The sequence below is a fragment of the Tsukamurella sputi genome (assembly GCF_007858445.1).
Taxonomy (GTDB): domain Bacteria; phylum Actinomycetota; class Actinomycetes; order Mycobacteriales; family Mycobacteriaceae; genus Tsukamurella; species Tsukamurella sputi.
On record NZ_VIGV01000002.1, the window covers coordinates 113,120 to 341,815 of the forward strand.

A 228,696-nucleotide genomic window follows, 5' to 3' on the forward strand; every position below is an offset into this window, starting at 1 on the left:
CGACCTGCCCACCCGGGCGGAGGCCTGGGAGGCCTCGGTCACGGAGATGACCGAGGACGACGAGGACGTGGCCGACTACGTGCGCGGGCTCGAGGAGCGCGGTGACGCCGAGGCGGTGGACGTGGAACAGCACATCGATGCCGACGCGATCGCGGAGGAGTTCGAGAAGTACCTGCGGCGGCGGGACCCGGGCACCGGCCCGTAGCCGGAAGTGCCGTGCGCAGGCGTCGACGCGGTTGCGGTCAGCCGATCCGCTCGATGGAGACCACGGGCGTGGTGATGCGCCAGGTGCGCACGTCCGGGTCGTCGGCGGCGCGCACCCAGAACTGGGCCGACTCCCCCACACGGCAGCTCTTGATGCCGAGCAGCGGGATGTCCTCGGAATCGCGGCGCAGCGCGCTGATGCTCCACTGCTCGTCCTCGGCGTCACCGCCGATACCCGGTGCGCGCATCAGGGTCATCTCCCCCAGATCCACCACGTACGTGGACGTGCGGGTCTGCACGGTCCACACGCCCTCGGTCAGATCCGGGGCCAGCTCGCTGACGGTCCTCACAGGCGCAATATAGCGTGTCGCGGTGTCAGGACGCGGCAGGTACGCCGAGCAGCGCGTCGACGGCGGTGGCCACGGCGGCGGGAGCGCCGGTGTCGGGACCGCCCGCGGTGACGGCCTTCTCGGCCCAGGCGTCGATGGCTGTGAGGGCGTGCGGCGTGTCCAGATCGTCCGCGAGGTACCGGCGCACCCGCGCGATCAGTTCCGCGCCGTCCGGGGCCGACGGGGCCGCGAAGGCACGGCGCCACAGGTCCAGGCGCGCCAGCGCCCGCTGCAGCACTTCGTCCGACCACGGCCGGTCCTGCCGGTAGTGCCCCTCGAACAGTCCGAGGCGGATCGCGGCCGGGTCGACGCCCGAGCGGCGGAGCTTCGAGACGAAGACGAGGTTGCCGCGGCTCTTCGACATCTTCTCGCCGTCGAGGCCGATCATGGCCGCGTGCACGTAGTGCCGGGCGAAGCGGCGCTCGCCCGTGGCGGCCTCGACGTGCGCGGCGGAGTACTCGTGGTGCGGGAAGATCAGGTCGCTGCCGCCGCCCTGGATGTCGAAGCTCGCGCCCAGGCGGTTCGCGGCGATGGCGGCGCATTCGATGTGCCAGCCCGGGCGGCCCGGCCCCTGCGGCGAGGGCCACGAGGGCTCGCCGGGGCGCACCGCGCGCCAGATCAGCGGGTCGATCGGATCCCGCTTACCGGGACGGCCCGGGTCACCGCCGCGCTCGGCGAAGAACTTCTCCATCGTCGCGCGGTCGTAGCCCGATTCGTAGCCGAACTGCTCGGTGGCGTCGGACCGGTAGTAAACGTCCGGGAACTCGGGATCGTCGACGATGTACGCGGATCCGTTGTCCAGCAGCTTCCCGACGTACTCGACGACCTCGTCGACCGATTCCACCGCGCCGATGTAGTCGCGCGGCGGGATCACGCGCAGAGCCTCCATGTCCTCGCGGAACAGATCGGTCTCGCGGGCGCCGAGATCGCGCCAGTCGATGCCGTCCCGCTCGGCCCGCTCGAACAGCGGATCGTCGACGTCGGTGACGTTCTGCACGTAGTGCACGTCGTGGCCGTTGTCCCGCAGCACGCGATTGACCAGGTCGAACGCGAGGTAGGTGGCTGCGTGACCGAGGTGTGTCGCGTCGTACGGGGTGATGCCGCAGACGTACATGCCGGCCACCGCGCCGGGGTTCACGGGGCGCACGACCGCGTCGGAGGTGTCGTAGAGGCGCAGCGGGACCGACGGCCCGGGCACGCTGGGGACGGTGGGAGTCGGCCAGGAACGCATACCCCCACCCTATGCGTCCACGTCCGGGCGGGGATTTCGGGCCGGACCGATGTACCGGCGGCCGCCGGCGGCGAGGTCCGGCCCCGAGCGGGTCGCGGATCGACGGAAACCCCGGATCGACCAGGGACGAACTTGTGGCGCAATAACTCTCAGGAAACTCTTGCCTCGACCTACTAGCGGGTGACCCGATCTGCCGCCATGCTTTACCCCACCTTGACGATAGGCCGTACCAGGAGGTGAATGTCTTGTCCCGCAATGAATTCGAGAGCATCATCGCCAACCTGTTTCCCGGTGAATCCCGGTGGTTCGCGTACTGCCTCCTGGGCGGCATCGCCGTCGCCCTGACCTGGCGGTTCGTGGCGGCGCCACGCCGGCGCGCGGTCGTCGAGCCGCCCCTGACCGCCACCGAACTGGCGTGCGTGCGGAACCGGCAGGCACCCGTGGTGGTAGCTCTCGCCCAGCTGCGCGCAGCGGACCGGACGGACAGCGCTCCGGTGCAGCTCGACACCGATGCGATCACCCGGGTGGTGCGCACCCACTACGTCGGCCGCGCGTCGTACACGGTGAGCGAGCTGATCGTCACCCTCGCCGGCGAACTCGACGCGCTCGAGGAGCGCCTCGTCACCCGCGGCTACCTCCGCTCCGACACGGACCGGTGGCGCATGCGCCTCGGCGCGGCGCCCGTGACGGCCTGCGCGGTCGGGGGCGCGGTCAGCGGCCTGGTCCTGGCCGTCCAGCAACGCGCGAGCGCCGCGCTGATCACCGGCATCCTGCTGCCGGCCTTGATCACGGCGATCTTCGTGGCACCTCACCTCTGGTCCGTCGATCGCGCTACCCGCGCGGGCCGGAAGCTGCTCGCGGCCGAGCGTGAGCGCTTGGACTACCTCGCACCGTCACGCAGGCCTGCATGGACGACCTACGGCGTCGGAGCGGTCGGCCTGTCCGTGGCCCTCTTCGGCACCGCCGCTCTGTGGCAGTTCGACGACGGCTTCGCCGGTGCGGTGGAGCTCGCCGGGAGTGCCGAGGCCTCGGGCGACGGGGGTGGCTCCTGCGGTGGGGCGTCGTGCGGCGGAGGGGGTGGCTGCGGTGGGGGCGGGGGTTGTGGCGGCTGCGGCGGGTGCGGAGGATGAACGTCATGACCAGCACCGTTCCCCGCCACGTGACCGCACTCGGTCCCCTCGGCCTGGGCTGGCGTCGCGAGATCGCGGGAGTCATCGCGGATCTGCGGCCCGGATTCTGCGAAGTGATCGCCGAATCCGTCCCGATCCGCCGCGGCAGGGCCGTGCCCGACCCGCTCCTCGTCGACCTGCGCGAGCGCGGCGTCCCGCTGATCCCGCACGGTGTCGCGCTCTCGCTGGGCGGAGTCGACGAGCTCGAGCCCGACCGCGTGCACCGACTCGCGTCCTGCGCCGAGGCCTTCCGCGCTCCCCTGGTGAGCGAGCACATCGCCTTCGTCCGCGCCGGTGGCATCGAGGCCGGACACCTGCTGCCGGTGCCGCGGACCCGCGAGGCGATGGACGTCCTCGTGCGGAACATCCGGCGCATGCAGGATGCGCTCACGGTTCCCTTCGCCGTGGAGAACATCGCGGCCTTCCTCCGGTGGCCCGACGAGGAGTTCACCGAGGCCGAGTTCCTCACCGAGCTCATGGATCGCACGGACGCGCTCCTCGTCCTCGACGTGGCGAACGTCTACGCGAACTCCCTCAACCGCGGCCGCGATCCGCACGCCGAGTTGGCCCGCCTGCCCGTCGACCGGATCGCGTACAGCCATGTAGCGGGCGGCTCGGAGGGTGGCGGCCGGTACCACGACACGCACACCGATCCCGTGAACTCGGGCGTTCTCGCCCTGGTCACGGCCCTGCGCGAGCGTGCGGACGTACCGTTCATGCTCGAGCGCGACGGGCGGTACCCGCCGGCCGGCGAGCTCTTCGACGAACTCGATGCGATCGCCGCGGCGGCGGGGTCCGCCCCGATCACCGAAGCCGCGAGGAGGGTGTGGACATGAGCCTGCGGGAGAGTCAGGAGGCCCTGGTGCGGGCCCTCGTGGCCGACGGTCCGGTCCCCGAGGGGTTCGACCCGGACGAGGTCGCGGCGGCGGGCGCGGTCTGCCGGCATAAGCGCGATGCACACGCCGGGCATGCGGAGGCGGCGCACCGTCGGCGACGGAGGCTGCGCCGGCCCCGCTGACGGGTCAGAACGGAGGCCAGGGGATCGGGCGGTCCGGCGTCGGGAGCGGCATCGTGCCCAGTTCGACGAGGGTCGCCGCTCGGGCGATGAGCGCCTCCTGTTCCTGCTCGGTGATGAGCCCCGCGAGGTCGGGCGGGGAGGCGCGGAAGGCTTCGATGTCGGCCAGCACGTCCTCGGCTATCGCACGCCCGGCCCAGCCCCAGAGAACGGTGCGCAGCTTCGGGGCGGAGTGCAGGCAGATGCCGTGGTCCACGCCGCGGATGCGGCCGTCGGGACCGGTGAGCACGTGGCCGCCCTTGCGGTCGGCGTTGTTGATCAGCACGTCGAGGACGGCCAGGCGGCGCAGGCGGGGGTCGTCGGCGTGCGCCAGTGCGACCTCGGAGATCCCGTCGGCCGCCTCGTCGTCCTCGACGTAGGCCGTGAGCACCTGCAGGTAGCCCTCGGGGACCGCGCCGATGGGGAACAGGTCGACCAGGTCATGGGCATCGGCGGCGTCGGGTTCATCGATCCAGCGTTGCACCATCCCCGCGCCGAGCGGCCCGTCGCGCAGGACGGTCTCGGGGATCAGGCCCCAGCCCAGGGCCTCGGAGACGCGGTACGACGCCACCTCGCGGCCGGCGAGCGTCCCGTCCGGGAAGTCCCACAGCGGCACCTCGCCGCGAACCGGCTTGTAGACCGCGCGCTCCCCCGTCGCGCCCAGCTCACAGAGCAGCGTCGCGTTCGATGCGCTGGTGATCCTCCCGAGAATCGTCAGGTCGGCGGTCTCGAGGTCCACCGTGAGATCCACCTACTCGCCCTCGGAGCTGAAGGCAGCGCCGCGGCGGTAGCCGTTGAGCCGCACGCACATGTGGCCGTCGGGGTCGAGTGGATCTCCGCACAGCGGGCAGGACGGACGTCCCGCACCCAGCACCATTTCCGAGCGGTTGGCGAACTCCCGCGCCGCTTTCGGGGTGAGGAAGACCCGCACCGCGTCCGGCCCCTCTTCTGCGTCGTCGGCGAGCACCACGGATTCGTCGAGCTCCTGCTCGGTGATCGCGAGCAGCTCGATCACGACGGCCCGCTCCTCGGAGTCCCAGCCGAGCCCCATCGTGCCGACCCGGAACTCGGAGTCGACGGGCATCACGAGCGGCTGCAGGTCGGTGACGGGCGTGCCCGCCGGCGGCATCTCCATGCCGAATCGGCGGGAGACCTCGTCGAGCAGGGCGGAGATCCGCTCGGCCAGGACCTCGACCTGCTGCTTCTCGAGCAGCACCGAGACGATGCGGGATTCGTGCACGGCCTGCAGGTAGAACGCGCGGTCGCCGGGTTGCCCGACGGTGCCCACGACGAACCGGTCGGGCGTGCGGAAAACGTGGACGGAGCGACTCATGCCTCGCCTCCCACCGTGGCCTCCTTGGCTGGACGTTTCGGCAGCGTGACGCTACCGGACGAGTTGACGCACTGCACGAGTGGGCGGCTGGGCCCGTACGTGACGATCGAGACCGACGCGGGCGCGACGAACAGCCGCTGGAACTGATCGAGGTGTGTTCCGAGAGCGTCGGCGACGACCGCCTTGATGACGTCGCCGTGACTGCACGCCACCCACACGGCCGCGGGCCCGAACTCGTCGGTGAACCGGCGATCCGCCTCCCGCACGGCCGCCACGGCCCGCGCCTGCACGTCGGCGAGCCCTTCCCCGTCGGGGAAGACGGCGGCCGAGGGCTGGTGCTGGACGGTCTTCCACAGCGGTTCCTGCAGCAGATCCGTGATCGCGCGGCCGGTCCAGGTGCCGTAGTCGACCTCGACCAGCCGCTCGTCCACCTCGGGCACCAGGCCGTGGGCGGCCGCGAGCGGCGCGAGGGTCTGCTCGCACCGCAGCAGCGGGGAACGGACGGCGGCCACCAGGTCGACATCGGCGAGCCGGCCGACGAGATCGGCGGCCTGGGCGCGGCCGGCGTCGTCGAGGGCGACGCCCTCGCTGCGACCCGCGAGCACACCGGAGGTGTTCGCGGTCGAGCGGCCGTGGCGGAGCAGGATCACGGTCATGCTCCAGAGTCTAGGCGCGCGGCGTGCCCGTTCCGGGCCGCTGATCGCTCAGAGCGGAACCGCTACGCGGCGACCACGGCCCGCACGAGCGCGTTGGCCGCGGCGACGGCACCGTCGGATGCGGGGAGAAGCGGCAGCCGCACGGCGGGCGTCGCGATGCGGCCCTGCGCGGCGAGGACGCCCTTGATCACCGTGGGGTTGGGCTCGGCGAAGAGCGCCGAGGCCAACCCGGCGAGCGCGCCACCGATCACGCGCGCCTCCTCGAGCCGGTGCTCGCGCCACGCGGCGAGGAGCGCGGCGAACTCGCCCGCCGCGACATTGGCGCACGCGGAGATCGCGCCGTGCCCGCCGAGCGCCAGGACGGCACCGACGAAGGGGTCGTCACCCGCCAGCACCGAGACCGCGCCCGGGGTGCTGGTGTTGATCGCGGCGAGCAGGCGCACCGTCGTCTCGGTGACACCGCCGGACGCGTGCTTGAACCCGGCCACCCCGTCGAGCGCGGCGAGGGCGAGCAGGGTGTCCACCGACAGGGTGCGCCCGGTGCGCTGCGGGACGTCGTAGACGATGACCGGAACGGGGCTCTCCGCCGCGACCCGCCGGTAGTGCTCGACGACACCGGCCTCCGACGGGCGGGTGTAGTACGGGACGACCACCAGTGCGAAGTCTGCGCGGGGGTCGATCCCGCGCAGCGCCTCCGCCGTGCCGTCGGTGGCGTTGCTGCCCGCGCCGACGGTGAAGACGGCGCCGTGCTCGGCGCAGACCCCGCCGACCAGGTCGATCACGGTGGCCCTTTCGGCTGCGGTCAGCGTCGCCGGCTCACCCGTGGTGCCGAGCGCGAGGAGGCCGTCGGCACCGTCGGCGAGGGTGTCGTGGGCGAGGCGTTCGAGCGAAACGAGGTCGACGGTGCCGTCCGCGGCGAAGGGCGTGACGAGCGGGACGTGAAGGCCGGTGAGCTGCTGCATGGGATCAGATTCCGTCATCCCGAGCAGAAGGACCAGCGCAAGAATGCGATGTCGAGCGTAAGGTGAACTGATGCTGGACGTGCACCGCCTCCGACTGCTGCGCGAACTGTCGCTGCACGGCACCATCGCGGCCGTCGCCCAGTCCCTCGACTACACGCCGTCGGCCGTCTCTCAGCAGCTCGCGACGCTGGAACGCGAAGCGGGGCGACCACTGCTCGAGCGGACCGGACGCAGTGTCCGGCTCACCGAGGCCGGGCGGATCCTCGTCGGCCACGCGGACGCCGTCCTCGCTCGCCTGGAACGTGCTCGGGCCGAACTCGACGCCCTGGGTACCGAGGTCGCGGGCGAACTGCGCATCGGTGCCTTCAGTTCGGCGATGCGTACCGTCGTGACGCCGGCGCTGCTCCGCCTCTCGCGCGACCACCCGCTTCTGCGGGTGCGCGTCACCGAGATCGACCCGGCGACCGCGCCCGACGAACTGCGCTCACGGCGGCTCGACGTGGCGTTGATCCAGCACTACGACTGCCTGCCCGCCCGGGACGAACCCGGGCTCGACACCGAGCCCCTGTTCGATGAGGCCGTCCACCTCGCGACCCACCGGGACCGCCCCCGCACGCTCGCCGAATGCACCGGCGAGCGCTGGATCTCCGGCACAGTCGGCACGATGTGCGACGACGCCACGGTCCGGACCTGCGAGAACGCCGGCTTCACCCCCCGCGTCCGCCACCGCACCGACGATTTCGCGGCGGTCCTGGCCCTCGTCGAGGCCGGGCAGGGTGTGGCCGTGATCCCCGACCTCGCCGCCGTCGACGTGCCCGAGGACGTCCTCCTCACCCCGCTCGACGTGGTGCGACACACCTCACTCGCCTACCGGCGCGGCGCCAGCCGGGATCCCCTCATCGGGGCGGCGCGGGCGGCACTCAGGTCGCGCTGATGACCCCGCCCCACAGCAGGCCGAGAACCAGGAAGCCCACGACGATCCGGTAGCCGACGAACCAGTTCAGCGAGTGCTTGGAAACGAAGTCGAGCAGCCAGGCGATCGCGGCGTAGCCGACGACGAAGGCGATCACCGTCGCGACCAGCAGCTGCGGGCCGGAGGCGTGCAGGCCCGGGCCGCCCTTCTCGAAGACATCGCCCAGGCTGAACAGGCCCGAGGCCGTGACCGCCGGAATGGCCAGCAGGAAGGACAGGCGCACCGCCGCCTCGCGCTTGAGGCCGAGGAACAGGCCCGCGCTCGACGTGGCGCCCGAGCGCGAGACGCCGGGGATCAGTGCGAGGCACTGCGCGAGTCCCATGAGGATGCCGTCACGGGCCGTCACCTGATCGAGCGTGCGCTGCCGGTTCGCGTACACCTTGGAGCTCACGTACTCCGCGGCGAAGATCACCAGCGAGAAGACGATGAGCATCGTCGCCACCAGGTAGAGGTTGCGGGCAGCCGTGCGGATCTCGTCCTTGAGCAGGTACCCGAGTACACCGATCGGGATCGTGCCGATGATCACGTACCAGCCGATCCGGTAGTCGACGCCGCGCTCCGCCTTGTCGAACAGGCCGCGGAACCACGCGATCACGATGCGGTAGATGTCCCGCGCGAAGTAGATGAGGACCGCCAGTTCGGTACCCAGCTGGGTGACCGCGGTGAACGAGGCACCCGCATCGTCGCCGAACCAGAGCTCCGAGACGATCCGCAAGTGTCCCGAGGAGGAGACGGGGAGGAACTCCGTCAATCCCTGCACCACACCGAGCACGATCGCCTGCAACCACGTCATGTCCACCCGGGCAGGCTACCGGCCCGACCGCCGCACGGCCCGGGGCGGTAGTTTCGAGGGATCATGACCCGTACCGTCGCCTCCCGCCTCGCAGCCCTCGCCGTCGTCGCCACCGTCGCCCTGGCCGGCTGTTCGACCACGCCCTCGCGGGAGAGTCGCCCCACCATCACCCCGGCCCAGCCCGCCGTCGCGCCGGAGTCGACGGCGCCGCCCGCCGGCTCGGTGACGCCGGCCGGTGCGGGCGAGGGCCTCGCCTTCGACCCCGTCGGCCGACGGCTCGCCGCGATCGTCGGGAACGAGGTCGTGCTGTACTCGGTCGACGGTGGGGTGCGCGAGACCGCCAGAGTCGCGACGGACGGCCTCCCCCATCAGGTCGTTGCCAAGGGACCTCGCGGTGCCGGTTTCCTCGTCGCGACGAAGAGCGGTGTCCTCGAGATCAACGGCGACAAAGCCGGCGAGACACAGAAGGTCGCGGGTGATGTCGTCAGTGTCTCGCCGTACGACAAGGTCAACGACGACCTGGTGTGGGCGGTCGCGGGAACCGCGAACGGTGACGTCGTCCTGCTGCGGACCGGCCGGGATCCCAAGACGATCACCGGCCCCGTGGAGGCGAGCCGCATCCTCGTGCACGACGGCGACGTGGTCGTCGTGGACCGGCTGCAGTCCTCGGTCTCCGAGGTCGACGTGGCCGGCGGTAAGCAGGGCAAGGGGCTGCGAGTGGGACGCGGCATCACGAACGCGACCGTCACGCCCGACGGCCGGGTGTTCGCCGTGGACACCGGGAAGAACCAGATCATCGGCTACACCGCCGCACCGCTGATGGAACGCTTCCTGTACCCGGAGTCGGGCTCGCCGTGGGCCGTCGACTTCGACGCCACCGACAAGCTCATGTGGGTGACGCGCACCGCGTCGAACGAGGTGGTCGGCTACGCGCTCAACAAGGGGATCCCCGAGCAGCGCAAGCTGTACCCCACCGTCCGCCAGCCCAACGCGATCGCGGTGGACGCGAAGACCGGGACCCTGTACGTCCAGTCGGCCACGGGGGCCGGCATCCAGGCGATCGCCACCCGGTAGGAGACGCCATGACGATCAGCGCGGACGCACGGGAGAGCGGTGCTTTCAGCAACGAGGAGTACGATTTCCTGCCGCTGCGGTTGCCGCGGGAGGTCTCCCGGGTCACTGCGGCGATGCGGCTGACCATCGAGGCCGAGTTCGGTGGGTGGGAACTGAGCCGCGTGCGGCTGTACACCGACGGCTCACGGCGGGTGTTGCTGCGCCGCAAACGCACGAAAACGTCCGGCATGCTGCCGCCGGACGCCACGAAGGGGTTGTGAACACCATGTCGGCGATGTCTCAGGCGATCTACCGGTCGCTTCTGCGGGTGATGTTCCTCGTCTCACCCGAGCGGATCCACCACCTGGTGTTCGGCCTCATCCGCGGGACGACCGCCGTGCCGCCCGTCCGCGCCGGTATTCGACGGGGCCTCGCGTACCGCGACCCGATCCTGGAGCAGACCGTCTTCGGCGTGCGATTCCCCGCCCCCGTCGGGCTGGCCGCGGGCTTCGACAAGAACGCGCGCGCCGTCAACGGCTGGGGCGCGCTGGGCTTCGGTTTCGCGGAGATCGGCACCGTCACCGCACACCCCCAGCCCGGCAACCCCTCCCCCCGCCTCTTCCGGCTCCCTGCGGATCACGCCCTGATCAACCGGATGGGCTTCAACAACTACGGCTCGGGTGCCGCCGCCAACGAGCTCCGCAAGCGTGATGCGGGCCCGACGGCGGTGCCGATCGGCGCCAACATCGGCAAGACCAAGGTCACCCCGCTCGAGGGTGCCGCCGAGGACTACCGGACCAGCGCCATGCTGCTCGGCCCGCTCGCCGACTTCATCGTGGTCAACGTCTCCTCCCCGAACACCCCCGGCCTGCGCGACCTGCAGGCCACCGAGTCGCTGCGGCCGGTGCTGCAGGCAGTGCTCGACACCGTCACCGTGCCCGTGCTGGTCAAGATCGCGCCGGACCTCGCCGACGAGGACGTCGACGCGGTCGCGGATCTGGCCCTCGATCTGGGACTCGCGGGCATCGTCGCGACCAACACGACCATCAGCCGCGCGGGCCTGGCCACCCCGGCCGCGGAAGTCGAGGCGATCGGCGCGGGCGGCCTGTCGGGACGGCCCGTCAAGGCCCGGTCGCTCGAGGTGCTCCGCAGGCTCTCCGCGCGCGTGGGCGACCGACTGGTGCTGATCTCCGTCGGCGGTATCGAGGACGTGGACGACGTCTACGCGCGCATCCGCGCGGGCGCCTCGCTGGTGCAGGTGTACACGCAGTTCATCTACGGCGGTCCCGCCTGGACCCGCTCGGTGCACAAGCAGCTCGCGGCGCGACTGCGCGCCGACGGCTTCGCGTCGATCTCCGACGCCGTGGGCGTCGATCGCTGAGCCGCCCCTCCACGACGAAGGCCGCGCCCCGGATTGCGGGGCGCGGCCCTGTTCGTCGTCGGCCTAAGTCTGGGCGTAGGTCGCGGTGATCGAGCCGCGGGCGATCGCGGCGCCGAAGAGATTGAAGCCCAGGTACGCGGGAGTCGCGGTCGCGGGCAGGTCGAGCTTCTCGACGCCCAGTGCGTGCACCACGAAGATGTACCGGTGCGGGCCGTGGCCCGCGGGCGGGGCGGCGCCGATGTAGCGGGGCAGGCTCGCGTCGTTGTTCAACGTGAGCGCGCCCTCCGGGAGCGAGCCGGGCGCACCGTCGCCGGCGCCGGAGGCGAGCGAGGTCACGGACGCCGGGATGTTCGCGACGGCCCAGTGCCAGAACCCGGAGGCCGTGGGGGCGTCGGGGTCGTAGCAGGTCACCGCGTAGGACTTGGTCCCCTCGGGGGCGCCGCTCCAGGACAGCTGGGGCGAGACGTCCTCGCCGCCGGCGCCCATGATCCCGCTGCGGTGCGCGACGGGGAGCTCGGCACCGTCGACGATGTCGGTGGAGGTGACGGTGAGCGCCGGGAGCGCGGGGAGGCCGGCGTACGGATCGAACGGTGCGGTCATGGTGGTGGTCCTCTCGTTCAGCGGGGCGAGTGGCTCAGGAGTTCATGAGGAAGTGCTCGAACACCTTGGTACCGAACAGTAGTGCGTCCACGGGGACGCGCTCGTCGACGCCGTGGAAGAGCGCGGCGAAGTCGAGGTCCTCGGGCAGCTGCAGCGGCGCGAATCCGAAGCAGCGGATCCCGAGCTTGGCGAAGGCCTTCGCGTCGGTGCCGCCCGACAGCATGTACGGGACGGTGCGCCCCTCAGGATCGAAGGCGAGGATCGCCGCGTTCATCGCGTCGACGAGGTCACCGTCGAACTGGGTCTCGTACGAATCGAGTTTGGTGATCCACTCCCGCTCGATGTCGGGCCCGAGGATCTCGTCGAGCTCGCGCTCGAAGGCGGCCTGGCGTCCCGGCAGCACCCGGCAGTCGACGACAGCCTCGGCCGTCTGCGGGATGACGTTGGCCTTGTAGCCGGCGTTGAGCATGGTGGGGTTGGCGGTGTCGCGGAGCGTCGCGCCGACGATGCGGGCCAGGCCGCCGATCTTCGCGAGCTGTCCCTCCAGATCCGGGCCGTCCAGATCGATGTCGATCGTCGACTCCCGGTCGAGCGCGCGCAGGAAGGCGATCACGCTGTCGGTGAGGACCAGGGGGAACTTGTGCCGGCCGAGGCGGGCGACCGCCTCCGACAGAAGGGTCACCGCGTTGTCCTCGTGCACGAACGAGCCGTGCCCGGCCCGCGCCTTCGCGGTCAGACGCATCCAGCACATGCTCTTCTCGGCGGTCTCGACGAGGTAGAGGCGCTTCTTGTCGCCCGACGGGGTGTCCACGGTCAGCGAGAAGCCGCCCACCTCGCCGACGGCCTCGGTGACGCCCGTGAACAGATCGGGCCGGTGCTGCACGAGCCAGTGCGAGCCCCAGGTGCCGCCGGCCTCCTCGTCGGCGAGGAAGGCGAAGGTGATGTCGCGCGGCGGGACGGTGCCGCTGGACTTCAGCTGCCGCGCCAGGGCCAGCATGATCCCGCACATGTCCTTCATGTCGACCGCGCCACGGCCCCAGACGTAGCCGTCCTCGACGGCGCCCGAGAAGGGGTGCACGCTCCAGTCGGCCGGTTCGGCGGGCACCACGTCGAGATGGCCGTGCACCAGCAGGGTCCCACGCTTGGGGTTGGCGCCCTTGAGCGTCGCGAAGACGTTGCCGCGGCCGGGCTGCCCGGACTCGACGTACTCGGTCTCGTAGCCGACCTCCTCCAGCTGCGCCTGCACCCAGCGCGCACAGTCGGCCTCACCCTTGGTCGTGGCGAGCTCGCCCGTGTTGGAGGTGTCGAAACGGATCAGGGCGCTGACGGTGTCGACGACCTCGTCGAGCGCGTTCACTGGTGTAGGCACACCCATATGAGTACCACGAACCGATGGTGGCGCAGTGGCGCCCACGGGTGTCCCGACGTGGCGATTTGGATTCCGGGGGCGCCGTGGATTACGGTTAACGAGCTTCCCGGCGCGGGTGGCGGAATGGCAGACGCGCTAGCTTGAGGTGCTAGTGTCCTACTAATGGACGTGGGGGTTCAAGTCCCCCTCCGCGCACAGCACGAAAACCCCGGCTCCGGCCGGGGTTTTCGCGTTTCCGGACGCACCTTTCGCGTCACGCGGAGCGGGAATCAGCGCACCGGCTGCGGAGCCAGCTCGATCCGGTGCGTGGGATCCCAATCGACGTCGCCGTGCAGCGAGGAGAAGCTGTACTCCACCTTCTCCCGGCCTCCGGTCTCGTCGAGCCGCAACGCCGACAATCGGCCCCGTGCGAGCAGGCGCCCTTCGGCGTCGAAGATGGTGGCGTCCCGCTCCGTGATGGCGTCGTAGTCGGCGTGGAAGGCCTCGTACAGTTCGCGTCCCGTGTACGTGTCCATACCGTCATGATGCTCCCGTTCCGATCGCGCGCGACGGATTTCGCCGGCGATCGGGACATTCGGAACAGTTCCCGCGAACCTGTCCCCGCGAGGCGTCCCAGGACGCCGGAGGGAAGCAGGACCGCGGACCGTCTGGCAGGCTGACGGGCGTGCCGCAGTCGATCGAGCCCGCCCGCCTCCGCAAGCTCCGTGACATCACGCCGGTGACCCGCTTCGGGGTCGGTGGTACGGATCTCGGCATCGCCTGCCGGGTGGGCGGCGAGGTGCTCTACGTCTTCGGCGACACCTTCGAGGGGCTCAGCATCGGGGCCGGCGAGTGGCGCTCCCCCGTCGGCCTCTTCGGCGACCGCAACGGCGTGATGACCCGGCCCGCCGGACCGGATCCGTCCCGGGCGCGCCAGCTGCTCGACTACTCACACGACACCGGCCTGTTCACGACGATCCTGCCCACGACCTGCATCGAGGTCGACGGTTCGCTGTACCTGCACACCATGACGATGCAGAGCCTCGACACCGTCGTGCAGACGGGCCTGTGGCGCAGCGACGACGGTGCGGCCGGCTGGCGCGAGGTCGCGCAGTACAACGCGGGGCACGCCGACGGCGCCTGGTGCATGTGGGCGCTGTGCCCGGCTCCCGACGGGTACACCTACAACGTCTCCACCGGTGGTCTCTCGCGCGACAAGGGACTGCGGCTGCACCGCATGCGGACCGAGACCCTGCCGACGCTGCACAGCGGCATCAACGTGGAGTGGGAACCCTGGGGCTGGCGGCCGGACACGGGATGGGGTTGGGGCAATCCGCCGACGGATCTGGCCCTCGGCCAGGGCTACGGAGAGTTGTCGCTCTCACTCGTCGAGGGCACGTGGGTGCTGACCTACTTCGACGCCGCCGGTTATCGGATCGCGGCCCGTTTCGCCGATCGCATCGACGGCCGCTGGTCCGATCCGGTGACGTTGCTCCAGGGCTCGTCGTGGCAAGACGAGGACCACGCCGCGGGCCGGGTCGCGCAACTCTACGGCGGCTATCTCGTGCCGGGCTCGACGCTCGACTCGGCGCGGCTCGTCGTCTCCCAGTGGAACACCGCAGTAGGACACCCGTACAAGTCGATGATCTTCACCGGCGCACTGCGCAGGCCGTGATGCTCAGTCCTGCCCGCCCAGACGTTCTTCGATGAACCGGACGGTCTGCTCGATCAGGGGCCGGAGCATCTGCTGCACCTCGTCGTCGGAGATCGGCCGGCCCAGGATCACGGCGCCGAGCTGAGGGATCATGAACGGCGCGGCCTGCAGGCCGATGGCGGCGTACAGCGCGACCGCCGCTCGCAGGTCGTCGGTCCCGCCCGTCACGGCGCGCAGCCGCTCGACCTTGCGCCGGTAGAACTCCCGCCGTGCGTCGCTGAAGGGCGGAGACTCGGCCCGGTCGGCGTCGTAGTGCAGCGACTCCCACATGAGCAATCGCACCAGTTCGGGATCACGACGGTGATGGTCGTAGGCGGCCATGACGTGATCGGTGAGCGTCTGCCCCTCGAGGAACGGGCTGTGCTCGACGTGCTCGGTGAGCGCCTTCGCCATCACCACCTCGAAGAGCCCCTCCTTGCTCCCGAAGTAGCCGTAGATCCGCTCCTTGTTCACGCCGGCCTCCGCGGCGATCCTCGCGACGCGGGCGCCGTCGAAACCGCGACGGGTGAATTCCTTCCGTGCGGCGGCGATGAGCGCCTCGCTGGTGGGCGTGGATTCGTATCCGGCGGCGTCGGTCACGTCGACAGACTACCGCCAACCGTACGGTTGACGCGCCAACCGTACGGTTGCTACGTTCGGCGCATGACGACGACCACGCCGCCCGACCTCGCTCGTCCCGCGCTCCTCCGCACCGGCACGATCGCGGCCGTCGGAGCCCTGCCGATGGTCGGCGCGCTCTACGTCGTGCTTCCACTGGGTACCGAGATCGGAGCGCTCCCCGGCGCGAGCGGCGCGGCCACGGCGCTGGCGAGCACCGCCTTCGCGGTGGCCTACGCGGTGGGGATCCTCGCGCTCGGCCCTCTGGCCGATGCGGTCGGCGCCCGTCGGCTCATGGTCGCGAGCGTGGCCGCCACCGCGGTCGTCACGGCGTGCACCGCTTTCGCCCCGTCCGCGATCTGGTTCCTCACGGGCCGCGCCGCGCAGGGCCTCGCGGCGGCCGCGTTCACCCCCGCCACCCTCGCCTACATCGCCCGTACAGCACCGGTGTCGGCACGTGTGCGGCTGAACACCGCGGCGATCGGCGCGGGTCTCGCCTCCGCCGTGGTGAGCCAGGTGTCAGCCCAACTGATCGCCCCCGCGGGCGGACTCCGAGGCGTCTTCCTCGCCTTCGCCGTCGGCGCGGCGCTCGCAGCCCTCGCGGTCCGGACGCTGCTGCCGGTCGATGCGGCCCCCGTGGGCGCGGCTCCGTCGCCGACCGCCGTGCACGGGGCGATCCCGGGGCTGCTCGCCCGTCCGCGGCTCGTCCTGCTCTATTGCACCGGCCTGACCTTCCTCAGCGTCCTCGTGGCCCTGTACACGTCTCTCGGAGCCGACGGCCGCTGGTCGGCGACGACCCTGCTCATCCTGCGCGCGAGCTCGTTGCCCGCGGTGATCGTCGCCGGAGTGCTCACACTGCGCCTGGGCGGCGTCCCGGCGCGGGTCCGCATCCTGAGCGCGGTCGGCCTCGCGGTCGCGGGTGCGCTGCTCTGCGCCGGCGGCGCCACTCTCGCCGTCGGCGCCGGACTGTTCCTCCTCGTGGGCTCGATCGCGCTCGCCGCGCCGTCGGTGGTGGCGGAGGTGACACGGCTCGGCGCGCCCGCTGTGGGCGCCGCAGCGTCGCTCTACACCGTCACGATCTTCGGTGGCGCGAGCCTCGGCGCCCCACTCGACGCACTGCTCGGTGGCGGCCTGACGACGGTCGCCCTCGGCGGCGCAGCGGTCCTCGCCCTCGGCGGCCTGACCGCCGCGATCGCGACCCGGGGCTGACCCTCAGGCGATGCCCGGTACCTCGGTCGCCGCGAAGTCGGCGAGCGCCTCGTGCACGATGTCAGGGATGTCGCCGGAGACGTTCACCGTGACGCCGAACTCGTCCGGATCCAGGGGCTCGAGGATCTCCAGCTGCGAGGCGAGCATGTCCGCCTTCATGAAATGGCCGGCGCGGCCGCTCATCCGCTCCTGCAGGAGTTTCTCGTTGCCGGTGAGGAAGACGAAGTAGACGCTCGCCCCCGCCGCGCGGATCCGGTCCCGGTACACCCGCTTGAGGGCCGAGCACGCCACGACAGTGGGGCGGCCGGCGATCATCTCGTCACGCAGGTAGGTCCCGATGGTCGCGAGCCACGGCCAGCGGTCCTCGTCCGTGAGCGGGTGCCCGGCACCCATCTTCGCGCGGTTCGCCTCGCTGTGGAAGTCGTCGCCGTCGGCGAAGCTCCGGCCCAGCCGGGCGGCCAGCTCGGCGCCCACCGTCGACTTCCCCGAACCGGAGACTCCCATCACGCAGATCTGGATCATCGCCACTCGTCGAGTAGACCACGTCCACCCGGAAGCGGGCAGGCGAAGGCGTCGCATAATTGACCGCGGCCAGGAGCGGGGGTGAGTGACGATGTGGATCGTCGGGGCGGTCATCGCCGCACTCGTCCTGGCCGTCGGCGTCGCCGCCGCGGAGCTGGTGGCGCGGGCGGCATTGCGCACGCGACTCGCCGGCCTGTGTTCGCGTGTCCTCGGCGCGCCCCCGGTGGTGACACTCGACCGTCGTCGGCCGGTCCTGATCCAGCTGGCGCAGCGCCGCCTCGCGGGCGTGACCCTCGACACGCGCACCGTCGGGGCGGGGCCGCACGCGATCCTGCTCGACGCGCACGCCCGCGTACTCGCGCCCGTCCCCGGCGGTCTGCGCGTGACCGGCCTGGACGCCACCGCGACACTGCGGCTCTCGTGGATCCGGCACATCGTCGACGCCGCCCAGGTGGACGGCGGACCGAGTGGGATCACCGTGCACTCCGTGGCGCTCAAGCCGAAGAAGCGGTCCCTGGTCATGACGGTGGGCCTGCCCGTCGCCTTCGGGATCGGGGTCGGCATCCGGGTCGTGGTCGCAGTCGGCGTCGACGGTGGACGGTTGACCTTCCGCGCGACCGACCTCTCGATGCCGATCAGCGTGGTCCCCGTGCCGATCCCCGTCGCCTGGGCGATCGACTCCTGGGTCAAGGAACTGCGGCCGAAGATCATCCCGGCCGCGCTCGACGCACTCGTCGTCGCGGACGCGCGCTGGGAGAAGGAGTCCGTCACGGTGGACATCACAGCCGACGACGCGACGGTGCCCCTCCTCTCATGAGGGATGATGTGCGCATGTCCGACACGAAAGACCCCATCTCCGCGGAGGACCTCGCCGCGTTCCATCGCGTGCTCGAGGCCGCCGCGCAGCTCGACGACGGCGATCCGCAGTCCGTCGAGGTGCAGCGGGCGGTGGGCCACATGTTCAAGCTGCTCAAGCGCGAGCGCCGCAAGTCCGCCCGCGCCAAGGTGAAGGCGGCCGATCGCGACGTGCTCGAGCGCACCGCCACCGGCAACGCGGAGCGGATCGACGACGAGACCGCGGGGATCCTGCTGACCACGCCCACCACCGGCGACAGCGCGGGCGAGTTGCTGCGCCCGCAGAGTTGCTATATCTGCAAGCAGCCCTACACGCGGATCGACGCCTTCTACCACCAGCTGTGCCCGGAGTGCGCCGCGTTCAGCCACGCCAAGCGCGACGCGACCACCGATCTCTCCGGGCGCCGCGCCCTGCTCACCGGTGGCCGCGCCAAGATCGGCATGTACATCGCCCTGAGGCTGCTCCGCGACGGCGCCGACCTCACGATCACCACGCGCTTCCCCACGGACGCCGCCCGTCGCTTCGCGGAGCTGGCCGACAGCGCCGAATGGCTCGACCGCCTGCACATCGTCGGGATCGACCTGCGTGACCCGTCGCAGGTCAGCGCACTCGCCGACGCGGTCGCCGCCCGGGGCCCGCTGGACATCATCATCAACAACGCCGCCCAAACGGTGCGCCGCTCCCCCGGCGCCTACTCCGCGCTGGTCGACGCCGAGTCGGGCGACGTCCCGCCGGAGCTGGCGGGCCGGATCATCCGCTTCGGCCGCGCGAGCTCGGCGCACCCCGCGGCGCTCACCGAGGCGCTCGACGGCCACACGGGCGGCGTCTCGGGCGATCTGGCGGCGCTCGACCCCGCCGCGCTCACCGCGCTCGCGCTGCGCGGCGGCTCCTCGTCCGCCGCACGGATCGAGGACGGTACCGCGATCGACGCGGGCGGCCTGCTCCCCGATCTGGTGCACACCAACTCCTGGGTCCAGACCGTCGACGAGGTGGAGCCCCTCGAACTGCTCGAGGTGCAGCTGTGCAACTCGGTGGCGCCGTTCATCCTCATCTCGAAGCTGCGGCCCGCGCTGGCCGCCTCCCCGGCGCGCCGCAAGTACGTCGTGAACGTCTCCGCCATGGAGGGCCAGTTCGGCCGCGGCTACAAGGGCCCTGGACACCCGCACACCAACATGGCCAAGGCCGCGCTGAACATGCTGACCCGGACCTCGAGCACGGAGATGCTCGAGCAGGACGGAATCCTGATGACCGCCGTCGACACCGGCTGGATCACCGACGAGCGCCCGCACCACACCAAGATGCGCCTGGCCGAGGAGGGTTTCCGCGCCCCGCTCGACCTGGTCGACGGTGCCGCCCGCGTCTACGACCCGATCGTGCAGGGCGAGGCCGGCGTCGACCTGTACGGCTGCTTCCTCAAGGACTACAAGCCCTCACCGTGGTGACGGCCGGATAGGCTTGCCCTCGTGGCGGAAACGAAGGTCCTGTTCGACTGCGACACCGGCGTCGACGATTCCCTGGCCCTGCTGTACCTGCTGAGCAAGCCCGAGGTGAACCTGCTCGGCATCGTCTCGACGGCCGGCAACGTGCCCGCGCCGCAGGTCGTGGAGAACAACCTCGGCTGGCTGGAGCTACTGGGCCGCACCGACATCGAGGTCCACCCCGGTTCGGACGCGCCGCTGTCCACGCCGCTCATGACCACCGAGGAGACGCACGGGCCGTTCGGCGTCGGCTACGCCGAGCTCCCGACGCCGACGCGCGGACCGTCGGAGATCTCGGGGCCGCAGGCCTGGTCGGACCTGACGCGCGCACACCCCGGCGAGGTGGTGGCACTGGTGACGGGGCCGTGCACGAACCTCGCGCTCGCACTGCGCGACGACCCCGGCATCCTCACGAGGCTGCGCCGGATCGTGATCATGGGTGGCGCCTTCTGGCACCCCGGCAACACCACGCCCACCTCCGAATGGAACGTCGCCGTCGATCCGGAGTCGCTGTGGGAAGTGCTGCGCGCCTACGGCGAACTCGACGGCACCGGCACGCCACTGCCGATCCTGTGTCCGCTGGACCTCACCGAGACGATCGAGCTCACGCCGGACCACATCGTCCGGCTCGCCGACGCCGCCGGGTCGAGCCCGGCCGAGGTGCTCAACCCCGAGGACCCCGACGGGACGCGGTCGGCCGCGAGCGATCCCGTGGTCCGGGCCGCGTCGGACGCCGTGCGCTTCTACTTCGAGTTCCACCGCGACCACGACCTCGGCTACATCGCGCACATGCACGACCCGTTCGCCGCGGCCGTCGCGTTGGACCCGACGATCGTGGAGACCCGCACCCACCCGGTGGACGTGGAGCTCACCGGATCGCTCACCCGCGGCACCACCATCGCCGACGTGCACGGCGCGTGGAACCGGCCCGACACGGCGCGGATCGCCGTCGCCACGGATCAGGCCGCCTTCTTCGACGACCTGCTCGACTCGATCGCAGGACTCGCCCGTGGGCGCGGCTGAGGGGCAGATCGCGGCGTTCCTCGACGTCGCCGCGGAAACCCTGGACACGATCGAGCGCGTGCTCGCCGACCTCGACGACGCCACCGTCAACGCCGTGCCGGACGCGCCCGGGGTCAACTCCGTCTTCGCGCTCGTGACGCACGTGGGCGGGGCGCTGGGCTACTGGGGCGGCTCGCTCATGGCGGGCGAGGACATCCCCCGCGACCGGTCCGCGGAGTTCCACGCGACCGGCACCGTCGACGAGGCCCGCGCGATCGTCACCCGTCTGCGCGCGGACCTGCCGCGCTGGGCCGCGGTGGCGGCGGTCGGCATCCGCAATCCCGCGGCGACCGGCACCACCCGCAGCAATGCCGCCGTGGCGACCCCCGAATGGGTGCTCACGCACATGCTGCGCGAACTGACTCAGCACACCGGACACATGGAGATCTGTCGCGACCTCGTCGCGCAGCGCGCAGACTGATCGCATGCTGATTCCGAAGGCGATCGCCGAGGGCGTCCGCGACGGCCGCGTCACCACGCAGTACCGCCGGTGGGACTCCCCTCGGGTCAAGGTCGGCGGCACCCAGCTGACGCCGGCGGGCCTGCTCCGGTTCACCCGCGTCACACGCGTGCCCGATGTCGAGAGGATCAGTGACCGGGCCGCGCGGGCGGCGGGCGTCAAGGACGCCGCGGCCCTGCGCACGTTGCTCGCGCCCCGGGATCCCGACGCCCCGCGCCGTGAGCGCGCGGCGCGCGGCGGTGCGAACGTCTACCGCATCCACCTCGAATGGGCGGGCGAGGATCCGCGCCTGGCCCTGCGCGAGGAACTGCCCGACGTCGCCGAGCTCGAGGCCATCGCGAAGCGCCTGGCGCGGCTCGACAGACGGGATTCCGGTCCGTGGACCCGCGAGATCCTCACCTGGATCCGCGATCACCCGCGCGTGGTGTCCAAGGAACTGGCCGCGGAGCGCGGCGTCGACCTGCTGCCCATGAAAGCCGACATCCGCAAGCTCAAGGGCATGGGGCTGACGATCAGTCACGAGGTCGGCTACGAGCTCTCGCCCCGCGGCGCGACGTACCTGCACTGGGTGGAAGGGGACGCGATCCCGTGATCGGCCGTCAGGCGGGCTGCTCGGCGTCTGCGGCGGTCTCGGCCGTCGACTTGGCCCAGCGGTAGTCCGCCTTGCCGGCCGGGGTGCGCTTGACCTCGTCGACGAAGACGATGGTGCGCGGCACCTTGTAGCCGGCCAGCTCCGAGCGGGCGAAGGTCTGCACATCCTCGATCGACGGTCGCTCCTGGCCCTCGGCGACGGAGATCACCGCGGCGACGCGCTGCCCGTACCGGGCGTCGGGCACCGGCACGACGAGGGCGTCGGAGATCGCCGGATGGCCGTGCAGCGTGGCTTCGACCTCCTCGGCGTAGACCTTCTCGCCGCCGGTGTTGATGCACTGGCTGCCGCGTCCGAGGAAGACGATGCCGCCGTCCTCCGCGGGATAGCCCATGTCGCCGAGCACCGAGATCCGGCGGCCGTCCGCGAGCGTCGGGAAGGTGCGCGCCGACTTCTCGGGATCGTTGTAGTAGCCGAGCGGGACGTTGCCGACCCGGGCGATGTAACCCACCTCGCCGGGGGTGGTGATCTCGGCGAAGGACTCGTCGACCACCATCATCTTCTCCGACGGCGGGGCCTTGAGGTTGCCGTTCTCGTCGAGCGTCATGACGCCGTCGTTGCCGGACTCCGAGGCGCCGAAGTTGTCCCGCAGGATCAACTCGGGCTTGATCGCGGCCATCCGATCACGCACATGCTTGGACCAGATCGCGCCGCCCGAGGTGATCGAGAACAGCGACGAGAAGTCTGCGGTGTCCTTCTGCTTCTCCATCTCCTCGACCAGCGGGATGCCCATGGCGTCGCCCACGATGAGGATGGTCTGCGTCTGATCGCGCCCCAAGTTGCGCACGATCTGCTCGGCCTTGAAGTCGCGTTCGAGGATCACGCGCGAGCCGAGGACGAAGAAGGTGAACAGCGAGTAGGCCGCGGCGCCGTGCATGAGCGGTGCGGCGATGAGGAAGGCCAGCGGCGGGAAGTCCTTGGCGCCCTGCCCGACCTCGGCGAGTGTGGTCCGCGGCTCGCCGCCGTACGGCACGCCGGCCGAGAGCGGCTTGCGGAAGAAGTCGTCGTGCTGCCAGACCACGCCCTTCGGGTAGCCCGTGGTGCCGCCGGTGTAGATGATGTAGTGCTCCTCGCCGGTGCGCGGTTCGAAATCGCGCGCGGTGGACTGTGCAGCGGCCTCGGCGAAGGGCACGAGCGTGACGTTCGCGGCGTCCGCGACCGCGGCGGACAGCTCCGGCTGGACCTCGCCGACCACGAAGACGGTCCGCAGCTGCGGCAGCCTCCCGAGGATGCCTGCGAGCGTGCGCTGATGCTCGGACATCTCCACGACGATGCCGCGCGAGTCCGAGTTGGTGAAGATGTACTCGAGCTCGGGGCCGGTGTAGCGGTAGTTCACGTTGACCGGCACGGCGCGGATCTTGATGAGCGCGACGAGGGACTGCACGTGTTCGACGCTGTTCTTGAGGAAGAGCGCGACGTGATCGAACGCCCCGATGCCGTTCGCGGCGAACAGATGCGCCACCTGATTGGCCTGCTCGTCCATCTGCGCGTAGGAGGTCTGCTCCCCCTCGTAGCTCAAGACGATCCGCTCCGGAACCGCGTCGACGACCGCTTCGAAGATGTCGGCGAGGTTGAACTTCATGCGCACTCCTGTTCCTGACCTGCGAACCCGTTCAGCTCGGCAGAACGTGTTCTAGTTGTAACAGGTTCTAGTGTGCCGCGGGGCGGAATCGGCAACGAAACGCCCGCGGGCCCGCTCAGCCCCGCTCCCCGCGCGCCACGACGCCGACCACGGACCGCGCCTGGGCGACGATCGCGGCCAGGTTCGCCCGGTACTGGGCCGATTCCACGACGCCGCGGTCCGACGGCAGACCGTCGAGCACCGGCGTGTGGACGTGCCCGCCGGGGACCGGGGCGGCGAGCCGGTCGCGCACCAGCGTCACGCGATAGCCGATCTCGTTGGAGAGGTAGTCCCCGCCCGCACCCTGCCGCGCGAGCGCGCCCGTCGGCGGCTCCCCTGTGGTCGTGGTCGAGGGCAGCGCGGGCAGGTCGCAGGTCGACGAGACGGCCGGGTTCGCCCCGGTGGCGTAGGCGATCTCGGTGTTGCGGACCACGGGGTACCGGCCCTGCGCGGCCGCACCGATGGCCGCCATCGGCAGCGTGCTGCGGGTCCATTGCGGCGCCGCGCCGGCCTCGGGCGCTTCCCCGCGGTAGCAGGCGCCCTCGTTGTCCACCGCCCCGCCGCGCCAGACGCCGTTGATCGCCTCGAGGTCGAACTTGCCGGGCCGGCCCTGGCTCACCGTCGTGAAGCCCACCGCGCGCGACGGCCCGGGCCGCAGGAAGGGCGTCACGGCGCGCTCCACCATCCCCGCGCCGAAGTCCCGCCACCGCACCGGGAAGGTCATCGCGACCACGGTCACCGGTCCGTTGGGCGTGTCGATCCGGGTGCCGTCGAGAGCGAGCGCGATCGCGCCGGACGGATTGCCCTGGCGGATGTCCCGGCTGAGACGGAACGGATCGAAGCCGGTGACCAGCACCGTCCTCCCCGACGGTGCGCGCCGCTGGCCGCGCGAGACCTCGTCGATCGTGGTCACGATCCGGGTGCGCCGCGCGTCCGGCACCGCGAATCCAGGCCGCCACTCGCGCACGGCTCGGATCAGGGCGAGCCGCGTCCAGTAGAGCGGGCGGTCGTCGGCCGCGAAACCGTCGGTGCCGGTCTGCACGCGCTCCACCGCCGCGCGCCACAGGTCCCGGGACGACCGCTCCGCAGCCCGTTCCGCCTCCGCGACGGTGCGCGCCCCCGCCAGCGCCCGGGACAGGTCGCGCGGATACCGCTCGAATCCCGCGGAGGCGACCAGGCGACCGGGCACCTCCCCCGCGCCGAGGCGCTCCTCGGCGGTGGGCACCGTCGACGGTCCGTCGGCGACCGCGGGCCCGGCGAACAGGGATCCGGCGACGATGCCGACGGCGGACAGGGAGATCGCATGCGCGAGACGTGCCATCCATCGAACCTAGGCCACTGCGCCACGCGGTCCGGCCGGAATACGTTCACGACGCGGCGAACTCTCGCCAGTGGATCGTTCGCAGACCACAGTTGTCGGCCATGACCACCTCCCTGATCACGTCCACGTCCGACGCCGAGCTCGACGCGCGCCTCGGGCCCGTCTACGCCCGGATCGCCGAGGGGGCCGTGGCCCGCGAGCGCGATCGCGACCTCGTGCACGAGCCGATCGCCCAGCTCAAGGCCGCGGGCTTCACCGCACTGCGGGTGCCGAGCGAACTCGGCGGCGGCGGCGTCACGCTGCGTCAGTTCTTCCGCCAGCTGATCAACCTCGCCGCGGCCGACTCGAACATCCCGCAGGCGCTGCGCGTGCACGTGAACTTCGTCGAGGACCAGCGGCTCGCGAACTCCCCCGCGGGCGACGCCTGGCTCCGCGCCGTGGTCGAGGGCACCGTCGTCGGTAATGCGATCACCGAGCCCGGTGTCGGGTCCGTGGGCGGCTACGCGACGAAGCTGACCGCGGACCCCGACGGCGGCTACCGGCTCACCGGCACCAAGTTCTACTCCACCGGCACCCTGTACGCCGACCAGATCCTGGTCGCCGCGGACCTCGACGGCGAGCGGGTCGGCGTGCTCGTCGACGCGAACACCGACGGGGTCGAGAAGGTCGACGACTGGAACGGCTTCGGCCAGCGCCTCACCGCGAGCGGCACGACCGTCTTCACGGACGTGGCCGTCCCCGCGGACCGGCTGCTCGGCGCCGGCTATGGAGCGCCGGGCGCCACCTACGCCACCTCGTACCTGCAGCTCGTGCAGCTCGCCGGACTCGCCGGGATCGCGCAGCGGGCGACCGACGACACCGTGGCCTGGGTGCAGGCCCGGACCCGGACGTTCTCGCACGCCGCCGCCGATCTGCAGCGGCACGACCCGCTGGTGCAGCAGGTGATCGGCCGGCTCTCCAGCGCCGCGTGGTCCGCGAAGCAGTCCGTGCTCGCCGTCGCCGACGTGCTCGATCAGACCCTGGCGGACCGTCGGGTCCACGAGGACCTGCTGCAGGAGGCCGAGCTGGCCGCCGCGCACGCCCAGCTCGCCGTCATCGACACGGTGCTGAAGGCCACCAGCGACCTGTTCGAGGTCGGTGGCGCGTCCATCGTCGACGCCGACCTGCGGCTGGACCGGCACTGGCGCAACGCCCGCACCCTCGCGGTGCACAACCCCGCCATCCAGAAGGCCCGCGCGATCGGCGACCTGCTGCTCAACGGCGCCGACCTGCCCTACGCGTGGAACGCCGGTTCCCGCACCGAGATCGCCAAGTAACCACACCACCGAAAGGCACGACCATGACCCAGGCACGCATCGCCATCATCGGCGCCGGAGTGGTGGGAGCCACCGCCGCGCTCGTCCTCGCCCGCGCCGGGCATCCGGTCGATCTGTACAGCGACCGCACCGCCGAGCAGCTCCGCGACGAGGTGCCGGCCACCGGCACCGCCGTGCTGTTCGGACACTCGCGCGACGTCGACCACACGCTCGTCGAGGAGCTCTACCCGGAGGCACCCGTTTCGACCGGCATGAACACCCGCCTCAACACCGGCGAGCCGGGTGCGCTGGAGCAGGTGCTCGCCTTCGACCCCGACTTCACCTACACGGCCGCCGGCATCGACGTCCGGCTGCGGGCCTACGACCGGATCCGGCTGTTCGAGCAGGCCGGCGGTTCCTTCCACGTCGAGACGGTGACGCCGGAGAACCTCGACGCGATCGCGGGCGCGCACGACCTCACGCTCGTCTCCACCGGCAAGGGCGGCCTCTCGGGCCTGTTCCCGGTCGACGAAGCACGCACCGTCTACCGCTCACCGCAGCGCCATCTCCTGGCCGCGGCATTCACGGTCCTCGGCCACGGCGCGGACGTCTTCACGGCGCGTGGCCACGGCGCGGGCGCGCACAACGTCTTCAACCTGCACACCGATCACGGCGAGATCTGGATCGGGCCCTACTGGCACAAGGACGCGGGCGCGACGTGGAGCGTGCTCGGCTTCGCCAAGCCCGACGGCGCCTGGGTCGAGCGGTTCGGCGAGGTGACCGACGCGCAGAGCGCGCTCGAGGTGGTGACCAGCATCTACCGCGACTACTTCCCCGACGACCTGCCGGACATCGAGAAGCTCCGCGTCATCGAGGAGGATCCGAAGTCCTGGCTCCGCGGCGCCGTCACCCCGACGGTGCGCCAGGGCGTCGGCTACACGCGCGGCGGCCGCCCGGTGCTCGCCCTCGGCGACTCCGCGATCGCCTTCGACCCCATCGCCGGGCAGGGCGCGCAGACGGGACTCATTCAGGTCGCGGCGCTGGTGAAGGCCATCGAGGCCCGCGGCTCCGACTTCACCGCCGAGTGGATCGGCGATCAGTTCGACCGGCACTGGGAGGAGCGCGGCCACGCCGCCGCCGAGGTCACCCGGCTGTTCCTCGGCGACCCCGACTACGCCTTCGCGGCGGGCCTGCTGTTCGCGGGAGCGGTCGCGGACGACGCCGTGGGCGCCGCGCTGTTCGGCCTGCTCTCCGAGCCCGCGCCCATCCTCGACTTCCGCACCGAGGAGGACGTCGAGCGCTTCATCGCGGACGCGAAGGCCGCCTTCGCCCGAGTCTGAAGCACGGGGATCCGTCGATCCGATAGCTCTGCGAACGGACGGGCGAGCGAGTAGCGTCCGGCGGAATGGACATCCTGCGGACGAAGCCCCTAGCCAGGATCAAAGCCGACGGTGCCGCGGAGGGCGGCCTCCGACGGGACCTGCGTCTGGTCGACCTCATCGGATTCGGCGTCGGCATCGTGATCGGGACCGGCATCTTCACCCTGACCGGCGTACAGGCCAAGGTGAACGCCGGTCCCGGCATCGCGATCTCCTTCGTCGTCGCCGGCGTAGTGAGCCTGTTCGCCGCGCTCTGTTACGCCGAGCTCGCGGCCGCGGTCCCCACGGCGGGCAGTGCCTACACGTACGCCTACGCCACCATCGGCGAGGTATTCGCCTGGATCATCGGCTGGGATCTGCTGCTCGAGTTCGGCCTGGGCGCCGCCGTCGTCTCGCGCAGTTGGTCCGGCTATCTCGCCGACCTCTTCCACCTGCCGCCGCACCTGTTCACCGAGGAGGCCCCGGTCAACGTCGGTGCCATTCTCGTGATCGTGATCCTGGGTGTGGTCGCAACCGTCGGGATCCGCGAGTCCGCCCGGGTGACCAACGTGTTGGTGCTCGTGAAGGTGGCGATCTCGGTCTTCGTCGTCATCGTGGGCGTCTTCTTCATCATTCGCTCGAACCTGGTGCCCTTCGTCCCGGACCCGGTGCCGGCGGAGTCCGGAGGGAACGCTCTGGACCGGCCGCTCATCGAGACCTTCCTCGGCGGCGCGCCGTCGCACTTCGGCGTCGCCGGCATCCTCACCGCGGCGGCGGTGGTCTTCTTCGCCTACACGGGCTTCGAGGCGGTCGCCAACCTCGGCGAGGAGGCCCGCCGGCCCGAGCGGGACATGCCGAGGGCCTTGATCGGCACCCTCCTCGCCTGCACGCTGCTGTACGTCCTGGTCTCGGTCGTGCTCACCGGGATGGTCAAGTACACGGACATCGACTCCAGCGCCCCGCTGTCGAAGGCCTTCGACGTGGTGGGCGCGTCCTGGGCGGGAGACCTGGTGGCGATCGCCGCGGTGGCCGGCCTGACCTCGGTGATCCTCGTCGAACTGGTGACGATGGGGCGGATCGGCTTCGCGATGGGCCGCGACGGGTTGATCCCGCCCGCCGTGGCGAAGGTCTCGCCCCGGTTCGGCACACCCACCCGGCTGACTGTGATCATCGTGATCGTATGTGCCCTTATGGGCGGTTTCATCCCGATCGAGGCACTGTCGGAGATGGTCAGTATCGGCGCGCTCTTCGCATTCCTGCTGGTCTCCCTTGCGGTCCCGATCCTGCGACGCACGAAACCGGATCTGAAGCGGCCCTTCCGAGTTCCGTTTTCGCCGCTCATTCCGGTGCTGTCGGGCCTGGCGTGCGTCTACCTCATGCTCAACCTCGCGGTCGCCACGTGGCTGCGCTTCCTGATCTGGTTCGCGCTCGGGGTCGCGATCTATCTCTTCTACGGACGGCGCCACTCCGTGTTGGGTCGTGACGACGCCGTGGCAGACTCTGGCGCGTGACAGTGCGTATCGGTCTGGTCGGAGCGGGTCCGTGGGCGCGGGAGACGCACGCGCCGGCGCTGGAGGCGCACCCGGGGGTCGAATTCGTGGGCGGTTGGGCTCGTGACCCGGCCGCCGCCGGCGAGGTCTTCCCGCGGAGCTTCGAGTCCCCCACCGCGCTGTTCGAGGCCGTCGATGCCGTCGCCTTCGCGGTACCGCCGAACGTACAGGCGCCCCTCGCGGAGCAGGCGGCCCGGGCGGGCAAGCACCTCGTCCTCGACAAGCCGATCGCTCTGGACATCGACGGGGCCACTGCGCTCACGCGGACCGTCGTCGAGTCCGGTGTGCGCTCCGTCGTCGCCTTCACCCGCCGGTTCGCCCCCGAGACCCGCGAGTTCGTCCGCGACGCCGCGGCGCTGAAGCCGGTCGCCGCCGAGGCGCAGTGGCTCTCCGGCGCTGCGCTGGCGGGCAAATTCGCCGCCAGTGCGTGGCGCCAGGAACAGGGCGCGGTGTTCGACGTGGGGCCGCACGTCCTGGACCTGCTCGACGCGGTCGCGGGCCCGATCACGGACGTCGACGCAGCACGCTACGCGGAGGCGAGCGACACCTGGACCGCGCAGCTCGCCCACGCCGGCGGTGCCTCCTCCACCGTCTCGCTGTCGTTGCGCACTCCCGTCCTGCCGACGGTGATGCGCGTGTCCGCCCACTCCACGGACGGTTTCGCCGTCCTGGACAGCCGGGAGACCCCGTCGACCGAGTGCTTCCGCGTGCTGCTCGACGAGTTCCTCGAGGCGGTCGCCACCGGCACCGACCACCCGCTCGACGTGCGGCACGGGCTGCGCATCCAGCGGGTGATCGAACAGATCCGACTCGCGGCCCACCCGTCGACGTGACCACTCCCAGCCCCGACGAGAGGCCCGAAGGCGGTTCGATCGTCGGCGACATCGCGCGGTGGTTCATCGAACGCTCGCTGGACGGCTTCTACGTCCACGACGAGGACGGCCGGATCGTCGTGGTGAACGACGCCGCGTGCACGAGCACCGGCTACACCCGGGCGGAACTGCTCCGCATGAACGCCCTCGACATCGTGCAGGTCACCGTCGGGGAGGCGCGCCACAACTGGGAACTCGCGCTGTCGGGCACGAGGCTCGTGATCCCCGCGATGCACCGCCGGAAGGACGGCAGCACCTTCCCCGTGGAAGCGCACCTGTACTTCCACGTGATCGACGGCCGCCGTTACATCGCCGGACTGACGCGCGACATCTCCGAGCGCGTCGCCTCGGTGCGGGCGATGAGCGAGGCTCAGCGCCGGCTTCAGGAACGTGCCACCGAGTCGGCGAGCCACTCCGAGCGGGTGTCCGACCTCCTGCAGGCGGTGATCGATGCGGCCCCGGACCTCGTCTACATCAAAGACCGCCAGGGGCACTACCAGTACATCAACAGCGCCGTCGCGGAGCTCGCGGGAATCTCGCCCGCCCTCGCGATCGGTGCCGACGACACCGTCGTCTTCCCGGCGATCGCAGACATCCTGATGGCGACCGACCGCGAGATCATGGAAAGCGGCATCGGCCGGGACGTCGAGGAGTACCCGGAAGTCGACGGGGAGCGCCGGATCTACATGTCTAACAAGGCCCCCTATCGGAACGCGGCCGGAGAGGTCATCGGCCTGATCGGCATCTCGCGCGATGTCACTGCGGATCGTCGGGACCAGGCGCGCCTGCGCCGCGCCGAACAGCGTTGGCAGTTCGCCATCGAAGGTGCGGGCGACGGCATGTGGGACTGGGACGTGACCACCGATGAGCTGTTCTACTCCCAGCGCTGGAAGTCGATGCTCGGGTACGCCGCCGAGGACGTCGGCTCGAGTGTCTCCGACTGGGCGGACCGGGTGCACCCCGACGACTACGAGGCGAGCTGGAACAGCATTCAGCGGATCATCAACGGCGAGGCCGAGGAATTCTCCTTCGAGCACCGGATGCGGACCAAGGACGGCGGATGGCGCTGGGTCCAGTCCCGCGGCCGCGCCATGGAGGCCGGCCCCGACGGCAGGCCCACGCGGCTCATCGGTACGCACACCGACATCACCGATCGCCGGCTCGCCGAGTCCGAGATCCGCGAACTCAACCGCCGCCTCCGGTGGCGGGCCGACCACGACGACTTGACCGGCCTCCTCGGTCGCGCCGGCTTCATCGAGCGCGCCACCGAGGTCGTCGAACTGCGCCGCGATGACGGCGCCGAGCTCGCCGTGCTGTGGATCGATCTCGACTCGTTCAAGCGGATCAACGACTCGCTGGGCCACAAGGTGGGCGATCAGGTGCTCCAGATCGTGGCTCGGCGCCTGCAGGCCGCGAGCCTGCCCTCCGATCTCGTCGCACGGCTCGGCGGCGACGAGTTCGTCGTCCTGCGACCTCGCGTCGACGCCGCGCACGCGACCACGGAGTGGGCCGAACGGGTCCGCAGCACGATGGCCGACCCCGTCGAGGTCGACGGACTGCACCTCACCGTCACCTGCTCCATCGGCATCGTCGAGTCCCTGGCCGCCGCCGACGGCATCACTCAGTTGCTGATCGACGGCGACCTGGCGCTGTTCCAGGCCAAACGCGACGGCCGCAACCGCGTGGTCGCGCACTCCGCGGGGTTGCGCGCGCCGCAGCAGGAGCGGGTGGCGCTCGTGACCCACGTGCGCTCGATGATCGAGTCCGGGCGGATCGTCGTCCGCTACCAGCCCGTCCTGGACCTGACCACCGGGGCGATGGTCGGTGCGGAGGCGCTCACCCGGATCCCCGGGCCGTCCGGCCAGGAGCTCACGCCCGCGGACTTCCTCCCTCACCTCGAAGCGCTCGGCATGATCCCCGATCTCGCGCGCCTGGTGCTCGACCGAGCGTGCACGGACTTCGCCGCCGCACCGGGACTCGGGTGGGTATCGGTGAACCTCGCCTCCGAGGACCTCGCCGATCCTCGCCTGCCCCACGACGTGGAGAGCACCCTGCGGCGGACCGGCCTCGACCCGTCGCGCCTGATCCTGGAGATCAACGAACGGGTCGTCCCGGAGCGGCACGTCCTGGCGGCGACGCACCGCTTGATCGACCTCGGTACCCGGATCGCGCTCGACGACTTCGGCACCGGCTGGTCGAGTCTCGCGCAGCTCCGCGACCTCGACCTGGCACTGGTCAAGATCGACCGATCCGTGGTGGTGGCCTCGACCGGGCACGAGTATGCGCGCCTCGAGGCGATGCTCGATGCGGCGGTCGCCATGGCGCGGGCCCTGGACCTCGACGTGATCGCCGAGGGTATCGAGTGCCCCGCGGAGTCCGAGGCGCTCGCCGCTGCGGGCGCTCACTTCGCGCAGGGCTTCCTGTGGTCCCACCCGGTCGACATCGACGAGCTCCGGAGGTGGGCGGCCGGCGACGGCGCTACGCTGGGGGCCATGACGCAGCCCGGCGACGACGCTCCGACTCCTGCCCCCGAGTCGGTGCCGCCCGTACCGGAGCCGATCGACGCGGAGATCGTCGATGTGGTGCCCCCGGGCCCCGCGGCACCGTCGTACGAGGACGTCACCGGCTACACCGCGGCGGGGGTGCCCACCTTCGACCACATCCGCGACAAGATCGAGCGTCGCACCACCACGGCTCTCGGCGCCGAGGAACTCGCCCACGGCACCGCGGCCGGTCAGGACGCCGAACGCGCCTTCGCCGAACGGGAGAAGGCCGCCAAGGCCAGGCTCGAGGAGATCCGGCGCTCGATGGGGTCCTGACGCATCAGACCAGTCGGTCGAAGATGCGCAGCGCGTTGCCCCGGTCGATCGCGGTCGCGGCGTCGGGGTCGAGGCCCGATTCCTCATCCAGGATCCGGGTGAACCGAGTACCCACCTCCGGCGGGGCGTACGGGAAGTCGCTGCCGTAGAGGATGCGTGACGGGTCGGCGAACTCCCGGAGTGCGGCGAAGGCGTACCGCCCCGACGACAGCGCGGTGTCCCAGTAGAACGTCCGGAACGCCGCGAGGAGCTCGCCGGATGAGCGTCCCTCGGGATCGAGCGCCGCCTGCAGCTCGCAGAATCGGAGCGCAGCATAGGGCACGAAGCCGCCCGCGTGCGACAGGACGATCCGCACGTTCGGGTACCGGTCCGTGATGCCGTGGAGCACCATGTGGACGGCGTTGCGGGTGGTGTCGAAGGGGTAGTCGACCAGCGGTCCCGGTACGTCCGGAAGGAGCGGCAGCTGCGGGTGCGCGGGGTGGATGAAGACCACGGCGCGATGCCGGTCCAGGGCTTCCCACAGCGGCGTGAACACCGGGTCACCGAGGTAGACGCCCTCGTAGTTGGAGAGCAGCACGACACCGTCGGCGGCCAGTTCGGTGAGCGCGCACTCGACCTCCGCGACGGCGCCGTCGACGTCGGGCAGCGGCACCGTCGCGAAGGCGCCGAACCGGTCGGGGCGGCGGCGCACGAGATCGGCGGCGTACTCGTTGACGCGCCGCGCCATGTCCCGGCGCTCGGTCCCCCGCCAGCCGACGACGCTCGGGGCGGTCAGCGACACTACGCTCGTGGCGATGTCGTTGTCGTCCATGAAGGACAGGTGCGCGTCCTCCGACCATGCGGGCAGTGTCCAGCCGGACGGGTCGCCGCCGTGCTCGGCGAGCGCGGCGCCCCAGAACGGAGGAACGAGGTGGGTGTGAACGTCGATGCGGTTTCTCTCGGTCATGCCTCCACCCTGCTCCGGAGGTGCCATGGGCGGCAGGGGAGGAATCCCCTCCCCCTCCCTGCAGCGACGGCGGCGGGGCACTGATGGCGCGCGATCCCCGGTTGGTGACGCTCGGCGCCTTCGTGCGGACGCGACGCGACGCGGCGGTCCCACCCCCGACCGAGGAACGTCGTCAGGTCTCCGGGTTGCGCCGGGAGGAGGTCGCGGCCCGTGCCTTCATCAGCGACGACTACTACCGCCGCATCGAGCAGGGCCGGATCGTGCCGAGCGGAGACGTGCTGCGCCGCATCGGCGAGGTGCTCGGATTCGGCGACGACGAGTACCGGTACGCGCAGTCCCTGCTCGCCGACCCGGGCGATGCGGACCGCCCCGAGGCGGCGGCGCCGAGCGCGGCGCTGCGTAGCCTCGTCGGCCAGCTCGGCGATGTGCCGGCGCTCGTGATCGGACCGGGCACCGCGATCCTCGCCTGGAACCGCGCCGCGGCCGGGCTCCTGGTGGACTTCGCCGCCGTCCCCGCCGATCGTCGCCGGTACGCCGAGCTGCTGTTCACCGACGAGGACTTCCAGAGCCGGTTCGCGGACCTCGACGCGATGCGCCGCACCGTCGTCGGGATCGTGCGGGCGAGCGCACCGTCGGGCGAACCCGACGGTGCCTGGATCGACCGGCTGGTGGCCGCGGACGAGCGGTTCCGAGAGCTGTGGCGGCGGCACGATGTGACCCAGCCGCACGATCATCTGCGGGTGCGGCTGCGCACCGGCGGCGGCGCGAGCATCGAGTACGACCAGGTCGTGCTGCAGGTCGTCGACGAACCGACGCAGCGGGTGCTGCTGTTCGCCCGGTGCTCCCCCTAGAGCGCCGGGCGCAGCATCAGGCCAGGCCGCCGGCGAGGTACTCCGCGTAGGCGGGCAGGTCCAGCTGACCGTGGCCGGAGAGGCCGATGACCAGCACCTCGTCGGAGTGCTCACGCGCGTAGTCCGCGGCGGCGGCGATGGCGTGCGTCGATTCGGGCGCCGGCACGATGCCCTGCGACCGCGCGAAGAGCACGCCCGCGGCGAAGGCGTCGTTCTGCTCGATCGCGAGGCCCTCGACGAGGCCCAGCTCGACGGTGTGGCTCAGCGCCGGCGACATGCCGTGGTAGCGCAGGCCACCGGCGTGGATCGGGTCGGGAACGAAGTCCATGCCGAGCGTGTGCATCTTGAGCAGCGGGGTGAGGCCGGCGACGTCGCCGTGGTCGTACCGGTACTCACCCTTCGTGATCGACGGGCACGCCGCGGGCTCGGCGGCCACGATCCGCGGGTCCTGGCGGCCGTGGATCTTCTCCCGCAGGAACGGGAACGCCAGCCCGGCGAGGTTGGAGCCGCCTCCGGCGCAGCCGAAGACCACGTCGGCGCCGTTCTCGTGCTGCGCGAGCTGCTCGACGGCCTCGAGGCCGATCACCGACTGGTGCAGGACGACGTGGTTGAGCACGCTGCCCAGGGCGTAGCGGGCCTCGGGGTCCTGGGCCGCGACCTCGACGGCCTCGGAGACGGCCATGCCGAGGCTGCCGGTGGTGTCCGGGTCCTTCGCGAGCATCGCGCGGCCGGCCTCGGTGAGGTCGGACGGGCTCGGGTGGACGGTGCCGCCGTAGGTGCGCATGAGGTGGCCGCGGTAGGGCTTGGAATCGAACGAGGCGCGCACCTGCCACACCTCGACGTCGATCCCGAACTGGGCGCCCGCGAAGGAGAGGGCGCTGCCCCACTGGCCCGCGCCGGTCTCCGTGGTCAGCTTCTTCACCCCGTCGGCCGCGTTGTAATAGGCCTGCGCGACGGCGGAGTTCGTCTTGTGCGAGCCGACGGGACTCACGCCCTCGTACTTGACGTAGATCCGGCAGGAGGTGCCCAGCGCCTCCTCGAACTTCCGCGCGCGGATCAGGGGCGACGGCCGCCACATCGCCAGGATCTCGCGGACCGGTTCGGGGATCTCGTGGTAGGCCTCGGTGGACGCCTCCTGCGCGATGAGGCCGCTCGCGAACAGCGGCGCCAGATCCTCGGGCTGCACCGGCTCCTTGGTCCCCGGGTGCAGGTGGGGCGGGATGGGCGTCTCCAGCTCCGCGGCCAGGTTGTACCAGTGGGTGGGTACCTCGACAGTGGTGATGTCCTGGTGCGGTGCGGCGTCCGAGAGTGTCATGGCTCACAGACTAGATCGCCCGGTTTCGGCGTCTTTCCCACAGGTCCGTCTTAGCGACGGCGCCTATCCTGGGCGACGTGCGAGGACGGAGGATCGGACGGTGAACCCGCTGCGGAACCTGCAGCTCACCGCTGGTCCCGTACCTCTCCTGCTGCTGCTCGCCGGTGCCGCGGCGCTCGCCGGGCTGATCAGCGCCACCCGCCGGACCGGATCCACGCGGACGGTCCTGGCCTGCATCGGCATCGCGCTCGGGGCGACGGCGCTGGTCGACTTCCTCGTCGAGTTCGTCTGGAAGCCCTTCCCCGACCGCCTCGATCCCCTCGTGCTGCTGTGGATCGGCCTCGCGGTCCTGGCGCTCCTGCTGGCGGGCGTCCGTGTCGCCCGCGCCCGCTCCTGGCGGTCGGCCTGGCTCAGCGGCGCCGCCGTCGCGATCGTGGCGCTGATGGGCGCGGGTCAGGTCAACTCTCTGTACGCCGCGTACCCGTCGGTCGAGGACCTGCTGCCCGTCGACTACCCGGCGACGGTGCCCCGTCCCTCCCCGGGATCGGACGCCGCACGGGGGGTCGTCATCCGGGCGACGGTGCCGCCGACCCGCTCCCGCTTCGCCGCCCGCCAGGCCCTGATCTACCTGCCCCCGGCGTACCTGTCCGGCGCACGCGAACGGCTGCCGGTCCTGATGCTGCTCCCCGGCCAGCCCGGATCGCCGCGCGACTGGTTCTCCGGCGGCAAGCTGGCCCGCACCATGGACGCCCACGCCGCACGGCACGGCGGCCTCGCACCGGTCGTGGTGGTGCCGGACGCCACCGGGGGGCAGTTCGAGAATCCACTCTGCGCCGACTCCCGGAAGAAGCGTGCCGCGACCTACCTCGCCGAGGACGTCCCCGCCTGGGTGCGGCAGAACCTCTCTGTCGATCCCGCCCCGCAGGCCTGGGCGGTGGGCGGCTACTCCTACGGCGGAACCTGTGCGCTGCAACTCGCGACGCGTTTCCCCGAGGTCTTCCGCACCTTTCTCGCCCTGTCGCCCGACGCCGAGCCGGATCTGGGCGGTGGACGCGAGGAGACGATCCGGGACGCCTTCGCCGGCGATCGCGGGGCGTACGCGCTCGCGAACCCCCTCACCCGGCTGGCCGCCCAGCGGTTCCCCGACAGCGCCGGCGTGCTCGTCGCCGGCACGGATGATCCCGTGTCGACGGGCGCGTCGAAGCGGGTCGCCGCGGCGGCATCCGCCGCCGGGATGACGGTGCGCACCCGCTGGATCCGGGGCGGGCACGACTTCGCGGTGTGGTCGGGCGGCCTCACCGCGGAACTCGACTGGCTCGGCGGCCGATTGGGCCTGCCGGGCTGAGCGGCTCAGTGGCTACGTACGGATGAGCGCGCCGGCGGCGAAGTCCCCGGCATGGGCGAAGGCGGCGAGCACCACGTCCTCTCCCGCGCCGATCCGGCCGTCGGCGCGGGCGGTGGCGAAGGTGTGCGGGACGCCGACGGCGAAGAGATTGCCGCACTCGTCGAAGGTGTCCGGGTGCCGTTCGGGAGGGAGCTCCAGCGCCTCGCGCCAGTTCCGCAGGAAGGTGCGGTTGGGCTGGTTGGTGACGAGGTGACCGACGTCCGGCCCGCGCAGCCCGCCCGCCGACGCCGCCGCGAGGGCGACCTCCGGCACCAACCTGTTGCCGCGGGCGAGGACCTTCGCGATCTTGGCCTCGGTGAAGCCGACGTGCAGTTGCCCCTCCCCCGCCTCCCAGTACTTGCGTGGCGGCTCGACCGCAGCGGTCATGTCGCCCGCGTACTCGCTGTGCTGCGCGCACACCACTTCGCGGACCTCCAGTCCGCCGGCCTGCGGATCGGCGACGACGAGGGCCGCGGCGGCACCGTCGCCCGGAATGGCCGCCTGGGGCAGGTTCCGGACCCGCTCCTGGGTGAAGACGTTCCCGGCGGCGTTGGTGGCCGTGAGCAGCAGCGCCGACCGTGCGGTGCCCGCGGTGAACATGGTGCGCGCGAGGTGCAACATGAGCAGGAAGGCGGCGCAGCCGCCGTTGTGGATGTCGAGGACCAGCGAGGGTCGGGTGCCCAGGCGGCGCACGACGTCCCCGCCGCACCCCACGACGGGCAGGTCCGGCAGCTGGGAGTGGCTGAAGACCACGTCGGCCTGCAGGGCGTCGTCGCCCACCTGCTCGCGGAGGCGGTCGATCGCCGAGCACATCATGTCGACGTTGTTCTCCCCCGCCGCGGCGTGGTGCCGGTAGGCCGGCGGCGCGAACATCGGGTTCGAGGTCAGCGTGCGGCTGTCGGCATCCGCGTACTCACGGAAGTAGTCGGCGGGAACGCGGTTCTCGGGCAGGTACGACGCGAGCCCGACGATGCGGGGGTTCACCGGTCCATCCATTCGGGCCGGACGGGTTCGCCGTGCGCGTGCCGGTACTCGGCGATCGCCTTGAGGTTCTCGAGTTCCATCTGGTGTCCGGCACCGAAGGTGTCCCACAGGTCGCCGACCCACACCGGACGGTCGGGCGGCGCCGTCTCCGGGTACGGGTTCTCGTCGTAGAAGGGATGGTGGCAGTTGACCCACAGCACGACGGATCCGGGACGATTCAGCACCGTCTGCGCGTCGACCACCCGCATCAGGTAGATCATCCACAGGTGTTTCCCCTGGTCCCAGGCGCAGTGGTAGTCGACGGTGCGCGCATCGGGGTGGGCGACGGTGCGCGTGTAGATCTCCGTGTCGGCGCCCAGCATGTCGCGGGCCACCCAGAGCCCGGGCTCGTCGGTCTCGCGGAAGCCGCGCAGGCTGTAGGTCCACTCCTCCAGGCAGCGGGTGTCGGAGAGCCAGTCGTAGAGCTCGTCGGGCGGGGCGTTCACGTAGGACTGCACCGGGCAGAAGTCGCCGTAGATCTGCTCGTGCGGGTACACCGACCGCATGCGGTCCACGAGGATCGGCTGCGCCACCGGTCGCGGATGACTCTCGATCCGGATGGTTCCCTCGATGTCGATCGCCGGGATCATGAATGCTCCTTCGCGGTGTCGGGCAGTAGCGCTGCGAACGGCGGGATCTCCGCGGGGTCCGTACCGATCTCCAGGCACGACGGTCCGCCGGACCTGTCGGCCAGCAATTCGGCGGCGGCGGAGCGCGCACCGTCGGACGTGACGGCGGAGCGGACGGGCAGCGTGGGGAACATCGCGGCCAGGCCGTCCCCGATCCGGCTGGGCCGGAAGCGGTTGATGCTGGGCAGGTCGGGGAAGAACCGGCCCTCGCGGACCACGCACATGCCGTGCGCGTCGTTGTTGAGCACCACGAGCAGGACCGGTGCGCGGGCCTCGATCGCGGTATGGATCTCCATGCCGTGCATGAAGAACGCGCCGTCGCCCGCCAGGATCACGGTGGGGCGCCGAGTGGCGATCGCGGCGCCGATGCCGGCCGCGATGCCGTGGCCCATGCCGCCCATCCCCAGGGCGACGAGGAAGCGCTCCCCGGTGCCGAACGGCAGCCGGTGCACGGCGGCCGCGCCCGCGTTCCCGGCGTCGGCGAAGACCAGGGCGTCGTCCGGGATCACGGCGGCGAGCGCGTCCACGGCGTCCGCACAGGTCATCACACCGGATCCGCTCCGGGGCACGACGATCGGCTCGGGCTCGGCGCGTGTCCAGGGCACACGCCGGCAGGGCCCGGCCTCCGCGGCGAGTGCCCGGGTGTACGAGGCGAGGTCCCGCACGGGTTCGTGGACGGTGACCTCGCGCAACGGCGGCGCGGCGCCGACGTGCACGGTGCACGTGGCGTCCATCGCCGCGTCCAGGCCGGTACGGTCCATGAGGTCGAGCTCGCTGCCCAGCGCCAGGATGAGATCCGCCTCCGCGGCGGTGCGCACCACCGACGGGTGCCCCATCACGCCGGCCACGCCGACGACGCCGTTCGGCGGCGCGGCGTCCCGCCCGTTGGGTCCCGTCGCGACGAGCGCCCCGGTCGCGGCGGCGAGCTCGGCCACAGGGCCGGCCAGGCGGGCCCGCGACGCACCCTCACCGAGCAGGATCAGTGGCCGCCGGGAGGCACGGACCGCGCGGATCACCTCGTCCGACGGTGCCGGCGCCAGCGACGGGACGGGAGTGCGGGCGGGCACCGCCGGACACTGCGCGACCTGGACGTCCTTGGGCAGGAGCAGGGCCGCGGGAAGACCGCGCTCGAGGCAGTCCAGTGCACCGTCGAGGGCCGGCCGCAGGTCGTCGGGACCGCAGACCTTCGCCGTGAAACCGGTGACGCCGCGCAGGACGCCGAGAACGTCGACGGTGCGCGGGGGCGCGCACATGTCCTGGAACGCGCCGCCGCCCTCCGCCCCGGTGGGCGGGCTGCCGATCAGAGCGAGGATCGGCACGCGCGACTGGTACGCCTCCGCAAGCGCCGGTACGCAGTTCATGGCAGCGCCGCCCGAGGTGGCGAGGAGGCATGCGGGCCGTCCGGTCATGCGCACGGCGCCGTCGGCCATCGCGCCGGCACCGAACTCGTGTTTGGCGATCGTGACCGTCAAGCGGCGTCCCTCCGGCTGCCGGAGCAGCGCCGCGAACAGGTCCTCGGAATTGGCACCGTGGATCCCGTATGCGTGGCGAAACCCAAACGCATACAAAGCATTTGCAATGCGGTCCGCGACCTTGTACGGCACGAACCCCACGGTATGCCGCTGTGGTGGGCTTCACAACCGGGCAGGCGAACGCCGTCCGCTTAAGGGTTCTGCGCCTCCAAGCGGCGCGCGAAGGCCGCGGCCTCCGTGAGATCCGCAGCGCTCGGGCACCCCTTGTTCAGGCCGCCGAGCAGCGCGAACGGGCCCATCGTGTCCAGCCCGCGACAGTGGAAGACCTCCGGCGCGAGCTGGAATCCCGCGTCCGTGAGAAGGTCGGCGAGGTTCCGGGTGTACCGGCGCAGCGGCGTCTCCGGCAGCCCGCTCGTCGCGTACACGAAGGCGGTGCCGCGCGGCTTCGCCGTGAGGCCGCGAACCAGGCGGAGAAGGTCCGGATCGAAGGCCATCCAGTACACGCCGGAGCCGAATCCGACCAGGTCGGCGGCGTCGATCTGCTCCGCCGTCACGTCCACCGGCGACACCACCGGCGCCCCGAGGACCCCGCCGATCCGATCGGCCACCTTCCGCGTGTTGCCGTGGTGCGAGGACGCGCAGATCACGAGTGCCGACATGGCTCCATCGTGGCACGGATCAGCCACGGCCGTTCCGGACGACCGCGGAGGCCCGGTGCGCACGGTAGCGGCTCCGGGCATCGGCCGGTATCGGGCGTTCATCCGATACCCCCGCGGCGACTCCCTGCCTAGCGTTCGAACCCGGACCAGAGAAGGAGCCACCATGACCACCTCCGATGCCCTAGACCTCGCGTGGACCAGCGCGACCGAACTCGCCGCGCGAGTCGCCGACGGTAGCGTCTCCGTCAGCGTGATCGCCGAAGCCGCGATCGAGCGGGTCGAACGGATCAACCCCGCGATCAACGCGATCGTCCACTTCGACGCCGAGCAGGTGCGGGCCGACGCCGCGGAACTCGACCGGCGCCGCGCGCAGGGCGAGGACCTCGGTCCCCTCGGCGGCGTGCCGTACACGGTCAAGGACCTCACGGCGCAGAAGGGGCTTCCGCTCACCTTCGGCATGCTGCCCATGAAGGACCAGATCGCCGAAGCGGACGCTCCGATCGTGGAACGCCTCGCCGGGGCGGGCGGACTCTTCCTGGGGCGCACCAACACCCCCGAGTCCGGGTACTACGGCGGCACCGACAATCACCTGTTCGGCCCGACCCAGAACCCGTGGCGCCCCGGCTTCACCCCCGGTGGCTCATCAGGCGGAGCGGCCGCGGCCGTCGCGGCGGGCCTCGGTCCCCTCGCCGAGGGAAGCGACGGGGGCGGCTCGGTGCGGGTCCCCGCGGCGCTGTGCGGGGTCGTGGGCTTCAAGCCGAGCAGAGGCCTCGTGCCGCAGACGATCATGCCGGGGCGCTTCTACGAATGGGCCCACCACGGGCCCATCACACGGACGGTCGCCGACGCAGCCCTCATGCTCGACGTCGTGTCCGGGGCCGACAGTCGCGATCCGATGTCCTTCCCACGGACGGGCCCCTCGTTCGCTTCCGCGGTACGGGAGGCGACGGCGGAGGGACTGCGCGTTGCCTACTCCCCCGATCTGGGATTCGGGCGGGTCGACCCCGAGGTCGCGCGGATCTGCGCCGCTGCCGCCGACCGGCTCGCAGACGCCGGTGCCCGCGTCACCGAGGCGACACCCGCCTGGGGCGATCCCGAGGCGGCGATGTGGAACGGCGTCTGGCTCCCCGCTTTCGCCTCGGAGCACGACCTGCTCGACTGGGAGGCCGCACACGGCACCGTCGACGACGAGCTGATCGAGCTGATCCTCGCCGGAGAGCGCCTGACGGCCGTCGATATCGGTCGCGCCGATGTCTTCCAGGGCGCGATGTGGGACGCGTACTCGACCTTCATGCAGGACTACGACGTGCTGCTCTCTCCGACGCTGTCGACGGCGGCGTTCCCCAACGACCGGTTCGCTCCGGAATGGCTCGACGGCGAGCCGCTGCGGAGGAAGCTCCTCGGGTGGCTGCTCACCTACCCCTACAACATGCTCACCGCCCCGGCGCTGTCCGTTCCCGCGGGCTTCACGGGCGACGGGCTGCCGGTGGGGCTGCAGATAGCCGGCGGCCACCACGCCGATGCCGCCGTGCTGGCTGCCGGGGCGGTGCTGGAGCGGGTGAACCCGTGGTCCGATACCACCCCGGCACTGGCCGATTGACGCCACAATGACGGAATGACGACGCCGCCCCCGACGACGGTCGGCGCGGAATGGCTCATCGAGCTCACCCGTGCTGCCCTACCGACCGCCGCGGGGGCGCTGTGTCTTCGGCCGACCACAGGCGCGCCGATGCGGCCGCTCATCACCTGGGGCTACCGCGAGGCGATCCGCCGCTTCCTCTCGAGTCCGATCGAGTCCGAGCCCGCGTTCAGGGCGGTCGTCGCCGACCCGGGCCGCCCCCTGTTCTGGGAGGACATTCCCGGCTTCCGCGGCGGACCCACGGCCCGATCGCTGCTCGCGCCGGCGGGCTTCCGAGAGGGCACCTCGATGGCCCTGACACGGGGCGACGAGCTGATCGGGGCGATGCACCTCAGCTTCGACACCACGCAAGTCCCGTCGCACGCCCGCGCATTCCTCGCGTGCCTGCGACCGCAGTTGATCGAGCTGTCGCGCAGCGCAGCGGAACCGCCGAGCACGGCCCTGACGCGGCGGGAACTCGACGTGCTCCGGCTGCTGGCCGACGGCGCGACCAATCGCCGCATCGCGGGGACGCTGGGCATCGCGCTGTCGACCGTGGGATCACACGTCGAGCACATCTACGCCAAGTTGGGCGTCTCGAGCCGGGCCGCCGCTGTTGCCGCCGCGGCGCGGGACCGACTCCTACGGTGACGCCGTCCGCTCAACGGCCGTCGAAGGCGTCGAGGATGCGCTGTGCGGCGAGGGCGGGGGTCAGCGACCCGTCCTGCACGCCGGCCTCGACCTCGGCGCGGACGGACCGCACACCGTCGGACTGCTCGACCCGGCCGAGAACGGTGTCCCGGACCATCGTCCAGGTCCAGTCGACCTGCTGCTGGCGGCGGCGACGGTCGAACTCCCCCGCCTCCTGCAGCGTGCTGCGATGCCGCAGGACGGCATCCCAGAACTCCGCGATGCCGGTGCCCTCGACGGCACTCTGCGTGAGCACCGGCGGGCGCCACAGCGAGCCGCGCGGGTGGATCAGGCGCAACGCGCTGGAGAGCTCCCGCGCGGCGACGCGGGCCTCGACGACGTGGTCGCCGTCGGCCTTGTTGACCGCCACCACGTCGGCGAGCTCGAGGACGCCCTTCTTGATGCCCTGCAGCTGATCGCCGGTCCGCGCCAGGGTGAGGAAGGTGAAGGTGTCGACCATGTTGGCGACGGTGACCTCGGACTGTCCGACACCCACGGTCTCGACCAGCACCACGTCGAAGCCGGCCGCCTCCATGAGCACCATCGTCTCGCGAGTGGCCTTCGCGACCCCGCCGAGCGTGCCCGAGGTCGGCGACGGCCGGATGTACGCGCGCGGGTTCACCGCGAGCGTGCCCATCCGGGTCTTGTCGCCCAGGATCGACCCACCGCTGCGGGTGGACGACGGGTCCACCGCGAGCACGGCCACCTTGTGCCCCAAGGAGATCAGGTGGTTGCCCAAGGCCTCGATGGTGGTGGACTTCCCCACCCCGGGCACGCCGGTGATCCCGACGCGGATGGCGATCGGCGCGTCCGGCGGGGGCGTCACCTCCAGCAGCAGTTGCTGTGCGAGGGCCTGGTGATCGGGCCGGCGGGACTCGACCATCGTGATGGCGCGCGCCAGTACGGCGCGCTTGTCGGCCCTGACCCCTTCCGCGAGCTCGGCGACGGTGATCACGCCAGCTGGTACCCCAGCTTGCCGCCCAGCTCGTGCAACAGGTTCACCGCGGCGTCGGCGATGACAGTGCCGGGCGGGTAGATCGCCGAGGCGCCGGCCGCGTACAGCTCGTCGAAGTCTCCCGGGGGAATCACGCCGCCCACCACGATGGTGATGTCGGGGCGGCCCACCTCGGCGAGCGCGTCACGCAGCGCCGGCACCAACGTGAGATGGCCGGCGGCGAGCGAGGAGACGCCGACGACGTGCACGTCGTTGTCCGCGGCCTGCTGCGCGACCTCCTCGGGCGTGGAGAACAGCGGGCCCACGTCCACGTCGAAGCCGAGGTCGGCGAAGGCGGTGGCGATCACCTTCTGGCCGCGGTCGTGACCGTCCTGCCCCATCTTGGCGATGAGGACACGCGGACGGCGGCCGTCGGCCTCCTCGAACTTCTCCACCAGCTCGGTCGCCGTCTGGATGTTGCCGGCCGCGCCGGCCTCGTCGCGGTACACGCCACTGAGCGTACGGATCTCGGCCTGGTGGCGGCCGTAGACCTGCTCGAGTGCGTCGGAGATCTCGCCGACGGTGGCCTTGGCCCGCGCCGCGTCGATGGCGAGCGCGAGCAGATTGTTCTCCATGCCGCCCTCGGACGAGGCCGCAGCGCGGGTGAGGTTCGCGAGCGCGGCCTTGACGGCCTCGGGATCGCGCTCGGAGCGCAACTGCGCGAGCTTCGCCAGCTGCTCCGCGCGGACCTTGGAGTTGTCGACCTTGAGCAGCTCGATCGCCGCGTCCTCGGCCACCTGGTACTTGTTCACGCCGATCACCGGCTGCCGACCGGAGTCGATGCGGGCCTGGGTGCGGGCCGCGGCCTCCTCGATGCGCAGCTTCGGAATGCCCTCGCTGATGGCCTTCGCCATGCCGCCCGCCTCGGTGACCTCCCGGATGTGGGCACGGGCGCGCTCCGCGAGCTCGTGGGTGAGCGTCTCGACGTAGTAGGAGCCGCCCCACGGATCGATGGGCCGCGTGGTGCCCGACTCCTGCTGCAGCACCAGCTGGGTGTTGCGGGCGATGCGGGCGGAGAAGTCCGTCGGCAGCGCGATCGCCTCGTCGAGCGCGTTCGTGTGCAGCGACTGAGTGTGTCCCTGGGTCGCCGCCATCGCCTCGACGCAGGTACGCGCCACGTTGTTGAAGACGTCCTGCGCGGTGAGCGACCAGCCGGAGGTCTGCGAGTGCGTGCGCAGCGAGAGCGACTTGCTGTTCTTCGCATCGAACTCCGCCACCAGCTCGCTCCACAGGAGGCGCGCGGCGCGCAGCTTCGCGACCTCCATGAAGAAGTTCATGCCGATGCCCCAGAAGAAGGACAGGCGGGGCGCGAACTTGTCCACGTCCAGGCCCGCCTCGATGCCGGCCTTGATGTACTCGACACCGTCGGCCAGCGTGTACGCGAGCTCGAGATCGGCTGTGGCCCCGGCCTCCTGGATGTGATAGCCGGAGATCGAGATCGAGTTGAACTTCGGCATCATCTGCGAGGTGTAGCCGAAGATGTCGGAGATGATCCGCATCGACGGCGCCGGCGGATAGATGTAGGTGTTGCGCACCATGAACTCTTTGAGGATGTCGTTCTGGATGGTGCCCGCGAGCTTCTCCGGTCCGACGCCCTGTTCCTCGGCCGCCACCACGTAGAGCGCGAGGATCGGCAGTACGGCGCCGTTCATCGTCATCGAGACGGAGACGCCGCCCAGGTCGATGCCGTCGAACAGCTGCCGCATGTCGAGGATCGAGTCGATCGCCACACCGGCCATTCCCACGTCGCCGGTGACGCGCGGATGGTCCGAGTCGTAGCCGCGGTGCGTCGCGAGGTCGAAGGCGACCGACAGCCCCTTCTGCCCGGCCGCGAGGTTGCGGCGGTAGAAGGCGTTCGACTCCGCGGCGGTCGAGAAACCGGCGTACTGCCGGATGGTCCACGGCTGGTTGACGTACATCGTCGGGTACGGGCCCCGGATGAAGGGCACCGCGCCGGGGTACGAGTCCACCGGGTAGCCGGCGTCGGCGACGGCGTCGCGGTCGGCGCGGGTGTAGACCGGCTTGACGTCGATGCCCTCCGGCGTGGTCCAGGTCAGCTGGTCCGGGGTGTAGGAGTAGGCCGCGGCCGCGGCGTCCACGAAGGCGTCCACGTCGGCGCTCGACGGTGCCGCGCCGGGCAGCTCCTCGAACGGAACGTCGGCGAAAGTGCCGATGGTGGTGTCAGTCATCTCATGCCCCCAGCCGGGTCAGCAGATCGTCGAGCGCGGCGGCGGCGTCGATCTTCGCGTGCAGGTAGATGTCGATGAGGCCGTCGTCGACGGTGCCGGGCGCCCCCGCGAGGAGGACGAGGTTCCCCTCGTCGCGCAGTGCGCGGGCGAGCGCTTCGCCCTCCTCGGCGTAGCCGGGGTCGGATCCGGCCAGAGCGGCGATCTTCGCACCGGGCGTGCCATCGCGGGTGGCGGCGCCCGCTGCCTGCTCCGCGGCGTCCAGCACGGTCTCGATGCCGCCGGACGCGAGCAGGTTGGTCAGGAAGGTCGACCGTCCGTTGTGCTGTGCGACGGTGCCGATGGTCACCATCCGGATCCGCGGGCGCACGCCGTGCTCGCGGAGGAAGGCGTCCGACCGGGCGCGCAGCGCCTCGAAGGGTGCGGCATAGGACCGCACGACGGGGCCGTTCGTCGCGGCCGACGGTGCCACGGGCGGCTCGGCGAGGTTCGGGAACTCGTTGACGCCCGTGATCTTCCTGGCGCGGCGGGCCACCGCCGCATCGCGGCGGTCCGCGGACTCGCCGAGCAGTGTCGCGAGGGTCTCCTCGGCCGCGCCGCGGGCGAAGCCGCCTTCGCGCTCGACGGCCTGGAGCACGCCCCACGCGGCGCGCGCGAGGTCGTCGGTGAGCGCCTCGACGTGCCAGGAGCCCGCGCCCGGGTCCACGACCCGGCCGAGGTTGGACTCCTCGAGCAGCAGGAGCTGGGTGTTGCGGGCGATGCGCCGCGTGAAGCCGCGGGAGTAGCCCTCCACCCCGGCGGGCAGGGCCTCGTCGTAGTCGAGGGTGGTCACGTAGTCGGCGCCGCCGAGGCCCGCGCCGAACGCGGCGACGGTGGTGCGCAGCATGTTCACCCAGGGGTCGCGCTGGGTGGTCGCGGCTAGCGAGGTCACCGCGTGCACCGGGGCGTTGCCCGCGTCGGGTGCACCGACGTGCTGCGCCACCCGGGCCCAGATGGAACGCCAGGCGCGGATCTTCGCGAGCGTGAGGAACTGGTCGTCGGTCGCGGCGAGGCGGATCGTGAGCTGGCGCAGCGCGGCGGCCGTCGAGAGGCCCGCCGCGGTGAGCGCGCGGACGTGATCGAGCGCGGCAGCGGCGGTCAGTCCCAGCTCCTGCGCGGCGGTCGCGCCGGCGTTGTGCAGGTCGGCACCGTCGACGACGATCGCGCGGACGTCCTCCGGGCGGGCGTCGGCGGCGCGGGCGAGGTCGGTCGCCTCCTCGAGGGAGACGTCGGCACGTCCGACGACCTGCGAGGTGAGCGGAGCGGCGCCGAGGCTCACGCGGACCAGGTCGCCGCGGTAGGCGTCCGATTCGGCGGCCTTGTCGAGCGCGCGGTAGACCTGCTCCGCAGCGTCGGCGGCGCGGCCGCCCGCGGTGATCAGGATCGGCGCCATGTCGGGGTAGACGCCCTCGAGCAGGGGCGCGGGATCGGGCCGGGTGAACCACAGGGCGCTCGCGCCGGACTCGAGCGCGCCGAGCACGTCGGCGGAATCGGTCGTCGCGTCGAAGCGCTCGGCGACCTTCCAGCCGAGACGCACGTCGGGCGTGGGGTTCGCGCCGCGCACGAAGGGGAAGACGCCGGGCAGTGGCGCTTCGGGCAGCTCGTCGCGCTGGGAGTAGAGCGGCGCGATCTGGACGCCGTCGTCCTCGGTGAGCGTCGTCAAAGCGGCGATCGGGTCCTCGGGCGGCGTACCGCCGCGCGACTTCGCGAGCACGGCGCCGACGGATTCCCGCCACGCCTCGTACGGACTGTCCACCACGTGGGCCTCCTCACCTGTGGCCGGGCACACGCACGGCCGCGCACACGCCGTCGCGTCACAACGGCGTCCGAGAATCCACGTTAACCGATTGCAGTTACTACGCCCCAGTAGGGTCGTGCCGTGGCTGCCAACGAATCTCGGATCCGGCCCGGCGATCGCGGGCTGATGGTCCGGGCGGCCGTCGGCGGCATCGCGTTCGTCGGGTTGGTGGCACTCGGCATGCTCCTGCCGCACCCCGGCGCGACCACGATCCGGGCCTGGGCCGATTCGACGGGCCCGTGGTTCCTAGCCCTGTTCTTCCTCGCGCACGTCGTGATCACGATCTTCCCCATCCCCCGCACCGTGTTCACCGTGTCCGCGGGCTTCTTGTTCGGCCCGGTGGTCGGAATCGTGGTGTGCATGGCGGCGTCGACCGTGGCGGCCTCCCTCGCCTTCCTCGGAGTCCGGGCGATCGACCGGCGGCATCCGTCGCGGGTGATCGCCCGGGCTCGCGAGCATCGGGCGTACGCCCCGATCGCGGCACGGCTGCGCGCCCGCGGTTGGCTCGCGGTGGGCTCGCTGCGCCTCATCGCGGCTGCGCCCTTCTCCCTCGTCAACTACGCCTCCGCCCTCTCGCCGGTGCGCTTCTGGCCCTATTTCGGGGCGACGGTGGCCGGCCTCGCGCCCGGCACGATCGCTGTCGTCCTGCTGGGTGACGCGCTGACTGGGGAGTCGTCACCGTGGCTGGTGCTGATCAGCGGCGGCCTCATGGCCGTCGGTATCGCAGGATTGTTGCTGGACGCGCGGATTCCCGCAAGGCCCGAGGCTTGAACATCGTTTCCGCAAGGATTTGAACTTGCCAGGCGCTTGACGACGCCCTGCGTGGTGGAGGTCGTCGCAGTGCGTCGTCGGAAATGTCGCTCTAGAAATAGCTTGTCAAGATCTGTTTTCGTTCGATACCGGTCGATAGAATCGAAGATATGAATCATTCGGACGACGCGTTCACGCTGGGGCGGCGGGTGTTCTCCTCGTTGCCGTCGGTGTTCGACGGTGCGGTGTCCGGGTTGAGCGCTGCCGGTGCACTCTCGCGGTTGCGGGTGTTGACGGTCGAGCAGAATCGATTGGAGGCGGAGCGGTCGGCGGTGCTGACCAGGCTGTACGAGTTGCGTGATGATGCGCGGCGGGTGCGGGAGCAGTCCTCGCGGCGGTTCGTCGATGACTGGGATGAGCTGGTCGCGGAGGTCGGCGCCGCGCTCGGAACAGGGCGGGGCGCTGCGGGGGCGGCGGTGCATCGGGGGTTGGATCTGCGGGAGCGGTGCCCGCGGGTGTTCGAATTGTTCGCCGCCGGGAGGGTGAGCCTGCCGTTGGTGCGGGAAGTGCTGCGGGCATCGGCGGCGGTGCTCGACGACGATGTCGCTGCGGCCTATGACGAGCGGATCGCTGTCTGGCTCGCGGCGCGTTCCGGTCAGGCGGTCACCGCCCGGGCGGTGGCGGATGCCGCGAAGGCGGTCCTGGTCCGACTGGACGCCGACGCCGCGCGGCAGACCCCGCCGCCGGCGCCGCGGGAGCGGCTCGAGTTCCACGCCCGCTCCGATGGGCTGGTCGATCTGGAGGCGGTGATGGGCAAGGATCAAGCGATCCGCTTATCGGCCGCTATCGCGCCGGTCGCGCGATCAGTGTGCCGGGAGGACGGCCGCACCCTCGGACAGCGGCAAGTCGCCGCGCTCGTCGCGCTCGCGGAGGGCTACGCATCACTCGGCTGCCTGTGCGGGCGGGAGGGCTGCGAGCTGCGCGAGGCCCGCCCCCGGACCGCCGCGGTCTCGCAGGAGGTCACCGCGTTGGCGGTGATCGTCCTCAACGAAACCGACCTCGCCGACGTCACCACCACCACCGACAGCGAGACCGCGAGCACAGACCGACCCGACGCGAACCCCCTCTGCGAGCCGAACCTGTTCACACAGGAATCGGAAACCGACGACAGCGCCGACGCCACCGGCGCGGTGGTCCTCACCGACGACCCGGGAATAAGCGGCCCCGTCACCGTCGACCAGGCACGGAAGCTGATCGCCACCAGCAACACCCGATGGCGGATCCTCGGCCGGCGCGACCCCAGCACCGGAGACGTCCACATGCGGGGTGCCGGCGGATACCGACCCACCCGGTACCAACTACTCGTGATGCGCCTGACCTACCCCACCTGCGTCTTCCCCGGCTGCACCACACCCTCGCACCGCTGCCAAGCCGACCACGTCAACGAATACGACCACCACGACCCCACCGCCGGCGGACCCACCACGGTCGCCGGCAAGAACACCCCTGGCAACCTGGTACCGCTATGCGGATTCCACCACCGGATCAAAACCGAAACCGGCTGGATCTCCGACCTACTACCCGACGGCACCATCGAATGGCGCCACCCCACCGGCGGGATCTACACCGTGCCGCCCGGCACCACCCGCAAACTACTCCCCGGACTCGAGAAGATCATCTGGGACGCACCCCAACCCACCCGGCCACCGAAACCGAAGAACCCCGACGGACTCGCCACCGCCGCACGGCGACGCGCCAAAGCCCGCACAGCACTCCGCGCCCAGAACCGACTCCTACGCCACCAACGCCACGAACAACGCAACACCGACGCCGAAACCCGAGCCCGCGACCACGAACGCGCTCAGGCCGAAGCCGCGGGCGAAACCTACGACGACACCCGGCCGCTCCTACCACCACCGTTCTAGGACGTGGTGAGGATCCCCGGAATGTCGACGACACCGCCGAGCACATGGTCGGCGCCCGCCTGCGCGAGCACCTCCGGATCGGCCTTGCCGGTGAGCACGCCCACTGAGACGGCACCCGCGTTGGTGGCCGCCTGCACGTCGACGGCCGTGTCGCCCGCCGCCAGGACACGACGGACATCGCGAACGCCGGTGCGCTCCATCGCGCGGTGGATCATGTACGGCGCGGGGCGACCGGCTGCCACGTCCGACGTGGTGACCACGGCATCCACGACGGTGCCCTCCCCTGTGCCGATGCCCCAGCCGAGTGCCGCGAGCAGCGGGAGCGCAACGGCATCGTCGAAGCCCGTCGTCAGTGCGACTTTCACGCCTCGCTCACGCAGCGTGGCGAGAGCAGCCGGCACTCCGTCGATCGCGGTGGGCGGGGTCGCCGCGTACGCCTCCTGCAGCCGCTCCCGGAAGCGCGCGAAGCCGGCGTCGACGCGCTCAGTGGTGGGCTCGACCCCGCCGAGGCGGAGCAGATTCGTGATGGCCTCGACCTTGTCGGTACCCATCCACACCTGCAGATCGGCCTGGTCGACGGTGGCGCCGCCATCCTCCACAGCGCCGCGCAGGGCCTCGTAGACGGCGCCGCCGTCGTCGATGGTGGTGCCGGCCATGTCCAGGGCGACGAGCTCGATGGGGGCGTTCATGCATCTCTCCTGACAGGTACGGAGCGCAGCGCCCGGCTGGGCGCTGCGAACAGTCGGTTCTCGACCACCACGGTGGTGACGCCGGGCGCGTAGCGGTCTTCCGCGTATTCGACGACCTCGCCCGCGGCGTCCGTGGTGACGCGCCGCACGCGCAGCAGCGGCGCTCCCTCGGCGAGGCCGAGTTGCGCGGCATCGTCGGCAGAAGCGGCGACGGCGTCGATCTGGTGCGTGGACGCGGACAGATCGGCCCCCGAATCGAGCAGGAACCGGTTCACCGAGCCACTGTCGGGATCGAACTCCATCAGCCGCTTGCCCAGCTCCCACACGAAGTACATGGTCTCCACGAGCGCGGGGGCACCGTCGAGCGCGCGGACCCGGTGGAGCTCGAGAACGGGCGCTCCCTCCTCGATCCCGAGCAACTCGGCGATCGCCGCGGTCGCCGGCACGCGGGCCTGCAGCGTCGTCCTCTGCCCGGGTTCGTGCCCCTGCTCGCGCGCCCATGCCGTGAACGAGCCGAGGGCGCTCGCCGAGTGACTCGCCACGCTGCGCCGGACGATGGGCGAGCGGCCCTGGCCACCGACGATCAGCCCGTCGGCGCGGAGCGTGGCCAGCGCCTGCCGAACCGGACCGCGCGAGGTGCCGAACTCCTCGCACAGCGCGGCCTCACTCGGTGCCTGTTCACCCTCCGGCCAGCGACCGGAGGCGATGCGCGCACGGAACTCCGCTGCGAGGCGTTGATGAAGAGGCTGCGCTGCGACCACGCCATTGAGTATACAAGTGAGGCCCTGTCGAACATGTCCGAAGCGTGAACCTCCGGTGAACACGCCTACCACCTCGATGTACATCTACCCAACTTGTATAGACATCTGTCTTCGCCGCTTGCCAAGCGCAGATACGGACCGCCAGGGTGAGTGTCATGAACACCGCAACGGACGTCCTCGTCGTCGGCGCCGGCATCGTCGGCCTGGCGCACGCCGTGGAGGCGCTGGACCGCGGGCTGACCGTGACCGTCATCGACCGTGACGAGCGCGCCGTGGGCGCGTCGATCCGCAACTTCGGTCATGCCTGCGTCACCGGCCAGTCGGGCGACCTCGCCGAGCTGGCCCTGCTCGCCCGCGAGCGCTGGCTCGACCTCGACCACCGCGCAGGCCTGGGCGCGAAGGCCACAGGCGGTCTCGCCGTCGCCCGGCACGCCACGGAGCTCGCCGTCCTCGAGGAGCTGGCCTCCGCCCGACCCGACGACGTGGAACTGCGAACCGCCGCACAGGTGCGCGACGCCCTGCCCGGTGGTGGCGCGGACGACGTGCTCGGCGGCGCCGCGCTGCTGGCAGACCTGCGGGTCGATCCCCGGATCACCGTCGGGCGGCTCGCGGCGTGGATCGACGCGCACCCCCGCGGCGAGGTCCGCTTCGGCACTCCGTTCCACGGTGACGACGGCACCCGCGCCCACACGGGACGCGGGAGCATCGAGGCGCAGCGCGTGATCGTCTGTGTCGGCCACGACCTCGACCATCTGTACCCGCAGCTCGCCGACGAACACCAGGTGCAGCGCTGCGCCCTGCAGATGGCGCGCGCCGCGGACCCCGGAACCGTCGTGACCCCGGCGGTCCTCACCGCGACCTCGCTGCTGCGCTACCCGGCGTTCGCCGAGACCTCCGCCGCCGCGGTCCTGCGGGAACGGATGGCCGCCGACCGCCCCGACCTGCTGGACATCGACGCGAACGTCATGTTCACCCAACGGCCCGACGGAACCCTGCTGATCGGCGACTCCCACCACACCGAGCGCACCGTCGAGCCCTTCCTCGACGAGGCCGTCACCGAGACCCTCCGCGCCGAGGCCGCCCGCGTCATGGGCCTGGACCGGTTGCGGATCATCGAGCGCTGGCAGGGCGTGTACGCCTCGAGCCCCCTGCGCCCCTACCTCGTGGCCGAGCCGGAGCCGCGCGTCAGCGTCCGGATCGTCACCTCCGGCGTCGGTATGACCATCGCCCACGGCCTCGCCCGCAGACACTTCCCCTCCTGATCGAACACCCCGTCAACCGTCCACAGGCTCCCCCTCTCCCCTCTCTCCAGTCGAACGAAGGGCAGTACCCCATGCGCATCACCCGTTCCCTCAGTGCGATCACGGCCGTCGCCGCGGTCTTCGCCGTCGCCGCGTGCGGCGGAACCGGCGGCGGTTCCGGCTCGTCGGACAGCGTCACCGTCTACAGCGCCGATGGCCTCGGCGACTGGTACAAGGCCGAATTCGAGGACTTCACCAAGCACACCGGCGTCAAGGTCTCCCTGGTGGAAGCGGGTTCGGGCGAGGTCGTCTCGCGCGCCCAGAAGGAGAAGGCGAACCCGCAGGTTGACGTCCTCGTCACCCTGCCGCCCTTCATCCAGCAGGCGCAGCAGCAGGGCTCGCTGGTCAAGTCCGACATCGACACCTCCGCGGTGCCCGCACAGCTCAAGGCCGCCGACGGCACCTACGTGGCGGTCGTCAACAACTACTTCGCGATGATCCGCAACACCGCGGCGCAGCCGAAGCCCGCCGATTGGGCCGAGTTCACCGGTCCCGCGTACAAGCAGAAGATCCAGTACTCGACGCCCGGCAAGGCGGGCGACGGCACCGCGCTGCTGCTGCTCCTGCAACACGTCATGGGCAAGGAGGCGGCGCTGAAGTACCTCACCGACGTGCAGCCGAACAACGTCGGTCCGTCCACCTCCACCGGCAAGCTCGGCCCCAAGACCAGCAAGGGCGAGCTGACCGTCGCCAACTCCGACGTGCAGATGGCCCTCGCTGCCATCGCCGCCGACAAGGTCGCCTACGAGATCTTCTACCCGAGCTTCCAGGGCAAGCGCACGACTCTGCCGCTCCCCTACTACATGGGCCTCGCGGACAAGGCGCCCCACTCGGCCAACGGCAAGAAGCTCATGGAGCACCTCCTCTCGAAGGACGTGCAGCAGAACGTCCCGTCGAAGGCCTGGGGCGCGCCCGTCCGTACCGACGTCACGCCGTCGGGCCCGCAGTGGGACGCCTTCAGCAAGGCGATCGACGGCGTCGAGATCTGGTACCCGAACTGGGATGAGGTCCTCGGCGGCCTGGACGCCGACGTCAAGGCGTACGAGAAGGCCACGGGCCAGTGACCGCGCCGAAGCGGAACATCACCGCGCCCAGGGGGCTCGACGACGACGCCGTGGACCGGACGGTCCGCCGGCAGGTCGCCGTCGGGCTGCGGAACGTGAGCGTCACCTACGGCGACACGGTCGCACTGCGGGACTGCAGCTTCGAGGTCGCGCGCGGCGAGACCGTCGCGCTGCTCGGTCCGTCGGGCTCGGGCAAGTCGACCGCGCTCAAGGCGATCGCCGGCTTCGAGCGCGTCTCCTCCGGCACCGTCACCATCGACGGCCGCGACGTGACGCACCTGTCCCCCGCCAAGCGCGGCATCGGCATCGTCGTGCAGAGCTACGCCCTGTTCCCGCACATGAACGTCGCGAAGAACGTCGCCTTCGGCCTCAAGTCGCGCGGCGCCGATCGCTCGGAGATCGCCCCCCGGGTCGCGGAGGTGCTCGACATGGTGGGCATGGGTTCGTTCGCGGATCGCCTGCCCCGCCAGCTCTCCGGCGGCCAGCAGCAGCGGGTCGCCATCGCCCGGGCACTCGCGACCCGGCCCGAGGTGGTGCTCCTCGACGAGCCGCTCTCGGCGCTCGACGCCGGGATGCGCAAGGACATGCTCGGCGAGCTGCAGCGCCTGCGCGCCGAGCTCCCCGACGTGGCGATGGTCTACGTGACGCACGATCAGAGCGAGGCGCTCGCCCTGGCCGACCGCATCGCCATCATGCGCGACGCCCGGCTCGAGGCCATCGACAGCACCGACGTCCTCTTCCACCGTCCTCCTACGCGCTTCACCGCGACCTTCCTCGGCGGCGCCGACGTCCTGCCGAGCGGCGCGCTGCGCACCTCGCGCCCGCTCCCCGACGGTGACCACCTGCTCGCGGTCCGGCCGTGGGCCTGGCGGTTCACGCGCACGGCACCGTCGAACGGCGTGCGCGTGAGAGTCGAGCAGGAGCAGTGGCGCGGCTCGGTCCGGCACGTGACGGCGCGCATCGTCGAGACCGGCGAGGCCATCGGCGTGGACGTGCCCGTCCTCGTGGAGGCCCCGCTCAAGGCCGAGACCCTGTGGGCCGAGGTCGATCCCGCAGACGTGATGGTGGTGCCGCAGTGACGGCCGTCGTGGACGCGCCGCCCGCACCCCCCGAACCCGCTCCGGGACGGACCTTCTCGGTCCCGGCCTGGGTATGGGTCCTGCCGCCGGTCGCCTTCATCCTGGTCGCCGTCGTGTACCCGCTGGTCGGGATCGTCGCGCGCACGTTCACGGACAAGGCCGAGCGGCCGGCCGGTTTCGCCACCTGGCGCGATACCCTCACCGACGGTGCCGTGCTGAGCGCGCTGGGCACGACCGTGAAGGTCGCGGCGCTCTCGACCGCGGGCTGCCTGATCGCGGGGACCTTCCTCGCGCTCGTGCTCGCCTTCGTGCCCTTCCCGGGCGCCGCGGCGGTCTCGCGGCTGATCGAGGTCGTGGTCTCCTTCCCGAGTTTCCTCATCCCGCTGGCGCTCGGCGTGCTCCTCGGGCCGGTCGGGGTGGCGCAGTCGCTCGGCGTTCCGACGGGCTCGTTCACCACCTCGCTGTGGGGCGTCGTGCTGGCCGAGATCGCCTTCTATACTCCCTTCGTCGTCCGGCCGATGCTCGCGGCCTTCGGGCAGTTCCCGACGGTGCAGATCGACGTGGCCTCGTCGCTCGGCGCCGGGCCGTTGCGGATCGTCGCGCGGGTGATCCTGCCCGCCGCGCTGCCCGCCCTCGCCGCGGCCGGCTCGCTCACCTTCCTGCTGACGCTCAACGAGTTCGGGATCGTCCTGTTCACGGGCGCCAAGGACGTGATCACCGTGCCGATGCTCATCTACACCCGCTCGATCGTGGGGCAGGACTTCGCGTCGGCGGCGGTGCTCGCGACCGTCCAGCTGCTCATCTCGATCGGCGCGTACGTGCTGTACCGCCTCCTCATCAAGAAGGGAACGCGCTGATGCTGGTGCGCAATCCGGCCGCGCGGGTCGCGGTGTGGACCGTCTTCGCCGTCGTCCTGCTGGGGCTGGTGATCACGCCGATCGCGGTCACGGTGATCACCGCGTTCAGCGCGAGCTGGACCTCGGTGCTGCCGTCGGCGTTGACCACCGATCACGTCGCGGACGTCTTCACGCCCGAGAATGCTGCCAGTATCGGCGTCTCGGTGCAGACGGCGCTGCTCGCCTCCGCGGTGGCCGTCGTAGCCGGGACGTGGGCGGCACTCGCCGTGCCGAGCCTGCCCGGACGGCTGCGCGGCGCTGTGGACGCCTTCTTCCACCTGCCCGTTGCCGTGCCGTCGGTCGTGGTGGGCCTCGGTGTCCTGGTGGCCTTCTCGGCCCCGCCGATCGTGCTGGGCGGCACGCCGTCGATCGTGATCCTGGTGCAGTCGATCCTCGTCTTCGCCTTCGCCTACTCGATGGTGTCCGCGGCGGTGTCCCAGCTCGATCCGATGCTGGACAAGGTCGGCGGCTCGCTCGGCGCCTCGGCGCTGCGCCTGCTGTTCACGGTGCGGCTGCCGCTCCTGCTGCCGTCGATCGCGGCCGCCGCGGGGCTGTCGATCGCGCTGTGCATGGGCGAGCTGGGCGCCACGATCATGGTCTACCCCGCGTCGTGGCGCACCCTCCCGGTCACGATCTTCACCCAGTCCGACCGCGGCGATCTCTTCGGCGCGGCCGCGAACACGATGTTCCTGGTCCTGGTCACCGTGGTGATCCTCGGCGTGCTGTCGGCGTTCCGGCGGCGCGCCCGCTAGCCACTGCGAGCAGGGTCTCGACCACCTCGCGCGGTGCGGCGTCCTTCCGTCGCACCGCGCGCAGTCGTCGGTGCAGGTCGATGCCCACCGTGGGGATCTCGACGAGCCTCCCGTCCCGCAGTTCCGCGGCGACGGCCAGCTCGCTGAGGACCGCCGCGCGGCCACCCGCGGCGACCATGATCTTGACCGCGGCGTTCGTCCCGAGTGCGACGGAGTCCGGAGCCCCGGCAACGCCGGCCCGTCGCAGCGCGGCCTCGAGCGCGTCCCGCGTCCCCGCGCCGGGTTCCCGGGTCACGAGGGGAAGGCCGGCGAGTTCGGCCGCCGTCACGGGTCGATCGTCACGGCGACGGGTCAGCCTGTCTCCGGGAGCCGCCACCAGCAGCATCCGATCGGTGCGGACGGTCCTCGAGGCGAGATCGTCGGGCACCGTCGGGCCCTCGATGAAGCCCAGGTCCGCGACGTGGGCGCGGACGTCCGCGATGACGGCGGCGGAGTTGCCGACGGTGAGGTGCACCGGCTCGTCGGTGTGCTCGCGCAATCGGGCCAGCCACGCCGGCATGAGGTATTCGGCGATGGTCTGGCTACAGGCGATGCGGACGGTGTGGTCGAAGCGCAGCGCCTCGGCGCCCGTCTGCAGCGCCGCCATCGCGCCGACGACGCTGCGCGCCCACTCGGTGACCGCGGCGCCCTCCGAGGTGAGCTCGGCGCCCCGGGTGCGACGATCGAGCAGGTCGAGCCGGAGCTGTCGCTCCAGATGACGCAGCCGCGAGCTGGCGCTGGGCTGCGAGATCCCGCATGCACGCGCGGCCGCCGAGATCGATCCCAGATCGGCCACCGCGACGAGCAGGCGCAGCGACTCGACCGAGGGGGTTTCCATAGCCCCATTCTATGGCTAGATAGACATCCTGTGGGTACCACAGGCGCATCGCCCCGGGCACAGTCGAATCCATGCTCGTCGTCACCCGCCCCGCCGCCCGGCCCGCTGCCCATCGGGTCCTGTTCCGCGACCTCCCCGACCGCCGCGTCGCGTACTCGAACATCACGCCCAACTGGTTCGCCTCGGTCATGGGGACCGGCATCATCGCGAACGCCGCGGTGAGCCTGCCCGTGCAGGTCCCCGGCCTCCGGACGGCGGCCGCCGCGGTGTGGGCGCTGGCGACGGTGTTGCTGGTCGTGCTGGTGGCGTCCACGGCGGCGCACTGGGTGCGTTACCCGCACTTCGCCCGCCGCCATCATCGCGACCCGGTGATCGGGAACTTCTACGGCGCGATGGCGATGGCGCTGCTCACGGTGGGCACCGGTGCGGTACTGGTCGGCCGGGACTGGATCGGCCTCACCGCAGCGCTCGCGATCGGCACCGCGTTGTGGGCCGCCGGTACCCTCCTCGGCATCGTCTTCGCCGTCGTGATCCCGGTCCTCATGGCCAAGGGTGGCCACTACACCGCCGATCGGGCGTTCGCCGGCTGGCTGATGCCGGTGGTCTCGCCGATGGTGACCGCCGCGGGCGGTGCGGTCCTGCTGCCCTACTCCCCCGACGGCGCGGTGCGGGCCGCTCTGCTGTGGTTCTGCTACGGCTGTGCGGGCTTCAGTGTGCTCGCATCCGTAGTCGTGATACCCGCCGTGGTCGCCCGCCTGGTGCGTCGCGACGTCTGGCCCGCCGCAATGGTGCCGACGGTATGGATCATGCTCGGCCCGATGGGCCAATCGATCACCGCGGTCAACTCACTCGGGGCGGACGCGCACCTCGTCGTCGGGAGCGGGGCGGCCCACGCGCTGATCCGGTTCGGCATCGGGTACGGCTGGGTGGTGACGGCACCTCTGCTCGCGTGGACCGCCGTCGCACTGGTCCTCACGGCCCGCACCGCGGCCACCGGCCTGCCCTACGCCCTCACCTGGTGGTCCTTCACCTTCCCCATCGGGACCTGCGCCACCGGCTTCAGCGCCATGGCCACGCACACCGGCGCTCCCGCATACTCGATTCTCTCCATCGGCTACTTCCTCGCCCTGGTGACCGGCTGGGTCGTCGCCGCGCGGGGCACCGTCCCCCACGCACTGATGAGCGGCCACCTCCTCCGCCATCCCGACCTCGCACGATGATCGATCGCAAGGTTTAAAGCTTGCGCAGCAGCATCGCAAGCTCTTAGACTTGACGAATGATCGTCATCACCGCGGACCAGCAGGGCAGCCGGCGCGATGAGGACCGCGTCGACGACGCCCGGGACCTTCTCGGCTCCCTGCACTGGGTCCGCCCGCCCGACCGCACGGCCGGCGATGAGCTGCAGTGCGTGACCGACGACGCCGCCGTCGCGGTCGATGCGGCGCTCGCGCTGCTCAGCGACGGGCACTGGAGCGTCGGCATCGGCGTCGGCTCCGTCGAGCTGCCCCTACCGAAGCAGACCCGCGCGGGCCGCGGCCGGGCCTTCGAGGCCGCCCGGGAGGCCGTCGAGGCGGCGAAGGGTGTAGCAGTCCCGGTGCAGGTGAGGGCCACGGATGCGGCGTCGGCGTCCCGGGCCGAGGCGATTCTGTCGGTGCTGGGCCTTATCGTGAGCCGCAGATCACGGGAGGGACAGGAGGTGACCGCGTTGCTGAACACCGGAATGACGATCACAGCGGCGGCGGCCGAGTTGGGTGTCTCGCGTCAGGCCGCGTCGCAGCGAGCGGCCGCAGCGGGATGGTCGGTGGAGCCGGCGGGTCGCGCCCTGGCGGTGGAACTCCTCGCCGAGACCGACACGACATCGAACTCGGAGGTGGGCGGATGATCGCCGCAGTCGTCGCGCTCCTCCTGGCCGCGACGGTGCTCGGCGTCGTCGCCGCGCGTCGCGGCGCGCCCGGTATACCGGGCCTGATCTGGGCGGCGATTCCGGCAACCCTCGTGGGCGGCGCCGCGGTCGTGGCACTGGCCGCTCCCGCGGCCCACGGCTTCGGACTCGCGGCCGTCCGGGTGGCGGCGGTCCTCGCCGCCATGGCCGGGGGCAGCGCTCTGGTGACCGCCGCCTTCGGGCTCGCCGGCGCCACCGGAGAGGACGAGCCCGCGACCGAATCGCCCCAGGAGAGCGCCGCCGACGACGACTCCCACGAGCCCGACCCGGACGAGGAGGCCCACGAGGAGGAGCAGGTCCCGGCCGCTCCGCTGCGGGGCGGACTCTCCATCGGTGTCCTGGAGCGCGCCGCGATCGCGGTGTGCGTCCTCGCGAACTTCGGCGGTGGCCTCGCGGTGATCGTGGCCGCCAAGGGCCTCGCCCGCTATCCGGAACTCCGCAACCCCGGAGCGGCCGAGCAGTTCATCATCGGCACCTTCGTGTCCGTGCTCTGGGCCGTGGCCTGCGCTGGGGTGGCGGTGGCCCTGGGGCGGTGAGCCGGCGGCGTCAGGCCTCGTGCTGCGGAGGCGCGTAACCCGGCTGCTGCACCTGGTACGGCGAAGGTTGCTGCCACTGCTCGGCGGTCCGCCCGAGCGGCAGCTGGGCCGTCGCGTCCGACGGCGCCTCCGACGCCTGCCCCGGCGCGGGCTGGGGCGCGGTGGCGGCGCTCGGTGGCACCGCCGGGGCGTCCGGCACCTCGTCCTTCGTCACGACGACCGGGGCCACCGGCTCGGGCGTGTCGAACCACCCCTCTGTATCGATGTCGGGCGCGGTCGCCGGAGAGTCCTCGGAGGGCTCGAAGCGGAACACGCCGTCGGAGCCGGGCGTGCCGAGGTTGCGCATGAAGCCCTGCAGCGCGGCATTGAAGTCGCTCGGGACAACCCACACCTTGTTCGCATCGCCCTGCGCCATCTCGGGCAGGGTCTGCAGGTACTGATAGGCCAGCAGCTCCGGTGTCGGCCGGCCCGACTTGATCGCGGAGAACGTAGTCTCGATGGCCTTGGCCTCACCCTGCGCCTCGAGGTACGCGGCGGCCCGTCGACCTTCCGCACGGAGGATCTCCGCCTGACGATCGGCCTCGGCCGAGAGGATCGCGGCCTGCCGCTCGCCCTCGGCGAGCAGGATCCGGCTGGCCTTGTCGCCCTCGGCGGACTTGATCGCCGCCTCCCGGTGCCCTTCGGCGGAGAGGATGGTGGCGCGCTTCTCGCGGTCCGCCTTCATCTGCTTCTCCATCGACTCCTGGATCGACGGGGGCGGGAAGATCGACTTGAGCTCGACGCGCGCGACGCGCAGGCCCCAGCGCGAGGTGGCCTCGTCGAGTACACCCCGGAGCTGGCCGTTGATCTTCTCGCGCGAGGTCAGCGTCTCCTCGAGCGTCATACCGCCGACCACGTTGCGCAGCGTGGTGGTGGTGATCTGCTCGACGCCGACCACGTAGTTGCTGATCTCGTAGACCGCGGCCTCGGGGCGCGTGACCTGGAAGTAGACCACGGTGTCGATGTTCACGGTGAGGTTGTCCTGGGTGATCACCGGCTGCGGCGGGAAGGAGACCACCTGCTCGCGCAGATCCACGCGCGCGCGGACCTTGTCGATGAACGGGATCAGCAGCGCCAGTTGGCCCGAGACCGTCTTCGTGTAGCGGCCGAGACGCTCGATCACCGCCGCCTGCGCCTGCGGCACCAGCACCAACGCCTTCACCAGTACGACCACCGCCGCCAGGATCAGTACGAGGAGTACGACCAGCCCGATTCCTATGCCATCCATGGATATCCCTCTCGTTGTCGGCTCAACTGTCCACCACGACGGCGACCGCGCCGTCGATCTCGACGATGGTCACCTCCACGCCCGCAGGGATCGGCGCACCGTCGTACGGCGTGCGTGCGGACCACTCCTCCCCGCCGATCATCACGCGCCCGCCACCGCCCGAGACGGACTCCAGGACGGTCACTTTCGTGCCGGGCAGAGACTCCAGGTACGACGGCGCATCCCCCCGCCTGCTCTCGACGTACCGCCGCAACGGCGGCCGGACGAGGACGAGCAGCAGCACCGAGGAGACGGCGAAGACGACCCCCTGCGCCCACAGCGGTAGGTCGAAGAGACCGGTGGCACCCGCGGTGACGAGAGCCCCGCCGCCCAGCATGAGCAGCGTGAACTCGCCGGCCGCGACCTCCGCGACGGCCAGCAGGATCGCTCCGATGAGCCATAACGCCGCTGCCATACCTCGATCCTGCCAGAACCGGACACATGCGGCGAGAACCTCGCGTGTTAGGTTCACCTTAGTAGTCGAACGGGGTTTCCGATGCACACACAGGGCGACAGCGCCTACCTGCCCACTCGCGACGGGCGCACTCTCCACGCCGCGGTACTGCCCGGCCCAGAGGACGGACCGGTCGTGGTCTTCGAGGCCGGCGCCGGAGGAACCCGATCGTCGTGGGGCGCGGTGCAACCGGCGGTCGCGGCGTTCGCGCCCGCGGTCGCCTACGACCGATCCGGGCTCGGCCGCAGCGAGCCCGACGAGGCCGACCGGACCTTCGACCGGATGGCCGACGACCTGAACGACCTGCTCGACGGTCTCGCCGACGCCGGCGCCACCCGGTTCGTCCTCGTGGGCCACAGCCTCGGCGGGCTGCTCGTCCGCCTGGCCGCGTCCCGCCGGCCGGAGCGGATCGCCGGCCTCGTCCTGGTCGACCCTTCGGAGGAGACGGCGGAGGACATGTTCCGCGAGAGCTCCGGGCGACGGGATTCGATCCTGTTGGCCGTGATGCGCACCCTCGCCCGCACCGGCGTCCTCCGCCTCCTGGGCGGGCTCGCCTTCCGCACTGCCTCGGCCGATGTCCGGGCCGACCTCGCCCGCGAGGCGACCACCCCGCGGGCGATCGCGACGATGGAGCGGGAGCTAGCGACGTTCTACCCGGAACTGCGTTCGTGGCAGGGCTCCGCACCGGACCTCGGCGACATTCCCGTCACCGTCATCTCGGGGGCCAAGAGCGGGGGCCTCGGAAAGGCGGTGCGCGCGCGGGTCAACGAGGCGCACGCGGGACGCGCCGCGACGTCGCCGTGCGGACGGCACGTCGTGGCGGCGAAATCGGGACATCAGGTGCCGTTGACCGACCCGGAGGTGATCGTCGACGAGATCCGTCGCATCGTCTCCGGGCCGGCCGCCGCAACGGGGTGAGTCAGAGCGGGTACGGCGGGGCCCCGACACCGACGAGCCGGTAGGTGCCCCAGACGGTCTTGTCGGTCACCATCGCGGGAACTCCCTCTCCCCCAGCGACGGACACCGTCACGCTGCCGCGCGGCATCTTCTTCAGCGCGGCACCGATGTCCAGGTCGTCGACGGTGCCGTACCAGTGGTAGTTCCCGTCGAGCGGCTCGAGGTGGCCGGCGAGTCGGACGGGCGAGACGGCCTCGTAGTCGCCGGAGCGGAGGATCGCCTCACCGGCGTAGACGCCCTCATCACGCACGTGGTCGTTGGACAGGTCGATCGCGTCCCGGTCCGGTCGCGACGGGGAGCGCCGCCCCCGGAGGATCCACCGCGTGGTCACCGGCGGCCGCGACAGCAGCCGCGTCGCCGCCTCGGTGTACATCCACCGCAGCCACGCCTGCAGGGTCTCGACCTGCGCCTTCGACCCGTCGGTGAGCACCAGGTTGGGGACCCCGTCGACCAGCATCCCGAGGTAGGCGCGCTCGGCGTCCACGGGCCCGACGGTGCTCGGCGGAGTGACCCGCGGATCGAGCACGGGCACGGCGATCTCGGCCGTCGTGCCTGCCAGGACCACGATGTCGTAGTCGGTGTCACCGACCGACGTGGTGAGGGTCCACGCATCCCGGTCGGGCTTGAAACGCAGGCCCATGACCTCCGACGGGGGCACGACGGCACCGTCGACACCCGGGACTCGCGCGCCGATGACGACGATGCGTGGCTGGTCCGCCGGGGTCACGCGAGGAACCCCGCCTTCTTCCACGACCACCGGGCGAACGAGCCCATGAGGCCCACGGAGTCGAGGAAGCGCCCGAGATCGCGGAAGCCGTCCTGCTTGGCCTTGATGTGGTGCGGGTTGGTGATCGCAGCGCGGTAGGCGGCCATCGGCTCGAGGCCGACGCGGGCGTACATGCGCGGGTTCGCGAACAGCATCCGGAAGCCGAAAGCGGCTCCCGCGTGCAGGTTGCCGATCAGCAGGGTCTGCAGGCGGGTGCGGTCGGCCTGGCCGCGGCGGGCACCGTCGCGGGCGTAGCCGATGTGCCGCGCCTCCTCCGTGACGTGGATCTGCATGAGCCGCGCGACGATGGGCTGCAGCTCTGGATCGTCCTTGATCTGCCGTTGCTGGGCGTCGAAGATCTCCTCGCCGACGAGTGCGGCGACCCACACGGCCTGGCCCCGGATCACCGGCGCGAGAACGTACTTCACGACGGCGAGCTTCCACCCGTACAGCCGGTACGGCCGCTCGCCGACGCGGTCGATGACCTTGCCGAACATGACCATGTGCCGGCACTCGTCGCCCATCTCGGTGAGCGAGTAGAACGAGTCGCGCGACGTGGGGTCCTTGGACAGCAGGTCGCGCAGGAGCAGGCGGTTGAGCAGGTTCTCGAACCAGATACCCATCGACAGCAGGTTCACCATCTCCTGCTTGGACAGGGCGATCTGCTGCTCACGGGACATACCGTTCCAGATGTCCGTGCCGTACAGGGTGCACATGTGCGGCGGCAGGAAGAACTTGTCGGGGTCGATCGGGGCGTCCCAATCGATGTCCACGACGGGCGCGTAGGAGCGCTTGACGGAGCCGCCGAGGAGTCGATCGGCCACGCTGTCGCGCGAGCGATCACCGATGCTGTCGCGGGTGCGGTCGGGCAGAGTCGTATCGGTCATGTGGTGAACGTAACACCGGGCGTGGACAGAGTCCACAGTTCTGTCTATCCACGCAGCTCTCGCGAGTGTCTACGGCACGAACTGGGCGCGTGCGGGGATGACGAAGGTGCGCGCGTAGCGCATTCCGGCCTCGACGTTCGCGCTCGACGGTCCGCGGTGATCCGGACCGTCGTCCGCCCCCTCGACGGGAGGGAGGGGCGTGAGCAGCAGCGAGTGCAACTGCCGGACGAAGAAGTCAGCGAGCGCCTCGACGTCAGCGTCGTCGCGGTACTCGCCGCGGCGGATCTCCTTGAGGAAGAACCGGCGACCCTCCTGGATCTGCGGCGAGTCACCGTGGATGTAGGGCAGGATCAGCGCCGGGTTCATCGCCATCACCCGCTGCAGCGCCCGGTGCTCGCGCAGATAGGCGTAGGCGAAGCCGAATCCGGCTGCCAGGCGTTCGTCGTTGTCGGCGATCGGATCGGCGTAGTCGTGGATCCGGCTGTAGAACTTCTCCAGTTCGCTGGCCACCACGGCCTCGACCAGCGCATCCTTGCCGGTGAAATGCTGGTAGAGCGTTGCCCGGGCCAGCCGGGCCCGCTTGGCGAGCGCGCCCATCGAGATCCGGGTCAGGCCCGCCTCGTCGACCCAGTCGAGCGCGGCACGCAGGATCTGCTGCCGGGTGTCGGGTTTCGTCGTCGGGGTCGGAGCCACCAGCGGATTCTATCCCCGCCGCAGTCCCGAACAGGGTCAGGAATCAGGTTCGGTGACGAAGTCGACGAGGCGCTCGACGGCACCGATGAGTGAGGCGTCGAGATCGCGGAAGGAGGTCACGGCGTTCTGGACGCGCCGCCATCCGTCCTGGGGGCTCCCCCAGCCGAGCCGCTGACAGATCCCCGTCTTCCAGTCCTCACCGCGCGGAACGTCGGGCCAGGCCGCGATGCCCACCGACGCCGGCTTCACGGCGGCCCAGATGTCGATGAAAGGATGACCGGTCACCATGACGTACTTGCCCAGCGACTGCGTCATCCGAGACTCCTTCGAGCCCTCCACGAGGTGATCGGCGAGCACGCCGACCTTCCGGCCGGGTCCGGGCTGGAACTCGGCGAGGCGCGCACCGAGGTGATCCAGGCCCTCCAACTGCTCCACCACGACACCCTCGACCCGCAGGTCGTGGCCCCACACCCGCTCGACCAGCGCGGCGTCGTGGATGCCCTCCACCCAGATGCGGCTCGGCAGCGCCACCCGGGCCTTCACGCCCTCCACCCGCGTCGAGCCCGACGCACTCCGCTGCGGGCCCGACGGTGCCGCCACCCGCGGCTTGACCAGGGTGACGGGGGCGCCATCGATGAGGAAAGCGGCCTTGCGCATCGCGAACACCCGGACCACCCCGCGGCCGTCCTCGAGCTTGACGAAGTCACCGTCGTAGCTCTTGTCGAACCCGACGACGGCGCCGCAGAAGCCGGTGGCCGCGTCCTCGACAACCAGGTCGCGATCCGCCGCTACCTCCGGGACCACCCGCGCCCTCTTGCTCGCGTGCCCCGCGTAGATGTCTCCGTACCTGTCCGCCACGGCGGACGATTCTACGGCGCGGGATCCACGTAATGCTGGAAGCCGTAGCGCGTGTGCGGGCCGATCGCGCCGAACTCGAACAGGCCCTCGCCCTCCTCGACCGACCCGTCGGGATGCCGCACGGTGCAGGCCGCCAGGTACTCGACGGGGACCAGCATCGTCAGGTTCACATCCAGCTCGGAGACGCGGAACCTCCGGCCCTCGACCTTCTCCTCGCCCTGCCACATGCCGTGGCGCCAGTCCTGGTCGAGCCCGTAGCCGGTGCCGAAACCGAAGTGGTTGGCGGTGAGGATCGCGGCGTCGATCTCGGTACGGGCGCCGTCGGAGCCCGTGAAGGCGAGCCGGGCGGACTGGGCCTGCCGGGTGCCGGAGACGAAGTCGATGTCGTGCGCGACGTGCCCGAGCCAGCGGGGCTCGGAGCCGTCGTGCGGGATCCAGGTGGCGTCCTCGACGACCGGCCGCCCGCGGACGTCCTCCTGCAGGACCACGCAGATCGTGGCCTCGGCCAGCCGGAGCACGGAGTAGATCCAGAAGAAGTTGCCGGCCTCGGTGACGCGGCGGCCGGGCGGTTCCGCCTCGCCGACGGGCCGCACGCCCCACGACCGGTCGCGGTTGCCGCGCCACGTGCTCGCGTCGAATCGCTCGCCGTCGACGGTCAGCGATCCCGCCCAGGAGCCGACCTGCACGAACCGCTGCGTGTCGAAGGTGACGCGCTCGAGCTGACGGTGGAAGTGTCGCGGCTCCAGGTGCGCCGGACCGGTCGCGGTGAACGTCAGGTCGAAGGCGAGGTCGTAGTCCTCCCCCGGCTCGAGCACGACGCGCAGACGCGTGAGCCCGTCGAGCACCTCCAGGCGCAGCGGCCCGACGACGGTGTCCGCCCGGTCGGCGCCCAGCGCCTTCGAGGCGCGGAAGACGATCTGATCGTCGCCGTGCCGCGCGACCGCGAAGCAGTCGATGACGCCGAGGTTCGGGTAGACGCCGAGGCCCAGGACGAGGAAGGGCTCGTCGCCGGTCCCGTTGTGCGCGTTGAAGTAGTAGCGGTCATAGAAATTCCGGTCCGAGGTCGCGGAGTGCCGGATCACCTCGGCGACCTGGTGGATCGGGTAATCGTCCGCCGGCGACAGCGGCGAGCCCGCCCACTGGCCCGTCACGGCACGGCCTCCCAGTACGTCCCGTCGAGCATCCTCTCGATGCTCGCGCGGTGCAGGATCATGTCGTCGGGGTCCTCAGGCGCTACGGACGCGCCGAAGTCGATCGCGCGGGTCTGGATTCGGTACATGATCACGCCGTGCACGATCGCGGCGTAGGCCGTGTAGAAGTCCATCTCGCGCGGCACGTGGCCAGTGCGTTCGGCGTACCGGCGCTCGACGTCCTGCCGCCGCAGGAAGCCCGGAAGCCCGGGCAGCCCCGCGAGCTCGGCCAGATCCTGGAAGAAGCGGTGCAGGTAGACGAACCAGCCCAGGTCCAGCTCGCACGGCCCGACGGTGGCCATCTCCCAGTCCAAGACGGCGACCGGGGTGTTTCCCGCGTACATCAGGTTGCCGATACGCGCGTCGCCCCAGTTCAGCACCGCGTCCGCGTGACCGGGCAGGTTCGCCTCGGCCCAGTCCAGGGCCCGGTCCAGGATCGGCGCCCGACGGTGTCCCTCGGCGGCCCAGTCGTAGAACGCGCGCAGCCGCCGCAGGTGGGCGGCGAGCGCCGTCTCCCGCGGCTCCGGCATCGGGATGACGCCGCCCTCCGGAGCGGGTACGCCGTGGATCACCGCGATCACGTCGACGCTGGCGTCGCCGAGTTCGCGCAGGTCGGCGTCGGTCGAGTCGGGCCGCCAGGCGCCGAAGGTGTAGGGCATGACGTCGGGCGGGACGTCGCCGTCGACGCGGTCCATGACGAGGAAGGGCGCCCCGATCACTCCTGAGTCCTCCTCGACCCACAGGCACGACGGCGCCGCGACGCCGTACGACGCGACGTGCCGCATGACCGCGAACTGCGCGGGTAGGTCGTAGTTCGGGAACACCGGGTCCGACTCCGGACGGGGAGCCACGCGGATCACGAGCGGCCGCTCCTCGTCGCCGAACCGGACCGTGGCCAGGAGCGTCTCGCTCGACATCCCGTTGCCCTCCGGCAACTGCAGGTCCAGTACCTCGGCGCCGGGCTCGCGCGCGGCGAACCACTCCTGGAGCTGCGCGCGCACCTCGCCGGGCGTGCGCTGCGACGACGCCGGGCGGGCCTGCTCGGCGAAGGTGTCCGATTCACTCATGCGGGTCAGGGTAGATCCGTGGAGGCTTTGCTAGAACATGTTTCAGAAATCTGGCCGGAGCGGACGCGTATCCTGGTCGGGTCATGAGTACCGTCGCAACACTCGCACGCCGCGCCACGGCCGGGCCCGCCCAGGGCTTCGCCGTGTGGTCGGCCGCCTGGCTCGCCGGTTCCGCCGGCACGGACGAGTTGCTCGCCGCACTCGCCGAATGGGCGCCCGTGCAGTCCGTGGTCGACGGTGACCTCCCCGACCTGCTCGCGGAGATCCGGACGCTCGCGCCGCACACCGTCCGGCTGCTGCTCCCCGCGCCCGGCGACGCCCGCGGGCTCCCCGCCGGGACCGATCTCGAACAGGCCGCGATGGCGCGCGGCGAGGTCGTCCTGTTCGACGGCGACTCGTCGACCATCGCCCTCGTACCCACGCCCGAGGCCGCGGACGTCATGCGCTGGCAGGCCTTCCTCCACGAGCCGGCGCTGGTCGACCCCGATCCGCTGCCGCTCGGCGGCGCCGAACAGGAGCTGCGCGGTGCGGTCCGCGAGGCACCGTCGGCGCTCGCGGGCCTGCCGCCCGCGCCGGACGCGACCGACGATCCACGCCGGCTCGTCATGGAACTGACCCGGTACCTGGGCGCCCACCGCCTGCCGCTCAGCGCCACCGAGCGGGCGCACCGTGTCCTGGACAGCGCCGGGATGGTCGAGGCGATCCTGCTGGTCGCGGGCGCACAGGCGCCCTACGCCGGGCTCACGCTCGCCTCGGCGCAGGGCGGCGACGCGGCCTACCGCGACCTCTGGCGCACCGTCCGCGCCGCGCGGGTGGCGGCGGTCAACGCCGTGTGCCGCGACGAGTTGCGCAGCTGATCGACGCCGCTCAGACGCGGGCCGGGCGCCGTACCGCGGGGCAGCAGCCCTCGACGCACGCGGCACCGTCGACGCTGACGCCCAACCCGGACGAGCGCCCGGCGTCCGCGTCGTCGACGAGGTCGGCGACCATCGCCGTGAACCGGGGGTCGCCGATCGGCGTGGCGGCGCGGGCGAAGGGCATGCCCAGCTCCCCCGCCAGGTCCTTGGCCTCGGTGTCGAGGTCCCAGATGACCTCGAGGTGATCGGAGACGAAGCCGATCGGCACGACGGCGACGCCGGGGATCCGCCGATCCCACAGTGCTTGGATGTGATCGCAGATGTCCGGCTCGAGCCAGGGCACCTGCGGCGGCCCCGAGCGGGACTGCCAGACCACGTCGAAGTCGGCGCCCAGGCGGGCCGCGACGTTCGCGGCGGCATCGTGGACCTGCCGGGAGTAGAGCCGCTCGACGCCGGGCGGGCCGGCGGCGATGTCCGCCGCGTCGGGGATCGAGTGCGCGGTGAAGACGAGCCGCGAGTCCGCGGGCACCGTCGCCAGGGCCGCCTCGGCGGCGTCGGCGAAGGACGCGAGGAAGAGCTCGTGCTCGGAGAACTGCGGCAGCTTCGTCAGCCGCGGCGCACCGGGGCCGACGGCGGCGAGGGCGCGGGCGATGTCCTCGTCGTACTGCCGGCAGCCGGAGAAGCCGCCCCAGGCCGAGGTGGCGAAGACCAGCGCGTTGCGCACACCGTCGTCCTTCATGCGCTGAACCGTGTCCTCGACCATGGGGTGCCAGTTCCGGTTACCGAAGTACACCGGTATCTCGCGGCCGCGTCGACCGAACTCGGCCTCGACGTCCGCGATCAGCGCCCGGTTCTGCGCGTTGATCGGCGAGACGCCGCCGAACCGCAGGTAGTGCTGTTCGACGGCGTCCAGCCGCTCAGCGGGTACTCCCCGGCCACGCACGACGTTCTCGAGGAAGGGCCGCACGTGGTCGGGGTGCTCGGGCCCTCCAAAGGAGAGCACCAGCAGCGCGTCGTACGTCACGACTGCGCGTTGATCATTTCCTCGGGGAACCAGGTGTTGTGGCTGGCTCCGCCGTCGACGTAGACGATGGAACCGGTGGTGCCGGGCAGCCAGTCGGAGAGCAGCGCGCAGACGCTCTTGCCCACGACCTCCGGGTCATCGACGTTCCAGCCGATGGGCGAGGCGCCGTCCCAGTAGGTGTTGAGCATGTTGAGCTTGCGGGCGTCGTCGGTCGCCGTGCCCGAGATCGCCTTGGCGGCCAGGGTCTTGATCGGGCCGGCGGCCACCAGGTTGGAACGGATCTTCTTGGCGTAGCCGACCTCGCGGGCGACGTAGCGGTTCACCGATTCGAGGGCGGCCTTCTGCACGCCCATCCAGTTGTAGTCCGGCAGCGCGGTGCGGGGATCGAAGTCCATGCCCACGATGGAGCCGCCCTCGTTCATGACGGGGAGCACGGCGCGCGCGAGCGAGGCGTAGCTCCACGCGGAGATCTCGAAGGACTTCGCCACGTCGGGGCCGGGGCCCTCGAGGAAGGGCAGAGCGTCCGGGCCCATCAGGGTGCGGGGAGCGAAGGCGATCGAGTGCAGCACGCCGTCGATGCCCTCGGGGGCGACCTCACGGATCTTGTCGGCCAGAACGCCGAGGTACTCCTCGTCGGTGACGTCGAGCGGGATCGCGGGCGGCACCTCCTGCGGCAGGCGCTTGGCGATGCGGTCGATCAGGCGGAGCCGGTCCGGGATGCCGGTGATGATCACCTTGGCGCCCTGCTCCTGGGCCACCTTGGCGGCCGAGAAGGCGATGGAGGCATCGGTGATGATGCCGGTGATGAGGATGGTCTTGCCTTCGAGCAGTCCGGTCACGGACGTGCCTCCTTCGGTTCTTCGGTGCTGCGGGCTGGTTCGACGGTGCGCCGCCGGTCGTGTCGAGCGGGGCCTAGTGGCCCATGCCGAGGCCGCCGTCGACGTTGATGACGTTGCCGGTGACGTAGGCGGAGTCGTCGGAGGCGAGGAACGAGACCACCGCGGCGACCTCCTCGGGCTGGCCGATCCGCTTGGCGGGGATGCCCTGCTTGATCAGCGGCTCGGTCATGTCGGCGGGGAGCTCGCGGGTCATGTCGGTATCGATCAGGCCCGGCGCGATGACGTTGGCCGTGATGTTGCGCGAGGCCATCTCGCGGGTGACGGAGCGGGCGAGACCGACGACGCCGGCCTTGGACGAGGCGTAGTTGGCCTGCCCGCCGGTGCCGGCCAGGCCGACGACCGAGCCGAGGTAGATGAACCGGCCCCACCGGTTCTTGAGCATGTCGCGCGTCGCGGCCTTGGTCACGCGGAAGGCACCGGTGAGGTTGGCGTTGATCACCTTCTCGAAGCTCTCGACGCTCATGCGCATGACCAGCGTGTCCTCGGTGATGCCTGCGTTGGAGACGACCACCTCGACGGGTCCCTGGTGCTCGGCGACGGCCTTGAACGCGGCCTCGACGGAGTCGTTGTCGGTGACATCGCACTGCACGCCGAACAGGCCCTCGGGCGCGCCCGAACCGCGGTGGGTGACGGCCACCTTGTGGCCGTCGGCGGCCAGGCGCTGCGCGATGGCGAGGCCGATGCCGCGGTTGCCGCCCGTGACGAGGACGGACCGGGGCGTGAATTCAGAAGTCGACATGGGTGCCAACTTATCAATCGCGCTCGCGGGCGGGGAAATCTCGGCCCTCGCGAGTCGTCGGACCGCCCGGCGATCCAGCCCCGATCACGGCAGGCGCCGGTTGAAAGCGACCGCGCCGGCGGCGCCGAGGACGAGCAATGCGGTGCCCCACAGCACCCAGATCCGGGAGTTGTCGCCCTTCTGCATCTCCCAGCCGATCTCGTCGCGCAGCGTGCCGTACGCCTGGTTGAGGTCGCTGAGTGAGGACGCGGAGAAGAACTGACCGCCCGAGAGGTCGGCGATCTTCTTCAGCGAGGCGTCGTCGACGGGGACCGGGATGTTCTGCCCCTCGATGTTGACGGTGCCGTTGGGCGTGCCGAAGGAGATGCTGGAGATGGGTATCCCCTCCTCCTTCGCCTTGCGCGCCGCGGTGAAACCGCCGCGCGGGTCGTCCAGATCGACGGGAACCGTCTGCTTGCCGTCGGACTCGAGGATGATCCGCGCCGGCGGTGCGTTGTCCTTACCGCCGAGCACGTCCCGGATGTTCTTGATGGACTGGATCGCGGCGTAGATGCCCTCACCGGTGGCGGTGCGCTGGGCGAGGTCGAGATGGTCGATCGCGTTGGTCGCGAGGGAGCGGTCCGGCGTGGGTGAGACCAGCAGCTGCGCGGTGCCGGCGAAGGAGACGATGCCGAGGTTCATTCCTTGCGGCAGCTCCGAGACGAACTTCTTCGCGGCGACCTTCGCCGCGTCGAGCCGGTTCGGCGAGACGTCGGTCGCCTCCATCGACTTCGACACATCGATCACCAATACGACGGTGGCCCGGCTGCGGGGCACCTTGCGCATGGCCTGCGGCCCGGACAGCGCGACCATGAGCACGATGAGACCGATGCTGAGCAGCGCGATGGGGACGTGCCGGAACCGATTGCGTCCCGGAGGCGCCACCGAGTCCAGTACCGACATGTTGGCGAACTTCAACGCCCGCTTGCTACGCCGCTTCTCGTTGTAGACGTACCCGGCGAGGATCGCGAGCACCACGAGGATGCCGAGCAACCAGACCGGGGTGGCGAGCGAGGTCAATCCGCCCATGTCAGGAAGCACCAGCCAATCCACGTCGACGTGCGGCCACGAAGCGCACGATGTCTGCGAGCCAGTCGCGGTCGGTGCGCAGCTCGAGGACGGGCGCACCCACCCCGCGCAGCGTGCGGGCCACCTGCTTGCGGTGCTCCTGCGCCGCGGCGGCGAACCGCTGCTGCAGCTCGGGGGTCACGGTCAGTTCGCGCACGGCACCGGACTCCGCGTCGCGCAGGGCGATCTCGCCGACGGCCGGCAGTTCCACATCGCGTGGATCGAGCACCTCGACGGCGAGCACCTCGTGCCGCGCGGCCAGCCCGCGCAGCTCGCGGACGTAGTCGATGTCGCCGAGGAAGTCGCTGATCACCACGACGAGACCGCGCGGCTGCTCGGGCCGGCGCAGGGCGTCCAGGGCGACGCGGATGTCGCCGCGCGTGCCCTCGACCGCCCGGGGAGCCGAGGCGATCGCCCGGAGCACCTTCTGACGCTGCGCACGCCCGGACTTGGGCTGCACGCGAACCAGCTGCGCACCGTTGGTGACGAGGCAGCCGACGCGGTTCGCGGCGCCGCTCACCAGGTGCACCACTGCGGCGGACGCCGCGACGGCGAGGTCGCGCTTCGTCCCGCCCGTGGAGCCGAAGTCCATCGACGCCGACAGGTCGACGACGATCCAGGTCTGCAGCTCGCGATCGGCGATCATCTGCCGCACATGCGGGTGCGTGGTGCGCGCGGTGACGGACCAGTCCATGAGGCGCACGTCGTCGCCGGGCGTGTAGGGCCGCGACTCCCCCGGCTCCGACCCCGGGCCGGGCAGGAGTCCCTGGTGGTCACCCTTGAGCACGCCGTCGAGACGACGCCGGACGAGCAGTTCCAGCATCTTCAACGACGCCTGCATCCGGGCCTCGTCGACCTCACCGCCGGCGAAGCTCGGCAGCGGGGTGTGCGGCGCGGCGGAACCCGGCGGCCGGACGGGGGGTGTCGCGGGCATCGTCAGCCCTGCGGCTGGTGCGCGGGCGCGAACTGCTGCTGCGGGGCGGGCGGAGCCTGCTGCGGCACGGGCTGCCCGACGACCTGCGGCAGCGCGACGGTCTGCAGCACCCGGTTGATCGCCTGGTCGGCGGTCACCTCGTCGGCGAGGGCGTCGTAGCTCATGACCAGACGGTGCCGCAGCACGTCCGGGATGATCTCCACCACGTCCTGCGGGACGACGTAATCGCGGCCGCGCAGCAGCGCCAGGGCACGGGCCGCGGCGACGATGCCGAGCGTCGCGCGGGGCGAGGCGCCGTAGGTGATCCAGGAGGCCACGTCGTCGAGGCCGAACTCACGCGGGGTGCGCGTCGCGGCGATCACGCGGACGACGTAGTCGACGAGAGCGTGGTGCACGAAGACCTCGCTCGCAGCCTTCTGCAGCCGCTGCACGGACGCCGGGTCGAGCACCTGGGAGGGCACGGGCGGCACGGTGCCCATGCGGTAGACGATCTCGCGCTCCTCCTCGATGGACGGGTAGCCGACGACGACCTTGAACAGGAAACGGTCGCGCTGCGCCTCGGGGAGCGGGTACACGCCCTCGTTCTCGATGGGGTTCTGCGTCGCGAGCACGAGGAACGGATCCGGCATCGGATAGGTCTGGCCGCCGATGGAGACCTTGCGCTCGGCCATGACCTCGAGCAACGCCGACTGCACCTTGGCGGGCGCGCGGTTGATCTCGTCCGCGAGCAGGAAGTTGGCGGAGACGGGGCCGAGCTCCGTGTCGAACTGCTCCTTGCCCTGGCGGTAGATGCGCGTACCGATGAGGTCGGACGGCACCAGGTCGGGCGTGAACTGGATGCGGGAGAAGGAGCCGCCCACCACGGTGGCGAAGGTCTCGACCGCCAGGGTCTTCGCGACGCCCGGCACGCCCTCGAGGAGCACGTGCCCCTTGGCCAGCATGCCCACCAGGATCCGCTCGACGAGCTGGTCCTGGCCCACGATCACGCGCTTGACCTCGTAGACCGCCCGCTCCAGCAGTTTGACCTCATCGCTGGAGGCGATCTCCGGCCCCTGTGAGTGCGTCACGCAAAGTCCCCTTCGTCGTCGTTCCCCCGGCCCACGAGGACCCGTTCCCACGAGCGTACTGAATCCTCGACGGTCAGCTGTTGATGACGCGGACGCCCTGCGACAGGAAGGTCGAGGCGTCGAAGGGAGCGATCCGCACGGCGCCACCCGACTGCGGGGACTCGAGGATCTGGTTGTTGCCCAGGTACATGGCCACGTGCTGGGTGCCTCCCGGACCACGGAAGACCATGTCGCCGCGCTTGAGCTGGCTGATCGGCACCTTGTTACCGGTCGTGTACTGGTACCCCGAGTACTTGGGCAGCGCGATGCCGACGGCGGCGTACATGTAGGCCATCAGGCCCGAGCAGTCGAAGCCGATCCTGTTGAAGTCGCCGTAGCTGTCGGCGACACCGCCGTCGCGGACGCCCTTCGTCGCGCCCCAGGCGTTGCCGCCGCCCCAGGCGTACTGGACGCCGATGACCGACATACCGCGCTGGATCACGGTCTCGATCATCTGCGCGCCGCTCATACCCGCAGCGCTGGTGGCGGCCTGCGCAGCCGGAGCGGCAGCGGCGGGCGCCGCCTGGCCCGTCACCGCGGCGAACGGATTCGTGAACAGCGACGACGCCTGGCCGACGATGCTCTGGGCGAAGTTGCGTGCCGCGGCGAGAGGATCCGCGGAGTCGGTGGTACCCGCCTGTGCAGCGGGGGCTGCAGCCGCGGCCGGGGCCGCCGGAGCGGCGGGCGCCGCGACCTGCTGGGTCTGCTGTTCGTCGACGACGTACTGCGCGTAGATCTTCTGCTGGACGGCGCGGTCGTCGGCGCGCTTGGCCTCGTCCAGGGCCCGCTGCGCGAGCTCGCGCTGGGCGCTGAGCTTGGTCTGCTCCTGCTCCTGCGTGGAGAGCGTGGCGACCGTCGTGGTGATCGAGTCCTCGGCCGACTTCTTGCGTTCGGCCGCGGCGGCGGTCGCTGCGTCCGCCTGGACCTTCGCCGCCCGTGCGGCCGTCCGCGAGGCCTCTGCACGCGACTTCGCGGCCTGGAGGTTCCCGAGCGCCACGCGCTGCTTGTCGGCGACGATGCGCAGCGTCGAAGCTCGATCGACGGCCTCGCCGGGATCGTTGCCGCCCAGGGTGTTGACCAGCGCCCCGGCGCTGTTGCCCTGCGCGTACGCGGCGCGCACCACGGTGTCGAAGGAATCCTGCGCCGTCTTGATCTTGGCGTCGGACTCGGCGACGGCGGTCTCCGAGACCTTGATCGCGCCGTTGGCGGCGGTCGCGGCGTCACGTGCGGACTGCAGGTCGACCACTGCGCGGTTGACCGACTGGCGCTTCGACGCGACGTCTCCGCGAAGATCAGCGATGCGCTGATCCGCCTGCGCGATGCGGTCGACGAGCGCGGCGACCACGTTCGCGGGGTTGGCGTCGGTGCCGTTGGGCTCAGCGAAGACCGGCCCCGTCGCAGCGACGGATCCGGCGACCAGCGAGCCGGTGGCGACCGCCGCGAGCAGCGACCGCGCAGCGAGATTCGTGGCGGGGTGTGCCGTACGCCTCAAGGTGTCTCCCTCAACTCAAGACTCGTTCATACCCGATGTGTACGCATGGGCCACACGCACAACATTGGCTTCACTCGTACCGTACGGCACTTTCACAACAATAGAAAACACGAATCACAAACTACACACGTGTGAGTTTCCGGAAAGCACGGCTGATCTGCTGCGATCACGAAGCTGGGAATGGCTTTCGATTCGGACAGCGCGAGTGAATCACACAGCTGGAATTTCGAATGAATGTGCGCTATTCGTTCGATCGAACAGCGGAAGCGCCATTCTCTTCGGACGACGTCGCCGCCGCGGCACCGGCCGCGCCGGCCCGACGGGCAGCGTCGACCTCGCGGCTGCGCCGCCGGGTCACCACGCGCGCGATTCCGGCGAGCGCGGCGACGAAGAGCACGAGGGCGACCGTGAACCCGGTCCACGGGAAGGTCGCGTCGTGCGCGACGTCGGCGAAGTCCTCGGCCGCCTTCGGCGGGTTGTTCAGCGCGAGCCGACCGTTGTAGCCGTCCTGCCCCTTCTCGATCTGGTAGCGCGAGAGTTGCGTCGAGTAGCCGGCCACCTGGGTCGGCGACATCACGAGCACCGTCAACGGGTGGTCCGCATCGGCGTGCGTCCGCCTACCGAGCTCGGTACCGAGATCCCGGAGCGACGTGTCCGGGTTGTAATCGTGCGCGAGGACGATCACCTGGAAGTTCTCGATGCCCTTCGCCCGCGCCTCACTGACGACGCGCACCAGCTGGGGCACGGAGTCCTGGTAGGCCGGGTTGAGCACGGCGACGCCGTCCCGCGCGAGGTCCGCCTGCAGCGCGGACAGATCCACGTCCTTCGGAACTTCGGTGAGAATCGGCAGCGCACCAGGCAGAGAACCCATGAGCCTCACAGTACGACACGCCCGCGGACCGCCCGGTAACGAGGCACAATGAGCTGCGTCCGACGAGTTTCAGCCCAGTGGACTCTCACAGGACAAGCGTACTGTATTATGGACTTCATGCGCCGACACAGCCCGTCGGTGCACACCACAAACGTTGAGTGGAGCTGACGTGAGCAAGAGCATCGATTCCTTCTCGTCGCGCGGCACGCTCGAGGTGGGCGATCAGTCATACGAGATCTTCCGCCTCAGCGCCGTGCCCGGCACCGAGAAGCTGCCCTACGCCTTGAAGGTCCTCGCAGAGAACCTGCTGCGGACCGAGGACGGCGCGAACATCACCACCGATCACATCAACGCCCTGGCGAACTGGGATCCCTCGGCCGAGCCGAGCGTCGAGATCCAGTTCACGCCGGCGCGCGTGATCATGCAGGACTTCACCGGTGTGCCCTGCATCGTGGACCTCGCCACCATGCGCGAGGCCGTCACGGCCCTGGGCGGTGACCCCAACAAGGTCAACCCGCTCTCCCCCGCCGACATGGTCATCGACCACTCGGTCATCCTCGATGTCTTCGGCACCGCCGACGCCCTCGAGCGCAACGTCGACCTCGAGTACGAGCGCAACGGCGAGCGCTACCAGTTCCTGCGCTGGGGCCAGGGCGCCTTCGACGACTTCAAGGTCGTCCCCCCGGGCATGGGCATCGTCCACCAGGTCAACATCGAGTACCTCGCCCCGGTCGTCATGACCCGCAACGGCCAGGCGTACCCGGACACCTGCGTCGGCACCGACTCGCACACCACGATGGAGAACGGCCTGGGCGTCCTGGGCTGGGGCGTCGGCGGCATCGAGGCCGAGGCGGCCATGCTCGGCCAGCCGGTCTCCATGCTCATCCCGCGCGTCGTCGGCTTCAAGCTCACCGGTGAGATCCAGCCGGGCGTCACCGCCACCGACGTGGTGCTCACCGTGACCGACATGCTGCGTCAGCACGGCGTCGTCGGCAAGTTCGTCGAGTTCTACGGCAAGGGCGTCGCCGAGGTGCCGCTGGCCAACCGCGCCACCCTGGGCAACATGAGCCCCGAGTTCGGCTCCACCGCGGCGATCTTCCCGATCGACGGCGAGACCATCAACTACCTGCGCCTGACCGGCCGCACCGACCAGCAGCTCGCGCTGGTCGAGGCCTACGCCAAGGAGCAGGGCATGTGGCACGACCCGGAGCACGAGCCCGCGTACTCCGAGTACCTCGAGCTCGACCTCGGCACCGTCGTGCCGTCGATCGCCGGCCCGAAGCGCCCGCAGGACCGCATCCTCCTGTCGGAGTCGAAGACGGCCTTCCGCAAGGACATCCACAACTACGTGGAGGAGCAGCACCCCGCCGCGCACACGCAGCTGGACGAGGCCGTCGAGGAGTCCTTCCCCGCGTCGGACCCGGCCGCGCTGTCCTTCGCGGACGACGGTGCCGTCGACGTGCAGTCCGCTGCCAACGGTGCCGAGGGCCGTCCGTCGAAGCCCGTCCGGGTCAAGGGCGAGCGCGGCGAGTTCATCCTCGACCACGGCGCCGTCGCGGTCGCGGGCATCACGTCCTGCACCAACACCTCGAACCCGTCGGTCATGCTCGGCGCTGCGCTGCTGGCCCGCAACGCGGTCGAGAAGGGCCTGACCACCAAGCCCTGGGTCAAGACCAACATGGCCCCCGGCTCGCAGGTCGTCACCGACTACTACGAGAAGGCCGGCCTGTGGCCGTACCTCGAGAAGCTCGGCTACTACCTGGGCGGCTACGGCTGCACCACCTGCATCGGCAACACCGGCCCGCTGCCCGACGAGATCAGCAAGGCCGTCAACGACAACGACCTCACCGTCACCGCCGTGCTGTCGGGTAACCGCAACTTCGAGGGTCGCATCTCCCCCGACGTCAAGATGAACTACCTGGCCTCGCCGCCGCTGGTCATCGCGTACGGCCTCGCGGGCACGATGGACTTCGACTTCGAGACCGATTCGCTGGGCAAGGACCACGACGGCAACGACGTCTTCCTCAAGGACATCTGGCCGTCGGCGCAGGAGATCGACGACACGATCAAGAACGCCATCAACCAGGACATGTTCCGCAAGTCCTACTCGACGGTCTTCGCGGGCGATCACCGCTGGCAGAACCTCGCCACGCCGGAGGGCGACACCTTCGCGTGGGACGAGGACTCGACGTACGTCCGCAAGGCCCCGTACTTCGACGGCATGACGATGGAGCCGGCTCCCGTCACCGACATCTCCGGGGCCCGCGTCATGGCGCTGCTCGGCGACTCGGTGACCACCGACCACATCAGCCCCGCCGGCCCGATCAAGCCGGGCACCCCGGCGGCGCAGTACCTCGACTCCCACGGTGTGGCCCGCAAGGACTACAACTCGCTGGGTTCGCGGCGCGGTAACCACGAGGTGATGATCCGCGGCACGTTCGCGAACATCCGTCTGCAGAACCGCGTGCTCGACACCATCGGGCTCGAGGGCACGCAGGGCGGCTACACCCGCGACTTCACGCAGGAGGGCGGCCCGCAGTCGTTCATCTACGACGCCTGCATGAACTACCAGGCCGCCGGCACCCCGCTGGTCGTCCTGGGCGGCAAGGAGTACGGCTCGGGCAGCTCGCGCGACTGGGCCGCCAAGGGCACCAGCCTGCTGGGCGTCAAGGCCGTCATCGTCGAGTCCTTCGAGCGCATCCACCGTTCGAACCTGATCGGCATGGGCGTGGTCCCGCTGCAGTTCCCGAAGGGCGAGTCGTGGAAGACCCTGGGCCTCGACGGCACCGAGACCTTCGACATCGCGGGCATCACGGAGCTGAACAACGGCGTCACTCCGAAGACGGTGCACGTGACCGCCACGAAGGAGGACGGCACCAAGGTGGAGTTCGACGCGGACGTCCGCATCGACACCCCCGGTGAGGCCGACTACTACCGCAACGGCGGCATCCTGCAGTACGTGCTGCGGAACATGATCAAGAACTGATCTCCGTCTTCGAGCACGCGTGACGGCGGGCCCGGCCCCAGCGGCCGGGCCCGCCGTTCGCGTAGCGGACCTCCGATTACTGTTCCCGTTGGATCAGGAGCGATCTCATGCCCAAGGTCAGCGACGATCACCTCGCCGCGCGACGCCGTCAGATCCTCGACGGCGCGCGGACCTGCTTCGCCGAATACGGCTACGACGGCGCGACCGTCCGCCGCCTTGAGGCCGCCACCGGGCTCTCCCGTGGCGCGATCTTCCACCACTTCCGCGACAAGGACGCGCTGTTCCTGGCGCTGGCCCGCGAGGACGCGGAGCGGATGGCCGACATCGCGGCGGAGGAGGGCCTCGTACAGGTCATGCGCGACATGCTCAGCCATCCCGAGCGCTTCGACTGGCTGGGCACCCGGCTCGAGATCGCCCGCCGCCTCAAGAACGACGCCGACTTCCGCGCGGAGTGGACCGAGCGGAGCGCCGAACTGACCGAGGCCACACTGCGCCGGCTCGAACGGCAGAAGCAGCGCGGCCGGCTGCGCGACGATCTCCCCACCGACGTCATCCTCGGCTACCTGGATCTCGTCCTCGACGGCCTGGTGACGCACCTGGCCTCGGGCCGCCCGACGGCGGGCCTCGAGGCCGTCCTCGACCTCGTCGAGGAGAGTGTGCGCCGCCCCTAGCGCTTCTGCAGCGCCATCACCGTCGATGTGATGCCCAGGCCGAGCAACAGGACGCCCGCGAACACGGTCAGGTACAGCCCGAACCCCGTGGAGGCGTTCACGAGGGACGAGTACTTCGACGCCACCGACGTGATGTTCGCGAGGTCGTACCCGGCGAGGCCCGCGACGATCAGGCCCGCGATCGCGGCGACGATGCCCGAGATCAGACGCAGCGGAGCACTGGTCGAGGGCAGCACCGCCGCCGCCACCGCCACCGCCGCCGCGATCAGCCCCACGAACAGGGTGATCCAGCCGTCGCTGCCGTCGATGCCGGAGACCGACTTGGTGAAGCTGCTCGCACCGATCGACGCCGAGACCGACGCCCATGGCAGGAACGCGCCGATGATCGCGAGGAGGCCCGCGCCGGCGATCACGAACTGCAGGATCCGGCTAATCCCGCCCTGAGTACCCGCCGGCACGCCACCGAACGCGCCGGCGCCGCCGAACGCACCCTGTGGTCCGAACTGCCCCCGCGATCCGAAGGCGCCGGGCTGCCCGTAGAGATGCTCGCCGAACCGGCGGGGTACGGGCTGACCGGCGTAGGGCTGCCGCTGTCCGTACGACAGAGGGGGCTGGTAGGGCGGGACCGGGCCGCCGGGCTGCTGCTGGGGTCGCGGGTATCCGCCCTGGTTGTAGGTCATGCGGGGAGCGTATCCCCGTCCGCCTTACGGAACGGTTGCGAACGCCTGAAGGAAGCCCGGCGTCTAACGCCCCTCGGGCGGAGTGGCGTAGAGGAACACCGCGCCACCCGGATCCTTCGCCGACCCCATCGTGGCCCAGGGCGTGACCTCGGCGGACCGCAGGATCTCGCCACCGGCGTCGACGATGCGCTGCTCGGCAGCGGCGGTGTCCTCGACCGTCAGGTACACCTGCCAGAACGACGGCATACCGTCACCGAAGACGCCCGAGTCGAACAGCGGCGCGGCGTCCATGATCCCCGCGACTCCGTCCTGCGCGCCCGCAGGACCGGCGAGCACCTGGCTGTACCGGTCCGGGCCGAAGGAGCCCTCCTTGCCGCCGCTGCCGATCTCCTGCAGGGTCCAACCGAAGACGCTGCGGTAGAAGCCGAGCGAGGCGTCGTAGCTGCGGCTCATGCAGTCGAACCAGTACGGGGTGCCGGGGACCCCGCGCTCGACGAATCCGGGATGGGTACCGGGCTGCCAGACGCCGATCGCGGCACCGACCGGGTCGATGAAGAAGCCGAAGCTGCCGAGTTCTCCCACCGCGGTCGCGGGCACGATCACCGACGCGCCCGCCTCGACAGCGGAATCGAGCGACGCCGCGGCGTCGTCCGTGCGCAGGTACACCGACCACACGTCACCCGGGGCGTCACCACCGTCCGGCGGCGACATGACGCCCGCGACGAGATCCCCGTTGACCCGGAAGTTGCGGTAGCCACCGTGCTCCGGGTCCGCCGGATCCGCCTCCCAGCCGAAGACCGCGCCGTAGAACTCGACTGCGGCATCGACGTCGGAGCTCATCAGATCGATCCAGGCGGGTGCGCCGACGGGCGCCGTGTACTCGGTCATGGGCTAAACCTTGCACACCCCGCCGACAAGTTCTAGATCTTCGCGACGCCTCGTGCGTCCCGGTACACGGCGGCCACGCCGCTGGCGGACATCGGCGCCGACTGGATCTTGGCGTCGGACGCGACGACGGCCTGCAGGGTGATCCCCGCGACCAGGAAGTCCGCCACCGAACGCCGAGTGTGGTCGGCGGAGGTGACGAGCACCGCGCCGTTGCCGAAGCCGTTCTGCTGCATGAGCACAGCGGTGTTGATCGCGTTGCCCTGCGTCGAGCCGGCCTTCTCCTCGGTGTAGATGCGGGTGCCGGAGACGCCCTGCGCGAGCAGCCACTCCTTCATCGCCGCCGCCTCGGTCTTGCCCGCCTTCGGCGCGCCGCCGGTCACGACGATCGGGAACGCCGGATAGGCCTGCGCGACGGCGAGTCCCTTGGTGAGGCGCTCGACGAGAATCGGCCGCATCGCGCCGTTGTCCTCGAGTCCGTACCCGAGGATCACGATCGCCGTCCCGGGCGCCACACCCCCGGGCACCTGGTCCGTGAGCGGGAAGGTGAGCGCCTTGTTCACGTTCGTCATCAGCGCCACCACCTTCTGCGCCTGATCGAGCGGCATCTGGTTGATGGCCGCCTGCGCGCCGGCGGTGTTCCCCGCCGCCTGCTGTTCGATGGCCGTGTCCGTCAGGGAGGAGGTCGACGGGGCCGCGCCCGCGGTCCCGATGGTCACCGTCGCGATCGCGGCGACCGCCACCGTGGCCGACAGTACCGAGCGGATGAAACCAGAGACACGCATCTTGACCTCCGTGACAAATGTGACTACTGGTGGAAAACTACACCACCGAGGTCTGTGTTGCTACGCGACCTCAAAAGATGTGACCCCATCCGTGCCTGCGGTACAAAGACGCATGGCCTTGCAACGCCTCACGGACCTCGCACTCTGGCACCGTTGTCTGGCGGCGGTGGCCGCCTCCCGCGCCGGGATGCCGCCGACGGACACCGCCGTCAGCCTGGGCTCCCTGAGCCGACAGAGCTACGGCACGACCGGAGCCAGCGGTCCGGGCATCAGTCACGCCGACATCGGTCCAACGGTCCTGGAATCGCTCGTCGAGCGTCTGTCCGAGGAGGACCAGATCGCCTTCCGCGCGTCGATCGCGCCGGATGGAAGCGCCGAGGTGCTGCTGGTCGATCTGAACCTGCCGCCACTCGCCGGCGCGAGTCCGGTCGGGCACATCGATGGCGTCGTTCTCGCACCCGACACGCTTCCCGAGCCCTATCGTCGCCGCCCCGTCGCGATCGATCGGCCGCGGTCATCGCACGCCGATCCGGACACCGTGCGGCGGATCGTGCGGTCCGCACTCCCCGACGCTCCGCCTGCACCTCCATCAACGCTCGCCGAGGCCCAAAGGTCGGTCCGCCACCGTCTTCCCGACGACGTGCTGGCCATGTACGAGACCGCCGGATCGGGGTACCTGCTCCTGCAGCCGGGCGGCACCGCCATCTCGTACGACGAGATCGATTTCGAGTCGGACGAGGAACTGCACGAGATGACGATCTTCGGACTCGGCATCCCCGAACGCAACTACTGCACGGCTCCGGCCCGCGCCTACGCGTGGCCCCACGTCGCCACCGAGGTCGTGATGCCCGACCCGACCGAACGGGTGCAGCCCCTGGGCCACTCGCCCGCCTGGTTCCTCGTCGGCGCGGACACCTACGGCGGGTATTACGTCGCCGACCTCGCGCCGGGGCCGCGAGGCACCTACGGGCAGATCCTGCACGTGACGAGGGAGTCGTCGATGGGCGCGCGATGGGTCGCGCCGTCCCTCACCGAATTCCTCCTGCGTGGCGATCACCCCGATGCCGACCCGTACTTCGGGGACGTCGCCCCGCCGACGTCCGTGCGGATCGGAGACCACACGGACCAGACGATGACCGACGTCACCCCCGACACCGAGGTGCTGCACATCAACGCGGTGTCGACGCCCGTGGATCTCGTCCCACTCGGTGGGCACCCGCGGCTGCGGTCGGTGGCCATCACCACCGACCGCGTCGCCGGATTCGAGAGCGTTCTCCCAACGCTCCCCGTGCTCGAGTACCTCGAGCTGCCGTACTCGGTGTGGACCTCGCTCATCGCCGATGGAGCCGTACCGAACCGGTTGGCCGCCGCCGGGTTCTCGGGCGCCCCGGGTGATCTCGTCTCCCCCGTCGGGCTGGCCAACTCGCTACTGACGATGCGCGGCCTCGAGCCCGTTCCGATCACCCGCATCCGCGCGGACGGCACCGTCGAACAGTTCGTGCCGTAGCGGTACCGGCGGTGGAGCGCGCCATCAGTCGGGCTTGATCTCCCAACTGTCCTGGCCGTCCATAGGCCCGACCTTGTAGGTGAGGGCGCCTGTGGCACCACTGGAGTCGGTCACCTTGCAGGCGATGTCCTTGCCGGGCTCGAGCGCCTTGAGGCCCGTGCCGCAATCGACGGTGACCTTGTCGTTGACACGCGCCGAGACGTCCGGCGCGAGCTTCGGCCCCGTCGTCGCCAGATCGTAGAGCTTCGCGGTGGTGACGTAGTCGACGTTCATGTCCTTGTCACGGACCGTCACCTTCACGGGCACGGTCGCCTCCTTGACCTTCGCGTCGCAGGTGAAGGTCGCGTCGACCTCGGGCTTGGCGTTCGACCGGTCGCAGGATACGGAGTCGACCTTGTACGCGGCGCCGGCCTTCGTGTATTCCGAATCGAGCTTGTCCTTGATCTGCGTCTCCAGCTTGTCGAAGTCGAGCTTCGTCCCGAACATCGAGCACCCCGCGATCAGCGGCAACAGAGCGGCGCCCGCGGCGATTCCAGCAGTCTTCATCTTCATGAATTCGTACTGTAGCCGACGTTTCCCCCGGTTCGTCACCCCTGTCAGCGACGCTACGGCGACCGCTACCAGGACGGATCGGGCAGGGCGGTACCGAGCTCACGGAAGACGGCCCGGGCACGATCCGGATAGTCGGTGATCACGCCGTCGACGCCGTCGCGGACCAGGACACGCATGGTCGCGGGATCGTTCACCGTCCACGGGATGACCTTCAACCCCTGGCCGTGTGCGCGCCGGATCAGCTCGGGCGTCGTGAACCGGACGAAGCCGGCATCGCCGACGCCGCCGTCCTGCGGGTCACCCTGAACCGGAGAGATGGCCGTCAGGCCCGGGATGGTGCGCTTCGCGGCGGTCACCCAGTCCCCGGCGTAGTCGTCCACGTCGAGCCCGAGCCACGGCGACGCCCCGGCCCTGCCGGTCTGTAGGAACTGCTCGCCGTTGGTGAGCGCGATCAACCCGACGCCCGGCAACAGCGGTCCGATCTCCCGCAGAGCCGTCCAGTCGAAGCTCTGGATCGTGACCTGCCGGGCGAGTCCGGACCGCACGATCTCCCCTGCGACGGTGCGCACGAACTCGCCGCGCGGCGCCGTCTCCGACGGTGCGCCGGCCTCCACCTTGGTCTCGATGTTCATCCGTACCGGGGACTTCCGGGACCGGACGAGCTCGAAGAGCTCGTGCAGTTCGGGCATCCGGGCCCCCCTCACGACGCGCTGTGTCGCCGCGGCCTTCTCGTACCCGCAGTTCATGGTCCGGATCTGCGCGTAGGTCAGGTCATGGATGTACTTGCCCACGTACGGATACTGCGGGTCACCGGGCGACGCCGGCGCGGTGTCGACGCACTTGCGCGAATCCACCTTGCGGTCGTGTGTGATCACGACCCTCCGGTCCTTCGTCACCTGCGTGTCCAACTCCAGCGTCGTGACGCCGAGTCGCATCGCCGCGGAGAAGCCCTCGAGGGTGGATTCCGTCTGCAGCCCGAGCCCTCCCCGGTGCGCCTGCAGGTCGACGGTGCGCTGCGCCGCCGGCGCTGCGCCCGCCGGGGCCGCTCCGACCAGCAGCGCGAGACACACGGACACGGTCGACAGGCGGCGCAGTTCCATGGCTCGCACGCTAGGCCGCGACGGTGAACGCGGACTGTCCGCAGCGTGACGTCGCGGCTCGCCCACCTCGTCGTTACGCGACCTCCCAGCCGTCCTCATCCGCGGTCCCGCCGACGGTGTAGGTGAGGGTGTCCACGGTGCCGTCGCTGTTCGCTACGCGGCAGGTGAAGCTCTCCTTCGGTGCCACCGCCTTGAGGCCCGTCCCGCAGTCGACCGCTGTCGCGCCCGGGAGCTGCGCGCTCACGTGGGGCGTGAGCTGCGGCCCCAGCGCGGAGAGACTGTAGAGCTTCTTGGCGGTGACGAAATCGACGTTCATATCCTTGTCCTTCACCGTCACGGTGACGGGAACGACCGCGTCGGAGATCCTCACGTCGCAGGTGAACGTCGAACCGACCGAGGGGCGCTTGTTCGACTGATCGCAGCTGACCGAGTCGACCTTGTGCCCGAGATTGCCGTACTCCGTGTTCAGCTTGGTCGTGATCGCGCCCTCGAGCTTGCCGTAGTCGACGCTCGCTCCCCCGATGTCGAACGAACAGCCCGCCACCAACACTGCAGCCGCCCCGATAACCAGTCTCTTCATGCCGATCGACGCTATCCACGCCCGCGTGCGACCGGTATCCCCCGGATCGGGGGACTTCGGCCTCCCAGAATCCTGGGATCAGTGCACGGCGGACCGCAGGATCCCCGGGTGCGTCCGCATGCGCCCGACCAAGTCCTCCAACGTGAGGTGGTGGGCAGGGGTCGGTGTGTCGTGCCCGGCTCGACGGGTCAGTCGACTTTGATGTACGTGACGGTGGTCGCACGCGTTCGACGGAACTGCTGGAAGCGATGCCGGAGGTCGAACCTGCCGGAGCCGCTGTACGGCTGGAAGATGTCTAGCCCACGCCCGAGCATGATCCGCCAGCCGGAGTCCGTGGTGATCTGGCGGTCGTGGATGCCCGGCCGGAACTCGACGTCGAACTCCACGCCGCCCTCGGCCACCGCATTCTTGATCTCCAGCAGCGCGATCAGCTGGGCCCTGTTCCGGTCCTCGCTCGTCTTCTCCTCCGCCGTGACCAGCTTGACGGACACTGTGTCCTCCGGGGCCTTCGCGCCGATGACCTCGAGCAGGAGATCGTAGAGGTTGCGCACCTGGTAGGGCGCACGGATGTACGGATCGATGATCTCGATATCCGTCGCGCCGACCAGGTGGGGCAGAAGCAGATTCGCGTAGGAATGCCCGATCGAATCGTCGGGCACGTCGATGACCCCGGTGAACAGTTCCTCCACGTACGGGCCGTCGGCGGCGGCAACCGTGGTCCCGCCGAGAGGTACGCTCCCGCCGGTGTTGCCCGACGGTGCCTCACCCAAGTCCTCGTCATCGCCTTCTGCGACCGCCCCATCGCGGTGATACAAACGCGGGTAGTCGAGCTCCTCGCGGGTGGCCACGTCGTGCCAAGTACCGCCGGCGTCGGTGTACCCGAAGGTCACGGCGTCCATCGTCGAGTCGATGCGCAGGATCTGGTCCTTGACGCGCTTGCGTCCCTCGATGGCGAACCGCAACAGCGCCTCGACCTCGTCCGGTCCGGCGTTTCCGCCGGGGTGAATCAGCTTCATCAGTCCGGAGAAGGTCTTGCGCACACCGTCTCGATCGCGCTGCGAGATCTGCTCGCTCAGGGTGAAATCCGCGGCATAGCGATCGGAGAAGTCGAGGCCGCGCAGATGCCGGAGCGCCTCCGCCAGGTAGTCCACCACGAAGCCGTACCCGGTGGTGAACAGCTCCCGCCGGATGATCTCCACCTCCCACCCCGGGAGGTAGTGGTGGATCCGGTCGAGGTAGGCGGCGTCGTGATACGACTCGGGGAGCGCCTCGAACAGGTCCGAGTGCGCCAGCATGGTCGGCACCGGGCGGGATGTGTTGCCGATGAACACCATCGACGCCTCAGCGGTCTGCGTGTCGGTGCCGCGCGAGAACGACTTGTTCGCCATGTAGTTCTTCATGATGTCGACCAGCGTCTTGTCCACGCGCTTCTGGCCGGCGAACTCGTCGAACGCCACGACGTCCCAGTAGCCGACAAGGCCGATGGACTTGCTGGCGTTGTTGACGAACAGCTTCGCAGCCGTCACCTCACCGCCCGAGATCAGTGTCCCGTGCGGAGAGAACTCCGAGTACACGTGCGACTTGCCGGTCCCCTTCGGACCGAGCTCCACGAGGTTGTAGTTGCGTTCCACGAACGGCACCAGGCGGACCAGCTGCAGGAGCTTCGCACGGGGCGAGAGCTTCGCCGGGTCGAACCCGACAGTGCTGACCAGCAGATCGATCCACTCGTCGGTGCTGAAGGACTCGCGCGCGGAGATGTATCGCGCGGCATCGAACTGGCCCAGCTGAATGGGCCGCAGAGCGGCGATCATCCACCGGTCCTCGGTCCCCTCGCCGCCCAGGTACTCGACGTCGACCATGCACCAGACGCCACCCGTGAGCAGCTTCCGGTTGTTGCGGACCGTACCGTCGTCGATGGGCACGCCGCGCAGACCGAGGTTCCCGAAGGACGCGGTGTGCTTGTCCCGCTTCTCGTCGAGGATGACGGAGATCTTGTCGATCACCCGGTGCTTCCCGCGATCCCGGATCGTCGACTTGATCAGCTCGGCCTCACCGCGGTGCACGTAGTGTTTTGCGAGGATGTCGCGAACCGATTCGATCCCGGCCTCGATCGTGGCGGGGTCGTCGGTTGCGCAGTACTGCGCGAGCAGGAACTCGAGCACGTATCCCGGGACCACGGCGTTGCCCTTGATCCGCCCGACGAGGTCCTTGCGGACCACGAAGCCGGGGAACTGCGCGTTCGCCTTCGCATCCAGCTCACTCGTATCAGTCGTGGCCGCACCGACTTCCGTCGAGGGGTCGTCGAGGGTCGGGTCGCTGTTCACGGAATCGAAGTCACTCTCAGAACGCGTCATTGAATCCTCCGAAGCCGCGCTGCAGGGTCGCGGTGGTGCTCTGGTACGGGGTGGTCTGGCCGTTGATCCGTTCCTCAGCACGGATCGTGATCACCTGGCCGTTGTACCGTTCGGCCTCCTCGTTCAGCACGAGTTCGACGGTGCGCCCCCGGTCCCGGATGTCCTGTGCCTCGCTCGCCACTTCGACCGTCCGCTGTCCGGACAGCAACGCACCGTCAGGGCCGTATGCACCGATCACGAGTTCCCGCCCGCGTGTCTTTCCCTGCACCGGATCCCGCTGCAGCAGAGTGACCATGACCGTGCTCGTAGTGATCGTCGGGGTGCTGACATTGACGTCGACCGTCACCTTGCTCACGGTGGCGTTGCGCCCGCGTGTGAGCGTCACGAGCGGCACGACCACCTCCTGCAGGGACGCCCCGCCGTGGACGTACTGATAGCCCGCTCCTTGTTTGCGCAACCGGTGCAGTCCGCGAGGGATCTGGACCTCATCGCCGCTGTCGTAGCCGAGCGCCTCCGATGTCCACGTGCGGAACGCCGACTGTTCCTTCAGGCCCTCGCCGATCACGTGCCGGCGCCCGAACACCACCGCATCGCCCTGCGGTGTCTCGCTGAGGTACTCGGTGGGTTCGAGGTCCGAACGCTGATAGAGGAACCCGTGATCCGCGGTGACCAGCACTCGACTCGCTCGCATCCTCCCGCTGCCGAACATCTTGATGATCCGCAGCGCGTCGCCGATCGCCTTCTCACACGCGTCGGGGACCTGGTGCGGGGCCTTGTGACCGGCTTTGTCGATGGTGTCGTGGTAGACCACGAGTGCATCGTTGCTCTGCCACAGCGCGTTCCGATCCGCCGGGCTCATCGACATCACCTCGTCGAACTCGATCGCCGTGGCGTGCGACTTGGCCCAGAGCGCGTTCCGCGCGGGCAGTCCGGAGGTGGAGGCACCGTCGGCCCGGACCGCCTCGCCGTGCAGACTGAGCTTGCTGTGGGGCACCATCGCCGCCATCCCTGCGAACGTCAGGGACGGCAGGGGTGCGAGCCGCGGCTCGACGGTGCCGTCGAACCAGTCGCTCTCCCGGTTCACGCGCTGCGCGAGCTCGAGTCCCACCTCGTAGCGGAATGCGTCGGAGATGATCACGAGGGTCTTCGCCTTGGCCGGCAGGTCGTGCGCGGCGAATCCACGCAGCGGCTCGATTCCGGGCACGGACCACGACGTCAGCGCGTCCACCTGCCCCTGCCATGCCTCGGCGAGGGGACGCTGGTACTTGAGCAGGTACTGCTTCTCGACCCTGTCCGCCAGCTCCGTGGGCAGCTCGGTCTCGGCGATCGCGAAGTAGTTCCGGAATCGTCGGTACGCCCCGTCGATGGGAGCCCACGAGGAGGCGTAGCTGCGGATACCGTCGGCGGCATCGGCCATGACGGGGAGGAAGGCTTCGATCCGGGTGAGGCACTCCGCAGCCGCCTCGAGCGCGGCGTAGGAATGTTGCTGATCGACGAACCATGTGGTGGTGCGTCGCTTCGCGAGGATCTCGCGGACAGCGTCAGGCGAGAGTTCGCGCCGGTGGATGGCGGCCGCGAGCCGGCCGATGACGGCCTCGTCGACGACCGGGAAAACGTTCGTTGCAGCCAGCTTGTCCAGCGGAAGGTCGGCGCCTCGCAGCCGGTCGGCGATGTTGAGGTCACGCTCAGCGGTCCGCGCGAGGTAGGCGAACAGGCGGTCGTACTGACGGCCGTCGCGCAGCCGTTCGAAGTCGATCCGCGCCGGGTTCCGAGCTTCGGGCCATTGCTGCCACGCCTGATCGAACAGCCAGGTCACCAGGCCGGCTACGCTCGGCGAATCCGTTCGGTAACCGTAGATGTGGGCGCAGCCGCTCCACAGGAAGTCGGTCAGGTCCGCGTCCGCCAGTGCCTGGTACCCCGTGTCATCGTTGACGGAGTAGTCCTCGAACAACGCCGTGACGATCTCCTGCAGACGATGGCTGTCCTTCCCGTCCAGCCCGAGGACCTCCGCCGAGAGGAACGCCAGCACGGTCTCGGCAAGCTTCTCCGGCGCAAGTGCTGGATCAACCTCGGCCAGACGTTCACGGATCGCGGCGGCCCTGCCCTGCACAGCGAACGCTGCCGAGTGCCGCTCCACGATGTGGTCGATGCCGCGGTCGGTGAGCCCCAGCTCGTGGACCAGGATCGCCGCCGAGTCGGCCGTGAAGAGGCCGTAGCCGGCCTCCAGATCGAGGAGCCAGTTGTCCGGCCGTGCGGGGCGCTCCCCCGTGCGGTACACGAGGTGACGGCGCCTCGCGTTCCGTGCCGGGTCGTCCAGGTCGGCGTACACCCGCGTCTTGATCCCCAGTTCGTTTCCCTCGACTCGATGCACGATCACGTCGTAGGTCCCGTCGCCGAGGGCACCGACGACCTCGTCGAGGCTCGTCGCGTACTCCCCCGGCACGTCGTTCCAGGTGACGACGGGGCTGCTGGCGTACCGTTCGGCCAACAGCTCGGCTATCCGGTTCGACGGTGCCGCCGTCACGACAGGCCCCTGACATACTTCAGGACCGCTCCGAGCTTGGGGTAGTTCTGCTTGACGCCGTCGTCGAGGTCGAGCTCGATCTCCGCGGTGGAGAGTGGAAACAACGTGGTGGTCACCCAGTCCTGCAGGTCCCGCCGCATCTCCGTCAGTGTGGCCTGCTCCTTGCGTAACCTTGTCGCCTCGGCCTTGTCCGCGGTGTCGAGGGCGTGCTCGATCGTGGTCAGGCGGGCCTCCTGCTTGTCGAGCATGTCGTTGGCGTAGTTCTCGCGGAGGATTCCGAGTGTGGCCGGCGTGTACCGGTGGAGGTAGATCAGCGCGTTGAAACCCTTCTCGGTCTGCTTGTGCGACGATGCCTGCCAGTAGATCGGCCGGTTCGAGTACATTTTGAGATGGTCGGCGTAGAAGTCCTTGAGGAAGTACTGCCGAAGGTCCTTGCGCTTGCCGGAGCCGAGGGCGTGCTCGATCCAGCTCACGTTCGCGGTGATGTTCTCCTCGCCGAACGCGACTCCAAGGAATTCGTGGACCCGCGAAACGATGTCGTCCAGGAAGTACGCGGCCCCCGTGATCGGGATGATCCCGTCTTCGTCCGGCCGGAATTGCGCGTTCGGTACCTTCGCGTCGAAGTCCGCGATCGTGAAACCCGCGTCGGCCAGGATCAGCCCTGGCTTGTCCAGGCTGTAGCGCCCCATGATGCAGCCGACCGCATACGACAGCAGTTCCCGCGCGAGGTCCTGATCGAACAGCGTGCGGTACTCTTCCTCGCTCCGAGGCGCCCCCTTGTTCGGCGCATACCTGAAGTAGGGATTGCGAGTCAAGGAGACGCGATCGAGCGCCACGTCGGTCGGCACTTCGTCTTGTAGCCCGTAGAGTTCGGCGAAATACCTGTTGTTCCTCTGCTCCAGTTCGCGTGATCGCAGGGTGACATCCACCGCGTCTCCCCAAAGGGATTCTGCGGATTCGACAAGACCCCCATTCCCCAGTCCGACAATTGGCAACATCCGAAACTCCCACGAGATTTCGCTCGAGTTCCAGTCATCACGAAACAATACGACCAGTTCGTTTGTCACGCCCGCGACTAAGGTTCGGTCAATCGGCAGAATTGGCAATGACGCGACGATGCCGACTTCCATTCCGAACCCTGGCGCCAGCGCTCGGGCAAGAACATCTGCCGTCGTCGAGTTCAGGAACCCGATTACTGCATCGAGATGCCCCTGGTCGCTACTGATGAACGGCGCCTTGTCGTTCGGAATCGAACTCTCGTCGAATCGAAACGCCGAAACGCTACTGATACGAGACCACGTGACCATTCTATCGAAATAGTAGTCTGGATTACGAATCACCGAGCGGGGGCGAAATCGCCATAGTTCTCGTCCATCATCTTCCCAGTTGATCACATACTCTCGATTTCCCCACCATTTACGAAACGAGCCCCCCTTGTTATGGGGAAACCAACGCTTCCGAGAAGCTCTCGATTCTTCCCGGCTCGCCATCCTGAATCCGGTGCGGCCTGCTGAAACCTCAAACCACATCCGAAGGAATCGTTCATTGTCGCCTGTCTGAAGCCCTACCGACGGTGTGGCAACTTCACGCAGCGGTGTCCCTACATTGAAGGTGTGAGCCATGGCCTTCGAAATCCAATACACGACGGGCGACTCGGGGACGTGACAGAAGTCGGCTATCGACGCCTCGTAGCGGTTATGCGCCTCTTCATCAGTAACCGCCTTGAGAAGCATGGTGTCCTTCTCAGACTCGTTTCGGCCCTCGACAAGCCGGAAGAAAGCGCCTCGACTGCCGGGGCTCGACGCAACGTCGATGACATACGCCGCAGTCTGGACGACTTCGCCGCCGATCGAGTCGAACCCTCTCGCACCGAGGTGCGCCATCGTGGCGAGGTGTCCCCACTCGGGGAGCCGCGCGCGGAACTTGCGATACGACGTCAGGAACATCCACGATTGCATGGTCACCATCGCGACAGAGCCGGCCGGGCGGGCGAGCTCCGCGTTCCGCTCGATGAACATCGCGTAGAGGTCGGACTTGGTCTCGGGGAACCGCGCCTTCGCGAAGTCGCTGAGCTGCCCGCCCATATTGCCGCTGCCCAGATACGGCGGGTTGGCGACGACGACGTGATACTGATCGTCCTCGAGCGCATCGGCCTGGCGGTACAGGCGGCGTGCCCGGGTGATCACCTCTCGACGCGCCTCGACGGTGGTGTCGCCGCCCTCCGACTGCTCGGCATCGATCAGGATCCGGCGGAGGACGGCCATGCCCACCGGGTCGACGCGGATCAGTGACCCGAACGTATCGGCGTGTACGAACGACTGCAGGAGCCCCTCGAGAGCAGCGCGATCCTCGCGATCGAGGCCCTGCGCCAGGAGCTCCACATCGTCACCGTCGAAGACCAGCGGTTCGATCCGGACGATGTCAGGGCGGACGGGGTCACCGTCGACGTTGCGGGTGAGGAACCTGCGGTCCTTCTCCCGCGCCTTCATGGCCAGCGCGAACGAGGCGAGCTGCGCGGCACGCGAATCGATTTCGAGTCCGCGCAGGTTGTGCGTGAGGATCTTCTGGGGGATCTCGGTTCGCGCGTATCCCGCTTCCTCGTAGATGTGGAAGAGCAGGTCGAACGCGTAGGTGAGCATGTGGCCGGAACCGCACGCAGGGTCGACCAGCCGGATTTCCTCGGGCGATTCCACCGTGACCCCCGTGTCCGCCTGCCCGTCGATGGGTTCCACGAAGTACGGCATGTGTTCGCGAAGGCCGCTGGCGGGCCGGGATCGCAACCACAGGCGTCCGAGCGAGTTCTCCACCAGGTACCGGACGATCCAGTGCGGTGTGAACAGTTGGGTGACGGCGGGGAGCTCCGCGGCGTCGATCGGCACCTTCGCCTTGTTGATCTCGTCCTTCAGATCGGAGTTGTAGAACTGATAGAGCCAGCCGACCACCTCGACGGTCGCGCAGGCATCGTCGTCCATGACGGCGACGGCGCGCTCCCGAACGGAGGTAGGCGCGAGCAGGTCGGCGGGTACCAGCAGGCGGATCCAGTCGGCCGGCCCGGTGAACACCTCCGGCATCGCGGGGTACCAGGCCACGAACATCGCGCGGAGCAGCAGCGCGTACGCCTCGAGCTCGGGATTCGCCGACGTGCGCCGCCCACTGAGCAGCGCGGATACCTCGGATCTCGTGCGCTCGGAGATCTCGTCACCGAACTCCCCAGACTGCGCCTTGAGAAGGATCTCGGGCAAGTTCGACGCGGAACCTTCCGCTGGCGATACCACTCGATACAGACCGGAGAAACCGCGCACGTCCATGAACCGCGCCGCCGTGAGGCGGTTGAACCAGGTGTGGGCGGCGGTGTCCGCGACCCAAATCTCGCCGTGCTCGGCGACCGCGGACCTCAGGGCGGCGACGTCATTCGGATACTCCGCGGCGATCTTCGGATCGTTCAGGGCCTGCGTGACAAGGCCCGCCATCTGATCGAGGAGGGTGACGCGGGCCGCCGTGGCGAACTTCTCGAGCTTCGACGAATCCACTACAGGATCACCGTCTTCCCGGCCTCGACCGCCGCGCGCAGAGCAGCACCCACCCGTTCGAGGTAGCGATCGACATCAGCAGCGGTACGCAGCGTCGCCTGCGCACCACGCACATCGATCTCCGACATCTTCACGGTCTCGGGCTCGGGCTTCGGGGGGTTGCCGCCGCCTCCATCGGTCCTACCTCCTCCTGGACCGCCCGGATCGGGCTCGTCCACTTCTGCTGGCCCCGCCATGAGTCCCTTGATGGCATCGGTGTACGCCGCGTCGAAGGAGTGCCGCGCGAGTGCCACCGCGCCGCGAGTGGAGTGCGTGGCCACGGCGTTGCGCATGGTCTGCAATGCGGTCACCGCTTGCTCCCGCGCCGCTGGGCTCGCGTCCAGGTACTCCTGGGTCGACCGCAATGCGGCGATACGCTCGTCGATCGTCGTGGCGAGTGCATCGCGGTCCTTCGTCACCGCACCATCGACATAGGCCTGAAGACGCTCGTGAACCCGCTTGATCCGCGGCACGACCTCGCCACGCAGGAAGGCGGGGTCGGCGAGATCGGCCCGCAATTGGGCGACGTCACCGGCATCGGCGTCGTGCAACTCGGCATCGCGGTCCTGCAGGAATCGTTTCGCCGCAGCGATCACGGCGGGTTGCTGGCCGTTGAGGAATCCACGGATCGGATCGAGCACGTCCTCCTTGAGGTCCAGCAGATCCTCCGTGTCGTCGAGGAACTCACCGAGATACCAGTCGGCAGCCCGCCCACCCACCAGCGCTCGCAGCCGCGCACTCGCCGCCTGGACCTGCGCAGTGAAGGGGTACGGCTCCCGCTCCCACCGCTCCACCTCGTCGGCCGTCGCGGCCAACTCGGATCGCACCTTTTCGATCAGATCGTCCGTGTTGGGGAAGACCTGGCCCTCGTCGGTGAATTCCTCGAGGAACCGCTGCAGCTTCCGCACCTTGGACGGGTCGTGCGCGCGGACCTCGTCCACGTGGATCTGGCGGTGCTTGTGCCGGTTGGTCAGCTCGCCGGCGATCTCCGTGCGCACGAGGACCCGCGAGTCGAGGCGCAGCCGCACTCGCCCGGTGACCACTGCGTGTGCGATGACGGCGAGCACCGTCGACATGGACCATCCGAACGGTGGTTTCGCGAAGTGTTCCACGAGGTGGCCGACGGTCGCGTCCACTTGACGGGTCTTGGCGTACTGCACCTCGTTGATCACGGTGCGCGCCAGCTCATCGAGCGTCGAGGACACGTCCAGCTCGAGCATGTTCTCGTCTCGCAAGATGCGGCCGACGTCGCCGTCCGTCAGTCCCGCCGCGGCGCGGGACTCGTTGATCCGCAGGTACAGCGATTCGATCGCCACCTGCAGTCCGGCGTTCACCCGGTCCTTCGCCGTGCCGCCGCCCACCTGGACGATCGTTCCGTTGTGCACAAGGTCGGCGTTCGCGACGGCGCGCGCGACCTCAGCACGGACGGCGCGTCCACGCTCGATGTTCGCGCGGCCGTGAGAGGCCAGGATCCGCTGGCGCGACTCCGGCAACGTCGACTTCATCTGCAGCTGCACGTAACTGGCGGTCCGTACGAACAGCTCGATGTCGTCCCTGGTGCGGTCCGTGAGGTCGAGGACCACGTACAACGCGCCGGTCGCGCCGATCGACTGCTGCTTGACATCGTCGACGGTGCGGAAACCGTACGGGGTGATGAACCGGACGCTCAACGGCTCGGTGCGGCCCTGCCGCTCGTCGTCGAGCCATCGCTCGAGACCGAGATCCACACCCGTCGCGTCGTGCCGGATCTTTCCACCGACGCCCGTGGCCGCCACGATCTCGTCGTTGAGCAGCTTCTTGACGTCCGCATCGTTGCGGGCGTGATTCTTGATCGCCTTCTCGACGTCCTGTTCCTCGTTGGTCAGGTAGGCGTACGCATTGCCGGAGCGCTGCACGTAAGTGGCGCGCTCGAGCTCCTTGAGTGCACGCTCGACGTCGGTGTGCAGCGCCGCGATGTTCGCGTCGATCTCGGGGGTCAACAGCACCGACAACGCCTGCGATGTGGCCTCGAACCAGTCCACGTACTTGGTCATGAGGAGCGCCTTGAGCAACCGCAGCTGCAGCTCGCGATCGGGCCCGGTGATGTTGCGCGAGGCGCTGATCACGTTCTGCTTGATGTCCGAGTTGAGGGACTTCTCGATGCCGTCGAAGAACATGTCGAACGTCGCGAGCGCACCGACCTCGGCCGGCTGCATCGATGAACCGATGTCTTTGGTGACCCCGAGCAGCGAGCGCTCTCCGACCGACGAGTGCCGCCCCGTGAACGCGTTGAAGTCCGACAGGCCGCGCATCGCGTCGTGGAAGAGCTCGAACTGGTAATCCACGAACGGATAGGTGCTCACGAAGTCGGTCTCGTTCGCGTAGCTGCTGAGCGGGCGCTGGTTCTGCAGCGCGAACAGCGAACGGAACCGCTCGTGCCTGTTCGCGTAGATCCCCGACAGCAGATCCACGCCGTCCGGCGTCTTCTCCAGAAGTCGCCGCGAGACCACGTCCTTGACATTGCGGGAGTCCAACTTGAGCGCAATGGCGAAGCGCGCCTGGATCTTCGAGAAGTCCTGCTGCTGCTCCTTGGTCCGGTCACCGAGGATCGACTCGAGCACCTCCTGGGAGGTCACGAGCACCCATGCCCGGCCTCGGCATCGCGAGTGGAGCGATTCCGTGATCGTCTGCAGGCTCAGCATGAGCTGGGTGTTCTGGCCGATGAACTGCCCGATCTCATCCACGAAGAAGGCCAGACGGTGCCCCGCCGGTTGCGCGTCGAGCCACTGCGCCACCTCCTCGGTGAACGCCTCGATCGACGTGGCACTGTGCGTCTGCCGGTAGGTGGCGAGCGGCGCGGCGATCGACTGACCGGTCACCTCCGAGTACGCCTTCTCCGCTGCGGGATCGGCGAAGACGGCGAGCTCGCGACCCTGCTCCCAGGGCTTGCCGTAGTGCCGCTCGAATGCGTTCTTGAACTGATCGAGAACGCCCTGCGCAGCCAGATCGCGCTCGAATCGCGCAATGTAGGGGCTCTTCCCGAAGTACCCGGCCGCGTCGTAGAAGACCTGCACGAACACGTCGAGCAGCGCACCCGGCTGATCCTTGTTGTTCTTGTCGACCTTCTCGTCGATGTTGAACAGCAACGAGGTGGCGGGCATTGCCGCCGCGCGCCCCAGAGCGCCGCGCAGGATCGCGTCCTCCGCCGGCAGTTTCGCCTCGAAATCCGCGACGACGTCCGAACGCGACACGTCCGCCCCCGGCACGTCGCCGAGCAGGTACGCGAGCATCTTCAGCAGATGCGACTTGCCCGAGCCGAAGAACCCGGCGATCCACACCCCGTTCGACGGCGGCTCCCCTGGAAAGGTATACGCCTCCAAGAGATCCCGCATATGGTCAGCGACCTCGGCGGTGATCACGTACTCGCGGACCTCGTCGCGCAGCCGCCCCGAACTCGACGCCTTGACGACCCCGTCGAGCGGGCGGTCGATGTCCTTCGCCAGGATCTGTTCCAGATTCGTCACGGGTTCCCCAGTTTCAGCAGATCGAATGCGCGGTAGTAGTCGTCGTCGAGGAGTTGGCCGAACAGCACGAGTGATGCTCCCTGCGTGGGTGATTGCCGGTACTCCCCCGGAAACACGAGCACCACGGGCAGGTCGGACAGCAGCGGCTGGAGCGTGTTGAGAATGGCGTGCGCGCGCACGAGCGGGTACAGCCGGCCGACGTGGGTCAGAATCACCAGCTGCGGGCGAGGTTCCTGTACCTGCACGACGGACGTGATCCGCGGTGACAGGTACTGCTGCGGGGCGATCGGATTCCCCACGTCGGCGAACGACTCCTTGGGCAGCGAGGACTCCAGCTCGAGCATCTGCTCCCACTGGCCGGTCTCGTCCCACAACTCCCGTGCGAGCGCCCACAGGTCCACCTCGCAGACCTCGATGCCGTCCGCGCGCAGTCGACTCACCAGTCGCCTGACCTGGGCGCCCACCTCGGGTTCGTCCGCCGGAGGATGCCCGAGAATGAAGTACGGAACCTCACCCAGTTGCCCACGCATCTGCAGGAAGTCGTCGGAACGCATCACGTCGAAGGCGCGATCGAACCTCTCGGCCGGCGAGAGCTTTTCGTGGTCCGGCTCAGTCACGGCGTACCCCCATCTCGGCTCCGATCCCGGCGAGCTGCCCTTCGTGGAGCGGAAGACTCAGGACCAGCGACGGGTCCAGCGCGGAGATCACCTGCGCCGAGTCCGGAGCCAGGGCCGCCGCGACAACGCGGCCATCCCCCTCCACGAATCCGGCGTCGCGCACCATCCGGAAGGTGGTTTGGCGGAGCTTCACCCGGGTCGACGGTGCCGCATCCCGGAGGGCATCCACCCACGCGGACTGCACGTCCCAAAAGGTCTCGAAGTCATCGGGCTCGATCAACGGGCGCTCCGTGAGCAAACGGTCCCGGAGTACCTCCCGGCCGAAGTCCCGCAGTAGCCGGTACCGCGCACACGCCGCGATCCACAGCAGGATCCGGGATTGCGCACCGGGGCCATCGGCGACGATTCTCAACCCGGCCCGCGGCAGCACAGCGAGCCGCTGCACGGCTTCGCTCGTCAGCCGCACCGTCGATCGGCGGACACGCTGCTGCACAACGTTCCGGTCCACCGCGACGGACCATGCGCGGGACGCATCGCCCTCGGAAAGCAACAGTCCCGCCACCGCGGCGGACTCGTTGACCAGCAGTCCGCCGGTCGTGAAGGACAGGCGGTAAGGCACCCCAGCCACTGACCTGCACCCCCAGCTGCGACCCGATTCAGACTTTTCCCCATGTATACATGGTGGCTCCGACAGGTTCCCACTCGGAGCCTTGGTGCGTGCCCGAATCGCCGATCGAGACCGCTCTGTCGTAGCGGCTGGGAATCGAGATCGGCAAGCTACGCACTGAACGGGGACTGAGCCAAGAAGCCCTCGCCGCGGATATCGGGATCAGCACGAATCATCTGCAGCTCCTCGAGAGCGGCCTGTCCGATCGAAGCAAGCGGACGCCGGCGAACCCCAGGTTCTCCACCCTCGTTGCGCTGAGCAATGCACTCGACGTGGAACTCTCCGACCTCATCCGTCGGCTCGGGACATAGGCGGGGTCACGGAATCCGTGTCCGATTCGTCACTGAGGGTCACGGTTTCATAGCGCCACGACGGCGCCGTCGGCCTCGTACAACCGCGGCGTAGTCGGGTCCCGCGAATCACCGCGCACTCCCCGATACACTGGACCGTCGCTGACGAGCGATCGAACGGGAGGTGCACGATGGCGCAGACGGCTGCGCAGCTGTACGCCGCGTTCACGGACAACGCCGACAACGATGTGGCGCTCAAGCTGCTCCGCTCCCCCAACGCCGTCGCCTACCTCGCCCTCATGGCCGCGCGACTGGGCACGGGCCCCGTCGACGCGGAGGAGCTGGGGGACGCGCTCACCGTCGACCTGCAGTCCCTCGCGCAGCACTTCACCGACCGCGCCCGCCCCGTCCCCGCCGGCCCGGACGTGCTGGACAGCTGGGTGAAGGCGGGGTACGTCTCGCGCACGCTGGACGAGGACGATCGCGAGGTCATCCAGCTCACGCGCGGCGCCACGACGGCGCTCGGCCAGGTGCAGGCGGTCTCGCTGGACCGGAACGTCGCCACCGAGACCGCGCTCGAACTCATCACTGCTCGGCTCTCGGCGGTCGCCGTCACCGTCAGCGACGACCCCGACGACCACCTGCGCGCCCTCGACGAGCAGATCGCCGAGCTCACCCGGCGGCGCGAGGCGCTGCGCCAGGGCCTCATCCCCGAGTACGACAGGGACAAGGTGGTCGACGACCTCAAGATCGTCAGCTCCCTCGCCGAGCGGATGCCTGCGGACATCCTGGGCTACGGCGAGAAGCTGCGCGAGCACACCCGCGCGCTCCTCACCCACGGCCTCGAAGCATCCGACTCCACCGAGGCCGAGGCGTACGCCAAGACCCTGCAGCGCCTCTTCGACGGCCACGACGAGCTCGCGAACACCCCCGAGGGCAAGGCCTTCGACGCGTTCTACACCCTGCTCTCCGACCACCGCCTGCGCCGCCAGCTGGAGACCTCGGTCGCCTCCGTCGTGCACGAGGTGGAGCTGCCCGACGATCTCCGCGATTCCCTCACCGGCTTCCTCGACCGCATGTGGATGCAGGTCCAGCGCGTCGACGAGATCCGCGGCCAGGTCTATCGGCGCATCAACACCTTCGTCAAGGACGGCGACTTCCTGCAGTACCAGTCGCTGCGCGCCCGCATCACCGAGGCGCAGCGCGCGGCCGTCGACGCCTTCGACGCCGTCTCCGCGAGCCGCGACACCGGCCTGGCCGTCCCCATGACCCCGGTCGACACCAACTCCGTCGGAGCCCTCCGGTTCCACGACGGCATCGTCACCCTGCCGCCCGAGGTCCGCGAGACCTCCGGCGAGTTCACCATCGACCCCGCCCGGCTCGTGGGCCGCGAGGCCATCGACTGGGACTCCCTCGCCGCATCCATCAACGAGGCGGTCCGCACGTCCGACGGTGCCGACATCGCCGAGATCCTCGCCACGATCGACGCGCCCCGCGCCGGCGACGTGGTCGGCGTCTGGTCGCTCGGCGCGCGGTACGGCACCGTCGACGAGGACCGTCTCGTGACGGTCGTCGCGCACACGGCGCGCGGGCCCCGCGAGATGACGGTGCCCCACGTCGCCTTCGCGGCAGCGCTCCCGCCCCTGACCCCCGCCTCGGCCGCGCCCGAGCCCACCACCCTGTTCGAGGAGGCCTGATGTCGGACGAATCCCCGGACGTCGAGACACTGGACGTGCCCGCCGACGAGGTCCTCCCCGAGATCGACCTCGCCGACTTCAGCATCGCCGACGACGAGGCCGTGAAGTCCCTGCGCGGCGCCGACACCGCGCCGCGTTTCGACGGCGACACGTCCGCGCTGCCGAACTCGGTCTGCTACGCGCTGCAGGAGCTCATCGCGGCGCCCCACGTCTCCGCGCGATCGAAGAACTGGGCGGTGATCGAGGCCGAGGAGACGCTGCTGCGCAGCCGCCTCTCCGAGCTGAACCTGCTGTTGGAGATCAACCGCGAGACCAAGCACGCCTTCACCCGGCAAGTCAGCGAGAACGACCCGCGGCAGCGGAACCTGCTGCGCGCGCAGAGCCTCTCGCTCGCCGCGTCGGTGCTGGCTCTGTTCCTGCGCCTCAAGCACCTGTCCAGCCCGGACGAGACGGCGGTCGTGGAGCGGCAGGAGATGATCGAGCACCTCCTGACCTTCCGGCCCGCGCGCGACACCGACGAGGCCGGGTTCGTGAAGAAAGCCGACGCCGCGATCAACCAGCTGGAGACGCGACGCCTGATCCGGCGGGTCGGCACCAGTGACCGCTACGCCGTCCACTCGGTGATCGCCTCGCTGCTCACGCCCGAGCAGGTGGACCTGTACACCGCCGCCTACCGTGACCTCGCCAGCACCGATCAGGACCTCGGAGAGGCCGCAGCGCCGGTCGAGGACGGCGACGACGGCGAGGACCGAACCGTCGAACCCGAGAACGAGACGCAGGAGCCGCAGTGACAGTGCGCAGCACCCGAAACCATATGGGCCAGTACCGCCTGACCCGCCTGCAGGTGGTCAACTGGGGCACGTTCGACGGCTACAAGGACTTCCCGATCGACGAACGGGGCGTGATCCTCACCGGCCCTTCGGGTTCCGGCAAGTCCTCGCTGATGGACGCGCACTCCGTGGTGCTCCTGCCCACCTACGACCAGTCCTTCAACGCCTCGGCCGATATGACGGCCAAGGGCGCGAAGCGCGCCGCCCGCTCGATGGCGGACTACGTGCGCGGCGCGTGGTCGGTCAACGACGACGAGCACCAGCAGTCCAAGGTCCAGTACCTGCGCGGGGATTCGGCCACGTGGTCGGCGGTCGCCGCGACCTACGACAACGGCGCGGGCAACGTCACCACGGCCGTCGCCGTGAAGTGGTTCCCGGGCAGCGGGACCGACGGCGCCTCCCTCAAATCCTGGTACCAGCTGCACTCCGGCCCCTTCGACCTGCTGGACCTGCAGGACTGGGCCACCGCGGGCTTCGACACCCGCGGCTGGCGTTCCCGGCACGCCGGCGTCGAATCCTTCGACACCCAGGCCGCTTACCAGGACGCGCTGCGCCGCCGGGTCGGCATCGGCACCTCGAGCGCCGCCCTCGCCCTGCTCGGCAAGGCCAAGGCGATGAAGAACGTCGGCGACCTCGACGCCTTCATCCGCACGTACATGCTCGACCGGCCGCAGACCTACGCCCGCGCCGAGCGACTGGTGGAGAACTTCACCCAGCTCGACGAGGCCTACCGCGCCGCTGCCCGCGCGGAGGCGCAGGAGAAGGTGCTGCGGCCGATGCCCGAGGCCTATGAGCGCTACCGGTCGGCCACCGTCGGGACGACGCGCGCGGCGGACCTGCTCGGCGCGCCCATGCGCTCCTATCTGCGCGGACACAAACTGCGGCTCCTGCAGGAACAGATGGACCGGATCGAGGGTGAGCGGGCCGGCATGGACGCGCAGATCGCCCGCTGGGAGGACCGGGCCGAGGAGCGCAAGCAGCGCTACAACGACCTGCTGCACCGGCTGCGCCAAGAGCAGGGCGAGGTCGGCGTCCTCGAGGCCGAGCTGCAGTCCCGTGAACTGCAGACCCAGGCTCGGCAGCGCGCCTACGAACGCTTCGCCGCCGCCGTGGAGAAGCTGGGCGAGCGCGCGCCGGAGTCGGCCGAGGAGTTCGCCGCGCTCCGCGAGCAGGTCCCGGGCATCCGGGACCGCGCCACCGAGGCCGCCGAGGCGCTCGCCGGGCGCGTGCACTCCGCGTACACCGACGAGTCGGACGCGCGTCGCGCCGTCGAGGCCGTGGACGACGAGCTCTCGGTACTGGACCGCCGCGCCTCCCTCCTGCCGCCCGCGCTGCTGGACCAGCGCGACGCGATCGCCCGCGCCACCGGCGTTGCCGCCGAGGAGCTGCCCTACGCCGCGGAACTGATCGACGTGCGGCCCGAGGAACAGGCGACGTGGGCCGGGGCGGCCGAGCGCGTGCTGCGCCCACTCGCCACCACGCTGCTGGTGCCCGCGAAGCATCAGCGCGCCGTCGCCGACCACGTCAACGCCACGCGCGTCCAGGGCGTGCTCACGTACCAGGTGGTCGACGGTGCCGACCCCACCCGCCCGGATCCGGGCTCCCTGGCCGCCAAGCTGACGGTCGACGAGTCGACCGAGGCCGGACGGTGGCTGGCCGGCGCGGTCGCGCGGGCCGCGCGGCACACGTGCGTCGAGTCCCCCGCCGAGCTGGAGCGGCACGAGCAGGCCGTCACCCCGGAGGGCCTGGTCAAGGGCGCGGGCGGACGGTTCCGCAAGGACGACCGCCGCGCCGTCGCCGACCGCTCGCAATGGGTGCTGGGCACCAACACCGGTTCCAAGCGCGAGGCGCTGCAGCGGCGCCGCGACGAACTCGCCGCGGTCCACGCGAAGGCCGCCGAGGCATCGGCGACCCTCCGCGACGATCTCGCCGAGCACAAGGCCGTCGCCGACAGCGCCGCCGGCGTCCTCGGCTATACGTCGTGGGCCGAGCTGGACCACTGGGCCGCGAAGGCCGAGGCCGAGGAGTTGGCGGACCGGATCTCCGATGCCCGCTCCGGCAACGCCGATCTCGGCGAACTCGAACTGCAGGCCGACAACGCGTACGGCGAGCTGGCGGAGGCGCAGACCCGCATCGGCGCGCTGACCGAGACGATGAACCGCGCCGGGACGGAGTTCGACGACCTCCTCGCCGAGTTCGAGAAGATCGAGGCCGAGAGCGCGCCGAAGCTCAGCGAGCCCGACGAGGACTTCCTCGCCACGGCGCTGTGGCATCTGCTCACGGCCGACGAGGCCAAGCCGCGCCGGCTCACGCTGGACACCTTCGGCGAGGTCCGCGCCGACCTGCGGGCCGAGCTGGAGCGCCAGCAGGCTGCGGCCACCGCGGAGCGCGATGCCGCCGAGGCGCGCATCGTCCGCACCGCGGAGCAGTTCCTGCGCGAGTGGCCGGACGCCTCGACCGAGCTCTCCGCCGACGTCGCCTCCGCGCCCGACTTCGTGGCCGTGCACGAGAACCTCGTCGCGCACGGGCTCGCGGCGGCCACGGAGAAGTTCCGCCGGCTCATCACCACCGACGTCAGCCACTCCGTGTCGAACCTGTTCAAGGAGGTCGACGACACCCACCGGGCCATCACCCGCGGCATCGCCGACGTCAATGCGGGCCTGCGCCGGGTCGAGTTCAACGAGGGCACCTACCTGCAGATCGCCTACGCCGCCCGCCCGACGCCCGAGGCGACCGAGTTCGCCAAGCTGGTCGACGAGATGGTCCGCGACGCCCCCGCCGCCAAGCGGGCCGAGCCCGCCGCGATGGCGGCGCAGTTCAAGCGGATCCGCGGGCTGGTGCTGCGGCTCACCGGCGACGATCCCGAGTCGCGCCGGTGGACGGAGAACGTCCTCGACGTGCGGACCGGCTACTCGTTCTACGGCCGGGAGAACGCCGTCGGCGCCGAACCCGACGCGCCCGCGGTGGTCACGTACCGCAACACCGCGACGAACTCGGGCGGCGAGCAGGAGAAACTGGTCGCGTTCTGCCTCGCGGCGGCGCTGAGCTTCGCACTCGGCTCGCACGGCATCGACGGCTCCAACGAGCCCGCGTTCGCGCCCCTCATGCTGGACGAGGCCTTCAGCAAGTCCGACGAGCGCTTCTCCGCGCAGTCGCTGCGGGCCTTCGAGCAGTTCGGCTTCCAGCTGATCATCGCCGCCCCGATCCGCATGGTCGGTATCGTCGAGCCGTTCATCGGGCAGGTCATCCTCGTCGACAAGCAGGTCACACCCGACGGTGCCCGCTCCGACGCCCGGTACGCGACCTTCGGCGAGCTGGCTCCGACGCGCTGACGCGCCCGGACCCTGCTATACAGAGGCCATGTCCACCGTCGTCGCGCTGAACGCCCACCCGGACGACGAGTCGATCTTCATGGGCGGCACCCTGGCCACGCTGGCGTCCGCCGGGCATCGCGTGGTGCTGGTGGTGGCCACCGACGGGATGATGCGGGGCGACGACGAACCCGATCCGCGGCAGCGCCTCCGCGAACTCGACGCCGCGGCCTCGGCGCTCGGCGCGGCGGAAGTGCGATGGCTGGGCTACGCGGACAGCGGCCACGGCGCCGAGTTGTACCCGGACCCGCCGGGAAGAATGCGCCTGGTCCGGGCCGGCGTCGACGAGCCCGCGGAGCGCCTGGCGACAATCGTCCGCGAGGTCGGGGCGGACCTGCTCATCGGCTACGACCCAGCGGGCGGCTACGGACACCGGGACCATGTCGCGGTCCACCACATCGCGCGACGCGCAGCGGAGCTGACCGGTGTCCGGCTCGTCGAGGCGACGGTGCCGCGCGAGATCGCGGTCCGGATCCTGGGCGTGACCACCCGCCTGCGCCTGACCCGCGATCACGACCTCGCCGCCGCGCAGACCTGGTTCACCCCGGCCGCGGAGATCACCCATCGCATCGACGTGCGGCGATTCGTCGGCACCAAACAGCGCGCGCTGGGCGCGCACCGGTCCGAGATCAACGGCCCCGGTCGCGCCGCCCGCCTGATGCGTCTCCTGCGGTCCCTCCCGCCCTGGCTCGTCTCCCCTCTGGTGCGCACCGAGTACTTCAACGAGTCCGGCGCGCCGGGGGCGGATCGTCTCCTCTGACAATCGTAGATCAGTTGATCTACGATTAGATCATGCGATCTACGGAGACTTTCACCGAGCAGGCCCGCCGCGCGCAGATCGCGCAGTGCGCCATCGACACGATCGCGGAACTCGGCTACGGCCAGGCGTCCGTCCGCAAGATCGCGGACCGCGCAGGGGTGGCGATGAGCGTGGTGCTGTACCACTTCGGTGACAAGGACAGCCTCATCGCGGCAGTGGTACACGAGTGCTACTCCGCGTTGCTGCAGGAGATGACACCCGCGGTCGAGGCCGCACCCACCGCTGCGGCGAAGCTCGAAGCGCACATCCGCACCCACCTGCGGTACATGTCGACCCACCGCAACCACCAGATCGCGCTCATGGAGATCGCCGGCGGATTCCGCACCAAGGACGGCGGACGCCTGCAGGACGTCACCGTCGACGCGGCGCACGACGGGGCCCGTGCCCGGGTCGAACTCGACGTGATCCTTCGCGAGGGGGTCGACTCCGGCGAGTTCCGCTCGTTCGCCGTCGCGTCGATGGCGACGGCGATCCGCGGCGCAGTGGGGTCGGCGATGCTCGCCGTGCTCGCGGACCCCTCGTTCGACCTCGGCGCCTACGCGGACGACCTCGTCGACACCTTCGAGCGCTCCACCCGCCCCGAACAGGAGATGTGATGGCTCACGTCCTCATCGCCACGTACGGTTCCCGGGGCGATACGCTGCCCCTGGCCGACATCGGTCTGCGCCTGCAGGCCGCCGGCCACACGGTGACGCTCACCGCCAACGACGAGCTGGCGCCCGAGGTCGCCGAGCTCGGCCTCGACTCCCGCTCGATCCCGTTCGACCTCGGTGACTCCGACGGCGAACCGTCGCTCACGGACGCCCTGACATTGATCAAACCCACCGGGATCCGGCAGCTCAGCGGCACCCTCCTGGGCGCGGTCGACGATGTGCCCGCCGACGTCGTGCTCATGATGCCCTTCGCGGAACCCGCGATGCACGCCTTCGCCGAGGCGCGCGGCATCCCGAGTCTCGGTCTGCGGTTCCAGCCGATCTCCGCCACGGGCGACCACCCGCCCAGCCTGATCGGAGCGTGGTCGGCCGGCCGCACGATCAACCGGGCCGCCGGTCGGCTCGCCGAGCGCACCGTCGACCGGATGTACGGGGGCGTGATCGCGGACCTGCGCCGCGACCTCGGCCTACCGAAGCGATCGGCGCGGGGCCTGCGTCGGGACCGGGCGGAAGACGGCTGGCGCATCCTGCACGGATACTCACCCAGCGTGCTGCCGCGTCCCGCGGACTGGCGCCGGGGGATGGACGTCGTCGGCTACTGGTGGTCCCCCACGCCCCCGGACTGGCAGGCACCGCCCGACCTCGAGGCCTTCCTCGCCGACGGTCCGCCGCCCGTCGTCATCGGGCTCGGCTCGCTGATGGTCGCGGCGACCGAGCGGGATCGCCTGTCCGCGATCGTCGACGAGGCCCTCCAGCAGGCGGGAGTGCGCGGCATCGTCCAGTCCGGCGGCGCGGGCCTGCGAGCCGCGGAGCGCGATGGTGTTCTGAACATCGGCGCGGTCCCGCACGAGCATCTCCTCCCCCGCGCCGCCGCTCTCGTCCACTCCTGCGGCGCGGGCACGTCCGGCGCTGCGCTGCGAGCCGGGGTCCCGACGGTGCCGCTCCCCTCGCCCGGCGGCGACCAGCTCTTCTGGGCGCGGCGGCTGCACGCGCTCGGCGCCGCGACGGCGCCGGTCACCCGGACGAAGGTCACGGTTTCCACACTCACACAGGCGATACGTGCCGCGGTGGACGAGCCCTCCTACCGAGCCGCGGCCGGCGCCCTGAGCAGCGCGATCGCCACCGAGGACGGTGCCGGCGCGGTGGTCTCCGCAGTGGAGCGCGCAATAACGATCTCGTAACAGGGCTAACGGATTCCGCCCGCCGTCCCGATCTCACCCATGTCGACATGCACCTGCCACTGGGGGATCACGAGGAGGACACGATGCGGAAGACGACAGGGAACAGCCGGATCCGTCGCGCGCTACTGGTGCCGGCGGCGGTCATCCCGATGCTGGGACTGCTTCCCGCGGTCGCCGCGGCCGAGCCGGCCACGCCGTCGGCACCTGCGGCGCCCACCACCACGACACCCGCCGCGCCGACGGGCACAGCCGCCCCGACCACGTCCACGGCACCGACCCCGCCGAGCGCCCCCGCGGCGACGCCGTCGCCGACGATCACGCTCCCGACGGCGACACTGCCCACGACGACGACCACGACCACGACACGTCCACCGAACCGGCTGACCGTGGGCGCGGTGCGCATCGTCGACGCGCACGGCGCAGGCGTCCCCGGCGCGACCGCGTTCGTGCAGGGATGCTCCGGCGGGCCGGGCGCGGATCTCGCCGACGGAGGCGCCACCACCGTCACCGGCCCCTGTATCCGCGCGACGATGGACCACGTCCCGACGAACTGGCGGCTGATCTCCCCCTCCGCGCAGACGATCACCACGGACTCCGGTCGGGCGGAGTTCCGCTTCGTGCTGGAGCGCGGCGGCATCGTGCCACCGACCACGACCACGCCGCCGAACAAGAACGTCCGGTTCGCGCTCACCGCCCGCGACCAGGACGGACGCGGAGTGCCGTCCGAGTACGCGGTCGCCGAGTGCGACACCTGGCGTCCGCTGGGCGGCGCCCGCACCGACAGTGGGGGCAACGGCGGCGGGAACTTCCCGCGCAGCTGCGTCAGCGTGGTCCCGACGGCCTGGCCGGCCTCCTGCGTCCTGCTCGGCCCGAACGCCTACGCCCGCGTCGAGGGCAACGCCGTCAACCGGCTCGCCTTCCGGTTCCGCTGCGGAGTGAACATCCCGCCCGGCGAGGTGGAGACGAACGGCACGCTGGTCAAGACCGACCGGATCACCGGGGCGCCGCTCGCCGGGGCGTCGTTCGTGATCTCGCGCTGCGGTGCCGACGAGGCCGTCCGCGCGGTGACCACCGGGGAGAACGGCGTCGCCTCCTTCTCGCTCCCGTCGGGCTGCTACCGGGCGATCGAGACCGCGGCGCCGGCCGGCTACATCCGCGACGCCGCCGCCGTCGCCTTCGAGGTCCACCTGACTCCGCAGTTCCAGGTCCGCGTGACGAACTCGAAGATCGGCGCCGGCCCCGTGGTCCGCAACCCCGAGGCCCGGATCCCGATCGCCTCGATCCCGTCCGGACGGATCTCGTGATGCACCGGGCCGCACGGATTCTGATCGCCGGCGCCGCGGTGCTCGCCCTCGCGGGCTGCAACAACACGATCGAGGGAACGGCGGCGGCACCGTCGTCGAACCCGAGCGCCCAGAGCGACCTGCGGCCCCCGGTCAGCGCGACGGCGACCGAACCGACGACGCCCATCGCGGTCACCGTCGACGGGGCCGGGGCGCCGATCGACGCGGTCGCGACCGACTCCCAAGGGGCGCTGTTCCCACCCACGGACGTGAACCGGCTCGGCTGGTGGGTGGACTCGGCGGTCCCCGGATCGGGCGCGGGTTCCGTGGTCGTGACCGGCCATGTGGATGACGCCCGGCAGGGCGCGGGCTACGCCAAGCGCTTCGCCGGTCTCGCCCGGGGCGCGAGGATCACCCTCACCGGCAAGGATGGCGCGTCGATCGCGTACCGCGTGACGCGGACCGCGTCGGTGAACAAGGGCGTGCTCCCGACCGACGACCTGAACCGGCTCGACGGGCCCGAGACGCTGATCCTCGTGACCTGTGGCGGGAGGTTCGTCGGGCCGCCGCTGGGCTACGAGAACAACGATCTCGTGTACGCCGAGCGCGCCTGACCGCCGGGCGATCAGACGGGCGCGGCCGTCAGGCGAGCTCGATCAGTTCCTGGTACTCGGCGTTCCAGTGATCCTCGGTGCCATCCGGCAGCAGGATCACGCGCTCCGGGTTCAGGGCTTCCGCGGCGCCCGGATCGTGCGTGACCAGCACGACGGCGCCCTCGTACGACCGCAGCGCCTCGAGAACCTGTTCGCGGCTGACGGGGTCCAGGTTGTTGGTCGGCTCGTCGAGGAGCAGCACGTTCGCGGCCGACGAGACGAGCCCGGCCAGCGCCAGACGGGTCTTCTCACCGCCGGACAGCGTGCCCGCGGGCTGCTCCAGTTGCGGGCCGGTGAACATGAACGCGCCCAGCAGGCCACGCAGGTCCTGCTCCCCCGCGTCCGGCGAGGCGTGCCGGATGTTGTCCCACACCGAGGCGTCGTCATCGAGGGTGTCGTGCTCCTGCGCGAAGTAGCCGATCTTCAGGCCGCGCCCCGGCTCCAGGCCGCCCGTGTCCGGCGTCTCGACACCCGCGAGCAGCTTGAGCAGCGTGGTCTTACCCGCACCGTTGAGACCGAGGACCACGACGCGCGAGCCCTTGTCGATGGCGAAGTCGACGCCGGTGAAGATCTCCAGCGAGCCGTAGGTCTTGGTGAGGTTCTTGACCATGAGCGGGGTCTTGCTGCAGGGAGCCGGCGCGGGGAACTTGATCCGCGCGGTCTTGTCCTCGACGCGCACGTCGTCCAGCTCGCTCATCATCCGCTCGGCGCGGCGCAGCATGTTCTGCGCAGCGACGGCCTTGGTCGCCTTGGCGCCCATCTTCGCGGCCTGCACCCGCAGCGCGCCCGCCTTCTTCTCGGCGTTGGCGCGCTCGCGGCGGCGACGTTGCTCGTCGGTCGCACGGGCGTCGATGTACTTCTTCCAGCCCATGTTGTAGACATCGGCCTCACCGCGCACCGCGTCGAGGAACCAGACGCGGTTCACCACGTCGTTGAGCAGGTCCACGTCGTGGCTGATCACGATGAGCCCACCGTCGTGGTTCTGCAGGAAGGTCCGCAGCCAGCCGATGGAGTCGGCGTCGAGGTGGTTCGTCGGCTCGTCGAGCAGCAGCGTGGTGTCGGACTTGCCGCCCGAGCCGTCGGACGCCGCGAACAGGATGCGGGCCAGCTCGACACGGCGCCGCTGGCCGCCCGAGAGGGTGCGCAGCGGCTGCTCCAGCACCCGGTCCGGCAGGGCCAGGCTGTTGCAGATCCGCGCGGCCTCGGACTCCGCCGCGTAGCCGCCCAGCGAGGAGAAGCGCTCCTCGAGGTTGCCGTACTTGCGCACCGCGGTGTCGAGCTCGTCGCCCACCAGCTCCGCCATCCGGACCTGCTGCTTGGCCATCTGCGCGACGATCTGGTCCAGGCCGCGGGCGGAGAGCACCCGGTCCTTGGCGAGCACGTTCAGGTCTCCCTCGCGGGGATCCTGAGGCAGGTAGCCCACGTCGCCGCTGGAGATGATCTTGCCCGCGTAGGGCTCGCCCTCACCGGCGAGGATCCGCATGGTGGTGGTCTTGCCTGCGCCGTTGCGGCCGACGAGGCCGATCCGGTCGCCCGCCTGCACGCGCAACTGGTCGCCCGGCGCGGTCAGCAGGGTGCGGACGCCGGCGCGCACTTCGAGGTCGGTCGCGGTGATCACAACGGTCCAGCTTACCGCCCCGGGCGACCGGTTCTCACCACAGTTTCCCGCGGGTGACGCCGGTCACCGCGGCGCATCGTCATGACGTTCGTGAACGACGATGCGCCGAGACCGATCCGCCTTGGCCTCGTAGAGCGCGTTGTCCGCCTCGGAGACGATGCGGGACAACTCGGCGCCGACCAGGTGATCGGTGACCACGACGCCCGCGCTGCCGCCGATCGTCGGCCCCGGTCGGGACTCCGAGACGAGGTTGCGCAACCGGTCGATCACGAGATCCGACTCCTCGCGCGTACTGCGCAGCGCGGCGACGAGGAATTCGTCACCACCCATGCGGGCGACGAGGGTCGACGGCAGACCGAGCCGGAGCATCCGCCCCACCTCCACGAGCCGCTGGTCACCCGCCAGGTGGCCATGGGTGTCGTTGTACTGCTTGAAGCCGTCGAGGTCCACCACGGCCACGACGCCGCCACTGCGCCCCCGCGAGGCGAGTGTGCGGACACCTGTCTGGAAGCCGATGCGGTTGTACAGCCCCGTGAGCTCGTCCCGGTTGAGACCGGTGACGATCGCACTGATGCCACGGCGGCCGAACTCGACCACGAACTGCACCATCATGGGCAGCGCGAAGACCATGGCCAGCGCGGGCGCGAGGGTCGCGTAGAGCTCTCCCACGGTGTAACCGTCGACGATCATCGTGGTGATGGTCGTGGCGAGCACCGCCGCCACCGACAACAGGCAGTGCAGGAGCAGGATCCTCCAGCCCAGCAGGAACGCGGTGAGCATCGCGAGCATGCCCAGATACGTCGTGCCGCTGATCCGGGCCAGTCCCGACTGTGCGAGACAACCCGCGAACAGGCAGACGTCGGCGACCGCGACGAAGAGGATCGCGTCACGGGACCTGGGTTGGCGCAGCCGGAGCCACCACACGCCGAGCACGGCACTACCGCTCGAAGAGATCAGGAAGACGATCATCGCGCCGGTGGTCTCCGGTCGGGCGGAGGAGAACAGCACACCGACGCACAGGGGCACCATCATCAGCGCGAGGCCGCCCACCGCCAACCGCAGGGCCAGCCCGCCGCCCTGCACACGCAACCAGGACTGCGCGCTCGCGTATTCGGCGATGCCCGCGGTCCGCCAACCCTCGCGGTCCCCCAGCCGGCGCAGCACCGCGCGGAGAAAGCGTTTCGGCGTCATGCGGCGCCCACCGTCAGGTCCCGGACGATCACGGCGTCCACCGGCGAACGCTTCGCGTCGTACAGCGCGGCGTCCGCGTCCCGCGCGAGCGCCTCGAACCTGTCGCGCTCGCTCCCGGGCGCGAGGACGATGCCCACGCTCGCCGGGATCCCAGCGCCCGAGGTTCCCCGCGCACGTACGAGGCCACGGATCTCGTCGACGGTGCGCATCGCGTCGTCGGACCCGCCGCGGACGGCGAAGACCGCGAACTCGTCGCCGCCGGTGCGGCCGACGATGAGGCGCTCGATCGCATCGAGCGCGGCGGCGACGTCCACGAGCAGCTCGTCGCCGGCGGCGTGGCCGCGGGAGTCGTTGTACTGCTTGAAGGCGTCCAGGTCGAGCATGCCGACCACGAGCACCGCGTCCGGGGTCGTGCGCGCGGTGATACGGCGTACCGCGAACTCGATGCCGCGGCGGTTGTAGACGCCGGTCAGGCTGTCGTTGTACCACTCGCGCGTCACCCGGGTCATACCGTGCCTGCCGGTCTCGACGACCACCTGGATCACCACCGGCAGTCCCACGACGGTGGTGATGGCCGGCGTGGTGTAGATGTACAGATCCATCGGGGTGCGCCCCTCGGCCAGGATCGCGTAGCCCGTCAACCCCGCGATCAGCGCCAGTGCGTAGACGCAGTGCAGCACCAGGATCCGCCATCCCAGGAAGAACGCCGCGAACAGGCCCAGCATCGCGAGATGGATGGCGCCGCAGATCCTCGCCACCGGGTCCGAGAGCATCGAGACGCCGATGCCGATGAGCGCGTCCGAGGCGATGAGGAACCACGTGGCCTGGCGCGCGGTGGGCCAGCGTCCGACCAACCACCGCAGTCCGAGCAGGAAGCCCACGAGGGCCGCACCGAAATGGATGGCCCGTGCCGGGACGCCCTGCGGGCCCACGGGGTTGAACTGCATGACCACCGACAGCGGGAGCATCATCATGGCGAGCAGCGCGACAGCGACCTGCAGCGCGCGGGTGCCGTGGAGATAGCGGATCGACTCGGTCGCGTACGCGTACTCCTCCTGGCCCGCCGTGCGCCAGCCCCGGACGTCGAAGAGTTCCCGGCGGGCGCGGCGGGCCAGCCGACGCCACGACACGGGCTTCGGACCGCGTCCCCTCGGCGACCCCGGCTCAGGCTCCGCGAACACCGGCGGCGAGCTCGGAGGTCAGGGCGCGCACCGCGTCGAGCGACTCACCCGCGGCGCTCACCAGCGCCGACCCGACGATGACCGCATCGGCGTAGGCCGCGATCTCCGCGGCCTGAGCGCGCGAACGGACGCCGAGCCCCACGCCGACGGGGATGTCGGAGACCTCGCGGATCCGCGCCACCAGTTCCGGCGCGACATTGTCGACGGCGTCGCGGGCACCGGTGACGCCCATCGTCGACGCCGCGTAGAGGAAGCCCGACGACGCCTTCGCCGTCATCGCGAGCCGCTCCGGGGTCGACGAGGGCGCCGCGAGGAAGATCTTGTCCAGACCGTGGCGGTCGGCGGCCCCGATCCAGTCGCCGGCCTCCTCCGGGATCAGGTTCGGCGTGATGAGCCCCTTGCCGCCCGCTGCCGCGAGATCCCGCGCGAAGGCCTCGACGCCGTACTTGAGCACGGGGTTCCAGTACGCCATGACGACCGGGGCGCCGCCCGCGGCGGCGACGGCCTCCGCGTACGAGAAGATGTCACGCACGCGGATCCCGCCGCGCAGCGCGTCGTCCGCGGCGCGCTGGATGACGGGGCCGTCCATCACGGGGTCGCTGTAGGCCACCCCCAGCTCGACGATGTCGGCGCCGGACTCCACCATCGCCACGACGGTGTCGATGCCGCCCTGCTTCGACGGGTACCCGCAGGGCAGGTACGTCACCAGCGCGGCGCGGTTCTCCGCCCGGCACTGCTCGAAGACCGGTGCCAGTGCGCTCACTTGTTCTCCCCCTCGAACGCTTCGTTGCCCTGAGCCGCGTCCCGCAGCTCGGCGTTCCGCAGTTCCGTGTTCAGATCCGCCCCGACCACCTTCTGGCCGACGACGTCGCCCTGCTCGTCGAGCAGGCCGAACCACTTACCGGCGGAGTCGACGTCCTTGTCGCCGCGGCCGGAGAGGTTCACGACGATCACCGCGTCGGGACCGAGCTCACGGCCCAGATCGAGCGCACCGGCGACCGCGTGGGCGGACTCGATGGCGGGGATGATGCCTTCGGTGCGGCACAGCAGCGCGAAGGCGTCCATCGCCTGCGTGTCGGTGATCGGGACGTACTCGGCGCGACCGGTCTCCTTGAGCTGCGCGTGTTCCGGGCCGACACCGGGGTAGTCGAGGCCCGCCGAGATCGAGTGCGATTCGATCGTCTGGCCGTCCTCGTCCTGCAGCAGGTACGAGTAGGCGCCCTGGAAGGCGCCCGGGCTGCCGCCGGTGAAGGTCGCGGCGTGGCGGCCGGTCTCGACTCCGTCGCCCGCGGCCTCGCACCCGACGAGGCGCACGCCCTCGTCGGCGATGAAGGGATGGAAGATCCCGATCGCGTTCGAACCTCCGCCCACGCAGGCGACGACGGCATCCGGCAGCCGACCCTCGGCGTCGAGGATCTGCTCGCGCGCCTCCATGCCGACGATGCGCTGCAGATCGCGGACCATCAGGGGGAACGGATGCGGCCCCGCGGCGGTGCCGAAGCAGTAGTACGTGGTGTCGGCGTGGCTGACCCAGTCGCGCAGGGCCTCGTTGATCGCGTCCTTGAGCGAAGCCGAGCCGGACGCGACCGCGATCACCTCGGCACCGAGCAGCCGCATCCGCGCGACGTTCAGGGCCTGGCGATCGGTGTCGACCTTGCCCATGTAGATGACGCACTCGATGCCGAGCAGGGCGCAGGCGGTGGCGGTCGCGACGCCGTGCTGGCCGGCGCCGGTCTCGGCGATCACCCGCGGCTTGCCCATGCGCTTGGCGAGCAGCACCTGGCCGAGGACGTTGTTGATCTTGTGGCTGCCGGTGTGGTTGAGATCCTCGCGCTTGAGGTAGATCTTGGCGCCGCCGGCGTGCTCGTTCAGGCGCACACAGGGGTAGAGCGGCGACGGCCGCCCTGTGTACTGGCGCTGCAGGCGGTCCAATTCCTCGAGGAAGGTCCGGTCGGAGCGGACCTTCTCGAACTCGGCCGTGACCTCCTCGATCACCGCCATCAGTGCCTCGGGCACGTGCCGGCCGCCCCACGCACCCCAATGACCGGTCCCGTCCGGCTCGAAGGCCGATCGTTCGGACAGTCCGGTACTGGCTTCAGGGAGGCTCACAGGAACGATTATCCCTACTTCGTCAAAGTGGAATCACAGCGACGCCAAACATTCCGCGAATCCGTCTCCGCGACGAGTGTTTCCGGGCATGACCACCACCCTGGGCCATGCCCTCGACGATCCCGTCCGGACGTCCCTGTACGGCGCTCACGCCCGGTTCCGCCTCGGCGACGGGGCCGTCGTCCGCTACCGGCCGGACGTCGCGCGGTTCGTCGGGCATCCGCCGGCGCCGAGCGCTGCGGATTACGCCGCGCTGGCGCGCCTCGCCGTTCCGGACACCCCGATCTCCCTGCGGGGCGTGCCCGAGCCGCTGCCGCCCGGGTGGCGGATCGTCGACCGGGTCCCCCTGGTCCAGTACGACGGTGCCGCCCTCGCCACGGCGCCGGACGACGAGGCCGAGGTGCTCGGCCCCGGCGACGCCGACGAGATCCTGGACCTCATCGGGCGCACGCAGCCCGGCCCGTTCGAGCGGCGCACCGTCGAACTGGGGCTCTACCTCGGCCTGCGCGATGACCGCGGCAGGCTGATCGCCCTCGCCGGGGAGCGCCTGCGGCCGCCGGGGTGGACCGAGATCAGCGCGGTCTGCACGGACCCCGGGCATCGTGGCAGGGGCCTGGCCACCCGTCTCGTCCGCGCCGTCGGCCACCACATCCGGCAGCGGGGCGACGTCCCGTTCCTGCACACGTCCGCCGAGAACACCGGCGCCCGCGCGCTCTACGAGGGGCTCGGCTTCGAGCTCCGTACCGCGATCCCCCTGCTCCTCGTCCATCCGCCCGCCCCCGATCCCTCCGGAGCGTCATGACCCTCGCCCTCACCCGACCGCAACCGAGCACCACCGACGCCGAACTGGCCGAACTCGCCGCGCTGCCCGTACGACACCGCGTGCAATGGGGTCGCTGGCTCGCCGTCGCGGTCGCCGTCGTCCTGTTCGCGCAATTGGCCGTCTCCGCCGTGACCAACCCGCGCTTCGACTGGCCCACGTTCGGCGCCTACCTGTTCAGCCCGACGATTCTGGAGGCCCTCTGGTTCACGGTGCAGCTCACCGCGATCGGAGCCGTTCTCGGCTTCCTGCTCGGCGGTCTGCTGGCGCTGGCGCGGCTGTCGGGCAACCGCGTCCTCGCGGCGTTCAGCTTCGGCTTCATCTGGTTGTTCCGGTCGATCCCGCTCATCGTGCAGATCCTGTTCTGGGGCTACCTCGGCGCCCTGTACCCGACGATCGGACTCGGTATCCCGTTCGGGCCCACGTTCGTCGACGCGCCGACCAAGGACCTGCTCTCGCCGTACACCGCGGCCGTCATCGGCATCGTCCTGCACCAGGCCGCGTACGGCTCCGAGATCGTGCGTGCGGGGATCCTCGGCGTCGCCGACGGCCAGCACGACGCGGCCCGCGCCCTCGGCATCCCGCCCGCCGCGCACCTGCTGCGGATCACGCTCCCGCAGGCGCTGCGGACGATCGTCCCACCCGCCGCGAACGAGGTCATCGGCCTGCTCAAGGGCACGACGGCCGTCTTCATCCTGGCGCTGCCCGACCTGTTCTACCAGGTCCAGGTGATCTACGGCCGCAACGGCCGGATCATCCCCCTGCTGCTGGTGGCCGTCGCCTGGTACGCGCTACTGACCACGTTGCTGTCGATCGGCCAGCACCACCTCGAGAAGCGCCTCGCGCGCGGCTACGGGGCCTCGAAGAGCCGGACGAAGGAGAACCTCGCATGACCGTCATCGATCCCCGTCCGCGCCTGGAGGCCATCGGCCTGACCAAACGCTTCGGGCACGACGAGGTGCTGCGCGGGGTCGACCTGACCGTCGCGCCCGGCGAGGTGGTCTCGATCATCGGGCCGTCCGGCTCCGGGAAGTCGACGCTCCTCCGGCTGCTCAACCACCTGGAGGAACCCAGCTCGGGCGTCGTCCGCGTCGACGGCGAGCTGATCGGCGTGCGCCGGCGCGGCGATCACCTCGTCGCCCTGCGCGAACGCGAGTTGCGTCGCCAACGCGCGCGCATCGGCTTCGTCTTCCAGCAGTTCAACCTCTTCCCCCATCTGACGGCCGCGGAGAACGTCGCGCGCCCGCAGCGCCTGACGCTCGGACGGAACCGCTCCGATGCGGACGACCGCGCACGCGAGTTGTTGGACCGGGTCGGCCTCGGCGCGCACGCCGGGCACTACCCCGGACAGCTCTCCGGTGGCCAGCAGCAGCGCGTCGCGATCGCGCGGACCCTCGCGCTCGACCCGGACCTGATCCTGTTCGACGAGCCGACCTCGGCCCTCGATCCAGAGCTCGTCGGTGAGGTGAACGCCGTGATCGCGGAGCTCGCCGCCGAGGGCCGCACCCTCGTCGTGGTCACCCACGAGCTCGCCTTCGCGCGCCGCATCTCCGACCGGATCGTCTTCCTCGACCGCGGCCGCGTGGTCGCGGTCGGGTCCCCGTCGGCGGTGCTCGACCGCCCCGCCACCGACCGCACCCGCACCTTCCTCGCCCACTGGACCGCCAAGGAGACCGCATGACCACCCGATCGATCACCCGACGCCGACTCCCCGCGCTCGTCGCGGCACTCGCCCTCGCGGGCTCGGTGCTCGCGGGCTGCGGCGGAGCGACCACGGAATCGACCACCGCGAGTGTCACCGGTGCTGCCGGCCAGCACCTCAATCTCACCAGCAAGCAGGACCGCATCGTCCCGGCGAAGGACGAAGCCGCGGCCGCGCTGCTCCCCCAGGCGATCCGCGACCGCGGCACGATCCGCGTGGTGCACGGGTCGGCCGCAGGCAACGCTCCGTTCTACTTCCCGGCCACGGATGACGAGCGCGTCTTCATCGGCGACGAGTCGGACATCGCCCACCTCATCGCCGGCGCACTGGGGCTCAAGCTCGAGGAGTCCAACACCTCATGGGAGGGCATGTTCCTCGGCATCGACAGCGGTCAGTTCGACCTGGGCGTCTCGAACATCACCGTCACCGAGGCGCGCAAGCAGAAGTACGACTTCGCCACCTATCGCAAGGACGATCTCGCCGTCGAGGTCCAGGACTCGTCCACCTTCGTCTTCACGAGTGGTGACTCCTTCTCCGGGAAGACCGTCGCGGTGGGATCCGGCACCAACCAGGAGCGGATCCTGCAGCGCTACGACGCGGACCTGCGCGCCGCGGGAAAGCCGGGCATCTCGATCAAGAACTACCAGGACAACACCGGTGTCTACGCCGCGCTCGCGTCCGGCCAGATCGACGCCTACTTCGGCCCGAACCCGGTCTCGGCGTTCCACGTCGCGCAGACCAAGGGCACCCCGAGCGCGACCAAGATCGTCGGCCGGGTGTCGGGGGCCGGCTCCACGCTGCAGGGCCTGATCGGCGCGACCACCCGGAAGGACAGCGGCATCATCCGCGCCGTGCAGGCGGCACTGGCCTCGACGATCCGCAGCGGGGACTACGCGAAGGTGCTGCAGCGCTGGGGCCTGGAGGCCGAGGCCGTGCCCGCCTCGGAGATCAATCCGCCGGGATTGCCCATCACCGACAAGTGACTCGCGTCGTCGAGTGACACACGGCGAGGGCCGCGCACCGACTGGGTGCGCGGCCCCCGACCTCTGCCCGGACGGCCGGTCACCCCGATGTGGTCGCGCGGGCGACGAACTTGAACCTGTCGCCCCGGTAGACGCTCCGTGTCCATTCGAGCGCCACGCCGTCCGCGTCGCGCCCCAGGCGGTGCACCATGAGCAACGGGTGACCGGCCGTCACCCCGAGTAGTTCGGCCTCGTCCGGGGAGGCGAGCGCCGTCTCGACGGTGTCCTCGACGGCGGTGATCGCGCGTGCGTACTGTTCGCGCAGCACGTGGTACAGCGAGGCCTGCTCCTCCAGGCGCGCGGCGAGGCCGCGCAGCGGGCCGCGCAGATGCGCCTCCTCGATGGCCAGCGGCTCGTCGTCGACGATGCGCAGCCGCGTCACGCGGTACACCCGGGAACCACGGGGCAGTTCGAGGGCGGACTGCGTCTCCGCGTCCGCGGCCACGTGGTCGCACGACAACAGCCGTGACCGGACCGCCTTCCCGTCGACGCCGAAGTCCTCGCTGAGAGAGGTGAGCTGCCGGACCCGCACGACCTTCGGCGGCGCGACGTAGGTGCCGCTGCCGTGCTCGCGGCGCAGCACGCCCTCGGCGGACAGTTCCGCCAGCGCCTTGCGCAGCGTGGTGCGCGACACGCCCAACTGCTCCGCGAGCCGCCGTTCCGCGGGCAGGGTGTCGCCGTGTCCGAGGTCGCCGATGCGGCGCTGCAGTTCGAGCTTGGCCCGGAAGTACCGCGGCGGCTCGGTGTGCGACGAGCGAGGAAGCGTCATGTGTTCCACGTTACCCCTTGACGACGAAAGTGGTATATGCCACTCTTAGCCTACTTCAAGTGGTGTAGACCAATTGAAGCCGACCTCAAGGAGAGAACATGAGCGGTAGGCAGGGTGCGGCGTCGAGCGCGGTGCTCGTCGGGATCGCGGCGGCGAGCCTCGGCGTCATCTACGGGTACGACACGTCGAACATCGCCGCGGCGAAGGACTTCATCCGGGCCGATTTCGGCCTCGGCGACACGATGACGCAGGCGCTCGCCACGGTCGTCGTCGTCGGAGAGATCCTCGGCGCCATCGTCGGCGGGTGGTTCGCCAACAAGGTCGGTCGCCGGAAGGCGATGATCTCGGTCGCCCTGGGCTACAGCGCCTTCGCGCTGTTCGGCGCCCTGGCCCCCGCTGTCCCACTCCTGTTGGTCGCGCGGTTCCTGCTCGGGCTCACGGTCGGCGTCTCGGTCGTGGTCGTCCCGGTCTTCGTCGCCGAGTCCGCGCCGGCGAAACGCCGCGGCGCGATGCTCGTGGCGTACCAGTTCGCCACGATCGTGGGCATCATCCTCGGCTACATCCTGGGCTACCTGCTCGCCGGCCTGGGCACCACCTCGTGGAAGTGGATGCTCGGCCTCGCCGCGGTCCCCGCGATCATCGTGACCCTGTTGCTGGTCCGTCTGCCGGACACGGCCCGGTGGTACATGACCCGCGGACGCGAGGACGAGGCCCGCGCCGCGCTCATCTCCGTCGAACCGGATTCGACCGCGGCCGACATCGAGGCCGAGCTGGACGAGATGCGCGCCCAGCTCTCCGACGAGGCCGGCGGCAAGCTGAGCCAGCTCTTCCGCAAGCCCTACCTGCGTGCCACCTTCTTCGTGGTCGTGCTCGGCTTCTTCATCCAGATCACCGGCATCAACGCGATCATCTACTACAGCCCGGACATCTTCGCCTCGATGGGCTACGACGGGAACTTCGGCAAGTACATGCTGCCCGCGTTCGTCCAGCTCTTCGGCCTGCTCGCGGTGATCATCTCGATCTTCACCGTCGACAAGTTCGGCCGGCGCCCCATCCTGCTCGGCGGCATCGGCACCATGATCCTCGCCTTCGCCGTGATGATCCTCGCGTACCAGATGGCCGACGGGGACTTCAAGAACCACGAGACCGCGGGCGTCGTCGGCTTCGCGGGCCTGGTCCTCGTCGTGATCGGCTTCTCCTTCGGCTTCGGCTCGCTGGTCTGGGTCTACGCCGGTGAGGCCTTCCCCGCCCGGCTCCGCGCCTACGGATCGTCGGCGATGCTCACCTCCGACCTCGTCGCGAACGCGATCGTCGCCCAGCTCACCCTCACCATGCTCAACAGCCGGCTGCTCGGCGGCACGGGGACCTTCGCCGTCTTCGGCGCCCTGTCCGTGGTCGCCTTCCTCTTCGTGCTCAAGTTCGCGCCGGAGACCAAGGGCCGCAAGCTCGAGGACATCCAGTACTACTGGCAGAACAATGGCACCTGGCCCGCCGACACCGACAAGGCCGGGGCGAGCGCCCGATGAGTGCGGCGGTGATCGGCCTCGACATCGGGGGCTCGAAGACGCAGGCGGTCCGCGCCGAGAACGGCGTGGTCGTGGCCGAGGCCCTGGCGGGCAGCGCGAACATCGCGTCGGTGGGCCAGGCCGAGGCCGGTCGCCAGCTCGACATCGCGCTCGCGCGGCTCGGCGTCGAGGACGTCGGCGCGGTGTGTGCCGGCGCCGCCGGAGTGGAGACGCCCGCGGGGGCGGCCACGCTCACCCGGCTGCTCGCGGACCGGATCCCGGGTGCCCGTATCCGCGTGGTGCACGACAGCCAGCTCATCCTCGCCGCGGCGGGGGTGCGCGACGGCATCGCCGTCATTTCCGGCACCGGCGCCGTGGCCTGGGGCCGGGCCGGCGACAAGCACGCTCGCGCGGGCGGGTGGGGGTACCTGCTCGGCGACGAGGGCAGCGGATACTGGGTGGCCAAGGAGGCGGTGCGCCGCACCCTGATCCGCCTGGATCGCGAGGAGCCCGCCGACCACCTCGGTCAACAGCTCGCCGCGGACTGCGGTCTGCAGGACACCGACGAGCTGCTCGACCACTTCTACGCGCAGCAGGAGCGGCGCTACTGGGCCGGCCGCGCGCGGGTGGTCTTCGAACTGGCCCAGTCGGGCGATCCGGTGAGCACCGACATCGTGGATCAGGCGGCGATCGCGCTGACGGACATCGCGATCTCGGTGGCGGAGCGGATCGGCTCGGAGGGGCCGGTCGTCCTCGCGGGCGGCCTCGCCGTGCATCAGCCCGCACTGCAGCGGCGCGTACGCCACCACCTGGGGATGCGCGGCATCTCGGACCTGCGGGTCCTCACCGTCGACCCGGTGCGCGGCGCCGTCGAGATCGCCCTGCGCGAGCTCGAGCGCCGGAACGCGAGGGGTTAGCGCGCGGGACGAGGGCAGCTCGGGTGCGAGCCGGCCGTCACCAGGTCGGAGACCGCGGTGCGCGGGTCCCCGGCCGTGACGAGCCCCTCGCCCACGAGCACCCCGTCGGCTCCCTGGCCTGCGTAGGTCAGCAGGTCGTGGCTGTCCCGGACTCCCGACTCGGCGATCTTGATCACCGAGGAGGGCAGGCCGGGCGCGATCCGCGCGAAGGAGTCGCGGTCCACCTCGAGGGTCTTCAGGTTGCGCGCGTTCACGCCGATCACCGTGGCTCCGGCCTCGAGCGCGCGGTCCGCCTCGTCCTCCGTGTGGACCTCGACGAGCGCGGTCATCCCCAGGGATTCGATGCGGTCGAGCAGCGAGACGAGCACCGGCTGCTCCAGTGCCGCGACGATGAGCAGCACGATGTCGGCACCGTGCGCACGGGCCTCGTGGATCTGGTACGGCGTGACGATGAAGTCCTTGCGGAGCACGGGGATCCGCACGCGGTCGCGGACCGCGTCCAGATCCGCCAGCGAGCCCTTGAACCGGCGCTGCTCGGTGAGGACACTGATCGCGCGGGCTCCCCCGGCCTCGTACTCGGCGGCGAGTTCGGCGGGATCCGCGATACCGGCCAGATCGCCCTTCGACGGGCTGGCGCGCTTGACCTCGGCGATGACGGCGATGCCGGGCTCACGGAGGGCAGCGGTGGCGTCGATCGCGGGCGGCGCGGCCTTCGCCGCGGCCTTCACGGCGGCCAGGTCGAGGAGGGCCTCACGGGCCGCCAGGTCCGCGCGCACACCCTCGATGATCGAGTCGAGAGCAGTGGGTGAAGTCACGGCTGCGGGCCTTTCGTGGGGTCGTGCGGCGTGGTTAGACATTAGCTCTCCGGCCTCGGACGCTCCTGTCCGGCCCCCTGCTCCGACTGCGCGCGGGCGCCGTCCGCCGCCGTCGGGTCGTCTCCCCCGTCGAGCGCGTCCCACAGGTCGCGTTCCGACGCGGGCTCCGCGTCGGCGCCGTCGAAGACCCGCTTCTCGAGCTCCGCGCGCCGCGCCGCGGGCGAGACGTACTTCGAGCCCATACCGCCGCCCCGCAGGCCGCGCATCAGGAGGGCCGCCGCGGCCACCGCCAGCGCGGCACCGAGGATCGCCACCGACGGCCCCGCCGCGGCGGGATCGACCTGGGAGATGTAGTCCTTGTTGCCCATGACCATCGTGCCCGGATCCCCGTTCGACGGTGCGTCGCGCAGGATCTTCTCCAGGTAACCGACGTCCGGCTCCTGCGTCAACACCGACACAGCGGGGTAAGCCGCGCCGATCGCGGCGACGGCGACGACGATCGCGACGACGGCCCGCGCCCAGTTCTTCAGAGCCAGGCTCGCGGCGATCGCCGCGAGGAAGACCAGCCACAGGGCCGACAGGGCCGGCGCCCACGTGTGCCCCGCCACGTCCATCGACCGTTCGGGCGAGAGGCCGTCGGCGATCGTCACGCCCATCCACGACATGCGCCCCGAACCCCAGACCGCTCCGGCGGCGGCCGCGAGCAGGAGCGCGACGATGCCGAGGTTCCGCTTCGCTTTCATCGCTCCTCCCCCGCCACGCCGCGCAGCGTGTTGGCGGCCGCGACGGCCTTGAGCGCCGCCAGCGCCTTGTTGCGCGACTCGTTGTACTCGTACTCCCCCACGGAGTCGGCCACGACGCCGCCGCCCGCCTGGACGTACGCGGTTCCGCCTTTGAGGACCGCGGTGCGGATGGCGATCGCGGTATCGGCGTCCCCGGCGAAGTCGAGGTAGCCGACGATGCCTCCGTACAGGCCGCGGCGGGTGAGCTCCGCCTCGTCGATGAGTTCCATCGCGCGCACCTTGGGCGCACCGGTGAGGGTGCCCGCGGGGAAGCACGCGGCCACGGCGTCCAGCGCCTGCTTCCCGGGTGCGAGGTCGCCGGACACCGTCGACACCAGGTGCATCACGTGGCTGTACCGCTCGATGCGCCGGTAGTCGGTGACCCGGACGGTGCCCGGCGAGCAGACCCTGCCGAGGTCGTTGCGGCCGAGGTCGACGAGCATGAGGTGCTCGCTGTTCTCCTTCTCGTCGGCCTGCAGGTCCTTCTCGAGGAGCAGGTCCTCCTCCGCGGTCGCCCCGCGCCAGCGCGTGCCCGCGATCGGGTGCGTGGTGGCGACGCCGTCGGTCACCGTGACCAGCGCCTCGGGACTCGACCCGACGATGGAGAAGGCGAGCGAGCCGTCCGGGGCGGGGACCTGGACGAGGTACATGTACGGGCTGGGGTTCGAGGCTCGGAGCACCCGGTAGACGTCGATCGGGTCGGCGTCGCTCGGCACCGCGAAACGCTGCGACGGCACCACCTGGAAGGCCTCGCCCGCCTCGATGTCGCCGACCAGCTTCTCGACGATCGCGCTGTACTCCTCGACGGTGCGCTGCGCCGTCACCTCCGGCTCGGGCCGCGTGAACGAGGCCACCGAGGACGCGAGCGGCGCAGCGAGAGCGGCCTCCATGGCGTCGAGCCTGCGCACCGCGTCGGCGTAGGCCTCGTCGACCCGGTCGGCGGAGCCGTCCCAGTTGACGGCGTTCGCGATGAGGGTGATGGTGCCCTCGTGGTGGTCGATCGCGGCGAGATCGGTGGCCAGCAGCCACACCATCTCGGGCAGGTGCAGGTCGTCGACGGTGGTGTCCGGCAGTCGCTCGAGCCGACGGACGGCGTCGTACGCCAGGTAGCCCACCATGCCGCCGTTGAGCGGCGGCAGCCCCTCGATCCGCTCCGAGCTGAGCAGTCGGAGCACCTCACCGAGGGCCTCGAACGGATCGCCGCCCGACGGTGCGCCGGCGGGCGCCTTACCGATCCAGGTGGCCGCACCGTCGACGACCGTGAGCGCGGACGGCGCCGGGGCCCCGACGAAGGACCATCGACTCCAGGACTGCCCCGCGGCGGCGGATTCGAGCAGGAAGGTGCCGGGCCGGCCACCGGCGAGCTTGCGGTACGCGGAGAGCGGCGTCTCGGCGTCGGCGAGCACCGTGCGGATCACGGGCACCACACGGTGCCGCTCCGCGAGCGCGAGGAACTCGCCCAGGCTGGTCGTCGCACCGTCGGGCTGCAGGTTCGTCTGGTGTGCGGTAGTCATCGCGCTCCATTATCGCCCTGCCGGTAGGTTCACGGACATGCGCATCGGCCAGCAGGCCCCCGAGTTCGCACTCCCCGACCGCACCGGCACCGTCCGCACGCTCGCCGAGCTCCGCGGCGACGGCCGTGCGGCGGTCTTCTTCTACCTCACCGCGGGCCTTCCCGTGTGCGTCGCCGAGGTCGGCCGGTTCCGGGACGCGGGCGAGGAGTTCGACCGTCGCGGCACCGCCCGCATCGGGATCAGCATGGACCCACTGATCCGGACGCAGGCCTTCGCCGACGTCATGGAGCCCGGCTTCCCTCTGCTCACCGACGCCGACGGTGCCGTCGCCGCCGAGTACGACGTCAAGCGCGGGAAGTTCGCGGTGGCGCCGGTGCGGCGGCAGACCTTCCTCATCGACTCCGACGGGACCGTGCTGCACATCGTGGTAGGCGAGCTGCGCGCCGTCGCGCACGTGGAGGAGACGCTGGCCTTCCTGCGCACGCTCAGCGCGTAGCCCCGCGCCGGGTCACCGAGTGGCGACCAGCCCGCCCTCGGCCGCGGCGGCCTGCGCCTGGCGGTCCGGTGCCTCGATCGGCACCTGCGAGATGAAGTAGGTCTCCGGGACGGTGTCGACGACGGTGACCCGTAGCCGCTCCCCGCGGGTGGGTGCGTTCCGGAGCACCACATCCGCGGTCGCACGACCGGCGCGGATGCCCGATACGGTCGCATCGGTGACCTGCAGGCCCTCGAGGCGGGCGTTGTAGCCCTCGTACCCGCTCCCGGTCGCGAGCTTCTCGGCGAAGGCCTTCGCGAGCACCTTGACGTCAAGGCCGGACCGCCCGAAATCGCCGATGCTGACCTGGGAGACCCAGGAGCCGGACGGTCCGAACGGCGCACGGGCCTGGCTGACGCCGCCGGTCCCGGCCGGGGTGAACGACCACCCGGGGAGGGCGGAGGTCGGGAACGAGAGCGATGCGGCGCTGAGCCGTGCGGGTGCGGCGGAGGCGGGGGACGCCACGGCGACAGCGGCGAGGGACACAGCCGCCGAGGTGACGGCGAGGCGCCGGAGAAGGTGTGCGGTAGTCATGATCAACATGAATATCGCATTCTCCAGCGAAGATCTAGGTAACGCTCATCACGGTTCGGGCGACGCGCGCAGGATCAGCCCGCCGGACCGAGCAGGACGTCACCGTCGAAACACGTATGGGTGCCGGTGTGGCACGCGGGTCCCGTCTGACGGACGGTGAGCAGCACCGTGTCGCCGTCGCAGTCCAGCCGCACGTCGACGACCTCCTGAACGTGCCCCGAGGTCTCGCCCTTGACCCACAGTTGCTGCCGCGAGCGCGAGTAGTAGGTGCCCTTGCGGGTCTCCAGGGTCAGCGCGAGAGCCTCGTCGTTCATCCACGCCATCATGAGGACGTCGCCGGTGCCCTCCTCTTGAGCGATGGCGGCGACGAGACCGTCGGCGTTGCGCTTGAGCCTGTCCGCGACGGCCCGGTCCAGCGCGGTCACCGTCGGACCACCAGGCCGCGCCCGGCCATCTCGTCCTTGACCTGACCGATCGTCATGTCCCCGAAGTGGAAGACGCTCGCCGCGAGCACCGCGTCGGCCCCTGCCTCGACGGCGGGAGCGAAGTGCTCGACCGCCCCCGCACCGCCGGAGGCGATCACGGGGATACCCACGGCCGCGCGGGCGGCTCCGATCATGCGAAGGTCGAAGCCGGCCTTGGTGCCGTCGGCGTCCATGGAGTTGAGGAGGATCTCCCCCACGCCGAGTTCCTCTCCGCGCCGGGCCCATTCGATGGCGTCGAGGCCGGTGCCCCGACGTCCGCCGTGCGTGGTGACCTCCCAGCCCGACGGTGTCGGCTCGTCCCCGTCGGGGACGGTGCGGGCGTCCACGGAGAGCACGATGCACTGGCTGCCGAACCGGTTCGACAGCTCCTTGAGGAGTTCCGGCCGGGCGATCGCCGCGGTGTTCACGGAGACCTTGTCCGCACCGGCGCGGAGCAGCGTGTCCACGTCCTCGACCGAGCGCACGCCACCGCCGACGGTGAGCGGGATGAAGACCTGCTCGGCGGTGCGGCGCACCACGTCGAGCATGGTGCCGCGGCCCGAGCTCGACGCCGTGACGTCGAGGAAGGTCAACTCGTCGGCGCCCTGCGCGTCGTACGCGGCGGCGAGTTCGACGGGGTCACCCGCATCGCGCAGGTTCTGGAAGTTGACGCCCTTGACGACGCGGCCGTCGTCGACGTCCAGGCACGGGATCACGCGCACGGCCACCGTCATCGGTACCGCCTCCTTCGAAAGTGGTTCAGTAGCTCAGGGTTCCGGAATGTCCCGGGTCGCCGCGGAAGTCCGACGGGGCGCCCACGGACCGGACGATGGACAGCAACTCGTCGTGCACACCGGGTGCGCCCGCGAGTACCGAGTCGGAGCCGACGTGCCAGTCCTCACCCGCGAGGTCGGTGACGCGGCCGCCCGCCGCGAGGACGAGTGCGGCGCCCGCGGCGTTGTCCCAGGGGTGGTGGCCGAAGACGACGGCGCCGCCCAGTGCGCCCGACGCGGTGTAGGCGAGGTCGACACCGGTGGAGCCGAACTGGCGGACCCTGGCGACGCGTCGCGAGATCTCTCCGAGGATCGCGTAGCGGTAGTCGCCGGGGAAGTGGCCGTTGCTGCCGCGGCTGAAGCTCCCGACCGCGATCATCGCGTCGTCGAGCCCGGCCGGGCCCAGCGCGGGTAGGACCTCTCCGTGGTTGCGGACGGGGCCGGCGATGTGCCCGGCGAAGGCGTCGCCGACCAGCGGGAACCAGGCGAGACCGGCGACCGGGCGGCCGTCGTGCAACAGGCCGAGGAGGATTCCCGTGGCCGGGTAGCCCGCTGAGTAGTTGAACGTGCCGTCGATGGGGTCGAGGACCCAGACCGTTCCCTCGTCGACAGCGGGGCCGCCGTACTCCTCACCGTGCACCGGGACGCCTGTCGCGTCGGCCACGGCCGCGGTGATCCGCCGTTCCAGTTCGAGATCCAGATCCGTGGCGAAGTCGGCCGGCCCCTTCGCGACGGACGCGGGAGCGCCGACACCCTCGACGAAGCGGGGGGCGGCGGCGTCCAGAGCCGCACCGGCGAGCGCCAGTAGACGATCCGGGTCGGCTGTGAACCCCGCAGGGAGGGCGGTCATCGCCCCGACACCGCAGCGAGTGCCTCGGGAAGGGTGAACCGCCCGGCGTACAGCGCTTTGCCGATGATCGCGGAGTCGACGCCCTGGTCCACCAGGGTGGCGATGGCCGTCAGGTCCTCGAGCGCCGAGATGCCGCCGGACGCGACGACAGGTGCGCGAGTGGCGGCCGCGACGGCCGACAGCAGCTCGAGGTTCGGGCCCGTCAGCGTGCCGTCCTTGGAGACGTCGGTGACCACGTATCGGCTGCAACCGTCGTTGTCGAGACGCTCGAGTACCTCCCAGAGGTCACCGCCGTCGGTGACCCAGCCGCGGCCGCGCAGCCGCCACTGACCGTCGATCTGCTTGACGTCCAGGCCGACGGCGATCTTGTCGCCGTGCCGGGCGATGGCGCTGGCGCACCACTGCGGGTTCTCGATGGCGGCGGTACCGAGGTTCACGCGGGCGCAGCCGGTGGCGAGTGCGGCGGCGAGCGAATCGTCGTCGCGGATACCGCCGGACAGCTCGACCTTGACGTCCAGCTCGCCGATGACGTCGGCGAGGAGTTCGCGGTTGCTGCCCTTGCCGAAGGCCGCGTCGAGGTCGACGAGGTGGACCCATTCCGCCCCGTCGTTCTGCCAGGCGAGGGCGGCGTCGCGCGGCGACCCGTAGGCCGTCTCACTGCCGGCCTCCCCCTGTACCAGGCGGACGGCCTGACCGTCGGCGACATCGACTGCGGGAAGAAGTACCAGACTCACGCGACCAGCCTAGTGCGTCGTGTCATCCGGCTTTCCGGGCTCCCGGTCCTCGGGTGCGGCCACGGCCCGCCCGACGATGCGGTTGGACACGTAGCCCATCGCCCCGACCGCGCCGACGAGGCCGAGTCCGACGATGAGCAGGCTCACCGCGGGACTCGGGCGGAGCACGGTCAGCAGGAGCACTGCGACGCCCAGCACTGCGACCGCCGCGCCCAGCGAGAACAGCGCGAGCCTGCCGAGCGAGAGTCCGCGTCCGCCGCTCACAGCGAGTCCACCCAGTTCCTCAGCAGCACCGCGCCGGCGTCACCGCTCTTCTCCGGGTGGAACTGCGTGGCCCACAGCGGGCCGTTCTCGACGGCGGCGACGAAGCGGCCGCCGTGATCGGCCCAGGTGACCTTCGGCGCGCGGATGTGGTCGGCGATGTCGAGCTCCCACTTCTGCACCGCGTACGAGTGCACGAAGTAGAACCGCGTGTCGGCGTCGGTACCGGCGAACAGCTTCGAGCCCTCCGCGGCCTCGACGGTGTTCCAGCCCATGTGCGGCACCACGTCCGCCTGCAGCCGTTCGACGGTGCCGGGCCACTCCCCGCAGCCCTCGGTCTCGACACCGAACTCGATGCCCCTGTCGAACAGGATCTGCATGCCCACGCAGATGCCCATCACGGGGCGTCCGCCGGCGAGTCGCTCCCCGATGATCCGGTCGCCCTGCACCTCTTTCAGCCCAGCCATGCACGCCTCGTAGGCGCCCACGCCGGGGACGAGCAGGCCGTCGGCGGCGAGCGCGGTCTTCGCGTCCGCGGTCACGGTGACCTCGGCGCCCGCTCGTTCCATCGCGCGGTGCGCGGACCGGATGTTGCCGGAACCGTAGTCGAGGATCGCCACCTTCTTCATGCCGTCCAGCGTAATCGGCCCCGATCAGCCGGCGCATCGCAGTATTGCGCTGGGTAATCCGCAGGCGCACCCCAAGCGCATCGCAAGTGCCTTGTGTCACCATCGCACACATGAATCGGCGATTCGCTGGGAGATGTATACGGACCTGGGTACCTCTTGCAGCAGTCGCAATGACAGCCGCCTGCTCGACCGCGGTTTCCGGCATTCCGTCGGCATCAACCACAAACCCGGCGATCGCCCCGGGCTCGTACAACACCGCACCGCGTTCGGTGATTCCGCCCGACGACGAACAGCGGCTTGTCCTCGCCGCAAATTATTTAGGCGAGCGCATTATTTCGGCCACCGACGTAGATCAGGTCCTGACTCGGTCGGCCGGATATCTCGGCCCGATGATGTCGGCAGAGAATGCGGCACCGATTTCGAACAGCGCTCCGATCCTCCGCCGAAACGGGTATCGCTACAGCTTCAGGTCGGTCCGCCAGACCGCTGATTACAAGGAGATGATGTCAACGCACCTCCTCCAGACAGATACGCCCGATCATGCGCGGACGCTCGCGGACGAAATGCGGACCGCCACCGGCGGCGGCGCAGTCGGCTACTCACCTAACCGCCGGGTACCGATCGCCGACGCAACTATCCCCGGAGCGGGGAGCCGATCGCTGGTCGCGATCACATCCGTCGGTTCAGCCGTCGCGTACCTCACGGTCTTCGCGCGCACGAACAGTCGCGCCCAGGACCTCGTCGGCCGTGCCGTCGACCTGCAAGCCGATCGACTAGGCGACTACCACGCACCCGACGGCGACCTGGCGACGATGCTGACCGCTGACCGTGATCGGATTGTCTCGTACACGGTGCGAAGCGAGGCTCCGAGCGAGGACGGATTCTTTGTCAGGTACGGATACCGAAGCGCACACGTCCAGGCTCTCGACGAGTCCGACACTGTCGCTGCGAAAAGTACGTTCGATAGGCTCGGCGTCGATCTCGTCGGTATGGGGCTCAACACCGTCTACCGAGCACGCAGCACAGCCGATGCAATTTCTCTCAGAGACTTCCTAGCCGACCAAGTGAGGCTGAAGGGGGTACTCCTTCGCACTGGGTTTTCGGTCGATCACGTCACCGGTTCTATGTGCCATGTGTACCGACTTGGGGACTACGCCTCCGCGCCGCCCAGAACGAACTGCTTCGTCGCCCGCGGACGCTACGTCTCCGCGGCAGAAGCCCCACAGACCGATCAGGCGCAACAGATTACGGCGGCGGCGTACTTGATTCTCGGCGAGGCACGCTAACCGCGCCGATATCCCGCCGTAGGTCACGACTTCTCCCCGCGGCGCCGTCCCGGAAGTCTAGCCTCATTGAACGGCTCAACTGATCGATCAGATCTCGCGAGCGCCGATCAACGCGTCGGAGATGATCCCGGTAGCACGTCTCAGAGCGGGGATCGCGCGGTCGACGAAGTCGTCACCGAGCCGGGAGACGGGGCCGGAGATGCCGACGGCCATCGGGGTGGGAGCACCGGGCACCGCCATGGCGTAACAGCGCACGCCGGCCTCCTGCTCCTCGTCGTCGATCGAGTAGCCGCGCGCACGGACCTTCTCGACTTCCGCGAAGACACCGGAGAGGGTGCTCACGCTGTTGGGCGTCGGCGCGGGGATCCCGGCCTGCCCGACGAGCTTGACGATGCGGGCGTCGTCGAGCTCGGCGAGAACCGCCTTGCCGACGCCGCTGTTGTGCAGGTTGACGCGACGACCGGCCTCGTTGTTCGTCCGCATGCTGTGCTGTGACGGCACCTGGCCCGTGTAGATCACCATGTCGCCGTCGAGCACGGCGAGGCTCGCCGTCTCCTCCAGCTCGTCCACGAGCGATTGCAGCACGGGGACCGCGACAGCGCCCAGCTGTCGGTTCGCCACCTCGCCGAGCCGGATCAGGCGCGGCCCGAGCGCGTACCGGCGATTGGGCAGCTGCCGGACGTAGCCGATGCCGACCAGCGTGCGCAGCAGGCGATGGATCGTGGGCGGCGGCAGGGGCGTCCCCGCCGACAGTTCGCTGAGCGAGCACTCCCCGCCCGCGCGTCCCATGAGTTCGAGCAGTTCGAAAGCGCGCTCCACGGACTGCACACCCGAAGTGGATTTCCCCGCCATGTTCGCCTCCCTCGCCATCGGTCCGTTCGGTGTTCCATCGAAACGGTACGCCAGCGATTCCATCTTGCGTTCCGTATTGCGGTATCCGAGTGGATCCGCGGATACCGATTCGCTGCCACCGACCGTTCCCAACGACATTTCCGGACCACCATGCGGAACGAGTTGAGGCGACTCGCTGGGCTCCGAACGATGCGGTTGTCGCGGCATCGACCCGGTAAGTCTTGTCGCACGGCAGAAGTCGCGGAACAGTGCCGGACGGGCTGCTTGACACACCCCGGGCCGCGTGTTTCACTCGACGTGACCGGAATCACATTTCCGGAGGGCGGAACGCACTCTGCGAAGCCCCTCGCGATCGCCACCTCGGATCGTCATCGATCAGCCCCACCATCTCCCCCGCTCCACCGGAGCGCCTCAACCGCGACGGGCCCGTGCCCGGAGATTCGGACCGAGAGGACCACCATGACCAGTCAGCAAGAACAGAACGAGACGGACGAACGCGCCGATAGTCCAGCGGCACAGCCGTTCCTGGACCGGTTCTTCGAGATCACTCGCCGCGGGTCGACGATCCCCCGCGAGATCCGGGGCGGCCTCGTCACCTTCGTCGCGATGGCGTACATCGTCGTCCTCAACCCCCTGATTCTGAGCAGTTCCTCCGACGCCGCCCATGGAACGCTCGGATTCGTCCAGGTGACCGCGGTGACGGGCCTGACCGCGGGCGTCATCACAATCCTGTTCGGCCTGGTCGCGAGACTCCCCTTCGCACTCGCCGCAGGCCTCGGGATGAACTCCTTCCTCGCCGTGGCCGTCGTCAAGGAGGTGACCTGGCCGGAGGCGATGGGCCTGGTGATCATCAACGGCGTGATCATCGTGATCCTGGGGGCCACCGGCATTCGGACGGCGATCTTCCGGGCGGTGCCGGCGGAGCTGAAGACCGCGATCACAGTGGGCATCGGCCTGTTCATCGCCTTCATCGGGTTCGTGAACTCGGGGTTCGTCACCCGCACCCCCGCGGGCCCGCCCGTCCAGCTCGGCCACAACGGCTCGATCGACGCACTCCCCACGGCGGTCTTCATCTTCGCCCTGCTGCTCATCGCGGTGCTGGTCGCGCGGCGCGTTCCCGGGGCCATTCTCATCGGCATGGTCGTCGCGACCATCGCTGCGATCGGCATCCAGCACTTCGCGAAGCTCGGCACCGTCGGCGATCCGAACCACCCCGACCCCAAGGGGTGGAACCTCAGCGCTCCAGAGGTACCGAGTCACATCGTCGCGCTCCCCGACTTCAGACTGATCGGCCAGTTCGACCTGTTCGGCGCGTTCGAGCGCGTCGGGGCCCTGGCAGCGACGATGCTCGTGTTCACGCTGGTCTTCACCAACTTCTTCGACGCGATGGGGTCGATGACCGGCCTTGCGCGCCAGGCCGGTGTCGGCCAGCCCGACGGAACGTTCCCGCGCATCCGTTCCGCCTTCGTCATCGAGGGCATGGGCGCAGTCGCGGGCGGCGCCACGTCCGGTTCGTCCAACACCGTCTTCGTCGACTCCGCCTCCGGCATCGCGGAGGGCGCTCGGACCGGACTCGCGGCCTGCGTCACCGGGGTGCTGTTCCTGGGCTCGATGTTCTTCGCACCGCTGATCGGCGTCATCCCGATGGAGGTGGGCGCGGCAGCCCTGGTGGTGGTCGGATCGATGATGGTGGCACAGATCCGGGAGATCGACTTCACGCACTTCTCCGTCGCGCTGCCCGCCTTCCTCACCATCGTGACCATGCCGCTGACCTACTCGATCGCCAACGGCATCGGCGTGGGCTTCATCACGTGGGCGCTCCTCAGCGTCCTCAGCGGTCGCGGACAGAAGGCGCACTGGCTACTGTGGGCGGTCTCGGTCGGCTTCATCCTGTACTTCGTCCGAGGACCGATCACCGCCTTCATCAGCGGCTGACCTGCAACGACGCAGCCCCAGCCGGAAACAGCCTCCGCGAGCACTCCGTGATGCGGAAAGAACATTCCGAAAACCCCTTCCCGATGTGACCCCCGTCACCTACTATGAAATGCACTGGATCGTGTTCGCATGGAAAACCAGCGGTCCAGCTCAGCCTCGCAAACCATGCCTGTCGGAACCGCGTGCCGCGGTTCAGTAGGGATGCAGCGGTGACCGAAACGCTGACCGGATGTCATGTGACCGTGAACGGTCGACCCCGACCCTTCACCGGCCCGCCCCACACGAGCGCCCTCGATTGGTTGCGCGCGCAGGGCCTCACCGGCGCCAAAGAAGGATGCGCAGAGGGCGAATGCGGCGCCTGCTCGATCCTCGTCGCCCGCCCGGGCGACCCCGACTCCCCGCAGGATCGCACCCGCTGGACGGCGATCAACGCCTGCCTGACTCCGGCAGCCGCCCTCGCCGACCAGGAGGTCGTGACGTCCGAGGGCCTGGGCACGCCCGACGAACTGCATCCCGTGCAGACCGCCATGGCCCTGCGTGGCGGCTCGCAGTGCGGCTACTGCACGCCCGGCTTCATCTGCAGCATGGCGGCCGAGTTCTACCGCCCGGATCGCACACCATCCGCCGCGCCCGCCGACGGCGCACCGGGCTGCGCCGCCGACGACGAGCACGGCCCCAACGGCTTCGACCTGCACTCCCTGTCCGGAAACCTCTGCCGCTGCACGGGCTACCGTCCGATCCGCGACGCCGCCTACGGCCTGCCCGCGGCGCCCGCACCGGACGATCCCCTCGCCGCACGGCGCGATTCGCCCGCCCCGAACGCCACTCCGACCGTGATCACCGGAGCGGACGGCCGATTCGTCCGGCCGTCCGGCCTCGGCGAGGTGCTCGACCTCCTCGCCGGCGACGAATCCCCCGTCCTCGTGGCCGGATCCACGGACTTCGGCGTCGACGTCAACCTCAAGGGTCGCCGAGAGGGACTCGTCGTGGCCATCGACCGCCTGCCCGAACTGCGCGGACTGCGCTGGGAGGAGGACGAACTCGAGATCGGCGCGGCACTCACGCTGTCCGAGATCGAACGCCGGCTCGGCGGTCGCGTCCCCCTGCTCGCCCAGGTCTTCCCACAGTTCGCCTCCCGCCTGATCCGCAACGCCGCGACACTGGGCGGCAACCTGGGGACCGGCTCGCCGATCGGCGACACCCCGCCCGCCCTCCTCGCGCTCGACGCCCGCCTCGTCCTCGCCTCGCGAGACGGGGAGCGCACCGTCCCGCTCGCCGACTACTTCACCGGCTACCGCGCCACGGTCCGCCGTTCCGACGAACTCATCAAGGCCATCCGTATCCCGTTGCCGCTGAGTCCGCTCACCGCTTTCCACAAGATCGCCAAGCGGCGCTTCGACGACATCTCCAGCGTGGCCGTCGCCTTCGCCCTCACCGTGGACGAGGGCACGATCACCCGGGCCGCGATCGGTCTCGGCGGCGTGGCGGCGACCCCGTTGCGGGCCGCCGCGACCGAGCAGGCGCTCGTCGGGCGCCCGTGGTCCCTGGACACGGTGCGCGCCGCCGCCGAGGTGCTCCGCGCCGAGGGGACGCCCATGGACGACCACCGCGCCTCCGGGCGCTACCGGGTGGCCATGCTGGGCCGCTCGCTCGAGAAGCTGTTCGCCGACGACCGGGCCCGAGAGGAGCTGTCATGAGTCACCTGTCCGAACGCCCCGCGAATCCCGTCGTCGGGCAGGAGATCCCGCACGAGAGTGCGGCACTGCACGTCACCGGCACGGCGCTCTACACCGACGATCTCGTGGGGCGTACGCAAGGCGCGCTGCACGCTCATCCCGTCCAGGCCCAGTGCGCCCACGCACGGATCCTCTCGGTCGACACCGAACCCGCACTGCGGGTTCCGGGTGTGGTCCGCGTGCTGACGGCCGCCGACGTACCCGGGGTGAACGACGCCGGGGTCAAGCACGACGAGCCACTGTTCCCCGAGGACGAGGTGATGTTCTACGGGCACGCCGTGTGCTGGGTGCTGGGCGAGACACTCGAGGCCGCCAGGCTCGGTGCCGCCGCGGTGCGGCTCGAGCTCGAACCGCTCCCCTCACTGATCGCCGTCGGCGACGCCATCGCCGCTGAGAGCTTCCACGGCGCCCGCCCGACTGTCCGCCGCGGAGATCTCGACGCCGGCTTCGCCGATGCGGTACACGTCTACTCCGGCGAGTTCGAGTTCGCCGGGCAGGAGCATTTCTACCTGGAGACCCACGCCTCGCTGGCGCAGGTGGATGAGAGCGGGCAGATCTTCGTCCAGTCCAGCACGCAGCACCCGTCGGAGACGCAGGACATCGTGGCGCACGTACTGGGCCTGCCCAGCAATGCCGTCACCGTGCAGTGCCTGCGCATGGGCGGCGCCTTCGGCGGCAAGGAGATGCAACCCCACGGCTTCGCCGCCATCGCCGCCCTGGGCGCGACGCTGACCGGGCGCCCCGTGCGCCTGCGCCTCGACCGCACCCAGGACATGACCATGTCCGGCAAGCGGCACGGCTTCCACGCCACCTGGCGCGTCGGCTTCGACGGTGACGGGCTCATCACCGCCCTCGAATCCACTCTGACCGCCGACGGCGGGTGGAGCCTGGATCTGTCCGAGCCGGTCCTCGCGCGGGCGTTGTGCCACATCGACAACGCGTACTGGATCCCGAACATCGCGGTCCACGGCCGGATCGCGAAGTGCCACAAGACCTCGCAGACCGCCTTCCGCGGCTTCGGCGGGCCGCAGGGCATGCTCGTGATCGAGGACATCCTCGGCACGTGCGCCCCGCGGCTCGGGCTGTCCGCTCGGGAACTGCGGCGCCGCAACTTCTACGGCGACGGCCAGAGCACGCCCTACGGGCAGCCCGTGCGTCACGCCGACCGGGTGCGCACCGCGTGGGAGCAGGTCGTCGAATCCGGAGAGGTCGAGACCCGCGAGGCGGAGATCGCCGCCTTCAACGCAGCCCACCCGCACGTCAAGCGCGCCCTCGCGCTGACGCCGGTCAAGTTCGGGATCTCCTTCAACCTCACCGCGTTCAACCAGGCCGGTGCGCTCGTCCTGGTGTACAAGGACGGCTCGGTCCTGATCAACCACGGCGGCACCGAGATGGGGCAGGGCCTGCACACGAAGATGCTGCAGGTGGCCGCCACGACACTGGGCGTGCCACTCTCCCGTGTACGGCTCGCACCGACTCGGACGGACAAGGTGCCCAACACCTCCGCCACGGCGGCAAGCTCGGGCGCCGATCTCAACGGCGGCGCGGTGAAGAACGCGTGCGAGCAGATCCGCGGCCGTCTCGCGGCGGTGGCGGCGTCCCTGATCGGCACCAATCCGGCCGACGTGCGCTTCACCGACGGCACGATCAGCGGCCTCGGTGCCTCCGCGCAGAAGCTGACCTGGGAGGAGGTCGTGCACGCGGCGTACTTCCAGCGGGTGCAGCTCTCCGCCTCGGGCTACTACCGCACCGAGGGCCTGCACTGGGACGCGAAGGCCATGCAGGGCGAACCCTTCAAGTACTTCGCCTACGGCGTAGCGGCCAGTGAGGTCGAAGTCGACGGATTCACCGGCGCATACCGGCTGCGGCGCGTCGACATCGTGCACGACGTGGGCGACTCGCTCTCGCCGATGATCGACATCGGGCAGATCGAGGGCGGCTTCGTCCAGGGCGCCGGATGGCTCACGCTCGAGGATCTCCGCTGGGATGAGAGCGATCGCCCGACCCGCGGCAGGCTGCTCACGCAGTCCGCGAGCACGTACAAGCTGCCGAGCTTCTCGGAGATGCCTCCGGACTTCCGGGTCTCGTTGCTGGACAAGGCGCACGAGGACGGCGCGGTGTACGGCTCGAAGGCCGTCGGCGAGCCCCCGCTCATGCTCGCCTTCTCGGTCCGCGAGGCGCTGCGTCAGGCGGCGGCGGCCTTCGGCCCGCCCGGGACATCGGTCGAGCTCGCCTCGCCGGCGACGCCGGAGGCCGTGTACTGGGCGGTCGAGGCCGCGCGGTCGGCGACACCGGCGAATTCCGGGGCGGCGACACGGGAGCCGAACGGGCACCGTCGGACCGCGGTACCTGCGGCCGAGACCGCCTCAGCAGCACCCGCTCCGGCATCGTTCGGCTGAGACCATGACCTGGCTGGGCGACGCCGCCCGCCTTCGCGCACAGCGCGTTCCCGCGGTCCTGATCACGCAGATCGGGGTCCGTGGACATGCGCCGCGCGAGGCGGGCGCCAAGATGATCGCCACCGCCGACGCCGTTCTCGGCACGATCGGCGGCGGCAACCTGGAACTGACGGCGGTCGATCGGGCCCGCGAACTCCTCGCGGACTCGGTCACCGTGCCGGAGACGCTCACCCTGCGACTGAACGACAAGGCCCGGAATCGGCACGGGCGGCAATGCTGTGGAGGCGAGGTGGTCCTGTTGTTCGAACCGCTGCCGGTGGTGCCGGCGGTCGCGATCTTCGGGGTCGGCCACGTCGGCCTCGAGCTCGCGCGCATCCTGTCCCGCCACGACGTCGAACTCCACCTCACGGACTCGCGGCCCGAGCAGATCGAGGCGGCTCGCGCCCTCGAGCCCGGAGAGGCCACCGTCCACCTGCGGCACTCGATGCTTCCCGAGGAGGTGCTCGAAGACCTTCCGCAGGACTGCCACGTCCTGATCATGACCCACGATCACGCCGAGGACTTCAACCTCTGCGATCAAGCCCTGCGCACGCCCGGCCTCGGCAGCGTCGGACTGATCGGCTCCTCCGCGAAGTGGACCCGCTTCCGCGCGATGCTGGCCGAAGCCGGCCACGACGCCGCGCGCATCGAGACCATCCAATCCCCCATCGGGCTCAGCACCCTGGGCGGCAAACACCCCGCGACGATCGCCGTCAGCGTGGCCGCCGACCTGCTCGCCCGCTTCCCCTCATCCGTGCAAGGAGAATCCTCATGACCATCTACCGCGCTCGCGTCCTGGACACCCCCGACGACCCGTTCACGGGGGGTGAGCTGCGCGCTCACGACGACGCCGGCATCGCGGTCGAGGCGGGGACGATCGTCGACCGCGGCGACTTCCGGGCCGTCGCCGATCGACGTCCGGACGCCGACGTGGTGGACCTGCGCGACGGTGTGCTCCTCCCCGGCATGATCGATACGCACGTCCATTACCCGCAGGTCCGCGCCATCGGCGGCCTCGGTATGCCACTGCTCGACTGGCTCGACCAGTGCGCGCTGCCCGAGGAGTGCAGGCTCGCGGACGCCGAGTACGCACGCAGCGTCGCCCACGAGTTCCTCACCGGACTCACCGCCGCGGGCACCACCACCGCGCTCGTCTTCGGGTCGCATTTCGCGGACGCCGTCGACGCACTGTTCACGGAGGCCGACCGTGTCGGCGTGCGGGTGACCGCCGGGCTGGTGACGAGCGACCGCAACCTCCCCGCTCCTCTGCTCAGCACGCCGGAGCGGTCCTACGACGAGGGGCGCAAGCTCGCGGAGCGCTGGCACGGGCACCGTCGTCTGCGATACGCGGTGACGCCGCGGTTCTCCTACTCGACGTCCCCCGCGATGCTCGAGAGCGGGGCGTCGCTCGCCGAGGACGTCCCGGGGCTGTGGTTCACCTCGCACATCAACGAGAACCCCGCGGAGATCGCGGCGGTCATCGACCAGTTCCCCGGATCCACGAACTACCTCGACACCTATCACCGCCACGGGCTCATCCACGAGCGCTCGGTCCTGGCGCACAACGCGCATCCGACGGATGCCGAGCTGTCCCTCATGGCGTCGGCCGGCGCTGCGGTCGCGCACTGCCCCACGTCGAACTCCGCCCTGGCCAGCGGCTCGTTCCCGTTGCGGCGCCATCTCGAGCACGGCGTCGCCGTCGCACTGGGTACCGATGTGGGTGCGGGCAGCGGCTTCTCCCTCTTCAAGGAGGGGCTGCAGGCCTACTTCATGCAGCAGTTGCTCCAGGGCGACGGGGTTCCCCTCACCGCCGCGCATCTCCTGCATCTCGCGACCCGAGCCGGGGCGAAGGCGCTCGGCATGGACGACGTGGGCGACCTGTCCCTCGGGCGCCAGTTCGACGCGATCCTGGTGCGGCCCACGGCGGGCCACCCGCTGGATGTGGGGCTGCGCCACGCGGACAGCACGGACAACGCCCTCGCGAAGATCTTCTCCCTCGCCACCCCGGCCGACGTCGCGCGGGTCTGGATCGGCGGCGACGAGATCGCCTCCTAGGCACCACTGTCGGATCTCGGCGCGAAATCCTTGTGCGGAGCATCGAACCCCCGTACACTCCACCATACGGAATTTCTTTTCCATTCGCTTAGACGGAGGTCCCATGCCCAGCCGCTCGCTCACCGACGACACCCTGTCCGCGATCGAGCGACGGCTGGCCGGCACCGATGCGCTCCTCGCTGAGAGCTACCCCGGCGACGACGGCCGCCGCCAGCCCGTCCACACCGTCTACCTGCCGGCGGACCGCTTCACGCCTTCGACTGCGCAGGAATGGGGCGCGCAGGCACTGGCCGCGGCAGACGCGGCGGGTGGACTCACGGAGGTCGCGCGGCTCGTCGGACTCGACGATCCCGCCCTTCCGGAACTGGTGCGACACAAGCTCACTGAGGAGCCGATCGAGGACCTGCGCCTCGACTTCGAGGACGGCTACGGCGATCGCGGCGACGCCGCGGAGGATGCCGATGTGGCGCGGTCCGTCGAAGCGGTCGCGACCGCCGTCCGCGAGGGCTCCGCTCCCCCCTTCGTGGGGATCCGGTTCAAGTGCTTCGAAGCACCCGTCCGTGCCCGTGGCCTGCGCACGCTGGATCTCTTCGTCAGCGGTCTCGCCGCGACCGGCCCCCTCCCCGAGGGGCTGACCATCACGCTGCCGAAGGTCACCACGGTCGGTCAGGTCGAGGCGATGGTCGACGCGTGCCGCGCGCTGGAGGGCGCACTGGGGCTCGACGAACGCCGGCTGCGCTTCGAGGTTCAGGTCGAGACTCCGCAGGTGATCCTCGGGGCGGACGGCACCGCCCCCGTCGCGACGCTCCTGCACAGCGCCGACCGGCGTGTGACCTCGCTGCACTACGGCACCTACGACTACTCCGCCTCGCTCGGGATCGCCGCGCAGTACCAGTCGATGGAGCACCCCGCGGCCGATCACGCCAAGAGCATCATGCAGCTCGCAGTCGCGGGCACCGGCGTGCATCTCTCGGACGGGTCCACGAACATCCTTCCGATCGGCGAGGCCGACCACGTCGCCGACGCCTGGCGCCTGCACGCCCGCCTGGTACGCCGGCATCTGGAGCGCGGCATCTACCAGGGATGGGACCTGCACCCGGCTCAACTGGTGACCCGGTTCCTCGCCACGTACGCCTTCTACCGAGACGGCTTCCCCGCCGCCGCGACGCGGCTGCGGAACTACGTGCACCGCATCGACTCCGCGATCCTCGACGAGCCGGCGACCGCCCGCGCACTGGCGTCCTTCATCCACCGCGGAGTGACCTGCGGGGCGCTCACCGCCGCCGAGGTCGGCTCCGCCGCCGAGGTCACCGTCGAGACGGTCCGCGATCTCGCCCTGAACCGCTCCACCCCCACCCAGCCCGAGGAGACCCGATGAGCTCGTCCGCCCCCGTCTACTACTCGCCTCAGGGCGGCCACCCGCCCCAGACGGACCTTCTCACCGATCGGGCCATCGTCACCGAGGCCTACACCGTGATCCCCCGCGGAGTGATGCGCGACATCGTGACCTCCGTCTTCCCGGGTTGGACCAACACCCGCGCATGGGTACTCAATCGGCCCGTGGCGGGTGGCTCGACCACCTTCGCGCAGTCGATCGTCGAGGTGGGCGCCGGCGGCGGTTCGGACGCGCCCGAGCCCCAGCCCGAGGTGCAGAGCTTCCTGCTGCTCACGCAGGGCGAGCTGGAGGTCACCATCGACGGCACCGCACACTCGCTCACGTCGGGCGGCTACGCCTACATCCCGGCCGGCACCCCCTGGTCCGTCGCCAACAAGACCGAGGGCGCCGCCGTCTTCCAGTGGATCCGCAAGCGCTACGAGCCGCTCGCCGGACACACGCCGAAGGTCGCTGTGGGCAACGAGCGCGACATCGAGCCCTCGCCGATGCCGGGTACGGACAACAAGTGGCGCACGACCCGGATCCTGGATCCGCAGGACCTCGCGTACGACATGCACTGCAACATCGTCACGTTCGAGCCGGGCGCGTCGATCCCGTTCGCGGAGACCCACGTGATGGAGCACGGCCTCTACGTCCTCGAGGGCAAGGCCGTGTACCGGCTCAACGGCGACTGGGTCGAGGTGCAGGAGGGCGACTACATGTCGCTGCGCGCCTTCTGTCCGCAGGCCTGCTACGCCGGCGGACCGTCGAACTTCCGCTACCTGCTGTACAAGGACGTCAACCGCCAGATCGTCCTGTAGGTCAGCGCAGAACGACTGTGCCCCTCCCGGATTACGGGAGGGGCACAGTCGTTCTCGATGGTTACGCGCCCTGGAGCGCCGCCTCGACGGCGGCGTTGACGGCGACGATCAAGGGTACGTCGAAGGATTTCTGCAGACGCAGTCCGGACGCGGACAACGGCCCGCCGCCCATGATGACGGCCCGGGCGCAGTCGATCGCGATCGACTGCTGCACAGCCTCCTTCAGGGCGGCATCGAGTACATCGGGCGACTTCACGAGCTCGGAGGCGTCGCCCGGAGTGACCCGGACGCCGCGGTACTGCTCGAGCAGACCGAGTGACTCGGCCTTCGCGCGGAAGGACTCGACGAGTGCGGGATCCGAGGTGACGGTGGCGATGCCGAACGCCCGGCCACCCCTACCCGCCTCCTTGAAGGCCTGCTCGCCGATGCCGAACACCGGGACGGACACGGCATTGCGGAGCTCCGCCGTCCCCGGGTCGCTGAAGGCGGCCACGACGATCGCGGCGACCCCGGCGCGGCCGGCCGCCTCCGTGCCGCGGCGAACGACGCCGGCGGTGGCGGTGGCCATGTCCTGCGGCGTCGTCAGCAACGCGGGCGCGCCCTCGTTGGTGACACCCACGATCTTCGCTCTGCCCGCCGCCTGTGCGGTGGCGAGTTCCACCATCGACGTGGTCGCGCTCGCGCTCGAGTTGGGATTGATCAGCACGATCGTCTTCGACGGTGCCGCGCTCGAGGAGGCGGCGCTCCCGTCGGTCGCGGCGGGACCGCACGCCACGGTCATCCCCATGAGCGTGACGGCGCCGACCGCCGGCAGCAGTCGACGGGCCATCACCGGGCTCCGTCGGATCCTGGGATCGGCCACCCCGTCACGACCTTGGGCCGGGGCGGCGCGTACGTGCGGACCTTGGAGGTCTTCAGCCCCATGCGCACCAGGCCCTCGGCGATGGTCACCGCCGAGCGGACCCCGTCGACGATGGGGACGCCGGTGGCCGCGGAGACCTTCTCCTCGAGCTCGGCCATGCCGCCGCAGCCCAGGCAGATGACCTCGGCATGGTCGCGCTCGACGGCCTCGCGGGCCTGCGCGACGATCGCCTCGACGGCCCGCTCGGGCTCGGACTCGAGCTCCAGCACTCCGAGACCCGAGGCCCGCACGGAGGCACATCGGGCGTCGAGGCCGGCCAGCTTGAGCCGGTCCTCGATCAGCGGCACCGTGCGGTCGAGAGTGGTGACCACGGAGTACTTGTGCCCGAGGTACATCGCCGTCGAGGCGGCCGCCTCCGTGATGTCGACGACCGGCACCTCCAGCAGCTCCTGCAGGCCCTCCCGGCCGTGTTCGCCGTACCCCGCCTGGATCACCGCGTCGTAGGGCTCCTCGTAGCGGGTGATCGCGTCCATCACCGCGATCGCCGCGAGGTAGGACTCGAAGTTGCCCTCGCACGAGTCCGCGCCGAATCGTGGAGTGATCCCCACGATCTCGGTGCCGGGCGACGCGGCGGACCGCGCGGATTCGGCGATCGCCTCCGTCATGGACGCGGTGGTGTTGACGTTGGCGACGAGGATGCGCATGTCCATCACTCCTAGTGCTTGCTGGGGACGGCGATCGGCTCGCCGGAGACGTCGACGAACGGGCCCTTGCGGTCGGCGACCAGGAGGTAGACGATCGCGCCGAGGCCCGCGCCGATGAACCACGAGTAGTTCGAGACCACGTGGAAGGCGGGGACGAAGGCCATCAGGAGCGCCACGCCGGCGGTGGGCACCAGGGCGATCACGGCGCGCGGGTTCACACCGCTCGAGTAGAAGTACGGCGCGTCCGGCAGGTCGCAGTACAGGTCGGGCACGTTGACCTTCGACTTGCGGATCAGCCAGTAGTCGGCCATGACGATGCCGAACAGCGGGCCGAGCAGGGCGCCGAGGCCGCCGAGGAAGTAGGTGATGACGGCGGGTGAGTCGTAAAGGTTCCAGGGCAGGATGACGAGCCCGATGACACCGGAGATGAGGCCGGCCCTACGGAAGTTCAGGTGCTTCGGGAACAGGTTGTTCAGGGCGTAGATCGGCGCCACGAAGTTCGCCATCAGGTTCACGGCCACCGTGAGCACGAGCAGCGCGAGGCAGGCGAGAACGAGCAGCAGCGTGTTCGGCACCGTCTTGACGATGTCCGCGGGGGACTCGATGATCGTGCCGTTGATCTTGAACTGCGCACCGGCGAGCGTGACCACGATGCCGCCGAACAGCAGCATGTTGAGCGGGATGCCGAAGAAGTTGCCCCGCACGATCGACCCCTTGGACTTCGCGTTGCGCGTGAAGTCGCAGAAGTTGAGCACGAAGGTGCCGTAGATCGACACCCAGAGGCTCGCGCCGCCGACGATCTGCAGCCACATGTCGAGACCGGTCTTCGACTCCGGTGTGGTCCACGCGATGGAGAAGCCCGCCTTGCCGAACATCCAGATCGCCAGGGCGGCCATCGTGACGAGGATGACGGGGCCGGCGAAGGCCTCGTACTTACGGATCATCTCCATGCCGTAGCTGACGATGACGAGCTGCACCGCCCACAGGACGAGGAAGGCGATCCAGCCGAGCGTGGACAGTCCCAGGAAGCGGTTCTCGTCGAGCGTCGCGGCATCGGGGACGACGGCGACGATCATGATGCGCAGGACGACCGAGGCCAGGTAGGTCTGGATGCCGAACCAGGCGATCGCGACGACGCCGCGGATCAGAGCCGGAATCTGCGCGCCGCGGATGCCGAAGGAGATGCGACTCATGACGGGGAAGGGCACACCCGTCTTCTCCCCCATGAAGCCGGACAGGTTGAGAAGGAGGAACAGGAAGATCGCGCCCAGCCCGAGGGCTACCAGGATCTGCCAACCGCCGAGGCCCAGCGCGAACAGGCCGATCGCGAAGGCGTAATTGCCGAGGCTGTGCACGTCGTTCGCCCACAGGGTGAAGATGTTGTAGCCACCCCAGGTGCGGCCCGCGCGCTTCGTCGGTGCGAGGTCGCGGTTGTACAGGCCGGCGCTGAGCCGGTTCAGGGCGTCGACGTCCGGGACGTCGCTGATCGCGGCATCGCCGAGCCGGATCGGATTCGCCTCCGCCGCGACGCGGGGAGAGAGTTCTTCTGTCATGCTGGGCCTTCGTTCTGACTGGCTGACCGCTCGAAATATTCCGTTGTACGGAAATGATGTTCCACTGGTAGCGATAAGTAAGGCCTATCCGAGCGCCCGTGTCAAGGGTGATGTCGCATGTCGGAATATGATCGTCACACGGCGGAAACCTCGATCTTGACGAGTGGCGCAGGTCACACCTAGTGTGGGGCAGCGTCGAGACGAAATTCCGCGACTCGGAATTTCCAGTGAAGGAGCCCTCATGAGCACGGACACCGCAGAGTACGACCTCGTGGTTCGCGGCAACCGCATCGTCACCACCGCCGGAACGGTGGCCCGTGAGGTCGGCATCCGCGACGGCCGCGTCGTCGCGATCGAGCCTCTCGGGAACGGCCTCGCCGGCCGCGAGGTCATCGAGCTCACCGACGACCAGGTCATGATCCCCGGCCTCGTGGACACCCACGTGCACGTCAACGAGCCCGGGCGCACCGAATGGGAGGGATTCGAGTCCGCGACCAGGGCGGCGGCGGCCGGTGCGGTCACCACGCTCGTCGACATGCCCCTCAACTCCATCCCGCCCACCGTCGACCGCGAGGCGCTGCGCCTCAAGCGCGAGGTCGCCGCGCCCAAGGCGCACATCGACGTGGGCTTCTGGGGCGGCGCCGTCCCGGGCAACAAGGATCAGCTGCGCGGCCTGCACGACGACGGCGTTTTCGGCTTCAAGTGCTTCCTGCTGCACTCGGGCGTCGACGAGTTCCCCGCGCTCACCGTCGACGAGATGCAGGAGGACATGGCCGAGCTCGCCACCTTCGACTCGCTGATGATCGTGCACGCCGAGGACGCGTGCTCCATCGACCACGCTCCCGAGCCGACCGGCGCCGACTACGCGGGCTTCCTCGCCTCGCGCCCTCGCGGCGCGGAGAACAAGGCGATCGCCGACGTCATCGAGCGGGCCCGCTGGACCGGCGCCCGCGCCCACGTCCTGCACCTCTCCTCTTCCGACGCGCTGCCGATGATCGCCTCGGCGCGGCGCGACGGCGTCAAGCTCACCGTCGAGACCTGCCCCCACTACCTCACGCTGCTGGCGGAGGAGATCCCCGCCGGCGGCACGGCGTTCAAGTGCTGCCCGCCGATCCGTGAGGCCTCCAACCGCGAGCTGCTGTGGCAGGGACTGCTGGACGGCACGATCGACTGCATCGTCTCCGACCACTCCCCCTCGACGATCGACCTCAAGGACGTCGAGAACGGTGACTTCGGCGTCGCCTGGGGCGGCGTCGCGTCCCTGCAGCTGGGCCTGCAGCTGATCTGGACCGAGGCCAAGAAGCGCGGCATCTCACTCGAGCAGGTCCTCGAGTGGATGTCCGCGAACCCGGCGAAGCTGGCGGGCATGACCCGCAAGGGCCGGATCGCCCTCGGCTTCGACGCCGATTTCGCGATCTTCGAGCCCGAGGCCGCGCAGGTCGTCGACGTGCACCGCCTGCACCACAAGAACGCGATCTCCCCCTACGACGGCCGCGCGCTCGCCGGAGTCGTCAGCGGCACGTGGCTCCGGGGCCGGAAGGTCGACTTCGAGACCCCGCACGGCCGCCTGCTCCGACGCGGCGAGGCCTGACCGCGCAACGGCGGGTCTACGGACGGCTCGCCAGGATCTGGCTCAAGTAGTCCGGGGTCCCCTCGATCCGCTGCAGATGTGGGTATCGCAGGCCGTCGTGGTAGCCGATCTCGACGGTGCGGACCTGATCGAAGTCCTTCACCTGCAGCCGGATCGGGGCCGGGTTCGTCTTGGCGGCCTCGATCGCGGTGTGCATCGTCGCCTGCGAGTACGCCGCGTCGTTGACGGAGAGCACCGTCATCCCGGTCCCGACCTTGGCCGTGAACGCCGGACCGCCCCATCGGACATCGGTGACCTTGCCGGTGGCGGAGACGTTGAGGCCGAGCGAGTACGTGTAGTTGGCGGCGCCCTGCGCGTCCTTCATCTGGGCCGCCAGGAGAGGGCCGGGGTTGTTGTCGTACACCAACCGCCACCCGGTCTTCTCCACGCTCGATGCGAACGGCTCCTTGCCGTCCAGGCGGTCGCGCAGGTACTTCGCCCAGTCCTCGCCGGCGGCGACGGAGCGCAGCGCGGCGACGACCTTGTCGAAGTCGTAGGTGTTCTGCGTCTTCCACGTGCCGTTGTCGACTCCGAAGAAGGTGCGTGCGAAGTCGTCGAGTGACTTCGCGTTGCCCGTCAACTCCCGGATCCGCGCGTCGACGCCCAGCCAGACGAGCTGACCGCCCTGGTAGTAGTCCTCGCTGAGCTGCCAGGAGCGGTACGGCTTGGTGCGGCGCTGCGCGATGATCGGATCGTTCGTGGTGTCCTGCAGGCTCCGCCAGCTCAGCCCCGGGCGACCGTCGGTGTACGTCGCGACCACCGAGGCCAGAGCGTCGCGGGAGACCTCCGCCGGCCGCAGGCCGGACCGACCGGTGAGCACGTTGCCCCAGTACTGGGTCTGTCCCTCGTACACCCACATCAGACTGTCCTGCATGGGCGTGTTGAAGTCGGGCGTCCACAGGTCGGCGGGGCGCCGGAACTTGCCGTTCCACGAGTGCGTGTACTCGTGGCCGAGCAGGTCGTCACTCCCGAGTTCGGGAGTCCACCCGGTGAAGTAGTCGGTCGGCTCGCCGTTCTCGCTCGACCGTTGATGCTCGAGCCCGTTCGAGCTGAGCTGGTCCGAGAGCGAGAGCAGGAAGTCGTAGTGATCGTAGTGCTGGGAACCGTAGAGCTTGACCGCCTGCTGAACGAGAGCCCGGTGCCGCTCGATGTGCTCGGGCTTGGCGTCGAGTTGCTCGGGCGCATCGGCGAAGACCTGAAGGCGCACCGGTACCTCGGCCCCGGGCGCCAGGTCGATCTGACGGTGGAACCGTCCCGCGTAGACGGGTGAATCGACGAGGACGTCGAGCGGGACGGTGCGGTAGTCGACGGTGTCCCCGCGCTTGCCGGACACGTCGAGCGCGGTGCCCGCCTCGAAGCCCGGCGGATACGTGACGCTCGCGGTGAAGGGGATGTCACTGGCGGGCTTCCCCGCCGGGTACAGCACCACTGCGTTCCACTGCAGGTTGAGCATGTTCGGCGTCATCACGACGCGTCCCTGGGAGCTGTCGGTGGGCGTGAGGTACGAGAACGCGGCGTCGATGGACTTCACCCCGTCGGGCACCGTGACCTTCAGCGCGTACACGTTGAGCGGATCGCGCTTCCACTCGAGCTTCTTGCCGCCGCCCGAGAAGGTGATGCCGGCGATCTTGTCGATCGGCCCGGAGGGCGAGTGATTGCCCGGCAACCACTGCGGATACTGCAGTGTCACCTCACCGGCGGTGACCGGGATCGACTGCTTCACATCGATGATGCGCTGGGGCAGATTGGTCACGTCGACCGACACCGAGATCGGCTCGCCCGCCGCCCCGTTCCCGGAACGGTTCGACGTCCCGCAGGCGAGCAGGCCCGCCAGGAGGACGAACACGATGGCGACGGCGCTGACACCGCGGACCTTGGACATCGGCACTCCCGACTCCCGGCGGACAATTTTGTTGATACTACAAAATTGTTGGGGCCGCCGCAGTCCGGGATCCGCTCGCCGCGAGCACCGTCCTTACAGGGTTCCCTTCGTGGACGGCACCCCCGTGACCCGCGGGTCCGGCTCGACGGCCGCGCGGAGCGCGCGGGCGACGGCCTTGAACTCGGCCTCCGTGATGTGGTGCGGATCGCGGCCGTAGAGCACGCGCACGTGCAGGGCGATCCGGGCGTTCATCGCGAGCGACTCGAAGACGTGACGGTTGATCACCGTCGAGTACGGGACGCCCGGGTACCCGCCGATCACGGAGCTCACCAGGTAGTCGGGCTCGCCGGTGTGCACGGCGTAGGGCCGTCCGGAGACGTCGACCGAGGCATGGGCCAGCGTCTCGTCCATGGGGATGAAGCAGTCGCCGAAACGGCGGATGCCCTTCTTATCGCCGAGTGCCTCCGCGAAGGCCTGGCCGAGCACGATCGCGGTGTCCTCGACCGTGTGGTGCGCGTCGATCTCGATGTCGCCCTTGGCCCGCACGGTCAGATCGAAGCTGCCGTGCTGGCCGAAGGCGGTGAGCATGTGGTCGAAGAACGGGACACCCGTGGAGATCTCGGTCTTCCCGGTGCCGTCCAGGTTCAGCTCCACGACGATCGAGGATTCGCGCGTCGTGCGCTCGATGCGGGCGATGCGATCGGTCATGAGCGGTCTCCGTCGTTCTTCGGTGCGAGTTTCTCGCTGATCGCGAGGAAGGCGTCGTTCTCGTGGTCCAGGCCCACCGTCACGCGGAGGAACCCGGGGATGTGCATGTCGCGCACCAGGACTCCCCCGTCCAGGTAGGTGCGCCAGGCGGCGGCCTCGTCGGCGAAGCCGCCGTAGAGGATGAAGTTCGCGTGCGATTCGATGACCTGGTAGCCGAGCTCGCGCAGTCGTGCGGCGATGCGGTCGCGCTCGGCGGACAGGTGCGCCACCGAGGCCAGTGTCTCCGCGCGGTGGTCGATCGCGGCGATCGCGGCGGCCTGCGTGAACACGGACAGGTGATACGGCAAGCGCACCAGCTGAATCGCATCCACTACCGCCGGCGCCGCCACGAGATAACCGACCCGGCCGCCCGCGAACGCGAAGGCCTTGCTCATGGTGCGGCTCACGATCAGCTTGCCGCCGAACCGCTCCAGCAGCCGCACCGCGGACGGCCCGGCGCTGAATTCGCCGTAGGCCTCGTCGACGATGACGATGCCGGGTGCGGCCTCGATCAAGCGGATCAGCTCGTCCTCCGGGATGAGGTGACCCGTCGGGTTGTTCGGGTTCGTCAGGAACAGTACGTCCGGGCGGAGCTCGTCGATCGCGCCCACGGCGTAGTCCACGTCGAGCGCGAAGTCCGCGGTGCGCTTGCCCGGGATCCAGTGCGTATCGGTGCCGTCCGAGATGATCGGGTGCATCGAGTAGCTGGGCACGAAACCCATCGCGGTGCGCCCGGGCCCTCCGAAGACTTGCAGCACCTGCTGCAGGATCTCGTTGGAACCGTTGGCCGCCCACACGTTCTGCGGCCCGACAACCGTGCCGGTGCGCTCGGTGACGTACTCCGCCAGCCGGTTCCGCAATGCCGCCAGATCGCGGTCCGGGTACCGGTTCATCGCGGCCGCAGCCTCGCCCACGGCCTTCGCGATGTCGGCCACCAGTGCCGGGCTGGGCGCGTGCGGGTTCTCGTTGGTGTTCATCGCCGCGGCCACGGGCAGCTGCGGCGCGCCGTAGGGCTCCTTGCCGCGCAGCGTCTCCCGAATGGGCAGCTGGTCCAGCGTCACCGCCTCACCGGGCAACGGGGTCATGCCTTCCCGCCCTTCAAGGATTCGAAACGCAGCCGCACGGCCTCACCGTGCGCCGGCAGGTCCTCCGAGTTCGCCAGTGTGATGACGGTGCCCGCGATGTCCTTGAGCGCGGCCTCGTCGTACTCCACGACGTGCACGCCGCGCAGGAAGGTCTGCACCGACAGACCCGAGCTGTGGCGGGCGCAGCCCGCGGTGGGCAGCACGTGGTTGCTGCCCGCGGCGTAGTCGCCCAGACTGACGAGCGAGTGCGGTCCGACGAAGATCGCGCCCGCCGCACGCACGCGTCCGGCCACGGCGCGGGCATCGGCGGTCTGGATCTCGAGGTGCTCCGCAGCGTAGGCGTTGACCACGGCGAGGCCCTCGTCGATGTCGTCCACGAGGACGGTGCCGGACTGCGGGCCGCGCAGCGCCGTGTCGACCCGCTCGCGATGCCGGGTGACCTCCAGTTGCGCAGTGAGCGCCTCATCGACGCGATCGGCCAGCTCCGGCGACGTGGTGACCAGCACGGATGCGGCCATCACATCGTGCTCGGCCTGGCTGATCAGGTCGGCCGCGACGTGCACCGGGTCGGCGGTGTTGTCCGCGAGGATCGCGATCTCGGTGGGGCCCGCCTCGGCGTCGATGCCGACCAGGCCGCGGCACAGCCGCTTGGCGGCAGTGACGTAGATGTTGCCGGGCCCGGTGATCAGGTCGACGGGAGCCAGCTCGCCGCCGTCGATGTCGGTGCCGCCGTGCGCGGCGAGTGCGATGCCCTGCGCACCGCCGGTGGCCCACACCTCGTCGACCCCGAGCAGCGCGCACGCGGCGAGGATCGTGGGGTGCGGCAGACCGTCGAAGTCCTTCTGCGCGGGTGAGAGCACGACGAGCGAGCCGACGCCGGCGATCTGCGCGGGTACGACGTTCATGACGACCGACGACGGGTAGACGGCATTGCCGCCCGGCACGTACAGGCCGACCCGGTCGACGGGGATCCACCGCTCAGTGACCGTACCGCCCGGGACCACCTCGGTGACGGTGTCGGTACGCCGCTGGTCGGCGTGCACCGTGCGCACGCGGGCGATCGCGGTCTCCAGCGCCTCGCGGATGGCCGGATCGAGCTCGGCCAGCGAACGCTCCAGCGCCGCAGCGGGAACCCGCACCGTGGCCGGACGGACACCGTCGAACTTCTCTCCGAGCTCGAGCGCCGCCTCCGCACCGCGCTCGGCCACCGCATCGACGATCGGCCGGACCTGCGGCACCACTGCGTCCACGTCGACGCCGCCGCGCGGAAGGGCCGCGCGCAGCTCGGCGAGCGACGGGCGACGACCACGCAGGTCGAGACGGCTCAGCTGCAGATCAGACATGGCTCCATTCTATGGGTCCGGCGCCACCGCGTTTCCGCCCAGGGCCACGGGCGCTGCGGCACCGGTCACAGCGCACCCGGCCGATCCGCCCGGGACCTGACGGTCCGGTAAGTTGTGCGCCATGGGTGAGAGCAACCACGGCGATCAGGGACTCCTGTACTGGCTGGTCAAGCACGTCTCGGTCGGCCCGACGATCAGGCTGGTGAATCGGCCCACCGTCGAAGGACTCGAGAACATCCCGGTCGACGGTCCGGCTCTGCTCGCGGGCAACCATCTGTCGATCGCGGACTGGCTGTTCGTGCCGCTGGTAGTGCCGCGCCGCATCTCCTACCTCGCCAAGAGCGACTACTTCACCGCGCCGGGCATCTCCGGCAAGCTGCAGAAGTTCTTCTACACCCAGACCGGCCAGGTGCCGATCGACCGGAGCGGCGGTGACGCCGCCACCGCTGCGCTGAACACCGCGAAGAAGCTGCTGGCCGAGGGGCGCCTCGTGGGCATGTACCCCGAGGGCACCCGCTCCCCCGACGGTCGCCTCTACCGCGGCCGTACGGGCCTGGTCCGCATCGCCTTCGAGGCGAACGTGCCCATCATCCCCGTCGGCGTCATCGGCACGGACAAGGTCTCCCCGCCCGGCCCCTTCAGCTGGCACGCCGAGCGCGTGCAGGTGAAGATCGCCAAGCCCATCGAGCCGATCGAGTACGACATCCCGTCGGATCCCGATGAGCGCCACAAGCTCGAGCGCTCCGTCACCGACAGGCTGATGCAGGAGATCCAGGCGCTCACCGGGCAGGAGTACGTGGATGAGTACGCCAAGAAGTGGCGCCCGGACTCCTGATCGGGCGCAGCGCGCCCGCGACCTCGCGGTGCTGCGCCGGGTCCGCGACCGCATCGACCGCGAGTTCGCGCAGCCGCTGGACGTCGAGGCGCTCGCCACGGGCGCGCACATGTCGGCGGGGCACCTGAGCCGGGAGTTCAAGCGCGTCTACGGGGAATCGCCGTACTCGTACCTGATGACCCGCCGGATCGAGCGGGCGATGATGCTCATGCGCCGCGGCGACGTCTCGGTGACCGACGCCTGTTTCGCGGTGGGCTGCTCCTCGCTGGGCACGTTCAGCACCCGCTTCACCGAGTTGGTCGGGGTGCCGCCGAGCGTCTACAAGCGCGACCACAGCGCCGCCGCCGAGGGTATCCCCGCGTGCCTGGCTCGCCAGGTGATGAGACCGGTCAGGAATCGAGAAGCGCCGCCCGTCCCACCGCAATAGCGTGTGGGGCATGGACATCACGATCTCGCTCGCCTACCTCCCCCACACCGATGCGGAGGCCGCCCTCGGCTTCTACCGGGACATTCTCGGATTCGAGGTGCGCAACGACGTCGGCTACCAGGACATGCGGTGGCTCACCGTCGGTCCCGTCGGCCAGCCGCAGACGTCGATCCTCCTGCATCCGCCCGCGATGGATCCCGGCCTGACCGAGGGCGAGAAGAACGCGGTGCTCGACATCATCGCCAAAGGCGCCTACACGGCGATCACGCTCTCGACCGACGATCTGGACGGTCTGTTCGAGCGCGTCGCCGGTGCAGGCGCCGACGTGGTGCAGGAACCGATGGATCAGGACTACGGTGTGCGCGACTGCGCCTTCCGCGACCCGGCAGGCAACCTAATCCGCATCAACCAGCTCTAGGCGGTGGCGGGCGCCTCGAGCGTCGCGGTGTCGATCACGAAGCGGTACCGCACGTCCGAGGCGATCACGCGCTCGTAGGCCTCGTTGATCTGATCGGCCGAGATCAGCTCGATCTCCGCGCCGATGCCGTGCTCCGCGCAGAAGTCCAGCATCTCCTGGGTCTGCGCGATACCGCCGATCATGGAACCGGCGAAGCTGCGGCGATTGCGGGTCAAGTCGAAGACGTTGACCGGGACCGGGTGCTCCGGCAGGCCCACCTCGACGAGCGTGCCGTCGACGGCGAGCATGCCGAAGTACGGGTGCATGTCGAGGTTCGCCGACACGGTGTTGATGATGACGTCGAAGTGGTTGCGGAGAACCGTGAAGGTGTCCGGGTCGGACGTGGCGTAGTAGTGCGAGGCGCCCAGGCGCAGGCCGTCCTCCATCTTCTTGAGCGACTGGCTGAGCACGGTCACCTCGGCGCCCATCGCGGCGGCGAGCTTGACGCCCATGTGGCCCAGGCCGCCCAGGCCGATGATCGCGACCTTCTTGCCGGGGCCCACGTTCCAGTGCCGCAGCGGGCTGAACAGCGTGATACCCGCACACAGGAGCGGCGCGGCCGCGGCGTAGTCGATGCTCTCCGGCACCCGGAGCACGTAGTTCTCGTCGACGACGATCCCCGTGGAGTAGCCGCCCTGGGTGGGCTGTCCGTCGCGGCCCTTCGCGTTGTAGGTGCCGACCATGCCGCGCTCGCAGTACTGCTCCTCGCCGCGCACGCACGCGGCGCACTCCCGGCAGGAGTCGACGAAGCAGCCCACGCCGACGCGGTCGCCGACCCGGAACTTCGTGACCTCGGATCCGAGGGCGGTCACTTCGCCGGCGATCTCGTGACCGGGGACGACCGGGTAGCGGGCCGGACCCCACTCGCTGCGCACGGTGTGGATGTCGCTGTGGCAGATGCCCGCGTAACGCACGGCGATCTGCACGTCGTGCGGCCCGGGATCGCGCCGCTCGACGGTCATCGGCTCCAGCGGTTCGGTTGCGGACGTTGCCCCATATGCGTTGACGATCATGGGTTCCATTGTGCGCTCTCCGAAGTATCTTCCGCCGCGTGACCCTCACTACACGGCTCCATCGCCAGCGCTACCAGGACGATCATTGCGCGGCGAGCGGCAGCGTGAGATCCAGTCGGAAGCCCTCGCCGGTGCTGTGCGCCTCGACGGTGCCGCCGTGCGCCTCGACGATGCCGCGCACGATCGCGAGCCCCAGTCCGGCGCCGGACGGCGCTTCGTCGTCGTCGGCCGACCGCGCGGCGTCGGCGCGCCAGCCCACGTCGAACATGCGGCCCAGATCCCCGGCCGCCACGCCCGGGCCCTGGTCGATGACGCTGAGGACCAGGCGATCGTGGACCCGGTCGGCGCGGACGACGACCTCGCTGTCCGCCGGCGCGTGTCGCAGGCTGTTGGTCAGCAGGTTCCCCACGACGCGGGTCAGCTCCCGCGGGTCCACGAGCACGAGGTGACCGTCGATCCCGTCCTGCGCGATGGTGATCCCGCGCCGCTCGGCGGCCGGCCTGCAGTCCGCGACGGCGTCGCTGACCAGGTCGAGCAGGACCACGGGTTCGGGGTGGATCCGCAGGGTGCCGGACTGGAGTTTGGAGAGTTCGAAGAGGTCGCCGATCATCGCGTTGAGAGTCTCGACCTTGCCGCGCAGTGCAGCGAGATAGGCGGCACGGTCGGGAGCGGTGTCCTCGTCGAGCGCCTCGGCCAGCGCGCGGACACCGGCCAGCGGGGTCCGCAGATCGTGCGAGATCCAGGCGAAGAACTGCCGTCGCGCGGCGTCCAGCTCGGCGACCCGTGCCCGGGACTCCTCCAGGCGTCGCGAGGTGTCCGCCAACTCCGCGGAGACCGCGTCGAGCTCGGCCACCCCGGTGCGCGCGGGCTCCACGACATCACCGTCGCCGACCCGCCGGGCCGCACTGCGCAGCGCGCTGATGGACGCCCCGACCGCGCGGCCGACGATGAAGGGAGTTGCGACCACGCTGCAGACGGCCGACGTCCCGATCACCCACAGCAGCACCGTGAGGTCGTGCCGGGACAGGTACATCTGCAGCGCGATGACCAGCGTCGATGCGACCACGGACAACAGCGCCCCGGCGATGGCGATGGCCGCGCGCAGACCGACGCCGGCACGCCCGGACACCGTGAGCACGCCGAGCGTGAGCAACGTGACCAGCAACGTCGTGACCAGCGAGGTCGCCGCGATCTGCGCGAGCGCGGCACCGTCGAGCATCACGCGCTCCAGCCGAATCGGTAGCCCGCGCCCCACTCCGTGCGGAGGAAGGCCGGCGCCCGCGGATCGGCCTCGATCTTCTCGCGCAACCGGCGCACGTGCACCGTGACCGTCGACGGATCACCGAAGCCCCAGCGCCACACCTCGCGCAGGATCTCGTCCCGGCTGATCACGCGGTCCGGATTCCGCGCGAGGTACAGCAGCAACTCGTACTCCCGTGTGGTCAGGCTGATCTCCCGGCCGTCGACCCACGCGCGCCGATGCGCCGCATCGATCCGGAACGGCCCGGCCTCGATGACGAGCCCCGCTTCCGTCGGCGTGCTCCGACGGAGCAGCGCATTGACCCGGAGCTGGAGTTCCCGCAGGGAGAAGGGCTTCGCAAGGTAGTCGTCGGCGCCGCTCTCGAGGCCGTCGATGCGGTTGTCCACGCCGTCGAGTGCGGTCAGCATGATGATCGGTACCTCCGAGACCTCGCGGACCCGCCGGCACAGCTCGTCGCCGCTCAGCCCCGGGAGCATGCGGTCGAGCACCATCAGGTCCGGTCGTTCGGCCTGGAAGGCCTCCCACGCCCGTGCCCCGTCGCGGTGCTGCGCCACCAGGCAGCCGGCGAGTCGGAGGTGATCGGTGACCACGGTCCGCACCGCCGGGTCGTCCTCGACGACCATCACCCGGGAGCCCTCTCGCATGGATCCGAGAGTAGGCGCGGACCGCGCCCGCGCGCCGTTCCTTACAGAACTGAAAGGTGCGGTTACGGCGCTGCCATACACCTTCTGCCCCGCGTCCGCCGTTGCTTGACTCGATCCCGAGTCGGCGCGAACGCCGCCGTCCCCGTCCGAGAAGGAGTTCCATCATGCGCGCATCCCACCTCACCGGCGTCGTCGTCACCGTCGGCCTGGGCCTGGCACTCACGGCGTGCGGCGGGTCGAAGGACATGCCCGACGCGACCATGACGAGTACCGCACCGGTGATGTCGTCGATGACGATGGCGCCGGCCGCGCCCGCGATGACCACGGGGACGTTCTCCGGGTTGAACGGCAAAGCGGTGGCCGGCACCGCGACGATCACGGGCTCCGTCGTCGAACTCGCGGGGTTCTCCTCCGACGAGGGCCCCGACCTGCACCTCTACCTGACGAAGGGGACGTCCGAGGGCGACGTCAAGGCAGGCGTGCGGCTCGGTGCGATCTCCTACGACAAGGCCGCGCAGCGGTTCATGCTCCCCGAGGGCACGGCGGCCGGCTCCTACACCCATCTCGTGGTGCACTGCGACAAGGCGCTCGCGGTCTTCGGGGCCGCGCAGCTCGGACGATGACCGCGCTCGCGGTCCGGGGCGCGACGGTCACCGTCGTCGCGGCCCGGCTGGCTCTCGGCCTGTTGTGGCTGCACGAGGGCTACGTGAAGTACCACGCAGGATTCGGCCGGAGCGACATCCTCCTCGTGGTGCACAGCGCCTCGTCGAACCCCCGCGTCCCCGGTGCCTTCGGATGGTTCGCCGGCGAGGTCATGGGCCGTCTCGCCACGCCCTTCGGGATCGCGGTTCCCTTCATCGAGGTCGCCCTCGGAGTGGCGGCGCTGGCCGGAGTACTACCGCGAGCGACGGCGCTCGCCGCGATCGCGCTCCTGTGCTCGTACTGGGCGGCCGATCAGCTGGTCGTCCAGTACCCCGTGATGGTCGTCCTCGCGGCGATCGTGCTGGCCGGCGGGGCGCTGGCGCGCGCCGGGTCGCTGCCGCAGGCGCTCGATCGGCTCAGAGATCGAGGCCGAGGTCCAGCGCGCGCACCGAGTGCGTGAGGGCACCGACGGCGAGGTAGTCGACGCCGGTGCGGGCGTAGTCCGCCGCGACGTCGAGCGTGAGGCCACCCGAGGACTCGAGCTTGGTGCGCGGCGCCGTCTTCTTCCGGCGCTGCACGGCGGACTGCGTCATCCACAGCGGCATGTTGTCCAGGAGGACGAGGTCGACGCCGAGCCCGAAGGCCTCGTCGAGCTGTTCGAGCGAATCGACCTCCACCTCGAGCGGGACGCCCGGCGCGCGACGGCGGACCGCCTCGACCGCCGACGTGACCGAACCCGCCGCGACGACGTGGTTGTCCTTGATGAGCGCCTCGTCGCCGAGCCCCATCCGGTGGTTGACGCCACCGCCGGCGCGCACCGCGTACTTCTGCAGCGCGCGCAGGCCGGGGAGGGTCTTGCGGCTGTCGCGGATCTTCGCGCCCGTACCCTCGACCTCGGCCACCCAGGCGGCCGTGGCCGTCGCGATGCCGGACAGGTGGGTGACGATGTTGAGCAGCGTGCGTTCGGCGGTGAGCAGAGCGAGCGTCGGCCCCTCGACGACCATCGCCACGTCGCCCGGAGCGATGACGGTGCCGTCGGCGATCTTCGCGGGCACGCGGTAGTTGCCGGGTCCGACCACCTCGTCGAGCACCCACTCGGCGACGGGAATGCCGGCCAGTACCCCGTGCTCGCGGCTGATCACCCTGGCGACGGTGGTCGCGCCGGGGGGCACGGTGGCCTCGCTCGTCACGTCCGGTCCGTAGCGCAGGTCCTCGTCGAGCGCGGTGCGGATGAGCCGCACCACCTCGGCGCGGTCGGGCTCGAGGGTCAGTTCGGTCATCGGGTCGCCTCCAGTGCTTCGGTCGGGTTCTCCTCGCGCGCCAGTGCCTGCCCCGTCATCATCCGGGCGACGGCGGCCAGGACGGCGTCCTCGTGATCCCGCGGCGTGACTGCGGGCGCGTCGGCCACGAAGCCGGGATCCGCGAGCAGGCCGCGCAGTTCCGTGAGCCCGTCGACGGTGCGCCGGACCCCGCAGAACCGCGTCATCGCGTCCTGCAGCGCGGACCGCTCGGCTCGGGCGGTCGACGGCGCGACGATGCGGGCGGCACCGTCGGGCAGCGGGGTTGCCGCCTGCGCTGCGGACGCGACCCGCAGGCCCATGACGAGCGCCTCGAGCAGGCTGTTCGAGGCGAGGCGGTTGGCGCCGTGCAGGCCGGTCTGCGCGACCTCGCCGGCGGCGTACAGACCGGGCACGGTCGTCGCGCCGTGCAGGTCCGTGACCACGCCGCCGCACAGGTAGTGCGCGCCCGGGACCACCGGGATGAGATCGGTCTGCGGATCGAGGCCCGCGGCACGGACGGCCTCGGTCACCGTCGGGAAGCGGTGCGCGACGTCGGGGATCATCGTGGCGTCGAGGTACGCACAGGGCGCGCCGGTGCGCTCCATGGCGTCGGTGACCGCGCGGGCCACCACGTCGCGCGGCGCGAGGTCGCCCATCGGGTGCACGCCGTCCATGACCGCCTCGCCGCGGGCGTCGACGAGGTGCGCGCCCTCGCCGCGCACGGCCTCGGAGATCAGCGGCCGGCGGCCCCGCGCGCCGGGCGTGTACAGCATCGTCGGGTGGAACTGGACGTAGTCGAGCTCCCGCACGTCCGCGCCCGCGGCGGCCGCGAGCGCGATGCCGTCGCCCGTCGCACCGAGTGGATTCGTGGTGCTGGAGAAGAGGTGTCCCGCCCCGCCGGTGGCGAGCAGCACCGTCCGGCCGAGCACGTCGCCCGTCTCGGTGCGCACGCCCACCACCCGGTCGCCTGTCACCAGCAGCGCGTACACCTGGGCGGGCCCCGCGGACAGCGTGGCACGGGTCTTCGCCGCCGCGGTCAGCGCGCGCTGCACCTCCGCGCCCGTGGCGTCGCCGCCCGCGTGGATGATGCGGGAGAGCGAATGCCCGCCCTCCCGCGTGCGCTTGAGCGTTCCGTCCGGCCGGCGGTCGAACTGCGCGCCCCATGCGATGAGCCGGTCGACGGCGGCGGGGCCGTCGGCGAGGATCGACCGGGCGGCGTCGACGTCCACGAGCGGACCGCCCGCCGCGACGGTGTCCGCGACGTGCCGCTCGATCGAGTCCTGCGGATCCGCCCGATCGACCACGGCGATGCCGCCCTGCGCGTACGCCGTGGAGGTCGACGGCGCGCCGCCCGGCGAGGGCTTGAACAGCACCGTCACCGTCAGGCCGGCGTCCGCCGCGGCGATGGCCGCGGTGAGGCCCGCGACTCCGGCGCCGACGACGAGGAGGTCAGCCGCGGTGGGCCCGGTCATTCCCCGCCGCCGGGCTGCCCGATGCCGATCATCCGGGTCACGGCCTTACGGCCCGCGTCGGCCATCGCGGCGTCGACGAAGACCTCGTCCTTCCCCTCGACGAGGCAACGCAGAAGCGCAGCCGGCGTGATCATCTTCATGTACTTGCACGAGGCGCGATCGTTGACGGCCCGGAAGTCCACGCCCGGTGCGGCCATACGCAGCTGGTGCAGCATGCCGACCTCGGTGGCCACGAGGACCTCCTTCTTGCCGGTCTCGCGCGCGGCGTCGAGCATGCCGCCGGTCGAGAGGATCTTCACCCGGTCGTCCGGGACGGCGCCCTCCCCCGCCAGGTACAGCGCCGAGGTCGCGCAGCCGCACTCCGGGTGCACGTACAGGTCGGCGTCGGGGTGCGCCGTGGCCTGCGCGGCGAGCTCGTCGCCGTTGATGCCCGCGTGGACGTGGCACTCGCCGGCCCAGATGTGCATGTTCTGCCGGCCGGTGACGCGCTTGACGTGCGCGCCGAGGAACTGGTCCGGCAGGAACAGGATCTCGGTCTCCTCGGGGATCGACTGCACCACCTCGACGGCGTTCGACGACGTGCAGCAGATGTCGGTGAGGGCCTTCACCTCGGCCGTCGTGTTGACGTAGGAGACGACGACGGCGCCCGGGTGCTCGTCCTTCCACTCCTGCAGCTCGACGGCCTTGATCGAATCGGCCAGCGAGCAGCCCGCGCGCTGGTCCGGGATGAGGACCGTCTTCTCGGGGCTGAGGATCTTGGCGGTCTCCGCCATGAAGTGGACGCCGCAGAAGACGATGGTCGACGTGGAGACGTCGGCGGCGATGCGCGAGAGCGCCAGCGAGTCACCCACGAAGTCGGCGACGTCCTGGATCGCGGGCAGCTCGTAGTTGTGCGCGAGGATCGTGGCGTCGCGGAGCTTCGCGAGTCGCTTGACCTCGGCGGCCCACTCCCGGTCGCCGTCGACGCCGGTGTACATGGCACCCGGGACGATCCGGTCGTAGAGCGGGGAACTGAACTCGGTGGCGGCGGACGTGGCTGAAGTCATCGCGGCGCCCCTTTCTCGTCGGCTATTTATCGACCTATGATCGATATATGGCCGATGCTAGCACCGCCCCCCAGCACCGCGTCGCGCACGAGGTTCTCAGCACTGTGTTCCGGGTCACGCCCGCGCGGGGCTCGAGCGCGGCGGGCACGCTCCAGGTGCTCCTGTGGCAGCGCGCGATGGCACCCGACCAGGGCGCCTGGTCACTCCCCGGCGGCCTTCTCGACCCGCGTGAGGACCTCCCGACCAGCGCCCGACGGCTGCTCGCCGAGAAGGTCGACCTCACCGAGGTCGCGCACCTCGAGCAGTTCGCCGAGTTCTCCGATCCGCATCGGGTACCGGCGAGCGCCGGCGCCGACCGCACCCTCGCCTCCGTGTTCCTCGGCCTCGTCCGCTCGGGCACCGACCCGCGGCTGCCCGAGGACACGACGTGGCACCCCGTCGAGGCGCTCCCGACGATGGCCTTCGATCACGCCGCGATGGTGCACCGCGCCCGCACGCGGCTCGCGGCCCGGCTCTCCTACTCGAACATCGGCTTCGCGCTCGCGCCGCGCGCCTTTCCGGTCTCCCAACTGCGCGACGTCTACGTGGCCGTCCTCGGCTACCCGGTGGACGCGACCAACCTGCTGCGGATCCTCTCGCGCCGGTCGGTGATCACCGCGACCGGCGAGACCGGGCAGGCCACTCGCGGTCGGCCACCGGCGTTGTACCGCTTCACGGATTCCTACCTGCGCATCACCGACGAGTTCGCCACACTCCGGCCACCGGGCTGAGGTCCGGAGAGCACTGGTCGGCGCACCGTCGAACCCCGGCGACGTCAGGCCGAGCGTCGGGCCGCCCGGGCCCGCTCCCGCTCGACGGCCCGCGCCCGGCTCTCCTCGAAGCGCACCACGTCGTCCTCGAGCTTGTCGACGTAGCGGCCGATTTCGTCGCGATACCGCTCCCCCGCGGCCGAGACATCGGTCCGGTCGAACAGACCCCAGATCTTGAAGATGGGTTTGAGTACGTCGTCGAGATGCTGGCGCAGATCGTAGATGCCATGCTTGACCATGAGCACGCCGTTGCGCCGGAAGTCGGGCTTGCCCTCGCCCGGCATGACGAAGTTCGTCGTCACCTTGACGATCGACTCCAGCACCTGATCGGGCGCGATGTCGAGCGCCGCGGCCGTGAGGTTCCGGTAGAAGATCATGTGCAGGTTCTCGTCGGTGGCGATGCGCTTGAGCAGCGCGTCGGCGACGGGCTCGGCGCAGACGCGTGCGGTCTGCCGGTGGCTGACCCGCGTCGCGAGCTCCTGAATGGTCACGTACACCACCTGATCGAGCACGCCGCCGTACTCCTCCGGCGCCGACACGCCCAACTCGAGGTGCGTCATCCGGTCGCGCTCGAGCTTCACCGGATCCACGGAGCGCGTGACCAGCAGGTAGTCGCGCATCGCGATGCTGTGCCGGTTCTCCTCCGCGGTCCAGCGGCCCACCCATGTGCCCCACGCCCCGTCGAGGGAGAAGTTGTCGGCGATCGTGCGGTGGTACGACGGGAGGTTGTCCTCGGTGAGCAGGTTCGTGATCATCGCGACGCGCGCCACCTCGGACAGCGGGGACTGGCCGAGCTCCCAGTCCGTGCCGCCGAGTGCGGCGAAGTTACGGCCGTCGGTCCAGGGCACGTAATCGTGCGGGTTCCACGGCTTCGCGACCCGCAGGTGGCGGTTGATGTTGTCCTCCACCACCGGTTCGAGTTCGGTCAGCAGTTGCAAGTCGGTCATCGTCGACATCGTGAGCGCCTCCGTCGGTTCCGGACGGCCCGATGGTAAGTCCGCCGGCGACGCGGACGCAGCGGAACTTGCGGTCCAAAAACAAGGAGTCACCGCCGTGCGCCGACCGCGCACCGGCACGACTACGGTGACCCCATGACCAGCACGTCCGGAGCGGCGGACGCGACCCCGCTCTCCTCCTCGTCCGATCGGATCGCCGCCGACGAGGCGGGCGACGTCGCCCGCGGCCTGAGCGTCGGCGCCGGCGCGGCCGTCCTGTTCCTCCTCCTGCGCCTCCTCGCGGTGGCGAACTGGAACTGGAACACGGCGACCCAGATCATGGCCGTCACCGACGTCGACGGCGCACTGACCATGTTCTTCGGAACACTCATGGCCGACCCGGGGTTCACCGGGGGTCTCGTCGCACTCCTGCTCCCCCTCTCCTTCCTCCGGCTCGTCTGGCCGATCAACGGCACCCGCTCGGGGATCGTGGACACCGGCCTCACGCTCGCGCTGCTCGTCGCTGCGGCGGTGGCCCTGTCGGCGACGTACCGGTACGTCTGGGTCCCGATCGCGGCGGCGGTGATCGGGGCCGTCTTCGTCGCGATGCGACTGTTCTGGCGCCACGGCGTGCTGCACCGGGCCACCCAATTCCTCTTCCGCCGCGCGGCGATCATCGCGGGGATCGGCCTGCTCGCGATCGCGGGGTTGGTCGAGACGCCGTGGGTGCCGCTGGAGGATGTCGTGACCAGGACGGAGACCGTCCACGGCTACGTCCTCAAAGCCGAGCCCGGCTTCCTGACGGTGCTGACCGAGCCGGACCGCGAGGTGCGGGTTCTGACCACTGCCGACGTGCTCGAGCGGCGCTGACCCGCCGGAAATATATTCGGACCGCGGTCCGTTACAGTGGTCGAAGGGTCCGACAGGGACCCGAAGGGGAAGGATCGACATGCAGTTCGGAATCTTCAGCGTCGGCGACGTGACCACCGACCCGACCACCGGTACGACGGTCAGCGAGCACGAGCGCATCAAGGCCATGACCGCGATCGCCGTGAAGGCGGAGGAGGTCGGCCTCGACGTCTTCGCCACCGGCGAGCACCACAACCCGCCGTTCGTCCCGAGTTCCCCCACCACGTTGCTGGGCTGGATCGCCGCCCGGACCGAGACACTGCGCCTGAGCACCGCGACCACGCTCATCACCACCAACGACCCGGTGAAGATCGCCGAGGACTATGCGATGCTGCAGCACCTCGCCGACGGCCGCGTGGACCTGACGCTGGGTCGCGGCAACACCGGTCCGGTCTACCCGTGGTTCGGCAAGGACATCCGCCAGGGCATCCCGCTGGCCATCGAGAACTACCACCTGCTGCGGCGGCTGTGGCGCGAGCCCGTCGTCGACTGGGAGGGACAGTTCCGCACCCCCTTGCAGAGCTACACCTCGACGCCCGCGCCACTGGACAGCACGCCGCCCTTCGTCTGGCACGGCTCCATCCGGTCGCCCGAGATCGCCGAGCAGGCCGCGTTCTACGGCGACGGCTTCTTCCACAACAACATCTTCTGGAACACCGAGCACACCGAGCAGATGGTGCGCCTGTACCGGCAGCGCTTCGAGCACTACGGCCACGGCGGCGCCGACCAGGCGATCGTCGGACTCGGCGGCCAGGTGTTCATGGCGGCGACCGAGGCCGAGGCCAAGCGCCGCTTCCGCCCGTACTTCGACAACGCACCCGTCTACGGACACGGACCGTCGCTCGAGGACTTCGAGCAGATGACGCCGCTCACCGTCGGAACGCCCGAGCAGGTGATCGAGAAGACGCTGAGCTTCGCGGACTACGCGGGTGACTACCAGCGCCAGCTCTTCCTCCTCGATCACGCGGGCCTCCCCCTGGATCAGGTCCTGGAGCAGGTCGAGATCCTCGGCACGCAGGTCGTCCCGGTGCTGCGCAAGGAGTTCGAGCTGCGCCGGCCGGCCCACGTCCCGTCGGACCCGCCGACCCACGAATCACTCGTCGCCGCGGGGCCGGAGTCGCCGCACCGCCTGGTGCTCCCCGCCCAGGATCTCGCCGTCGCGAAGGAGGCCTGACATGCCCCGCTCCCTGGTGGTCGTCGCCGCGGGCGTCTCGGAGCCGTCGTCGACGCGCCTGCTCGCGGACCAACTCGCCGATTCCACTCGCGCTGCGGTGTCCGCGCGCGGCGAGGCCGTGGATGCCACGGTGATCGAGGTCCGCGAGCTCGCCCGCGACCTGGCGACGGTGATGACCACCGGCGTCCCGACTCCCGCGCTCACCGCCGCCAAGGACGCGATCGCCACCGCCGACGGCCTGATCGCGGTCTCGCCCGTGTTCACCGCGAGCTACAGCGGCCTGTTCAAGATGTTCTTCGACGCCCTCGACCCCGACGCCCTCACCGATGTGCCCGTGCTCGTCGCCGCGACGGCCGGCACGCCGCGGCACTCCCTGGTGCTCGATCACGCTCTGCGGCCACTGTTCAGCTACCTGCGGGCACGGATCCTCCCGACGGGCGTCTTCGCCGCGACCGAGGACTTCGGTTCGTCGGAACTGGCGTCCCGGATCTCCCGGGCCGGTGCGGAACTCGCCGCTGCGCTCGTCCAGGCCGACGGCGCGGTGGCCGGCTTCGGCGGACCGTCGGACCTGGGGGCGCCACGGCGTTCCGGGACGGCGACCGATCTCGGCCCCGTGGCCGATTTCGCCGAGTTGCTCCGCGGGCACACCGGAGACCAGGAGCGTCGGTAGGGCGTCGCGAGACCGTCTACCGCGATCCGATCACGCTGGGCTGATCCGGCGACCCGTTCCCGACCGGAGCACCCTCGTCGCCGGCGATCCGCCCGAACAGCGCGATCACCGCGCACCACAACGCCGTGCAGGCCGGCCAGACCAGTACCAGCACCCACGAGGCCAGATCGCCGAGCACGCCGCCGGAGTGGTCCGCGGGAGCGAGGACGTTGGCGCCGCGCAGCCTGATCGACGGAGCGGCCGTGAAGTCGAGGCCAGGCGCACCGGGGCCCGTGAATCGCGCATCCACGACCGCCTGGCCGAGGACGACCGCGAGCGCCACGCCGACGGTCGCCGCGCCGAGCGTGATCACCACGCCCCGCGGCGAGCGCCGCTCCCCGCGGAACAGTGCCGGTCCCGTGAGCAGTCCACCGACTACCGAAACCGCCACGAACAGCGCCGTCGCGACGAAGAAGTTGTCGAACTGGTCGGAGCGGAGCACCGCCTGCCCCGACGAGAGGACCACTCCCCGTACTCCGGGGGCGACGGTGCCCCGGACCAGAGCGGCGGCCGCGCCCAGGACTGCGCCGACCACCGCCGGCACCACCACCTGCGAGACGGACCGCGTCGACGTTTCAGTAGGCATCGGCATCAGCCTAACGAGCCGCCCCGGCAGCCGGAATCAGCGCTCGCGGCTCTTCGAGTCGAGTTCGCCGTGGCGGGAGCAGCGCGCCGTCCACCCGTGCGGGCTGACCTGCACGATCATCCTGCGCGCGCAGTACGCGCAGTACCGCGGCGGCTCGAGACCGAGACGGGCCGCCGCGAAGACGGGCGCCCCCTCCGCCAGCGGCTTGCCGGTGTACTCGTCGTACACCGGCTCCTGATCCATCACGGCCGTCACAGGGTCTCGTTCAATGCCTTGATCGGCATCTTCAGCGAATCGAGCAGATCGAGATCGGTCTCAGCGGGCCGGCCCAGCGTCGTGAGGTAGTTGCCCACGATCACGGCGTTGATGCCGCCGAGGATGCCCTTCTCCGCACCGAGGTCTCCGAGGGTGATCTCGCGGCCGCCCGCGAATCGCAGGATCGTGCGCGGCAGCGCAAGGCGGAACGCCGCGACGGCCTTGAGCGCCTCCGCCGCGGGCAGCACCTCCAGATCGCCGAAGGGCGTACCGGGCCGCGGGTTGAGGAAGTTGAGCGGCACCTCGTCGGGCTCCAGCTCGGCGAGGTTCGCCGCGAACTCGGCGCGCTGCTCCAGCGTCTCCCCCATGCCCAGGATGCCGCCGCAGCAGACCTCCATGCCGGCCTCACGGACCATGCGCAGCGTGTTCCACCGCTCCTCGTACGAGTGCGTGGTCACCACGTTCGGGAAGTGCGACTTCGCGGTCTCGAGGTTGTGGTTGTAGCGGTGCACACCCATCGCCTTGAGCTCGTCGACCTGCTCCTGGGTGAGCATGCCGAGGCTGCACGCGATCTGGATGTCGACCTCGTTGCGGATGGCCTCGATACCGGCCGCCACCTGGGACATCAGCCGCTTGTCCGGCCCGCGGACCGCGGCGACGATGCAGAACTCGGTGGCCCCGGTCTTCGCGGTCTGCTTGGCCGCCTCGACGAGCGACGGGATGTCGATCCACGCGGAGCGGACGGGCGATTCGAACAGGCCCGACTGGCTGCAGAAGTGGCAGTCCTCGGGGCAGCCGCCCGTCTTGAGACTGATGATGCCCTCGACCTCGACCTCGGGGCCGCACCACTTCATGCGCACCTCGTGGGCGAGCTGGAGCACCTCGTCGAGCTTCTCGTCGGGCAGTTGGAGCACGGCCAGCACCTGCTCCTGGCTCAGCCCTTCACCGCGCTCGAGCACCTGCTCGCGCGCGACCTCGATGATGTCGGCCAGGACCCCGGTCATGTGATCTCCCTCGTCGGCTGTGATCGGTCGGCTGTGTTCTGCGACACCGTGGCGTCGCGACTATCGAGCACTGTACAGCGTTCAATTCATGAACGTCGTTCAAGGGCGGTCGGCGAGCCCCGCGAGCCACGCGGCGTCGAACCACGACGATGCCGCTCCCGCGAACCGTTCCGGCGGCAGGGCCGCGGCACCGTCGGGAATCCGTCCGACGACCGGCACGCCGGTCAGCTCGGGCAGGTCGACGAGGTTGCAGCGCTCGGCGAGGCCCGGCTCGTCGGGCCAGCGGGACAGCACGATCCCGGCGCAGGCGACGCCCCCGGCTTCGATCGCGCGGATCGTGAGCTCGGTGTGATTGAGGGTGCCGAGCGCGGGATCCGCGACCACGACCACCTCCGCGGACAGGTCCGCCGCAAGGTCGACGATGGTGAACGGCGTTCGAGAATCGTCGACGCCGAGGCGGACCAGAACACCGCCCGCCCCTTCGACGAGCACGGCCCCGCCGGCCCTGCGGACCACCTCGACCGCCTCGGCGCGGCCCAGCGGGTCGAGGCCGGCTCTCGCCGCAGCCGTGAGCGGCGCGAGGGGCTCCGGGAACCTCCGGTGTTCGACGGCGGCCGCACCCGGCGCCAATCGCGCCACCTCGGCGGCGTCCGAGAGCTGACCCTCCTCGTCGCGCACGGCTCCGGCGGCGAAACCGGTCTGGGCGGGCTTGACCACGGTGACCGGCCCGCTCCGCAGCAGCGCAGCGGCCAGTGCCGCCGTGGCGACGGTCTTACCCACGCCGGTGGAGGTACCGGTGACACAGAGGATCACGCGACGGCCCGCCGGATCACGTCGACGGCGGTCGCGACCTCGCGATCGGTGAGATCGGCGCGCACGGTGATCCGCAGGCGCGACGTCCCCTCGGGCACCGACGGCGGCCGGAAACAGCCGACGCGCACCCCTGCGGCGGCGCAGGCGTCGCGGGCCGCGACGGCGACCTCGGGCTCGCCGAGGACGAGCGAGACCACTGCCGAGGTCGGCACGGGCGCGCCGATACCGGCCGCGACGGCGAGCGCCCGGTCCAGAACCCGGCCCGCGAGCGCGGGATCGGAGCGCAGCTCGGCGAGGGCCGCGTCCGCGGCCGCGACCGCCGCAGGAGCGAGCCCGGTGTCGAAGATGAAGGGACGCGCCGCGTCGATCAGGTGCGCCCGCACGCGCTCGGGGCCGAGGACAACGCCGCCCTGCGCGCCGAGGGCCTTGGACATGGTGGCGGTCACGACGAGGTCCGGCTCGCCCGCGAGACCCAGTTCGTGCACCAGGCCGCGGCCGCCGTCGCCGCGGACGCCGAGCCCGTGGGCTTCGTCGACCACGAGTGCGGCGCCGTGCGCACGGGCTGCGGCGTGCAGCTCGGTGACGGGCGCGAGCACCCCGTCGGCGCTGTAGACCGAGTCGGTGAGCACGATCGCGCGCGCCTCGGCGCGGTCCGCGAGGGCATCCCGAACGGCGTTCACGTCACCCCGCGGGGTCACCACGATCCGCGCACGGGAGAGCCGGCAGGCGTCGACGAGTGAGGCGTGGGAACCACCGTCGGAGACGACGAGCGCGCCGCGCCCCGCGAGCGCGGTGACCACACCGAGATTGGCCAGGTAGCCCGAGGAGAAGCACAGCGCCGATTCGACGCCGGTGAAGTCCGCCAGGTTGCACTCGAACGCCTCGTGGAGCTCCGTCGTGCCCGTGACCAGGCGCGACCCGGTAGCGCCCGCACCCCAGACCCGCAGCGCCTCGGCGGCGGCGGCGAGCACCCGCGGATGCCGGCTGAGGCCGAGGTAGTCGTTGGAGGCGAGGTCGAGGCCGAGCTCCTCGGGGCGTCGCGCCGTCAGCGTGCGCCGCAGGCCCGCCGCGGCGCGGTCGGCCGCGTAACCGTCGAGCCACCCCAACGAATCCAATTGAACACCGTTCATGTCCTCACTGTAGCGCTGCCCGCACCGCCGCCGAGACCCCTCGGCAGATCGCGGCGACGTCGTCGGGCGTGCTGACGAACGGCGGCATCGTGTAGACCAGATCGCGGAAGGGGCGCAGCCAGACGCCCGCGGCGATCGTCGCATCGGTCGCGGCGACCATGTCGACGGACCGATCGAGCTGCACGACGCCGATGGCGCCGAGCACCCGCACGTCCACGACGCCCGGCAGGTCGCGCAGGGGCGCGAGTCCGTCCCGCAGCCCCTCCTCGATCGCCGCCACCCGCGCCCGCCAGTCCTGCGCGAGCAGCAGCTCGGTGCTGGCCACGGCGATCGCGCAGGCGAGCGGATTGCCCATGAACGTCGGGCCGTGCATCAGGGCGCCCTGATCCGAGTTCGAGATGGTGAGCGCGACCTCATCGGTGCACAGCATCGCGGCGAGGGTCAGATACCCCCCGGTGAGCGCCTTGCCGACGCACAGGATGTCGGGCGTGATCCCGGCGGCGTCGCAGGCGAACAGTGAACCGGTGCGGCCGAAGCCGGTCGCGATCTCGTCGCAGATCAGCAGCACGCTGTGCCGCCGGGTGATCTCGCGGAGCGCGGCGACGTACGCCGGGGGATGGAAGCGCATGCCGCCCGCGCCCTGCACGACGGGCTCGATGATCACGGCGGCCAGCTCGTGCGCGTGCTGCCCGACGAGCCGGTCGAGTTCGGCGACGTAGGCGGCGTCGACGTCGGCGGGCGGCGCGGGCGCGAACACCTGGGTGGCGAGCACGTCGGTCCAGAGCGAGTGCATGCCGCCGTCGGGATCGCAGACGCTCATCGGGGTGAAGGTGTCGCCGTGGTAGCCGCCGCGCCAGGTGAGCAGGCGGTTGCGGCCCGTGACGCCGCGGGCGCGCCAGTACTGCAGGGCCGTCTTCACCGCGACCTCGATGGAGACGGAGCCGCTGTCGGCGAGGAAGACGCGGTCGAGTCCGTCGGGCGTGATGCGCACCAGCAGCTCGCCGAGCCGGGCGGCGCTCTCGTGGGTCAGGCCGCCGAACATCACGTGCGACATGGTGTCGATCTGGGCCTTCGCCGCCGCGTCGAGGACGGGGTTGCGGTAGCCGTGGATCGCGGCCCACCAGGAGCTCATCCCATCGATGACCTGCGTTCCGTCGCCGAGCGTGAGGCGGACCCCCTCGGCTCCGGTCACCACCCTGGCCCCCGCCCCGCCGACGGCGCTGTACGGGTGCCAGAGCGTCCGGGTGTCCAGGGCGAGGATCTCGTCGGGGGTCATGCCGGGCCACGTTAGCGGTGCGCCGGCCCGCGCCGCCATCGGCCGGCCGTCCGCGCGGCTCCCGGCGGGCGCCGCGTGCAATGGCATGATCGGCCCCATGGCAACCGGCGTTCCGCGGCCCGTCGGCGCGACCTACCGCCTGCAACTCGGGCCCGCCTTCACCTTCGACGACGCCGCCCGCCACGTGCCCTACCTCGCCGACCTCGGCGTGACGCACCTGTACCTCTCCCCCGTGCTCGAGGCGGTGCGCGGCTCCACGCACGGCTACGACGTCACCGACCCGACGACGGTCCGCGCCGAGCTCGGCGGGCGGAAGGGCCTCGAGCGTCTCGCCGACGCGGCGCACGTCGACGGTCTCGGGCTGGTGATCGACATCGTCCCGAACCACCTCGGCGTCGGTCGGCCGGAGCAGAACCCGTGGTGGTGGGACGTGCTCACGCACGGGCGGAAGTCCGCGTTCGCGCACTACTACGACATCGACTGGGATCCGCGCAACGGCGCCGGCGGCAAGCTCGCGCTCCCCGTCCTGGCCTCCGGCGACGACGGTGCCGCGCTCACCGTCGACCGGTCCGGACCCGAGCCCGTGCTGCGCTACCACGACCGGACCTTCCCGATCGGGCGCGACGTGGGCGGTGGCGACCCCGAGCGGGTGCACTACGCGCAGCACTACCGGCTGATCCCCTGGGACGCGCCGGTGCGCACGTACCGGCGGTTCTTCACGGTCGACGACCTGGCCGCGGTCCGGGTCGAGGATCCCGAGGTCTTCGCCGCGACGCACGCCGAGATCGGGTCGTGGTTCACGGACGGCATCGCGGACGGCCTGCGCGTCGACCATCCCGACGGCTTGGCCGATCCTTCTCGCTATCTGCGCCGGTTGCGCGAGCTGACCGGCCCCGGGGCGTGGATCGTGATCGAGAAGATCCTCGAACCGGAGGAGCCGCTGGAACCGGAGCTGCCCATCGCCGGGACCACCGGCTACGACGCGCTGCGCGAGATCGGGCACGCCCTCCTCGATCCCGCAGGCGAGGCGGGGCTCAGCGCACTGCACGAACGCTGGACCGGGGACGACGGTGACATCCACTGGAACTCCGGCGCCACGCTCCGCCTGCGCGACGAGCTCGCCGCACATGATCTGCGCCCCGAGTTCCTCCGGCTCGCCCGCGCGATTCGACGCGAGACCGGCACGACGGTCCCCGTCGACGACCTCGCCGACGCCGCCCTGTTCTGGATGAACGAGATCCCGTACTACCGCGACGACTATCCGGTGCTGGAGGTCGATTCCGCCCGGGCGCACGACCGCGCCGTCCGCGCCGCACGGTCCGGCGGGGCGGTTCCCGGCCTCGCAGCCGCACTCGACGCCGTGGTGTCCGCGCGCGGGCTCGGCGGGGAGACCGCGCAGCGCTTCGCCCAGCTCACCGGCGCGCTCACGGCGAAGTCGCTCGAGGACACGGCGTTCTACCGGTCGGCGCGCCTGATCTCCCAGCAGGAGGTCGGTGGCGCACCGTCGGACTTCGGTCCGACGGACCCGCACGCGGCCTTCGCGCGCCGCGCCGCGGACTGGCCGGCCGCGATGACGACGCTGTCCACGCACGACACGAAGCGGGGTGAGGACGTGCGCGCCCGGATCGGCGTGCTGAGCCAGTGCCCGCGGGAGTGGGCGGCCGCCGTCGACGACTGGATGCCCCGGCTCCCGTCCCCGCCCGATCCGATGACGGGCCTCTTCCTCCTCCAGACCGCCTTCGGCGTGTGGCCCGAGGACGGAGCCGTCTCCGACGCGCTCCGGGCGCGCCTGCACGCCTACGCGGAGAAGGCCATGCGCGAGGGCAGGGTCGGCACGTCCTGGACCTCGCCCGACGGTGGCTTCGAAGCCGCCGGGCACGCCTTCCTCGACGCGCTCCTCGACGGCCCCGTCGGCGCCGCGATGGGCGCACTGGTCGCGCGACTGGCCCCGCACGGCCGGTCGGACTCCCTGGCGCAGAAGCTGCTGCAGCTCGCCGGGCCGGGCGTGCCCGATGTCTACCAGGGCACGGAACGGTGGGAGGACTCGCTGGTCGATCCCGACAACCGCCGGCCCGTCGACTGGTCGGCCGCCGACGATTCCCACCCCAAGCAGCACCTGGTGCGGAGCGTGCTGCAGCTGCGACGGGAGCGCCCCGGAAGCTTCGTGGGCGGTTCGTACCGCCCGCTCCTCGCGGAAGGGCCGGCCGCCGGCCATCTGCTCGGTTTCCAGCGCGGGCCGCACGGCGGCGCGCCGGATGTCGCGGCCCTCGCGACGCGGCATTCGCTTCGCCTGGAGCGTTCCGGAGGCTGGGGCGGCACGCGGGTCGACCTCGGTGACGACGCGTGGACCGACCGGCTGACGGGGCACGTCGTGACTGGTCGGACAGCAATTCAAGGGCTGTTCCTCGAACATCCTGTCGTCCTGTTGGTGCGCGAGTAGAAAACTTGTCAGTGGGTCCGCGCACACTTCGTGACATGAACAGCGAAACCCCGCGGCCGCTCACCACGGCACTCGTCCAGTCCGCCACCGCGCGCGCCGGCGTCAGCGGCAATCGGATCCGCGCCTCCTCTCTGGCGCGGGTCGCGGAATCGCTGCGCGAGCACGGACTGCCCGCCGATCTGCTGCCCAGCGGCCGCCTGGTCCTGGTCTCCGGCACGTCGCGGCTCACCGCGCAGACCCTCGCGGGCGGCGCCATCGAGGTCCGCGCCCTACGGGAGGGACGCAACTCCATCCTGGGGTTGCTGGAGGACGCCGAAGAAGTCGCACACCTGCTGGTCCGCTGCGCCGGCATGGCCTCGGCCTGGGAGCTCACCGCGGAGATCCACGACCGGCTGATCCTCGCCGGGGACCGCACGGTGCTCAGCGAGGTGCCGATGAGTGACACGCTGTACGTCCGCCTCGGTGAGCGCACGTTCGCGGAGATCTTCGCGGAGGACGCGAGCGCCTGCCTCGGCTCTCCCGCGGTGGTCACGCTCACCACGCACGTGTGCACCCACTCACTCGACGAGGTGTGGCGGTTCCGCTCGCTGGACCAGCACGACTACCGGCCGATCGGATGCATCACCGGCGGCCGTCATGAAACGGCGGAATCCGCCGTCGCCGCGCTGGAGTTGCACCGGGCCCGCACCGCGGAGTGGGAGAACCTGCACTGACGCTATCGTTGCGAACCGATGTCCACCCCGCCCGAACACGCCGCCGATCACGCCTTCGAGGTGTGGGCCCCGCGGCCGCGGCGGGCTCGGCTCTGGCTCGAAGGTGCGGTCCATGCGATGGCACGCGGCGCCGATGACTGGTGGCGGGCGACCGTGCCCGCGGCGCCGGGCAACCGCTACGGCTTCCTACTCGACGACGACGAGACGGTGCTTCCCGATCCGCGCTCGCCCCGCCAGCCCGACGGGGTGCACGGCCCGTCGGCGCTGATCCCCGAGGTGGAGGGCCCGCGGTGGGCGGGGCGCGAGCTGCGCGGCGCCGTCGTCTACGAAATGCACATCGGCACCTTCACCCCGGAGGGCACGTTCGACGCGGCCGCGGCACAGCTGCCGCATCTGGTGGATCTGGGCGTCGGCTTCGTCCAGGTGATGCCGGTCAACGCCTTCAACGGCGTGCACGGCTGGGGCTACGACGGTGTCGGATGGTTCGCGGTGCACGAGCCCTACGGCGGACCGTCGGGGCTGGAACGATTCGTCGCGGCCGCGCACGACCTGGGCCTCGGCGTCCTCCTCGACGTGGTGCACAACCACCTGGGACCGTCGGGCAACTACCTCGGGCGGTTCGGTCCGTACGAGACCGACGGCGCCAACGCGTGGGGCCGCACGATCAACCTGTGCGGGCAGGGCAGCGCGGAGGTCCGGCGCTTCATCCTCGACGACATCGCGTGGTGGCTGCGCCGGTACGGGGTCGACGGGCTGCGGCTCGATGCGGTGCACGCCCTCGTCGACCACTCGGAACGGCACGTCCTCGAGGACGCGGCCGCGCTGGTCGCGGACCTCTCCCCGGAACTGGGCCGCCCACTGGCGCTGGTCGCGGAGTCGGATCTCAACGACCCGCGCCTGATCACGCCCGCTGAGCTCGGCGGCTACGGCCTCACGGCCCAGTGGAACGACGACGTGCACCACGCGATCCACACCGCAGTCTCCGGCGAACGACAGGGCTACTACGCCGACTTCGGTAGCCCGGAATGCCTCGCGACTGTCCTCACCGAGGGCTTCTTCCACGCCGGCACCCACAGCTCGTTCCGCGGGCGGGTGCACGGCACGCCCATCGACCCCGCACGAGTGGCACCGTCGCAGCTCCTGGCCTACACCTGCACGCACGACCAGGTGGGCAACCGCGCTCGCGGCGACCGCCCGTCGGAGTACCTCTCCCCCGGTCAACTCGCCGTGAAAGCCGCGCTCGTGCTGTTCTCCCCGTTCACGCCGATGCTGTTCATGGGCGAGGAGTGGGGCGCGCGCACGCCCTTCCGCTTCTTCACGAGCCACCCGGAACCGGAGCTGGCCCGCGCCACCGCGGAGGGCCGCAAGGCCGAGTTCGCCGAGCACGGCTGGCCGCCCGGTGAGGTGCCCGACCCGCAGGACCCGGCGACCTTCGCCGCCTCGCGCCTGGACTGGTCCGAGCCCGAGCGGCCGGAACACGCGCGCCTGCTGGGCACCTACCGGGAGCTCATCGCGCTGCGGCGCGACCCGGCCCTCGCCCGGGACGACTTTCGCGCCGTCCGCTGCGACCACCCGGGTGAGGCAACCTGGTTCGCGGTGCACCGCGGCCCCCTCACGCTGGTCGTGAACTTCACCCCGTCGCCGGTCACCGCACCCTTCGCCGGCGATCCGCTGCTCGCGTGGGACGAAGCGACGCCGCAGGGAGGTGGCGTCGTCGTTCCCGGCCACTCCTTCGTCGTCCTCCGGCGTCGATCCTGAGCACGAATCCGCGGGCACTCTGTTGCTAAGCGGTCGCTTTGTGAGAACCTTGCGCGTATGCGAATCGGATTGGGCATCAACTACACGGACGGGTTCAAGGCCACGGCCGACGAGGTCCTCGACCTGGAGCGGGCGGGACTGGACATCGTCTTCGTCCCCGAGGCGTACTCCTTCGACGCTGTCAGCGCGCTGGGCTACCTCGCCGCGAAGACGGAACGCGTGCAGTTGGCGTCCGGCATCCTGCAGATCTACACCCGGACACCCACGCTGACCGCGATGACAGCGGCTGGCCTGGACAACGTCTCCGACGGCCGGTTCATCCTGGGCCTCGGCGCCTCGGGCCCGCAGGTCATCGAGGGGTTCCACGGCGTGAAGTACGACGCGCCCATCGGCCGCACCCGCGAGATCATCGAGATCTGCCGCAAGGTCTGGCGTCGTGAGCGCCTCGAGCACCAGGGCAAGTACTACTCGATGCCCCTGACCGCCGACCAGGGCGGCACGGGCCTCGGTAAGCCCCTCAAGCTCATCAACCACCCGGTGCGCGAGCGCATCCCGGTCCTGCTCGCCGCGTTGGGCCAGAAGAACGTGGCGCTGGCCGCCGAGGTCGCCGAGGGCTGGCAGCCGATCTTCTTCCTGCCGGAGAAGGCGAAGGACGTGTGGGGCGACGCCGTCGCGGAGGGCAAGGCCAAGCGCGATCCCGCGCTCGGCGAGCTCGACGTCTACGCCGGTCCCGCGCTGGCGATCGGCGAGAACGTCGATCACCTCCTGGGGTTCGTGAAGCCGCACCTCGCGCTGTACATCGGCGGCATGGGCGCCAAGGGCAAGAACTTCTACCACACGCTCGCCACCAACTACGGCTACGTCGCCGAGGCGGACCGGATCCAGGAGCTCTACCTGGCCGGCGACAAGGCCGCCGCCACCGAGGCCGTGCCCGACGAGCTGGCCCGCAACGTCTCGCTCATCGGCCCGAAGGGCTTCGTCAAGGAGCGGATCGCCGCCTTCGAGGAGGCCGGCGCCACCGTGCTCAACGTCGCGCCGATCGCGGAGGACTCGGCCGGCCGGGTGAAGCAGATCGAGCTGCTGCGCGAGCTCGTGTAGTCACCCACACACGCCGACAGGGGGCGGTCCGGGATGAATTCCGGGCCGCCCCCGGTTGTCTCTTCTGTGACCGAAGCACCCTTCCCCCGCCCTCGCCTGTCCCTGCTCGAGCTCGCCCCCGTCGTCGACGGTGCGTCCTTCGGCGACGCCCTCCGCGACACCATCGCGACCGCACAGGAGGCCGAACGGCTTGGCTACGAGCGGGTCTGGGTCGCCGAACACCACTCGATGCCCGGCATCGCCAGCTCCTCCCCTGCCGTGTTGATCGGACAGATCGCGGGCGCGACGGAGCGGATCCGCGTGGGCTCCGGCGGCGTGATGCTGCCGAACCACCAGCCGCTGGTGGTCGCAGAGCAGTTCGGCACGCTCGATGCCCTGTTCCCCGACCGCATCGACCTCGGGATCGGCCGCGCACCCGGCACCGACCAGCTGACCGCGCATGCGCTGCGCGGCGGCAAGGTCAGCGAATCGGTCGACGACTTCCCGCAGGCCCTCGCGCACCTGCGGGCCTTCCTGCGTGACGACTTCCCCGCCGACCACCCGTACGCCGCGATCACCGCGACACCGGGCATCGGTTCGAACCCGCAGATGTGGCTGCTCGGCTCGTCGACGTTCAGCGCGAAGCTCGCGGGCCTCCTCGGCCTGCCCTTCGCCTTCGCTCGGCACTTCGCGCCGCAGGCAACGCTGCCCGCGCTCGCCGAATACCGCGAGACCTTCCGCCCGGGCGACCTCGATTCCCCGAACGCGATGCTGACGGTCACCGTCGTCGCCGCGGACACGGACGAGGAGGCGCAGCGCATCGCGGGCCCCGCCAAGGCGTCGATGTACCGCGTTCGCACCGGTAACCCGGGCCGGATGATGACGTACGAGCAGGCCGCGGCGCAGCCGCTGACACCCGAGCAGGAGCACGCCATCGCCCCGACCACCTCCGCGTGGATCGTGGGCTCGCAGGCGACGGTCCGCGACGAGCTGCGCGAGCTGCTCGCCCGCACACAGCCTCAGGAGCTGATGATCTCCGGCATGGTCCCCGGCCTGGCCGAGCGCAAGCACAGCCTCGAACTGATCAAGGGCGCCGTCGACCAGCTCGGGTGAGACCTAGGCCGTGACGTCCCCGTTGAAGAGCACGCGCGTCGGGCGGACGCGCACGACGATCTCCTCGGGAACGGCGTTGCGCCGCCCGAACTCCTCGCCGCGCTCGGCGCCCATGTAGCGGACGCCGCAGGCGGTGCAGATCGTGAGCAGGTAGTCGGGATCGTCGACGAACTCGGCGATCCCCTGGACCTGGGCGAAGGCGTAGGGCGGTTCCTGCAGGTCGACGGACACCGCGACCCGCGGATCCTTGGATAGGAGTCGCCCCTTCGGTGTGTCCCGGCCGGTCGCGAAGACGAGTGCGCCGTCGTCGATCACGAACCAGACGGGTGCGGTCAGGGGCCGGCCGTCGCTCGCGAGGTACGCGAGGTGGCCGGTCCGTGTTCCGGCGGAGAGGAAGTCGACGACGGCGGGCGTGAGTGTCTCGCTGGTCTGCATGCGTCGAGGCTACGTCTCCACCCGGATCTCCACCCGTCGGTCGATCCGCGTCGCGGGCGGTCACGGCACAGTGATCAGCATGAACACAGCGACCACCGCAGTCATCGCCGTCCTCGCCATCGGCTGGATCTTCTACCGCCAGTTGCAGGCGCGCCCCCTCAAGGAGAAGACCGCCCGCATCGCGCTCGTGCTCGCCGCCGTCGGACTGGTCCAAACCGTCCAGTACATCTCGAGCGGCGGCGAGGTGGGCGTCGGCCACATGGTCGCTGCGGTTCTCGGCCTCGTGATCGCCGTCGCTCTCGCCTACCCCCGGGCCCTGACGACCAAGGTCTTCCCCGGTCCCGACGGTCAGTACCTGCGTCAGGGAACGGCCGCGACCATCGGCCTGTGGATCGTCGCGATCGTCCTGCACGTGGGCGTCGACGTCCTGGTGCCCCTCGCGATGGGCGACCACACCGGTCGCGGCTTCGCCGGGGTGACCACGATGCTCTTCATCGGCATCACCCTCTACGCCCAGAACCAGTTCCTCCAGCAGCGCGTCGCCACGCACCGCGCACAGGAGGCGGTGGCCAGCATCGGCTGATCACGCTCACCCACCAGGCTCGACGGTCCGCCCTGATCAGGGCGGACCGTCTTCCCATGGGTCGATACACGGAACCCCGAGAGGTTCGAAATGCCGTAGGTTCCTCGTCACCACTGTCATCCCGTTGGCGTCGGCGACTGCGGCGATCAACGCGTCATCGAGTGGAGCGCGCTCCTGCACCCGATAGCCCGCGAGCACGCGAGCGGCTGGGAGATCGAAACCCATTACCCTCCCGGAGAACGCCGGTAGTACGCGGCTATCGAACCACCGGCGATGGAAGCAACGCCTGGGACCTCATGACCGGCGACGAACCCGAACACGTTCTGGAAGAAGGCGCGGGACAGTCGAGTCCACGGCATGAACGCGAACTGATCGACGGCGATTCCCGACGTCAGGTCAGGTAGCGGTACGCGGGCGAACCGGGCTCCAGCCGCTCGCAGTGCAGGCGCGAGGAATCCATCCTCTCGAGCAGTGCGCCGAGGTCCCCGGCGTGCCCGAGTTCGATGCCCACCAGCGCCTCACCGGTGTCGCGGTTGTTGCGCTTGACGTACTCGAAGAGCGTGACGTCGTCGTCGGGGCCGAGCACCTCGTCGAGGAACCGCCGTAGCGCGCCGGGCTCCTGCGGGAAGGCAACGAGGAAGTAGTGCTTGAGTCCCTGATGCACCAGGGACCGCTCGATGACCTCGTTGTAGCGCGAGACGTCGTTGTTGCCACCGGACAGGAGGCATACGACCGTCGCACCGGGTTCGAAGCGCAGCTGCGCCAGCGCGGCGACCGACAGCGCGCCCGCCGGCTCAGCGATGACGCCCTCGTTCTGGTACAGGTCGAGCATCGCGGTGCAGATCGCGCCCTCGTCCACCTCGATGATCCCGAGCTCCCCGGCCACGACGTCGCGGACCGCGTGCGCGGGCCAAACCGCGCCCCCCTCGGCGACGGCGACGTCGTAGCCGATCGCGCCGATCTTCTTCACCGCGGCACCGTCGACGAACGGGTCGATCGTCGGCAGGTCGATCGGCCCACCGGCCTCGATCGCCCGCGCGAGCGACGGCGCGCCGGCCGGCTCCGCGCCGACGATGGTGGCGGAGGCGGACTGCGACCGCAGGTAGCGGGTGACGCCGGCGAAGCACCCGGCGCCGCCGACGGGCATGACGGTGACGTCGGGGACGACGCCGCCGAGCTGCTCGACGAGCTCGACACCGATCGTGCCCTGCCCCGACGTGGTGCGGGGATCGTCGAAGGCGTGAACCCACGTCGCGCCGGTGGACGCGACGTCCTCCTGCGCCGCGGCCGCCGCGGCGTCGTAGGTCTCGCCGGTCGCGATCAGCTCCACGTACCGGCCGCCGTGCGCGCGGATCCGGTCCCGCTTCTGCTTCGGCGTGGTGGTCGGCACGTAGATGCGCCCGTGCACCTCCATGGCGCGGCACGCGAAGGCGACGCCCTGCGCATGGTTGCCGGCCGAGGCCGCGACCACGCCGGCCGCCTTCTCGGCCTCGGTGAGCTGCGCCATCAGGTTGTAGGCGCCGCGGATCTTGTACGAGCGGACCACCTGGAGGTCCTCGCGCTTGAGGTACACCTTCGCTCCGGTCAGCGCGGAGAGCCGCTCGCAGTGCTGCAGCGGGCTGATCGACACGACCCCGGCGAGACGCGACCGGGCCTCGATGATCGAGTTCACCGTCAGGTCGGCGGCGGCACTGGACATCGATGACGTAGACATGCGCACCATTTTCCCACCTCGTCGGAACGCGCCGCACCCCACCCGGCGCTCGCACCCCGTGCGGACCGCCGTTCTGCCATCATTGCCTGGTGTTCGACGGTGACCGCATGCGCTTCGGGTTCGCCGCCTCGGTCATCGGCCTGGGGCTCGCGGCGTTCACCGTCCCCTGGGGCGAGCACCTCCCGCTCGCGCCGATCCTCTACGCGGTGGTGTGCCTCGTCGTCGCCTCCCGGTTGTCGCCCGCGGCCCGCCTCCCCGAACGCGCCTGGATCGGCGTGGAGGCGATCGGGGCCGTCGCAGGAGCAGTGCTCTTCGTCCTGCAGCCGAATCCCGGCACGGGCATGCTGCTGTACGTCTCGGCCGTCTACTACGGTGTCCGGTTCCCGCAACGGGTCTCGATCCCCCTCGCCGCGCTCCTCGGCGGCACCGTCGCCCTCGGACTCGGCCTCCAGGGCTCGGGGGACTTCTGGATCGGCTTCACGATCGCGGTCACCGTCTGGGCCGGCATCGCCCGCCGCACACGCCACGAACGGACCCGGGCACTGGAGCAGCTGGTGGAACAGACCACGCTGACCGCGGAGTCCGAGGCGCGCAACAGTGCTCTGGCGGAGCGCGCCCGCATCGCCCGCGACCTGCACGACGTCCTCGCCCATACGCTCTCCGGCGCCGGGATGCAGCTCGAACTCGCCGACGCCCTTCTCGAAGCGGACCGGCCCGCCGACGCCCGCGCCGCGATCCAGCGCGCCCGCGGCGCCATCGCCGACGGTGTCACCGAGGCACGCGGCGCCGTGCACGCCTTGCGGGAGGACACCGTCGACCTGCCCGAGGCGCTGGCCGCGCTCGCGGACGGTCCCGAGGAGGCCGTCGAGACGCATCCGGTCGATCTGACGGATGCGCAGGCCCGGGCGGTGCTGCGCATCGCGCAGGAGGCCATCACCAATGCCCGACGGTACGCCGCGGGCGCGCCCGTCACGGCCCGTCTCTTCCCTGTGCCCGACGGTGCCGAGCTCACCGTCACCAACGGGCCCGGCGCGGCGACCGGCGTGCACGGGTCCGGCATGGGTCTGCTCGGCATGCGCGAACGCGCCGCCGAAGCCGGTGGCACGGTCCACGCGGGCCCCGACGCCGGCGGAGGATGGACCGTGCGCCTGCACATCCCGACGAAGGAGCCCGCATGAACGATGTCCGCGTGGTCGTCGCCGACGACCAGGCGGCGGTGCGCGACGCACTCGCCGCGATGCTCGACCTCACGCCGGGAATCGCCGTCGTCGGGGCGGCGGCGGACGGGGTGGAGGCGGTGGCACTGGTCCGAGAGCACCGTCCGGACGTGCTGCTCACCGACCTGCGGATGCCCAACCTCGACGGTGCCGGCGCCACCGCCCGCGTGCTCGCCGATGCGCCGGACACCGCCGTCGTCCTACTCACCACCTACGACGACGAGGAGTCGATCCTGCAGGGCCTGGAGGCCGGGGCGCGCGGCTATCTGACCAAGAACGCCGGGCGCGCCGAGATCGCGGCGGCGATCGTCGCGGCGGCGGCCGGACAGTCGGTACTCGATCCGGTGGTGCAGCAGCGACTGCTGCTCTCCGCCACGGGGCGGGCCGGGCGGCGTGCGGCACCGTCGGACCCCGTCGCCCCGCCCGTCGACCTGACGCCCCGCGAGACCGAGGTACTGCGCCTGATCGCCGACGGCCTCACCAACCGCGACATCGCCGCGCACCTGTTCGTCAGCGAGTCGACGGTGAAGACGCACATCAACAATCTCTTCGCGAAGGCCCAGCTCCGGGACCGTGCGCACGCGGTCCGCTTCGCCTTCGATTCCGGGATCGCCGCATCCGGTCAGGGCGATTGAAAACCTTCTTCTCTGCGCGCCAACGACTTACGGTCGGACATCATGGCGACAACGATTCTCTCCCCGGCGCGGGTGGCGGTGGACGCACGCGCGGACGGATCCGCGGGCGACGTGCGCCTCGTCTCGCGCCGCCGCCCCGGACGCTGGGTGGCCGCCGCGGTCGTGGCGGTGCTCGGCGCGATGCTCCTCAACACGCTCCTCACCAATGACCGCTTCGAATGGCCCACCGTGGCGCACTACTTCACCCAGGAGTCGGTGCTCAAGGGGCTCTGGCTGACCATCTGGCTCACCGCCGTCACCTTCGCCGCCGGGTTCGTGCTCGGCATCGGCCTCGCGGCGATGCGACTGTGGGGCGGCCCCCTCCTGCAGGCGGTGTCCTTCGGCTTCGTCTGGATCGTGCGCTCGGTCCCGCCGCTGGTCCTGCTGCTCTTCTGGTTCCAGCTCGCCTCCCTGTATCCGCAGCTCTCGCTGGGCATCCCCTTCGGCCCCGCGTTCGTCACGTTCGACACCACGCACCTGATCGGCGCACTGGTCGCCGCGATCATCGCCCTCACCATCGACGTCGCCGCGTTCGCCGCCGAGATCGTGCGCGGCGGCCTGGTCTCCGTGGATCCCGGGCAGAGCGAAGCGGCCCGATCACTCGGCCTGAGCCCGCGCCGCATCTTCCGCCGGATCGTCCTCCCCCAGGCGATGCCCGCCATCATTCCCGCGTCCGGCAACCTGCTGATCGGGCTCCTGAAGTCGACGTCGCTGGTCAGCGTCATCGCGGTGACGGATCTCCTGTACTCGGTGCAGCTCGTCTACAACCAGAACTTCAAGGTGATGCCGCTCCTGCTGGTCGCGACCATCTGGTACGTCGTGATCACCTCCGTGCTGGCCGTGGGCCAGTACTTCGTCGAATGCCGCTTCAACCGAGGGCGCCGGGACGCCCGCCCCTTCCGCGAGGTCCTCGCCGACGCCGCGCGCCTGCGCCCCCGGCTCCCCCGTCCGGCCGCCCCGGCGGGTGAGCGCGGATGAGCGCCATCGAGGTCCGCGGCCTGCGGAAGTCCTTCGGCGGCACCGAGGTGCTGCACGGCGTCGACCTGGACGTGGCCCAGGGCGAGGTCGCCATCATCCTCGGCCCCTCCGGGTCCGGGAAGTCGACCCTGTTGCGCTGCATCAACCACCTCGAACGCCCCGACGCCGGATACGTGCGGGTGAACGACGACCTGATCGGCTACCGCGAGGCGGGTCGACGCGGTGATGCGACGGTGCTGCGCGAACTGCACCCGCGCGATGTCGCGCGGCAGCGCCGCCGCATCGGCATGGTCTTCCAGCAGTTCAACCTGTTCCCGCACTTCACCGTCCTGGAGAATCTCACCGAGGGGCAGCTCGCCACCGGTATCGCGCCCGCCGAGGCCGCCGAGCGCGGCCGCGAGTTGCTCGCCCGCGTCGGGCTCGCAGGCCGGGAGAAGGCCTACCCGTCGCAGCTCTCGGGAGGCCAGCAGCAGCGGGTCGCCATCGCTCGCACGCTGGCCATGCGGCCCGATGTCGTGCTCTTCGACGAGCCGACCTCCGCTCTCGACCCCGAGCTGGTCGGCGAGGTCCTCGCGGTGATCCGCGATCTCGCCGGATCGGGCATGACCCTCGTCGTGGTCACTCACGAGATCGGCTTCGCCCGCGACGTCGCCGACACCGTCGTCTTCATGGACGACGGCCGCATCGTCGAGACCGGCCGGCCCGAGGCGATCTTCGCCGACGCCGAGCACCCCCGCACCCGCGAATTCCTCGCGGCCGTGCGCTGATCCTAGCTAGACCCGAGTCCAAGGAGAACCCATGCGCAGCCGCGCCCTGCTCACCCTCCCCCTGATCGCCGCCGCCACCGTCCTCGCGGCGTGCGGTGGCTCGTCCGATCCGGCGGCACAGAGCTCCAACTACCCGATTCCGACGCAGGATGTCGTGTCGTCGGTCGCCGTCGATCCCGCCGCGCAGGCGCTCCTGCCCGCCGGCACCAAGGAACTGACGCTCGGCCTGACCCGCCAGCCCGGCATCAACAACCTGCCGCACGGCGGCGAGGTGCCCGACGGCAACCCGGTGGGCCTCGACGTCGACCTGCGCAATGCCGTGGCGAAGGCGCTCGGAGTCACGTGGAAGCAGGAGATCGGCACGTTCTCGACGATCATCCCCGGCGTCCAGAACGGCCGGTACCAGGTGGGACAGGGCAACTTCGGCGTCACCAAGCCGCGTCTCGACGTCGTGGACTTCGCGACCTACTTGAACGACGGACAAGCCTTCGTCGGCGCGTCGAAATCGGGCCTCACGAGCGTGAAGACGCTGGAGGACCTGTGCGGCAAGCGGATCGTCACCGGCTCGGGCACCACTTTCCAGCAGATCCTCGAGAAGGGCGTGCAGCAGTGCACGTCGAAGGGCAAGCCGGCGTACACCGTCCAGTACCTCGACGATCAGGGCGCGGTGATCCTGAGCCTGCAGAACAACAAGGTGGACGCCTTCTTCGGCCCCACGCTCTCCCTGCGGTACCTGGTGGACAAGGTGCCCGGCACGACGTTCCTGGGCGAGTACTCCACCACCGTGGTCGGTTTCGTCACGGCCAAGGGCTCTCCGATCGCTCGGGCGATCTCGCAGGCGATCAACACACTCATCGCGCGCGGCGAGTATCAGCGGCTCTTCGAGAAGTGGAAGGTGCCGACCTCGGCGCTGCCCAAGTCCGAGATCAACCCGGCGGCCGGGTTCTGACCGATGGCGATCGACTCCCTCGCATTCCTCACGCCCGGCAACTACGAGGACGGAGATCCGGCCGGCGGGCTCGAGGACACCCTGCGCCTGATCGAATTCGGCGAACGCCTGGGCTACCGCGGCGCCTGGGTGCGCCAGCGCCACCTGGAGCACGGGATCTCCTCCGCCGCTGTCTTCCTCGGCGCGGCCTCGCAGCGCACCACCGCGATCGAGCTGGGCACCGCCGTCATCCCCATCGGCTACGAGAACCCCTTCCGGCTGGCGGAGGACCTGTCCCTCGCCGACGCACTGTCGCGCGGACGCATCCAGGCCGGCTTCTCCACCGGGATGCCGCACGCGGACCTGCTCGCGGACGTGGTCTTCGACGGTGACTGGCGGACGTACGAGCTCGGGCACGCGCGGGTGGCGCGCACCGTCGAGCACCTGCGGGGTGCGTATCTCGGCGACGACGACACGCGGATCGAGTCACCGGGCAATGTGCAGCGGCCGCGCCTGCAGCCGCACACCCCCGGACTGGCCGACCGATCCTGGTACGGAGGAACCTCGCTCGGTTCGTCACGGTGGACCGGCGGGGCCGGACTGCACCTGCTCACCGGCAACATCGTCTCCGCCGGGGGCATCGATTCCGACGACTTCGGCACCGTCCAGGCCGCGCTCATCGACGAGTACCGCAGGGCCGGCGGCGCCGGCCGGCGGGTGGCCGTCGGGCGCGTGATCGTCCCGACGGACAGCGCCGACCGTGCCACCGCCGAGCGCTACCGGGCCTACGCGCGCTCGCGGTACCAGCGGACCCTGGCCGCGCACGGCGAGAAGCGCACATTGTTCGCGGAGGATCTCGTGGGGCCGATCGCGGAGATCGCCGAACGCCTCGCCGCCGATCCGGCGTTCTCCCCGGAGACCGGGCCCGTCACCGAGTTCCGGCTCGAGCTGCCCTACGAGTTCGACGTCCGGGACTACGAGCAGATCCTCACCGACGCCCGCGGTCTGCTCCCGATTCTGTCCTCGGCGGCCTAGGTCCGGGTCTCCCGCAGCGCCCGCACCAGGTTCTTCTGGATCTTTCCGGTCGCGGTCTTGGGGAGGGCGTCGACGAAGACGATCTCCTTGGGCGCCTTGAACCCCGCCAGGTTCTCCTTGGCGTACGCGAGGAGCGCGTCACCGTCGGCCCGCCCCGACGGTGCGCTGACGACGAAGGCCGTGACCGCCTCGCCCCACCGCTCGTGCGGGACGCCGACCACGGCGACCTCGGCGACGGTGTCGTGGCCGAGCAGGACCCGCTCGACCTCCACCGAGGAGACGTTCTCGCCGCCCGATTTGATGATGTCCTTGGCCCGGTCGGTGAAGTAGACGACGCCCTCGTCATCGAGGTAGCCGATGTCGCCGCCGTGGAACCAGCCGTGCGCGAAGGCATCCGCGTTCGCGGCCGCGTTGTTCCAGTAGCCCTCCATGAGCTGCGGGGCGCGGTAGACGATCTCACCGACCTCGCCGGGCGGGAGCAGCGTGCCGTCGTCGCCCATGATCGCGACGTCGGTGGAGACGGTGGCGGGCCCCCAGGAGTCGTCCTTGACGCCTTGGTGGCCCGACCACTGCAGCTCCGACGCCGGCGTCGTCTCCGTCTGGCCCGAGCCGAGAATGATGGCGGCGGAGGCGAATCTGGCCCGCAGCGCCGCGAGCAGCTCGGCCGGCATCGGCGCCATCGCGTACATGCCCGCGACCAGCGACGCGGTGTTGTCGTCGTCCAGTTCGGGACGGGCCAGCAGCGCGGCCCACATCATCGGCAGCAGCGTGATGTGGGTGACCCGGTGATCGACGAACGCGCGGGCCAGCTTCTCCGGGTCGAAGCCCCGCAGCAGCACTGCGGTCCCGCCGGTGATGAGCGTGGGCATGAGCAGCGCGTCGAGCGCCGTGACGTGGAAGAGCGGCAGCGCGATCGGCTGGACGACGGGTTGCACGTCGGGGCGCAGCCCCAGCCCGAGAGCGGACGAGAGCGCCGAGATGTGCACCGCGACATGGCTGGTGACCACGCCCTTCGGCCGGGCGGTGGTGCCGGACGTATACAGGCAGTGGAGGATGTCACGGTCCTCGACGATCGTCTCCACCACGGAATCGTCCGGATCCGCGACCTCGGCGAAGCCGGTCGACGGTACGCCGCCCACGTCGCCCGGGATCTCACCCGCGCCGTTCGAGACGACGTACACCGCCTCGACAGCGTGGTCGGCGGCACCGAGCGCGGCGGTGAGGGCAGGCACGAAGACGTCCTCGGTGATGACGGCGCGCACGCGGCTGTCGCCGAGCTGGTAGGCCACGTCCCCCGGAGCGAGGAGCAGATTCAGCGGCATCGCGACCACGCCGAGCTTCGCGCACGCGAACACCGAGACCACGAACTCCCAGCGATTCTGCAGCTGCAGCGCGATCGCGTCGCCGCGCCGGTAGCCGCGCGCCTGGAGCCCCCGGGCGAGGGCGTTCGCGCGGCTCTCGAGCTGCCGGTAGGTGACGGTGTGGTCCCCGTCGACGACGGCCGTCCGGTCACCGAAGGTCCGGGCGGCGCGGGTGGGCAGGTCGCCCAGGCACACGCGGTGGGTCAGGTTGACGACAAGGGGGTCGACTCCCCTGAGATCGGGGCGCATCGATCGGCTCATGGCCGCACGCTAGCCGGTTCGCACGGCGCCCGCGGGGCGAACGAGTGAAGACCCGCTAACCCGCGCGCTGCGCGGCGGTCTCCTCCGGCAGCGGCAGGCCGAGGTGCTCGCGCAGCGTGGTGCCCTCGTACTCGGTCCGGAACGCCCCGCGCTCCTGCAGCAGCGGGACGACGCCGTCGATGAACTCGTCCAGGCCGGTGGGGGTGAGGTGCGGTACGAGGATGAAGCCGTCCGCGGCGTCCGCCTGGATGAAGGTGTCGATCTCGTCGGCCACCTGCTGCGCGGTGCCCACGAACTGGGGTCGGGTGTTGAGCTCGATGACCAGTTCGCGGATGGACAAGCCGCCGGCCTCGGCGCGGGCGCGGTAGGCCGCGACGATCTCCCGGGGGTCCGCGTGCAGAACGCGACCCTGCACCGCCGTGGTCTCGTAGACCGGCTCGACGTCGGGGAGCGGACCGTCGGGATCGAAGGACTGCAGCTCCCGGCCCCACACCTGCTCGAGGAAGTTGAGCGCCGTCTGCGGGCCGACCTGCCGCCGCCGGATGTCGCGCGCCTTGTCCTGCGCCTCCTCGGGCGTGTCGCCGACGACGGCGGCGGCACCGGGGAAGACCTTGAGGTGGTCCGGATTCCGGCCACGGTCGGCGGCGCGACGTTTGACGTCGGCGTAGAAGGATCGGCCGCTCTCGAGCGAACCGTGGCGGGTGAAGATCGCATCCGCCTGCGCTGCGGCGAAGTCGCGCCCCTCCCCCGAGTCGCCCGCCTGCAGCAGCACGGGGCGTCCCTGCGGCGAGGGCGGCAGCGGCGCGCCGCCCCGGACGTCGAACTGCGCGCCGTGGTGCACGATCTCACCGCGGCCCCAGCCGTCCCAGAACTTCCGTGCAACGGTGATGAACTCGTCCGCGCGGTGGTACCGGTCTGCGTGCGCGAGGAAGCCGCCGCGACGGAAGTTCTCCCCGGTGAAGGCGTCCGAGCTCGTCACCATGTTCCACGCCGCGCGGCCCGCGCTGAGGTGATCGAGCGTGGCGAACTGCCGGGCCACGTCGAAGGGCTCGTTGAAGGTGGTGTTGATCGTGCCCGCGAGGCCGATCCGGTCGGTCACCGCCGCCAACGCGGAGAGCACGGTGAAGGTGTCGGGCCGGCCCACGACGTCGAGGTCGTGGATCCGCCCGAGATGTTCGCGCAGGCGCAGCCCCTCGGCGAGGAAGAAGAAGTCGAACTTCGCGCGCTCGGCGGCGCGGGCGAGGTACACGAAGGAGTCGAACTCCACCTGGCTCCGCGCCGCGGGATCGGACCAGACGGTGTTGTGGTTGACGCCCGGGAAGTGCGCCGCGAGGTGGATCGGCTTGCGGTGCGCACCCTCCCGGACCGGGATTCCGGAAACGTCACGGGTCGCCGGTGTCGGGCTGTTCGTCATAGCAGTCCCCATTCCTTGGCCAGGAGCTCGTGGCTGCGCAGGCGTGCGGTGTGATCGTGCGTGACCGAGGTGATCACCAGTTCGTCGGCGCCCGTGCGCTCGGCGAGGGCACGCAGCCCGTCGGCGACGCGACCGGGCTGGCCCACGAACTGCGTCTCGGTGCGGTCGGAGACCGCGGCTCGCTGATCCGCGCTGAGAGCGTCGCTGTTCCGCGGGTAGGCGATCGCTCCGGCACCGTGGCGGATCGAGTGCACCCACGCCGGGAAGCCGGCGGCGAGCTCGCGCGCCTGCGCGTCGGTCTCACCGACCACGACATCCGCACTGACCACCACATGGGGTGCGCTCAGCCGCTCCGAGGGACGGAAGGCGTCGCGGTAGGCCTGCGCCGCCTCGACGGTGGTCGCCGGACTGACGTGGTAGTTCGCGACGAACGGCAGGCCGCGGGCACCTGCGAGTTGCGCGCTCTCCCCCGCGCTGCTGCCGAAGATCCACACCGGGGCCTCGCGCGCCGCCTCCGCGACGGGAGACCGCAGCGAATGGCCCTCGGCGACGAAGGTGCCGGCAACGAGGGCGAGGACGTCGTCGACCTGCTCCGTGTAGCTCGGCGGCTCGGCCTTCGGGTGGTAGAGCCGCTCGTACCCGGCGACGATCGCCGGGTTGGGTGCCGGCGCACCCGGCGGAGGCGTTCGCAGTCGCTGCCCGGTACGCCCGAGCCCGATGTCGACACGACCGGGGTGCAGCGCCGCGAGCACGCCGAAGGCGTCGGCGACGGCCGGCGCAGTGGTGAACCCGATGAGCACGGCCGCGGACCCGACGCGGATCCGGCTGGTGCGGGCCAGGATCTCGGCGATGAGTACGGCGGGTGCCGCACTCGCGACGTGCGCGAAGTGATGCTCGGCGACCCAGTACCGGCCGTAGCCCCAATCCTCCGCCCGGCGGGCGAGATCCAGGGTGTTGCGCAGCGCGTCCGACGGGGTGCCACCCTCCGGGATCGGCGCCAGATCGAGGATGTTCAGCCCGGTCATCAGGCCCCCTTCACGGCGGCGAAGCGGTTGATCGCGGGCCCGAGACCCAGGATCTCGCGGAGCGTCCCCGTGCGCGGAGCCCCGGGCAGGAGCGGCGCGAAGGCGACGCGGAGCCTGGGCAGGTCGACGGCGTTCACGCCGGGCCGGAACCGGGCACCGTCGAAGCCGAGGGACTGCCACCCGGCCACCGCGCGGGCGAGCGCCTCCCCCGTACCGGCGAAGACCCGCGTGTCGTCGTCCGCGGTCTCACGGTGATCCAGTTTCTCGATGCGGCGCAACGCGGTCCGCTCGGAATCGGCGAGGTGGACGGTCACATCCACGAGCAGTAGTGGGACACCGGCCGCCCGAAGCCGGCGAGCCGTCCCGGCCAGCTCCTCGTCCGGACCGGCGGGCACGATGGCGATATCGGCGTCCGCGGCGACGGCCTCGGAGTCGGCGTCCGTGATCCGCACGACGACCGGCGGGCGTCCCTGCGGCGGCCGGGGCGTGATCGACGGCCCCTTGACCGAGAAGTTCTCACCGTGGAAGTCGATGTAGTGCAGCCGGTCCCGGTCGACGAACCGCCCGGTGGCGACGTCCTTGACGATCGCGTCGTCCTCCCAGCTGTCCCAGAGATCGCGCAGTACCTCGACGTATTCGCGCGCCTCGAGGGCGCGCGATGCCGGGTCCTGAGGGTCCTTACGCCCGAACAGCGCCGCGTCGGCGGGGGCACCCGTGGTCACGGGGAGCACACCCGCACGACCGCCGCTGACGTAGTCCAGCGTCGCAATGCCCTTCGACGCGTGGAAGGGCTCGGTGTGGGTGGCCGTCACGGTGGGGACGAGCCCGATGCGTGGCACCGCCGGCGCCACGCGAGCCGCGAGCAGAACGGCGTCGAACCGGCCGGAGAGCCGGTCCCGGGCGGTGAGCGAGAACGAATCCTCGAACGTGACGAAGTCGGAGGCGGCCACCTCCGCGGAGCGGGCCAGCCCAACCCAGTGCTCCGCGGAGGTGGCCTCCAGTGGGTCCGCTCCGACCTCCGCGAACGCTGCGGGATGCCAGCCGAAAGGCTCCAGGGCGATCCCGAGGACAGGGCGAGAGGTAGGTGCGGTCACGGATTCGACGGTAGGCGTCCGGCTTTCGCCTGTGACCCGTTGCGCTCACCGTGGATGCAAGGGAATCGCGCGAGGTCGTTACGTCCCTGCAGATCGGAAGTGCAAGCGGGGCAAGGTCCTCCACCGTCCTGAACCTCCCCGAAAGACTATTAACGGAACTAACCATTCTCCCGTTCTCCGTAGTAGCCTCGGCCCGTGCACGACGTCGACGCCGCCATGGCCCAGTGGCGCACCGAGTATCCGGGGCTCGACATCCTGTCGATGAGCATCATCAGCCGCCTCGCCCAGCTCGAGGTGATCGCCCGCACCGCGACCGAGGGGCCGTTGGAGAACGCCGGGCTCCGCCGCGGCGAGTTCGACGTGCTGGCGACGCTCCGCCGTTCCGGAGCGCCCTTCGCGCTCACCCCCGCGACGTTGGCGGATCAGCTCCTGATCACCCGCGCAGGTCTGACCGCTCGGCTCGACCGCCTCGAATCGGCGGGCCTGATCACTCGGACACCGAACCCGACCGACGGACGGGGCAAACGGGTCACACTCACCGAAGAGGGTCGTGGCCTCGTCGAACGCCTCCTCCCCGCCCACGTGGAGCGGGTGGGATCGATATTGGCGCCCTTGTCCGACGAGAGCCTCAAGACCTTCGACCTGCTCCTGCGGAATCTGACGACGCAGCCATCGCCGGACCAGCGCTAGTCGCACGCGCCCCAGGCGTCGCGACCAGCTCACCACGCTCCGACCCGCCCCGCGCGACACGCGAATCCGACAAAGCGGAGAGTGCTGAGTTTCTCCTGAGCAGAACCTGGGAGCGGCTGTTAGATTGCATCCATGTCGATGAAGAAGCTCGTCGCGGGTATCGCCGCGGCCGTCGCGATCACCACCCTCGTCCCCGGCATCGCAGGTGCCGAGCCCGCCAACGGCCGGTTCTGCGCCAAGGCCGACGCCGGCAAGACCGCCGTCCACAACGGTGTGAACCTCAAGTGTGTGCAGGACGGCAACCGCTACCGCTGGCGTCCGGCGAACGGCGCCACGCCGGCGAAGCCCGCCACCCCGGCTCCCGCGACCAAGTCGGCCACCAAGCCGGCGACGCCGTCCGCGTCGGCCACCCCGTCGGCCTCGGCCAAGCCCGGTGCGAAGCCGGCGGCCAAGCCCGCAGCCAAGCCCGCGACCTCCTCGGCCGCTGCGACCACCACCACGGCCAAGCCCGCAGCCTGACCTACCGAACGGACGTCGACAGGACGGTCCCCAGCACCGCCAGGCACATCGCCGGGCCGTGCGGGACCGTCCTGTCGCGTAGAGCGGCCGCCCAGACGATGGTGATGACCTGCGCCGCGACCATCGAGACGAGCACACCCGCAATGCCGGCGACCGTCGCGCTGACCACGCCGAGGGCCGGCGCCACCTTCACGTCCCCGGCGCCCATTCCCCGGCACACGAAAGCCATGCCGTTCACCGTCGTCCACAGCGCGGCACCGAGGAGCGGGGCGGGCGCACCGTCGAACACGGACCACGCGGCCCAGAGGAGCGCGATTGCGGCGGCGGGCAGGGTCAGGACATCCGGGAGCCGACGCTCGCGCACGTCGAACCAGCACAGCGCGGCGCACCACGCGATCACTCCCCCGAAGAGCCCCCACTCCACGCGGCCAGTCTGTCAGGCCTGCAACGCCCCGCGCAGCGGATCGGGAATCGGGATCGCGCCCGAGCCGTCGGGGTCGATCACGGCATAGACGACGCGCCCGACGACGGCCTGCGTCGGCTCGACCGCGTCGAGGTCGGCGAGGAAGACGAAGTCGAGGGTGAAGCTCTTGGTGCCGATCCGGCCGGGCCGGATCGCGATCTCGGAGTCGCGGTCATCGGTGAGCCCGGCGGCGTAGTCGAGTTCGACGTGCACGATCTGGATGTCGAATCCCTGGCTGGCCCACTGCTCCCACGCCGCGCCGCGCGCGGTGAAGAACCGACCGACGGCATCGTCGAGGTACGCGAGGTACCACATGTTGAACAGGACACCCTGCCGGTCGATCTCGTAGTACCGCGGACGGAATCGGTGACGGAACTCCGACATCATGCCTTCCTCGCGGCGTTCAGCGCCGCCGTCATCGCCTCCCGCGGAGCAGGACGCCCGGTGAACCATTCGGCCTGGCGGAAGGCCTGATGCAGCAGCATCGTCAGGCCGCCCGCGGTGCGCGCGCCCTTCGACTCGGCGGCCGCGACGAGCAGCGTGGGCCATGGATCGTAGGCCACGTCGGCCACCGCCGGCGCCGCGGAGGACAGCGCGTCCGCCAACGGGAAGTCGTCGGACTGCGCCCCGCCGGGGAGCGTGGAGACCAGCACGTCGGCGGCCGGGACCGACGCCGCTGCGAGGGCCGCCCACTCCGCCGTGAGGCCGAAGGCCTCGGCGCAGGCGAGCGCTCCCTGCGCCCGTTCCTCCGAGCGGGCGAGCACCGTCACCCTGCGGAAACCGCGGTCGGCGAGGGCCGCGAAGACCGGGCGGGCGGTGCCGCCCGCGCCCACGACCACCGCGGACTCCCCCGTCGCATCGCACTCGGCGAGGAGCCCCTCGGCACCGTCGACGTCGGTGCAGTCGGCGAGCCAACCGGACTCGGTGCGCACCAGCGTATTGGCCGACCCCACCGTCACGGCGCGCTCCGTCCGCTCCCCGGCGAAATCGAGCGCCGCGAACTTTCCGGGCATCGTCACCGACAGCCCCACCCATTCGGGCCCCAGTCCCCCCACCAGGCCCGGCAGGGCGTCGGCGTCGCATTCGATCCGCTCGTAGCTCCAGTCCAGGCCCAGCGCGGCGAACGCGGCACCGTGGAGGACGGGTGAGAGCGAGTGCGCGATCGGCTTGCCGAGAACGGCGGCGCGCCTCATCACGGCCCGCAACCCACGGTGAGGAACTTGTTCTCGCAGGCCTTCTGCCGGTTGCGCTCGTGCTGCGCGAAGTCATCCGTGAACAGGGTGGTGCCCTGCTTGTCCACGGTGACGAAGTAGAGCCATGGACCGGGCGCCGGGTTCTCGGTGGCCACCAGCGCCTCGGTGCCCACGGCGCCGATCGGTGTCGCCGGCAACCCCGTCTTGGCGTACGTGTTCCACTCGGTCTTCTTGAGCAGCTTCTCGCCCGCGACATCGATGCCGGTGACGGCCTCGCCGTAGTTCACCGTGGAGTCCATCTCGAGCTTCTGGTCCTTGGCCAGCCGGTTGAGGATCACCCGGGCGACCTTGGGGTAATCGTCGGCCTGGTTGACCTCACGCTCGACGATGGAGGCCGAGACCAGCACCTGGTACGGCGCGAGTTTCGCCGCCGACGTGCGGCTCGCCGAGAGCAGACCCTGCGTCTCGTACTGCTTCGCCGACGCCGTGATCAGATCCTTGAGGATCGCCTGCGGCGTGGCCGACGGGTCGATCTGGTCCCAGGTACCGGGAGCGATCAGGCCCTCGAGCCGCCGGTGGTCGCCCTTGAGGCGTACCACGGTGGCAGCGGCCCACTCCGGAACACCCAGGTCGGCGACGGTCGCGGAGGACGCGATCTTGACGAAGTCCGCCTTCGACGTCTGCTTCTTCACACCGTCGACGGTGTGGGCCGTGGCGGCGGAGAGCTGGCTGAAGATGCCGGGCGCGATCTTCCCGTCCTTGTTGCGCTTGTCATCGAGTACAGCGCCGGGCGAGACGTTGAGCATGCCCACGCGGTGAGAGCGGTTCGGATCGACGAGCATGGTGACGGCCTCGGACGCCGGGAGGGACTTGCGCAGCTCGTAGTAGCCGGCCGAGATCGGCTTGTCGCCCGCGGCGCGATTGAACGCACCGACCGACTTCACGACACCCGCGTCGACCAGATTCTGCGCGAAGTCGGAGTTGTTCTGGCCGATGACGTGCACCACCACCTCCGGACCGGCCTGGCCGGAGGCGAAGTCCTCGGGCGCCGCGGCGCCGCCGAAGAGCGAACCCCGCACCGTCCACAGCACACCGGCCACGACGACCAGGAAGACGACGAGCATGGAGAGCAGCGCGACGCGACGACGCCGCTTGATCCGTGCTCGCTCCGCGGCCCGACGCCGCTCCGCCCGGGTGGTCCGCTGTTCGCCGACCGACACCGGCTCAGCCCGGTGCCGGTTCCACCCGTCGCTCACTCGTCGACCTCCTCGCGGCCGGGCACCGGCCGCCTCTCGTCGAGCCATCCCTGCAGGATGGCCACCGCGGCGGCCTGATCGATCACCGCTCGCTGCTCCTTCGCCCGCACCCCGTTCTCGCGCAGCGCACGCTGCGCCGTGACCGTGGTGAAGCGCTCATCCGAGAAACATACCCGCGGCGGCGTTGCGGTCGCAGTAGCCAGGGCTCCGGCGAGCCGCCGCGCGAACCCTTCGGCCATGCGCGCGGACGCGCCGCGCTCCCCGCGCAGTGTGCGGGGCATACCGATCACGATCTCCACGGGCTCGTAGTCCACCACGAGTTGCGCGATCCGCCGGAGATCGGACCCGTCCTTCGCCGCCCGCACGGTCTCGACGGGGGTGGCGAGGATCCCGTCGGGATCCGACACGGCGACCCCGATGCGGGCCTTGCCCACGTCGAGGGCCAGCCGACGGCCCCGCTCCCACGACGACACCGTCAGGCGCCGGCCGTCCGCGTGACCTCGGCCCGGATCGCGGCGAGAGCCGCGTCGATGCCGGACGCGTCGGAACCGGCGCCCTGCGCGAGATCGGCCTTGCCGCCGCCGCGACCGCCGACCGACGGGGCAGCCGCCTTGACCAGATCGCCCGCCTTGATGCCGAGATCCTGCGCCGCATCGTTCGCGGCGACCACGAAGGGGACCTTGTCGCCGTCGACCGCGAACAACGCGATCACCGCGGCATCGGCGCCCAGACGCCCCTTGAGCTGGGTGACTAGGCCACGAAGCTCACCGGCTGCGACACCCTGGGGGGCCTTCGCCGCCACGAGACGTACGGGGCCCACCCGCTCGGGGCTCGAGGCGAGCTCCGCGAGCGCCGACAGCGCGGCCTGCGCGCGCAGCTTCTCGAGCTCCTTCTCCGCGTCCTTGAGGCGCGTGACGAGCGACTCGACGCGCGCCGGCACCTCCTCGGACGGCACCTTGAGCGAACTCGACAGCGCCGAGACGAGCGCGTGCTCCTTGGCGAGGAACTTCTGCGAGTCGAGGCCCACGTAGGCCTCGACGCGGCGCACACCGGAGCCGACGGAGCTCTCGCCGAGCACGGTGACGGGACCGACGAGCCCCGAACTCGCGACGTGGGTGCCGCCGCACAGTTCCATCGAGAACGGCCCGCCGATCTCGACGACGCGCACCCGGTCGCCGTAGTTCTCGCCGAACAGCGCCATGGCCCCACGACGCTTGGCCGTCTCCAGGTCCGTGACGTCGGTGTGCACCGCGTAGTCGGCCTGCACGGCCTCGTTGGTGACCCGCTCGATGTCGGCGCGTTGCTCGTCGTTCAGGCCGCCCGACCAGCGGAAGTCGAAACGCAGGTAGCCGGGCTTGTTGAGCGAGCCGGCCTGGACGGCGTTGGGGCCGAGGACCTGCCGCAGCGCGGCGTGCACCAGGTGGGTGCCGGAGTGGCCCTGCGTGCTGCCGTGGCGGTGGGCGCCGTCGACGGTGACCGTGACGGCATCGCCCTCCGTGACCTCGCCGGTGGCGACGGTGCCCTGGTGCCGCCAGAGCGTCTTGGCGACGCGCTGCACGTCGGTGACGACGATCTGCGCGCCCGCGGCGGTGGTGATGGTGCCGATGTCGGCGAGCTGGCCGCCGGCCTCGGCGTAGAGCGGGCTGCGGTCCAGGACGATCTCCACGTCGTCGCCCTGGTGCACGACGGGGACGCGGACGCCGTCCTTGATCAGGCCGAGGACCTGGGCCTCGGAGACCAGCTCGTCGAAGCCCGTGAACTCGGTGGGGCCGCGGTCGAGGAACTCGCGGAACACCGAGAGATCGGCGAGCGCGGACTTGCGGGAGTTCGCGTCGTCCTTCGCGCGCTGGCGCTGCTCGGCCATGAGGGCGCGGAAGCCCTCCTCGTCGACCGCGAGGCCGGCCTCGGAGGCCATCTCCAGCGTGAGGTCGATCGGGAATCCGTAGGTGTCGTGCAGGGTGAAGGCGTCGTCGCCCGAGAGCACCGTCCTACCGGAGGACTTGGTGGCGTCGACGGCATTGCCGAACAGCGTGGTGCCCTGCTCGAGCGTCTTGAGGAAGGCCTGCTCCTCGCCGGTGGCGACGGTGCGGATGCGCTGCGCGTCGTCGCCGAGAGACGGGTACGACGGCGACATCGTGGCGATGACGGTGTCGACGAAGACGCCCATCGTCTCGCCCGTGGCGCCGAGGAGCCGGGCCGAGCGGACCACGCGGCGCAGCAGGCGGCGCAGCACGTAGCCACGGCCGTCGTTGCCCGGGTTCACGCCGTCCTCGATGAGCATCACGGCGGTGCGGGTGTGGTCGGCGATGACGCGGAAGAGGCGGTCGTGCTCCGCATCACCGGCGTTGTAGCGCTGGCCGGTGAGCTCCTGCGCCCGGTCGATCACGGGGCGCAGCAGATCCGTGTCGTAGACGTTGTCGACACCCTGCAGCAGGAAGGCGACACGTTCGATGCCCATGCCGGTGTCGATGTTCTTCTTCGGCAGCTCGCCGAGGATCTCGAAGTTCTCCTTGCCGCCGCCCTGGCCCCGCTCGTTCTGCATGAAGACGAGGTTCCAGATCTCGATGTAGCGGTCCTCGTCGGCCTCGGGGCCGCCCTCGACGCCGTATTCGGGCCCGCGGTCGTAGAAGATCTCGGAGCACGGGCCGGCGGGACCGGGGATGCCCATGGACCAGTAGTTGTCCTTCATGCCGCGGCGCTGGATGCGCTCGGGCACCTGGCCGACCTCGAGCCACAGGTCGCGGGCCTCGTCGTCGTCGAGGTAGACCGTCGACCAGAGGCGCTCCGGGTCCATGCCGAAGCCGCCCTCGTCGACCGGATTCGTCAGCAGGCTCCAGGCGAACCGGATGGCATCGCGCTTGAAGTAGTCGCCGAAGCTAAAGTTGCCGGCCATCTGGAAGAAGGTGTTGTGCCGGGTGGTGATGCCGACCTCTTCGATGTCCAGCGTGCGAACGCACTTCTGGATCGACGTGGCGCGCTCGTACGGCGGGGTCTGCTGGCCGAGGAAGAAGGGCACGAAGGGCACCATGCCGGCGATGACGAAGAGCTGATTCGGGTCGTTCAGGACCAGCGATGCACTCGGCACCTGGGTGTGTCCGGCCTTGACGAAGTGGTCCGTGAACCGCTTCCGAATCTCATGGGTCTGCACAGCGATCCTTCGCGTTGAAGATGTCATCGAGCGTTACAGCGACCCGACCACCTTACCGACGCGCCACGTGCACACGCACCTGCCTTCCTCGGCCACCGTCACGCGGTGCCCTCTACCTCCGCCTGAGTATCCCGCGCAACCGCGTCACGCGCGGGCCGATCTCACGCTCGAAGCCGTGGTCGGTGGGCTTGTAGTAGTCGGTGCCGATGAGATCGTCCGGCGGGTACTGCTGGGCCGCAACCCCGCCCGGCACGCCGTGCGGGTACACGTAGCCCTGGGCGTTGCCCAGCTTCTCCGCGCCGGCGTAGTGGCCGTCGCGCAGGTGCGGGGGCACCGGCCCCGCCTTTCCCGCCGCGACGTCCGCCATCGCCGCACCGATGGCGGCGACGACACCGTCGGACTTCGGGGCCGAAGCGAGGTGGATGGTGGCCTGGGCGAGGGCGAGCCTGGCCTCGGGCATGCCGATCAGCTGCACGGCCTGTGCGGCGGCGGTCGCGACGAGCAGGGCCTGCGGGTCGGCCATGCCGATGTCCTCGGAGGCGTGCACCACGAGGCGGCGGGCGATGAACCGCGGATCCTCACCGGCCGAGATCATGCGGGCGAGGTAGTGCAGCGCCGCGTCGACATCGGAGCCGCGGATCGACTTGATGAAGGCGCTGATCACGTCGTAGTGCTGGTCGCCCGCGCGGTCGTAGCGGACGGCCGCGGTATCGATCGACGATTCGACCGCCTCGAGCGTGATCTCCTCGCCGCCCTCCCCCAGCGTCACGTCGGCGGCGGCCTCGAGCGCGGTGAGTGAGCGCCGGGCATCACCGCCGGCGAGACGGACCAGGTGCTCGCGGGCCTCGTCGGCGATGGTCAGCGCGCCGTCGTATCCGCGCGGATCCGACAGCGCGCGATCGATGAGCTCGGAGATGTGCGCGGGCTCCAGCGGCCGCAGCTGCAGGATCAGCGAGCGCGAGAGCAGCGGCGAGACGACCGAGAAGCTGGGGTTCTCGGTGGTGGCCGCCACGAGGAGCACCACCCGGTTCTCCACCGCGGCCAGAAGCGCGTCCTGCTGCGCCTTGGAGAACCGGTGCACCTCGTCGATGAAGAGGACGGTCTGCTCGTCGACGAGGAGGCGGCGGCGCGCCAGGTCGATGACCGCGCGCACGTCCTTCACCCCCGCCGACAGCGCGGACAGCGCCTCGAAGCGCCGTCCCGTCGCACCCGAGATGAGCGAGGCGATGGTGGTCTTGCCGGTACCCGGAGGTCCGTAGAGGATGACGCTGGCGGCGCCCGCACCGTCGATCAGCCGGCGCAGCGGCGTACCCGGCCCGAGGAGGTGTTCCTGGCCGAGGACCTCGTCCAGCCCCTGCGGCCGCATGCGGACGGCCAGCGGCGTACCGGTGTGGGTGGGGACGAACTCGACCGGGCCGTTCGCCGGCGGCGCGGCCGGCGCTCCCAGATCCCCGTCGTCACCGAACAGGGATCCGGTCACAACGCGCGGACCTCCGCGGCGGCGGCGAGTGCGAAGTCGTGCACCCGCGGATCGGCCGCGGCGAGGCGGTCCCAGCGCGCGGCGAGATCGGCGTTCGACCACGCCGGCAGGCTGTCGAGGTGCCCCGCGTCGATGCGGCTCGCGGAATCGAGCCCCAGCGCCCAGTAGGTCGCCAGCGTGAGCCAGGCCAGCTTGGCGGTGGTCACGTGGCGGCGCAGCGCCACGTCATCGGCGAGACGGGGCCACAGCCGGACGACCTCGGACCGCCAGGCCTCGACGATCGCCACGTCGAATTCGGGCGCGTGACCGTCCTCGGTGCAGTCCGGGTAGGTGAGCAGGACGTAGGCCACATCGAGCGCGCCGTCGCGGAAGCCCGCCCACTCGTAGTCGAGGAAACGCACCGCGCCGCCCACGACGTGCGTGTTGTCGGGCCCCACGTCGGACGGGCTGAAGGCACGGAAGGGTCCCTCGCTGAACAGGGCGACCGCCGCATCCAGCACGGTCCGCGTGGTCTCGTCGATGCCGCCGACGGCCGCCGGAACGGCCTCGGCCGCACGCGCCGCCTCCCCGGCGACCGGGTCGTTACGGGAATCGGTGTGCTCGCGGCGCGCCAGCACGGACAGGTCGCGCTCGCGGCCGTAGGTGCCCGCGTGCATGCGGCCCAGCGCCTGCGCCCAGGCGGAGAGAACAGTGGCGGCGCCGGCCGACGGCGTGCGCCGGAGCAGGTCCCCCATCGTCTCCCCCTCACCGAGGTCCTGCAGCACGAGGATGCGCTCGTGGGCGTCGGAGGCCAGGAGTTGCGGGCCGGGCCGCGCATCGACGGGCAGCGCCGTCGCGAACTTGTAGGCCGCGCCTTCGCGCGCGAAGGCCTCGGAGTGATCGGCGTCGGAATGGTCCGCGGCGCGCAGCTGCTTGATGACCACGGAACGCGGAAGCAACGGATTGTTGTGCAACACCCGGACCCGCATCACCAGGGTGCGGCCGGAACCGCCCAGATCCTCCGGTTCCCCCAGCTCAACGGGTGCGCCGACTCGGCGACCCAGCAGGCCCTCCACCGCGGTGAGGGCCGCCCTCGTCGTCTCGTACCCCAGCGCGGCAACCATCATCTCCAACCTACCTCAGTCGGGGATGGGTGCGACGTCCACGGAGACATGGATCTTCGATCCCTTCGAATCGGTGTAGATGACGCCGCGCAGGGGCGGCACGTCCTCGTAGTCGCGGCCGAAGGCGACCGTCACGTGGCGCTCGTCGACGAACTTGTTGTTGGTCGGATCGAAGGGCAGCCAGACGTCGCCCGGCAGCCACACGGCGGCCCACGCATGGGTCGCCCCGGCGCCGACGACGCGGTCCTGTCCGGGCGGCGGCTCGGTCGCGAGGTAGCCGGAGACGTACCGCGCGGCCAGCCCCTTGGAGCGCAAGCAGGCGATCGCGACCCGGGCGAAGTCCTGGCAGACCCCCTCGCGGCGCTCCATGACGGTGCCAACGCGGGTCGAGACGTTGGTCGCACCGGACTTGTAGGCGAAGTCCGAGTAAATCCGCGTGGTCAGCTCCTCGACGGCCTCCACCAGCGGCTTCCCCGGGGTGAAGACCGCATCGGCGTAGGCGCGCACGGCATCGTCGATCTCCGGCGGCCGCTGGTCGAGGCGGTACTGCGCCGCGATCGCCCCCGCCTCGCCGACGGGCCTGGCCAGCTCCCACGGCGCCAGCGCCGGCCCCTCGTCGGTGATGGACTTCTCGAGCGGGTCCACCTCGACGAGCGACTCACCGCGGACCAGGAGGCGGGTGTGCGGGGTGGTCACGTGGAAGTAGGTGTCGGTGTTGCCGAAGGCGTCGACGCCCTCGGAGCGGTCCGACGGCTCGGGGCCGATCGTGATCGCGTGCTCGGCGACCCGCTGGTCCGCCAGCTCGCGGGGCGAGAGGTAGCAGCGCCCGAAGCTCGACGTGACCTCGGCGTCGTACGTGTACGTGGTCTCGTGGACCACGCGGTACCGGCGGGTCGAGGAGTCCTCGGTCCGCCGGGAGAAGCTCAGCCCCACGACTGCACCCCCACCCAGATCGGTCGTGCGGCCGCGGGCGGCGCGAACCGCGTCCGCTCCAGCACGTCGGACACCTCGCGCAGGCCCTCGTCGACGGCGTCGAGCAGGCCCTCCAGCTCCGCACGACGACCGTCGGCGACGATCTCGGCGTCGTCCGGATCGAACCGGCCCAGGCGGCCGAGCGCCTCGCCGACGGTCCGCTCGCAGCTCGCGCTGCGCAGCTCGTCGGGCAGGCGCCCCAGGTCGGAGGACAGCGTCGTGAGCGCCGCGACCAGCGAGCGCGGGTTGGTGGCGTCGAGGAACATCAGCTCGACGGCGGCGCCCGCCCGGAGGACGGCGCGGTGCCGTCGCCGGTACGTGACGGCGGATTCGCAGCTCACCAGGTAGGCCTCGAGGAGCCCCGCCTCGACCTCGGCGGCGTTCTCGGGCACGACCATCGCCCGGGTGACGGCGCTGAGCTGCAGCGCCCGCTCGATCCGGCGGCCGGCGTCCATCATCAGCCAGGCCGGGTCCTGGACCAGGGACTCGCGCCCCAGTCCGGCGAAGGCGAGCAGCGAGACCAGCACCTCGCCGAGGGTCTGGTCGAGCTGTTCTCCGCCGTCGGCGACATCGGCCGCGAGCCGTCCCAGCGAGCGTTCCGCGCCGCTGAGCACGAGCCACGTGTCGGTCGACATCTGATCGCGCACGGCGCGCAGGCAGGCGCGCAGCCGCACCCCGGAGTGCGCGACGCTGCCGGGCACGTCGACGTCGAGAGTCAGGCGCCGCAGACGCGCGAGCACGTCGGTCTGCTCGGTGCCTTCGACGAGGATCGGCCCCAGTTGATCGGTCACGGTGGCGGCGACCACCGCGTCGAGCAGGGGCTGCAGCACCCCGGCACCGGCCTGCCACGGGCGATGCCGGAACTCCCGGCTGCGATCGTGCGCCATCGACAGCAGCCGGACGGTCGCCTCGGCGCGCTCGGCGTACCGGCCGATCCAGAACTGGTCGGAGAGCACGCGCGGCGTCGCGACCGGCCCGCTCGGGGCGGATCCGGTCCGGCCTGCGCGCGGTGCGGTCGCGACCCGGGCGTGCGTCCGGACGTCGTCCGACGTCGGCACCCACACGTCGCGCGCCGCCGACGAGTACAGGAGGGCGCCGTCGGCACCGTCGAGCAGCACCTGGCCGAGCCCGCCGGGGAGCACCGTGTAGCCCGATTCCTGGGCGAGGGAGAACGCCCGCAACGCGAACCCCCGCTCGGCGACGGCGCCGCCGTCGATCGCGGGACGGCCGGTGAACGGAACGAGGGTCTTCACGCACCAGACCGTCGGGTCCGCGGCGATCCGGACGCGCAGCTCGTCGGCCCGGGCAGCGGTGAGCTCCGCGCCGGCCAGCCGCTCGCCCGTGGCGAAGTTCAGGACCAGCCGGTCCTCGAGCGGGCCGTCGATCGCGGCGCGGCCGGCGGGGGTGGCGGCGTGCAGGGTGGGGGTCGACGGCAGCAGCAGGTCCTCGTCGAGCAGGTCGCGGCACAGCTGCGGCAGGTACGCGTGCAGGGCGGGGTTCTCGAGCACGCCGGATCCGAGCGTGTTGACGACGGTGACCGCCCCACGGGTCATCATCTCCACGAGCCCGACGACCCCGAGCTGCGAGTCGGTCCGGAGGTCGAGGGGGTCGGAGAACTCGGAATCGACGCGCCGCAGGATCACGTGCACGCGCTTCATCCGCCCGAGGGAGCGCATGAACACTCCCCCGTCGCGCACCGTCAGGTCGGACGCCTCGACCAGCGGAAAACCCAGGACCGACGCGAGGTACGCCTGGTCGAAGGCGGTCTCCGAGAAGGAACCGGGACTGAGCACCACGACGGTCGGATCGTCGACGCCGGGCGGCGCCGCCTCGACGAGCTGGACCCGCAGCGCCGCGGCGAACGACGAGACCGGACGCGGCGTCTCCTCCCGGAACTCGCGGGGCAGGGCGCGGGAGGTCACGCGTCGATCGGCCAGCGCGTAGCCCACGCCGGACGGTGCCTGGGTCCGATCGGTGACCACGGCGTACCCCGTACCATCGGCGGCTTCGCCCACGTCCACGGCGTGCAGGAACAACGACCTGGGACCGGGCGACGGTACGCCGACCGCGCGGCGGATGTACCCGGGGTGCGCGAAGAGCACCTCGGGCGGCACCACGCCGGTCCGGACGGTGCGCTGCTCGCCGTAGAAGTCCCCCAGCACCGCGTCGAGCAGGAGGGACCGCTGGGCGACGCCGCGCGCGAGCGCCTCCCACTCGTCGCTGCCGAGGACCACCGGCAACGGGTCCAGCCGCCACGGGCCCGGCTCGGTGGGATCCGCCGTCGCGGGCAGCGCGTCGAGGGCGTTGTAGGTGATGCCCTCGTCGTCGATGAGCCCGCGGACCCGGCCGGTGAGCCGGCGCAGGCCGTCGCTGTCCAGGTCGCGCAGACCGTCGATGGACACGGCGGAGCTACTCCTTCGCCGCCTCGGCGTTCCCGGCCGGGTTCGCGGTGGCGGCCTCCGGCTTCTTCGGCTTCGCGTCCATGCCCGACTCGCGACGCTGCTGCACGGTGATGGCCGCAGGCGCATCGGTCAGCGGGTCGACACCGCCGCCCGACTTCGGGAAGGCGATGACCTCGCGAATCGACGGCGCGCCGGCGAGCAGCGAGACCACGCGGTCCCAACCGAAAGCGATACCGCCGTGCGGCGGGGCGCCGTAGGAGAAGGCGTCGAGCAGGAAGCCGAACTTCTCGCGGGCCTGCTCCTCGTCGATGCCCATGATCGCGAAGACGCGCTCCTGGACGTCCTTGCGGTGGATACGGATCGAGCCGCCGCCGATCTCGTTGCCGTTGCAGACGATGTCGTAGGCGTAGGCCAGCGCGCTGCCCGGATCGGTGTCGAAGGTGTCGATCGACTCCGGCTTGGGGCTGGTGAAGGCGTGGTGCACGGCCGTCCACGCGCCGTCGCCCACGGCCACGTCGCCCGACGCGGTCGCGTCGTCGGCGGGCTCGAACAGCGGGGCGTCGACGACCCAGGTGAAGGCCCAGTCGCCGTCCTTGATCAGGCCCAGCTTCTCGGCGATCTCGCCGCGCGCCGCGCCGAGCAGGGCGCGCATCTGCTTGGTGGCACCGGCGGCGAAGAAGACGCAGTCGCCGGGCTTCGCCTGCACATGGGCCGCGAGGCCGGCGCGCTCGTCGTCGGAGAGGTTCTTGGCGACGGGGCCGGTGAGCTCGCCGTCCTCGCCGATGAGTACGTAGGCGAGGCCGCGGGCGCCGCGCTGCTTGGCCCACTCCTGCCAGGCGTCGAGCTGGCGGCGGGGCTGGCTCGCGCCGCCGGGCATCACCACGGCACCGACGTACTGCGACTGGAAGACGCGGAACGGCGTGTCCTTGAAGTACTCGGTGCACTCGACCAGCTCGAGGCCGAAGCGCAAGTCGGGCTTGTCCGAGCCGAAGCGGCGCATGGCCTCGGCGTAGGTCAGGCGCGGGATCGGGGTGGGGATCTCGTGGCCGATGAGCGACCACAGCGCCTTGACGATCTGCTCGCCGAGGGCGATCACGTCCTCCTGGTCCACGAAGCTCATCTCGATGTCGAGCTGGGTGAACTCGGGCTGCCGGTCGGCGCGGAAGTCCTCGTCGCGGTAGCAGCGCGCGATCTGGTAGTACCGCTCCATGCCCGCGACCATGAGCAGCTGCTTGAACAGCTGCGGGCTCTGCGGGAGCGCGTAGAAGGTGCCGGGGCGCAGGCGCGCGGGCACCAGGAAGTCGCGGGCGCCCTCCGGGGTGGAGCGGGTGAGCGTCGGCGTCTCGATCTCGGTGAAGTCGTTGAGCGCGAGGATGTTGCGCGCCACGGCGTTGGCCTGGCTGCGCAGCTTGATCGCGGCGGCGGGGCCCTCGCGGCGCAGATCCAGGTAGCGGTACTTCAGGCGCGCCTCCTCGCCCGGCTCCTCGTCGAGCTGGAAGGGCAGCGGCGCGGACTCGTTGAGCACCTCGAGCTCCGTGACGTTGACCTCGATGGCTCCCGACGGCAGGTTCGGGTTCTCACTGCCCTCGGGGCGCTTCTCGACGGTGCCGGTCACCAGCACGCAGTACTCGGAGCGCAGGCGGTGCGCCTGCTCCGCGACGTCCGACTCGCGGAAGACGACTTGGGCGACACCCGAGCTGTCGCGCAGGTCGATGAAGATGACTCCGCCGTGGTCACGCCGCCGCGCCACCCAGCCCGCGAGGGTGACGACGGTGCCGGCATCCTCCGCACGCAACGATCCGGCCAGGTGGGTGCGCAGCACTTTCGGGTGTCCTTTCGACAGGGAATTCTCGACCCTGGACATGCTACGGGGAACTGTTGCACCCGCGGACACCCGTCTCATGGAATGCTATTGCGCATGACCTTCCGGGACGACAGCTCCATCGACAACAGCTTGGCCAGCGCCGGCGGCGGCGGTGGACTGGGACGCGGCATGATGATCGGCGGCGGCGGCATCGGCACCGTCGTGATCGGCCTGATCATCTACTTCCTCACCGGCAGCACGGGCGGAGCGCCCCAGCAACCGAGTCAGCAGGGCGCGGGTCAGGGCATATCCGCGGGCCAGGAACAGGTGAACCGCGATATCGCGGCCTGCAAGACCGGTGCGGACGCGAACAAGAACACGACCTGCCGCATCGTCGCGACGTCGAACTCCCTGGACAAGGTGTGGGCCACCCTGGTGCGCGGCTACAAGAAGCCGGCGGGGCTGAAGATCATGCCGAGCGATGCCGCGTCCATCAACACGGGCTGCGGCGTCGCTGACGCCGGCACCGGGCCGTTCTACTGCCCGGCCGACAACGTCGCCGTGTTCCAGCTCGATTTCATGGACCGCGTCATCAAGAAGATGGGCGGCTCCAACGCGGCTTTCTCGCAGGAGTACATCGTGGCGCACGAGTGGGGCCACCACATCCAGACCCTGCTCGGCGACATCAACAAGGCCCAGCAGGGTAAGGGCGCGCAGGGCGGCTCCGTCCGCGTGGAGCTGCAGGCCGACTGCTACGCCGGCGTGTGGGCCTCGAAGGCGGACAAGGGCGACGGGGCGATGCTCAAGCCCTTGACTCAAGAAGACATCAACGGCGCCATCCAGTCCGCGCAGGCGATCGGCGACGACACGATCCAGCGCAACGCGGGCCGCAACGTGAACCCCGAGTCCTTCTCGCACGGCACGTCCGAGCAGCGCGTGCGGTGGTTCACCCAGGGTTACAAGTCCGGCGCGCCGTCGCAGTGCAACACCTTCACCGGCAGCATCTGACCCGGCGCAGGGACCGACCGGAGCAGGCACGCCTCGCCTAGTCTCGAGGCATGGCTGACACCAATTCCCCCTCCACGCCGATCGACGCCCTGGCGGACCGTCTGGCCCTGCGGCTCGCCGAGGTCGATCCGATCGAGGCGACCGCGGTGGGGATCACCGACTTCGACGACCGGCTGACCGATTTCTCCCCCGCGGGTGTCGCCGCCCGGATCGCGGTCGCACGCGAGACGCTCGCCGAGCTCGCGACGTTGACGCCGGAGTCCGACGCCGACCCGGTGACCGCGGCCGCGCTGCGGGAGCGACTGGGCGTCGAGATCGAACTGGCGGATGCGGGGAGGATCGTCGGCGACCTCAATGTGATCGCCTCGCCGCTGCAGGCGATCCGCGACGTCTTCGATCTCATGCCCGACGGGGATCCGCGCCTGGCTGCCCGTCTCGCGGCCGTGCCGCAGGCCGTCGAATCGGCGATCTCGGGCCTGCGCGCCCGCCTCGCCGACGGTTCCTGGCCGTTCGCCGCGCTGCAGGTGCGCGAAGTGCTCGCGCAGGCCCGCGAGGCCGGCGAGCAGGTCGCCGCCAACGCAGCCCGGGCGACGGACGCCCGCCCGCGGCTGACCGATGACATCCGCGCGGCCTTCGACCGGTTCGCGGAGGTGCTCGAAACGGAGATCGCACCGTCGGCGATCCCCGTCGACCAGCCGGGCGGGCTCGGCGTCGGACGAGAGGCGTACCCGCTCCATTCGCGGCTGTTCCTGGGCACCGCCGTCGATCTTAAGGAGACCTACGTCTGGGGCCAGGAACTCCTCGCGTCGATCGTCGCCGAACAGAACGAGGTCGCAACGCGGCTGTACCCGGGCGCGACGGTCGCGGAGACCCTGGTGCGGCTCGATTCCGAGCCCCGGTACGCGCTGCAGGGCACCGACGCTCTGCGCGAGTGGATGCAGCGCATCTCGGACGAGTCGGTCGCCGCGCTCGCGGGCACGCATTTCGACATCCCCGCCGAGTTGCATCACCTGGACTGCCGGATCGCGCCGAGCAGCAACGGCGGGATCTACTACACCGGCCCGTCCGCGGACCTGACGCGGCCGGGATCGATGTGGTGGTCCGTGCCGCCCGGCGTCACCGAGTTCCACACCTGGCAGGAGAAGACGACCGTCTACCACGAGGGCGTGCCCGGCCATCACCTGCAGATCGGGCAGGCCGTGATCGCACCGCTCAACCGCTGGCGAAAGCTCTACTCGTTCACCTCCGGCCACGGCGAGGGCTGGGCGCTGTACGCGGAACGCCTGATGCGCGACCTGGGATTCCTCGACGACGACGGTGATCTCATGGGCATGCTCGACTCGCAGCGGCTCCGTGCTGCGCGCGTGGTGCTCGACATCGGCGTGCACTGCGGCTTCGAGGCGCCCGCCGAGGTGGGCGGCGGCGCGTGGACCTACGACAAGGGCTGGGCCTTCCTCCGCTCCCACGTCGCGATGTCGGACGAGCAGCTGCGCTTCGAGTACCACCGCTACCTCGGTTGGCCTGGGCAAGCCCCCTCGTACTCGGTGGGCCAGCGCGTCTGGCAGCAGACCCGCGACGCCTACCTCGCCGCACACCCGGGATCCACCGTGAAGGACTTCCACCGCGACGCGCTCGCGCTCGGCGGGATGGGCCTGGACACCCTGCGCGCCGCGATCGTCTAAAGCTTCATCGGAACATCTCGGCGGGCGCCGCGCGCATTCGGTCACGAAGGGCTCTGAGAGCGACTGTTCGTGACCGAAGAACGACGACGTTCGGAACTGGAAGCCGCGCTGATGCGTCCAATTGGTATGTGGACGAAAGCAGCGGAGGTTTTCGCCGCCCAGGACGGCATCGCTACGTTGGACCAGCTCAGGGGTGCCGGGCTCACTGACGCCGCAATTCGTGCGCGGCTGGCATCAGGTGAACTGGTGCGGATCACCCGGGGCCTGTTCCGGACGAGGCACCACCCCCCACACCGATCGGACGGGCGTGCGGGTCGCGGTGATCCTCGCGGGCGGCGTGGCGGACCGGACGACCGCCCTGTACTGGCACGGCATGGTGGACGCCCCGCCCGAGACGGTTACCGTCACCGTCCCGCCCGAGCGGCGGCTCCGCCGGGCCGCCGGCTACCGCATCGAGACACGCCGCAGGTGGCTGGATCCAGCCGACATCGTGCAGGTCGACGGGCTGTCCGTGACTGGCAAACCGCTCAGCGTGCTCGAGGTCTGCGACGCGCGGATCATGGATCGTGCGCTGCAGACGGGGATGGTGAACCTGGACGACCTCGAATCCGCGCTGGAGCGCAACGCCAAGTCGCGCGGAATCGTCGAGGCCCGCGCGATCTTCAATGTCGCGGCCGGCCAGACCGAGTCCGAGGCCGAGCGGATGTTCGTCGAGCTCCTGCAACTGCACGGGATCACCGGGTGGTTCGCACAGCTTCCGTTCCGCGGCTGGGCGGTGGACTTCGCGTTTCCGGAGTCGAAGCTGGCCGTCGAGATCAACGGCTGGGCGTTCCACCGGTCCCGGGCGCGGTGGATGCGGGACCAGGACAAGTCGAACGCTCTCACGTCGGCGGGCTGGTCGGTGCTGAATTTCTCGTGGCACCACCTCAACGAGGATCCCGAGGGCGTGATCACCATCGTCGCGGAGACTCTCGGCCACCGCGCGGCGTAGACCGACGGTCTTCGGTCACCAACGGCTCTGTGAACGACGGTTCGTGACCGAGAACCAGTCCTCAGCGGGGCACGAGAACCGGGAGCACCGCCTTCCTGATGTGAACTGTGACGGGGAGTTCCTGCAGGTAGTCACCGTCGGCGTGCACGGGGATCGGGCGGTCGGCGCTGACGGCGACCTCTTGGCCACTGAAGGTGAGCACCTCTGCCCGCGCGACGTGCGCGCCAGTCTTGGCCTCCCCCATCGCGCTGATGAGCTTGAGCTTGTTCCCGGCACCGTCGACGGCGAGCACGTCGATGCGACCGTTGTCCGACGACGCGGCCGGCACCATGTGCAGGCCACTGCCGTACCAGCCGGAGTTGGCGACGACCACCATGTGCACCGGCCCCTCGTGGACGGAACCGTCGACCTCGATGCGGAAGCCGGCGGGTTTCCACCGCAGGGCGGCGATGGCCGGCGCGAGGCGGTACGCGAGCGGCCCCATCCAGCGCAGCCGGTTGATCAGCTCGGTGGCCACCGAGTCGAGGCCCACGTAGACGTTGCCGACGGCGATCTCGTCGCCGACGGTCAGCACGTCCAGGTCGCGGCGACGGCCGTCGGCGAGCACGTCGGCGATGGCGCTCGGGTCGTCGGGAAGCCGTAGGTGGCGAGCCATGTCGTTGCCGCGGCCGGCGGTGACGACGCCCATCGGCGCGCCCGGGACGCGCAGCACTCCGCTGGCGACCTCGCGGATCTGGCCGTCACCGCCGACGGCGACGGTGAGCGCTCCCGAGTCGGCGGCCTCCTCGGCGAGGCGCCGCGCATCGGCACCGGACGCGGACTCCGCGACGCGCGTCGAGACGTCGCGGCGCGCCAGTTCCTCGGCCACGGCCGCCCAGCGGGTACGGGCGACCCCGCCGCCCGAGATCGGGTTGAGGATCGCGATGACGTCGACGGCGGTCACGGGAGCAGGATCCCCGGGTTGAGCACGCCCTGCGGATCGAGGGCTTCCTTGACCGCACGCAGCGCCGTGACCTGCACGTCGCCGATCTCCTCGAGGTAGGTGGCGCGATGGTCGGTGCCGACGGCGTGATGGTGCGTGATCGACGCGCCGGCGGCACGGATAGCGGCGTTCGCGGCGGTCTTCGCGGCGCCCCACTGGGCGAGCGGATCCTCCAACGCCTTGCAGATCACGGTGAAGTACAGCGAGGCGCCCGTCGGGTAGACGTGCGAGATGTGGCACATGACCACGGCGGGCGTGCCCTGCTCGCCGAGCGTCGTCGTGAGCGCGGTGGTCACGTCGGCCTTGAGCCGGTCGACGTTCGACCAGAAGGTGACGGTCTCCAGGGTCTCCACCAGCGCGCCGGCGTCGAGCAGCGGATCGCGCAGGTATGGGCCGCGGAACCGGCCGGTGCGCCAGGCCTCGCCCGGATCCTCGCCGAGGAACTGGCCGCCCAGTTCGACGAGCCGCGCGGAGACGTAGCCGTCGCGGCAGTCGACGTCCGGCTCGTCGCCCTCGAAGCCCACGACCATGAGGCAACCGCCCACGGCCGCCTTGCCCGCGGCGCCCGGATCCGCGAAATTGAGGCCGGTCTCCGCCTCGTCGGACAGGCGGAGCACCGTCGGGCGGACGGCGCCCTGTGCCAGCACGCGCATGGCGTTCGCTCCGGCGGTGAAGTCGGGGAAGCGCCAGCCGTAGAAGCGGCGCACCGTCGGGACCGGGTGGACACGCACGCGGACGGCGGTGACCACGCCGAACGCACCCTCGGACCCCAGGAAGAGCTGGCGCAGGTCCGGGCCCGCCGCCGACTTGGGGGCGGTACCGATCTCGGCGACGCCCTGCGGGGTCGCGACCGTGAGGCCGACCACCATCTCGTCGAACCGGCCGTAGCCGATGGACGACTGCCCGGCGGAGCGGGTCACGGCGCAGCCGCCGATGGTGGCGCCCTCGTAGGACTGCGGGAAGTGGCCGAGTTCGAAGCCCTGCCCGGCGAGGAGCCGCTCGGCCTCGGGCAGGCGGGTGCCCGCTGCCAGCGTGGCGATCTGCGAGACCGCGTCGAGTGCGATCAGGCCGGACAGTCCGCGCAGGTCCACCGCGACGACGGGGCGGGTGCGCTCGGGCGTGAGGCCGCCGGTGACGGACGTGCCGCCGGCGAACGGGCTCAGCGTGAGCTCCTTGGCGGCGCACACCGCGAGCACCGCGGCCACCTGGTCCGCCGTCGTGGGCGTGACGACCACATCGGGAGCGTCGGAGGCGTCGCCGGCGCGGAACTTGAGCAGGTCCGGCGTGGAGTAGCCGCGCAGGTGCGCGAGCCGGGTAGCGTCGTCGGTGGCGACCGTCACACCCGTCTTCTGCAGGGCCGAGAGGGCGCGCCCCGAGACCCGGGACGGCATGAGGAAGGGCTGCTCGGGCTGCCCCGGTCCGCCGTCGATGCCGAGCATGGTGAGCGCTCCGAGCACGGACTCGGACAGGTGCATCGGGTTCGCGGGATCACCCCAGCGGCCGGGCTCGAAGGCGACGACGGGCAGAACCACCTCGGACGAAGTCATGATACATTTGTACACATGATGTCGCAGGATCTCAATCCTCGGAGTTCGTCCGCCCGGGGCCCGGCCAACGCCGTCGACGACGAGCACATCCTCGACGCCGCCCGCGACCTGATGTCCACCATCGGGATCCGCCGCACCACCATGGCCGACGTCGCCCGTGCCGCGCAGGTCTCCCGCGCCACCCTGTACCGGCGGTACCCGAACGTGCAGGCCCTCGCGGCCGCGGTGACCACCCGCGAGTTCGTCGCCGCGCTCACCTCCGTCGGCCTGGTCGACGGTGCCACCGGCCGCGAGACCGTCGCCCGCACCGTCGCCCACGTCACCGCCGCAGCGCGATCGCACCCGCTCCTGCGACGCATCGTCGAGCTGGACCCCGAGTTCCTGATGCCCTACCTGCTGCACCGCACCGGCCGCACCTCGCGCGCCCAGCTCGAGGCCATCACCTCGGGCATCACCGCCGGCCAGGCCGACGGCAGCATCCGCACCGGGGATCCCACCGAACACGCGGCGGTCGTGCTGCAGCTGGCCTGGTCGTCGGCACTCACCGGACCGGTCTTCACCGAATCCGCAGACCTGCTCGATGCGCAGTTGTTCGATCTCATCGACCGGTACCTCAAGCCGTGACCGCCGCGATCGAGGGCATCGAGCCCGCCGCGCGTCTGTCCGCCGCCCGCCGGTCAGCGGACCTGCGCGCGCTCGAAGCCGATCCGTCGGTCGACCTGCTGGTCATCGGCGGCGGCGTGACCGGCGCCGGCGTCGCGCTGGACGCCGCGAGCCGCGGCTTGCGCGTCGCGCTCGTCGAGAAGCACGACCTGGCCTTCGGCACGAGCCGCTGGTCCAGCAAGCTCGTACACGGCGGCCTGCGCTATCTCGCATCGGGCGCGGTGGGCATCGCCTACGAGAGCGCCGTCGAACGGGACGCGCTGATCCGGTCGATCGCACCGCACCTCACGCGACCTCTGCCGCAGGTGGTACCCCTGCTGGGCGATGTCTCGCGCCGCGACGCCGCCCTCACCCGAGTCGGTTTCCTCGCGGGCGACGCACTCCGGCTCGCCGCACGGACCCCGTCGTCGGAGCTGGCGCGTTCGCGCCGCATCTCCCCCGCCGAGGTGATCGCTCTGGCGCCCACGGTCCGGCGAGAGGGCCTGCGGGGCGGGCTCCTCAACTGGGACGGCCAGCTCACCGACGACGCGCGACTCACGGTCGGGATCGCCCGCACCGCCGCGCGGCACGGCGCCGTGATCCTCACCCACTGCGCGGCTTCCCAGGTCACCGGTACCGCGGCGACGGTGACCGACGAACTGACCGGCGCTTCGTTCACCCTGCGCGCCAGGGCCGTGGTCAACGCCACGGGCGTCTGGTCCGGCACCGTCGATCCGGCGGTATCGCTGCGCCCCAGCCGCGGTACGCACCTGGTCCTGCGGCAGGACGTCTTCGGCGGACTGACCGCGGGCCTGACGGTGCCGGTGCCGAACACCTTCGGCCGGTACGTCTTCGCCCTGCCGCAGCCGGACGGCCGGGTCTACGTCGGCCTCACCGATGAGGAGGCCGACGGCCCGGTCCCCGACGTCCCCACTCCGTCGGACGACGAGATCGACTTCCTGCTCGAAACGGTGAACCTCGCACTCGGCACGCCACTGACCCGCGACGACGTGGTCGGCACCTTCGCCGGCCTGCGCCCCCTCCTGGACTCGGGCGCCGGGCAGACCGCGGACGTCTCCCGCAAGCACGCCGTCCTGACCCGCGGCGATGGTCTCGTCACCGTCGTCGGTGGGAAGCTGACGACGTACCGGCGGATGGCACAGGACGCCGTCGACGCCGCGCTCGCCGCATCCGGTCTCAGCGCCGGCAGGTGCGTCACGCGGACGCTGCCACTGGTCGGCGCAGCGCCCCGCGCCGCACTGCAGCACATCGACGCACCCGAGCGTCTCGTCCGGGCCTACGGCACCGAGGCGACCGCGGTGGTCGCGCTCGGCGAGGCGGACCCGACGCTCGCGACGCCGGTCGCACCCGGCACTGAGATCACCGGGGCGGAACTCGCCTTCGGCGCCCTCGTCGAGGGCGCGATCACGCCGGCGGATCTCCTCGAGCGCCGAACGCGCCTGTCGCTGATCCCGGAGCTCGCCGACGACGCCGCCGGGGCCGCGGCCGCCGCCCTCCACCATCAGTGACGGTGCGCCGGCACGTTCCACGCGGGTAGTCGGTCGGGGTACTCCACCCAGGCCGCGGGCCCTTCGGCGACCTCGTCGTCGGTGAGCAGCGCCCGGTCGAGCAGCGCGTGCATCCGTGCGGCGTCCAGCCGGACACCGATGAAGACCAGCTCCTGCTGCGGCGCACCGTCGACCTGGGACCAGTAGGCGGCGGGCTCGATCGTGAGGTTGGGCCCCGCCTGGGACCACACGCCGACGAGCTCGGGCCGGCTCGCGATCCAGCAGAAGCCCTTGCTGCGGAGCACCGCCCGGATCTCGGAGAGGGATTCGAGGAGGCGCTGCGGGTGGAACGGCCGGTCGGCGCGGAAGGCCGTCGACGAGATGCCGTACTCCTCCGTCTCCGGAGTGTGGCCACCGATCACCTCGTCGTCCCACCCCGCGACCGAGGACGCGGCGTCGTGGTCGAACAGGCCGGTACCGATCACCTCGGAGAGCGCGATCTCGCCGCGCGGCAGCGAGCGGACGCGGGCACGCGGGTTGAGCCGGCGCACCGTCGCCTCCACTGCACCCACGGCGGCCGCCGAGACGAGGTCGGCCTTGCTGATCAGCACGACGTCCGCGAACTCCACCTGGTCGATGAGCAGATCGGCGATGGAGCGCTGGTCCCCCTCGGCCGCGCCGAGCCCGCGCTGCGCGAGACTCGTGCCCCGCGCGATCTCACCGAGGAAGGTGCTGGCGTCCACGACGGTGACCATCGTGTCGAGGGCGGCGAGGTCGCCGAGCCTGCTGCCGTCGTCGAAGGTCCAGTCGAAGGTCGCGGCGACCGGCATGGGCTCGGAGATGCCCGTGGACTCGATGACGAGGTGATCGAAGCGCGGCCGACCGTCGGGGGTGCGCTGCCGCGCGATCGCACCGACGGCGTCGACCAGGTCCTCGCGCAGCGTGCAGCAGATGCACCCGTTGCTGAGCTCGACGAGCTTCTCCTCGGTGCGGTCGAAGCCGCCGAGGTCGACGAGGGCCGCGTCGACGTTCACCTCGCTCATGTCGTTGACGATCACCGCGATGCGCAGACCGTCACGGTTCGTGAGGAGGTGGTTGAGCAGGGTGGTCTTGCCGGCGCCGAGGAAGCCGGAGAGGACGGTGACGGGCAGCGGAGTGGAGGCGGGCATGCCACTAATAGTAATCATTGTCATTAGTGGCGCTCGTTGAACCCCCTCAGAAGAGCGACTCCTGCAGGTCGGGAGCGGTGGAGCCGTGGATCCGCGGGACGTGCGGAGCACGCGGCGGCGGACTCGCATAGGGGTCTTCCAGCCGCATCAGCCCGAACTCCTCGAGCATCGGCGTGACGCGGGCGCGCAGATGCGTGCGGTAGTCGGCCGAGACGCGCCCACTGGAGCCGTACAGCTGCCGGTAGCGCCGCACCAGCATCGGATGCTTCTCCGACAGCCACCCGAGGAACCAGTCCCGGTAGCGCCCCGTCAGATTCAGCGCCATCACCGAGGCGCTCGCGGCTCCCGCCTCCGCGATCGCGGCGATCAGCGCGCGCAGCGACGCGGCGTCGTCGGTGAGGTAGGGAACCACGGGCGCGACCATCACGTGGCAGTCGAATCCCGCGTCGGCGATGGCACGGATCAGTTCCAAGCGCGCCTCGGGTTTGGGCGTGCCGGGCTCGAGCGAGCGCTGCAGGGCGGGATCGAGCAGGGCCAGCGAGACCGACAGCTGCACCGGCACCCGGGTGGCCGCCGTCGTGAGCAGCGGCAGGTCGCGCCGCAGCAGAGTCCCCTTGGTGAGGATCGAGATCGGCGAGCCTGCGCCCGCGAGCGCACCGATCACCCCCGGCATCAGCCGGTAGCGCCCCTCGGCCCGCTGGTACGGGTCGGTGTTGGTACCGAGCGCGACCGGCTCGCCCCGCCAGGACGCGCGCCGCAGCTCCTTCTTGAGCACGGAGACGAGATTCGTCTTGACGACGATCTGCGAGTCGAAATCACCGCCCGCGTCGAACTCGAGGTACTCGTGACTCGAACGCGCGAAGCAGTAGGTACAGGCATGAGTGCAACCGCGGTACGGATTGACCGTCCAGGCGAAGGGCATCGCGGACGACTCGGGCAGCCTGTTCAGCGCGCTCTTGCACAGCACCTCGTGAAAGGTGATGCCCTCGAACTCCGGCGTGGTGACCGTGCGCCCCACACCCTCGAGACCCGGCAACGCGCGCACGCCCGAACCGGCATCCCCCAGCAGCTGACCATCCCATCGCACAGCACCATTCGAACATGACGTTCGATCACAGTCAAGCGTTCGAACAGCGCGCGTCTACCACGGTGGCCGGGCGATCTCCTCGACCTCGTCGGCGGTGAACACCAACTCCTCGGTACCGCCGACCTCGCGCGCGATCCCCGCAGCGCGGAACAGGGGCCGGTCCCGGATCGGGGTCGACGAGGCCTGCGCCCGCGACTGCTCCGCGAGCACCCGCGCGACGTCGCGCACGTCGGGATGCCGATTGCGCTCGAGCGCCTCCGCGAGTCGTCGGGTACCGAGCATCGGCAGCTCCCGTCCGCGCACGCGACCGCGGCCCGAGCCCTCGTACAGGGCGAGGGGCAGGCGCACCGTCGTCCTCCCCTGGCGCAGCCGGAGCGAGACCTGCGCGAACCGGGCGACCTCCGCGACCAGGTCGACCTCGTCGGCGTCCATGAGGTTCATCCGTTGCGTCCGCAGCGTCCGGCGGGTGAGCACGCGGTGGTCGAGCACCACGCGACGCCGCGCGACACCCAGGTAGCCGCCGACGCCCGGCGCCGCGCCGGCGACCAGCACGGCGATCCCCCACGGGGCGCCCACCAGCACCGTGACGATCACGCCGACGATCACCGTCGCGATGAGGCCGATCGCGAGGGCACGCCGTACCTTCGGCAGCATCAGCCGCGGCGGGATGAGGTCCACGTCGACGGCGTCCTCCGCGCTCAGCTCCCGCGGATCGCGGGCGCCGGGCTCGGCGGGACTGGACGACACGGCTACCCCGCGCTCTCGTTGCTCTCGGTCACGATCACGTCCACGACCGTATCGATCGGAACCGCGCGCTGCTCCCCCTTCGCCAGATCCTTGAGCATCACGACGCCCTGTTCGAGCTCGGAATCGCCCAGGATCAGGGCGAACCGGGCGCCGGAGCGGTCCGCCGCCTTCATCGCACCCTTCATCGCGCGGTTGCCGTAGGCCATGTCCGAGGCCACACCGGCGTGCCGCAGACGGCCCAGGAGGGGCACCATCGCATCGCGGGCGGCGTCCCCGAGGGGAACGCCGAAGGCCACCACGCGAGCCGACGCCGGTGCGCGCTTGCCCTCGGCGGCGAGCGCGAGAAGGGTGCGGTCGACGCCGAGACCGAAGCCGACTCCCGTGACGCCCTCGCGTCCGCCGAGCTGCTCGACGAGTCCGTCGTAGCGGCCGCCTCCACCGATGCCGGACTGGGCTCCCAGGCCGTCGTGGACGAACTCGAAGCACGTCTTGGTGTAGTAGTCGAGACCACGGACCAGCCGCGGGTTCACGACGTAGGGCACGCCGAGCGCGTCGAGGTAGCCGAGCACCTTCTCGAAGTGCTCCTTCGGCTCCGGCGTCAAGTTGTCGATCATGAGCGGGGCATCGGCCGTCATGGCCTTCACCTCGGGCCGCTTGTCGTCGAGCACGCGCAGCGGGTTGATCTCGGCGCGGCGCCGGGTCTCCTCGTCGAGGTCGAGCGCGAACAGGAACTCCTGCAGCTTCTCCCGGTACTGCGGGCGGCAGGTGGCGTCGCCGAGACTGGAGATCTCCAGCCGGAAGCCGTCGAGGCCGACGCTGCGGTAGGCGCGGTCCGCCACAGCGATCACCTCGGCGTCCAGCGCCGGGTCGTCGACGCCGATGGCCTCCATGCCGACCTGCTGCAGCTGCCGGTAGCGACCCTCCTGGGGGCGCTCGTACCGGAAGAAGGGGCCGGCGTACGAGGCCTTGACCGGCAATTGGCCCCGGTCGAGGCCGTGCTGGAGCACCGCGCGGACGACGCCCGCGGTGCCCTCGGGACGGAGCGTCACGGAGCGGTCGCCGCGGTCGGCGAAGGTGTACATCTCCTTCGCGACGACGTCGGTGGACTCACCGACGCCGCGCGCGAACAACGTGGTGTCCTCGAAGATCGGCAGTTCCATGTAGCCGTAGCCCGCTTCGGCGGTCGCCCGCAGCAGCGCGGTGCGCACGGCCAGGAAGTCGGCGGAGCTGTTCTTCTCCCCCGACGGCACCGGGATGTAGTCGGGAATGCCCTTCGGGGCCTGGAAGCTACCGGCGCTCACAGTCCGTATCGTCCTTTCCGCTCACTCCGCGCAGCGGCCGGTGAGGCGTCATTACTCAATCCGGCGAGGAACGGGTTCGACGCTCGCTCCCGTCCGATGGTGGTGGCCGGGCCGTGGCCGGGCAGGACGACGGTGTCGTCGCGCAGGGGCAGCAGCTTCGCGGTGATGGATTCGAGGAGCTGCTCATGGCTGCCACCGGGCAGATCGGTCCGGCCGATCGAGCCCTGGAAGAGCACGTCACCGTCGAAGGCGACGGTGACCGTCTCCCCCTCGACCGGGGTCCCGGCACCGTCGACGGCGGGCGCCGCGACCGTGAAGACGATCGAGCCCGCGGAGTGGCCCGGCGCGTGGTCGACGCCGAAGGTGATGCCCGCCAGCTCGACGGGCTCGCCGTCGACGAGCTCGATCACCTTCTGCGGTTCGACGAAGACCTGATCGCCGATCATCGCGCCGAGCGCAGCCCCGATCCCGACGGCGGGATCGGCGAGCATCGGCCGGTCCGCCTCGTGGATGTACACGGGGATGCCGAACTCGTCGGCGAAGGGCTGCGCGGTCCACGTGTGGTCGAGGTGCCCGTGCGTGAGCAGGACCGCGACGGGGTTGAGCCGATGCTCGGCGAGGAGCTGCCGCAGGGGCCCGACAGCGTCCTGACCGGGGTCGATGACGACGGCGTCGGCGCCCGGACCGCCCGCGACGACGTAGCAGTTGGTCTGGAACACCCCCGCGGGGAATCCGGTGATCAGCATCCGACCATTGTGGCACCAGACCCGGTGACGGCGTCCATCAGGTTTAGCTGGCAGACTTGGCGATCAGTTGTGCCCGCCGGATGTCGGTAATGAGGAGGTCGTCACACCGTGCCGAGCAATGAAGAGCGCCGCCAGGCCGCCCGCGAGAAGCTGGCGAAGCAGAACGAGCGGCGTGAGGCCGACGCGCGCAAGCGCAAATTGAAGGCCATCGGGGCGGGTGTCGCCGTGGTCGCGGTGGCCGCCGTCGTCGCCGCCTACATCTGGGTTCCCGCAGGGCCCCGGTGGCCGCTGCGCGTGGCCGCCGAGGACAAGTTCAAGTCGCTGCACGTCACGTGCGACTTCGGCGACCGCGATCCGGCCGCGGACGCGCGCAAGAGCATCGACGCGCAGAAGAAGCAGATCGCGACGATGCGCACGCAGATCGCCGACGCGCAGAAGCGCCTGCCGACGATGCCCGCGGATCAGAAGGCCTCGTTCGAGCAGCAGATCAACGCCGCGATCGAGCAGACCGATAGTTCGGAGAAGTCGATCGGCGAGGCGGAGAAGCAGCTGCCGACCCTCGACAAGCTGACCGAGCGCAACAAGACGGTGACCAAGCCCGAGGGCAAGGACATCCCGAACACCGGCACGATGAAGGGCACCATCACCACGAACGCCGGCCCCATCGGCTTCGAACTGGACCGGTCGAAGGCGCCGTGCAACGTCGAAACCTTCATCGCACTGATGCAGGCGAAGTACTTCGACGGCACCACCTGCCACCGTGAGACCGCCAGCGAGGCCGCGGACAAGAAGAGCGGCCTGTACGTGCTCCAGTGCGGCGATCCGTCGGCCACCGGACTGGGCGGTCCCAGCTGGACCTCCCCGGACGAGGCGCCCAAGTTCCTCAAGGCCGCCGGCGCCGACAGCAACCCGATGCAGACCGCGCAGAACGTGATCTACCCGGCCGGCACCATCGCGGTCGCGAACGCGAACCAGCCCGCGAACCCGCAGACGGGCCAGGCGGGCACGTCCAACACGGGCTCGAGCCAGTTCTTCCTGGTCTACAAGGACACCACGCTGCCTGCGAACTACTCGGTGATCGGGAAGACCGACGACGCCGGCCTGACGGTGCTGCAGCAGATCGCCAAGAAGGGCATCGTCCCCAAGGCGGGCGATCCCGCGCCCAAGCCGGGCACCCCCGTCACCGACGGCAAGCCCAAGGAGCCGGTCAACATCGCCACCATGGCGTTGAACCAGCAGTAGGCGAGACGAACGAACGAGGCCCCCGCTCCGGCGGGGGCCTCGTTCGTCTCGGCGCCGACTCGCGCTACTGCGCGGAGGTCACGCGGTAGACGTCGTAGACGCCCTCCACGTTGCGCACCACGTTCAGCACGTGGCCGAGGTGCTTCGGATCGCCCATCTCGAACGTGAACCGCGACACCGCGACCCGGTCGCGCGAGGTGGTGACCGACGCGGAGAGGATGTTGACCTTCTCGTCGGCGAGCACCTTGGTCACGTCGGAGAGCAGGCGGTGCCGGTCGAGCGCCTCCACCTGGATCGCGACCAGGAAGACCGACGACGCCGACGGCGCCCACTTCACGTCGAGGAAGCGCTCCGGTTCCTTCTGCAGCTCCGCGACGTTGGTGCAGTCGGTGCGGTGCACGCTCACGCCGCCGCCGCGGGTCACGAAGCCGACGATCTCGTCGCCCGGCACCGGGGTGCAGCACTTGGCGAGCTTCGCCAGCACGCCCGGCTGGCCGGTGACGAGCACGCCGACGTCGGTGCTCGCCGTCGGCCCCGAGATGGTCGACGGGGTGCTGCGCTCGGCGAGCTCCTCCGTGGCCTCCTCGATACCGCCCAGTTGCTCGAGCATCCGCTGCACGACGGTGTGCGCGGACACCTGGTGCTCACCCACGGCCGTGTAGAGCGCTGAGACGTCCGCGTAGCGCAGTTCCTTGGCGATGCCCGCCATCGACTCCGCGTTCGTCAGGCGTTGCAACGGGAGGCCCGAGCGGCGCACCTCCTTGGCGATGGCGTCGCGGCCGTTCTCCAGCGCCTCCTCGCGGCGCTCCTTGGCGAACCATTGCCGGATCTTGGCCTTGGCCCGCGGGGAGACCACGAAGGACTGCCAGTCGCGCGACGGGCCGGCGTTCTCGGCCTTGCTGGTGAAGACCTCGACGACCTCACCGTTCTCCAGCTTGCGCTCGAGCGCCACGAGCCTGCCGTTCACGCGCGCGCCGATGCACCGGTGGCCCACCTCGGTGTGCACGGCGTACGCGAAGTCGACCGGGGTGCTGCCCGCGGGCAGCGTGATCACATCGCCCTTGGGAGTGAAGACGAAGATCTCCTTGACCGCCAGGTCGTAGCGGAGCGATTCGAGGAACTCCCCGGGGTCCGCCGCCTCCCGCTGCCAGTCGAGCAGCTGGCGCATCCACGCCATGTCGTCGACCTCGGCGATGTCGGAGCCGCCCTTGCCGTTGCGCCCCTTGGTCTCCTTGTAGCGCCAGTGCGCGGCGATGCCGAATTCCGCGGTGCGGTGCATCTCCTGCGTACGGATCTGCACCTCCAGCGGCTTGCCCTCCGGTCCGATCACCGTGGTGTGCAGCGACTGGTACACGCCGTACCGCGGCTGCGCGATGTAGTCCTTGAACCGGCCGGCCATCGGCTGCCACAGCGAGTGCACCACGCCGACGGCGGCGTAGCAGTCCCGCACCTCGTCGCACAGGATCCGCACGCCGACCAGGTCGTGGATGTCATCGAAGTCGCGGCCCTTGACGATCATCTTCTGGTAGATCGACCAGTAGTGCTTGGGCCTTCCCTGCACGTCCGCGACGATCCGTTGCGCCGCGAGGGCGCCGTTGATCTCGGCGCGCACGGACGCCAGGTAGGTGTCCCTCGACGGTGCCCGGTCGGCCACGAGCCGCACGATCTCGTCGTACTTCTTGGGGTGGAGGATGGCGAAGGCCAGGTCCTCGAGCTCCCATTTCACCGTCGCCATACCCAGACGGTGCGCGAGCGGCGCGATCACCTCGAGCGTCTCACGGGCCTTGCGGGCCTGCTTCTCCGGCGGCAGAAAGCGCATGGTGCGCATGTTGTGCAGGCGGTCGGCGACCTTGATCACCAGCACCCGCGGGTCGCGGGCCATGGCGATGATCATCTTGCGGATCGTCTCCGCCTCGGCCGCGCTGCCGAGGGCCACCTTGTCGAGCTTGGTGACGCCGTCCACGAGGTGCGCGACCTCGGGACCGAAGTCGGTGGTGAGCTGGTCGAGCGAGTAGCCCGTGTCCTCGACGGTGTCGTGCAGCAGCGCCGCGACGATGGTGGTCGTGTCCATCCCCAGCTCGGCGAGGATCGTCGCGACGGCGAGCGGATGCGTGATGTACGGGTCGCCCGACTTGCGCATCTGCGAGGCGTGGCGCTGCTCCGCGACGTCGTAGGCGCGCTCGATGAGCGCGACGTCGGACTTGGGGTAGACCTCGCGGTGCAGCGCGACCAGCGGCTCCAGCACGGGCCGCACATGATTGCGCGTGCCCGTCATCCGGCGGGCGAGACGAGCGCGCACCCGGCGGGTGGTCGACCCCGTGGTCTCGAGATTGGGCGGGCCCTGCTGGCCCGCCGGGGCCGGTGTCCGCGCGGCGTCGGACCCCTGAGACTGCAGCGACATGGTGCCTCCCCGCCCGGACGACGAACTGGACTAGGGATTCAGCCTACCGAGATCGCCGAGACCGTGATGCCCCCGCCGGGCAATTCCTGCAGACGCGCCCGTCCGCCGAGCGCTTCGAGCTCCAACACCACCGAGACGCGGTCGACGATCGCGCCCGCGCGGCGCAGCAGCGCGACGGCCGCGGAAACGGTGCCACCGGTGGCGAGCACGTCGTCGACGACGAGGATCCGCTTGCCCCGCAGGGCGATCCCCTCGGCGGGGACCTCGAGGGCCGCCGAGCCGTACTCGAGGTCGTACTCCTCCCGGAGCACGGGCGGCGGGAGCTTGCCCGCCTTGCGCACCGCGAGTGTGCCCACACCGAGGCGCAGCGCGACGCCCGAGCCCAGGAGGAAGCCGCGCGCGTCGAGGCCGGCCACCAGGTCGACGGTGGCGGCGCCGTCCGGGCCGCGACCCGCCGCGGCGAGGCCGTCGATGACGGCCGCGAGGGCGGCACCGTCGGCGAAGACGGGCGTGAGGTCGGCGAAGACCACGCCGGGCTCCGGGAATCCGGCGACGTGCCGCGTGTGCGCGGCGACGGCCGCGCGGGCCGCGTCAGTCACGACGACGGGCGCGCTTGGTCTGCGGCCGGGCCGGGGCCTTGTCGAGCTGCACGGCGCCGGCGTCGGTCGCCACCAGGGCGTCGGCGGTCTCGCCCGCCTCGGCGCGGGCGCGCCGTGCCAGCACCTTCTCGTTGTGCGCCCGGTACTCCGGGCGGCGCTCCTTCAGCGTGACCAGCAGCGGTGAGGCGAAGAAGACGGACGAGTAGGTGCCGACCACGACGCCGACGAGCTGGATCAGGCCCAGGTCCATCAGCGTGCCGACGCCGAGCATGCCCGCCGCTACGACCATCAGCGCGATGATCGGCAGCGCCGAGATCACGGTGGTGTTGATCGAGCGCATGAGGGTCTGGTTGATCGCCAGGTTCGCCTGTTCGGCGTACGTGCGGCGGCTGGTGTTGAGCACGCCGCGGACGTTCTCCTCGACCTTGTCGAAGACGACCACCGTGTCGTACAGCGAGAAGCCGAGGATGGTCAGAAGGCCGATGACCGTGGCGGGGCTGACCTCGAAGCCGGACCACGCGTAGACGCCGGCACTCACCACGACGTCGAAGAACAGCGAGGCCAACGCGGCCAGCGCCATGTCCCACTCGCGGAAGCGCAGCGCGATGTACGCCGTCACGAGCACGAGGAAGACCGCGAGCGCGAGCAGACCGCGCTGCGTGATCTGATCGCCCCAGGTCGAGCTCACACCCGAGAAGCTGATCGTGTTCTCCGCGGGCTTGCCATCCTGCGCGGGCGGATGGAAGGTCCGGAAGAGCGCGTCCCGGGCCTGCGTGATCTGGGTGTTGCTGAGCTCGGAGAGCTCCACCTGGTAGGTCTGCGCCGCACCCGTACCGGCGGTCTGCACGGCGGACGGCTCGACGCCCGTCGCGTCGCGCACGGTCTCCCGGACCTTCGCGGTATCGACCTGGGCGTTCCCGACCGGGAACGAGATCTGGGTGCCGCCCACGAAGTCGATGCTGAACTTGAACCCGGGGATCAGGATGCCCAGGATGGCGACCACGACGATCACACCGGTGGCGATGTAGTAACTGCGGCGCTTACCGACGATGTCGAAGGCACCGGTGCCGGTGTAGAGCCGGGTGAAGAAGGAGGCCTTCTTCTCGTTCGCGATGCTGGTGTCGGTCATGCGGTCTCCTCCCCGGTGGTAGCTGCGGCGCGCTTGCGCTCACGGCCGATCGCCGCCACGGCGCCGAGGCCGTTCATCGACGGCTTGGCGAAGAAGTCCGTCTTCGACGAGAAGTAGACGAGCGGGTGCGTCACCAGGAAGACGATGACGATGTCGAGGATCGTCGACAGGCCGAGCGTGAACGCGAAGCCCTGCACACCGCCGACAGCGAGCACGTACAGCACGACCGCCGACAGCAGCGAGACCGCGTTACCCGTCCAGATGGTGCGCCGGGCGCTCGCCCAGCCGCGTGGCACCGCGGACCGGAAACTCCGGCCCTCTCTGATCTCGTCCTTGATGCGTTCGAAGTACACGACGAAGGAGTCGGCGGTCATACCGATGCCGATGATCACGCCGGCGATGCCCGCGAGGTCGAGCGAATAGCCGATCCACCGGCCGAGCAGTACCAGGAGCCCGTAGAGCAGCGCGATCGACAGCGCCAGCGACAGGGCGACGAGCACTCCGAGCGCGCGATAGTAGGCGAGCGCGTAGATCAGCACCAGGAACAGGCCGATGGCGCCGGCGATGAGGCCCGCCTTGAGCGACTCGAAGCCGAGCGTGGCGCTCACGGTCTGCGCGGTGCCGGGCTTGAAGGACAGCGGCAGCGAGCCGTACTTGAGCACGCCCGCCAGGTCGCCGGCGGTCTGCTGGTTGAAGTCGCCCGTGATCTGGGTCTGGCCGCCGGTGATCGGGCCGTTGATGTTCGGCGCCGTGATCACCTGCGAGTCGAGCACGAAGGCCGCCTGCTTGCCGACGTTCTTCGACGTGAAGTCCGCCCACACCTTCGAGGCCTCGCCGGTGAACTCGAGGGTCACGACGTACTGGACCTGGTTCTGCGGGATGCCCGACGAGGCGTTCTTGATCGACTGCCCGTCGATGATCG

The 228,696-nt window shown here is 70.5% G+C and carries 213 protein-coding genes, 1 tRNA gene and 1 pseudogene (2 of these 215 only partly in view); 95 read left to right on the plus strand and 120 right to left on the minus strand.

Features of this window, described 5'->3' with window-relative positions:
• Positions 1-205, plus strand: the 3' portion of a protein-coding gene (locus FK268_RS05780) for a PAC2 family protein (protein WP_438695976.1). Its footprint begins 659 nt before the window's first position; the window shows 205 of its 864 coding nt (coding positions 660-864); the start codon falls outside the window, past its left edge; it ends in the stop codon at positions 203-205.
• Between the two features lie 37 nt (positions 206-242).
• Here FK268_RS05780 and FK268_RS05785 read toward each other — a convergent pair whose 3' ends face one another.
• Both FK268_RS05785 and mshC read right to left on the minus strand, forming a co-directional pair.
• Positions 243-554: a hypothetical protein gene (locus tag FK268_RS05785; RefSeq protein ID WP_146432137.1), complete on the minus strand. Its 312-nt coding sequence runs from the start codon at positions 552-554 to the stop codon at positions 243-245.
• Between the two features lie 25 nt (positions 555-579).
• Positions 580-1,824, minus strand: coding sequence for a cysteine--1-D-myo-inosityl 2-amino-2-deoxy-alpha-D-glucopyranoside ligase (gene mshC / locus FK268_RS05790; protein WP_146432139.1), 1,245 nt, complete (start codon positions 1,822-1,824; stop codon positions 580-582).
• Positions 1,825-2,069: 245 nt separating this feature from the next.
• Here mshC and FK268_RS24800 point away from each other — a divergent pair, with 245 nt between their 5' ends.
• From FK268_RS24800 to FK268_RS05805, 3 genes are read left to right on the plus strand one after another with little or no spacing between them, the layout of a single operon-like run.
• The gene (locus FK268_RS24800; RefSeq protein WP_146432141.1) at positions 2,070-2,954 is read left to right on the plus strand and encodes a TIGR04222 domain-containing membrane protein; all 885 of its coding nucleotides are present in this window, start codon (positions 2,070-2,072) and stop codon (positions 2,952-2,954) included.
• Positions 2,955-2,959: 5 nt separating this feature from the next.
• A complete protein-coding gene (locus FK268_RS05800; RefSeq protein ID WP_205124454.1) occupies positions 2,960-3,829 on the plus strand; it encodes an MbnB/TglH/ChrH family RiPP precursor modification enzyme in 870 nt (289 codons plus the stop codon).
• Positions 3,826-4,011: an SCO6045 C-terminal-like domain-containing protein gene (locus FK268_RS05805; RefSeq protein WP_146432145.1), complete on the plus strand. Its 186-nt coding sequence runs from the start codon at positions 3,826-3,828 to the stop codon at positions 4,009-4,011. The genes FK268_RS05800 and FK268_RS05805 overlap by 4 nt, the downstream gene beginning before the upstream one ends.
• A gap of 4 nt (positions 4,012-4,015) precedes the next feature.
• Here the strand turns inward: FK268_RS05805 and FK268_RS05810 are convergent, their stop codons facing one another.
• From FK268_RS05810 to dapA, 4 genes are all read right to left on the minus strand, one after another.
• Positions 4,016-4,798 carry an SCO1664 family protein gene (locus tag FK268_RS05810; RefSeq protein ID WP_231706951.1) on the minus strand — a complete coding sequence of 261 codons (783 nt, stop codon included), beginning with the start codon at positions 4,796-4,798 and terminating at the stop codon, positions 4,016-4,018.
• Positions 4,799-5,380 carry a DUF3090 domain-containing protein gene (locus tag FK268_RS05815; RefSeq protein ID WP_146432147.1) on the minus strand — a complete coding sequence of 194 codons (582 nt, stop codon included), beginning with the start codon at positions 5,378-5,380 and terminating at the stop codon, positions 4,799-4,801. It lies immediately after the preceding gene.
• On the minus strand, positions 5,377-6,036 hold the full coding sequence (locus FK268_RS05820; protein ID WP_146432155.1) for an MSMEG_4193 family putative phosphomutase: 660 nt from the start codon (positions 6,034-6,036) through the stop codon (positions 5,377-5,379). Before FK268_RS05820 ends, FK268_RS05815 begins: the two co-directional genes overlap by 4 nt.
• A 62-nt stretch (positions 6,037-6,098) precedes the next feature.
• Complete coding sequence (gene dapA, locus FK268_RS05825) at positions 6,099-6,998, minus strand: 4-hydroxy-tetrahydrodipicolinate synthase (RefSeq protein ID WP_205124455.1); 900 nt, start codon at positions 6,996-6,998, stop codon at positions 6,099-6,101.
• A gap of 70 nt (positions 6,999-7,068) precedes the next feature.
• On the opposite strand from dapA, the gene FK268_RS05830 reads away from it, so the two are divergent.
• Positions 7,069-7,932 carry a LysR family transcriptional regulator gene (locus tag FK268_RS05830; RefSeq protein ID WP_146432159.1) on the plus strand — a complete coding sequence of 288 codons (864 nt, stop codon included), beginning with the start codon at positions 7,069-7,071 and terminating at the stop codon, positions 7,930-7,932.
• Here the strand turns inward: FK268_RS05830 and FK268_RS05835 are convergent.
• A complete protein-coding gene (locus tag FK268_RS05835) occupies positions 7,919-8,764 on the minus strand; it encodes an undecaprenyl-diphosphate phosphatase (protein ID WP_146433380.1) in 846 nt (281 codons plus the stop codon). The two genes, FK268_RS05830 and FK268_RS05835, sit on opposite strands and share 14 nt — an antisense overlap.
• 63 nt (positions 8,765-8,827) lie before the next feature.
• Between FK268_RS05835 and FK268_RS05840 the strand changes: the two genes are divergently transcribed.
• The 3 genes from FK268_RS05840 to FK268_RS05850 are packed head-to-tail and all read left to right on the plus strand — an operon-like array spanning position 8,828 to position 11,198.
• Positions 8,828-9,838, plus strand: a complete 1,011-nt coding sequence (locus FK268_RS05840; RefSeq protein ID WP_146432161.1) for a YncE family protein — start codon at positions 8,828-8,830, stop codon at positions 9,836-9,838.
• Between the two features lie 8 nt (positions 9,839-9,846).
• The gene (locus FK268_RS05845; RefSeq protein WP_146432163.1) at positions 9,847-10,098 is read left to right on the plus strand and encodes a DUF5703 family protein; all 252 of its coding nucleotides are present in this window, start codon (positions 9,847-9,849) and stop codon (positions 10,096-10,098) included.
• Positions 10,099-10,124: 26 nt separating this feature from the next.
• Positions 10,125-11,198 carry a quinone-dependent dihydroorotate dehydrogenase gene (locus FK268_RS05850; protein ID WP_146433382.1) on the plus strand — a complete coding sequence of 358 codons (1,074 nt, stop codon included), beginning with the start codon at positions 10,125-10,127 and terminating at the stop codon, positions 11,196-11,198.
• Between the two features lie 63 nt (positions 11,199-11,261).
• Here the strand turns inward: FK268_RS05850 and FK268_RS05855 are convergent, their stop codons facing one another.
• Complete coding sequence (locus FK268_RS05855) at positions 11,262-11,798, minus strand: YbhB/YbcL family Raf kinase inhibitor-like protein (protein WP_146432165.1); 537 nt, start codon at positions 11,796-11,798, stop codon at positions 11,262-11,264.
• 34 nt (positions 11,799-11,832) lie between these two features.
• Positions 11,833-13,173, minus strand: a complete 1,341-nt coding sequence (locus FK268_RS05860; RefSeq protein WP_146432167.1) for a M20/M25/M40 family metallo-hydrolase — start codon at positions 13,171-13,173, stop codon at positions 11,833-11,835.
• Positions 13,174-13,276: 103 nt separating this feature from the next.
• Here FK268_RS05860 and FK268_RS05865 point away from each other — a divergent pair.
• Positions 13,277-13,362 (plus strand) — tRNA-Leu (locus tag FK268_RS05865).
• A gap of 74 nt (positions 13,363-13,436) precedes the next feature.
• On the opposite strand, the gene FK268_RS05870 is transcribed toward FK268_RS05865, so the two are convergent.
• Positions 13,437-13,682: a hypothetical protein gene (locus tag FK268_RS05870; protein WP_146432169.1), complete on the minus strand. Its 246-nt coding sequence runs from the start codon at positions 13,680-13,682 to the stop codon at positions 13,437-13,439.
• A 149-nt stretch (positions 13,683-13,831) separates the two neighbouring features.
• Here FK268_RS05870 and FK268_RS05875 point away from each other — a divergent pair, with 149 nt between their 5' ends.
• Entirely contained in the window at positions 13,832-14,821 is a 990-nt protein-coding gene (locus FK268_RS05875) for a DUF4185 domain-containing protein (protein ID WP_158636054.1), read from the plus strand.
• 3 nt (positions 14,822-14,824) lie between these two features.
• Here the strand turns inward: FK268_RS05875 and FK268_RS05880 are convergent, their stop codons facing one another.
• Positions 14,825-15,439, minus strand: a complete 615-nt coding sequence (locus tag FK268_RS05880; RefSeq protein ID WP_146432173.1) for a TetR/AcrR family transcriptional regulator — start codon at positions 15,437-15,439, stop codon at positions 14,825-14,827.
• A gap of 63 nt (positions 15,440-15,502) precedes the next feature.
• Here FK268_RS05880 and FK268_RS05885 point away from each other — a divergent pair, with 63 nt between their 5' ends.
• Positions 15,503-16,666: an MFS transporter gene (locus FK268_RS05885; protein WP_146432175.1), complete on the plus strand. Its 1,164-nt coding sequence runs from the start codon at positions 15,503-15,505 to the stop codon at positions 16,664-16,666.
• 3 nt (positions 16,667-16,669) lie between these two features.
• Here the strand turns inward: FK268_RS05885 and FK268_RS05890 are convergent, their stop codons facing one another.
• The gene (locus FK268_RS05890; RefSeq protein WP_146432177.1) at positions 16,670-17,188 is read right to left on the minus strand and encodes a gluconokinase; all 519 of its coding nucleotides are present in this window, start codon (positions 17,186-17,188) and stop codon (positions 16,670-16,672) included.
• 85 nt (positions 17,189-17,273) lie between these two features.
• Between FK268_RS05890 and FK268_RS05895 the strand changes: the two genes are divergently transcribed.
• The 5 genes from FK268_RS05895 to FK268_RS05915 are packed head-to-tail and all read left to right on the plus strand — an operon-like array spanning position 17,274 to position 21,636.
• Positions 17,274-18,005: a hypothetical protein gene (locus tag FK268_RS05895; protein WP_146432179.1), complete on the plus strand. Its 732-nt coding sequence runs from the start codon at positions 17,274-17,276 to the stop codon at positions 18,003-18,005.
• 14 nt (positions 18,006-18,019) lie between these two features.
• Positions 18,020-19,486, plus strand: coding sequence for an SDR family NAD(P)-dependent oxidoreductase (locus FK268_RS05900; RefSeq protein WP_146432181.1), 1,467 nt, complete (start codon positions 18,020-18,022; stop codon positions 19,484-19,486).
• Between the two features lie 21 nt (positions 19,487-19,507).
• Complete coding sequence (locus tag FK268_RS05905) at positions 19,508-20,545, plus strand: nucleoside hydrolase (RefSeq protein WP_146432183.1); 1,038 nt, start codon at positions 19,508-19,510, stop codon at positions 20,543-20,545.
• Entirely contained in the window at positions 20,532-21,005 is a 474-nt protein-coding gene (locus tag FK268_RS05910) for a DinB family protein (RefSeq protein ID WP_146432185.1), read from the plus strand. The genes FK268_RS05905 and FK268_RS05910 overlap by 14 nt, the downstream gene beginning before the upstream one ends.
• A 4-nt stretch (positions 21,006-21,009) precedes the next feature.
• Entirely contained in the window at positions 21,010-21,636 is a 627-nt protein-coding gene (locus FK268_RS05915; protein ID WP_146432187.1) for an ASCH domain-containing protein, read from the plus strand.
• 7 nt (positions 21,637-21,643) lie between these two features.
• Here FK268_RS05915 and FK268_RS05920 read toward each other — a convergent pair whose 3' ends face one another.
• The gene (locus FK268_RS05920; protein WP_146432189.1) at positions 21,644-23,275 is read right to left on the minus strand and encodes an AMP-binding protein; all 1,632 of its coding nucleotides are present in this window, start codon (positions 23,273-23,275) and stop codon (positions 21,644-21,646) included.
• Between the two features lie 115 nt (positions 23,276-23,390).
• Positions 23,391-24,635 (minus strand): PA0049 C-terminal domain-containing protein, encoded by a 1,245-nt coding sequence (locus FK268_RS24145; RefSeq protein ID WP_158636055.1) that lies wholly within the window; start codon positions 24,633-24,635, stop codon positions 23,391-23,393.
• 101 nt (positions 24,636-24,736) lie between these two features.
• Here FK268_RS24145 and FK268_RS05930 point away from each other — a divergent pair, with 101 nt between their 5' ends.
• The 5 genes from FK268_RS05930 (at position 24,737) to FK268_RS05950 (ending at position 32,529) form a co-directional block, all read left to right on the plus strand.
• Complete coding sequence (locus FK268_RS05930; RefSeq protein ID WP_146432191.1) at positions 24,737-25,951, plus strand: acyl-CoA dehydrogenase family protein; 1,215 nt, start codon at positions 24,737-24,739, stop codon at positions 25,949-25,951.
• 23 nt (positions 25,952-25,974) lie between these two features.
• Positions 25,975-27,270: a styrene monooxygenase/indole monooxygenase family protein gene (locus tag FK268_RS05935; protein WP_146432193.1), complete on the plus strand. Its 1,296-nt coding sequence runs from the start codon at positions 25,975-25,977 to the stop codon at positions 27,268-27,270.
• 65 nt (positions 27,271-27,335) lie between these two features.
• The gene (locus FK268_RS05940; protein ID WP_146432195.1) at positions 27,336-28,799 is read left to right on the plus strand and encodes an amino acid permease; all 1,464 of its coding nucleotides are present in this window, start codon (positions 27,336-27,338) and stop codon (positions 28,797-28,799) included.
• Entirely contained in the window at positions 28,796-29,671 is an 876-nt protein-coding gene (locus FK268_RS05945) for a Gfo/Idh/MocA family protein (RefSeq protein ID WP_231706953.1), read from the plus strand. The genes FK268_RS05940 and FK268_RS05945 overlap by 4 nt, the downstream gene beginning before the upstream one ends.
• Entirely contained in the window at positions 29,668-32,529 is a 2,862-nt protein-coding gene (locus tag FK268_RS05950; protein WP_158636056.1) for a sensor domain-containing protein, read from the plus strand. Before FK268_RS05945 ends, FK268_RS05950 begins: the two co-directional genes overlap by 4 nt.
• Before the next feature lie 4 nt (positions 32,530-32,533).
• On the opposite strand, the gene FK268_RS05955 is transcribed toward FK268_RS05950, so the two are convergent.
• Positions 32,534-33,475, minus strand: a complete 942-nt coding sequence (locus tag FK268_RS05955) for an amidohydrolase family protein (protein WP_146432198.1) — start codon at positions 33,473-33,475, stop codon at positions 32,534-32,536.
• A gap of 83 nt (positions 33,476-33,558) precedes the next feature.
• Here FK268_RS05955 and FK268_RS05960 point away from each other — a divergent pair, with 83 nt between their 5' ends.
• Positions 33,559-34,326 (plus strand): helix-turn-helix domain-containing protein, encoded by a 768-nt coding sequence (locus tag FK268_RS05960; protein WP_158636057.1) that lies wholly within the window; start codon positions 33,559-33,561, stop codon positions 34,324-34,326.
• Between the two features lie 16 nt (positions 34,327-34,342).
• Here the strand turns inward: FK268_RS05960 and FK268_RS05965 are convergent, their stop codons facing one another.
• Positions 34,343-35,641, minus strand: coding sequence for a TrpB-like pyridoxal phosphate-dependent enzyme (locus tag FK268_RS05965; RefSeq protein WP_146432202.1), 1,299 nt, complete (start codon positions 35,639-35,641; stop codon positions 34,343-34,345).
• Positions 35,642-35,741: 100 nt separating this feature from the next.
• On the opposite strand from FK268_RS05965, the gene FK268_RS05970 reads away from it, so the two are divergent.
• Positions 35,742-36,986, plus strand: a complete 1,245-nt coding sequence (locus tag FK268_RS05970; RefSeq protein ID WP_231706954.1) for an alpha/beta hydrolase — start codon at positions 35,742-35,744, stop codon at positions 36,984-36,986.
• A 12-nt stretch (positions 36,987-36,998) separates the two neighbouring features.
• On the opposite strand, the gene FK268_RS05975 is transcribed toward FK268_RS05970, so the two are convergent.
• From FK268_RS05975 to FK268_RS05990, 4 genes are read right to left on the minus strand one after another with little or no spacing between them, the layout of a single operon-like run.
• Positions 36,999-38,009, minus strand: coding sequence for a 3-oxoacyl-[acyl-carrier-protein] synthase III C-terminal domain-containing protein (locus FK268_RS05975; protein WP_438695965.1), 1,011 nt, complete (start codon positions 38,007-38,009; stop codon positions 36,999-37,001).
• The gene (locus FK268_RS05980) at positions 38,006-38,638 is read right to left on the minus strand and encodes an SRPBCC family protein (protein WP_146432207.1); all 633 of its coding nucleotides are present in this window, start codon (positions 38,636-38,638) and stop codon (positions 38,006-38,008) included. Before FK268_RS05980 ends, FK268_RS05975 begins: the two co-directional genes overlap by 4 nt.
• Positions 38,635-40,290, minus strand: coding sequence for a thiamine pyrophosphate-binding protein (locus FK268_RS05985; RefSeq protein WP_306461487.1), 1,656 nt, complete (start codon positions 40,288-40,290; stop codon positions 38,635-38,637). The genes FK268_RS05980 and FK268_RS05985 overlap by 4 nt, the downstream gene beginning before the upstream one ends.
• Before the next feature lie 50 nt (positions 40,291-40,340).
• Positions 40,341-40,808 (minus strand): flavodoxin domain-containing protein, encoded by a 468-nt coding sequence (locus FK268_RS05990; RefSeq protein WP_146432211.1) that lies wholly within the window; start codon positions 40,806-40,808, stop codon positions 40,341-40,343.
• A 163-nt stretch (positions 40,809-40,971) separates the two neighbouring features.
• Here FK268_RS05990 and FK268_RS05995 point away from each other — a divergent pair, with 163 nt between their 5' ends.
• Complete coding sequence (locus FK268_RS05995; RefSeq protein WP_146432214.1) at positions 40,972-42,408, plus strand: amidase; 1,437 nt, start codon at positions 40,972-40,974, stop codon at positions 42,406-42,408.
• 15 nt (positions 42,409-42,423) lie between these two features.
• A complete protein-coding gene (locus FK268_RS06000; RefSeq protein ID WP_146432216.1) occupies positions 42,424-43,077 on the plus strand; it encodes a helix-turn-helix transcriptional regulator in 654 nt (217 codons plus the stop codon).
• Between the two features lie 10 nt (positions 43,078-43,087).
• On the opposite strand, the gene meaB is transcribed toward FK268_RS06000, so the two are convergent.
• The 3 genes from meaB to FK268_RS06015 are packed head-to-tail and all read right to left on the minus strand — an operon-like array spanning position 43,088 to position 48,094.
• Positions 43,088-44,071, minus strand: coding sequence for a methylmalonyl Co-A mutase-associated GTPase MeaB (gene meaB, locus FK268_RS06005; RefSeq protein WP_146432219.1), 984 nt, complete (start codon positions 44,069-44,071; stop codon positions 43,088-43,090).
• Complete coding sequence (gene scpA, locus FK268_RS06010) at positions 44,068-46,299, minus strand: methylmalonyl-CoA mutase (RefSeq protein ID WP_146432221.1); 2,232 nt, start codon at positions 46,297-46,299, stop codon at positions 44,068-44,070. The genes meaB and scpA overlap by 4 nt, the downstream gene beginning before the upstream one ends.
• 1 nt (position 46,300) lies before the next feature.
• Entirely contained in the window at positions 46,301-48,094 is a 1,794-nt protein-coding gene (locus FK268_RS06015; RefSeq protein WP_193560246.1) for a methylmalonyl-CoA mutase family protein, read from the minus strand.
• Between the two features lie 120 nt (positions 48,095-48,214).
• On the opposite strand from FK268_RS06015, the gene FK268_RS06020 reads away from it, so the two are divergent.
• Both FK268_RS06020 and FK268_RS06025 read left to right on the plus strand, forming a co-directional pair.
• On the plus strand, positions 48,215-48,904 hold the full coding sequence (locus FK268_RS06020) for a TVP38/TMEM64 family protein (RefSeq protein WP_231706955.1): 690 nt from the start codon (positions 48,215-48,217) through the stop codon (positions 48,902-48,904).
• A 149-nt stretch (positions 48,905-49,053) separates the two neighbouring features.
• Entirely contained in the window at positions 49,054-50,808 is a 1,755-nt protein-coding gene (locus FK268_RS06025) for an HNH endonuclease signature motif containing protein (RefSeq protein WP_146432223.1), read from the plus strand.
• Here the strand turns inward: FK268_RS06025 and FK268_RS06030 are convergent.
• Both FK268_RS06030 and FK268_RS06035 read right to left on the minus strand, forming a co-directional pair.
• Complete coding sequence (locus FK268_RS06030; protein ID WP_146432226.1) at positions 50,805-51,497, minus strand: phosphonatase-like hydrolase; 693 nt, start codon at positions 51,495-51,497, stop codon at positions 50,805-50,807. The genes FK268_RS06025 and FK268_RS06030 overlap by 4 nt on opposite strands.
• Complete coding sequence (locus FK268_RS06035; protein WP_205124457.1) at positions 51,494-52,258, minus strand: GntR family transcriptional regulator; 765 nt, start codon at positions 52,256-52,258, stop codon at positions 51,494-51,496. The genes FK268_RS06030 and FK268_RS06035 overlap by 4 nt, the downstream gene beginning before the upstream one ends.
• A gap of 155 nt (positions 52,259-52,413) precedes the next feature.
• Between FK268_RS06035 and FK268_RS06040 the strand changes: the two genes are divergently transcribed.
• From FK268_RS06040 to FK268_RS06060, 5 genes are all read left to right on the plus strand, one after another.
• Positions 52,414-53,520: a TIGR03364 family FAD-dependent oxidoreductase gene (locus FK268_RS06040; RefSeq protein WP_146432231.1), complete on the plus strand. Its 1,107-nt coding sequence runs from the start codon at positions 52,414-52,416 to the stop codon at positions 53,518-53,520.
• Between the two features lie 71 nt (positions 53,521-53,591).
• Positions 53,592-54,623 carry a 2-aminoethylphosphonate ABC transporter substrate-binding protein gene (locus FK268_RS06045; RefSeq protein ID WP_146432233.1) on the plus strand — a complete coding sequence of 344 codons (1,032 nt, stop codon included), beginning with the start codon at positions 53,592-53,594 and terminating at the stop codon, positions 54,621-54,623.
• The gene (locus FK268_RS06050; RefSeq protein WP_146432236.1) at positions 54,620-55,702 is read left to right on the plus strand and encodes an ABC transporter ATP-binding protein; all 1,083 of its coding nucleotides are present in this window, start codon (positions 54,620-54,622) and stop codon (positions 55,700-55,702) included. Before FK268_RS06045 ends, FK268_RS06050 begins: the two co-directional genes overlap by 4 nt.
• Positions 55,699-56,559, plus strand: coding sequence for a 2-aminoethylphosphonate ABC transporter permease subunit (locus FK268_RS06055; protein WP_166443459.1), 861 nt, complete (start codon positions 55,699-55,701; stop codon positions 56,557-56,559). The genes FK268_RS06050 and FK268_RS06055 overlap by 4 nt, the downstream gene beginning before the upstream one ends.
• On the plus strand, positions 56,559-57,350 hold the full coding sequence (locus FK268_RS06060; RefSeq protein ID WP_146432238.1) for an ABC transporter permease: 792 nt from the start codon (positions 56,559-56,561) through the stop codon (positions 57,348-57,350). The genes FK268_RS06055 and FK268_RS06060 overlap by 1 nt, the downstream gene beginning before the upstream one ends.
• Here the strand turns inward: FK268_RS06060 and FK268_RS06065 are convergent.
• On the minus strand, positions 57,298-58,227 hold the full coding sequence (locus tag FK268_RS06065; protein ID WP_146432239.1) for a LysR family transcriptional regulator: 930 nt from the start codon (positions 58,225-58,227) through the stop codon (positions 57,298-57,300). The two genes, FK268_RS06060 and FK268_RS06065, sit on opposite strands and share 53 nt — an antisense overlap.
• A gap of 71 nt (positions 58,228-58,298) precedes the next feature.
• Between FK268_RS06065 and FK268_RS06070 the strand changes: the two genes are divergently transcribed.
• From FK268_RS06070 to FK268_RS06080, 3 genes are read left to right on the plus strand one after another with little or no spacing between them, the layout of a single operon-like run.
• Positions 58,299-59,447, plus strand: coding sequence for a TDT family transporter (locus FK268_RS06070; RefSeq protein WP_146432241.1), 1,149 nt, complete (start codon positions 58,299-58,301; stop codon positions 59,445-59,447).
• 56 nt (positions 59,448-59,503) lie between these two features.
• On the plus strand, positions 59,504-60,109 hold the full coding sequence (locus tag FK268_RS06075; RefSeq protein WP_146432243.1) for a hypothetical protein: 606 nt from the start codon (positions 59,504-59,506) through the stop codon (positions 60,107-60,109).
• A complete protein-coding gene (locus FK268_RS06080; protein WP_146432245.1) occupies positions 60,106-60,705 on the plus strand; it encodes a hypothetical protein in 600 nt (199 codons plus the stop codon). The genes FK268_RS06075 and FK268_RS06080 overlap by 4 nt, the downstream gene beginning before the upstream one ends.
• A gap of 10 nt (positions 60,706-60,715) precedes the next feature.
• On the opposite strand, the gene FK268_RS06085 is transcribed toward FK268_RS06080, so the two are convergent.
• Together FK268_RS06085 and FK268_RS06090 are read right to left on the minus strand one after the other, a co-directional pair.
• Positions 60,716-61,972 (minus strand): SPFH domain-containing protein, encoded by a 1,257-nt coding sequence (locus FK268_RS06085; RefSeq protein ID WP_146432247.1) that lies wholly within the window; start codon positions 61,970-61,972, stop codon positions 60,716-60,718.
• Between the two features lie 22 nt (positions 61,973-61,994).
• Entirely contained in the window at positions 61,995-62,426 is a 432-nt protein-coding gene (locus FK268_RS06090) for an NfeD family protein (protein ID WP_146432249.1), read from the minus strand.
• A gap of 81 nt (positions 62,427-62,507) precedes the next feature.
• Here FK268_RS06090 and FK268_RS06095 point away from each other — a divergent pair, with 81 nt between their 5' ends.
• Positions 62,508-63,383: an alpha/beta fold hydrolase gene (locus FK268_RS06095; RefSeq protein ID WP_146432250.1), complete on the plus strand. Its 876-nt coding sequence runs from the start codon at positions 62,508-62,510 to the stop codon at positions 63,381-63,383.
• 1 nt (position 63,384) lies between these two features.
• Here FK268_RS06095 and FK268_RS06100 read toward each other — a convergent pair whose 3' ends face one another.
• The 6 genes from FK268_RS06100 to FK268_RS06125 form a co-directional block, all read right to left on the minus strand.
• Positions 63,385-64,149: a DUF4873 domain-containing protein gene (locus FK268_RS06100; protein WP_146432252.1), complete on the minus strand. Its 765-nt coding sequence runs from the start codon at positions 64,147-64,149 to the stop codon at positions 63,385-63,387.
• Positions 64,146-65,075: an AurF N-oxygenase family protein gene (locus tag FK268_RS06105; protein ID WP_146432254.1), complete on the minus strand. Its 930-nt coding sequence runs from the start codon at positions 65,073-65,075 to the stop codon at positions 64,146-64,148. The genes FK268_RS06100 and FK268_RS06105 overlap by 4 nt, the downstream gene beginning before the upstream one ends.
• A gap of 69 nt (positions 65,076-65,144) precedes the next feature.
• A complete protein-coding gene (locus FK268_RS06110) occupies positions 65,145-65,768 on the minus strand; it encodes a TetR/AcrR family transcriptional regulator (protein ID WP_158636058.1) in 624 nt (207 codons plus the stop codon).
• A 36-nt stretch (positions 65,769-65,804) separates the two neighbouring features.
• Positions 65,805-66,626, minus strand: a complete 822-nt coding sequence (locus tag FK268_RS06115) for a DUF3097 domain-containing protein (protein ID WP_146432258.1) — start codon at positions 66,624-66,626, stop codon at positions 65,805-65,807.
• Positions 66,627-66,637: 11 nt separating this feature from the next.
• Positions 66,638-67,777, minus strand: coding sequence for an Rv3169 family protein (locus FK268_RS06120; RefSeq protein WP_146432260.1), 1,140 nt, complete (start codon positions 67,775-67,777; stop codon positions 66,638-66,640).
• Positions 67,774-68,883 carry a phosphotransferase family protein gene (locus FK268_RS06125; RefSeq protein ID WP_146432261.1) on the minus strand — a complete coding sequence of 370 codons (1,110 nt, stop codon included), beginning with the start codon at positions 68,881-68,883 and terminating at the stop codon, positions 67,774-67,776. Before FK268_RS06125 ends, FK268_RS06120 begins: the two co-directional genes overlap by 4 nt.
• 83 nt (positions 68,884-68,966) lie before the next feature.
• Between FK268_RS06125 and FK268_RS06130 the strand changes: the two genes are divergently transcribed.
• Positions 68,967-69,740 (plus strand): Rv1486c family protein, encoded by a 774-nt coding sequence (locus FK268_RS06130; protein WP_146432263.1) that lies wholly within the window; start codon positions 68,967-68,969, stop codon positions 69,738-69,740.
• Positions 69,741-69,750: 10 nt separating this feature from the next.
• Here FK268_RS06130 and FK268_RS06135 read toward each other — a convergent pair whose 3' ends face one another.
• From FK268_RS06135 to FK268_RS06170, 8 genes are all read right to left on the minus strand, one after another.
• On the minus strand, positions 69,751-70,764 hold the full coding sequence (locus FK268_RS06135) for a ferrochelatase (protein ID WP_146432265.1): 1,014 nt from the start codon (positions 70,762-70,764) through the stop codon (positions 69,751-69,753).
• Positions 70,761-71,603, minus strand: coding sequence for an NADH-dependent enoyl-ACP reductase InhA (inhA, locus tag FK268_RS06140; protein ID WP_146432267.1), 843 nt, complete (start codon positions 71,601-71,603; stop codon positions 70,761-70,763). Before inhA ends, FK268_RS06135 begins: the two co-directional genes overlap by 4 nt.
• Before the next feature lie 73 nt (positions 71,604-71,676).
• Positions 71,677-72,402 carry a 3-oxoacyl-ACP reductase FabG1 gene (gene fabG1, locus FK268_RS06145; RefSeq protein ID WP_146432269.1) on the minus strand — a complete coding sequence of 242 codons (726 nt, stop codon included), beginning with the start codon at positions 72,400-72,402 and terminating at the stop codon, positions 71,677-71,679.
• An 84-nt stretch (positions 72,403-72,486) separates the two neighbouring features.
• Complete coding sequence (locus FK268_RS06150) at positions 72,487-73,470, minus strand: VWA domain-containing protein (RefSeq protein ID WP_146433392.1); 984 nt, start codon at positions 73,468-73,470, stop codon at positions 72,487-72,489.
• Position 73,471: 1 nt separating this feature from the next.
• Entirely contained in the window at positions 73,472-74,443 is a 972-nt protein-coding gene (locus tag FK268_RS06155; RefSeq protein WP_146432271.1) for a DUF58 domain-containing protein, read from the minus strand.
• 2 nt (positions 74,444-74,445) lie between these two features.
• Complete coding sequence (locus tag FK268_RS06160) at positions 74,446-75,510, minus strand: AAA family ATPase (RefSeq protein ID WP_146432273.1); 1,065 nt, start codon at positions 75,508-75,510, stop codon at positions 74,446-74,448.
• 73 nt (positions 75,511-75,583) lie between these two features.
• Positions 75,584-77,041, minus strand: a complete 1,458-nt coding sequence (locus tag FK268_RS06165; protein ID WP_146432275.1) for a C40 family peptidase — start codon at positions 77,039-77,041, stop codon at positions 75,584-75,586.
• Between the two features lie 241 nt (positions 77,042-77,282).
• Complete coding sequence (locus FK268_RS06170) at positions 77,283-77,912, minus strand: Rv1476 family membrane protein (protein WP_146432277.1); 630 nt, start codon at positions 77,910-77,912, stop codon at positions 77,283-77,285.
• Between the two features lie 169 nt (positions 77,913-78,081).
• On the opposite strand from FK268_RS06170, the gene acnA reads away from it, so the two are divergent.
• Both acnA and FK268_RS06180 read left to right on the plus strand, forming a co-directional pair.
• A complete protein-coding gene (gene acnA / locus FK268_RS06175; RefSeq protein ID WP_146432279.1) occupies positions 78,082-80,898 on the plus strand; it encodes an aconitate hydratase AcnA in 2,817 nt (938 codons plus the stop codon).
• A gap of 107 nt (positions 80,899-81,005) precedes the next feature.
• Positions 81,006-81,569, plus strand: coding sequence for a TetR/AcrR family transcriptional regulator (locus FK268_RS06180; RefSeq protein WP_146432281.1), 564 nt, complete (start codon positions 81,006-81,008; stop codon positions 81,567-81,569).
• Here FK268_RS06180 and FK268_RS06185 read toward each other — a convergent pair.
• From FK268_RS06185 to FK268_RS06195, 3 genes are all read right to left on the minus strand, one after another.
• Complete coding sequence (locus FK268_RS06185; protein ID WP_146432283.1) at positions 81,566-82,249, minus strand: hypothetical protein; 684 nt, start codon at positions 82,247-82,249, stop codon at positions 81,566-81,568. The two genes, FK268_RS06180 and FK268_RS06185, sit on opposite strands and share 4 nt — an antisense overlap.
• 63 nt (positions 82,250-82,312) lie before the next feature.
• Entirely contained in the window at positions 82,313-83,137 is an 825-nt protein-coding gene (locus FK268_RS06190) for a VOC family protein (RefSeq protein ID WP_146432285.1), read from the minus strand.
• Positions 83,138-83,169: 32 nt separating this feature from the next.
• A complete protein-coding gene (locus tag FK268_RS06195) occupies positions 83,170-83,919 on the minus strand; it encodes a YdcF family protein (protein ID WP_146432287.1) in 750 nt (249 codons plus the stop codon).
• Between the two features lie 112 nt (positions 83,920-84,031).
• On the opposite strand from FK268_RS06195, the gene FK268_RS06200 reads away from it, so the two are divergent.
• On the plus strand, positions 84,032-85,426 hold the full coding sequence (locus tag FK268_RS06200; protein ID WP_158636059.1) for an SMI1/KNR4 family protein: 1,395 nt from the start codon (positions 84,032-84,034) through the stop codon (positions 85,424-85,426).
• A gap of 24 nt (positions 85,427-85,450) precedes the next feature.
• Here FK268_RS06200 and FK268_RS06205 read toward each other — a convergent pair whose 3' ends face one another.
• The 9 genes from FK268_RS06205 to FK268_RS06245 all read right to left on the minus strand — a co-directional run bounded on the left by FK268_RS06205 (position 85,451) and on the right by FK268_RS06245 (position 100,853).
• Positions 85,451-85,978: a DUF4333 domain-containing protein gene (locus FK268_RS06205; protein WP_146432291.1), complete on the minus strand. Its 528-nt coding sequence runs from the start codon at positions 85,976-85,978 to the stop codon at positions 85,451-85,453.
• A gap of 65 nt (positions 85,979-86,043) precedes the next feature.
• On the minus strand, positions 86,044-87,078 hold the full coding sequence (locus FK268_RS06210) for a glycerophosphodiester phosphodiesterase family protein (protein WP_146432293.1): 1,035 nt from the start codon (positions 87,076-87,078) through the stop codon (positions 86,044-86,046).
• A gap of 73 nt (positions 87,079-87,151) precedes the next feature.
• Entirely contained in the window at positions 87,152-87,658 is a 507-nt protein-coding gene (locus FK268_RS06215; protein ID WP_146432295.1) for a DUF4333 domain-containing protein, read from the minus strand.
• Between the two features lie 188 nt (positions 87,659-87,846).
• Complete coding sequence (brxL, locus tag FK268_RS06220; protein WP_146432297.1) at positions 87,847-90,012, minus strand: BREX system Lon protease-like protein BrxL; 2,166 nt, start codon at positions 90,010-90,012, stop codon at positions 87,847-87,849.
• On the minus strand, positions 89,999-92,536 hold the full coding sequence (pglZ, locus tag FK268_RS06225; protein WP_158636060.1) for a BREX-1 system phosphatase PglZ type A: 2,538 nt from the start codon (positions 92,534-92,536) through the stop codon (positions 89,999-90,001). The genes brxL and pglZ overlap by 14 nt, the downstream gene beginning before the upstream one ends.
• On the minus strand, positions 92,533-96,066 hold the full coding sequence (pglX, locus tag FK268_RS06230; RefSeq protein WP_146432301.1) for a BREX-1 system adenine-specific DNA-methyltransferase PglX: 3,534 nt from the start codon (positions 96,064-96,066) through the stop codon (positions 92,533-92,535). The genes pglZ and pglX overlap by 4 nt, the downstream gene beginning before the upstream one ends.
• Positions 96,066-99,608, minus strand: a complete 3,543-nt coding sequence (brxC, locus tag FK268_RS06235) for a BREX system P-loop protein BrxC (RefSeq protein ID WP_158636061.1) — start codon at positions 99,606-99,608, stop codon at positions 96,066-96,068. The genes pglX and brxC overlap by 1 nt, the downstream gene beginning before the upstream one ends.
• Positions 99,605-100,225, minus strand: a complete 621-nt coding sequence (locus FK268_RS06240; protein ID WP_146432304.1) for a DUF1788 domain-containing protein — start codon at positions 100,223-100,225, stop codon at positions 99,605-99,607. The genes brxC and FK268_RS06240 overlap by 4 nt, the downstream gene beginning before the upstream one ends.
• Complete coding sequence (locus FK268_RS06245; RefSeq protein ID WP_158636062.1) at positions 100,218-100,853, minus strand: DUF1819 family protein; 636 nt, start codon at positions 100,851-100,853, stop codon at positions 100,218-100,220. Before FK268_RS06245 ends, FK268_RS06240 begins: the two co-directional genes overlap by 8 nt.
• A gap of 134 nt (positions 100,854-100,987) precedes the next feature.
• Between FK268_RS06245 and FK268_RS25305 the strand changes: the two genes are divergently transcribed.
• The 7 genes from FK268_RS25305 (at position 100,988) to FK268_RS06280 (ending at position 109,734) form a co-directional block, all read left to right on the plus strand.
• Complete coding sequence (locus FK268_RS25305; protein WP_368732150.1) at positions 100,988-101,203, plus strand: helix-turn-helix domain-containing protein; 216 nt, start codon at positions 100,988-100,990, stop codon at positions 101,201-101,203.
• Positions 101,204-101,373: 170 nt separating this feature from the next.
• Complete coding sequence (locus FK268_RS06255; protein ID WP_146432307.1) at positions 101,374-102,879, plus strand: DUF3375 domain-containing protein; 1,506 nt, start codon at positions 101,374-101,376, stop codon at positions 102,877-102,879.
• Complete coding sequence (locus FK268_RS06260; RefSeq protein ID WP_146432310.1) at positions 102,879-103,670, plus strand: DUF4194 domain-containing protein; 792 nt, start codon at positions 102,879-102,881, stop codon at positions 103,668-103,670. Before FK268_RS06255 ends, FK268_RS06260 begins: the two co-directional genes overlap by 1 nt.
• A gap of 2 nt (positions 103,671-103,672) precedes the next feature.
• Positions 103,673-107,041 carry an ATP-binding protein gene (locus FK268_RS06265; protein WP_231706956.1) on the plus strand — a complete coding sequence of 1,123 codons (3,369 nt, stop codon included), beginning with the start codon at positions 103,673-103,675 and terminating at the stop codon, positions 107,039-107,041.
• Positions 107,042-107,069: 28 nt separating this feature from the next.
• Positions 107,070-107,840, plus strand: coding sequence for a PIG-L deacetylase family protein (locus FK268_RS06270; protein ID WP_146432313.1), 771 nt, complete (start codon positions 107,070-107,072; stop codon positions 107,838-107,840).
• Between the two features lie 32 nt (positions 107,841-107,872).
• Positions 107,873-108,496 carry a TetR/AcrR family transcriptional regulator gene (locus tag FK268_RS06275; protein ID WP_146432315.1) on the plus strand — a complete coding sequence of 208 codons (624 nt, stop codon included), beginning with the start codon at positions 107,873-107,875 and terminating at the stop codon, positions 108,494-108,496.
• Positions 108,496-109,734 carry a glycosyltransferase gene (locus FK268_RS06280; RefSeq protein WP_231706957.1) on the plus strand — a complete coding sequence of 413 codons (1,239 nt, stop codon included), beginning with the start codon at positions 108,496-108,498 and terminating at the stop codon, positions 109,732-109,734. Before FK268_RS06275 ends, FK268_RS06280 begins: the two co-directional genes overlap by 1 nt.
• Before the next feature lie 67 nt (positions 109,735-109,801).
• Here FK268_RS06280 and FK268_RS06285 read toward each other — a convergent pair whose 3' ends face one another.
• Positions 109,802-110,137, minus strand: coding sequence for a hypothetical protein (locus FK268_RS06285; protein ID WP_146432319.1), 336 nt, complete (start codon positions 110,135-110,137; stop codon positions 109,802-109,804).
• Between FK268_RS06285 and FK268_RS06290 the strand changes: the two genes are divergently transcribed.
• Positions 110,130-111,038 carry a prealbumin-like fold domain-containing protein gene (locus tag FK268_RS06290; protein WP_146432321.1) on the plus strand — a complete coding sequence of 303 codons (909 nt, stop codon included), beginning with the start codon at positions 110,130-110,132 and terminating at the stop codon, positions 111,036-111,038. The genes FK268_RS06285 and FK268_RS06290 overlap by 8 nt on opposite strands.
• Positions 111,038-111,631: a class F sortase gene (locus tag FK268_RS06295; protein ID WP_146432323.1), complete on the plus strand. Its 594-nt coding sequence runs from the start codon at positions 111,038-111,040 to the stop codon at positions 111,629-111,631. The genes FK268_RS06290 and FK268_RS06295 overlap by 1 nt, the downstream gene beginning before the upstream one ends.
• A gap of 28 nt (positions 111,632-111,659) precedes the next feature.
• Here FK268_RS06295 and FK268_RS06300 read toward each other — a convergent pair whose 3' ends face one another.
• From FK268_RS06300 to trpB, 5 genes are all read right to left on the minus strand, one after another.
• Positions 111,660-113,288 carry an ABC-F family ATP-binding cassette domain-containing protein gene (locus FK268_RS06300; RefSeq protein ID WP_146432325.1) on the minus strand — a complete coding sequence of 543 codons (1,629 nt, stop codon included), beginning with the start codon at positions 113,286-113,288 and terminating at the stop codon, positions 111,660-111,662.
• A 63-nt stretch (positions 113,289-113,351) separates the two neighbouring features.
• Entirely contained in the window at positions 113,352-114,479 is a 1,128-nt protein-coding gene (locus FK268_RS06305; RefSeq protein WP_146432326.1) for a GGDEF domain-containing protein, read from the minus strand.
• Complete coding sequence (locus tag FK268_RS06310) at positions 114,476-115,609, minus strand: GGDEF domain-containing protein (protein WP_146432328.1); 1,134 nt, start codon at positions 115,607-115,609, stop codon at positions 114,476-114,478. The genes FK268_RS06305 and FK268_RS06310 overlap by 4 nt, the downstream gene beginning before the upstream one ends.
• Before the next feature lie 34 nt (positions 115,610-115,643).
• Complete coding sequence (gene trpA, locus FK268_RS06315; RefSeq protein WP_146432330.1) at positions 115,644-116,423, minus strand: tryptophan synthase subunit alpha; 780 nt, start codon at positions 116,421-116,423, stop codon at positions 115,644-115,646.
• A complete protein-coding gene (trpB, locus tag FK268_RS06320) occupies positions 116,420-117,769 on the minus strand; it encodes a tryptophan synthase subunit beta (RefSeq protein ID WP_438695967.1) in 1,350 nt (449 codons plus the stop codon). Before trpB ends, trpA begins: the two co-directional genes overlap by 4 nt.
• An 88-nt stretch (positions 117,770-117,857) precedes the next feature.
• Between trpB and FK268_RS06325 the strand changes: the two genes are divergently transcribed.
• Genes FK268_RS06325 through FK268_RS06340 form a run of 4 tightly spaced genes read left to right on the plus strand, consistent with a single transcriptional unit; the run spans position 117,858 to position 121,274 of the window.
• Entirely contained in the window at positions 117,858-118,571 is a 714-nt protein-coding gene (locus FK268_RS06325; protein WP_146432333.1) for a GNAT family N-acetyltransferase, read from the plus strand.
• A complete protein-coding gene (locus FK268_RS06330; protein WP_146432335.1) occupies positions 118,568-119,482 on the plus strand; it encodes an amino acid ABC transporter permease in 915 nt (304 codons plus the stop codon). The genes FK268_RS06325 and FK268_RS06330 overlap by 4 nt, the downstream gene beginning before the upstream one ends.
• Positions 119,479-120,270 (plus strand): amino acid ABC transporter ATP-binding protein, encoded by a 792-nt coding sequence (locus FK268_RS06335; protein WP_146432337.1) that lies wholly within the window; start codon positions 119,479-119,481, stop codon positions 120,268-120,270. The genes FK268_RS06330 and FK268_RS06335 overlap by 4 nt, the downstream gene beginning before the upstream one ends.
• Positions 120,267-121,274 carry a transporter substrate-binding domain-containing protein gene (locus tag FK268_RS06340; RefSeq protein ID WP_146432339.1) on the plus strand — a complete coding sequence of 336 codons (1,008 nt, stop codon included), beginning with the start codon at positions 120,267-120,269 and terminating at the stop codon, positions 121,272-121,274. The genes FK268_RS06335 and FK268_RS06340 overlap by 4 nt, the downstream gene beginning before the upstream one ends.
• Before the next feature lie 79 nt (positions 121,275-121,353).
• Here the strand turns inward: FK268_RS06340 and FK268_RS06345 are convergent, their stop codons facing one another.
• Positions 121,354-122,082: a GntR family transcriptional regulator gene (locus FK268_RS06345; RefSeq protein ID WP_146432341.1), complete on the minus strand. Its 729-nt coding sequence runs from the start codon at positions 122,080-122,082 to the stop codon at positions 121,354-121,356.
• 98 nt (positions 122,083-122,180) lie between these two features.
• On the opposite strand from FK268_RS06345, the gene FK268_RS06350 reads away from it, so the two are divergent.
• Complete coding sequence (locus tag FK268_RS06350; protein WP_146432343.1) at positions 122,181-123,608, plus strand: sugar porter family MFS transporter; 1,428 nt, start codon at positions 122,181-122,183, stop codon at positions 123,606-123,608.
• Entirely contained in the window at positions 123,605-124,504 is a 900-nt protein-coding gene (locus FK268_RS06355; RefSeq protein WP_146432344.1) for an N-acetylglucosamine kinase, read from the plus strand. The genes FK268_RS06350 and FK268_RS06355 overlap by 4 nt, the downstream gene beginning before the upstream one ends.
• Here the strand turns inward: FK268_RS06355 and trpC are convergent.
• Genes trpC through FK268_RS06370 form a run of 3 tightly spaced genes read right to left on the minus strand, consistent with a single transcriptional unit; the run spans position 124,501 to position 127,615 of the window.
• Complete coding sequence (gene trpC / locus FK268_RS06360) at positions 124,501-125,319, minus strand: indole-3-glycerol phosphate synthase TrpC (RefSeq protein WP_231706958.1); 819 nt, start codon at positions 125,317-125,319, stop codon at positions 124,501-124,503. The genes FK268_RS06355 and trpC overlap by 4 nt on opposite strands.
• A gap of 41 nt (positions 125,320-125,360) precedes the next feature.
• Positions 125,361-126,062 carry a TIGR02234 family membrane protein gene (locus FK268_RS06365; RefSeq protein WP_146432348.1) on the minus strand — a complete coding sequence of 234 codons (702 nt, stop codon included), beginning with the start codon at positions 126,060-126,062 and terminating at the stop codon, positions 125,361-125,363.
• On the minus strand, positions 126,059-127,615 hold the full coding sequence (locus FK268_RS06370; protein ID WP_146432350.1) for an anthranilate synthase component I: 1,557 nt from the start codon (positions 127,613-127,615) through the stop codon (positions 126,059-126,061). The genes FK268_RS06365 and FK268_RS06370 overlap by 4 nt, the downstream gene beginning before the upstream one ends.
• Positions 127,616-127,652: 37 nt before the next feature.
• Here FK268_RS06370 and FK268_RS06375 point away from each other — a divergent pair, with 37 nt between their 5' ends.
• Complete coding sequence (locus tag FK268_RS06375) at positions 127,653-128,111, plus strand: peroxiredoxin (RefSeq protein ID WP_146432352.1); 459 nt, start codon at positions 127,653-127,655, stop codon at positions 128,109-128,111.
• A 12-nt stretch (positions 128,112-128,123) separates the two neighbouring features.
• Here FK268_RS06375 and FK268_RS06380 read toward each other — a convergent pair whose 3' ends face one another.
• The 7 genes from FK268_RS06380 to hisH all read right to left on the minus strand — a co-directional run bounded on the left by FK268_RS06380 (position 128,124) and on the right by hisH (position 132,395).
• The gene (locus FK268_RS06380; protein WP_146432355.1) at positions 128,124-128,684 is read right to left on the minus strand and encodes a hypothetical protein; all 561 of its coding nucleotides are present in this window, start codon (positions 128,682-128,684) and stop codon (positions 128,124-128,126) included.
• A 74-nt stretch (positions 128,685-128,758) separates the two neighbouring features.
• Positions 128,759-129,109: a phosphoribosyl-AMP cyclohydrolase gene (gene hisI, locus FK268_RS06385; protein ID WP_146432358.1), complete on the minus strand. Its 351-nt coding sequence runs from the start codon at positions 129,107-129,109 to the stop codon at positions 128,759-128,761.
• Positions 129,106-129,882, minus strand: a complete 777-nt coding sequence (gene hisF / locus FK268_RS06390; protein ID WP_146432359.1) for an imidazole glycerol phosphate synthase subunit HisF — start codon at positions 129,880-129,882, stop codon at positions 129,106-129,108. Before hisF ends, hisI begins: the two co-directional genes overlap by 4 nt.
• Before the next feature lie 25 nt (positions 129,883-129,907).
• The gene (locus FK268_RS06395; protein ID WP_146432361.1) at positions 129,908-130,771 is read right to left on the minus strand and encodes an inositol monophosphatase family protein; all 864 of its coding nucleotides are present in this window, start codon (positions 130,769-130,771) and stop codon (positions 129,908-129,910) included.
• Positions 130,768-131,505 (minus strand): bifunctional 1-(5-phosphoribosyl)-5-((5-phosphoribosylamino)methylideneamino)imidazole-4-carboxamide isomerase/phosphoribosylanthranilate isomerase PriA, encoded by a 738-nt coding sequence (gene priA, locus FK268_RS06400; RefSeq protein WP_146432363.1) that lies wholly within the window; start codon positions 131,503-131,505, stop codon positions 130,768-130,770. Before priA ends, FK268_RS06395 begins: the two co-directional genes overlap by 4 nt.
• A 9-nt stretch (positions 131,506-131,514) precedes the next feature.
• Positions 131,515-131,769: a hypothetical protein gene (locus FK268_RS06405; protein WP_146432365.1), complete on the minus strand. Its 255-nt coding sequence runs from the start codon at positions 131,767-131,769 to the stop codon at positions 131,515-131,517.
• Positions 131,766-132,395 (minus strand): imidazole glycerol phosphate synthase subunit HisH, encoded by a 630-nt coding sequence (hisH, locus tag FK268_RS06410; RefSeq protein ID WP_146432366.1) that lies wholly within the window; start codon positions 132,393-132,395, stop codon positions 131,766-131,768. Before hisH ends, FK268_RS06405 begins: the two co-directional genes overlap by 4 nt.
• Positions 132,396-132,565: 170 nt before the next feature.
• Between hisH and FK268_RS06415 the strand changes: the two genes are divergently transcribed.
• The gene (locus FK268_RS06415) at positions 132,566-133,681 is read left to right on the plus strand and encodes a DUF7373 family lipoprotein (protein WP_146432368.1); all 1,116 of its coding nucleotides are present in this window, start codon (positions 132,566-132,568) and stop codon (positions 133,679-133,681) included.
• Positions 133,682-133,768: 87 nt separating this feature from the next.
• Here the strand turns inward: FK268_RS06415 and FK268_RS06420 are convergent, their stop codons facing one another.
• Complete coding sequence (locus FK268_RS06420) at positions 133,769-134,533, minus strand: IclR family transcriptional regulator (RefSeq protein ID WP_146432371.1); 765 nt, start codon at positions 134,531-134,533, stop codon at positions 133,769-133,771.
• 459 nt (positions 134,534-134,992) lie between these two features.
• On the opposite strand from FK268_RS06420, the gene FK268_RS06425 reads away from it, so the two are divergent.
• The 7 genes from FK268_RS06425 (at position 134,993) to FK268_RS06455 (ending at position 144,893) form a co-directional block, all read left to right on the plus strand.
• Positions 134,993-136,468, plus strand: coding sequence for an NCS2 family permease (locus FK268_RS06425; protein WP_146432374.1), 1,476 nt, complete (start codon positions 134,993-134,995; stop codon positions 136,466-136,468).
• Positions 136,469-136,710: 242 nt separating this feature from the next.
• Positions 136,711-138,165 carry a xanthine dehydrogenase small subunit gene (locus FK268_RS06430; protein ID WP_231706959.1) on the plus strand — a complete coding sequence of 485 codons (1,455 nt, stop codon included), beginning with the start codon at positions 136,711-136,713 and terminating at the stop codon, positions 138,163-138,165.
• The gene (gene xdhB, locus FK268_RS06435) at positions 138,162-140,603 is read left to right on the plus strand and encodes a xanthine dehydrogenase molybdopterin binding subunit (protein WP_146432387.1); all 2,442 of its coding nucleotides are present in this window, start codon (positions 138,162-138,164) and stop codon (positions 140,601-140,603) included. The genes FK268_RS06430 and xdhB overlap by 4 nt, the downstream gene beginning before the upstream one ends.
• 4 nt (positions 140,604-140,607) lie before the next feature.
• The gene (gene xdhC / locus FK268_RS06440) at positions 140,608-141,417 is read left to right on the plus strand and encodes a xanthine dehydrogenase accessory protein XdhC (protein ID WP_146432389.1); all 810 of its coding nucleotides are present in this window, start codon (positions 140,608-140,610) and stop codon (positions 141,415-141,417) included.
• Positions 141,414-142,697: a guanine deaminase gene (gene guaD, locus FK268_RS06445; protein ID WP_146432391.1), complete on the plus strand. Its 1,284-nt coding sequence runs from the start codon at positions 141,414-141,416 to the stop codon at positions 142,695-142,697. Before xdhC ends, guaD begins: the two co-directional genes overlap by 4 nt.
• 103 nt (positions 142,698-142,800) lie before the next feature.
• Positions 142,801-144,075, plus strand: a complete 1,275-nt coding sequence (locus FK268_RS06450; RefSeq protein ID WP_146432393.1) for a DUF6986 family protein — start codon at positions 142,801-142,803, stop codon at positions 144,073-144,075.
• A complete protein-coding gene (locus FK268_RS06455; RefSeq protein WP_146432395.1) occupies positions 144,072-144,893 on the plus strand; it encodes a bifunctional allantoicase/(S)-ureidoglycine aminohydrolase in 822 nt (273 codons plus the stop codon). Before FK268_RS06450 ends, FK268_RS06455 begins: the two co-directional genes overlap by 4 nt.
• A 61-nt stretch (positions 144,894-144,954) precedes the next feature.
• Here the strand turns inward: FK268_RS06455 and FK268_RS06460 are convergent, their stop codons facing one another.
• From FK268_RS06460 to FK268_RS06470, 3 genes are read right to left on the minus strand one after another with little or no spacing between them, the layout of a single operon-like run.
• On the minus strand, positions 144,955-145,722 hold the full coding sequence (locus tag FK268_RS06460; RefSeq protein ID WP_205124458.1) for an aspartate/glutamate racemase family protein: 768 nt from the start codon (positions 145,720-145,722) through the stop codon (positions 144,955-144,957).
• Positions 145,722-146,459: an aspartate/glutamate racemase family protein gene (locus FK268_RS06465; protein WP_146432397.1), complete on the minus strand. Its 738-nt coding sequence runs from the start codon at positions 146,457-146,459 to the stop codon at positions 145,722-145,724. Before FK268_RS06465 ends, FK268_RS06460 begins: the two co-directional genes overlap by 1 nt.
• An 11-nt stretch (positions 146,460-146,470) precedes the next feature.
• A complete protein-coding gene (locus FK268_RS06470) occupies positions 146,471-148,012 on the minus strand; it encodes an NCS1 family nucleobase:cation symporter-1 (protein ID WP_146432399.1) in 1,542 nt (513 codons plus the stop codon).
• Between the two features lie 241 nt (positions 148,013-148,253).
• Here FK268_RS06470 and allB point away from each other — a divergent pair, with 241 nt between their 5' ends.
• Positions 148,254-149,603, plus strand: coding sequence for an allantoinase AllB (allB, locus tag FK268_RS06475; protein WP_146432401.1), 1,350 nt, complete (start codon positions 148,254-148,256; stop codon positions 149,601-149,603).
• A gap of 16 nt (positions 149,604-149,619) precedes the next feature.
• Here allB and FK268_RS06480 read toward each other — a convergent pair whose 3' ends face one another.
• The 4 genes from FK268_RS06480 to hisD form a co-directional block, all read right to left on the minus strand.
• The gene (locus tag FK268_RS06480) at positions 149,620-151,524 is read right to left on the minus strand and encodes a M61 family metallopeptidase (protein ID WP_146432403.1); all 1,905 of its coding nucleotides are present in this window, start codon (positions 151,522-151,524) and stop codon (positions 149,620-149,622) included.
• 93 nt (positions 151,525-151,617) lie between these two features.
• On the minus strand, positions 151,618-152,232 hold the full coding sequence (gene hisB, locus FK268_RS06485; RefSeq protein ID WP_146432405.1) for an imidazoleglycerol-phosphate dehydratase HisB: 615 nt from the start codon (positions 152,230-152,232) through the stop codon (positions 151,618-151,620).
• Positions 152,229-153,356, minus strand: a complete 1,128-nt coding sequence (locus FK268_RS06490) for a histidinol-phosphate transaminase (RefSeq protein ID WP_146432406.1) — start codon at positions 153,354-153,356, stop codon at positions 152,229-152,231. Before FK268_RS06490 ends, hisB begins: the two co-directional genes overlap by 4 nt.
• Positions 153,353-154,699, minus strand: a complete 1,347-nt coding sequence (gene hisD, locus FK268_RS06495; protein ID WP_146432408.1) for a histidinol dehydrogenase — start codon at positions 154,697-154,699, stop codon at positions 153,353-153,355. Before hisD ends, FK268_RS06490 begins: the two co-directional genes overlap by 4 nt.
• Positions 154,700-154,820: 121 nt before the next feature.
• On the opposite strand from hisD, the gene FK268_RS06500 reads away from it, so the two are divergent.
• Genes FK268_RS06500 through FK268_RS06510 form a run of 3 tightly spaced genes read left to right on the plus strand, consistent with a single transcriptional unit; the run spans position 154,821 to position 156,379 of the window.
• Positions 154,821-155,534 (plus strand): lysophospholipid acyltransferase family protein, encoded by a 714-nt coding sequence (locus FK268_RS06500; protein ID WP_146432410.1) that lies wholly within the window; start codon positions 154,821-154,823, stop codon positions 155,532-155,534.
• Positions 155,500-155,961: a helix-turn-helix transcriptional regulator gene (locus tag FK268_RS06505; protein ID WP_146432412.1), complete on the plus strand. Its 462-nt coding sequence runs from the start codon at positions 155,500-155,502 to the stop codon at positions 155,959-155,961. The genes FK268_RS06500 and FK268_RS06505 overlap by 35 nt, the downstream gene beginning before the upstream one ends.
• A 10-nt stretch (positions 155,962-155,971) precedes the next feature.
• The gene (locus FK268_RS06510; protein ID WP_146432414.1) at positions 155,972-156,379 is read left to right on the plus strand and encodes a VOC family protein; all 408 of its coding nucleotides are present in this window, start codon (positions 155,972-155,974) and stop codon (positions 156,377-156,379) included.
• Here the strand turns inward: FK268_RS06510 and FK268_RS06515 are convergent.
• The 3 genes from FK268_RS06515 to FK268_RS06525 form a co-directional block, all read right to left on the minus strand.
• Entirely contained in the window at positions 156,376-157,440 is a 1,065-nt protein-coding gene (locus FK268_RS06515) for an NAD(P)-dependent alcohol dehydrogenase (RefSeq protein WP_269434212.1), read from the minus strand. The genes FK268_RS06510 and FK268_RS06515 overlap by 4 nt on opposite strands.
• A gap of 73 nt (positions 157,441-157,513) precedes the next feature.
• Positions 157,514-158,650 (minus strand): sensor histidine kinase, encoded by a 1,137-nt coding sequence (locus tag FK268_RS06520; protein ID WP_146433398.1) that lies wholly within the window; start codon positions 158,648-158,650, stop codon positions 157,514-157,516.
• Positions 158,650-159,336, minus strand: a complete 687-nt coding sequence (locus FK268_RS06525) for a response regulator transcription factor (RefSeq protein WP_146432418.1) — start codon at positions 159,334-159,336, stop codon at positions 158,650-158,652. The genes FK268_RS06520 and FK268_RS06525 overlap by 1 nt, the downstream gene beginning before the upstream one ends.
• A gap of 164 nt (positions 159,337-159,500) precedes the next feature.
• On the opposite strand from FK268_RS06525, the gene FK268_RS06530 reads away from it, so the two are divergent.
• The gene (locus FK268_RS06530; protein WP_146432420.1) at positions 159,501-159,959 is read left to right on the plus strand and encodes a DM13 domain-containing protein; all 459 of its coding nucleotides are present in this window, start codon (positions 159,501-159,503) and stop codon (positions 159,957-159,959) included.
• Positions 159,956-160,438, plus strand: coding sequence for a DoxX family membrane protein (locus tag FK268_RS06535; RefSeq protein ID WP_146432422.1), 483 nt, complete (start codon positions 159,956-159,958; stop codon positions 160,436-160,438). Before FK268_RS06530 ends, FK268_RS06535 begins: the two co-directional genes overlap by 4 nt.
• Here FK268_RS06535 and nadC read toward each other — a convergent pair.
• Genes nadC through nadA form a run of 3 tightly spaced genes read right to left on the minus strand, consistent with a single transcriptional unit; the run spans position 160,395 to position 163,776 of the window.
• Complete coding sequence (nadC, locus tag FK268_RS06540) at positions 160,395-161,258, minus strand: carboxylating nicotinate-nucleotide diphosphorylase (protein ID WP_146432424.1); 864 nt, start codon at positions 161,256-161,258, stop codon at positions 160,395-160,397. The genes FK268_RS06535 and nadC overlap by 44 nt on opposite strands.
• Entirely contained in the window at positions 161,255-162,730 is a 1,476-nt protein-coding gene (gene nadB / locus FK268_RS06545) for an L-aspartate oxidase (RefSeq protein WP_146432426.1), read from the minus strand. The genes nadC and nadB overlap by 4 nt, the downstream gene beginning before the upstream one ends.
• Positions 162,727-163,776 (minus strand): quinolinate synthase NadA, encoded by a 1,050-nt coding sequence (gene nadA / locus FK268_RS06550; protein WP_146432427.1) that lies wholly within the window; start codon positions 163,774-163,776, stop codon positions 162,727-162,729. The genes nadB and nadA overlap by 4 nt, the downstream gene beginning before the upstream one ends.
• A gap of 47 nt (positions 163,777-163,823) precedes the next feature.
• Between nadA and FK268_RS06555 the strand changes: the two genes are divergently transcribed.
• On the plus strand, positions 163,824-164,546 hold the full coding sequence (locus tag FK268_RS06555) for an NUDIX hydrolase (RefSeq protein ID WP_146432429.1): 723 nt from the start codon (positions 163,824-163,826) through the stop codon (positions 164,544-164,546).
• A gap of 44 nt (positions 164,547-164,590) precedes the next feature.
• Here FK268_RS06555 and FK268_RS06560 read toward each other — a convergent pair whose 3' ends face one another.
• The gene (locus tag FK268_RS06560) at positions 164,591-165,532 is read right to left on the minus strand and encodes an acyl-ACP desaturase (RefSeq protein WP_146432431.1); all 942 of its coding nucleotides are present in this window, start codon (positions 165,530-165,532) and stop codon (positions 164,591-164,593) included.
• A gap of 144 nt (positions 165,533-165,676) precedes the next feature.
• Between FK268_RS06560 and FK268_RS06565 the strand changes: the two genes are divergently transcribed.
• From FK268_RS06565 to FK268_RS06575, 3 genes are all read left to right on the plus strand, one after another.
• Positions 165,677-166,390 carry a hypothetical protein gene (locus FK268_RS06565; RefSeq protein WP_146432433.1) on the plus strand — a complete coding sequence of 238 codons (714 nt, stop codon included), beginning with the start codon at positions 165,677-165,679 and terminating at the stop codon, positions 166,388-166,390.
• A 79-nt stretch (positions 166,391-166,469) separates the two neighbouring features.
• On the plus strand, positions 166,470-167,603 hold the full coding sequence (locus FK268_RS06570) for an LLM class flavin-dependent oxidoreductase (protein ID WP_146432435.1): 1,134 nt from the start codon (positions 166,470-166,472) through the stop codon (positions 167,601-167,603).
• A 1-nt stretch (position 167,604) separates the two neighbouring features.
• On the plus strand, positions 167,605-168,273 hold the full coding sequence (locus FK268_RS06575) for an FMN reductase (RefSeq protein WP_146432437.1): 669 nt from the start codon (positions 167,605-167,607) through the stop codon (positions 168,271-168,273).
• Positions 168,274-168,289: 16 nt separating this feature from the next.
• Here the strand turns inward: FK268_RS06575 and FK268_RS06580 are convergent, their stop codons facing one another.
• The 6 genes from FK268_RS06580 to FK268_RS06605 all read right to left on the minus strand — a co-directional run bounded on the left by FK268_RS06580 (position 168,290) and on the right by FK268_RS06605 (position 173,376).
• Complete coding sequence (locus tag FK268_RS06580; protein ID WP_146432439.1) at positions 168,290-168,898, minus strand: hypothetical protein; 609 nt, start codon at positions 168,896-168,898, stop codon at positions 168,290-168,292.
• Between the two features lie 36 nt (positions 168,899-168,934).
• Complete coding sequence (gene bsaP, locus FK268_RS06585) at positions 168,935-169,141, minus strand: biotin synthase auxiliary protein BsaP (RefSeq protein ID WP_193560259.1); 207 nt, start codon at positions 169,139-169,141, stop codon at positions 168,935-168,937.
• Positions 169,142-169,149: 8 nt separating this feature from the next.
• The gene (bioB, locus tag FK268_RS06590; protein ID WP_146432441.1) at positions 169,150-170,157 is read right to left on the minus strand and encodes a biotin synthase BioB; all 1,008 of its coding nucleotides are present in this window, start codon (positions 170,155-170,157) and stop codon (positions 169,150-169,152) included.
• Between the two features lie 99 nt (positions 170,158-170,256).
• A complete protein-coding gene (gene bioD / locus FK268_RS06595; RefSeq protein WP_146432443.1) occupies positions 170,257-170,970 on the minus strand; it encodes a dethiobiotin synthase in 714 nt (237 codons plus the stop codon).
• A complete protein-coding gene (locus tag FK268_RS06600; RefSeq protein ID WP_146432445.1) occupies positions 170,967-172,100 on the minus strand; it encodes an 8-amino-7-oxononanoate synthase in 1,134 nt (377 codons plus the stop codon). Before FK268_RS06600 ends, bioD begins: the two co-directional genes overlap by 4 nt.
• A gap of 4 nt (positions 172,101-172,104) precedes the next feature.
• On the minus strand, positions 172,105-173,376 hold the full coding sequence (locus FK268_RS06605; RefSeq protein WP_146433402.1) for an adenosylmethionine--8-amino-7-oxononanoate transaminase: 1,272 nt from the start codon (positions 173,374-173,376) through the stop codon (positions 172,105-172,107).
• A gap of 97 nt (positions 173,377-173,473) precedes the next feature.
• Between FK268_RS06605 and treY the strand changes: the two genes are divergently transcribed.
• The 5 genes from treY to FK268_RS06630 all read left to right on the plus strand — a co-directional run bounded on the left by treY (position 173,474) and on the right by FK268_RS06630 (position 180,477).
• Entirely contained in the window at positions 173,474-175,816 is a 2,343-nt protein-coding gene (gene treY / locus FK268_RS06610) for a malto-oligosyltrehalose synthase (protein WP_146432447.1), read from the plus strand.
• Positions 175,817-175,851: 35 nt separating this feature from the next.
• Complete coding sequence (locus FK268_RS06615) at positions 175,852-176,529, plus strand: hypothetical protein (protein WP_146432449.1); 678 nt, start codon at positions 175,852-175,854, stop codon at positions 176,527-176,529.
• Between the two features lie 18 nt (positions 176,530-176,547).
• Complete coding sequence (gene treZ, locus FK268_RS06620; protein WP_146432451.1) at positions 176,548-178,287, plus strand: malto-oligosyltrehalose trehalohydrolase; 1,740 nt, start codon at positions 176,548-176,550, stop codon at positions 178,285-178,287.
• Positions 178,288-178,344: 57 nt separating this feature from the next.
• Complete coding sequence (locus FK268_RS06625; protein ID WP_146432453.1) at positions 178,345-179,385, plus strand: LLM class F420-dependent oxidoreductase; 1,041 nt, start codon at positions 178,345-178,347, stop codon at positions 179,383-179,385.
• Positions 179,386-179,451: 66 nt separating this feature from the next.
• Positions 179,452-180,477 (plus strand): LLM class flavin-dependent oxidoreductase, encoded by a 1,026-nt coding sequence (locus FK268_RS06630; protein ID WP_231706962.1) that lies wholly within the window; start codon positions 179,452-179,454, stop codon positions 180,475-180,477.
• A 3-nt stretch (positions 180,478-180,480) separates the two neighbouring features.
• Here FK268_RS06630 and FK268_RS06635 read toward each other — a convergent pair whose 3' ends face one another.
• Positions 180,481-180,912: a PPOX class F420-dependent oxidoreductase gene (locus tag FK268_RS06635; RefSeq protein ID WP_146432457.1), complete on the minus strand. Its 432-nt coding sequence runs from the start codon at positions 180,910-180,912 to the stop codon at positions 180,481-180,483.
• Positions 180,913-180,991: 79 nt separating this feature from the next.
• Between FK268_RS06635 and FK268_RS06640 the strand changes: the two genes are divergently transcribed.
• Positions 180,992-181,495 carry a hypothetical protein gene (locus FK268_RS06640; RefSeq protein WP_146432459.1) on the plus strand — a complete coding sequence of 168 codons (504 nt, stop codon included), beginning with the start codon at positions 180,992-180,994 and terminating at the stop codon, positions 181,493-181,495.
• A 391-nt stretch (positions 181,496-181,886) separates the two neighbouring features.
• On the opposite strand, the gene ilvA is transcribed toward FK268_RS06640, so the two are convergent.
• Positions 181,887-183,209: a threonine ammonia-lyase IlvA gene (ilvA, locus tag FK268_RS06650; protein ID WP_146432461.1), complete on the minus strand. Its 1,323-nt coding sequence runs from the start codon at positions 183,207-183,209 to the stop codon at positions 181,887-181,889.
• An 89-nt stretch (positions 183,210-183,298) separates the two neighbouring features.
• Between ilvA and FK268_RS06655 the strand changes: the two genes are divergently transcribed.
• The 6 genes from FK268_RS06655 to FK268_RS06680 are packed head-to-tail and all read left to right on the plus strand — an operon-like array spanning position 183,299 to position 188,808.
• The gene (locus FK268_RS06655) at positions 183,299-184,387 is read left to right on the plus strand and encodes a sensor histidine kinase (protein WP_146432463.1); all 1,089 of its coding nucleotides are present in this window, start codon (positions 183,299-183,301) and stop codon (positions 184,385-184,387) included.
• A complete protein-coding gene (locus FK268_RS06660) occupies positions 184,384-185,061 on the plus strand; it encodes a response regulator transcription factor (RefSeq protein WP_146432465.1) in 678 nt (225 codons plus the stop codon). Before FK268_RS06655 ends, FK268_RS06660 begins: the two co-directional genes overlap by 4 nt.
• A gap of 42 nt (positions 185,062-185,103) precedes the next feature.
• Complete coding sequence (locus tag FK268_RS06665) at positions 185,104-186,078, plus strand: amino acid ABC transporter permease (protein WP_146432467.1); 975 nt, start codon at positions 185,104-185,106, stop codon at positions 186,076-186,078.
• Positions 186,075-186,845 carry an amino acid ABC transporter ATP-binding protein gene (locus FK268_RS06670; RefSeq protein WP_146432469.1) on the plus strand — a complete coding sequence of 257 codons (771 nt, stop codon included), beginning with the start codon at positions 186,075-186,077 and terminating at the stop codon, positions 186,843-186,845. Before FK268_RS06665 ends, FK268_RS06670 begins: the two co-directional genes overlap by 4 nt.
• A gap of 31 nt (positions 186,846-186,876) precedes the next feature.
• Positions 186,877-187,794 (plus strand): ABC transporter substrate-binding protein, encoded by a 918-nt coding sequence (locus tag FK268_RS06675; protein WP_146432471.1) that lies wholly within the window; start codon positions 186,877-186,879, stop codon positions 187,792-187,794.
• A gap of 3 nt (positions 187,795-187,797) precedes the next feature.
• The gene (locus FK268_RS06680) at positions 187,798-188,808 is read left to right on the plus strand and encodes an LLM class flavin-dependent oxidoreductase (RefSeq protein WP_146432473.1); all 1,011 of its coding nucleotides are present in this window, start codon (positions 187,798-187,800) and stop codon (positions 188,806-188,808) included.
• Here the strand turns inward: FK268_RS06680 and FK268_RS06685 are convergent.
• The 4 genes from FK268_RS06685 to FK268_RS06700 are packed head-to-tail and all read right to left on the minus strand — an operon-like array spanning position 188,805 to position 193,963.
• Positions 188,805-190,430, minus strand: a complete 1,626-nt coding sequence (locus FK268_RS06685) for a class I adenylate-forming enzyme family protein (RefSeq protein WP_146432475.1) — start codon at positions 190,428-190,430, stop codon at positions 188,805-188,807. The two genes, FK268_RS06680 and FK268_RS06685, sit on opposite strands and share 4 nt — an antisense overlap.
• A gap of 55 nt (positions 190,431-190,485) precedes the next feature.
• A complete protein-coding gene (locus tag FK268_RS06690) occupies positions 190,486-191,856 on the minus strand; it encodes an LLM class flavin-dependent oxidoreductase (protein ID WP_438695969.1) in 1,371 nt (456 codons plus the stop codon).
• Complete coding sequence (locus FK268_RS06695; protein WP_146432478.1) at positions 191,841-192,869, minus strand: MsnO8 family LLM class oxidoreductase; 1,029 nt, start codon at positions 192,867-192,869, stop codon at positions 191,841-191,843. Before FK268_RS06695 ends, FK268_RS06690 begins: the two co-directional genes overlap by 16 nt.
• On the minus strand, positions 192,869-193,963 hold the full coding sequence (locus tag FK268_RS06700) for an LLM class flavin-dependent oxidoreductase (protein WP_146432479.1): 1,095 nt from the start codon (positions 193,961-193,963) through the stop codon (positions 192,869-192,871). The genes FK268_RS06695 and FK268_RS06700 overlap by 1 nt, the downstream gene beginning before the upstream one ends.
• A 195-nt stretch (positions 193,964-194,158) precedes the next feature.
• On the opposite strand from FK268_RS06700, the gene FK268_RS06705 reads away from it, so the two are divergent.
• Together FK268_RS06705 and FK268_RS06710 are read left to right on the plus strand one after the other, a co-directional pair.
• Positions 194,159-194,653 carry a MarR family winged helix-turn-helix transcriptional regulator gene (locus FK268_RS06705; RefSeq protein WP_146432480.1) on the plus strand — a complete coding sequence of 165 codons (495 nt, stop codon included), beginning with the start codon at positions 194,159-194,161 and terminating at the stop codon, positions 194,651-194,653.
• 132 nt (positions 194,654-194,785) lie between these two features.
• Positions 194,786-195,172: a hypothetical protein gene (locus FK268_RS06710; RefSeq protein WP_146432482.1), complete on the plus strand. Its 387-nt coding sequence runs from the start codon at positions 194,786-194,788 to the stop codon at positions 195,170-195,172.
• A gap of 1 nt (position 195,173) precedes the next feature.
• On the opposite strand, the gene FK268_RS06715 is transcribed toward FK268_RS06710, so the two are convergent.
• The 11 genes from FK268_RS06715 to aspS all read right to left on the minus strand — a co-directional run bounded on the left by FK268_RS06715 (position 195,174) and on the right by aspS (position 209,011).
• Positions 195,174-195,596 (minus strand): prepilin peptidase, encoded by a 423-nt coding sequence (locus FK268_RS06715; RefSeq protein ID WP_146432484.1) that lies wholly within the window; start codon positions 195,594-195,596, stop codon positions 195,174-195,176.
• A gap of 12 nt (positions 195,597-195,608) precedes the next feature.
• Complete coding sequence (locus FK268_RS06720; protein WP_146432485.1) at positions 195,609-196,019, minus strand: acyl-CoA thioesterase; 411 nt, start codon at positions 196,017-196,019, stop codon at positions 195,609-195,611.
• Positions 196,019-196,828 carry a shikimate dehydrogenase gene (locus FK268_RS06725; protein ID WP_146433404.1) on the minus strand — a complete coding sequence of 270 codons (810 nt, stop codon included), beginning with the start codon at positions 196,826-196,828 and terminating at the stop codon, positions 196,019-196,021. Before FK268_RS06725 ends, FK268_RS06720 begins: the two co-directional genes overlap by 1 nt.
• On the minus strand, positions 196,828-198,084 hold the full coding sequence (locus FK268_RS06730; RefSeq protein ID WP_158636063.1) for an endolytic transglycosylase MltG: 1,257 nt from the start codon (positions 198,082-198,084) through the stop codon (positions 196,828-196,830). Before FK268_RS06730 ends, FK268_RS06725 begins: the two co-directional genes overlap by 1 nt.
• Entirely contained in the window at positions 198,081-198,557 is a 477-nt protein-coding gene (ruvX, locus tag FK268_RS06735) for a Holliday junction resolvase RuvX (protein ID WP_438695970.1), read from the minus strand. Before ruvX ends, FK268_RS06730 begins: the two co-directional genes overlap by 4 nt.
• Positions 198,558-198,559: 2 nt before the next feature.
• Positions 198,560-201,232, minus strand: coding sequence for an alanine--tRNA ligase (alaS, locus tag FK268_RS06740; RefSeq protein ID WP_146432490.1), 2,673 nt, complete (start codon positions 201,230-201,232; stop codon positions 198,560-198,562).
• Between the two features lie 112 nt (positions 201,233-201,344).
• Positions 201,345-202,679 carry a replication-associated recombination protein A gene (locus FK268_RS06745; protein ID WP_438695977.1) on the minus strand — a complete coding sequence of 445 codons (1,335 nt, stop codon included), beginning with the start codon at positions 202,677-202,679 and terminating at the stop codon, positions 201,345-201,347.
• Positions 202,680-202,708: 29 nt separating this feature from the next.
• A complete protein-coding gene (locus FK268_RS06750; RefSeq protein ID WP_146432493.1) occupies positions 202,709-203,815 on the minus strand; it encodes a hypothetical protein in 1,107 nt (368 codons plus the stop codon).
• 15 nt (positions 203,816-203,830) lie between these two features.
• On the minus strand, positions 203,831-204,748 hold the full coding sequence (locus FK268_RS06755) for a transglutaminase family protein (protein WP_146432495.1): 918 nt from the start codon (positions 204,746-204,748) through the stop codon (positions 203,831-203,833).
• Entirely contained in the window at positions 204,739-207,189 is a 2,451-nt protein-coding gene (locus tag FK268_RS06760; RefSeq protein ID WP_158636064.1) for a circularly permuted type 2 ATP-grasp protein, read from the minus strand. Before FK268_RS06760 ends, FK268_RS06755 begins: the two co-directional genes overlap by 10 nt.
• A 7-nt stretch (positions 207,190-207,196) precedes the next feature.
• Positions 207,197-209,011 (minus strand): aspartate--tRNA ligase, encoded by a 1,815-nt coding sequence (gene aspS / locus FK268_RS06765; RefSeq protein ID WP_146432498.1) that lies wholly within the window; start codon positions 209,009-209,011, stop codon positions 207,197-207,199.
• A 96-nt stretch (positions 209,012-209,107) separates the two neighbouring features.
• On the opposite strand from aspS, the gene ypfJ reads away from it, so the two are divergent.
• From ypfJ to FK268_RS06785, 4 genes and pseudogenes are all read left to right on the plus strand, one after another.
• Entirely contained in the window at positions 209,108-210,001 is an 894-nt protein-coding gene (ypfJ, locus tag FK268_RS06770) for a KPN_02809 family neutral zinc metallopeptidase (protein ID WP_146432499.1), read from the plus strand.
• Between the two features lie 50 nt (positions 210,002-210,051).
• Complete coding sequence (locus FK268_RS06775) at positions 210,052-211,683, plus strand: DUF885 domain-containing protein (RefSeq protein WP_146432501.1); 1,632 nt, start codon at positions 210,052-210,054, stop codon at positions 211,681-211,683.
• Between the two features lie 126 nt (positions 211,684-211,809).
• Positions 211,810-211,944, plus strand: a pseudogene (locus FK268_RS25310) (type IV toxin-antitoxin system AbiEi family antitoxin domain-containing protein); the annotation flags it as partial.
• 46 nt (positions 211,945-211,990) lie between these two features.
• A complete protein-coding gene (locus tag FK268_RS06785) occupies positions 211,991-212,674 on the plus strand; it encodes an endonuclease domain-containing protein (protein WP_146432503.1) in 684 nt (227 codons plus the stop codon).
• Between the two features lie 61 nt (positions 212,675-212,735).
• Here FK268_RS06785 and FK268_RS06790 read toward each other — a convergent pair whose 3' ends face one another.
• Entirely contained in the window at positions 212,736-213,617 is an 882-nt protein-coding gene (locus FK268_RS06790; protein WP_146432504.1) for a diacylglycerol/lipid kinase family protein, read from the minus strand.
• Positions 213,614-215,203 (minus strand): FAD-binding oxidoreductase, encoded by a 1,590-nt coding sequence (locus FK268_RS06795; RefSeq protein ID WP_146432506.1) that lies wholly within the window; start codon positions 215,201-215,203, stop codon positions 213,614-213,616. Before FK268_RS06795 ends, FK268_RS06790 begins: the two co-directional genes overlap by 4 nt.
• 15 nt (positions 215,204-215,218) lie before the next feature.
• On the opposite strand from FK268_RS06795, the gene FK268_RS06800 reads away from it, so the two are divergent.
• Both FK268_RS06800 and FK268_RS06805 read left to right on the plus strand, forming a co-directional pair.
• A complete protein-coding gene (locus FK268_RS06800; protein WP_146432507.1) occupies positions 215,219-215,827 on the plus strand; it encodes a TetR/AcrR family transcriptional regulator in 609 nt (202 codons plus the stop codon).
• Positions 215,824-217,374 carry a glycerol-3-phosphate dehydrogenase/oxidase gene (locus FK268_RS06805; protein WP_231706963.1) on the plus strand — a complete coding sequence of 517 codons (1,551 nt, stop codon included), beginning with the start codon at positions 215,824-215,826 and terminating at the stop codon, positions 217,372-217,374. The genes FK268_RS06800 and FK268_RS06805 overlap by 4 nt, the downstream gene beginning before the upstream one ends.
• Here FK268_RS06805 and FK268_RS06810 read toward each other — a convergent pair.
• The 5 genes from FK268_RS06810 to FK268_RS06830 are packed head-to-tail and all read right to left on the minus strand — an operon-like array spanning position 217,368 to position 222,403.
• Positions 217,368-218,522 carry a GTP-binding protein gene (locus FK268_RS06810; RefSeq protein WP_146432509.1) on the minus strand — a complete coding sequence of 385 codons (1,155 nt, stop codon included), beginning with the start codon at positions 218,520-218,522 and terminating at the stop codon, positions 217,368-217,370. The genes FK268_RS06805 and FK268_RS06810 overlap by 7 nt on opposite strands.
• Before the next feature lie 46 nt (positions 218,523-218,568).
• Entirely contained in the window at positions 218,569-219,609 is a 1,041-nt protein-coding gene (locus FK268_RS06815; RefSeq protein WP_146432510.1) for an Rv2578c family radical SAM protein, read from the minus strand.
• 54 nt (positions 219,610-219,663) lie between these two features.
• Entirely contained in the window at positions 219,664-220,356 is a 693-nt protein-coding gene (locus FK268_RS06820; RefSeq protein ID WP_146432512.1) for a hypothetical protein, read from the minus strand.
• Between the two features lie 2 nt (positions 220,357-220,358).
• Complete coding sequence (gene hisS, locus FK268_RS06825; protein WP_146432514.1) at positions 220,359-221,657, minus strand: histidine--tRNA ligase; 1,299 nt, start codon at positions 221,655-221,657, stop codon at positions 220,359-220,361.
• Entirely contained in the window at positions 221,654-222,403 is a 750-nt protein-coding gene (locus FK268_RS06830) for an MBL fold metallo-hydrolase (RefSeq protein WP_146432516.1), read from the minus strand. The genes hisS and FK268_RS06830 overlap by 4 nt, the downstream gene beginning before the upstream one ends.
• Positions 222,404-222,511: 108 nt before the next feature.
• Here FK268_RS06830 and FK268_RS06835 point away from each other — a divergent pair, with 108 nt between their 5' ends.
• Entirely contained in the window at positions 222,512-223,645 is a 1,134-nt protein-coding gene (locus FK268_RS06835; protein WP_231706964.1) for a peptidylprolyl isomerase, read from the plus strand.
• A 64-nt stretch (positions 223,646-223,709) separates the two neighbouring features.
• On the opposite strand, the gene FK268_RS06840 is transcribed toward FK268_RS06835, so the two are convergent.
• The 4 genes in view from FK268_RS06840 to secD are tightly spaced (at most 38 nt apart) and all read right to left on the minus strand, a layout consistent with a single transcriptional unit that may run on beyond the window.
• A complete protein-coding gene (locus tag FK268_RS06840) occupies positions 223,710-226,046 on the minus strand; it encodes a RelA/SpoT family protein (protein WP_146432518.1) in 2,337 nt (778 codons plus the stop codon).
• A gap of 38 nt (positions 226,047-226,084) precedes the next feature.
• Positions 226,085-226,645, minus strand: a complete 561-nt coding sequence (locus tag FK268_RS06845) for an adenine phosphoribosyltransferase (protein WP_146432520.1) — start codon at positions 226,643-226,645, stop codon at positions 226,085-226,087.
• Positions 226,638-227,774: a protein translocase subunit SecF gene (secF, locus tag FK268_RS06850; RefSeq protein ID WP_146432522.1), complete on the minus strand. Its 1,137-nt coding sequence runs from the start codon at positions 227,772-227,774 to the stop codon at positions 226,638-226,640. The genes FK268_RS06845 and secF overlap by 8 nt, the downstream gene beginning before the upstream one ends.
• Positions 227,771-228,696: the 3' portion of a protein translocase subunit SecD gene (gene secD / locus FK268_RS06855; RefSeq protein ID WP_146433409.1), read on the minus strand. 571 nt of this gene lie beyond the right edge of the window; only the last 926 of its 1,497 coding nucleotides appear in the window; its start codon lies beyond the right edge, outside the window — the gene reads right to left on this strand; it ends in the stop codon at positions 227,771-227,773. Before secD ends, secF begins: the two co-directional genes overlap by 4 nt.

Excerpts from the sequence above, each read along its gene's own strand:
- bsaP (WP_193560259.1), bottom strand. The coding sequence starts at position 169,141 with ATGGATCAGGAGCCGGTGTACGACGAGTACACCGGCAAGCCGCTGGCG.
- FK268_RS06725 (WP_146433404.1), bottom strand. The coding sequence starts at position 196,828 with ATGAGGCGCGCCGCCGTTCTCGGCAAGCCGATCGCGCACTCGCTCTCA.
- fabG1 (WP_146432269.1), bottom strand. The coding sequence starts at position 72,402 with ATGTCGACTTCTGAATTCACGCCCCGGTCCGTCCTCGTCACGGGCGGC.
- FK268_RS06195 (WP_146432287.1), bottom strand. The coding sequence starts at position 83,919 with ATGCGTGTCTCTGGTTTCATCCGCTCGGTACTGTCGGCCACGGTGGCG.
- FK268_RS06275 (WP_146432315.1), top strand. The coding sequence starts at position 107,873 with ATGCGATCTACGGAGACTTTCACCGAGCAGGCCCGCCGCGCGCAGATC.
- FK268_RS06375 (WP_146432352.1), top strand. The coding sequence starts at position 127,653 with ATGCGCATCGGCCAGCAGGCCCCCGAGTTCGCACTCCCCGACCGCACC.
- FK268_RS06680 (WP_146432473.1), top strand. The coding sequence starts at position 187,798 with ATGGCGATCGACTCCCTCGCATTCCTCACGCCCGGCAACTACGAGGAC.
- FK268_RS06340 (WP_146432339.1), top strand. The coding sequence starts at position 120,267 with ATGACCACCCGATCGATCACCCGACGCCGACTCCCCGCGCTCGTCGCG.
- FK268_RS06720 (WP_146432485.1), bottom strand. The coding sequence starts at position 196,019 with ATGTCGGAGTTCCGTCACCGATTCCGTCCGCGGTACTACGAGATCGAC.
- FK268_RS06330 (WP_146432335.1), top strand. The coding sequence starts at position 118,568 with ATGACCCTCGCCCTCACCCGACCGCAACCGAGCACCACCGACGCCGAA.
- FK268_RS05885 (WP_146432175.1), top strand. The coding sequence starts at position 15,503 with ATGACGACGACCACGCCGCCCGACCTCGCTCGTCCCGCGCTCCTCCGC.
- nadA (WP_146432427.1), bottom strand. The coding sequence starts at position 163,776 with ATGACTTCAGCCACGTCCGCCGCCACCGAGTTCAGTTCCCCGCTCTAC.
- FK268_RS06425 (WP_146432374.1), top strand. The coding sequence starts at position 134,993 with ATGACCAGTCAGCAAGAACAGAACGAGACGGACGAACGCGCCGATAGT.
- FK268_RS06600 (WP_146432445.1), bottom strand. The coding sequence starts at position 172,100 with ATGAACGGTGTTCAATTGGATTCGTTGGGGTGGCTCGACGGTTACGCG.
- FK268_RS06510 (WP_146432414.1), top strand. The coding sequence starts at position 155,972 with ATGGACATCACGATCTCGCTCGCCTACCTCCCCCACACCGATGCGGAG.
- FK268_RS06080 (WP_146432245.1), top strand. The coding sequence starts at position 60,106 with ATGATCGCCGCAGTCGTCGCGCTCCTCCTGGCCGCGACGGTGCTCGGC.
- nadB (WP_146432426.1), bottom strand. The coding sequence starts at position 162,730 with ATGACCGGGCCCACCGCGGCTGACCTCCTCGTCGTCGGCGCCGGAGTC.
- guaD (WP_146432391.1), top strand. The coding sequence starts at position 141,414 with ATGACCATCTACCGCGCTCGCGTCCTGGACACCCCCGACGACCCGTTC.
- scpA (WP_146432221.1), bottom strand. The coding sequence starts at position 46,299 with ATGACTGACACCACCATCGGCACTTTCGCCGACGTTCCGTTCGAGGAG.
- FK268_RS05820 (WP_146432155.1), bottom strand. The coding sequence starts at position 6,036 with ATGACCGTGATCCTGCTCCGCCACGGCCGCTCGACCGCGAACACCTCC.
- treY (WP_146432447.1), top strand. The coding sequence starts at position 173,474 with ATGGCAACCGGCGTTCCGCGGCCCGTCGGCGCGACCTACCGCCTGCAA.
- FK268_RS05960 (WP_158636057.1), top strand. The coding sequence starts at position 33,559 with ATGGCGCGCGATCCCCGGTTGGTGACGCTCGGCGCCTTCGTGCGGACG.
- FK268_RS06030 (WP_146432226.1), bottom strand. The coding sequence starts at position 51,497 with ATGAACGCCCCCATCGAGCTCGTCGCCCTGGACATGGCCGGCACCACC.
- ilvA (WP_146432461.1), bottom strand. The coding sequence starts at position 183,209 with ATGTCTACGTCATCGATGTCCAGTGCCGCCGCCGACCTGACGGTGAAC.
- hisH (WP_146432366.1), bottom strand. The coding sequence starts at position 132,395 with ATGAAGAAGGTGGCGATCCTCGACTACGGTTCCGGCAACATCCGGTCC.
- FK268_RS06450 (WP_146432393.1), top strand. The coding sequence starts at position 142,801 with ATGCCCAGCCGCTCGCTCACCGACGACACCCTGTCCGCGATCGAGCGA.
- FK268_RS05855 (WP_146432165.1), bottom strand. The coding sequence starts at position 11,798 with ATGACCGCACCGTTCGATCCGTACGCCGGCCTCCCCGCGCTCCCGGCG.
- FK268_RS06000 (WP_146432216.1), top strand. The coding sequence starts at position 42,424 with ATGACGACGCCGCCCCCGACGACGGTCGGCGCGGAATGGCTCATCGAG.
- ypfJ (WP_146432499.1), top strand. The coding sequence starts at position 209,108 with ATGACCTTCCGGGACGACAGCTCCATCGACAACAGCTTGGCCAGCGCC.
- FK268_RS06260 (WP_146432310.1), top strand. The coding sequence starts at position 102,879 with ATGTCGGACGAATCCCCGGACGTCGAGACACTGGACGTGCCCGCCGAC.
- FK268_RS06530 (WP_146432420.1), top strand. The coding sequence starts at position 159,501 with ATGCGCGCATCCCACCTCACCGGCGTCGTCGTCACCGTCGGCCTGGGC.
- FK268_RS05815 (WP_146432147.1), bottom strand. The coding sequence starts at position 5,380 with ATGAGTCGCTCCGTCCACGTTTTCCGCACGCCCGACCGGTTCGTCGTG.
- secF (WP_146432522.1), bottom strand. The coding sequence starts at position 227,774 with ATGACCGACACCAGCATCGCGAACGAGAAGAAGGCCTCCTTCTTCACC.
- FK268_RS06185 (WP_146432283.1), bottom strand. The coding sequence starts at position 82,249 with ATGACCTACAACCAGGGCGGATACCCGCGACCCCAGCAGCAGCCCGGC.
- FK268_RS06800 (WP_146432507.1), top strand. The coding sequence starts at position 215,219 with ATGATGTCGCAGGATCTCAATCCTCGGAGTTCGTCCGCCCGGGGCCCG.
- FK268_RS06525 (WP_146432418.1), bottom strand. The coding sequence starts at position 159,336 with ATGCGAGAGGGCTCCCGGGTGATGGTCGTCGAGGACGACCCGGCGGTG.
- FK268_RS06155 (WP_146432271.1), bottom strand. The coding sequence starts at position 74,443 with ATGCCCGCGACACCCCCCGTCCGGCCGCCGGGTTCCGCCGCGCCGCAC.
- xdhC (WP_146432389.1), top strand. The coding sequence starts at position 140,608 with ATGACCTGGCTGGGCGACGCCGCCCGCCTTCGCGCACAGCGCGTTCCC.
- FK268_RS06025 (WP_146432223.1), top strand. The coding sequence starts at position 49,054 with ATGAATCATTCGGACGACGCGTTCACGCTGGGGCGGCGGGTGTTCTCC.
- FK268_RS05805 (WP_146432145.1), top strand. The coding sequence starts at position 3,826 with ATGAGCCTGCGGGAGAGTCAGGAGGCCCTGGTGCGGGCCCTCGTGGCC.
- nadC (WP_146432424.1), bottom strand. The coding sequence starts at position 161,258 with ATGACCGAACTGACCCTCGAGCCCGACCGCGCCGAGGTGGTGCGGCTC.
- FK268_RS05940 (WP_146432195.1), top strand. The coding sequence starts at position 27,336 with ATGGACATCCTGCGGACGAAGCCCCTAGCCAGGATCAAAGCCGACGGT.
- FK268_RS06470 (WP_146432399.1), bottom strand. The coding sequence starts at position 148,012 with ATGACAGAAGAACTCTCTCCCCGCGTCGCGGCGGAGGCGAATCCGATC.
- treZ (WP_146432451.1), top strand. The coding sequence starts at position 176,548 with ATGTCCACCCCGCCCGAACACGCCGCCGATCACGCCTTCGAGGTGTGG.
- FK268_RS06365 (WP_146432348.1), bottom strand. The coding sequence starts at position 126,062 with ATGAAAGCGAAGCGGAACCTCGGCATCGTCGCGCTCCTGCTCGCGGCC.
- FK268_RS06280 (WP_231706957.1), top strand. The coding sequence starts at position 108,496 with ATGGCTCACGTCCTCATCGCCACGTACGGTTCCCGGGGCGATACGCTG.
- hisB (WP_146432405.1), bottom strand. The coding sequence starts at position 152,232 with ATGACCGATCGCATCGCCCGCATCGAGCGCACGACGCGCGAATCCTCG.
- FK268_RS06395 (WP_146432361.1), bottom strand. The coding sequence starts at position 130,771 with ATGACCGCCCTCCCTGCGGGGTTCACAGCCGACCCGGATCGTCTACTG.
- FK268_RS06625 (WP_146432453.1), top strand. The coding sequence starts at position 178,345 with ATGCGAATCGGATTGGGCATCAACTACACGGACGGGTTCAAGGCCACG.
- FK268_RS06075 (WP_146432243.1), top strand. The coding sequence starts at position 59,504 with ATGATCGTCATCACCGCGGACCAGCAGGGCAGCCGGCGCGATGAGGAC.
- FK268_RS06285 (WP_146432319.1), bottom strand. The coding sequence starts at position 110,137 with ATGCGCACCGCGCCCACGGTCAGCCGGTTCGGTGGACGTGTCGTGGTC.
- FK268_RS06455 (WP_146432395.1), top strand. The coding sequence starts at position 144,072 with ATGAGCTCGTCCGCCCCCGTCTACTACTCGCCTCAGGGCGGCCACCCG.
- FK268_RS06535 (WP_146432422.1), top strand. The coding sequence starts at position 159,956 with ATGACCGCGCTCGCGGTCCGGGGCGCGACGGTCACCGTCGTCGCGGCC.
- FK268_RS06065 (WP_146432239.1), bottom strand. The coding sequence starts at position 58,227 with ATGGAAACCCCCTCGGTCGAGTCGCTGCGCCTGCTCGTCGCGGTGGCC.
- hisF (WP_146432359.1), bottom strand. The coding sequence starts at position 129,882 with ATGACGGTGGCCGTGCGCGTGATCCCGTGCCTGGACGTCGACGACGGC.
- FK268_RS06560 (WP_146432431.1), bottom strand. The coding sequence starts at position 165,532 with ATGACCGACTTGCAACTGCTGACCGAACTCGAACCGGTGGTGGAGGAC.
- FK268_RS06670 (WP_146432469.1), top strand. The coding sequence starts at position 186,075 with ATGAGCGCCATCGAGGTCCGCGGCCTGCGGAAGTCCTTCGGCGGCACC.
- FK268_RS06640 (WP_146432459.1), top strand. The coding sequence starts at position 180,992 with ATGAACACAGCGACCACCGCAGTCATCGCCGTCCTCGCCATCGGCTGG.
- FK268_RS06125 (WP_146432261.1), bottom strand. The coding sequence starts at position 68,883 with ATGAGTGAATCGGACACCTTCGCCGAGCAGGCCCGCCCGGCGTCGTCG.
- FK268_RS05860 (WP_146432167.1), bottom strand. The coding sequence starts at position 13,173 with ATGGGTGTGCCTACACCAGTGAACGCGCTCGACGAGGTCGTCGACACC.
- FK268_RS06070 (WP_146432241.1), top strand. The coding sequence starts at position 58,299 with ATGCTCGTCGTCACCCGCCCCGCCGCCCGGCCCGCTGCCCATCGGGTC.
- FK268_RS06580 (WP_146432439.1), bottom strand. The coding sequence starts at position 168,898 with ATGCCTACTGAAACGTCGACGCGGTCCGTCTCGCAGGTGGTGGTGCCG.
- FK268_RS06505 (WP_146432412.1), top strand. The coding sequence starts at position 155,500 with ATGAGTACGCCAAGAAGTGGCGCCCGGACTCCTGATCGGGCGCAGCGC.
- dapA (WP_205124455.1), bottom strand. The coding sequence starts at position 6,998 with ATGCAGCAGCTCACCGGCCTTCACGTCCCGCTCGTCACGCCCTTCGCC.
- FK268_RS06045 (WP_146432233.1), top strand. The coding sequence starts at position 53,592 with ATGCGCATCACCCGTTCCCTCAGTGCGATCACGGCCGTCGCCGCGGTC.
- FK268_RS06605 (WP_146433402.1), bottom strand. The coding sequence starts at position 173,376 with ATGACCCCCGACGAGATCCTCGCCCTGGACACCCGGACGCTCTGGCAC.
- FK268_RS05800 (WP_205124454.1), top strand. The coding sequence starts at position 2,960 with ATGACCAGCACCGTTCCCCGCCACGTGACCGCACTCGGTCCCCTCGGC.
- FK268_RS06105 (WP_146432254.1), bottom strand. The coding sequence starts at position 65,075 with ATGACCGATACGACTCTGCCCGACCGCACCCGCGACAGCATCGGTGAT.
- FK268_RS06710 (WP_146432482.1), top strand. The coding sequence starts at position 194,786 with ATGTCGATGAAGAAGCTCGTCGCGGGTATCGCCGCGGCCGTCGCGATC.
- FK268_RS06255 (WP_146432307.1), top strand. The coding sequence starts at position 101,374 with ATGGCGCAGACGGCTGCGCAGCTGTACGCCGCGTTCACGGACAACGCC.
- FK268_RS06040 (WP_146432231.1), top strand. The coding sequence starts at position 52,414 with ATGAACACCGCAACGGACGTCCTCGTCGTCGGCGCCGGCATCGTCGGC.
- FK268_RS06170 (WP_146432277.1), bottom strand. The coding sequence starts at position 77,912 with ATGGGTTCTCTGCCTGGTGCGCTGCCGATTCTCACCGAAGTTCCGAAG.
- FK268_RS06465 (WP_146432397.1), bottom strand. The coding sequence starts at position 146,459 with ATGCGCATCCTCGTCGCCAACGTCAACACCACCGCGTCCATGACGGAG.
- FK268_RS06460 (WP_205124458.1), bottom strand. The coding sequence starts at position 145,722 with ATGGCCCGTCGACTGCTGCCGGCGGTCGGCGCCGTCACGCTCATGGGG.
- FK268_RS06295 (WP_146432323.1), top strand. The coding sequence starts at position 111,038 with ATGCACCGGGCCGCACGGATTCTGATCGCCGGCGCCGCGGTGCTCGCC.
- FK268_RS06810 (WP_146432509.1), bottom strand. The coding sequence starts at position 218,522 with ATGCCCGCCTCCACTCCGCTGCCCGTCACCGTCCTCTCCGGCTTCCTC.
- FK268_RS05990 (WP_146432211.1), bottom strand. The coding sequence starts at position 40,808 with ATGTCGGCACTCGTGATCTGCGCGTCCTCGCACCACGGCAACACGCGG.
- FK268_RS05870 (WP_146432169.1), bottom strand. The coding sequence starts at position 13,682 with ATGGACACGTACACGGGACGCGAACTGTACGAGGCCTTCCACGCCGAC.
- FK268_RS06130 (WP_146432263.1), top strand. The coding sequence starts at position 68,967 with ATGAGTACCGTCGCAACACTCGCACGCCGCGCCACGGCCGGGCCCGCC.
- FK268_RS06615 (WP_146432449.1), top strand. The coding sequence starts at position 175,852 with ATGAACAGCGAAACCCCGCGGCCGCTCACCACGGCACTCGTCCAGTCC.
- FK268_RS06085 (WP_146432247.1), bottom strand. The coding sequence starts at position 61,972 with ATGGATGGCATAGGAATCGGGCTGGTCGTACTCCTCGTACTGATCCTG.
- FK268_RS05965 (WP_146432202.1), bottom strand. The coding sequence starts at position 35,641 with ATGACACTCTCGGACGCCGCACCGCACCAGGACATCACCACTGTCGAG.
- FK268_RS05935 (WP_146432193.1), top strand. The coding sequence starts at position 25,975 with ATGACCCAGGCACGCATCGCCATCATCGGCGCCGGAGTGGTGGGAGCC.
- FK268_RS06305 (WP_146432326.1), bottom strand. The coding sequence starts at position 114,479 with ATGACGCCGAAACGCTTTCTCCGCGCGGTGCTGCGCCGGCTGGGGGAC.
- bioB (WP_146432441.1), bottom strand. The coding sequence starts at position 170,157 with ATGACCGGGGTCCTGGCCGACATCATCGAGGTCGCGCGCGAGCAGGTG.
- xdhB (WP_146432387.1), top strand. The coding sequence starts at position 138,162 with ATGAGTCACCTGTCCGAACGCCCCGCGAATCCCGTCGTCGGGCAGGAG.
- FK268_RS06370 (WP_146432350.1), bottom strand. The coding sequence starts at position 127,615 with ATGACTACCGCACACCAGACGAACCTGCAGCCCGACGGTGCGACGACC.
- FK268_RS06565 (WP_146432433.1), top strand. The coding sequence starts at position 165,677 with ATGACCAGCACGTCCGGAGCGGCGGACGCGACCCCGCTCTCCTCCTCG.
- FK268_RS06355 (WP_146432344.1), top strand. The coding sequence starts at position 123,605 with ATGAGTGCGGCGGTGATCGGCCTCGACATCGGGGGCTCGAAGACGCAG.
- FK268_RS05835 (WP_146433380.1), bottom strand. The coding sequence starts at position 8,764 with ATGACGTGGTTGCAGGCGATCGTGCTCGGTGTGGTGCAGGGATTGACG.
- FK268_RS06515 (WP_269434212.1), bottom strand. The coding sequence starts at position 157,440 with ATGGAACCCATGATCGTCAACGCATATGGGGCAACGTCCGCAACCGAA.
- FK268_RS05980 (WP_146432207.1), bottom strand. The coding sequence starts at position 38,638 with ATGATCCCGGCGATCGACATCGAGGGAACCATCCGGATCGAGAGTCAT.
- FK268_RS06635 (WP_146432457.1), bottom strand. The coding sequence starts at position 180,912 with ATGCAGACCAGCGAGACACTCACGCCCGCCGTCGTCGACTTCCTCTCC.
- FK268_RS05920 (WP_146432189.1), bottom strand. The coding sequence starts at position 23,275 with ATGAAGTTCAACCTCGCCGACATCTTCGAAGCGGTCGTCGACGCGGTT.
- FK268_RS06060 (WP_146432238.1), top strand. The coding sequence starts at position 56,559 with ATGCTGGTGCGCAATCCGGCCGCGCGGGTCGCGGTGTGGACCGTCTTC.
- FK268_RS24145 (WP_158636055.1), bottom strand. The coding sequence starts at position 24,635 with ATGGCACGTCTCGCGCATGCGATCTCCCTGTCCGCCGTCGGCATCGTC.
- FK268_RS06795 (WP_146432506.1), bottom strand. The coding sequence starts at position 215,203 with ATGACTTCGTCCGAGGTGGTTCTGCCCGTCGTCGCCTTCGAGCCCGGC.
- FK268_RS06420 (WP_146432371.1), bottom strand. The coding sequence starts at position 134,533 with ATGGCGGGGAAATCCACTTCGGGTGTGCAGTCCGTGGAGCGCGCTTTC.
- FK268_RS05890 (WP_146432177.1), bottom strand. The coding sequence starts at position 17,188 with ATGATCCAGATCTGCGTGATGGGAGTCTCCGGTTCGGGGAAGTCGACG.
- FK268_RS06675 (WP_146432471.1), top strand. The coding sequence starts at position 186,877 with ATGCGCAGCCGCGCCCTGCTCACCCTCCCCCTGATCGCCGCCGCCACC.
- FK268_RS05845 (WP_146432163.1), top strand. The coding sequence starts at position 9,847 with ATGACGATCAGCGCGGACGCACGGGAGAGCGGTGCTTTCAGCAACGAG.
- FK268_RS06575 (WP_146432437.1), top strand. The coding sequence starts at position 167,605 with ATGCCCCGCTCCCTGGTGGTCGTCGCCGCGGGCGTCTCGGAGCCGTCG.
- FK268_RS05915 (WP_146432187.1), top strand. The coding sequence starts at position 21,010 with ATGCTGATTCCGAAGGCGATCGCCGAGGGCGTCCGCGACGGCCGCGTC.
- FK268_RS05900 (WP_146432181.1), top strand. The coding sequence starts at position 18,020 with ATGTCCGACACGAAAGACCCCATCTCCGCGGAGGACCTCGCCGCGTTC.
- FK268_RS06500 (WP_146432410.1), top strand. The coding sequence starts at position 154,821 with ATGGGTGAGAGCAACCACGGCGATCAGGGACTCCTGTACTGGCTGGTC.
- FK268_RS06570 (WP_146432435.1), top strand. The coding sequence starts at position 166,470 with ATGCAGTTCGGAATCTTCAGCGTCGGCGACGTGACCACCGACCCGACC.
- FK268_RS06415 (WP_146432368.1), top strand. The coding sequence starts at position 132,566 with ATGACAGCCGCCTGCTCGACCGCGGTTTCCGGCATTCCGTCGGCATCA.
- FK268_RS06665 (WP_146432467.1), top strand. The coding sequence starts at position 185,104 with ATGGCGACAACGATTCTCTCCCCGGCGCGGGTGGCGGTGGACGCACGC.
- FK268_RS05930 (WP_146432191.1), top strand. The coding sequence starts at position 24,737 with ATGACCACCTCCCTGATCACGTCCACGTCCGACGCCGAGCTCGACGCG.
- FK268_RS06750 (WP_146432493.1), bottom strand. The coding sequence starts at position 203,815 with ATGGTTGCCGCGCTGGGGTACGAGACGACGAGGGCGGCCCTCACCGCG.
- hisD (WP_146432408.1), bottom strand. The coding sequence starts at position 154,699 with ATGTCTGATCTGCAGCTGAGCCGTCTCGACCTGCGTGGTCGTCGCCCG.
- FK268_RS06180 (WP_146432281.1), top strand. The coding sequence starts at position 81,006 with ATGCCCAAGGTCAGCGACGATCACCTCGCCGCGCGACGCCGTCAGATC.
- FK268_RS05995 (WP_146432214.1), top strand. The coding sequence starts at position 40,972 with ATGACCACCTCCGATGCCCTAGACCTCGCGTGGACCAGCGCGACCGAA.
- FK268_RS06380 (WP_146432355.1), bottom strand. The coding sequence starts at position 128,684 with ATGACTACCGCACACCTTCTCCGGCGCCTCGCCGTCACCTCGGCGGCT.
- FK268_RS06480 (WP_146432403.1), bottom strand. The coding sequence starts at position 151,524 with ATGTCCAAGGTCCGCGGTGTCAGCGCCGTCGCCATCGTGTTCGTCCTC.
- FK268_RS06200 (WP_158636059.1), top strand. The coding sequence starts at position 84,032 with ATGGCCTTGCAACGCCTCACGGACCTCGCACTCTGGCACCGTTGTCTG.
- FK268_RS05955 (WP_146432198.1), bottom strand. The coding sequence starts at position 33,475 with ATGACCGAGAGAAACCGCATCGACGTTCACACCCACCTCGTTCCTCCG.
- mshC (WP_146432139.1), bottom strand. The coding sequence starts at position 1,824 with ATGCGTTCCTGGCCGACTCCCACCGTCCCCAGCGTGCCCGGGCCGTCG.
- FK268_RS06190 (WP_146432285.1), bottom strand. The coding sequence starts at position 83,137 with ATGACCGAGTACACGGCGCCCGTCGGCGCACCCGCCTGGATCGATCTG.
- FK268_RS06205 (WP_146432291.1), bottom strand. The coding sequence starts at position 85,978 with ATGAAGATGAAGACTGCTGGAATCGCCGCGGGCGCCGCTCTGTTGCCG.
- FK268_RS06490 (WP_146432406.1), bottom strand. The coding sequence starts at position 153,356 with ATGACCCCGTTGCCCGGTGAGGCGGTGACGCTGGACCAGCTGCCCATT.
- FK268_RS06215 (WP_146432295.1), bottom strand. The coding sequence starts at position 87,658 with ATGAAGAGACTGGTTATCGGGGCGGCTGCAGTGTTGGTGGCGGGCTGT.
- FK268_RS06840 (WP_146432518.1), bottom strand. The coding sequence starts at position 226,046 with ATGTCGCTGCAGTCTCAGGGGTCCGACGCCGCGCGGACACCGGCCCCG.
- FK268_RS06270 (WP_146432313.1), top strand. The coding sequence starts at position 107,070 with ATGTCCACCGTCGTCGCGCTGAACGCCCACCCGGACGACGAGTCGATC.
- FK268_RS06150 (WP_146433392.1), bottom strand. The coding sequence starts at position 73,470 with ATGGGCGGATTGACCTCGCTCGCCACCCCGGTCTGGTTGCTCGGCATC.
- FK268_RS06690 (WP_438695969.1), bottom strand. The coding sequence starts at position 191,856 with ATGGGGACTGCTATGACGAACAGCCCGACACCGGCGACCCGTGACGTT.
- allB (WP_146432401.1), top strand. The coding sequence starts at position 148,254 with ATGAGCACGGACACCGCAGAGTACGACCTCGTGGTTCGCGGCAACCGC.
- FK268_RS06660 (WP_146432465.1), top strand. The coding sequence starts at position 184,384 with ATGAACGATGTCCGCGTGGTCGTCGCCGACGACCAGGCGGCGGTGCGC.
- FK268_RS05840 (WP_146432161.1), top strand. The coding sequence starts at position 8,828 with ATGACCCGTACCGTCGCCTCCCGCCTCGCAGCCCTCGCCGTCGTCGCC.
- FK268_RS06555 (WP_146432429.1), top strand. The coding sequence starts at position 163,824 with ATGGCCGATGCTAGCACCGCCCCCCAGCACCGCGTCGCGCACGAGGTT.
- FK268_RS06210 (WP_146432293.1), bottom strand. The coding sequence starts at position 87,078 with ATGGAACTGCGCCGCCTGTCGACCGTGTCCGTGTGTCTCGCGCTGCTG.
- FK268_RS06090 (WP_146432249.1), bottom strand. The coding sequence starts at position 62,426 with ATGGCAGCGGCGTTATGGCTCATCGGAGCGATCCTGCTGGCCGTCGCG.
- FK268_RS06350 (WP_146432343.1), top strand. The coding sequence starts at position 122,181 with ATGAGCGGTAGGCAGGGTGCGGCGTCGAGCGCGGTGCTCGTCGGGATC.
- FK268_RS06695 (WP_146432478.1), bottom strand. The coding sequence starts at position 192,869 with ATGACCGGGCTGAACATCCTCGATCTGGCGCCGATCCCGGAGGGTGGC.
- FK268_RS06335 (WP_146432337.1), top strand. The coding sequence starts at position 119,479 with ATGACCGTCATCGATCCCCGTCCGCGCCTGGAGGCCATCGGCCTGACC.
- FK268_RS06830 (WP_146432516.1), bottom strand. The coding sequence starts at position 222,403 with ATGCTGATCACCGGATTCCCCGCGGGGGTGTTCCAGACCAACTGCTAC.
- FK268_RS06345 (WP_146432341.1), bottom strand. The coding sequence starts at position 122,082 with ATGACGCTTCCTCGCTCGTCGCACACCGAGCCGCCGCGGTACTTCCGG.
- brxL (WP_146432297.1), bottom strand. The coding sequence starts at position 90,012 with ATGACGCGTTCTGAGAGTGACTTCGATTCCGTGAACAGCGACCCGACC.
- FK268_RS05830 (WP_146432159.1), top strand. The coding sequence starts at position 7,069 with ATGCTGGACGTGCACCGCCTCCGACTGCTGCGCGAACTGTCGCTGCAC.
- FK268_RS06775 (WP_146432501.1), top strand. The coding sequence starts at position 210,052 with ATGGCTGACACCAATTCCCCCTCCACGCCGATCGACGCCCTGGCGGAC.
- FK268_RS06095 (WP_146432250.1), top strand. The coding sequence starts at position 62,508 with ATGCACACACAGGGCGACAGCGCCTACCTGCCCACTCGCGACGGGCGC.
- FK268_RS06325 (WP_146432333.1), top strand. The coding sequence starts at position 117,858 with ATGACCACCACCCTGGGCCATGCCCTCGACGATCCCGTCCGGACGTCC.
- FK268_RS06520 (WP_146433398.1), bottom strand. The coding sequence starts at position 158,650 with ATGCTCGACGGTGCCGCGCTCGCGCAGATCGCGGCGACCTCGCTGGTC.
- FK268_RS06685 (WP_146432475.1), bottom strand. The coding sequence starts at position 190,430 with ATGAGCCGATCGATGCGCCCCGATCTCAGGGGAGTCGACCCCCTTGTC.